This is a genomic window from Micromonospora sp. NPDC048871, assembly GCF_043198155.1.
GTDB lineage: Bacteria > Actinomycetota > Actinomycetes > Mycobacteriales > Micromonosporaceae > Micromonospora.
This window is the reverse complement of the sequence record NZ_JBICUM010000004.1, coordinates 170,488-345,916: the sequence shown is the minus strand read 5'-3', so window position 1 is coordinate 345,916 and position 175,429 is coordinate 170,488. Positions and strand designations below refer to the sequence as shown.

The window sequence follows — 175,429 nt, the reverse complement described above, 5'->3', positions numbered from 1 at the left end:
CACCCCCTGCTTTAACCCCACACTCAGCCCCGCACCCGCGGGGCCCCCCCCCCCCCCGGGCCCCCCCCCCCCCCCCCCCCCCCCCCCCCGGGGGGGGGGGCGGGGGGGGCACCCCCCCCCCCCCCCGACGCCCTTTCGGTGCTGCGGCGGCCAACCACCCGCTCGGATACCGTCAGCGCGCCGAACCGGCGTCGAACAGGCGAGGGGTGGCAGGCTGGCAGGCATGGACAGGGAGCAGGTGACCGGCTGGATCGCGGCCTACGAGCGGGCCTGGCGTACGCCGGGCACGGAGGCGCTCGCCACGATCTTCACCGAGCAGGCGAGCTACCGGCAGGGGCCGTACCGGAAACCGGTGGTGGGTCTGCCGGCGATAGCCCGGATGTGGGAAGCCGAGCGGGACGGCCCGGACGAGGTGTTCCAGATGACCAGCGAGGTCGTCGCGGTCGAGGGCGACACCGCGGTGGCGCGACTGGAGGTCCGGTACGGCGACCCGGTCGACCAGGAGTACCGCGATCTGTGGATCATGCGGTTCGCCGAGGACGGGCGGTGCGCGTCCTTCGAGGAGTGGCCCTTCTGGCCGCCGAAGCCGACCGCCGCCCAACCCACCGAAAGCTGACGCCGCAGCGCCTGCCCACGACCTGACCGGCCGCCCCCGTCACCCCGCCGTGCAGGACCGCGACCGGCGGCGGTGAAGCCCACCGGCTCGCCGATGCCGGGTTGCTGGTCGTCGACCGGCCGGTGCGGGTGGCGCCGAGCTTGTCGCCCGGCGCTCCGGAGCAGCTTCACCTGCGCCGCGAGCGTCCGTCCGGCACACCCGAGGCGGACGCCCGCGAACTGGTGGCCGGTCAGGATCGGGCGCTCGGGCGGTAGTCGAACCAGTCGAAGGCCGCGCTGCCCTCGGTGACGTAGAGGCCGAACACCCGACCGGTGAAACCGGCCGCGACCTCGGTGGACAGGTACCGTCCGTCGAGTTCGGCGAGCACTACCGGCCCGGTGTCGGTCAGCACCTCGAAGCTGACCGTGTCGCAGCCGGCCGGGCGTACCCCGAAGGGGGCGCCGGGGGCCGTCACCTGGTCGGCGGCGGTCACCGTCGGGGGGAGCAGGTCATCGGTACGGGTGGCGATGGTCAGGGTGACCGGGCCGGTCGGCACCGACAGCTCGCCGAAGACCTGCCGGAAGGGTCCCACCCGGCCGATCACCTGCACCAGTCCGTCGGCGACCTCGATGTCGTAGTGGTGGGCCTCGTCGATGCGCAGGGTCAGTCCGGCCCGTCCCGCACCGGGGTCCAGGTGCACGCCGGCCCGGCAGTCGTGGTGCTGCTGCCGACGGGCGACCAGGGTGGCCCCGGACCGGTCCAGGGTCGTACCGGTGGCGTGCAGGGTCAGCCAGCCGGGCCGCTCGGTCAGCGACCAGCTCTCCTTCGGCCGCTCCCGCAGCGAGATCCACTCCGGCGTGAGCGCCTCGGTGGCGTCGAAGTCGTCCCGATAACCGCCGGTAGCGGGCGGTGCGGCCAGGGCGGGTGGGCTACCGGCCGGGGCGGTCATGGTCTCCTCCACCGGGTCCACCACCGGCCAGCCGTCCACCCAGCGCACCGGCACCAGGAAGGTCTCCCGGCCGAGTACGTGGTACGGCGGCCACTGGCCCTTGGCCCGGATGCCCAGCAGCACCATCCACCAACTGCCGTCGGTGGCCTGCACCAGATCGGCGTGGCCGGTGGCCTGCACCAGCCGATCCGTGCTGCGGTGGGTCAGGAAGGGGTTGACCGGGCCGGGCTCGAAGGGGCCCCGGATGCTGCGCGAGCGGGCGATGGAGACGGCGTGCCCGGTGTGCGTACCGCCCTCGGAGACCAGCAGGTACCACCAGTCGCCGATCCGGTACAGGTGGGGGGCCTCCGGGTACTGCCCGCCGGTGCCCGACCACATCGGCACCGGACCCTCCAGCACCGCGCCGGTCTCCGGATCGATCCGGTACGACTCGACCCCGGACACCGTCAACCAGCAGTCCCCGTTGTCGTCCCAGGTCAGCGAGGGGTCGATGTGCGGCACGTCGAGGTGGACCGGCTCCGACCAGGGGCCGGCCGGGTCGGTGGCGGTGACCAGCAGGTGGCGGCCGGTGGTGACATTGGTGGTGACCATGTAGAAGCGGCCGTCGTGGTGCCGGATGGTCGGGGCGTAGATGCCGGCGGAGGCGTGTGTGTCCGGCGGCAGTTCCAGTTGGCTGGGCCGGTCCAGCACGTTGCCGATCTGCCGCCAGTTCACCAGGTCCCGGCTGTGGAAGATGGGTACGCCGGGGAAGTACTCGAAGCTGGAGCAGACCAGGTAGTAGTCCTCGCCCACCCGACACACGCTGGGATCGGGGTGGAAGCCGGGTACGACGGGGTTGCCGAAGGTGGCGGAATCGGTCATGTGCATCGATGCTAGGCGGCACCCTGCCCGACTCGTACCCCCGGTTCTCAGGGGTTGGGTGGGGTGACCGCGATGATCAGGTGGGCCGGCTCGTCGCTGGCGTTGCGGTAGAGGTGGGCCAGGCGGGAGTCGAAGGTGACCGCCTCCCCGGCGGCCAGGGCGTGCTTCTCCCCGCCGATCTCGGCGACCACCTCGCCGGTGATGACGATCGCGCACTCGGTGGAGGGGTGGGCCCAGGGCTCGGCCGAACTGGCGTCGCCCGGGGCCAGGTAGGCCTGCAGCACCTCCAGGTCCCCCCGTCCCGGGGTCAGCCGTTCGTAGGTGATCTGGCCGGGGGGAGCGGTCAGTCGGCTGCGGGTGCCGGCGCGGCTCAGGTGCACCGCGGGGGCCTCGGGTTCGGAGAACAGTTCGGCGATCGAGGTGTCGAAGACCTGGGCGAGTTTCCGCAGGGTGGCCAGGCTGGGGTCGGTAGCGCCGTTCTCGATCTGGCTGAGCAGCGCGGGGGACACCTCGGCGGCTGTGGCGAGCTGACGCAGCGTGAGGGAGTGCTGCTGTCGGAGGTCGCGGAGCCGGTCACCGAGCATCTAGAACCTCGATCCGATAACAGTGTGGCTGAAATTGTTTGACCAAGCTATACAGGCCTGTCTAGGGTGGTCAAACAACATCCGGGCAGTGTTTGGTGTAGGTATACACGCCTCGTTCGGGCAGGAACCGGACGAACGCGAGTCCAGCTACATCCAACCCTGAGACGACGTTCCTGAAAACCCGAGACACCGCGACCGGAGACACCGGCGTCACGTCCCAGGTCGTTGACAATTCGCGGCCCACGCCGGACCGCGCCGTACGAAGGTAGGAACAGCATGTCGGTGTTCCCCCGCCGGCTTCGCGTCGGAGCATCCGCTCTGGCGGCGCTGGCCATCATCTCCACCACCGCCTGCACGGCCGGCGGCGGTGGCGGAAACGCTACTGGTGGCGGCGCGGCCACCCTCACCGTCAACACCTCGTTCGTCCTCAAGACCCTCGACCCCGGTCGGGTGTACGAGGCCACCGGCCTGACCGCGGTGCACGCCCTCTACGACACTCTGCTCACCTTCGAGGGCTCGGACGTCAGCAAGCCGGTCCCGGCCCTGGCCGAGTCGTACGAGGTCTCTCCGGACGCCAAGACCTTCACCTTCAAGCTGCGCCAGGGGGTGAAGTTCTCCGACGGCAGCCCGCTCACCGCCGACGACGTGGTGTTCTCCCTCAACCGGCTGAAGAACCTCAAGGCCAGCCCGGCGGTCACCGTCAGCGAGCTGAGTGTCAGCAAGACCGACGACAGCACCGTCGTGGTCACCTCGGCGACTCCCAACCCCAACGTGCCGGTGGTGCTGTCGATGCCCTCCACCGCCGTGATCAACTCCGAGGTCGCCCAGCAGAACGGCGCCAAGGACGGCGAGGACGCCGCGCAGGGCGACACCGCCCAGCAGTACCTGGACACCACCTCCATCGGCAGCGGCCCCTACCTGCTCAAGTCGTACGAGCCGGAGTCCCAGGTGGTGCTGGAGGCCAACCCCGAGTACTGGGGTGACAAGCCGAAGTTCGACCGGGTCGTGCTGCGCAACATGGACGTGCAGACCCAGAAGCTGACCATGCAGCGGGCCGAGGCCAACGAGATCTCCCTGGACATCTCCGGCCGGCTGCTCGACGGCCTGCCGGACACCCTGCAGACCTCCGGGGTGCAGGACACCGTCTACTTCCTGTTCCTCAACGCCGACCCGGCCGTGTCCGCGGTGACCGCCGACCCGAAGTTCAACCAGGCCCTGCGGGCCGCCATCGACTACCAGGGCATCGCCGCCCTCTACGGCACCGGTGCCGCACCGGGCGCCGGGCTGGTCGCCCCCGCCTTCCCGGGCGCGCTGCCCGAGGGTGAGGCCTCGACCCGGGACCTGGCCAAGGCCAAGGCGCTGCTGGCCGAGGCGGGCCTGACCAACCCCAAGGTCAAGTTCAGCTACCCGGCCATCACCTACAAGGGGGTGGACCTCGGCACCGTGGCCACCAAGGTGCAGGGCGACGCCGCCGAGGCCGGCATCACCCTGGAGTTGAACCCGCAGCCGCTGACCACCTTCCTGGACGAGATGCGCGCCGGGAAGATGCCGATGGGCTTCACCCCGCAGAGCCTGAACTACCCGGTCGCCGACTCCCTGATCAACAACATGGCGCCCGGACAGCCCACCGCCCTGCGGTCCGGCTGGACGGTGGAGCGGGCCGACCCGGCGGTCGTGGCCGCCGGCAAGCAGGTCACCGAGACCCTCGACCTGGCCCAGCGGGCCACCGCGATGCAGGAATGGCAGCGACTGATGAACCAGTCCTCCCCGTACATCGTGCTGGCCAGCAACTCCTCCACGGTGGTGGCCACGGCCGACCTGACCGGTGCGGACTACACCGCGGCCGGCTGGCAGGTCGACGTCGCCGCGGTCGGCCGCAAGTAGCCGGCAGCACCGATGACGACAGTGCAGGACGGCGAGCCGGGCGCGGTCACCACGACCGCGGCCCGGCCCCGGCCGGGCCGCGCGTACCCCCTGCTGGTCTTCCTGGCCAAGCGGCTGGCGATCACCGCGGGCCTGCTGCTGGGGGTCACCGTGGTGACCTTCGGGCTGGTCAACGTGGTGCCCGGTGACCCGGTCACGGCGAACCTGTCCGACCAGGCCCTCAACGATCCGGCCACGGTGGCCGCCTTCCGCGAGAAGTGGGGCCTGGACCAGCCGCTCTGGGCGCAGTACCTCCAGTACCTGGGCAACCTGGTCACCGGTGACCTGGGCATCTCCCAGCAGACCGGGCGCTCCGTCCTGGACGACCTGGTGCGGTACGTGCCGGCGACCATGGAACTGGCCATCCCCACCATGGTGCTGGCGTTGCTGATCGGCACCGGCGTCGGCATGCTCGCCGCGGTCCGCAACGGCCGGTTCACCGACCAGTTGGTCCGGGTGGGCTCCCTGCTGGGCCTGTCCACCCCGCCGTTCTGGCTGTCGCTCGTCGTGCTCTACGTCTTCTTCTACAAACTGGGCCTGGCCCCCAGCGGGGGAAGGCTCTCCACCGCCTTCAGCCCACCGCCCACCGTCACCGGCATGTACACCGTCGACGCGGCCCTGGCCGGGCAGTGGGACGTGGCCTGGGACGCCGCCCAGCACCTGGTCCTGCCGGTGCTGGTGCTGACCTCCCTGACGGTGGCGCTGCTGGTGCGCTTCGTCCGCTCCGCCATGCTGGAGGTGCTCCAGCAGGACTACATCCGCGCCGCGTACGCCAAGGGTCTGCCGACCCGGGTGGTGCTGCGCCGGCACCTGCTGCGCGCCGGCCTGGTGCCGGTGGTCACCGTCTCCGGCCTGGCCTTCGCCTCCCTGCTGTCCGGCACCGTGCTGGTGGAGAGCATCTTCGGCTGGCCCGGCCTCGGCCAGTACGCCTACCGCAGCGCCACCGCCCTGGACCTGCCCTCGATCCTCGGCGTCAGCCTCTTCGTGGCACTGGTCTACACCCTGGTCAACCTGACCGTAGACCTGCTGTACGGCCTCATCGACCCGAGGATCCGGCTGTCATGACCACGATCGCACCGGACCCGGTGACCCCAGATGCGAAGGTGGACCGGGCCCTGAACCGACGCCGCTGGCTGGGCCGGCTGCGCGGGGGGTCGACCGGTCGGCCGATCTGGCGGCAACCCATCGCCCTGGTGGCCCTGATCATCCTCGGCGGATGGCTGCTGGTGGCGCTGTTCGCCCCGCTGATCGCCCCCTACGATCCGCTGGCCCAGAGCCCGCAGGCGTACGCCCCACCCTCGGCGACCCACTGGTTCGGCACCGACTCCCTGGGCCGGGACATCCTCAGCCGGGTGATCCACGGCGCCCGGCTGTCCATCCCCCTGGCCCTGGCCATCGTCTGCCTGGCCCTGCTGATCGGCGGCCTGCTCGGGCTGCTCGCCGGCTACCTGGGCCGGTTCGTCGACGAGGCGCTGATGCGCCTGACCGACCTGGTCTTCGCCTTCCCCCAGATCATCCTCGCGATGGCGGTGACGGCGGCGTTCGGCCCGAACACCCGCAACGCCGTCCTCGCCCTGGTCATCGTCTCCTGGCCGGTCTACGCTCGGGTCATCCGCAGCGCCGTGCTGAGCATGCGCGGCGACGACTACCTCAACGCCGCCCGGCTGCTCGGCGTCGGGCCGGTCAAGGCCCTGCGCCGCGACGTACTGCCCAACAGCATCGGTCCGGCGATCGTGCTGGCCACCCTGGAACTCGGCAACGCGGTGCTGCTGCTGGCGGCGCTCTCCTTCCTCGGTCTGGGGCCCCGACCACCGGCCGCCGAATGGGGCTCGATGGTCGCCCTCGGCTCCCAGGACCTGTCGATGTGGTGGGTCAGCGTCTTCCCCGGCCTGGCCATCCTCACCGTCGTGATGGCGTTCAACGTGCTCGGCGACGCACTGCGCGACCGGCTGGACCCCCGCTACGCGAAGGGACGCTGAGATGGCGCCGCTGCTCGACGTCGACTCCCTGGCCGTCACCCTGCCCGGTCCGCGCGGCCCACTGCCGATCCTGCACGACGTGTCGTTGACCGTCGAGGAGGGCGAACTGGTCGGCATCGCGGGGGAGAGCGGCTGCGGCAAGAGCCTCACCGCCCAGACCCTGCTGGGTCTGCTGCCGGCCGGTGCCAGGGTCAGCGGTTCCGCCCGGTTCGCCGGCACCGACCTGCTCGGCCTGGACCAGCGCGGCTGGCAGCGGGTCCGGGGGGCGGGCATCGCCATGGTCTTCCAGGACCCCACCGCGGCCCTGCACCCGATGCTCACCATCGGCCGGCAGCTCACCGAACACATGCGGGTGCACCTGCGGATGGACCGCCGGGCCGCGAACCGGCGGGCGGTGGAACTGCTCGACCAGGTCCGCATCCCCGACCCCGAACGGGCCCTGCGTTCCTACCCCCACCAGTTCTCCGGCGGAATGCGGCAACGGGCGGCCATCGCCATCGCCCTGGCCGCCCGCCCTCGGCTGCTGATCGCCGACGAACCCACCACCGCCCTGGACGTCACCGTGCAGGCCGGCATTCTCACCCTGCTGGACCGGCTGCGCGCCGAGACCGGCCTGGCCGTCGCCTTCATCACCCACGACCTGGGGGTGCTCAGCGCGTTGACCACTCGGGGTTACGTGTTCTACGCCGGGCGGGTGGTGGAGACCGGCCCGACCGGGTCCCTGCTCACCGCACCCACCCATCCGTACACTGCGGCGCTGCTCGGCGCCCGCCCGCACGGCACCCAGGCCGTCGGTACCCTGCGGCCCATCCCGGGCGGCCCACCGGCACCCGGCCAGGCCCCGCCGGGCTGCCCGTTCCAACCCCGCTGCGGGTACGCCGAACCCGCCTGCGGCAACGCTCCACCGCCCCTGGCCCCGGCCGGTGAGCACCGGTCGGTGGCCTGCGTGGTCCGCCCACACCTGGAGGTGGCAGCGAGATGAGCGACCTGCTGCGGATCAGTCAGGTGCAGGTGGAGTACCGCGCCCGGGGTGGCGGGCGGGTCCAGGCGGTCGCCGGGGTCGACCTTCAGGTGGCCCCCGGCCAGATCGTCGGCCTGGTCGGGGAGTCCGGCTGCGGCAAGTCCTCGCTGGCCCGGGTGGCCGTCGGGCTGACCCCGCCGAGCGCCGGGGAGGTCAGCTTCGCCGGCCGCCCGATCACCCCGCTGGGCTGGCGGCGCAGACCGGAGACCGAAATCGGTCTCCAGATGGTCTTCCAGAACCCGTACGCCTCCCTCAACCCCCGGCGCACCATCGGCGCCCAACTGCGCGACGGCATCCCGGCGACGGTCACCGGCGCGGCCCGCGAGGCGCGAGTGACCGAACTGCTCGACCGGGTGGGCATGCCCGCCGAGGCCGCCGACCGCTACCCGCACCAGTTCTCCGGCGGGCAACGGCAACGACTGGCCATCGCCCGGGCCCTGGCCCCGCAACCCCGCATGATCATCGCGGACGAGCCGGTGACCGCCCTGGACGCCTCCTCCCAGGCCCAGGTGGTCAACCTGCTGGTCGGGCTGGTCCGGGAACTCGACATGGGCATGCTCTTCATCTCCCACGACCTGGCCCTGGTCCACGAGATCGCCGACGTCACCGCGGTGATGTACCTGGGCCGGATCGTGGAGACCGCACCCACCCGGGACCTGTGGCGCGACCCCCGCCACCCCTACACCCGGGCCCTGATCGACGCGGTGCCCCAGATCGGCCCCACCCCCCGGCTGCCCGCCACCCTCGCCGGAGAGGTACCCGACCCGGCCAACGCACCCACCGGCTGCCGGTTCCGGCCCCGCTGCGCCCACGCCTTCGCCCCCTGCGGTGACCAGCCACCCCACCTCGACCTCGGCGGACGCAGCGCCGCCTGCTGGCTCAACGACCCCACCACGGCCCCGTCCGTGGCCGCCCACTGAGGACGCCGCCATGCATCACGCAACCGAACAGGTCCTGGTCAACCTCGCCCTCTACGACGGCATCGACGACCACCTCCAGTCCGACCGGGGCGTCTGGATCGGCGCCGACGGGATGATCCGCGCCGTCGGCCCGGTCGACGAGGTGCTCGCCGAGGCCGGCGACGTCCGGGTGGTCGACCTCGGCGGTGACGTGGTGATGCCCGGCCTGACCAACATGCACGTGCACCTCTCCCTGGGCCTGCCCGGTCACCTGGCCGACGAGGTGCACCGGTCCAACCTGGCCGAACTGGTGCTGCTGATGGCCGACTCGGCGCGGCGCACCCTGCACGCCGGGGTCACCACCGTCCGGCTGGTCGGCGAGGGCCGCTACGCCGACTTCGCGCTGCGTAAGGGCATCGAGGCCGGTGCGGTGGACGGTCCCCGGATCTTCACCGCCGGGCACGCACTCTGCTGCACCGGGGGCCACGGCTGGGAGGCCGACGCCCTGGAGGCCGACGGGGCCGACGGGTTCCGCAAACTGACCCGAGCCCAGATCCGGGCCGGCGCCGACCTGATCAAGGTGTGCATCTCCGGCGGCATCGCCGGCCAGTACGAGGCCATCGACACCCCGCAACTGCTCGACGACGAGATGGCCGCCGTCATCCAGGTCGCCCACGACTGGGGCCGCAAGGTCACCGCGCACGCCGGCCCGGCCGACACCGTACGCCGGGCGGTCCAACTGGGCCTGGACTGCGTCGAGCACGGCTACGAGCTGACCGACGAGGTCACCCGGCTGATGGCCGAACGCGACGTCTGGTACGTCCCGACCATCGTGGTCAGCCGCTGCGAACAGTTCTTCCGCGACTCCGGGGTGCCCGGCTGGCTGATGGAGCGGGCCCTGGGGGCCGGCCCTCGGCACTGGGAGAGCCTGCAACACGCCATCCGCAACGGGGTGCCGATCGCCCTGGGCAGCGACATGCCGCCGCACGCCGGCTACGACGAGACCACCGCCACCGTGCGGGAGTTGGAGTTCATGGTGGAGGCCGGGATGCCGGTCGCGGACGCCCTGAAGGCCGCCACCATCCGCCCCGCCCAGTGGCTCGACGCCGACGACCGGCTGGGCAGCCTCACCGCCGGCAAACACGCCGACCTGCTGGTGCTGCGCGACGACCCGACCCGGTCGGTGTCCGCCCTGCGTACCCTGCACACGGTCATGAAGGGCGGGGTCGTCTACCGCGACGACCACGGCCGTACCCGGACATCCCGATGACCGCCGTCGGTGCGGTCGCCGACGACTACCTGGCCGCGCTGGCCCACCTGGACCCGCAGGCCGCCGAGGCGGCCGGGGGCACCCCGGAGTCGCAGTTGGCCGACCTCTCCCCGGAGGCCTTCGAGGCCCGCGCGGCGCTGGCCCGGCGGACCGCCGCCGCGCTGACCACGGCGACCGCCCAGGACCCGGCGCAGCGGGCCCTGGCCGGTGCCCTGGCCGAGCGGCTGGACAGCGAGATCGCCCTGCACGAGGCCGGTTTCACCACCCGGCTGCTGGCCCCCCTGGCCACCCCGGTCCACCTGGCCCGGCAGGTCTTCGACAACCTGCCCCGGAACACCGCCGCCGACTGGGCCGACCTCGCCGCCCACCTGCACCGGCTCCCCACCACCCTGGACCAGTACGCCGCCACCCTGCGCCACTGCGCCCAGCGCGGCCACCTGGCCGCCCGACGGCAGGTGCGGGTGGTCGCCGAGCAGTGTGCCGACTGGACCGCCACGGACTTCTACGGTCGCCTGATCGCCGGCTACCCCGGCGGCCCGCTGGCCGACCGGCTAGGCGAAGGGGCCCGCCGGGCCACCGCCGCCACCGAGGGGTTCGCCGCCTTCTTGCGCACCGAACTGGCCCCGATGGCCTCCGATGTGGACGGTGTCGGCCGGGAGCTGTACGAGGTGACCTCCCGCGCCTTCCTCGGCGCCACGGTCGACCTCGACGAGCTGTACGCGTACGGCTGGGAGGAGCTGGCGCGCACCGAGGCCGAACTGCACATCGCGGCGGTCGACTGCGGCTACCCGGACCCGGTCACGGCCCGCACCGCCCTGGACGCCGACCCCGCCGGGCGGGTGCCGGTCGGACCGCTGCTGGAACAGTGGCTGCGCAAGCGCACCGCCCTGCTCACCGACCAGCTCGACGGCACCCACTTCGACATCCCGGCGGCCACCCGCCAGGTCGAGTGCCGGATCAGCCCGGCCGCCTCCGGGGTCATGTACTACACCCCGCCGGACGCCCACCTGACCCGCCCGGGTGCCATCTGGTGGTCCGTGCCCCCGGGCCAGTCCAGCGTGCCGGTGTGGCGGCATGTAGGGACCCTCTGCCACGAAGGGCTGCCCGGTCACCACCTGCAACACGCCATCACCCTGACCACCGCCGAGCTGCATCCCTGGCAGCGCCACCTGTGCCAGGTGCACGGGTACGCCGAGGGCTGGGCCCACTACGCCGAACGCCTCGCCGACGAACTGGGCCTCTTCGCCGGCCCCGGTGAACGCCTCGGCATGCTCGACGGGCAGATGTGGCGGGCCGCCCGGGTCGTCATCGACCTCGGTCTGCACCTCGACCTGCCGATTCCGGCCGGCAACGGATTCACCGACGCCGACCGGTGGACCCCGGCCGTGGCCGTGGACCTGCTGACCCGGGTAGCCGGGCTGGACCCGGCGACCGCCCGCTTCGAGGTCGACCGGTACCTGGGCTGGCCGGCCCAGGCCCTGGCCTTCAAGGTGGGGGCCCGGCTGTGGCAGCAGACCCGCCGGGACGCCGAACGTCGCGCCGGTGCCGCCTTCGACCGCAAACGGTTCCACCACACCGCCCTGGCGCTCGGGCCGATGGGCCTGGACCCCCTGCGCGCCCGCCTGGCCGAGACCCTGCCCCCGCGACCCGAGCCGGAAGTGACCCGATGAGCATCGACGAACTGACCAGCACCATCAGCGACATGTACCGGTCCCTGGGCGACCGGCCCGCCTTCGACGCCCACCTGCACCCCGACCTGACCATCTGGGAATCCGACGCCGACGACCTGCTGACCGGCCTGGCCGCCCTGGACGACCTGCGGAACCGGCGGGCCGCCGCCGCCACCGGCCCGGCTCCGGCCAGCGTGGCACCGGAGCAGATGCGCGCCGAGAGTTGGGGCGACACCGGCCTGGTCCGCTACCTGCTGCGGGCCCGGTTCGGCGACGACCGCCCGGACACCTGCTTCCGGGTCACCGACGTCCTGCGCCGCGACCACACCGGCTGGCGCATCGTGCACCACCACGCGGAGGCGATCCGATGAGCACCGAGGAACCGACCACCAAGGTGTACGACCTGCGGGTCGTGGTCGAACGGATCGAGGGCCGCTCGGTCTGCGGCATGAAGGTCGGTGACCACATCGACCTGACCGAATCCAGCCGGCTGAGCCTCCCCGAAGGCCAACACTTCTGCATGTACGCGCTGGCCGCCTGCCTGCCGCTGCTGCCCGCCAAGCAGCGGGCCCTGGCCGAGGGGGACTGGATGGCCCAGGACAGCCATGTGGCCTGCCCGGACCCCGAGGAGCGGCTCATCATGCGCATCGAACGCACCGACCTGCGGCAGATCCCCACCGAGGAGTTGACGTGACCGGCGACCACCTGGTCGGCATCGGCCTACAGTCGGACAAGTCCGCCGACGAGTACGCCGAACTCGCCGAGTTGACCGAACAGCACGGCTTCGACGTGCTGTCGGTCTTCGGTGACCTGATGTACCAGCCGCCGGTCTTCCCGCTGCTGGTGGCCGCCCGGCACACCCGCCGGGTCCGGCTCGGCGCGGCCTGCCTCAACCCGTTCACCCTGCACCCCGTGGAGATCGCCGGTCAGGTGGCCGCCCTGGACCTGGCCTCCCACGGCCGGGCCTACCTGGGCCTGGCCCGGGGCACCTGGCTCCAGGAGGTCGGGGTGACCCAGGCCCGGCCGCTGCGGCGCATCGCCGAGACGGTGCAGATCGTCCGGCGACTGCTGGCCGGCGACGACAGCGGTTTCCAGGGTCGGGAGTTCACCCTGGCCCCGGGCACCGCCCTGCGCTACACCCCGGCCCGCCCCGACGTGCCGGTGCTGGTCGGCACCTGGGGGCAGCAGACCGCCCGGTCCGCAGCCGGATACGCCGCCGAGGTCAAGGTCGGTGGTTCGGCGAACCCGGCCATGGCCAAGACGATGCGGGCCTGGCTGGACGAGGCGGCCGGTCACCGCACCGGGGTGGTGCTGGGTGCGGTGACCGTGGTCGACCTGGACGGGGAACTGGCCCGGCGGGTGGCCCGTACCGAGGTGGCCATGTATCTCGCGGTGGTCGCCGCCCTGGACCCCACCGTCGAGGTGGACCCGGAACTGCTGGCCCGGATCCAGGAGCATGTGGCCCGCCGGGAGGACGCCGAGGCCGGTGCCCTGATCGGTGACGACCTGCTCGACCTGTTCGCCTTCTCCGGCACCCCCGAACAGGTCGCCGCGCAGGCGGCAGCGGTGTTCGACGCCGGGGCGAGTCGGGTCGAGTTCGGCACCCCGCACGGACTCACCCCGCGTACCGGCATCGACCTGCTCGGCCGGCGGGTGCTGCCGCTGCTGCGCGGCTGACCCACCCCACCCCACCCCACCCCACCCCCACGCGCGATCTTGCAGTTCCGGTCGTCGATTCGCGGCTTTTGACCTGACTCTCAGCGACCCAAACTGCAAGATCGCGCGTGGGGGTGGGGTGGGGGGTGGGGTGCCTTGCTGTTGGGTGGGGTGGTTTTGGGATGCTTCGTGCATGGCATCTCCGTTACCGACGTCCATGGACGACATCCGGGACGAGCCGCTGCGGGCTCAGTTCGAGTTCTTCCTCGATCAGCACCGCGCCGCGCTGAGCGGCTGCCTGGATGGACTGACCGAGGAGCAGGCCCGCAGGTCGCTGGTGTCCTCTCGCACGACCCTGCTGGGCCTGGTCAAGCATGCGACCTTCGTGGAGAAGGTCTGGTTCGACGAGGCCGTCAACTGCCGGTCGCGGGACGGGATCGGCATCCCCGCCACACCGGACGAGTCCTTCATCCTGGACGACTCCGACACCATCGCCGACATCCAGCGAGAACACCGGGAGACCTGCATGCGGTCCCGCCGAGCGACGGCGCCGCTCGACCTGGACGACCTGGTGTACGGCAACCGGCGCGGCCCGCTGCCGTTGCGCTGGGTGTACCTGCATGTGCTGCGGGAGTTGGCCCAGCACTGCGGGCACGCCGACATCCTGCGCGAACAGATCCTGGCCGAGTGATCCGGCCGGGCACCAAGCGACGTCAGCGGCGCAGGGCGTAGAAACCGCGCCAGGGTGCGCCACCACCCCACAGTCGGTAGCCACCGATCAACGCCAGCAGGTAGGCGGCGGTGGCCGGACCGGCCAGCAGCCAACCGCCTCCGGCCAGGACGGTCAACGCCAGCAGAATCGCCAGGTGTCTGCCCGTCGGCTCGGCGAGGCCGAACAAGTGGAGCTCGACCGGGCTCAGCTGGTAGTTACGGCGCGGTCGGGTACGGGCGGTGCTCGCCGGCCAGAGCCGCCCCACCCCGGCGACGTCGACCAGGTACATGCGCCGCAACCCTGGGCAGCGGCGCAGCTCGACGCTCAGCGGCAGCTGCGCACCGCCGGCCGGGTCACCGGCCAGCCGGCGCACCAGCCGGCGATCCCAGACGATCCGCTGGTACCAGATCCGGTCGGCGTCGCGTAGTTCGAGCCAGAACGATGTCGGCTCGATGCCCCAGTGCCGTTGCGCCACCATGACCCAGGCCTCGGCCGGTCGACCACGACGCCGCGCGCCGAGCAGCCAGCGCCCGAGCCGCCACGTCCACGCCCAGGCCAACACGTACCCGGGCAGCAGCACCAGATGGACGAGCACCTCCCGCCCTCGCGGCTCGATCTCGAAGAATTCGGGATAGGCCGGCATCACCGCGTACGGCTGAGCCGGGTCGTACCGCACCGGCACCTGGCCGCCCTCCCGGTAGCTGTCCGGGTCCACCGGCTTCCACCGCACCCGCCATTCGGCTCCGGTGGCGTCGTGGTAGGCGACCTCGATCCGGTCCTCCGCGCCGAGCCGGGCCCCGGTGACCGTGCCCAGGGCCTGCCCGGTCAACGACGCCACCTCCTGGCGCTCCCACTCCATCAGGTGCCACACCGTGCCGGCGATGGTCAGCACCAGCAGCAGCCAGCCGATCAGCACCTTCCCGACGGTGAGGTTCGCCCGCTTCGGTCCGTCGACGATCGACACCGGTGGCGGCGCTGCGGCTGCCGGGGCCGACGGCGCGAGGACGTGTTCCCACTCGATGAGGAACGCGCGGGCCCGTGCGGAGATCGCCGCGAGTTCGGGATCGACCGGCGGCGTCGCCACCTCGCGCTCGATTCGCAGGGCGGAACGCAGGGAGTAGACGCCGATCCCGAGGAAGAGGACGGTGAACCCGGTTCCCCACATCCAGAACCGGCCGTCGGTGTGCAGAGTGTCCGCCGTAGGGCTGCTGACCCGTCCCGTCACCGTCACACCGTCTTCGAGGGGGTCGCCGTGGCGGGGCGTGAGCTTCACCGCGTCGATGCGGACGGCGCCGTCGGCGGAGACGAACGGCCCGGAACAGGTCCACCGGGGTCCGTCCTCGGTGTCGGCGTACACGCAGTCCTCGACGGTCACCGCACCGGCCACCCCGCCGTACGTCGCCCGGAACGAGTCGACCGCGAGGACGGCCATCCAGATCGCGACACCGAAGATGACCGTGACGTACGAGAGCATCAACCAGTGGTGCAGCTCGAACGCGGGCATCCGGCGCAACGGCCCTCCCCGATCGTCGTCTCGTCGCGTGGCAACAGGGTGATCCGACACTGTAGGCGAGCCCGGCGATCGACCCGAGCGCCGATAGTCTCGACGGATGACCGAATTGGCGACGGCGCAGGCCGCGAAGCTGCTCGGCCGGGCCCGACAGGTGGTGGTCTTCACCGGCGCGGGCATGTCCGCCGAGAGCGGGGTGCCGACCTTCCGCGACGCCCTCACCGGCCTGTGGCAGCGTTACGACCCCCAGGAGTTGGCCACCCCGGCGGCCTTCGAGACCGACCCGGCTCTCGTCTGGGGCTGGTACGAGTGGCGCCGCGCGGCCGTCGCGCGGGCCCGACCGCACCCGGGGCACCTGGCCGTGGCCGCGATCGAGACCCACGCCCCACACACCGTGCTGGTCACCCAGAACGTGGACGACCTGCACGAGCGGGCCGGCTCCACCGACCCGCTGCACCTGCACGGCAGCCTGTTCGCCCCCCGCTGCTCCGCCTGCGCCCACCCGGCACCGACCCCCGCCCCGCACGAGCCGACCAAGGGACGGCGGCTGCCCCCGCCGCGCTGCGACCGCTGCTCGGCGCCGGTCCGGCCGGGCGTGGTGTGGTTCGGTGAGGCGTTGCCGCAGTCGGCCCTGGAAGCCGCCGCCGAGGCCGCCGCCTCCTGCGAGGTACTGCTGACCGTCGGCACCTCCGGCCTGGTGTACCCGGCCGCGGAGATCCCGCACCTGGCCGCCCGGTCCGGCGCCACGGTGATCCAGGTCAATCCGGAGCCGACCCCGTTGGACCCGGTGTGTGAGATCAACCTGCGTGGCCCGGCCGCCCGGGTGCTTCCCGCCCTGGTCGAGGCCGCCTGGGGCGACGTCGGGTGACTACGGGCGTTCGACCCGGACCGGGTCACCGCGGACCAGCCGGTCGTGCAGCTGCCACCGCGCGGTGGTGGCGTCGCGTACCGCGCTCTCGTCCCGGTCCGCGAGCCGCTGCCGCAGCAACCGCAGCGCGATCCGGCGGTTGAGGCTGAACTGCCGCTCGGTGTCGACCACGACCACCAACCCGGTCGGGCGGTGCGTCGCCCGTACCGCCGTGCTGGCCTTGTTCCGGTGCTGACCACCGGGCCCGCCGGTGCGGCAGGCGACGACCTCCACCTCGGACTCCTCGAAGGAGGTGGCCTCCGTGTCCGCCGGGCAGGGCTGGGCGGTGACGTACCAGTTCTTCCGACCCACCCCGGCCCGGTACGGGCTGGGTGCCTGCCAGCACAACGTGCCGGTCCAGGAGGCGGTGAAGCCCTCGGCACCGGCGCCGTCGATCTCCACCAGCACCGAGCGGTAGGTGCCGGGCCGGTCACCGGCGACCGTGTCGACCCGGTGCACCCGTAGCCGCTGCCGTGCGGCCTCGGCTTCCAGGCGTCGCAGCAGCTGGGCCAGCGCCCAGGCGCACTCCTGCGGGCCGCGTCCGGCCGACAACAGCAGACGTACCCTCATCGCCGGCCCCGCCGCCGTCGCTCGTCGCGCCGCGACCCGGCCGCCAGGTCGGCCGTCTTGTACGTGACCAGGGGAATGGTGGTCGCGATCGGGGTGGCCAACCGGTGCGTGACCAGGTCCGCGATCACCTGCTCGATCCGTTTGTACGCCCCCGGCGCCTCCTCGAAGAGCAGTTGGCGGTCGCCACACACCACCAGGGACCCCACCGGGGTACGCCGAAGCTCCTCGACGGTGTGCTTGGCCCGCCCCCGGCGCAGGGCGTCGGCCCGGGACATCTTCCGTCCCGCACCGTGCGCCACCGAGTAGTTCGCCTCCGGACCGGCGTGCGCGGCCACCAGGTAGGACGGGGTGCCCCGGGTGCCGGCGATCAGCACGTCCCGGCCGTCACCCGGGGCCGCACCCTTGCGGTGCAGGTAGCCGCCGTCGCGTACCTCCACCAGGTTGTGGCACTGGTCCACGATCGGCTCGGTCGGCGCGGCGCCCAGGGCGTACGCGACCCGGGCGGCCAGTAGCCGACGGTTCAGCGCACCCCACCGTACGGCCTCGTCGTGTCGGGCCAGGTAGGCCTGTGGATCCGGGGCCGGGCCCGCGCCGTGCCCTTCGGTGTGCTCCCGTAGGATCCGCTCGCCCAACCCCCGGGAACCGGAGTGCACGACGAGCACCAGGTCACCGGCGGCCAGCCCGAGCCGACTGGCGTGGGTCGGGTCGAGCACCGTCCCGATCCGGGCCAGCTCGACGAAGTGGTTGCCCCGGCCCACCGTGCCCAGGCCCTCGAGGTGGCCGGCGGGTATCTCGCCGGTCAGCACCGTCCAGGCCGGATCGTCGGCGTCCAGGTCGGGATTCAGCGGCCGGTCCAGGTCCGGGAACCGGGCGGCCAGCTTCTCCGGTACGGGTCGCTTGAGCCGGATCGGGAACACCGCGATGCCGCAGCCGATGTCGGATCCGACGAGGAACGGATACAGCACCCGGGAGGCCATCGCGGCCCCGATCGGGGCGCCCTTGCCCGGATGCAGGTCGGGCATGGCGGCGACGTGGATCATGCCGTCGAGGGCGGCTACCTGACGACACTGGGTGTGGGCCTCGGACTCGATCCAACTGGTGGGTGAGGCGAAGACGCTGATCGTGGCGGGGTCGGAGGCGGGCAGCGTCGACTGCCGCAGGTGCAGCTCAGACAAGGATTTCTCTCCCGAGGAGAATGAGGAGGCACGGACGGTGGATGAGGGCACGAGGGGGCGCGGAGGGGTCTCGGCGCGGCGGGGTGCGATCCGTCAGTACGTCATGCGCCCACCCTGGCGCAGCCCGCCCGGCGGGACAACCGGTTTTAAGGTGCCGCCGCGCGGAGCGCGGAAAAGTCAGCCCCGGCCGCTACTCTCACGCCTCGTGACGTCGCAGTTGAACGAGATGCCCGCCGACCTGCTGGAACTGTTCCCGGACGATGCTCCGCGAACCCTCGCCGTGCCGCTGCCGCCCGGCCAGACCGTACGCGGCAGCGAGGGTGTCGACGATCGGCCGGTGTTGTGGATGAGCGAGGAGCCGGCACCGGCCGGGCTGTGGTCGCGCCTGCACGCCGTACATCAGGACTCCGGGTTGTGGCCGGTGCTGCTGGACGGGCTCGGCGGTGACATGTCCCGCCCCTGGACAGACGGTGAGCTCTGGCCCGCGGCCTCCACTCCCGACCAGCATGACGTCGAGGGGGTGCTCACCGACCGGTGGGCCGCGCTGACCGACGACGACTCGCCGCCCCCGGCCGATGAGGATTCCCTCACCGCCCCGTACGGCCGGACCTGGCCGGGCCTGGCCCCGGAGCTGCCGTCCCGGGTGGGGGTGCGACAGCACGCCGACCACTGGGCCGAGCAACTGTCGCAGGCCCAGCCGGAGATGCGTCTCGGCCTGGTCGCCGCGCCGCGCGGCAGCGACGTGTTGGCCACCCTCGGGTGGCACGGCGCGATCAACCACATCGGGGTCGCCGAACTGTGCGCGGTGCTGCGCAGCTGGGAGGACCGCTTCGGGGTACGGGTGATCGGGGTCGGCTTCGCCGAGCTGTACCTCAGCGTCGCCGCGCCGCCTAGCAACCTGGATGAGGCGCTGCCCATCGCCGCCGAACACTTCGCCTTCTGCCCGGACAACATCCTGCAAGGGCAGCGTCCGTACACTCTCGCCGCCTACGCGGAGCGTCTCGTCGACGCCCCGACCTGGGCCTTCTGGTGGGACTGAGCCCCCTGCTCAGACCTGCGGCTTCGGCGGCCGGCGGGCGGTCAGGGTGACCAGAGGCGCGACGTGGGCGGTGGTCCGGTCGCAGACTCCCACCTAGCTCCTCGTCACGCTATGGATAAAGCGGTATAGGGCGATGTGTTTACGCCATTCTCCGCACGGTCCTAATCTGCGGCTGCCGGTGGTGCCGGCGTTCCCTACCCGGCAGGAGAAGACGTTGCGAGTAACTACGGTGTTGCGTGCCTGCACGGCACTGGCTCTGACCCTCGTCGCCGTGGTCGCCGTGCCGACCACCGCTCCCGCGACCACCCCGGTGGCTTCCGCCCTGGCGGTGCCGGACATCTCGCTGACCAACACCAAGGCGCATATTCAGCAGTTCCAGACGATCGCTACCAACAACGGCGGCAACCGACGCGCCACCGGCGCCGGCTACACCGCCTCGGTGACCTACGTCTACAACAGACTGGCCGCCGCCGGGTTCACCGTTACCCGGCAGAACTGCACCTCCGGCTGCACCAGCGGCGCCGGTCCTAACGTGATCGCCGACTGGCCGGGCGGTGGGGACCCGAACAGCATCTACATGTTCGGCGCCCACCTGGACGGGGTGTCGGCCGGTCCCGGCATCAACGACAACGCCTCCGGGTCGGCGACCCTGCTGGAGATCGCCCTGACCCTCGCGGCGACCAATCCGAGCCTGACCAGCCGGGTCCGGTTCGCCTTCTGGACCGACGAGGAGCAGGGCCTCAACGGGTCCCGGTTCTACGCCAACTCCCTGTCCAGCACGGAACGGGCGAAGATCAAGGCCTACTTCAACTTCGACATGGTCGGCTCCGTCAACGGCGGCTACTTCATCAACCGGATCACCTCCGTGCCCGGCCAGACCCTGAAGGCGTACTACGACTCCATCGGGGTGCCGACCGAGGAGAACACCGAAGGCGCCGGCCGTTCCGACGACGCCCCCTTCAACGCGATCGGGGTGCAGACCTCCGGGGTGGCGGCGGGCGCCTCCCGGGTGAAGACCGCCGCGCAGGTGACCAAGTGGGGCGGCACCCAGAGCGCCTTCGACCCCTGCTACCACCGGTCCTGCGACACGTACCCGAGCAACATCTCCGACACTGTGCTCAACCGGGCCGGTGACGCCGCCGCGTACGCCCTCTGGACCCTGGCCGCCGGCACCCCGGCGACGACGGTCTGGTCGGATACCTTCGAGACCTCCACCGGCTGGACCACCAACCCGGCCGGCACCGACACCGCCACCAGCGGCAGCTGGGAGCGTGGCGTGCCGCAGGCCACCAACTCCAGCGGCGCCAAGCAACTCACCGCCCTCTCCGGCACGAACAGCCTGGTCACCGGCCGGCTGGCCGGCACCTCCGCCGGCGACCACGACATCGACGGCGGTACGACCAGCGTCCGCTCACCCGCCATCACCCTGCCCGCCACCGGCCCGCTGACCCTGAAGATGTCCTGGTACCTGGCCCACGGCAGCAACGCCACCAGCGCCGACTACTTCCGGGTCTCCGTGATCCACAACGCCGGCACCACCCCCCTCTTCACCCAGTCCGCCACCGCCACCAACCGCAACGCCACCTGGACCTCAAGCAGTTGGAGCCTGACCCCCTATCCCGGCCAAACCGTAAGAATCCTCATCGAAGCCGCCGACGCGGGCACCGCCAGCCTGGTAGAGGCCGCCGTAGACGACGTCACCATCACCCAGGGCTAACCCTCGCGTCGACATCCGCTAGCACCATCTCCGTTGATCATGAGGTTGGCGGCAGCGTGGATATCAACGACTGCCGTCAACCTCATGATCAACCATTGCGGGCGGGGGGTGGGGGTGGGAGAGGGTGGGAGAGGGTGGGAGAGGGTGGGAGAGGTGTTGGTGGGTCAGGCGCCAGGTGCCAGCGCGGCGGGTGAAGATTCGGGTGCCGCGGGACCAGGTTTCCGTGCTTTCGCCGTCGGGCGGGGTTACTCGTATGCGGTTGAGGCCCCAGGAGACGGCCAGGTCGCCGGCTATCAGGATGGTCTGGTTGGGGATCTCCCAGGTCACCTTGCCGTCGGCGGCGGCGTCCAGACCGGCCTGGCAGACCTCACGTACCGCTGGTGCGCCCACGTATTGCAAGGGGCCGTCGTGTTCGTACGACACGATGTCGGGGGCGATGGGCTCCATCAGGGCGTCGAGGTCCTGGGCGGCGGTCGCGGCGAACCACCGCTGGTGCAGTTCGCGTAGCTCCCGTTCGTCGGCGGCCGGGTCCCGCACGGCGGTGTCGAGCGGGAAGGAATGGTGCTCGTGGGTCACCACCCAGCGCCCGTCCTGACGGCGCAGACCCAGCGTGAGGCGTAGTCGCCGGTCAGGCGCCGCGGCGAGGTCCGCCGCCGTGCCGCAGCGCAGCAGGGCGTACGCGAACGCCACCTCGCCGCCGGCCGTGACCTCCAACGACTCGATCTCGAACGAGGCGCCCTGGGCCTGCCAGCGGAAGAACGGCGGCCAGCTCTGCCGGTAGGCGGCCAGCCCTCGTACCCCCTGCTGCGGCGGCGGCACGTCGAACATCACGATGTCCTCGGCGTGGTCGGCCAGCACGGCATCGAGGTCGCCGCGGTGCACCGCGGCGACCCAGCGTTCGATCAGGGTGCGGATCTGTTCCTCGTCAGTCGCCATGATCGGTCCTTCCGGGTCGTTCGGGGTCCGTCACCCCTACAACCCGGGCCGGGCGGCAAACTCATCGCACCCCGGCTGGCTCGCCGTCGAGTCGGGCCGGCAGCCCGTAGCGTGGGAAAGCGGCGTCGAGGAATGAGACCACCTCGGCGATCCGGGCGCCGCGCAGCGTGAGCAGGTCCAGACCCGCCGGCAGGTAGGCGCCCTGGGCTTCGTCCCAGCGGTACGTGCCGAACGCCAGCTGCCCGTTGGCCCGGCCCGGCAGGAAACGCCAGCGGTACGAACCCACCACCTCGACGAGGAAACCTCGGATCGCCGGCCGGCCCTCGTACCAGACCCGCAGTGGCGGCATCGAGTACCGCGCGTCGTCGGTCAACATCGCCACGATGGCCTCGACGTCACCGGCCTCCCAGGCCGCCGCGTACCGGAGGGCCAACTCCCGCTGTCCCGCGTCGCCGAGCGCCCCCAGGGTCCGTTGCTGGGTCTGCTCGGGCAGCAGACCGGTGAGGACCGCGCGGGCCCGCTGCAAGGCGCTGTTGACCGCCGCGACTGTGGTGCCCAGCAGGTCGGCGGCCTCCCTGGCCGAATAGCCGAGCACCTCGCGCAGCAGCAGCACCGCCCGCTGCCGGGCCGACAGATGCTGCAACGCGGCGACGAACGCCAGCTCCAGGCTCTCCCGGGCGATCATCCGGGTCTCCGGGCCGAGCTGCTCGGTCCACCCCATCAACCGCTGGGGGTACGGCTCCAACCACGCCAGCTCGGCCGTCGCCGCGACGTCCGGTCGAAGGTCGGTGGGCAACTCCCGGCGCCTCCGCCGCTCGATCAGGGTCAACGCCCGATTCGTGGCGATCCTGTAGAGCCAGGGCCGGATCGATCCATGGTCATCCTGGAACCGGGCGAGGTTCCGCCAGGCTCGATCCAGGGTGTCCTGGACGGCGTCCTCGGCGTCGTGCAGGGACCCGAGCATCCGGTAGCAGTGGGCGCGCAACTCCTCGCGCAGCGGCCCGACCAGCCGCCCGAACGCCTCCCCGTCGCCCGCCCGCGCCGCGTCGAGCAGTTCCCCGTACCCCTGCTTGCGCTCCATCATCGGCAGGCTACGCCGACCCTGACCCCGCCTGCCGCCGGCGACCGTGCGTGAGTCGGCATCACTCTCCGGTACGACACGGAGACCCCCGGTGGCCGGAACCCCCGACTCTCGAGGCTGCCGAGGTGCGGCGGCCGGTCAGCCAATACCCTTGACCACGAGCATGGCTTCTGGCACGTCACACGCTCGGGCTGGACCGGTCCGCGCTGGCTGCTCCACTCGAGAGGTACCTCTATGCCCGGTATATCGGAATCCGTCACGTACCTCATCGTGGACGGGGAGAACATCGACGCCACTCTCGGCAACAGTGTTCTGGAGCGCCGGCCGGCCCCTGCGGAGCGACCCCGGTGGGAGCGTCTGCGGGAGTTCGCGCGCGACACCTGGCGGCAGCCGGTGAAGGGCCTGTTCTTCCTCAACGCCTCCGGTGGCGTACTGCCGATGCCGTTCGTCCGGGCCCTGCTGAGCATGGATTACCGGCCCATCCCGCTAGCTGGTTCATCGGATCAAAAGGTGGTGGACATCGGCATCCAGCGGACTTTGCAGGCCATCGCCCGGCGCCCGGGCAATGTGATGCTGGCCAGCCACGACGGTGACTTCCTGCCGCAGCTCGGCGAGCTGCTGCTCGACGGCGATCGTCAGGTCGCGGTCGTCGGGTTCAAGGAATTCCTCAACGCCGGCTTCGCCGAGCTGCCGGGCCTACAGATATTCGACATCGAGGAGGACGCGGACTGCTTCACCAACGTGCTTCCTCGGGTCCGCATCATCGACCTCGAAAGCTTCGACCCGGAGCGCTTCCTGTAGGCGGCGCGAACTGGCCGGCGGAGCGGCCTTCACCACCGCGCCGCCGGGTACCGGCCGCCAGGGCTGTGGTCGCCGCGCTGCTGCGGCACGGCGGACCGATCAGCCGTGCTGGTCCAGCCAGCGACTCACCGCCGCGAGGTCGATCCGGGTCAGTCCCCGGTCCGGGTCGACACGATGCGGGAGTGCAGGTTGCGGGTGCTGGGCGGCGACCCATCGCCGGTCGGCGTCGCTGATCTCGTCGTCCAGCCAGACGAACGGGCGACCTGCCGCCCACCGCACCAAAGGCTTGGTCTTCCAGTGCACTCCACGTGGTGGTTCCTCGCCGTCGTCGGGCCAGTCGACGAAGGGTAGAGCGGGCAGACCGATCCGGGGCGCCACGACCTCGTTGGCCTCGGCCACCCAGGTGCTGGCCCAGACCAGCTCACCCGGCAGGGCCAGCAGCCGATCACCGTCGGCGGGATCGAGACGGTCCAACAGCGGATTCCCGTGCTGATCGGGCCCGTCGTCATGCCCACCAGCACAAACTGCGTACGGCCGGGACCGTAGCGGGATCAGCACCCCGTCGATGTCCACGAAGATCAACGATGGTCCGACGCTGCCAGCCACCGCCGAACCGTACCGCCCGAGTGGTGCACGCAGGAACGCGAGCACGGTTACCAGGCGGCCGATAAACGCCTACGGCATGACAGGGCATATAGCGCGCCATGATCCATGATGGCTGGCATGCGAACCGTCCCCACCGGCCCAACTCCCAGTCAGACTGTTCGCGGCCGGCTGCGCTCGCTGGCTGCCCTGGAACTCATAAACATCCCACTGCAAGCTTGGATATGGTTCGGCCTGGTCGGGCTCCCAGCCACGGCAACCAACCTGCTCGGCTTCGCCTTGTTCGCGCTCCTGCTGATCGAAGGCGCCGCCTACTGGGCAGCCAAACTGCATCGGCTCAACGCCCGCCACCCCCACCTCCCGGCGCTACCGGCCTTCCGCGCAGCCCGCACCGCCAACCCACTGCTCCTAGCCGCCGCCCTCCTGGCCACCGGCTACGCAGCCGTGACAACCCCAGGCCGCACCTCCTGGCCGGGACTGGCCTTCGCCCTGTTCGCCATCCTGGAACACATCAACTACTTCCACCTCCAACTGATGTACGACACCCCCACAGACCTCCGCCGTCTCCGCTCAACCGGCCCCCGCCCCTCCCATCTGGCCCGCGACCTCACCCGCCCAACCCCTCCCCGTTGATCATGAGGTTGGCGGCACTGTGGAGATCAACAACTGCCGCGAACCTCATGATCAACGGGGAGGAGGGGGGTCTGCTGGGAGCGGAATCGGTTGGTGTCCAGCGGCGATGTCAGTGATGGTTGCCTGGTGCCCGATCTGATTGACGTCGCGCTCGGTGATGTTCGCCTTTCGTTGTGGGTGTGGCCAACTGGTGGTGTGGGCCGTATCCCGGTGGTGCTGTTGCCCGCCACCGGCCGGACGGCCCAGGACTGGGACGTGATCGCGGCGGAACTGGCCGCCGAGCGGACGGTGTACGCCGTCGATCTGCGCGGTCACGGAGGCAGCGACTGGCCTGGTGAGTACCGGCTGGAACTGTTCGCCCGGGACGTCCTGGGCCTCCTCGAACGCCTCGATATCGGCCCGGTCGACCTGATCGGCCATTCCCTCGGCGGCCTCATCGCCTGCCGGGCGGCGGCGGCAGCCGGACCGCAGCACATCCGTCGCCTGGTGTTGGAGGACATCGGCTTTCCGCGCCCTCGTCCACCTGCGCCACCGGAGCGGCCGGCGGGGGAGTTGCCATTCGACTGGCGGGTGGTGGAGCAGGTCCGCCCCGAGATCGACGACCCGTCTTCAGACTGGCCCGACATCATCGCCCGGATCACCGTACCCACCCTGCTGCTCGGCGGCGGCCCGTCGAGCCCAGTGCCCCAGCGACACGTCGCCGAACTCGCCGACCGGTTGGCCGACGCCCGACTGGTCACCATCGACGCCGGGCACTTGGTGCACGAGACCGAGCCGGATGCCTACCTCGACACGGTGATCGCGTTTCTCGACGCGTAGCCGCAGCGATGGCGAGCGGATGGGCGGGATGGTGACGTCGACCCAGTCTCTGCCCGCCTCCAACCGTCGTGGCCACGACCCGCTGGCACTGGGCCCGGACGGCATCGGTCGTGGTTGACCTCAACCTTCCTTCAGCTCCTACCGTCAGCGCATGAGTGAACTCGACGAGGCTTACCAGCGGGTCCGGCTCTCCGGCCCGGAACGAAACGGGTGGCTCTCCAACCACGCACCCATGGCGGTCGAGGCCATGGCCCGCCACGGCCACGGCGAGGCGCTGCACCGCTGGTTGGACGGGTACGCCGACCGGCTGGAAGACCGGCCCCGGGGGATCGCGCCCATCGCCGCCGACCGGTCGGTGTACGCCGTCGACCTGCGCGGCCACGGAGACAGCGCGATCCGGATCCACGCTGGGGCGACCTCGTCGCCCGATCACCGCACCTACCTGCTGATCGGCGGTGGCCCGTCGAGCCCGGTATCCCAGCAGCACGTCGCCGAACTCCCTGACCGGTTGGCCGACGCTCGTCTCGTCACCATCACCGCCGGCCACCTGGTGCACGAGACCGCGCCGGCCGCTGCCTCGACGCGGTGCCGCATTCCTCGTTGCGTAGGCGCAGCGACGAAGGTTGCATGGACGTTTGGGGCTACGGCACCGGCGGGCGACAGCCCAACGCACCTGAGGGAACCTGCCGAGCGCTAGCCGAGCACGTCGTACACCAGCTCGCGCAGGCCGGCTTCGGCGTCGATTTCGGGGTGGTTGCGCAGGTGCTCGATGAGGTCGCTCCGCACGGCGGCGATCAGCGCGTGGGCCAGGAAGGCGGCGTTGTCGGTGCCGCGTGCCTGGCCGACGAGGTCGGTGAGTTGGGCGTGTAGTTGGGTGTAGCCGCTGTTCTGGTACGGGCTGCCAGAGCCCTCCCGCTCCAGGGCGAGGGTGAGGATGCGATGGCGTTGTTTGAACCGCCAGGTGCGGGTCAACAGTTCCAGGGCGGTCTGCGCCGGCGTCTCTTCGGCGACCGGCGCGGTGAGTTCACGGTCTATGTGCTCCTGGTAGAGCGCGAGAAGCAGACCGCGCCGGTCACCGAAGCCCCGGAAGATCGTGCCCTTGCCGACACCTGCGGCGGCGGCGACGGCGTCCATCGAGACCTCATCCGGGTGGGTGGCCTCGTGAAACAGGCGGGCAGCGGCAGCCAGCACCATGTCCCGGTTGCGCGCCTTGTCGACTCGCATGGCACTCCCTTGACAAAACGGACCGTCAGTCCGCTACAGTGAAGCGGACCAGTGGTCCGAATCTTAGCGGCCACCGATCCGAGGAGGAACCTGTGTCCGACACCCCCGTGGAGATCTTCCGCCGCGCCACCGACCGCCTGCTCGCTCACGACATGGCCGGGTTCACCGCGCTGTACGCGGACGACGCCGTCATGGAGTTCCCGTTCGCGCCACCAGGCTGGCCGCAACGCCTCGACGGGCGCAAAGCCGTCGAGGCATACCTGGACGGCTACACCGATCGGCTGGACGTCCAGCGCGTGCACGACGTCGTCGTGCACGAGACCACCGACCCGGACGTCATCGTCGCCGAGATGGCGATCAGCGGCCGGATCGTCGCCAACGGCGAGCCGTACACCGTCCGCTACGTCGCCGTGCTGACCATCGCCGGCGGACTCATCCGGCATTACCGCGACTACTGGAACCCCCTCATCCTCACCGAGACCATGATGGAGACGGAGGTATCGGCATGACGGTGTTGGTGACCGCAGCGACCGGGACCACCGGCAGCCGTCTCGCCCGGCGACTGGCCGGCGAGAACATCCCGGTACGCCGGGCCGGCCGCTCGCCGGGCGCGGACGTGCGATTCGACTGGGCCGATCCCACCACGTACCCACGGGCCGTCGACGGCGTGCGGGCGATCTACCTGGTGGCACCACCGGGCGCCGTCGACCCCGAGCCGGTCGTCGTGCCGTTCCTGGAGCAGGCCCGGCGGGCCGGCGTACGCCGAATTGCGCTGCTCAGCTCGTCGGCAGTGCCGATCGGCAGTCCTGGTCTCGGCATGTTCGGCGCGCGTCTCGCCGATTTTGTGCCGGAGCCGGTGGTGCTGCGGCCGACCTGGTTCGCCAGCAACTTCACCGGCGACCGCCCACACGCTCAGTCCGCCCGGCGCGACGGCGAGATCGTCAGCGCCACCGGCCGGGGGCGGATCCCCTTCATCGACCCCGGGGACATCGCCGCCGTCGCCGCGCGGGCACTCACCGACGCCGAGGTGCCCGGCGGCGACCTCGTCCTGACCGGTCCGGAGCCGCTGAGCTTCGACGAGGTCGCCGAGATCCTGAGCGACACCACCGGCCGGGCCGTGCGCCACCGCGAGGTCACCTCGAAGGAGCTCTCCGAGCGGCACCAACGGAACGGCGTGCCGGCCGCCTTCGCCGATGTCCTCGCCGCCATGGACGTGATGATCGCGGAGGGCGCCGAGGACCGGACGACCACCACCGTCGAGGACGTGACAGGTGTGCCGCCGCGATCACTACGGCAGTTCCTCCTGGCCGAACGCACGGCGACGGCTCTGCCCTCGACACCCTAGTCGCGGAGGGGGTAGGGGACGAAGGTGCTGCGGTTCTCGTCCACGTCCAGTTGGCGGCTGATGGGTGGGGCGGCTCGTTGGGGGCAGGTCATGCGTTCGCAGGTCTTGCAGCCGGGGCCGATGGGGGTGGCGGCCTCGGCGGCGTGCAGGTCCACCCCGGTGGAGTAGACCAGGCGGCCGGCGTGGCGGGTCTCGCAGCCCAGGCCGATGGCGTACACCTTGCCGGGTTGGCCGTAGCCGCCGTGGTGGCGGGTGATGGTGCGGGCGATCCACAGGTAGCGTTGCCCGTCCGGCATCGCGGCCACCTGGGTGACCACCCGGCCGGGCGCGCCGAACGCCTCGTAGACGTTCCATAGGGGACAGGTCCCGCCGGTACGGGAGAACGGGAAGCCGGTGGCGGACTGACGCTTGGACATGTTGCCGGCCCGGTCCACCCGGACGAAGGAGAAGGGCACCCCGCGCGCCCGGGGCCGCTGCAACGTGCTCAGCCGGTGGCAGACCGTTTCCCAGCCGATTGCGTAGTGCTGGGTGAGCAGTTCGATGTCGTACCGGCGCTGCTCGGCAGCGGTCAGGAACTGTTCGTACGGCAGGATCAGCGCCGCCGCGAAGTAGTTGGCCAACCCGACCCGGGTGAGAATCTGGGTCTGCGGGTCGTCGAAGTGCTCCGATTCGACGATCTCGTCGATGACGTCGGCGAATTCCAGCAGCGCGATCTGGGCGGCCATCCGCATCGCCTCCTGGCCGCCGCGCAGCGAGGTGGACAGGTGCAGGGTGCGGGTCTGCGGGCGGTAGCGGTGCAGTTCCCCGCCGAGGGTGCCGGCGTCCTCGCGCAGGATGCGTACCCCGTGCCGCTGGGCGAGTCGGTCGCGTAGCCGGCCCCGTATCTCGCCGCGCCGCAACCCCATCGCGGCGGCCAGCCGCTCGGCCTCCTCGTCCAGCTCCGGTACGTAGTTCTGCCGCCGGTAGAAGAACTCGGTGACCTGGTCGTGCGGGCTGCGCCCGAGCCGTTCCCGGTCGCCGACCAGCTCGGCGAGCTGCTCGTCGGCCTGCTGGTAGCGCCGGTGCAGGTCGATGACGGCGGCGGCGACCTCGGGCAGCCGGGTGGCCAGCTCGGTCAGGTCGGCGAGGCTGGCCCGGCTGGGTAGGGCCTCCCGCAGCCCGGTGACCAGGCGGGGGGTGTCGTGGGCGGCGAAGACGGTGGGGTCGACCCCGAACAGTTCGGTGATGCGCAGCAGCACCGGCACGGTCAGCGGTCGGGTGTCGTGCTCGATCTGGTTGAGGTAGCTGGGGGAGATGCCCAGGTGCCGGGCCAGCTCGGTCTGGCTGAGGGCCCGTTCCTCGCGCAGCCGGCGTAGCCGGGCCCCGGCGAAGGTCTTGCTGATCGTCCCCACCTCCCACCCCAGCAGGTTTTGTCGGGTCACATTAGCACCGCTGCCAATAGGGCAATTAACAATTTTGCAAAACGCCTCTCAGGATTTACAAGAATTGGCATTTTCCGTCCCTCGACCCGGCTGACGAGCCCATGTGAACGTGGGTTCCACACCGGCGGCCGGCAGCGGCGCTTGAGCGGCAACGGTGTGGCCACGAATTGTGAAGGGACGAGAGACGATGCCTACCCCGGTCGAGCAGTTGCAGCACGAATGGGACACCAACCCCCGCTGGCGGGGTGTGCGACGTAGCTACCGCGCCGAGGACGTGGTGCGGTTGCGGGGCGCGATCCAGGAGGAGCACACCCTGGCCCGGCACGGCGCCAACCGGCTGTGGCGCCTGCTGAACAGCGAGGACTACATCCACGCCCTCGGTGCCCTCACCGGCAACCAGGCCGTGCAGATGGTCCGGGCCGGGCTCAAGGCGATCTACCTGTCCGGCTGGCAGGTGGCCGCCGACGCCAACCTGGCCGGCCACACCTACCCTGACCAGAGCCTCTACCCGGCCAACTCGGTGCCGGCGGTGGTCCGCCGGATCAACAACGCGCTGCTGCGCGCCGCCCAGATCACCACCGCCGAGGGGGACACCTCCGGCATCGACTGGCTGGCCCCGATCGTCGCCGACGCCGAGGCCGGTTTCGGTGGGGTGCTCAACGCGTACGAGCTGATGAACGCCATGATCGCGGCCGGCGCGGCCGGGGTGCACTGGGAGGACCAGCTAGCCAGCGAGAAGAAGTGCGGCCACCTCGGCGGCAAGGTGCTCATCCCCACCGGGCAGCACATCCGCACCCTGGAGGCGGCCCGGCTGGCCGCCGACGTGGCCGGGGTGCCGAGCGTGGTCATCGCCCGCACCGACGCCCAGGCGGCCACCCTGCTCACCACGGACGTGGACGAGCGCGACCAGCCCTTCGTCACCGGCGAGCGGACCGCCGAGGGCTTCTACCGGGTGCGCAACGGCATCGAACCGTGCATCGCCCGGGGCCTGGCGTACGCCCCGCACGCCGACCTGCTGTGGATGGAGACCAGCACCCCGGACCTGGAGGTCGCCCGTCGCTTCGCCGAGGCGATCAAGGCGGAGTACCCGGACCAGCTGCTGGCCTACAACTGCTCGCCGTCGTTCAACTGGCGCAAGCACCTCGACGACGCCACCATCGCCAAGTTCCAGCGGGAACTGGGCCACATGGGCTACAAGTTCCAGTTCATCACCCTGGCCGGGTTCCACGCCCTGAACTACTCGATGTTCGACCTGGCCCGGGGCTACGCCACCGACGGCATGGCGGCCTACGTGTCGCTGCAGGAGCGGGAGTTCGCCGCCGAGCCCGCCGGCTACACCGCGGTCAAGCACCAGCGCGAGGTGGGTACCGGCTACTTCGACCTGATCAGCACCGTGCTCAACCCGGCCGCCGAGACCACCGCGCTGCGCGGCTCCACCGAAGAGGAGCAGTTCGCATGAGGTACGAGATCATCGGCCCGATGGCCGAACGCTTCGACGAGGTGCTCACCCCCGAGGCGCTGGAGTTCCTGGTCACCCTGGACAGCGAGTTCGCCGCCCGGCGGGTGGCCCTGCTGGACACCCGCCGGGCCCGGCGGGACCGGTTCGCCACCGGCCAGCTGCCCGACTTCCTGTCGGAGACCATCGGGGTGCGGGCCGACCCGACCTGGCGGGTGGCCCCACCGGCACCGGGGCTGAAAGACCGGCGGGTGGAGATCACCGGCCCCCCGGAGCGCAAGATGACCATCAACGCGCTGAACTCCGGCGCCAAGGTGTGGCTCGCCGACTTCGAGGACGCCACCGCCCCGACCTGGCACAACGTCATCTCCGGGCAGCTCAACCTGATGGACGCCCTGGACCGGCGGATCGACTTCACCGACCCGCGCGGCAAGCGGTACGCCCTCGGCGAGGAGTTGGCCACCATCGTGGTCCGGCCGCGCGGCTGGCACCTGGTGGAGAAGGGCATCGTGGTGGACGGCCGGCCGATCTCGGCCAGCCTGGTCGACTTCGGGCTCTACCTGTTCCACTGCGCCCGTCGGCAACTAGCCGCCGGTGCGGGACCGTACTTCTACCTGCCGAAGCTGGAGGACCACCGCGAGGCGCGGCTCTGGAACGACATCTTCGTCTTCGCCCAGCACTACCTGCGGCTGCCGCAGGGCACCATCCGGGCGACCACCCTGATCGAGACGATCACGGCGGCCTTCGAGATGGAGGAGATCCTCTACGAGCTGCGGGAACACTCGGCCGGATTGAACGCCGGCCGGTGGGACTACATCTTCAGCATCATCAAGAACTTCGGGCAGTGGCCGGACTTCGTCCTGCCGGACCGGGCCGCGGTCACCATGACGGTGCCGTTCATGCGGGCGTACACCGAATTGCTGGTGCGGACCTGTCACCGGCGCGGTGCCCACGCGATCGGCGGGATGGCCGCCTTCGTGCCGGCCCGTGACCCGGAGGTCAACGCCACCGCCCTGGCCAAGGTGCGGGCGGACAAGCAGCGGGAGGCCGGCGATGGGTTCGACGGCTCCTGGGTGGCCCACCCCGGCCTGGTGTCGACCTGCCGGGAGGTGTTCGACGCGGTGCTCGGCGAGCGCCCGAACCAGCTCGACCGGCAGCGGGACGAGGTGTCCGTGACCGCCGCCGACCTGCTCTCGGTGGACAAGACCCCGGGCCAGGTCACCGAGAGCGGCCTGCGGTCCAACATCGCGGTGGCACTGCACTACATCGACGCCTGGCTCGGGGGAGCAGGCGCGGTGGCGCTGTGGAACCTGATGGAGGACGCTGCTACCGCCGAGATCGCCCGCTGCCAGCTGTGGCAGTGGCTGCACCACGGTACGCCGCTGGCCGAGGGGGGCAGCGTCACCGAGGAACTGGTGCGGGCGATGTTGGCCGAGGAGGTGGCGACCCTGTCCGAGGGGCGGGGGGAGGCCGAGCGGGAACGCGCCGCGCAGGCGGCGCGCATCGTCGAGGAGACCGCGCTGGGCGAGGGACTGCCGGCCTTCTTCACCACCGGCGCGTACGCCCGGCACCTGGGACCACGCCGCCGGTCACTCGCGACGGCCGGCTGAGAACGACCGGGGTGGGGCTTAGCGCCCCGCCCCGATCAGCCGTCGATGCGGGTGATGTTGCGGATCTTGTTGGCGGCGTCCAGGGCGGCCACCTTGTACGCCTCGGCCAGGGTGGGGTAGTTGAACACCGCGTCGATCAGGTAGTCGACCGTGCCGCCGCAGCCCATCACGGTTTGTCCGATGTGTACGATTTCGGTGGCGCCGGTGCCGAAGACGTGCACACCCAGCAGGCGTCCGTCCTCCGGTGAGACGAGCAACTTCAACATTCCGTACGAGTCACCGACGATCTGCCCCCGGGCCAGCTCGCGGTAGCGGGCGATGCCGACCTCGAACGGGGTGGCGCTGTCGGTCAACTCCTGCTCGGTCCTACCGACGAAGCTGATCTCCGGGATGGTGTAGATCCCGATCGGCTGCAACTGGTGCATGGCCCGCACCGGCTCGCCGCAGGCGTGCTGGGCGGCCAGCCGACCCTGTTCCATCGAGGTCGAGGCCAGCGCCGGGAAGCCGATCACGTCACCGACGGCGTAGATGTTCTCCACGGCGGTGCGGTAGTTCGCGTCGACCTCGATGCGACCCCGCCGATCGGCGGTCAGGCCGGCGGCATCCAGGTCCAGCCCGTCGGTCTGCCCCTGACGCCCGGCGGAGTACATCACCGTGTCCGCGACGATCTTCTTGCCGCTCCTGAGGATGCACAGCGCGGCGGTCTGGTGCTTCTCCACCGCGGCGACCTCCTCGCCGAAGCGGAAGGTGACCGACAGGTCCCGCAGGTGGTACTTCAGGGACTCGACGATCTCCTCGTCGCAGAAGTCGAGCATCCGCTCGCGGCGTTCGACCACGGTCACCTTGGTCCCGAGGGCGGCGAACATGGAGGCGTACTCCATGCCGATCACCCCGGCGCCGACCACCACCATGCTGCGCGGTACGGCCTGGAGGTTGATGACGCCGTCGGAGTCCACGATGGTCCGGTCGTCGAAGTCGACACTGTCCGGGCGGGCCGGACGGGTGCCGGCGGCGATGATCGCCTTGTCGAAGGTCACCTTGGATTCCTGGCCGGATCCGCCGTCCACCCAGACCGAGTGGGGGTCGGCGAACCGCCCGGTGCCGGTGATCACCGCTATCCGGTTGCGAGCCAACTGGTTGCGGATCACGTCGGTCTGCCGGTTGATCACATGCTGGGTGCGGGCGGCCAGGTCGCTGACCGTGATGTCCTCCTTGACCCGGTAGCTGCTGCCGTACAGGTCCCGCTGGCTCAGGCCGGTCAGGTAGAGCACGGCCTCGCGCAGGGTCTTGGAGGGCACGGTGCCGGTGTTGATGCACACCCCGCCGATCATGTCGCGTCGTTCCACCAGGCCGACCCGTCGGCCGAGCTTGGCGGCGGCGATCGCGGCCTTCTGACCACTGGGTCCGGAACCCAGCACCAACACGTCGTAGTCGTACACGAGCGTAAGGGTCGCAAGATGCGTCCGCCCGCGCCAGGCCTGCCGACCGCCGGAGGCAAGGGTTTACCTACTCGGAACATCGTCGATGGTTGACATGCAAGTGAGCACTTGCCTATGGTGCCGTGGTGGGCGACGTGTACAAGGCGCTGGCAGATCCCACCCGGCGGGCCATCCTCGACGAGTTGCAGGAACGCAGCGGCCAGACCCTGTTCGAGTTGTGCGTCCGGTTGACGGGAAAGGGGTTCACCTCCACCCGCCAGGCCATCTCCCAGCACCTGGCCGTGTTGGCCGAGGCGGGGCTGGTGGTGCTGCGCCGTCAGGGCCGGTACACCTTCATCGACCTTGACACGTCCCCACTTCAGCAGATCTATCGGAGATGGCGGGTGGGACCATGCGAATCGGACACGTGAGTGTTCTCGTCGACGACCAGGCCAAGGCCCTGGCCTTCTACACCGGGGTGCTCGGCTTCACCAAGAAGACCGAGGTGCCGCTGGGCGAATACAGCTGGTTGACCGTGGTCTCCCCGGAGGACCCGGAGGGTGTGGAACTGCTCCTCGAACCGGATCAGCACCCGGCCGCCCTCGCCTACAAGAAGGCCCTCGTCGCCGACGGGATCCCGGTCACCATGTTCACCGTCGCGGACGTGTCGGCCGAGTACGAGCGGCTGACCGCGCAGGGAGTGACCTTCACCCAGCCCCCGCTGGACGCGGGGACCGTGACGACCGCCGTCTTCGACGACACCTGCGGCAACCTCATCCAGATCGTGGCGCCGCACGGGTAGGGCTGTCACCTACCGGGGCGCCCCGGCGGGCGGGACGGGGGCTTGCGCCGGTGGCGTACGCCCGCCCGCCGGGGCCGACCTGCGCCTCAGCAGTTGGCCCCGCTCCCCGGCACCGGGCGGCGCGATCACGTTGTCGGAGAACTCGGCGTCCGAGGGGGCCAGTTCGCCCAAGCGGTGTCAACGTCCCTCGCGCGTCGCCATGCCGGGGCGTCGGTAGAGGTGGTTTCCCCTGTCCAGGCATCCGGGCTGGCACTTTCGGCCATCTCCACGAAGAAGCTTGATCATGATAGGTTAGGCTTACCTAACCAGGAGGTGCTTATGGGGTTCGCCGCAGAGGTGCGTGAGCTGACCAGGGCGGACCATCGGGCCGCGCAGAGTGTGACGTACTTCGACGCGTTGTTGTCGGGACATCTGGACCGGGCCGGGTATGCTGCGCTGCTCGAACAGCTGCATGTGGTCTACCAGACCTTGGAAGAGGCCGCCGACACGATGCGCGACGATCCGGTGGCCGGCCCGTTCGTCGTCGACGAACTGCGTCGACTGCCGCGCATCGTCGATGATCTGTCCTTCCTGCACGGTCCGGACTGGACCGGTCGGGTCACCCCGAGTGACGCCACCGCGCAATACCGGGCACGCCTGCGCGAGGTGGCCTTCTCCTGGCCGGCCGGTTTCGTCGCCCACCACTACACCCGATACCTGGGTGACCTCTCCGGTGGTCAGGTGATGGCCCGCGCGCTGCGCCGCACCTTCGACTTCGACACCGACGGGACCCGGTTCTTCATCTTCCCCGGCCTGGACGCGCGTACCGTCAAGCAGCACTACCGCGAACTGCTCGACGCGGCGCCCTGGGACGCCGTCGAGCGGCAACGCTTCCTGGGCGAGGTGTCGTACGCCTACCGGCTGAACACCGCCATGCTCGACGACCTGGGGCGGGCGGTCACGCAGGGGAGCGCGGCGTGACCGCTACGAACCCCGTCACCCCCGAGGTGGTCGTGGCGGTGCTGCGACACATGAACACCGACCACGCCGACGACTGTCGGGTGATCTGCCAGGGGTTGGGCGGCCAGCCGACGGCCACTGCGGCCACCATGTCGGGCATGGACGCCGAAGCGATGGAGTTCCTGGCCGTCGTGGACGGCGTCGAGGTGCCGGTCCGCATTCCGTTCGCCGACCGGATCGTCGAGCGCCGGCAGATCCGCGCCGAGGCCGCCCGGATGTACCGCGAGGCGTGCGCCGCGCTGGGCCGTACCCCACGACCGGACGCCAGCTGAGCTGACCGCATTACCGTAGACCTGACGCCCCTGACCAGCCCGGCTGGTCAGGGGCGTACCGGCAGCACGAGCGGGACACCGGTGTGCGGGTGCGGCAGCACCTCGACCTCGTGCTGGTAGACCTCGCTGAGGCGATCGGCGGTGAACACTGTGCCCGGTGGCCCGTCGGCGACCAGCCGGCCACCGGCCAGCAACGCGATGCGGTCCGCGTACGCCGCCGCCAGGCCCAGGTCGTGCAGCACGATCACGACGCTGCCACCCTGCCGGGCCCGATCGCGGGCCAGCCTGAGCACCAACTCCTGGTGATGCAGGTCCAGTGCGGCGGTCGGCTCGTCCAGCAGCAGCATCGGGGTGCGCTGGGCGAGCACCCGGGCCAGTGCCGCGCGTGCCTGCTCGCCACCGGAGAGCGCGGAGAACACCCGGCCGGCGAACGCCTGCATCCCGGTCAGCCGCAACGCCTCGGCCACCGCGTCGTCGTCCTCGGCGGCGAGCCGCGTACCGGCCCACGGGGCACGTCCCATCGCGACGACCTCGGCCACGGTGAACGGGAACGACATGGTGGCACGCTGCGGCAGCATGGCGCGCAGTCGGGCCAGCTCGACCGGTGCCCAACGGGTCAGCGGCCGGCCGGCGAACTCGATGGTGCCGGTGGCGGGAGCCAGGTCGCCGCAGATCGCGGCGAGCAGGGTGCTCTTGCCGGCACCGTTGGGGCCGGCCAGCGCCAGCAGTTCGCCGGGGCGCACCGCGAGGGACACCTCGGACAGGATCGGTCGCGTGTCGCGCCGGATGCTCAGGCGCTCGACCCGCAGGCCGATCTGGTCCGGATCGACATCAGCCCACATCATCCCCAACCTCCCGCTCGGGCCCGAGTCCGGCGCAGCAGCCAGAAGAAGCACGGTCCGCCGACCACGGCGGTCAACACGCCCAGCGGCAGTTCCTGGTAGTCGACCAGGGTGCGGGCGGCCAGATCCCCGGCGACGACCACGATGGCCCCGCCCAGGGCGCTGGCCGGCAGCAGCAGCCGGTGTCCGGGGCCGGCGACCATCCGGACCAGGTGCGGCACCACCAGACCGACGAAGGAGATCACCCCGGTGAAGGCCACGGCCGCGGCACCGAGCAGGGCGGTCACCGCGACCATCGCCAGCCGCAGCCGTTCGACGTGGACGCCGAGGTGCCGGGCCGACCGGTCGCCGAGGGCGAGCAGGTCGAGGCGGCGGGCGGCGGCGACAGCGACCGCGATGCCGACCGCCGCGCACGGGGCGGTGACCGCCACCGCCGCCCAGTTCGCCTGCGCCAGGCTGCCGAGCTGCCAGAAGGCGATGGCCCGTACGGCGTCCGCGTCACCGAAGAACATCAGCAGGCCGATCAGCGCGCCGGCCACCGCGTTGACCGCGATGCCGGTCAGCACCAGGGTGACCACCTCGGTCCGCCCGCCGACGCGCGACATCGAGTAGACCACGGCGGTGGCGGCGAGACCGCCCAGGAACGCCCCGGCGGCCACGGTCCAGCCGCCGAAGGTGGCCGCTCCGGTGATGATGACCGTCGCCGCGCCGACCGCCGCGCCGGAGGAGACGCCGATGACGCCGGGCTCGGCCAGGGGGTTGCCGAAGACGCCCTGCATCAGCGCACCGGCACAGCCGAGCGCGGCCCCGACGATCACGGCGAGCACGACCCGGGGGAAGCGCACCACCCACAGTGCGCTCTCGCCGTGGGTGGCGCTCGGTGTCGGTCCGATGTCGAGGCCGATGCGGTGCAGGATCGAGCCGAGGACCTCCGCCGGGGGGACCCGGACCTGCCCGGTGCCGGCGGCGACGAGGCAGAGCAGCAGCAGGGCGACCGCGAGGCCCGCGACCAGGCTTACCCGTCTCACGCGCATGATCCGTACACCGCGTCGGCCAACGCCCGGATGGCCCGGCCGGTACGCGCGCCGAAGGTGAGCAGCAGCCCGTCGTCCATGTCCACGATGCGGCGGTGCTGACCGGCCGGGGTCTGGGCCACCCCGGGCAGGGTGAGCAACCCGTCGACACCCTTGACCGACTCCAGCCCTTCGGTCATCACCAGGATGACGTCGGGTGCCGCGTTGATCAGTCCTTCGCTGGTCAGCGGGCGGAAGTTGGACAACCCGATCTCGGTGCCGGCGTCGGTGGCGCCGATGGCGCGGATCATCTCGTCGGATCCGGCGCCCCTGCCACCGATCAGGTAGACCCCGGCGGTGCCGCGGACGTACAGGAACGCGATGCGCAGTGGTGCGACGTCGGGTGGTGCGACCCGGCGGGCCGCGGCGATGTCGCTCTCCACCCGGGTCACCAGCAGTTCCCCGGCCTCCGGTACGCCGAGCGCGGCGGCGATGGTCCGGATGTTGCGGCCGATGGCGGCCAGGCTCTGGTCGTCGTCGACGAGGACCACCGGGATGCCGGCGCGGCGCAGTTGGGCGAGCACCTCGGGCGGGCCGATGCTGTCGTCGGCGAGTACGACGGTGGGGTTGAGGCGCAGAATGGCCTCGGTGGACAGGTCGTGTCCGGCCGGGGTGACCACGGGCAGGTCGCTGGCGGCCGGGAAGGTGGTGGAGGTGTCCCGGCCGATGACCCGGTCACCGAGCCCGAGACTGAACACGATCTCGGCGATCGAACCGTAGAGGTTCACCGGCAGGATGCGGCTGGCGTCGGTGACCGTCACGCTGGAGCCGTCGGCCGAGGCGACCGTGGCCGGCAGGGTGCTGCCGGGATCGACGCCGATCGGCGCGATGTCCACGTCGGTGACCACGGCCGTGGTCGGTCCGCAGCCCGTCGTCGGGGCCGCCGTCGAGGCGGCGGGCGCACAGGCGGTGAGGCCGAGCAGCGCGGGCAGCGTCAGCAGCGTCAGGCACCTTCTCATCGCTGTTCCCGGCGTCGGCCCCGCATCCGCAGCGCCACCACGACGACCAGCAGCACGGCAAGTCCCGCCAGGACCGCGGTGAACCAGCCTCCCGCGCCGGAGGTGTCGCTGACCTGCGTGGTGAGCAGGGGCTGTTCGGCGCCGGGTGCCGGTGCGGCCTCGCCGCCGGCGGCGTCGGTGGCCCCGGCAGCGGCGGCCGAGCCGACGATGGCTGCGGGCGCCGAGCCGGTGGCGGCCGGTGTGGTCGAGGTGGAGGTGTTCGTCGGCGCGGCGGAGGTGTTCGTCGGCGCGGCGGGAGCGGGTGCGGCCGGGGCGGCAGCGGGTGCGCTCGGGCTGGCCGGGGTGACGAAGGTTACCGGCACCTTGACGTCCTGGGAGCGGTCCGAGGCGCGGGTGTGGTCGTTGCGGCTGGCCACCACGCAGCGGCCGGTGGTGCAGTCCACGTCGCCGATCTTTGAGGTGATCTTCACCTGCACGGTGAACGATCCGCCCGCGCCATACGCGACGGTCAGCCCTTCGGCGTACGAGGGTGGATTGGAAGAGATCCAGTGCGAGGCGCCGGTGGAGCCGGTGGTGTCGACGCCGCCGCCGCAGGGTGAGGGTGCCACGCCCGCGCCGTTGTCGACGCAGTACGCGACGTAGATCCCCTTGCTGGTGTCGTAGCCGGAACCGGTGACGGTGACGGTGGTGCCGACGAGCGAAATCCCACTCGTCTTGCTGACGGAGAGCCGTTGACCGTTTGGTCCCTCGCCGACCGTGTTCGCGTACGCGGGGCTGGCCGGAAGGGTGCCGAGGGCCAGCAGTATCGCGCTGACCAGGGCGGCGGCTAGGCGGGCAGGCATGACTAACCTCCGTTGGTATGGTTAGGCTAACCTAAGTCGATCTTGCCAATCGCGCAAGAGGGCGTTCGGGGGATTCTCCAAAAAGTTAGGTGAGCCTAACCTAACCCTGCCCTCCCCCTGCTGAGAGGAAGACACATGTCCGTACCCAGACCCGGCGGTGTTCGCCGACGGTCGTACCGGTGGGTGACGGCCGCGGTACTCGGTGCCGCCGCCGCACTGACCGTGGTGACCCCGGCCACGGCGGCACCCACCGCTGTCACCGGGGGAAGCCTCGACTGGGGCTTCAAGAGTTCATTCCGCGCGTACGTGTCGACCGGCAACGGCAACCCGCCGATCGCGGTCACCGACGGTGCGACCCGCAACGCCGACGGCACCTTCAAGTTCCCGGCCACCGGCGGCACGTACGACAGTGCCACCGGAGCGACGACGGTGAACTACGGCGGCACGGTGGTTTTCTCGTACCCTGCGCACTTCTTCACCATCACCCTGGCCAACCCGACCGTGGTCCTCGACGGCGCCGGCGGCTCCCTGCTCGCCGACGTCGACCTGCAGGCCAGCGGCGGCGGCTTCCAGCCGGTGCGCATCGAGCAGGCGGCCATCGCCACCCTCGCCACGACCAGCCCGACGGTCTCCGGCGGCACGGCCTCCTGGAGCAACCTCACCACCACGCTCACCGAGACCGGGGCCACCGCGTTCTCCGGCTTCTTCACCGCCGGCACCGTGCTCGACCCGGCGTCGTTCACCCTCAGCACCGGCGTCGGTGGCGCTCCCGCCGCCCCGTCGGTGACGGTGAACCCGTCCGCCGCTCTCGACCCTGAGGGCGCCACCGTCACCGTCACCGGTACCGGGTTCGACCCGGAGGCCAACGGTGGCGTCGGCTTCTACCTGGCCTTCGGGCCCAAGGGTGAGAACTACTGGACGAACTCGCGTCCCTACAAGCCGGTCAAGTGGGTGCACAAGAACGCCTCGTCGTCCGCCGCTCAGGTGCGGCTGCCCGCCGACGGCAGCTTCTCCACCACCCTGGACCTGGTGCCGACCTACATCGACGGCAACGGCAACAGCGTCGACTGCACCGCGATCCAGTGCTACGTGATGACCTTCGCGGCGCACGCCTCCAGCGACCGCAGCCAGGACACCTTCACCCCGATCACCTTCGGCGGTGGCCCGAGCGGCGCCGAGCAGGAGATCACCGCCGAGGTGCTCCAGTCCGGCCCGCTGACGCTGACCGCCTCGGGCAGCAGCGTTGCACTGTCCGCCGTGCACCCCGGCGCCTTCGCCGGCGGCGCACTCCACGCGGTGACGGTCAGCGACCTGCGCGGCACCAACGCCGGCTGGAACGTCGTCGGTCAGGTGGAGGAGTTCACCAGCGCGCTCGGTGGCGCCATCGCCGCCGACAACCTCGGCTGGACGCCGAGCGCGTCCGTGCTCGCCGACGGTCTGGTGGGCGCAACCGGGGTGGTCAACCCCGGTGCCCCGGCCAACCCGGGTAACGGCCTGGGCAGCGCCCGTACGCTGTGCGCCGCCGGGGCCGGGGCCAGCGCCGGCAGCTTCCAGTGCGGTGCCGACCTGCGCCTCGGGGTCCCGCCCGCCGCCGCGCCGGGTGACTACACCGCCACCCTCACCCTGACCCTGTCCTGACGCGTGGAAGGGCACCTTGTTGTGCGCAGACTGATGACGAGGTGCCCTTCTCCGCACCTGGTCGCCGCGACCGCGGTCCTCACCGTGCTAGCCACCGTCCTGGCCGGCGGCCCGGCCGCCGCGTCGGCACCCGCCCCGACCCCGAGCGCCACCGGCTTCACCTGGGCGGTCCAGCCCTCCGGCCCGTCCGGGCCCACCGGGCGCAGCTACTTCGTCCACGATGCCGAACCCGGCCAGCGCATCGACGACCGGGTCGCCATCACCAACCTGAGCAAACGCGCGATGACCTTCGCGGTGTACGGCGCCGACGCGTTCACCACCACCGACGGCGGGTTCGCCCTGCAACCGGCCAGTCGCCCCGCCACCGACGTGGGCGCCTGGACCACCTTCGCCGAGCGGACCTACCGGGTGCCCGCCGGGGAACAGGTGATCCTGCCGTTCCAGATCACCGTGCCGGCCAACGCCACACCCGGCGACCACGCCGGCGGCGTGGTCGCCTCGATCGCCCAGGTGCAGTCCGCCGGCGACGGGGGACAGGTCAACCTGGACCGGCGGGTCGCGGCCCGGATCTACCTGCGGGTGGCCGGCCCGGTCCGTCCCGGCCTCCAGGTCGAGGCGATGCGGATCGGCTACGACAACCCGCTCAACCCGTTCGGCACCGGCCCGGTCGTGGTCAGCTACCGGTTGCGCAACACCGGTAACACCCGACTGACCGGCACCACCCAGGTACGCCTGACCGCCCCGTTCGGTCTCCGGCTGGCCCGTACCGAACCCGTCGACGTGCCCGAACTGCTGCCCGGCGCGGCGATCACCATCACCAAACAGATCAACGGCGTGGCACCAGTCGGTCGGCTGACCGCCGCCGTGGCCGTCGACCCGGCCACCCCCGACCAGATCCTGCCCACGGTGCGCCGTACCGTCGGCACCTGGGCCGTACCGTGGGTCTGGGCCGCCGTCCTGCTCACCGGTCTCGGCTGGCTGCTGGTCATCCGGCTGCGCTCGGCGCGGCGTCGACCGCCGACGGTCGAGAAGTGAGGCTCCCGACCTCCGCTCTCGCCCTGATCGCCGCCCTCGCCCTGACCGGCGCCCCGGATCCCGGCCCTCACGTCGGCGTGGACCGGACCGAGGCGAAGCCGGGGGAGCAGGTGCTGGTCCGGCTCACCGGCTGGCCCGGCGGTACGGTCCGCATCGAGCTGTGTGGCACGGGCACGCCGGCACGCTGCGCGGTGGACAGTTCGGCACAGATCCACCTGCCGGCTGGCGGCACCGGTGGGACTCCGCTGACCGTCGTGGCGCCACCCGGCGGTTGTCCCTGCCAGGTGCGAGTGATCACTCTGGACAACTCGCTGTCGGCCACCGCGCCGCTGGTCGTCACCGGGGCACCCGCACCGGTCGATGACACCGTCCGGCAGGCGGCCACCCGGCCCCCGACCGTCCTCGCGGCGCATCTGGAACGCGCCGACGGGTGGACCGCCCACTTCGGCGCGCCCGCCCGCCGGACGCTCGTGCTGCGACTGCGCAACGAGCAGCCCGCACCGGTGAACGTGGCCTGGTCGTTCAGCGTCGGTCGAGGCCCGGACCCGACCGGCTTCGTCATCCCACCCGACCCGGACGAATTCGCCGCCGGGGAGGAACGTGAGATCCGGGTGCCGGTCACCCTGCCGGCCCTCGCCGTCGGCAATTACCAGATCCAGGGCGACATCGTCACGGCGGGAGCGGCGAGCCGGGTGACGGCGAGTACCGACCACCAGCCCTGGGGACTGGCCGGAATGCTCGGGTTCGTGCTGACCGCGCTGGCGGTGATCCGACCGCGTCGCCGTCGCAGGTTCAGGAGTCGTTCGGATCTATCACGGCGATGAAGGCCGGGGTGTCATCGACGGGGCAGAGGTCCCCGGCGGGTGTTGGGTCCATTCTTCGGCTGTCGCCATGAATGGGTACCGGCAGCTTGCCGCGTCTGCTCGACCGGCTCGGGGCGCACGACGGTGGCGTGGTCGTCCCGCCGCGCTACGACATCCGTGGCTGGCGGCCGGGGGACGGTGTGCTCAACGCCGACGCCCTCGCGACGTACACGCGCCGACTGGCGGAGCGGGTGAACGTGGTCCTCGACAGCGCAGGCTTCCTGATGCTGTTGGGCGGTGACTGCTCAATCCTTTACGTGGCCGCTACGGCATCGCCTACCTTGACGGGCCGATGTGCTCGACCCTGCGGTCATGCCGGCCGCCGACGTGCCCGACCCCGGCGGCTTGGACTATCCGCATCTGGTGGAGTTGCTCCGTCCGCTGCTCGCGAACCCAGCCTGTGTCGGCCTTGAGGTGACGATCTACGACCCGGACCTCGACCCGGACGGCCGCTACGCCGCCGCGCTCGTCGAAACCCTGGTCGACGCCCTGGGAAGCTGATCGATCAGAAGCAGTAGAGCGTGTTCAGCCAACCTGTCAGTCGAACCGGCGGACCTGATCGCGGCGGTGGCCCCAGACGGTGAGCCCGGCGAAGATCGTGAGCCATACCGCGAGCATCACCAGTGACAGCGGCCCGACGGACTCTCCGGTGAGCGCGACCAGCACCAGGTCGGTCGCGCCTCGGGTGGGTACGAAGGGTGCAGGCGACCCCGCTCAGCGCGGGCAGCACCGGGTCGGTCAGTGTGACCCGTTTGAGCCGGACCTGGCCGCGGATCTCGGCGACACTGTCGTCGGCGATGATCCGGCCGTGGTCCAACACCACGACCGGTCGGCCAGCGCCTCCACCTCCTCGATGTAGTGGCTGGTCAGCAGGACGGCTCCGCCGTCGGCGTGGAAGGAACGGACGCCCTCCCACAGGGCCCGCCGGGCGTCCACGTCGAGACCTGTGGTGGGCTCGTCCAGGAAGACCAGCCGAGGCCGCCCGACGAAGCCAGCGCGACCGCGACCCGCCGCTGCTGCCCGCCCGCTACCCGAAGGCGGCCGCGTACGCCGACAGTGTCGCCGCCGAGGGCCGGCTACCCGAGGCGGACGGACCACAACAGCCGGACTGAGCGCCGCGGCCGGCACCGACCGTTCTCACCGATGCGCTGAGGTCCATCCCTGCTGCTGCAACCGTTCGATGCCGTCCAGCAGCAGGTCCAGCGCGAACTCGAACTCAAACTGGTCGTCGCAGCCGGATCCCACCACCGAGGCGTCGTCGTGGGAGGCGGCCGTGGCGATCGCCGCGAGGTGCGGGAACCGGGCTGCGACCTCCGGCGGCAGGGCGGCCGGCTGCGGCACGGTGGTCGGGCCGGACCGGCCGGCGTCCCGGGCGGTGTCGAACAGCTCCTGACTGAAGCCGAGGACCCGGCTGCCCAGCGCGTGCATCACATGGTGGGCCAGGTCGGCGGAGAGGCCGCCGGAACGCAGGGTGGCGACCACCGAGTCGAGGTAGCCCAGGATCGCCGGGGTCGCCATGTTCCGGGACTCGATGGCCAGCGCCGCCCAGGGATGGCGTCGCAACGCCGCCCGCGCCGACAGGATTCCTCCCCGGACGGACTGCTTCCAGTCGGCGTCGGGCGTCGGCGGGTCGATCTCGCCGACCACCATGTCGATCATGGCGTCGAGCAGTTCGTCCTTGTTGGCCACGTGCTTGTAGAGCGCCATCGGCACCACGCCCAACTCCTGGGCGAGGTTGCGCATGCTCAGCGACTCGATCCCGGCCGTGTCGGCGAGCGCGACGGCGGTGCGCAGGACCCGGTCTCTGCTCAGCGGCGTCCGCCGGGGCGTTCCTGCCTGCTCAGCCATCGTGATCCTCGTCTTCCGGGGGCCGGGAGAACCATAACCGCCTTGACAGGTGTACGGCGTACACCTATCGTCAAATCGCACAGGTGTACGCCGTACACCTACCGATGGGGAGGTCATGATGAGAGCGATCGTCCAGGACCGGTACGGACCGCCGGAGACCCTGCACCTGGCCGAGGTCCAGGTGCCGGTGCCCGCCGCCGGCGAGGTGCTCGTGCGGATCGAGGCCGCCGCGCTCAACGCGTACGACTGGCACATCGTGCGGGGCGACCCGTGGATGTCCCGGTTGGCCTTCGGCCCCTCGAAGCCTCGGGCCCGCATCCGTGGCCGCGACTTCGCTGGCCGGGTGAGCGCCGTCGGTCCCGACGTCCACCAGGTACGCCCCGGCGACGCTGTCTTCGGCGACCTCGGCGACGCCAACGGCGCGTTCGCCGAGTACGTCTGCGTACCGGAGACCCTGGTCGCGCCCGCGCCGACGAACCTGACCCCGCAGCAGGCCGCCGCCCTGCCGCTGGCCGGGGTCACCGCCCTCATGGGGCTGTCCGACGTCGGAGGGGTCGAGCCGGGTCAGCGGGTCCTCATCAACGGCGCCTCGGGCGGGGTCGGCACCCTGGCCGTGCAGTTGGCCAAGGCCCTCGGCGTGACCGTCACGGCGGTGTGTTCCACCCGCAACGTCGACCTGGTCCGCACCCTGGGGGCCGACCACGTCATCGACTACACCCGCGACGATTTCACCCGCGCGGGTCGCCGCCACGACCTGGTGTTCGACCTGGTCGGCAACCGCTCGCTGGCCGCCCTGCGGCGCGCGGTGACCCCGACCGGGACCCTCCTGCTCTCCGGCGGAGGGGTCTACCGGGACGGCAGTCTGCTCGGGCCGGTCTGGCTGCTGGCCCGGGGGCGGCTGCTGGCGCCCTTCGTCCGGCAGCGCATCGCCGTCCTGACCACGACACCCAGCCGCGCGCACCTCGACACCCTCCGCGGGTACGCCGAAGCCGGGCAGTTGACCCCGGTCATCGACCGGAGCTACCCCCTGGCCGAGGTGCCCCAGGCCATCGGCTACCTCGAGGGCGAACACGCCCGAGCGAAGGTGGTCATCGCCGTTGCGCACGCTCCCGCCGCGGCGATGGAAAACCCGTAACCCATCGGTTACGCTTTACCGGTGGACGAGATAGCGGCCGCCATCGCCGATCCGGTGCGTCGGCGGATCATGGAACTGCTGCGGGAGGATCGGCTCACGGCCGGTCGGATCGCCGCGCACTTCGAGATCAGCCGGCCGGCGGTCAGTCGTCACCTGCGCGTACTGCGGGAGAGTGGTCTGGTGCGCGACACCGTGGTCGGCCGCGAGCGCCGCTACGAGCTGGACCCGACCCGGCTGGTCGATCTGCTCCAGTGGCTGACGCAGTTCACCCGGGCCGAGGCCTGGGAGCGCCGGTTCGACGCGCTGGAAACCGAGGTTCACCGTACCCGCCGCGAGCGCCGCACCGGCGGCTCGCCGACATCCCGTGAGGAGCGGACAGCTTGACTCCCATACCAACCGGACGCCTCGTCGACACCGAGAGCGGTCCCGCCCTGGTCGTCACCCGGGAATTTCGGGCCCCGATCTCCGACGTCTGGGCCAGCCTGACCGAACCTGATCGCACCGCCCGCTGGTACGGCCGCTGGTCCGGCCAGGCCGGACCCGGTCGAAGCATCCAGGTGCAGATGGGCTTCGAGGAGGGACAGCCGTGGTCCGAGATGCGGATCGACACCTGCGATCCACCCCACCGGCTCGCCCTCTCCAGCCAGGACGAATCCGGTCTCTGGCGGATGGAGGTGCTGCTCACCCCGCAGGGAGAGCGGACGGAACTGCGCTTCGTCCAGCACCTGGACACGGTCGAGGGGCTCGGTGAGATCGGGGCCGGCTGGGAGTACTACCTGGATCGCCTCCTGGCCGTCCACAACGACACCCCGATGCCCTCGTTCGAGGACTACTACCCGGCGATGAAGGCCTATTTCGATCAGTTCACCGGGTCGCCCGGCTGAGCCGCCGGGCCGGCAGGTGACCGGTCCGCCGGATGTGATCCATACGGCAGCGTCGAGTGCCTTCGGCCCGTTTTGTTCTCTCTGGCCCGGGTACCGCCCCTGGGGTCTGCTCGTTGTGTTCCAGGGAGGTACCCGCAGAGATGGAATCGCGTAACCCCGCCAAGGCGGTCAAGGATGTCGTGGAGTCAGCCGCCGAGAAGGTCACCGAGGCGCTGACCCCGCAGGCGCCCGGTGCCCCGGGCAGCGCCCCGCCGTCCCTGGCGGAGCCGACCACCCCGCACGACCCCCTGCCACCCAAGCCGGAGCAGGGCACCCCGCAGACCCGTACCCCCACCGGGGCGAAGACCGGTGTCCCCGCGAAGGCCAAGGGTCAGCAGGGTGCCTACCTCACCACCGCGCAGGGGGCGCGGCTGCGCGACACGGACCACTCGCTGAAGGCGGGGCCACGCGGACCGGTCCTGCTCCAGGATCACCACCTGCGGGAGAAGATCACCCACTTCGACCACGAGCGCATCCCGGAGCGGGTCGTGCACGCCCGGGGCGCCGGCGCGCACGGCATCTTCACCGCGTACGGCACTGCGGAGAACGTCACCCGGGCCGGCTTCCTGCGTAAGGGCCGCGAGACCGAGGTCTTCGTCCGCTTCTCCACCGTGCTCGGTTCGCGCGGTTCGGCCGACACGGTACGCGACACCCGTGGCTTCGCCACCAAGTTCTACACCGACGAGGGCACCTTCGACCTGGTCGCCAACAACATGCCGGTCTTCTTCATCCAGGACGCCATCAAGTTCCCGGACATCATCCACGCCGCCAAGCCGCACCCGGACCGGGAGATTCCGCAGGCGCAGAGCGCCCACGACACCTTCTGGGACTTCGTCTCCCTGCACACCGAGGCGCAGCACCACACCATGTGGAACATGTCCGACCGGGGCATTCCGCGCTCGTACCGGACGATGGAAGGCTTCGGCGTCCACACCTTCCGCCTGGTCAACGCGGCGGGGGAGACCGCGTTGGTGAAGTTCCACTGGAAGCCCAAGCTGGGCGTGCACTCCCTGGTCTGGGAGGAGGCGCAACTGCTCAACGGGATCGACCCGGACTTCCACCGCCGGGACCTCTACGACGCCATCGAGGCCGGCGCCTTCCCCGAGTGGGAACTCGGCATCCAGGTCTTCCCGGACACTCCGGAGGAGACCTTCGCCGGCATCGACCTGCTCGACCCGACCAAGATCGTGCCGGAGGAACTGGCCCCGGTGCAGCCGATCGGCAAGCTGGTGCTCAACCGCACCCCGACGAACTTCTTCGCCGAGACCGAGCAGGTGGCCTTCCACGTCGGCCACCTGCCGCCGGGCATCGACGTGACGAACGATCCGCTGTTGCAGGGCCGCCTCTTCTCGTACGTCGACACCCAGCTGACCCGGCTGGCCGGGCCGAACTTCTCCCAGATCCCGATCAACCGGCCGCACGCCGCCGTCAACGACATGCTGCGTGACGGCTTCCACCAGCACGCCATCCACGCCGGGGTGGCGCCGTACCGGCCGAACTCCCTCGACGGGGGCAACCCCTTCCCGGCCGGAGAGGACGACCACCCGTTCGTCGACGTACCGGTCCAGGTGGCCCAGGCCCCCAAGGTCCGGCAGAGCCCGGCCTCCTTCGACGATCACTTCAGCCAGGCCCGACTCTTCTGGTTGAGCATGTCCCCGGTCGAGCAGGAACACATCATCCGGGCCTACACCTTCGAGTTGGGCAAGTGCTACCACCAGGCGATCAAGGAACGTCAGCTGCAATGCCTGGCCAACATCGACCCGGTGCTCTGCGCCCAGGTCGCCACCGGCCTGGGACTGCCCGCACCGGAGCCGACCGTGCCGCTGGCCGAGGTCACCCCCAGCCCCGCGCTGTCCCAGGTGGGCCGGCAGTGGCCGGTCGACGGCCGGATGGTCGGCATCGTGGTGACCGACGACAGCGACCTGGACACCATTCATCAGGTACGTCGCGCCGTCTTCGCCGCGGACATGGTGCCCCTGCTGATCGCCGGGCACGGCGGCATGATCGGCGATCTGCCGGTGCAGCGCACCTTCGCCACCGGCCGCTCGGTGGAGTTCGACGCCCTGCTGCTAGCCGCCGCGCCGCCACCGGCCCCCGACGCCCTGCCCGCCCGGGACGCCAAGGCCGGCGCGGCCAACTCCGCCACGATCGACCCCCGGGTGCTGCTGCTGGTCGAGGAGGTCTGGCGGCACGCCAAGGCGATCGGCGCGTGGGGCACCGGCGTCACCGTCCTGGACCAGGCCGGTGTCACCGGCAGCCCGGGTGTGGTCACCGGTGACTCCGGCGACGACGTCTTCGACACCGTCCAACAACTGATGACCAACCACCGGGTCTGGGAGAGGTTCCCCGCCTCGGTGTCCTGACTCTGCCGCACATGAGCCCGTGAGGCCGCACCGCCGAATCCCGGTGGGGCGGCCTCACGGCGTGATCCGTTCACCTCACTGCTGCGCCACCAGGGTCTTGCGCATCTGCTGCGTGACCACCCGGTATCCCGAACTGCCGTACAGCCCGACGGCGCGGGCGTTGTCCCCGAAGACGTTGAGTTCGATGGCGCCGACCCCGTGCCGGCGAACCGCGTCCTCACCGGCGGCCAGCAGGGTCCGCCCGTGGCCCGCCCCACGGTGGGCCGCACCGATCTCGATGTCGTAGAGGAAGGCGCAGTCCGGGACCCCACGGGGATGGGTGAGGCCGATCCACAACACCCCGATCGAGGTCCCGTCGTGGAGTTCACCGGTGAGGAACAGCATCCCGGGGGTGCCGAAACCCTCCGGCAACAGGGTGGCGTTGTTCTGTCGGGCCAGTTCCTGGGCTTCCTCGGCGGGCCAGTTGCCGGCCGCCACCTGCGCGTCCGCGAAGGCCCGCACGATGCCGGCCCGCCACTGGTCGAACTCGGCCTCGGTCATCGATCGCACGGTCAGTTCAGACATGCGGGCGATGCTCGCACATCGCGTCAATCGGTCGGGGTACCGAACCAGCGGGGTAGCTGGGCCAGCAGCTCCTGCTGGTCGGTACCGGCCCAGGCGATGTGGCCGTCGGGCCGCAGCAGGATCGCGGGCACCTCCAACTCGGCGCTGGTGTCGACGACGTGGTCGACCCGGTCGGCCCATCCGGCGACCGAGAGCTCGCCGGTCTGGTCGAGCAGCAGTCCACGGCCGCTGCGGGTCAACTCGTAGAGGCGTCCCCGGCCCAGCGACACGTCCCGCATCCGTCGGCCCAGCAGGTCGTGCCCCGGGCCGAAGTCGTACCGCACCCGGATCGCGGTGATCTTCTCGGTCAGGTAGCGGTTGACCTCCTCGAAGTCCATCAGCTCCGACAGCAGTCGGCGCAGGGACTGCGGGCCCGGCTCGGTGGAGAGCAACTCCATCTGCGCGCGGGTGTTGTCCAGCACCTCGGCCGCTACCGGATGCCGTTCGGTGTGGTAGCTGTCCAGCAGCCCCTCCGGCGCCCACCCGTTCACCTCGGCGGCGAGTTTCCAGCCGAGGTTGAAGGCGTCCTGGATGCCGAGGTTGAGGCCCTGCCCGCCGGTCGGGGGGTGGATGTGCGCGGCGTCGCCGGCCAACAGCACCCGGCCCACCCGGTAACGCTCGGCCAGCCGGGTGGAGTCGCCGAAGCGCGACAGCCAGCGGGGCGAGTGCACCCCGAAGTCCGTGCCGGCGTACGCCCGCAGTTGCTGTTTGAACTCGTCAAGCGTCGGCGCGACGGTCCGGTCGACGGCCACTTTCTCGGCGGGCACGACGACCCGGTACACCCCGTTGCCGATGGGCCCGAGACCGAACCGCTTCTGGATTTTGCGGATCTCGGTGACCTTGGCGACGATCGTGTCCAGCGGGGCATCCGCCTCCATCTCACCCAGCAGGGTGTCGACCCGGCTCGGCTCGCCGGGGAAACCGACCCCGAGCAGGTTGCGTACGGTGCTGCGCCCGCCGTCACAGCCGACCAGGTAGCGGGCGCGCAACCGGGTGCCGTCGGCCAGTTCGGCGGTGACCCCGTGCTCGTCCTGGCTCAGCCCGACCACTTCGTAGCCGCGCCGCAGGTCCGCCCCGACGGCCACGGCATGCTCGGCGAGCAGCCGGTCGGTGCTGGTCTGCGGGATCCCCAGTATGTAGGCGTGCGCGCTGTCCAGTTCGGGCGCCGGTTTGTCGATGGCGGCGAACCCACCTACCGGGTACCGCTGGCCGTTGGCGAGGAAGGTGTCCAGCAGTCCGCGCTGGTCCAGCACCTCGATGCTGCGTACGTGCAGGCCGAGCGACCGGACGAAACTGGTCGGCTCCGCGTCCTTCTCCAGGACGACGACCTGTATCCCGTGCAGCCGCAATTCTGCGGCCAACATCAGGCCGGTCGGTCCGCCGCCTACAACGATCACGTCAAACATGCGCCGCCCGTTCACATGGAGTGGATGAGTCGGCCATCGCGCGCTGCCGCACGGTAGGGAGATCTCCCCTCCGTTTCCGCAGCTCGTGGCCTCGGTCGCAGATTCTGCGGCATCACCCGGGTCTTGCCGCAAGACCCCATGTGCGCTATAAGTTAAGAGTGGCAGGAAGCGACCGCTTCCTGCTTTTTGTATTTCTCCGGCGATGCGGGCCGTCGTTGCCGGACGCGCGCCCTGACGAGCTTCGGACGCGCGCCCTGTCGAGCTGAGAGCGTGCACGGATCGCGGTGACCGGCCGAGGACGCACCGGCGCCAGGATCAGTGCAGTGCGACGGCCACCGGCTCCGCCTCCACCACAGCGTGCTGGTCGGGCCGGGCCACGACGAGCAGGGCTACCAGCGCCGAGGCCAGACCGCCGGCGATCACCGCGGCCATCGCCACCGCCCCGTTGCCGAGCACCCCGACCAGCGGGGCGGCCACCGCACCTACCCCGAACTGCACCGCACCGAGCAGGGCGGAGGCGGTACCGGCCGCCTCGCCGTGCCGGCTGAGCGCCAACGCCGGCGCGTTCGGCAGGGCGAGGCCGGTCGCGGCCAGCACCAACCACAGCGCGGCCAGCAGCGCCGGCAGCCCGCCGAAACCGGTCAGGGCGAGCGCGACGAGCACCACAGCCGCGCCGGTACCCGCGAGCAGGGCGACCAGCAGGATCCGTTGCGGGGTGTAGCGGCGCAGCAGTCGTACGTTGCCCTGGGTGGCGGCGATCAACCCGATGGCACCGGCACCGAAGGCCAGCCCGAACTGCTGCTCGTCCAACCCGTACTGCTCCTGCATCACGAAGGAGGACCCGGCGACGTAGGCGAACAGGGCCGCCATGGCCAACCCGGCGACCATGATCAAGCCGACGAAGGCGCGGTCGCGCAGCAGGGATCCGTAGAGCCGCGCGATGTGCGCCGGCCCGCCGCGTTGCCGCCGCGCGGGCGGCAGGGTCTCCGGCAGGCCCAGCAGAGCGATGAGCATCAGCAGTACGCCGAAGACCGCCAGGGCCGCGAACACGCCACGCCACTGGGTCCAGCGCAGCAGTTCACTGCCGAGGGTGGGGGCGAGCACCGGTGCGGCCCCCATCACCAGCAGCAGGCGGGAGAGCATCCGGGCGAAGGCCGTACCGGTGAACAGGTCGCGGACCACGGCGGTGGCGATCACGGCGGCCGCCGCCGCGCCGAGGCCCTGCACGACCCGCAACCCTCCGAGGACGGTGACGTTCGGGGCCAGTGCGCAGCACACCGAGGCGACGATGTGCAGGGCGGTGCCGGCGATCAGGGGTTTCCGACGGCCGAAGGCGTCGGAGAGGGGACCGATCAGCAGTTGACCCAGGGCCAGACCGATCAGGGTGCCGGTGAGGGTCAACTGCACCGCCGCCGAACTGGTCCCGAAGTCGTCGACGATCGCGGGCAGCGCCGGCAGGTACATGTCGATGGTCAGCGGCCCCACCGCGATCAGCGACCCGAGTACGAGGATCAATCGCAGGCGCTGCCGGGGGCTCATCAGGTCGCCGGGCATCACCGGCGGCGGCGCGACGGCGGGGTCGACAGTCGTCATCGGGTCGTCTCCACCGGTCGGGCGGTCAGGGCAGGTAGCGGTGCGATCGTCACAACTGGCTGCAAACCTCAGATCGCCGACCTGATTCCCGGTCCAGCCATTGGTAAGGCAGGTCACAGCCTGTCCTCACCGATCCTCGCACCCCCAGCCTGCCCACTGGATCAGGACCCACCGAGGGGTACGGCGGCACCCGCACCGGGCGCCAGCCCCGCAACCTATCTGCCTAGGAAGCTCTACGGGTGGTGCAGCGGGCACCACCGGCTGCCGTTCGACGGGGAACCACCAGCGGCGGGGGGCATGAAGGGTCGGCACGGCGAGGTCAGGCCGGTCGGGTCGGCCAGGGTGGGGCAGGCCGGGGCAGGTCAGCGGTCGGCGCGGATCAGGTCGGCGGCGCGCCAGGCCAGGGCCATCACCGGGGCGTTGAGGTAGCCCGAGACGAGGATCGGCAGTACGGAGGCGTCCACGATCCGCAGACCCTCCACCCCGCGTATCCGCAACCGGGGGTCCACCACGAAGTCGTCGCCCGGCCCCATCGCACAGGTGCCCACGGCGTGGTACCCGCAGTAGCCCTGGGCCAGCCCAGCCTCGATGATCTCCTCGTCCTGCTGTACGGCCGTTCCGGGCAGGGTCTCGGCCACGATCCGCCCAGCGATCGGCGCGGTGCCGAACAGCTCCCGGACCCGCCGGAAGGCCCCGACGGCGACCCGCCGATCGTGGTCGGCGGTGAAGTAGTTCGCCACGATCGCCGGTGGGGTGCCGGGATCGGCCGAGGTGATGGCCAGGCTGCCTTCGCTCTCCGGTCGGGTCACCGTGACCTGGGCCATCAGCCCGGCCTCGGCTTCCAGTTCGAGGGCCCGCCCGGGTCGCCGGGGCGCCGCCGAGAAGGGGGCCAGCAGCAGTTGGGCGTCCGGATGTGTCACCTCCGGGGCGGAGCGGAAGTACGCCCCGACGTCGTACACCGGCAGGGCCAGCAGTCCTCGTCGGGTCGACAGGTACCGCAGCATCTCCCGGGCCTGCCCTAGCGGGCTGCGCAGGCGGGCGTTGTAGCCGGCCCGGCCGGTCAGCCGGAACTGGAGGGGGGTGGTGCGGTGCTCCCGCATCCCGATCCCTACCCGCGGGCTGTCCAGCAGCACCGGGACCCCGGCCCGGCGCAGGGTGTCGGCCGGGCCGATGCCGGAGACCTGCAACAGTTGCGGGGTGGCCAGCGCCCCGGCGGCGAGAATCACCTCGGCGGTGGCCCGGTGGTCGAGGTCCTGCCCGCCTCGGCGGGTGCGTACCCCGATGGCGCGTCCGTTCTCGACCAGCAGGCGTACCACGATGGTGTCGACCACGACGGTGAGGTTGGGGCGGTTGCGGACCGGATGCAGGAAGGCGTCCGCGGCGTTGCTGCGGCGGCCGTCGCGGATGGTCGCCATCAGGTAGCCGATGCGCTCGTCGTCGGTGGCGTTGAGGTCGTCCACCCGGCGCCAGCCCAGTTTCTCCCCGGCGGCGATGGCCTCCTCGCAGACCTCGTCGGTGCCGGTGGCGGTGGAAAGACGCAACGGTCCGCCGGTGCCGCGTACCTCGGAGGCGCCGAGCGGATTGTCCTCCAGGCGCTTGAAGATCGGCAGCATGGTGTCCCAGCCCCAGCCGGGGTTGCCGAGCCGTTCCAACTCGTCGTAGTCGATCCGGTCGCCCCGGCCGTACACCATGCCGTTGATGGAGCTGGACCCGCCGATCAGCCGGCCGCGCTGCCAGATCTCCTGCTGGCCGGCGCGGACCTGCGCCGGATAGTGCCAGGCGGTGCGCCGGTCGTCCATCAGCCGGCTGAATCCCTTGGGGATGCGAACCCAGGGGCTGCGGTCCCAGCCGCCGGCCTCGATGAGCAGGACCCGGGTGCCCGGGTCCTCGGTCAGTCGGTTGGCCAGTACACAACCGGCAGCGCCGGCACCGACCACGATGTAGTCGAACTCCGCCATGCTGCCCCCCGGTCGCGGCCTGTCGTAGCGCACCCACCGTAGTGCGTTGATCACCGATTGGGGAAGGTGCTTCATGTCGGAGAAATCCGACGCAGGGGTGAAACCCACCGCCCGACGTGGGCGTCATCAGGATGAATCGACCGAGGACCGGCCGCCGACGGGGCTGCTGGCGACAGCGGTCGGGACCACCGGGAGGCAACCGTGGTGCTGGGTAGGTGGCTCGCTGGGGCGAGTCTGGTGGCGCTGACCGGCGTCACCGCGATGATGTACGGGGCGACCTCGCCGGCCGGGGAGGCGACGGCGTCGGCGGTAAAGCCGGCGGCTGAGGCGGGGACGGCGGCTGAGGTGGTGGCGCAGCCGCCGGCCGCGAAGCCCAAGCCGAAGCCGACCGCGAGCCCCGATCCGGTGCTGTCCGGCGAGCGTCGGGTCACGATCGTGCGGGTGGGGGCCTTCGAGTCCGGCCTGTCCCTGCTCGACGGTGGTCGACTGGCCGAGGTGGACGGCGCCGAGGGACGGCAGGTGTTCGTGCCGACTCCGCTGGGCGCGGGGGAGTACCTGATCAAGGCGTACTACGGTGGCGGCACCGGCAAGCCGGTCTGCTGGCAGTCGCACAACCCGCAGAACACCCAGCCGCTGTATGTGCGGGGTGCCACCTGCCGGGCGGGCGACCCGGCGCAGCGGTTCGTCATCGCCCCCGCCGAGGGGGGAGGCCCCCGCGAGTATGTGATCAGCAACCGGTGGGCGTACCTGCGTGATTCGGCGCGCTCCGGGTTGATCCTGGAGGAGTTGGGTGACGCGGCGCCGTTGCGCAGCTTCCGGTTCAACGACACCGGACCGGCCCCGCGCAAATGACCCGCGCGGCGACCCGGCCACCCACCTCGGGTCGGGTCGCCAGCGGCGTGACCAGGCAGTTTGCTCATTCAACCCGGTCGGGTGGGAGACTTGTATCGATGCGTGACGCGGCGGAGTTCGATGCCTTCTACTCCGGGTCCGTGCAGCGGGTGCTGGGTCAGCTGTACGCGATGATCGGCGACCGGGCCGAGGCCGAGGATGCGGTGGCCGAGGCGTACGCCCGGGCCTGGGACCGGTGGTCCTCGGTGCGCGAGTGCGACAGCCCGGAGGCCTGGGTACGCCGGGTGGCCTACCGGGTGGCGGTCAGCGCCTGGCGCAAGACCGTGAACCGGTTGCGGGCCCACCGGCGGGACGCCACCGGGCAGCAGGTGGCGGCCACCTCGGTCGATCATGTCGCCGTGGTGACGGCCCTGCGGCGGATCCCCACCGAGCAGCGTCGGGTGGTGGTGCTGCACCATCTGGTCGGTCTCAGTGTCACCGAGATCGCTACGGAGGTGGGCAGCAACGAGAACACCGTCAAGACCCGGCTGGCCCGGGGCCGTCGGGCCCTGGCCGCCCACCTGACCGAGGAGAGCAGTTCCCAGATGGACGGAGGGCGGCAGCGGTGAGCTTCGACAACCAGCTCGACGACGCCCTGCGGGCGTTGGCGCACGACGGGGGGCAGGAGGGCCGGATCCGGGCCGCCACCGACATCCGGCGACGCGGTGACATCAGGCGTCGCCGCCGCCGTACCGCCTCGGTGGCGTTGGCCGCCACCGCCGTCGTCGCGCTCGGTGCGGGTGTCGCCCTGGCCCGCCTCGGCGAGCCCACGCAGCCGACCCCGATCGGTCCGGCCGACCCCTCCACCGTCACCGAACCCTCCGCCGACCCCAGCGTCCGGTCGTCCAGCCCGTCCTCCTCGCCCACGGCCTCACCCGGAACGCCCAGCAGCTCACCCGCGGCGCCGAGCAGTTCCCCTGCCGCGCCGAGCAGTTCCGCCGCGGTGCCGCCGAACACCGATCGGCTGCTGTCCGGCACCCGTCAGGTGGCCATCGTGCGCACCGAGGCCTTCGAGTCGGCGGTGTCCATGCTCGACGACGGCCGGCTGGCCGAGGTCGACGGCGTCGAGGGCCGGCGGCTGTTCGTGATCACGCCGCAGGGCCCCGAAAGCTACCAGATCCGCACCGCCGCCGACCCGGACACCGACCTGACCGACATCTGCTGGGAGGTCCGCTCCGAAGGCAGCCAGCCACTACGCGTCGAAGGCGTCCCCTGCGACCAGGACGAACCCCGACAGCGTTTCTCACTCGACCCCGCTGCCGGAGGCACGTACCTGATCAGCAGCAACTCCGCCTACCTCCAGAACTCCCCAACCCGAGGCCTGATCCTCGAAGAGGCCGGCGACGCCCCGGTCACCACCCGCTTCCGCCTGGTCGACAACGGCCCCGCCCCCAACTGACCCCTGTCCGGTCAGGGGTAGCGGGTGCGCTTGATCGTGGTGAGTACGTCGCGGGCGGCGGCGGCCACGGCACAGTCCGGGACGCGGCACAGCGGGCAGCGGCCGTCCGGGCCGGGCTGGTGGTCACGCAGGGTCCAGCGGGCGGTCAGGGTAAGCCGGTTGAGCATCTGGGCCAGGGTCAGGAAGGGGGCGGTCATCCTCGGGTCACCCCCAGGGTGGCGGCCAGCGCGAGAATCGCGGCCGGGGCGTCGGGGTGACGGAGGGTGTCGGCGAGCACCTGCCGGGCGGCGGGCCGGTGGCGTACCTCGGCGGGCGCGATCCGGTCGGCCTCCAGCAACACCCGACCGGCGCCGACCGGGTCGGCATCCTGAAGGTACGCGCGGGCGACCTCGATCAGGTGGGCGGCGCGATGCTCGGGCGGCAACCATCGCCAACCGTCACGCCCGATCGCCTCCTCGTGTCGGGCGATCGCCTCGTCGGTCGTACCCGACTCGACTGCGACCGTGACCCCGGCGAGGGCCACCGCCGTCGGTCCGAAGCCGGTGTGCTGGTGGTCGTGCCCGTCGCCGACCTCGGCGGCCAGGTCGGCGGCCTCGTCCAGGCGGGCGGCGGCGGCCGGTTCGTCGCCGTGCCGGGCCGCCGCGAGCGCCGCCTGCACGAGCAGCGTCCCGCACAACGACAGTCGCGCCGGGTCGGGGTCGCCCTGACCGATCCGGTACGCGGCGGCGAGGGTGGCCCGGCCCGCCTCCCGCGCCCGACCCCCGGCCCGCAACACCTGACCGAGTTGCACGGTGGCCGCCGCCACCAGCACCGGATCACCGGCCGCCACACTCATCGCCCGGTCGGCGGCCAGCCAGCCCAACTCGCTCTCACCCAGCTTGACCAGCAGCGAGGCGGTCACCCGGTACGCCTCCACCAGCGACACCCGACCCTCCTGCGGCTCGCGGGCGTACCCCCGCTGGGCGCCGGCCACCAGTCCGGGCAGCAACCCGAAAAGCGGCGGGTACCGGGCAAGCTGGTAGCTGGTCCAGGCGTGCGCCACCGAGCCAGCCAGCGCGGCCCCGTCCGGCGGGTTCCGGCGCGCCGTCGGCCGATCAAAAGCGATGTCGTACGCGCACAGCGCCGCCCGGATCGACTCCACGCCCTCGACCCGCGTGGTCACCTCGACGGGCCGACTGTCCTGACCGAGCAGCATCGCCTGGTCGATGCGCAGCGCGGCGGCGATGTCCCGCAACGTGGAGACCTTGTCCAGCGCCCGTACGCCGCGCTCGACCTTGTCCACCCAGCTCTTCGACTTGCCGAGCCGATCGGCGAACACCTGCTGCGACATCCTCCGCCGCACCCGCCAGTACGCCACCCGCCGCCCGACCGGCACCTCACTCTCCACGGCGCGATCCCGTTGGGGATCAGTCGAACGTGGCCTACCCATGCTCTGCCGTTCGAGCGCCGGCGAGTAGGGCGAACGTCAATCCACAGCCTGCCGCCGCATGACATCCAGGCACAGCGCTTCGGTCCGATGGCCCGCAGGGACCTGACCGCCTTTCCAAGAGGTTGACCATTCGGCACCTTCCTCCCGGTATCGGTTGGTGCCCACCGCAGGGCGTGCGGAGCACTCTCCGGGGTGGGTATGCGGGCCGGAACCAAGGAGTTTGCCGAAACCAGGGAACCGACCCGGCATGGAACCTACTCCTACCTGTTGGAGTAGGTCAAGCTGCATGTAGCTAGATCATGAAACTTGCTGGAACAGGTTCCTTCGTGATCAGATTGGCGTGCCGAAGCCAGGGAACCGACGGAGATCCATATGCCGACCGAGAAAGTTGACTACCGGCGCATAGCAAACGAGATCACGAGCCAGATCAAATCTGGTGAGCGTGCGCCGGGGGAGAAGCTACCGTCCACACGTCAGCTTGCCGAGCAGTACGGCGTGCACATCTCCACGATCCACCGTGTCATGTCGCTCCTCAAAGACAGGGAATTGGTCGAGGGGCATCCAGGTAAGGGCGTCTACGTGGCTGAGCCCGAACACAAGTCCGAGTGAGCAAGGGCCCCAACGGTGGGTGGCCGAGCGTCGGGAGTGACTGCCCCGCCGGCGAACGACCGGGTAGCCGCACTGATTAAGATCACGCTCGATCTCAGATCGAGTGGTGTCGGAGTGCTGAATAGCCACTCGATCTGAGATCGAGCGCGATCTTTGTGCCCGGCAGCCCGATCGCTCCCGGTGTGACAGGGGCCGCACGCCCACTCGCGAGCCATCGGTCGTGCTGGGCGCCTCTCACCGTAACGGCGTCGAACTCGACAACTCAGCAGGGTGGGTGCCGCCGGCCCAGGTCTTCGGCCAGTTGATGCGGATGCCGGTGGCGGCGAGGTCGCCGAGGTCGATCCCTGCGAACGGGTTGGCGACGTACCGCTTCGCCAGGGTCAGTGACATGGCCGATTCAAGCCCGGAGGCAGTGGACCTCACCGAGGCGGAACTCGTCCGAGAGGTGCTGGCAGCCGAGCGTCGACGCCTGTTCGAACGCGCTTCCCCCCGCACCGACACCCAGGACAGTACGCCGGCACCGTCCTGAACATGGCGCTTCCCGCGCGTGCTGGAAGCGCGTGACGGTGTAGACCTCCTGCTGACGATCATGCCCCTCTGGGTACGTTTCTTGTCGCTGGGACGACAAGAAACGTACCCAGAACGCTGATCCTGCTCAGCAGCAGCGGCGGCGTGAGCAGGATCAGCGTCAGCGTCTCGCCGGACCGGTCGTCTCGATCCGTTCTCGCTCTCAGCTCGACAGGGCCTGCACACCACCCGGCTCGGCGACCGCCGGAGGGCTGTTCCCGTAGGGCAAGCGAGTGGCGTTGTCGACGTCTGAGATGCTTCGGGGCGTGACGACCGGCCGACCCCGAGCACACCGGCGACGCCGTCGGCGTCTGCCGTGGCTGCTGCTGGTGGTCGGCCTGGTGGGGGTGCTCGGCGCGGTCGCGTACGTCGTGGTGCCGCAGGTGTTGCCGCCCGGACCGCGCCCCTTGTTCCAGATGCCGGTGGGCTGCGGGGAGACCTGGCAGGTGGGCACCTATCCCGGTCACGGCGACAACGACGTGGACTTCTTCCCCCTCTCCGGTGACCCCTGGGGGCAGCCGGTGCTCGCCTCGTACGAGGGCACGGTCACCGTGGCCGGGATCAACGGGTCCCTCGGTGGGCGTACCCCGGAGAATCCGGAGGGTCCCCGGGGTCGGGGCGGCGGCTACTGGGTGAAGATCGACCACGGCGGGCGGTGGGAGACCCAGTATCTGCATCTGCTGGAACCGCCGATGGTGCAGGTCGGGCAGCGGGTAGCCCAAGGGCAGCAGATCGGGCGGATCGGCAGCACCGGCAATTCCGGGGCCCCGCACCTGCATTATGAGCAGCGGGCGGGCTGGCAGAAGGTGGAGACCTGGTTCGACGGTCGACCGTCCGGAATCACCCATGACGATGCCGAGTACACCGTGCGTCTGACCAGCAACAACTGCGCCGCTGTCGGTAATTGACGTCGGTCGTGCCCTGCCGGATGACCGGTTTGCGGCTAGCGTGGGGTCAAGCAGTGGCCGCAGGATCCCTGGGGGAGGACCATGTCCAGCACCAGATTCAGGTTGGCCGGCGCGACGCTCGCCCTGCTGCTCACCGCCGCGGTGGGTTGTAGCGCGGGGGAGGGCGTCGATGTCGACGGCGGGAACGCAGCCGGCGCGGGGGGTGTCCTGAACGCCGCCATCGGTGGTGAACCGGACCAGCTCGACCCGCACAAGACCTCGGCCTACTACAGCTTCCAGGTGCTGGAGAACGTCTTCGACACCCTGGTCGAGCCGGACGCTAACCTGGAGATGCAGCCGTCGCTGGCCACCGAGTGGACCACCAGTGACGACCAGCTGACCTGGACCTTCACCCTCCGCGAGGGGGTCAAGTTCTCCGACGGTACGCCGTTGACCGCCGAGGACGTCGTCTACTCGTACAACCGGATCATCAACGAGAAGCTGAACACGGCGTACAAGTTCGGCACGGTCAAGTCGGTGACCGCCTCGAACCCGACCACGGTGGTCATCACCCTGACCGCCCCCACCCCGAACCTGCTGGCCAACCTGGGCGGCTTCAAGGGGGTGGCGATCGTGCAGAAGGCCAACGTGGAGTCCGGGGAGATCACCACCAAGCCGATCGGCAGCGGACCCTTCGCGCTCAGTGGCTACACCTCCGGCGACAACATCCAGTTGGTCCGCAACGACAACTACTGGGGTGAGCGTCCCAAGCTCGACGGGGTGCGGTTCACCTTCGTCAGCGACCCCACGGTGGCCCTGCAGAACCTGCGCGGCAACGAGGTGCACTGGACGGACAACCTGCCACCCCAGCAGGTGCCCGCCCTGCGTGACGGTGACGAGCCGAAGGTCGAGTCGGTGCCCTCGACGGACTACTGGTACCTGGCCCTCAACCAGGGGCGCAAGCCGTACGACGACGTGAACGTGCGCCGGGCGATCGCCTTCGCCCTGGACCGGGAGGCCATCACCAAGGCCGCCAAGTTCGGCTTGGCGACGGTCAACCAGACCGCCATTCCGCAGAACAGCGCCTTCTACTACGAGTACGCCCCGTACTCGCACGACCCGAACCAGGCCCGGCAACTGCTAGACCAGGCCGGGGTCAGTGACCTGACCATGGACCTGATGGTGACCAGCGAATACCCGGAGACGGTGACGGCCGCCCAGGTGATCGCCTCGCAGCTGGAAGGGATCGGGGTCAACGTCAAGATCCGTACCCTGGACTTCGCGCAGTGGCTGGACGAGCAGGGCAACGGCAACTTCGACTCGTTCATGCTCGGCTGGCTGGGCAACATCGACCCGGACGAGTTCTACTACGCCCAGCACCACAGCGGCGGGACCTTCAACTTCCACAAGTACCGCAACCCCGCCGTCGACCAGATGCTGGACCGGGCCCGCACGGAGACCGACCAGGGCGCCCGCAAGCAGCAGTACGAGCAGGTGGCCAAGCAGATCGTCGACGACGCCAGCTACATCTACCTCTACAACCCGGACGTGGCGCAGGGCTGGTCGAAACAGGTCACCGGCTATCAGGTACGCACCGACCGGGCGATCCGGTTCCGCGACGTGGCGCTGACCCGGTGATCGGGCAGGGGACCGCAGGTGGCCCGCTTCGTGCTCCGTCGACTGCTCCAGTCCTGCGTGGTGCTGCTCGGGGTCACCCTGGTGGTGTTCCTGCTGCTGCAACTGGTGCCGGGTGACCCCGTCCGGGTGGCGCTGGGCACCCGGTTCGACCCGCAGACCTACGAGGCGCTGCGGGCTCGGGCCGGGCTGGACCAGCCCCTGGTGGTGCAGTATTTCGACTACCTGCGGCGGGCCCTGACCGGCGACCTGGGGGTCAGCTTCCGCAGCGGCCAGCCGGTCACCTCCATCGTGCTTGCGCGGCTGCCGGCGACCCTGTCGCTGGCGCTGACCGCGGTGCTGTTCGCCCTGGTGATCGCCGTGCCGCTGGGCATCGTCTCCGCGATGCGCAGCGGGTCGTTCGTCGACCACGCGACCCGGGTGTTCAGCCAGTTCGGGGTCTCCGTGCCGGACTTCTGGATGGGCATCATGGGCATCCTCCTCTTCGCCGGGGTGCTCGGCTGGTTGCCGCCGTCGGGCTACGTGGCCCTGACCGAGGACCCGGCCCGGTGGGCCTCGCACGTGGCCCTGCCGGCGGCGACCGTGGGGCTGGTGACGGCCTCGATCCTGACCCGGTTCATCCGCTCCTCGATGCTGGAGGTGCTGTCGGAGGACTACGTCCGCACCGCGCAGGCCAAGGGGTTGCGTACCCGGGTGGTGGTGCTGCGGCACGTGCTGCGCAACGCCCTGATCCCGGTGGTCACCGTGGTGGCGGTGCAGTTGGCCAGCCTGCTCGGCGGGGTGATCGTGATCGAGGTGCTGTTCGCCTGGCCGGGCATCGGTCGGCTCACCTACGACGCGGTCCAGGCCCGGGACTATCCCGTACTCCAGGGGGCGGTGCTGCTGGTAGCGGCGCTGTTCCTGCTGGTCAACCTGCTGGTGGACATCCTCTACGCCCGCCTGGACCCGAGGATCACGGTCAAATGAGCGCCCCTAGCGTGCACCGGAGCCAGGGGCAGCTTGCGCGGGCCCTGTCGGCGTTGCGCCGCGACCCCCTGGCCCTGACCGGTACGGCGGTCCTGGTGGTGCTGATCGTGGTGGGGGTGGCCGGGCCCTGGCTGGCTCCGGCCGGCATCAACGAGGTGGATGTCGACCGGATGCTCCAGCCACCCAGCCGGGCGCATCCCTTCGGCACGGACGAACTCGGCCGCGACGTGCTCAGCCGGGTCATGGTCGCCGCCCGGGTGTCCCTTCAGGTCGGTGCGGTCAGCGTCGGCATCGCCCTGGTCGCCGGGGTCACCCTGGGCCTGTTCGCCGGCTACTACCGGGGCTGGCTGGACAACCTGCTGATGCGCTGCATGGACGTGCTGTTCGCCTTCCCGGTGCTGCTGCTGGCGGTGGCCATCGTGGCGGTGCTCGGGCCGGGCCTGCTCACCGCGATGATCGCTATCGGGGTGGTCTACACCCCGATCTTCGCCCGGGTCACCCGGGCCGGGGTGCTGGCCGTGCGGGAGCAGGTCTTCGTCCGGGCGGCGGTCTCCATCGGCACCTCCGACCTGCGGATCATGCGTCGGCATGTGTTGCCGAACATCGCCGCGCCGCTGATCGTGCAGACCTCGCTGTCGCTGGCCTTCGCGATCCTGTCCGAGGCGGCCCTGTCCTTCCTCGGCATGGGGGTGCAGCCACCGGCCCCCGCCTGGGGTCGGATGTTGTTCGACGGCCGGGGCTTCGTCACGGACGCCTGGTGGCTGGGGGTGTTTCCAGGTGCCGCCATCTTCTGCACCGTGCTGGCGTTCAACCTGGTCGGTGACGCCCTGCGTGATGTGCTCGACCCCCGGCAGCTCACCGTCAACGAGGCCCGCAGGAGCACCGGATGAGCGATGCCGTACTGGCCGTGTCGGAGCTGACCGTCACCATCGGCACCCGACGCGGCCCGGCCCGGGCGGTGGCCGGGGTCGACTGGTCGGTCGAGGCGGGGCAGACCCTGGCGTTGGTGGGGGAGTCCGGCAGCGGCAAGAGCATGAGTGTGCTCGCCGCCACCGGCCTGGCCCCGCGCGCCGCGAAGGTGACCGGAGAGGTACGACTGCTCGGCACGGACTTCACCGCGCTGTCGGCGGATCGGCGGCGACGGATGCGGGGGCGGCATGTCGGGTTCGTCTTCCAGGATCCGATGACCTCGCTCAATCCGGTGCTGACCGTGGGCAGGCAGGTCACCGAGGCCGCCGAGGAGCATCTGGGGCTGACCCGACGGGCCGCCCGCACCCGCGCCGTGGAGCTGCTCGACCTGGTCGGCATCCCCTCGGCCGCCCAGCGGGTGGACGCCTACCCGCACCAGTTCTCCGGCGGGATGCGCCAGCGGGTGGGGATCGCCATGGCCCTGGCCTGCGAACCCGATCTGCTGATCGCCGACGAACCCACCACCGCCCTGGACGTCACCACCCAGGCCCAGATCGTCGAGCTGGTCGCCGACCTGCAACAGCGGCTGGGCACTGCGGTCGTCTGGATCACCCACGACCTGGGGGTGGTCGCCGGCATAGCGGACACCGTGGCGGTGATGTACGCCGGGCGGATCGTCGAACAGGGGCCGGTGGACGCGGTGTTCGGGACTCCGGGACATCCGTACACCTCGGCTCTGCTCGCCGCCCGACCCGACCCGGACGCCGGTGGTGGTGACCTGGTCACCATCGCGGGGGCCCCGCCCAGCCCGCTGGCCCTGCCGGCCGGCTGCGCCTTCTGGCCCCGGTGCCCGGTGCGCGGCGACGCCCGCTGTGAGCGGGAGTTGCCGCCGCTGGTGTCGATCTCCTCGGCTCACCGGGTCCGCACCTTCTACCCGCAGCGATCCGAGGGGGAGGGCTGATGAAGCGCCCTGAGGTGCAGGTGCCGACGCAGCGTGGACCGGCCGAGGTGGTCGCCGAACTGGAGGACCTGCGGGTGTGGTTTCCGACCTCGGCCGGGGTGGTCCGGGCGGTGGACGGGGTGTCCTTGCAGGTACGCCGGGGTGAGACGGTGGGACTGGTGGGGGAGTCCGGCAGCGGGAAGTCGACCACCGGGTTGGCGCTGCTGCGGCTGGTCGATCCCAGCACCGGCAGTGTCCGGGTGGCTGGGGAGGATGTGACCGGCTGGTCGCGGCGGCAGTTGCGAGCCCTGCGTCGTCGGGTGGCGATGGTGTTCCAGGATCCGCAGGCCTCGCTGGATCCTCGTCGCACCGTCGGGTCCAGCATCGCCGAGCCGCTGATCGTGCACCGGCTGGTGCAGGGTTCCGCCGCCCGGCGCAACCGGGTCGAGGAACTGTTGGACATGGTGGGGCTGGGTGGTGACCTGGCCGACCGGCATCCGCACGAGCTCTCCGGCGGGCAGCGGCAGCGGGTCGGCATCGCCCGCGCGTTGGCCGGCGAGCCCGATCTGATCGTCCTGGACGAACCGATCGCCTCCCTGGACCTCAGCGTGCAGGCCCAGGTCATGAACCTGCTGCGGCGCCTGCAACGGGAGTTGGGGCTGACCTACCTGTTCATCGCCCACGACCTGGCCGCCGTCGAGCACATGAGCGATCGGATGGCGGTGATGTATCTGGGTCGGATCGTGGAGAGCGGTACCCCGGCCCAGATCTGGCGGGAGCCGGCCCATCCGTACACCGCGGCCCTGCTGTCGGCGATTCCGGTGGCCGATCCGCAGGTCGAGCGGCAGCGTCGGCGGGTCATCCTCAGCGGGGACATCCCCAGCCCGGTGAACCCGCCGGGTGGCTGCCGGTTCCGGACCCGCTGCCCCCAGGCCCGACCGGACTGCGCGGAGACGGATCCGCCGTTCGTCGAGGTCGCCGCCGGGCACCGGGCGGCCTGCCTGTACGCGGGGGAGGCCGTACGGGAGATGCAGGTGTCCTGACCCGCCCCGACGGCTACCCGCTCTTGACGAGCGGGACACCCTTGTCCAGTATTCCTACATGTCTGATGGAGTATATGGGATAACGGGGGTTCCGGCGTGTACGTGTCGGCACGATCGGACTACGCCGTGCGGGCCATGCTGGCGATGGCGCATCGGCATCCGGAATTGGTGACCGCGGCCGTGCTGGCGGCCGGCCAGGACATCCCGTACTCCTTCCTCCAGGGCATCCTGCTGGATCTGCGGCGGGCCGGCCTGCTGCACAGCGCGCGTGGCTCCGACGGGGGTTACGCCCTGACCCGGTCGCCGGCGGAGATCACCGTGGGTGATGTGTTGCGGGCCACCGGCGGGCCGTTGACCACTGTGCGGGGTGCGCCGGCCGAGGTGGCGACGTATCACGGGGTGGCGGCCGGGTTGGGTCAGGTGTGGCTGTCGGTGCACCGGGCCATCGAGGGGGTGGTCGACCGGGCCACCCTCGCCGACCTGCTGGCCCCGGTCGAGGGTGCGGCGGGCGACCGGCGCGGTGTCGGGTGACCGACTCGCAGGCGTGCCGGACCTGGCCGGCTAAGGCTTGAAAACCTGTCGAGTTAGTGGGATATTCGGTGCGCGGTCGGGGCGGTGGCCCGTGACTGCGACCCCATGGTGTTTCTCGCTGGCAGCTAGAAGCGGGCAAATTCCCTATTTAATCGGTCGGATTTATATAGTGCGGCATGCACTGGAGGAGGACACGACTGCGATGAGGCACCGGATCAGAACGGCCCTCGCCCTCGCCATGGTCACCGGCCTGGCCCTGTCGGGCTGCGGCGGCGGCACCTCGGCGAGTGACTCCAGCACCTTGAACATCGTCGGTTTCGCGGTACCCGAGGCGGCCAACAAGGCCATCGCGGCCCAGTGGAACAAGACCGAGGCCGGCAAGGGGGTCCGCTTCAAGTCCTCCTACGGCGCCTCCGGCGACCAGAGCCGGGCGGTGGTCTCCGGCCTGAAGGCCGACTATGTGCACTTCTCGGTCAGCAGTGACGTGACCCGACTGGTCGACGCCGGTCTGGTCGAGGAGAGCTGGGACGACGGCCCGAACAAGGGCATCGTCTCCTCCTCGGTCGTCGTCCTGGCCGTACGCAAGGGCAACCCCAAGAACATCCAGGGCTGGGACGACCTGATCAAGCCCGGCATCGGCATCGTCACCCCCAACCCGGCCTCCTCCGGCGCCGCCCGCTGGAACGCCCTCGCCGCCTGGGGGCACATCGCCGCCAACGGCGGCACGGACGCCCAGGCCGAGGAATTCCTGACCAAGCTGTTCGCCAACGTGGTGTCACTGCCGGGCAGCGGACGAGACGCCACCACCACCTTCCTCGGCGGTACCGGTGACGTGCTGCTGGCCTACGAGAACGAGACGATCCTGGCCCGGCAGAACGGTGAGGACCTCGACTGGATCCTGCCCGCCACCACCATCCTGATCGAGAACCCGGGCGCCATCCTCAAGGACGCCGATCCGAAGGCCAAGGAATGGCTGGACTTCGTGCTCGGCCCGCAGGGGCAGCGGCAGTTCGCCCTGACCGGCTTCCGCCCGATCATCGACGGCGTCGACACCAACGGCATCGAGGGGGCCCTCGACCCCGCCAACCCGTTCCCGGCACCGCAGAAGCTGCTCACCGTCGACGCGGACTTCGAGAGCTGGTCGGCACTGTCCAAGAAGTTCTTCGACGAGAACGAGGGCATCATCACCAAGGTCATCGCGGCCTCCGGGAAGGCGAAGTGACCTCGGCGACTCTCGCTCCGGACCGACCGGCGGCCCCCCGCCGGTCGGTCCGGAGCGGCCTGCCGCTGACCCGGGTGTCCGGGCTGGGCCTCGGCGTGGCGATGGTGTGGTTCAGCCTGCTGGTGCTGATCCCACTGGCCGCCGTCGCGGTGACCGCCGCCGAGGGCGGCTGGGCCGGCTTCTGGCGCGCGGTGACCAACGAGCAGACCGCCGCCACCATCCGGCTGACCGTGGGCACCGCCCTGCTGGTCACCCTGGTCAACATCGTGATGGGCACCCTGATCGCCTGGGTGCTGGTCCGCGACAGGTTCTTCGGCAAGCGGGCGCTGGAGATCCTCATCGACGTGCCGTTCGCGTTGCCGACCATCGTCGCCGGCCTGGTGCTGCTGTCGCTGTACGGGCCGACCAGCCCGCTCGGGGTCAACATCGCCAACACCCGGATCGCGGTCTTCCTGGCCTTCCTCTTCGTCACCCTGCCCTTCATCGTGCGGACCGTGCAGCCGGTGCTGGCCGAACTCGACCCGGAGGTGGAGGAGGCCGCCGCCTCGCTGGGAGCCAGCCGGTACGCCACCTTCCGGCGCATCGTGCTGCCCAGCCTCACCCCGGCCATCGCGGCGGGCGCGGCCCTGTCGTTCGCCCGCGCGGTCGGCGAGTACGGCTCACTGGTCCTGCTCACCGGCAACCTGCCGATGCGTACCGAGGTGGCCTCCGTACGCATCCTCAGCAGCATCGAGAACGACAACATCGACAGCGCGGCGGCGGTCGCGGTGGTGCTGCTGGCCATCTCGTTGGCCGTCATCGTCGTGCTCGACGTCATTCAGCGGAGGGTGGTGCGCCGTGGCTGAACACTCGATCACCCGTACCCCGGTCGGTCGCCGTCCCGGCCGGTACGTGCTGCGCGCGGTGGTCACCGCGTACCTGTTCCTCCTGGTGGCCTGGCCGTTGTACCTGGTCGGCCGCAACGCCCTCGCCGACGGCTTCACCAGCCTGGGCGACATCCTCACCGATCCCGACGTCACCCACGCGCTGCGGCTGACCGTGGTCATCGCAGTGACCTCAGTCGTGATCAACACGGTGTTCGGGGTGGGTATCTCCCTGCTGCTGGTCCGCTACGACTTCCCCGGCAAGCGGACGCTGAACGCCCTGCTCGACATGCCGTTGTCGGTCTCGCCCATCGTCGTCGGGCTGGCCCTGGTGCTGGTCTATGGCGGTCGGGAGGGCTGGTTCGGCCCGACCCTCGAAGCGGCCGGCTTCCAGATCATCTTCGCCACCCCGGGCATGGTGCTGGCCACCGTGTTCGTGGCCCTGCCGCTGGTCATCCGGGAGGTCGTACCGGTCCTTCAGGAGATCGGCGACGAGCAGGAGCAGGCCGCCCGCAGCCTGGGCGCCAACGCCGTGCAGACCTTCCGCCGGATCACCCTGCCGGCGATCAAGTGGGGGGTGATCTACGGGGTGGTGCTCAGCCTGGCCCGTTCCCTCGGCGAGTTCGGCGCGGTCAAGGTCGTCTCCGGCAACGTGCTCGGCGAGACCCGTACGGCCACCCTGGTCGTCGAGGAGAAGTACCTGAACTTCGACAAGGGCGGCTCGTACGCCACCGCGTTCCTGCTGGCCCTCGTCGCTGTCGCCTGCATCATCGTCGTGTCCGTCCTCAGGCCGAAGGAAGACCGTTGAGCATCGAGATCGTCAACGTCGGCAAGCGTTTCGGCGACTTCGTCGCCCTGGACGACGTGTCGGTGAGCATCCCCTCCGGCCGCCTCACCGCCCTGCTCGGCCCCTCCGGCGGCGGCAAGTCCACCCTGCTGCGCATCATCGCCGGTCTGGAACGCGCCGACACCGGCAAGGTGGAGATCGAGGGGGTGGACGCCACCGGGCTGCCGCCGCAGAAGCGAAATGTCGGGTTCGTGTTCCAGCACTACGCCGCCTTCAAGCACCTGACCGTACGCCGCAATGTGGCCTTCGGTCTGGAGATCCGCAAGCGGCCCAAGGAGGAGATCCGGCGGCGGGTCGACGAACTGCTGGCCCTGGTCCACCTGGAGCAGTTCGCCGAGCGGCTGCCCGCGCAGCTCTCCGGCGGGCAGCGGCAGCGGATGGCGTTGGCCCGGGCGCTGGCCGTCGAACCCACCGTGCTGCTGCTCGACGAGCCCTTCGGTGCCCTGGACGCCAAGGTACGCAAGGAGTTGCGGGACTGGTTGCGCCGGCTGCACGACGAGGTGCACGTCACCACGGTCTTCGTCACCCACGACCAGGAGGAGGCCCTGGAGGTGGCCGACGAGATCGTGGTGATCAACGAGGGGCGGGTGGAGCAGATCGGCTCACCGGACGACCTGTACGACCGGCCGGCCAACGAGTTCGTCATGCGCTTCCTCGGCCCGGTCACCCAGCTCGGCGAGGAGTTGGTCCGCCCGCACGACCTGCAACTGTCCACCGACGGCGGCACCGGGGTGAGCGCCCGGGTCACCCGGATCACCCGGATCGGCTTCGAGATCCGGGTAGACCTCACCACGACCGGGGGCCAGCCGGTCACGGCCACCCTGACCCGCAACGAGTTCCTGGCCCTGGGCATCGCGGTCGATTCCGAGGTGCGGGTCCAACTGGCCCCGGGCAGCCCCAGCACCCGGGTGGGCGCCCCGGCGCAGGGCCCCGCCGCCGAGACCAGCCTCGCCGCCACCGGCTCCTGAACCCGGCCCGGTACGGGGATCGGGTGAATCGCCACCCGGTCCCCGTACGGTCATCTGCGCGGCGGGGCCACCGAGCGACGCCGTCGCAGCGGCATCGGCACCCGGACCTGCTTCGGGGCCTGGCCGTCGAGCAGCAGTTCCACCGCCCGTCGCCCCATCTGCTCGTGCGGCAGGGCGGCCGTGGACAGCCCGGGCCGCAGCCAGGAGGCGGTGGGATCGTCGTCGAAGGAGATCACCGAGATCTCCTCCGGGATGCGCAGTCCCGCCTCACCCAGGGCCTGGTACGCCCCGAAGGCCAGCCGGTCGTTCATGCAGATGATCGCGGTCGGCCGGTCGGGTCGGCCCAGCAGGGCGCGGGTCGCGGTGTAGCCGTGTTCGGGCAGCCAGTCGGGGCAGAACCCCTCCACCTGCAAGCCGACCCCGGCGGCGGCCAGGGTGGCCCGGATGCCGCGCAGGCGGGCCTCGGCGGCCAGCGAGATCTCCGGATCGCGTTCCTTGCGCCGGTTGCGGCCGATCAACGCGATCCGGTCCCGGTGGCCGTACCCGATCAGGGTCTCGGCGACGGTGACCCCGGCCCCCTCGTCGTCCGGCAGCACCCCGGGCAGCTCCGCCGCCGCGCTCGTCGCGTTGAGCAGCACCACCGGGCCGCTGAGGACGGCCGGCGGCACGGACAGCCGGCGGGTGGCCATGGCCGCGTAGATGACCCCGTCGACCTGGCGATCCAGGATGGTCTCGATGGCGTACCGCTCGAAGGCCGCGTCACCCTGGGTCTCGGCGATGAGCAGGACATGGTCGCGTTCCCGGGCCGCGTCCAGGGCGCCACGGATCAGGTCACCGGCGAAGCGGGTGGTGGCCACGATGTCGGAGACGAAGGCGATCGTGGCCGTCTTGCGGGTCCGCAGGCTACGTGCCGCCACATTGGGGCGGTAACCGAGTTCCTCGGCCGCCGCGAAGACCCGCTGGTGCGCCTGGGCGGACAGCCGAGTGCCCTCCCGCCCGTTGAGCACCATCGAGGCGGCGGTCTTGGACAAGCCCGCCCGCTTCGCGACATCGGCCAGGGTTGCTCGGTCGTGGCCCATCAGTCCTCCGATCGCGGCGGGTCGGTCCGGCACCGCCGTCGTCCATCATGATGCGTCGCGGCACCGGACCTCTGGTGCCCCGGACCCGGTTTCAGGGACAGTGGGCACGGACCCGGATCGACCGTGGTGCTGATCATCCATCGACAGTTCAGCAAGACTCACTGAAGGGACAGCGGCTTGACCGACACCCAGATCCACGGCCATGTCGACGACGGCTTCGGTCCGGTCGCCGACGTGTTCCGTGACAACTTCGCCCACCGCCGGGAGGTGGGCGCCGCGGTCGCGGTCTACCTGCGCGGTCGCAAGGTCGTCGACCTGTACGGGGGAACGGCAGACCCCCGCTCCGGTCGCCCGTGGACCGCCCAGACCCCGACCGTGGTCTTCTCCTGCACCAAGGGGATCATGGCGATCTGCGCCTACCTGCTGGTCCAGCAGGGCCGGCTGGACCTGGCGGCGCCGGTCACCCGCTACTGGCCGGAGTTCGGCCAGAACGGCAAGGCGGAGATCCCGGTGAGGTGGCTGCTGACCCACCAGTCCGGCCTGCCGGCGCTGGACAAACCCTTCACCCGCGAGGAGGTCCTCGCCTGGGAGCCGGTGATCCAGGCCATCGAGGCCCAGGCCCCCCTGTGGAAGCCGGGCACCGCGCACAGCTATCACCCGATCACCTTCGGCTGGCTGATCGGCGAGGTGATCCGCCGGATCACCGGCGAGCTGCCGGGCACCTGGTTCGCCCGGTACCTCGCCGAGCCGCTGGGTCTGCGTACCTGGATCGGGTTGCCGGCCGCCGAACGGGACACGGTGGCCTGGATGCTGGCACCGCCCGGTGACTTCGCCGCGCCCGACCCGGTCTCCGACCGGGCCGTGACCATGGGCGGGGCCTTCCCCTTCCCCGCCGACCCCGAGGGCTGGGTCAGCTTCAACGACCCGGCCATCCAGGCGGCCCAGATCCCCGGGGCGGGGGCGGTCAGCACGGCCGAGAGCCTGGCCCGCCTCTACGCCGCCTGCGTCGGGGAGCTTGACGGGCCCCGGCTGCTCACCACCGCCTCCATCGACGACGCGATCACCGTCCGTGCCGCCGGTCAGCAGGTGTACGGCTATCCCGACGCCGGACACCGCTGGGGCACCGGGTTCCTCCTGCACTCGCCGCCCCGGCCGATGCTCGGCGAGCGCAGCTTCGGCCACGACGGCGCCGGCGGGCACCTGGCCTTCGGCGACGACACCCACCAGGTCGGCTTCGCCTATGTGGTCAACCAGATGGGCGATGGTGAGGACGAGCGGGCCAACCTGCTCAGCGCCGCAGTGCGCGACTGCCTGGGCGGGTAGGCGGTCGCCGCCGACCTCGGGGCCGGGCGTGGCCCCGAGGTCGGGCGGGTCGCCCTCGTTGGAGCCAGTCAGTCCAGGCAGAACTCGTTGCCCTCCGGGTCGGCCATCACGATGAAACCGGCCTCGAAGGGCGGCTCGGGTTCGACCCGGCGTAGCCGGGTGGCGCCCAGAGCCAGCAGCCGATCACATTCGGCCTCCAGCGCGGTCATCCGTTCCTCGCCCTGCAGGTCGGGGGCGACCCGCACGTCGAGGTGGACCCGGTTCTTGACGACCTTGTCCTCGGGCACCTGCTGGAAGAACAGCCGGGGTCCCGACCCCTCGGTGTCCTCGATGGCCGATCGGGTGTTGCGTTGCTCCGGTGGCACCCCCAGTTCGGCGAGGAAGTCGTCCCAGGCGGCCAGCGGGTCGGCGCCTTCGGGTAGGTCTACCCCGGGCGGACCGGGATGCACGTAGCCCAGCACCTCTCGCCAGAACGACGACAGTCCTTTCGGGTCACGGGCGTCGAAGGTGACTTGGATATTCCGACTCATGCCCCTCACCCTGCCAGGTGGGAGAGGCTCAGGCTGTCCCGTTTTGGGTGGCTGTTCTGCGGGAGTCGGGCCGATCGGCCCGGAACCGCGAGGGCTGGTGATCAGAGACCATCGATGTTAGCGTTCCCACGAAGTCTCCCGGTGGGGAAACGGCCGCCCGTCGGTGACCGATTGTGACCGCCAACATCCCCTGTGGTCGGTGGCCCGTCTGGTGCGGCTCGGCCGGGCAGTCATCAGATCTATCTGGGCTCTCCGTGCTTGTCGCTAACTGGCTTATCCTCGCATCCCGCCTGGAATCGGGCGTTGACGTTACCTGTCGGAAACGCATAACGTCTGATGTCTAGGTCGTGATCCTCGCTGCTCTCCACGTCGCCGGCGGCGCGACCGGCGTCGATGACTCCCCGATCCGGAGGAAACGGCAATGAACCGCAGGGCTCTGCTGAGAGTGGGGCTGACCGTACTGCTGGCCGCCTCGGCCACCGCGGTCGCCGGATGCGGCGACGGCGCGGGCGGCGGATCCGGCTCGGGCGGCGACAAGCTGCTGGTCGGAGTGGACTACCCGCGCTCCGACACCGACTTCTGGAACTCCTACATCGGATACGTGCCCCGGTTCGCCCAGGAGCTGGGTGTGGAGCTGAAGACCACCAACTCGCAGAACGACATCGCCAACCTGATCTCCAACACCCAGACCTTCATCAGCCAGGGGGTCAAGGGGGTGGTGATGGCCCCGCAGGACACCGCCGCGATCGCGCCCACCCTGACCCAACTCGAGGACAAGAAGATCCCGGTGGTCACCATCGACACCCGGCCGGACACCGGCAAGGTCTTCATGGTGGTCCGGGCCGACAACCGGGCGTACGGCACGAAGGCCTGCCAGTTCCTCGGCACCAAGCTCGGCGGCCGGGGCAAGGTCGTCATGCTCCAGGGCGGCCTGGACTCGATCAACGGTCGGGACCGCACGGAGGCCTTCAACGAGTGCATGCGGCGGGACTTCCCCGGCATCACCGTCTTCGGGGAGGCCACCGACTGGAAGGCGGAGGTGGCGGCCTCGAAGTTGCAGACCCGGTTCGCCTCCGACCCGGACATCAAGGGCATCTACCTGCAGTCCTCCTTCGCCCTCTCCGGCACCCTCCAGATCCTCAAGCAGCGCGGCCTCCAGGTGCCGCCGGAGGACCCCCGGCACGTCTTCGTGGTCTCCAACGACGGCATCCCGCAGGAGTTGAAGAACATCGGCGAAGGGCTGATCGACGCCACCGTCAGCCAGCCGGCCGACCTGTACGCCCGGTACGGGCTGGAGTACGTCAAGGCGGCCATCGAGGGCAGGACCTTCCAGCCCGGCCCCACCGAACACGGCAGCACCATCATCCAGGTGCGTGATGGCCTGCTGGAGGACCAGCTTCCCGCGCCCCTGGTGACCCTGGACGGCGCGCCGATCGCGGGCGAGCCCACCACCCGGTTCGACGACCCCGCCCTGTGGGGCAACAACGCATGAGCGCCGACCGGCAGGCCCCGACCGGCGGGCCGGTCGAGGGCGACCGGCCCGTCGTCGAGGCGGTGGACATCACCAGACGCTTCGGCTCCACCCTGGCCCTGTCCGAGGCCGGCATCGTGGTCCGGCGGGGGGAGACCCACGCCCTGGTCGGGCGCAACGGCGCCGGCAAGTCCACCCTGGTCGGCATCCTCACCGGCCTGCTGGCCGCCGACGCCGGTCAGGTGAGCTTCGACGGGGTACCGGCGCCACCCCTGGCCGACCGGGACCGGTGGCGACGGCAGGTGGCCTGCGTCTACCAGAAGTCGACAATCATTCCGACCCTGACGGTGGCGGAGAACCTGTTCCTCAACCGACACCCGGGCCGACCGATCCGCTGGGGCACCCTGCGCCGACAGGCCCGGGAACTGCTCGCGCAGTGGTCGGTGGAGGTGGATGTCCGCCAACCCGCCTCGACCCTGACGGTCGAGCAGCGGCAGTTCGTGGAGATCGCCCGAGCACTGTCCTTCGGGGCCCGGTTCATCATCCTCGACGAGCCGACCGCCCAACTCGACGGCGCGGGCATCGAGCGGTTGTTCACCCGGCTGCGCGACCTGCGGGCCCAGGGGGTGACCTTCCTGTTCATCAGTCACCATCTCCAGGAGATCTACGAGATCTGCGACCAGGTGACCGTCTTCCGCGACGCCCGGCACATCCTGACCGCCCCGGTGGCACAGCTGAGCCGCCCGGCGCTGGTCGCGGCCATGACCGGGGAAGAGATGAGCATGCCCGAGGCCGCCCACCGCCCGCCTGCCGCCGAACAGCCGGTGGTGTTGTCCGTACGGGACCTGGTCACCACCTCCGGCGCCGAGATCTCCCTGGCGGCTAAGGCCGGTGAGGTCCTCGGCATCGCCGGTGGCGGGGGCAGTGGCAAGGTCGAGGTGGCCGAGGCGATCGTCGGGCTGGCCCGCCCGGCGGCCGGGACGGTCACCCTGGAGGGCCGGCGGCTGCGCCCCGGCAGCGTGCCGGACGCCCTGGCCGCCGGGATCGGTCTGGTGCCGCAGGACCGGCACCGGGAGGGCCTGGTGCCCCTGCTCTCCATCGGGGAGAACGTCACCATGACCGTGCCGCAGCGGCTGGGCCGGTGGGGCCTGATCTGGCCGGCCCGCCGGGACACCCTGGCCCGGCAGAGCATCGCCGACCTGGCCATCAAGGCCACCGGCCCCCAGGTCCCGGTCGCCGAACTGTCCGGCGGCAACCAGCAGAAGGTGGTGCTGGGTCGGGCGCTGGCCAGCGACCCCAAGCTGCTGGTGCTCATCACCCCGACCGCCGGGGTGGACGTACGCGCCAAGCAGACCCTGCTCGACGTCGTGGAGCAGGTGAGACAGCGCGGTACGGCCGTGCTGGTCGTCTCCGACGAGGTGGACGACCTGCGGATCTGTGACCGGGTGCTGGTGATGGTCCAGGGGCGGGTGGTCCGGGAGATGGCTCCCGGCTGGAGCGACAACGATCTGGTAGCCGCCATGGAAGGGGTGGATCTCCACCATGCCTGAGAGGCTGTCCACCGCCGCGTCCCCGGCCACCACCCCACCGGCCACCGCGCCGCCCCCGCGCAGCCTGGCCCTCGCCCGGCTGCGGGATCTGGCCCTGGTGCCGGCGATCATCGCGGTGGCCGTCGTCGGGTTCATCGTCAACCCGGTCTTCCTCAGCTCCGACAACATCATCAACGTGCTGCAGAGCATGTCGGAGATCGCCATCGTGGTGCTGGCCCAGACCATCGTGCTGATCACCGGGAAGATGGACCTGTCCCTGGAGTCCACCTTCGGGCTGGCCCCCGGCATCGCCGCCTGGCTGATCATCGACCCGGCCCTGACCCGGGGACTGGGCCTGGACTTCCTGCCCTCGGCCTGGGCGGTCCCGGTGGTGCTGGCGGTCGGTGCCCTGGTCGGCGCCTTCAACGGGCTGCTGATCGTCCGGTTCGGGCTCAACGGGTTCATCGTCACCCTGGGCATGCTCATCGTGCTGCGCGGACTGCTGACCGGCATCTCCGGCGGTCAGACCTTCTTCGCCCTGCCGGAGTCGATGACCTATCTGGGCTCGACCAGTTGGCTGGGGGTCCCCGCCTCGATCTGGCTGTCGCTGCTGCTGTTCGGCCTCGGCATCGGGGTGCTGGGCTACACCCGGGCCGGTCGGGCCCTCTACGCCATCGGCGGCAATGTCGACGCCGCCCGAGCCGCCGGCATCCGGACCGACCGGGTGCTGTGGATCGCCCTGATAGTCGCCAGCATGCTCGCCGCCCTGGCCGGGCTGCTGATGAGTGGACGGCTGGCCGCCGTACCGGCCGCGCAGGGCAGCGGGGCGATCTTCCAGGTGTTCGCCGCCGCAGTCATCGGTGGGGTCAGCCTCAACGGCGGCAAGGGCACGGTCTTCGGCGCCTTCACCGGGGTCCTGCTCCTTTTCATGATCATCAACGTGTTGACCCTGGCCGGGGTGCCCGCGCAGTGGACCAACTTCCTCAACGGCACGGTCATCCTGGTGGCCCTGGTGGTCTCCCGGATCACCGCCGGCAAGGCCCAGACATGACCCGGCGCACCCCCGGCAGGTCAGCCCTCCGATCCCGACAGGAGTCGCGGTGACAGAACTCATCTCCTCCGTCGAGGCCATCGACGTGCGGTTCCCCACCTCCCGCCACCGGGACGGCTCGGACGCGATGAACCCCTTCCCGGACTACTCCGCGGCGTACGTACTGCTGCGTACCACCGCCGGGGCGCAGGGGCACGGCCTGGTCTTCACGGTGGGCCGGGGCACCGAGATCCAGGTGGCCGCGGTGCAGTCGCTGGCCGCGATGGTGGTCGGTCAACCGGTCGACGAACTCGTCGCCGATCCCGGCACCCTGGCCCGCCGACTCGTCGGGGACAGCCAGATCCGCTGGCTGGGCCCGGAGAAGGGGGTAGTGCACATGGCCGCCGGGGGCCTGATCAACGCGGTGTGGGATCTGGCCGCCCGCCGGGCCGGCAAGCCGCTGTGGAAGCTGCTGGCCGACCTCACCCCGGAACAGTTGGTGGCCCAGGTGGACTTCCGCTACCTGCGGGAGGCCCTGGACGAGCAGGAGGCCCTGGCGCTGCTGCGGGCCGCCGCCGAGGGTCGGGCCGAGCGGGAGGCGATCCTGCGGGCCGAGGGCTACCCGGCCTACACCACCACCCCGGGCTGGTTGGGCTACGACGACGAGAAGCTGGCCCGGCTGTGCCGGGAGGCCGTCGAGGCGGGGTACGGGCTGATCAAGCTGAAGGTCGGCGGCAACCTGGCCGAGGACGTACGCCGGATGGGTATCGCCCGGCGGGCGGTCGGGCCGCGGGTCCGCATCGCGGTCGACGCCAACCAGGTCTGGGGGGTGCCCGAGGCGATCGGGTGGATGCGGGAACTGGCCGCATTCGACCCCTACTGGATCGAGGAGCCGACCTCCCCGGACGACGTGCTGGGCCACGCCGCCGTCCGCGCGGCCCTGGCGCCGGTCAAGGTGGCCACCGGCGAGCACATGCACAACGCGGTGATGTTCAAGCAGTTGCTCCAGGCCCAGGCGGTCGACGTGGTGCAGATCGACGCCTGCCGGGTGGCCGGGGTCAACGAGAACCTGGCGATCCTGCTGCTGGCCGCCAAGTTCGGGGTGCCGGTCTGCCCGCACGCCGGGGGAGTGGGGCTGTGCGAACTGGTGCAGCACCTGGCCATGTTCGACTTCGTCGCGCTCAGCGGCAGCACCCAGGACCGGGCCATCGAGTACGTCGACCACCTGCACGAACACTTCGTCGATCCGGTACGGATCCGTGGCGGACGCTACCTGGCCCCCACCGCCCCTGGGATGAGCGCCCAACTCGTACCCGCCGCGCTGGCCGACTACCGCTATCCCGACGGCCCGGAATGGGCCGCACCGACCATGGCGGGAGCACCCGCATGATCATCGACTCGCACCATCACCTGTGGCGCCCGGAGCGCGGCTACACCTGGCTCAACGAGCCGGGGCTGGAGGTCCTCCGCCGGCCCTTCACCCCGCAGGACCTGACCGCCGAGCTGACCGCCACCGGGGTGCAGGGCACCGTGCTGGTCGAGGGCGGCCGGTGCCATCCCGACGAGGCGGCCGAGTTCCTCGGCTACGCCGCCGACACCGCCCCGATCCTGGGGGTGGTGGCCTGGCTGGATGTGGGCTCCGGTGAGGTCGGCGAGACCATCGCCGGGTACCGGCGGCTGCGCGGCGGGGAGTTGCTGGTCGGGCTCCGCTCGCAGGTGCAGGGAGAGACCGACCCCGACTATCTGGACCGACCGGAGGTACGCCGAGGACTGGCCGAGATCGCCGCCGCCGGGCTGGTGTTCGATCTGGTGATCCGGGCCGATCAGCTGCCGTCGGCCGTCCGGGCAGCGCGGGCCCTGCCGGAACTCCGCTTCGTCCTGGACCATCTGGGCAAGCCCCGCATCGACGAGGGGGCGGCCGGGCTGCGCCGATGGCGTACCCCCTTCGCCGACCTGGCCGCCCACCCGAACGTGACCGCGAAGCTGTCCGGTCTGGTGACCGAGGCGGCACCGGACTGGTCCCCGGCGGACCTGCGGCCCTTCGTCGAGGTGGCGGTCACACAGTTCGGCCCGCAACGTCTGATGTTTGGCTCGGACTGGCCGGTGTGCCTGCTCAGAGCGGACTACCCCGGGGTGCTGCGGGCGTTGCAGGCGGCCCTGCCCCCGCTGGCCGACCGGCAGCGCTACGAGATCTTCGCCGGTACCGCCCTGCGCACCTACGACCTGGCCGGCCGGCGGGACCCCGTCCCGGCCGGCCCCGCGTGACCGGGGCGTTGGGACCGGGTCGGCTTGGCCGCCAGCACGGTACGCAGCCAGGCCTCGGAGGTGTTCACATGGATCAACGCACTGGCCTGGGCGAGCAGTTGGTCCCGCGAGCGCAGGGCCTGATAGATGGCCTGGTGCTCGTCGATGGTCTTGTGGGCCGCGTTGCCCTCGATCAGCCCTCGCCACACCCGGGCCCGCAGGGTCCGGCTGGAGAGCCCGTCCAGCAGGGAGGTCAGGGTCTCGTTACCGGTGGTCGCGATGACGGTGTGGTGGAAGGCGGTGTCGAACTGGATCAGCTTCTCGGCGTCGTCCGCCGCCGCCCGCATGTCCTGCAGGATCTGGGCCAGCTCGTCGAGTCGGGTGTCGGTCATCCGCAACGCCGCCAGGCCGGTGGCCACCGGCTCCAGCATCCGCCGGACCTCCATCACCTCCAGCAGGGTGTCGTCGCGCAGCAGTTCCACCGCCAGGCCCAGCCCCTCCAGCAGCAGCCGGGGGGCGAGGCTGGTGACGTAGGTGCCGTCGCCCCGTCGGACGTCGAGCACCCGGGCCGATTCCAGCACCTTGACCGCCTCGCGGACCCCGCTGCGGGACAACCCCATCTGGGCGGCCAGTTGTGGCTCCGGTGGCAGCCGCGCCCCCGGTGGCAACTCACCGCTCTGGATCATGCTGCGGATCTTCACGATCGCGTCGTCGGTCAGTGCCATCCACGCCCCCTTCGCCACCGGCCCGCCGGGCACCCCCGACGCGGATCCGCCGCCGGCGATCGGCCCCACCACTATAGAGACGTCGGACGTTTGCCGTGGTCGTGGTCCACGCCGGCCGGACGGTGTCCCCTCAGCATCCCCCACCAGCGGCACCGGACCGAGGAGGCGGCGTGAACCGCAGCGCGTACTACATCGGTGAGCAGACCTTCGTCGTCGAGGAGACCGAACTGGTGCCCCCCGAGGCGGGACAGGTCCGGATCGAGGTCGCCTACACCGGCATCTGCGGCACCGACCTGCACATCGCCCACGGGGCGATGGACCAGCGGGTCCGGGTACCGGCGGTGATCGGGCACGAGATGTCGGGCCGGATCGCCGAGGTGGGCGCGGGGGTCGAGGGTCACCGGGTGGGTGATCCGGTGACGGTGATGCCGCTGGACTGGTGTGGCCGCTGCCCGGCCTGCCGGGCCGGGCACACCCACATCTGTCACCGGCTGACCTTCGTCGGCATCGACTCCCCGGGGGCCATGCAGCGGTCCTGGACGGTGCCGGCCCGGCTCCTGGTGCCGCTGCCGGAAGGGTTGCCGCTGACCCACGCCGCCCTGGTGGAGCCGACCGCGGTGGCCGTGCACGACGTACGACGCTCCCGGCTGGTCGCCGGAGAACACGCAGTGGTCATCGGCGCCGGCCCGGTCGGGCTGCTGATCGGCACGGTGGCCCGGGCCACCGGGGCCGAGGTGACCGTGCTGGAACTCGACCCGCGACGCCGCGAACTCGCCGCCGAGATCGGCCTGACCACGGTCGACCCCGACACGGTCGATGTGGTCGGGTACCTGCACGAGATCACCGGGGGAGCCGGGGCCGAGGTGGTGTACGAGGTGTCCGGCTCGGCCGCCGGGGTCCGCACCGCCACGGAACTGCTGGCCGTACGCGGGCGGCTGGTCGTGGTGGCGATCCACCCCACCCCCCGGGAGGTGGACCTGCACCGGATCTTCTGGCGGGAGCTGGAGCTGATCGGGGTACGGGTCTACGAGCACGCCGACTACGTGGAGGCGGTCCGGCTGGTGCACGGTGCCCAGGTGCCCGCCGATCGGCTGATCTCCCGGATCGTGCCGCTGACCGAGGTGGCGCAGGCCTTCGAGGCGCTGGCCGCCGGGGGTGACGTCAAGGTGCTCATCGACTGTGGAGGAGACAGGTGACCATGTTCGACCTCACCGGCCGGTTGGCCGTGGTGACCGGCTGCCGTCGCGGCATCGGTTTGGCCATGGCGGAGGCCCTGGCCGCCGCCGGTGCCGACGTGATCGGGGTGAGCGCCGGGCTGGAGGAGACCGGCAGCGAGGTCGCCCGGCGGGTGCAGGCGTACGGCCGGGTCTTCCTGCCGTATCGGGCGGACCTGTCCGATCGGGACGCCGTGCGGGCGCTGGCGCAGTGGCTCGGGCAGCGGGACCGGCCGGTGGACATCCTGGTCAACAACGCCGGCACGATCCGCCGGGCACCCGCTGCCGAGCATGCCGACACCGACTGGGACCACGTGCTGGAGGTCGACCTCAACGCCCCGTTCGTGCTGGCCCGGGAGGTCGGTCGGGGCATGATCGCGCGCGGCACCGGCAAGATCATCTTCACCGCCTCGATGCTGAGCTTCCAAGGGGGTGTCACCGTCCCCGGCTACGCCGCGGCGAAATCCGGGATCGCCGGTCTGACCCGGGCCCTGGCCAACGAGTGGGCCCGGCACGGGGTCAATGTCAACGCCATCGCCCCGGGCTACATCAGTACGGACAACACCCAGGCGCTGCGCGAGCAGCCGGAGCGCAACCGGGCGATCCTGGAGCGGATTCCGGCCGGCCGCTGGGGCCGTCCGGAGGACCTGGCCGGCATCACGGTCTTCCTGGCCTCCGACGCGGCGGCCTACCTGCACGGCGTGGTGATCCCGGTCGATGGCGGCTGGCTTGCCCGCTGACCAGCGCCGATGTCATTGGCCCTTGCCTTGTTATCGATAACATTTTATCTTTCGGCATCAGGAGTGTGACACCTTCGTCGCCTGCGACGGCCCATCGTCGAAGTCGGAGGCAGTTGTCGGGACTTCGCTGGTAGGAGGGGGTTTCATGCGGCTGTCAGGCCGGGTGGGGTACGCGGGAGGCAGGTCGAACGGTACGGTCGCCGCGTTCATCGAGCTCGATCGGCTACGGCAGCGGTCGGTCGCCGCATCCGGTGACCAGTCCTGCGTGGCCGCCTTCGAGTCGACCTACCGGGCTCTGCCCGCCAGCCGGCGACGACTGTTCCGGTACCTGGGCCTGCATCCCGGGCCGGACTTCGACGTGTGCGCGGCAGCGGCGTTGGGCAATCTGACCCCGGTGTACGCCCGACGCACCCTGGCCGACCTGTGCGAGCGTCGACTGGTCGTCGAGTGTGGCACCCGCTACCGGATCCCGGATCTGATCGCTGAGCACGCCCGGCGGCTTGCTTACGAGGAACCCGCCGTGCTCCGTGCCGCCGCCCTGGCCCGCCTGGCCAGTGCGGATCGGAGCCTGGCCCCTCGCCGTGGCCGTCCGGGCGACCGACACTGAACGGCCGTCCTCCCGAATACATCTGATGTAAGCGGCCGCTGACATCCGATCCCCTGATCGCCGAGGGTGGGTCTGATCCTGCCCTGTGAGCTGTTCAACCAGCATCTTCTGCCGGGTCAGGTCAACTGAATGCCGTTGCATTGACCATTGCCTATCTCTGGTGGCGGGAGTAACATTTCGGAAACACATCAGATGTCTGCCTGTCTCGCAGGCTATCGGCTACCTGACGCGTCGCGGCCGGGATTGGCGTCCACCGGCTGATCCAGCAGGTGCCCATTCACGTTTCCGCGCTTCGGGTGGCCGGGGTCGGTCACCCCTTTGGAGGATCGATGTCAGATCTGACCCGACGGCAGGCTCTCACAATCGGCGCGGCGGGTGCCGGCGGAGCCCTGTTGCCGCTGCCCTGGACCGCCACCGCCCGGGCCGGCTCGGTGGCGCCCCCGCAGGTGTTGGCGGCCGGCGACCTGGCCCTCTGGTACGACCGGGGGGCCGGCACCGACTGGCTGCGGGCCCTACCGATCGGCAACGGCCGACTGGGGGCCATGGTGTTCGGCAACAGCGACACCGAACGCCTGCAACTCAACGAGGACACCGTCTGGGCGGGCGGCCCCCACGACTCCAGCAACCCCCGGGGCGCCGGCTCGCTGGCGGAGATCCGCAGACTGGTCTTCGCCAACCAGTGGTCCCAGGCCCAGAACCTGATCAACCAGACCATGCTCGGCAACCCGGTAGGACAGCTGGCCTATCAGACCGTCGGCAACCTCCGACTGGCCTTCCCCGGTGCCACCGGCACCTCCCAGTACCACCGGCAGTTGGACCTGACCACCGCGACCACCTCGGTCACCTATCTGATGAGCGGGGTGCGCTACCAGCGGGAGGTCTTCGCCAGCGCGCCGGACCAGATCATCGCGATGCGGCTGACCGCCGACCGGTCCGCCTCGATCACCTTCACGGCCACCTTCGACAGCCCGCAGCGGACCACCGTGTCCAGCCCGGACGGGGCGACGATCGGTCTGGACGGGATCTCCGGCAACCAGGAGGGGGTCAACGGGGCGGTCCGGTTCCTGGCCCTGGCCCACGCCACCGTCAACGGCGGCACGGTCAGCAGCTCCGGCGGGACCCTGCGGGTCACCGGGGCCACCAGCGTGACCCTGCTGATCTCGATCGGCTCCAGCTATGTCAACTTCCGCAACGTCGGCGGCGACTACCAGGGCATCGCGCGACGGCACCTCACCGCGGCCCGGGCCAGCAGCTACGACCAGTTGCGCGCCCGGCATGTCGCCGACTACCAGGTGCTGTTCGGCCGGGTGAGTCTCGACCTGGGGCGGACCTCGGCGGCCGACCAGCCGACGGACGTACGCATCGCCCAGCACAACACCGTCAACGACCCGCAGTTCTCGGCCCTGCTGTTCCAGTACGGCCGGTACCTGCTGATCTCCTCCTCGCGGCCGGGCACCCAACCGGCGAACCTCCAGGGCATCTGGAACGACTCGCTGACCCCGGCCTGGGACTCGAAGTACACCATCAACGCGAACCTGCCGATGAACTACTGGCCGGCGGACACCACCAACCTGTCCGAGTGCTACCAGCCGGTGTTCGCGATGATCCAGGACCTGACGGTCAGCGGGGCCCGCACCGCCCAGGTGCAGTACGGCGCCGGTGGCTGGGTCACCCACCACAACACCGACGCCTGGCGGGGCGCCTCCGTGGTCGACGGCGCCTTCTGGGGGATGTGGCAGACCGGCGGGGCGTGGCTGGCCACCATGATCTGGGACCACTACCTGTTCACCGGGGACCTGGACTTCCTGCGCGCCAACTACCCCGCGATGAAGGGCGCCGCCCAGTTCTTCCTCGACACCCTGGTCACCGAACCCACCCTCGGCTACCTGGTCACCAACCCCTCCAACTCACCCGAGATCGGCCACCATGCCGACGCCAGCGTCTGCGCCGGTCCGACCATGGACAACCAGATCCTGCGGGACCTCTTCGACGGCTGCGCCCGGGCCAGCGAACTCCTCAACACCGACGCCACCTTCCGGGCCCAGGTCCGGGCCACCCGCGACCGGCTGGCCCCGACCCGGGTCGGCTCGCGCGGCAACATCATGGAGTGGCTCTACGACTGGGTGGAGACCGAACGCAACCACCGGCACGTCTCCCACCTGTACGGCCTGGCCCCCAGCAATCAGATCACCCGGCGGGGCACCCCCCAACTGTTCGAGGCCGCCCGACGCACCCTGGAGATCCGTGGCGACGACGGCACCGGCTGGTCCCTGGCCTGGAAGATCAATTTCTGGGCCCGCCTGGAAGAGGGCAACCGGGCGCACGACCTCATCCGCTACCTGGCCACCCCGGCCCGGCTGGCACCGAACATGTTCGACCTGCACCCACCGTTCCAGATCGACGGCAACTTCGGCGCCACCGCCGGCATCGCCGAGATGCTGCTGCACAGTCACGCCGGTGAGCTGCACCTGCTGCCCGCCCTACCGACCGCCTGGCCCACCGGATCCGTCAGCGGCCTGCGCGGGCGGGGCGGCCACACCGTAGGCCTGACCTGGAGCAACGGCCAGGCCACCGAGATCCTCGTCCGGCCGGACCGGCCCGGCACCGTACGCCTGCGGGCCCGGATGTTCACCGGCACCTTCACCCTGGTCGACACCGCCGACGGCACCTCGCCCCGGACCACCCGGATCGAGCCCGACCTGATCGAGGTAGCCGTGCAGGGCGGGCGCACCTACCGGGCCACCGGCTCGGTGGGTACGCCCACCGCACCGACCCTGGAGCAGAGCTTCACCAACGCCGGCACCAGCAACGACAGCAACACCGGGGTGGCCAACTTCGACGGCAACGGCGCCAGCCTCTCCGCCCAGGCCCTGGCCCAGGCCGGGGTAACCCCGGGCAGCACGGTGAGCCGCAACGGGGTGAACTTCCGCTGGCCCGCCGTGGCCCCCGGCGGCGCGGACAACGCGATCGCCTCCGGCCAGTCGATAGGCGTCACCGGCACGGGGCGTACCCTCGGGATCCTCGCCACCGGCACCTACGGTGCGGTGTCCGGCACGGCCACTGTGGTCTACGCCGACGGGACCCGGCAGAGCTTCACCCTGAGCACCCCGGACTGGTACGGCGGACCGCACGCCGGTGGCTCCGCCGCCATCGTGATGGCATACCAGAACCGCCCCGGCAACCAGCGGCACAACGTCTCCGCCTGCATCTACTACCTCGGGGTGGGGTTGCAGAACAAGCCGGTGAGCCGGGTGGAACTGCCCAACATCAGCGCCCGGCCGGCGGCCAACGTACCGACCATGCACATCTTCGCCATCGCGATAGGGGGCTGAGAAACCCGCGCGACTGCGGACCGGCGTGCCGGCCACGGGGGGTGCCGTGGCCGGCACGCCCTGGTTCCGGGGGATCTCAGCCCTCGCCACCGGCCGCCACCTGCGGTTCCCCAGCCGATCGGGGGAGTGGCGGGAACGTTACGAGACCGTGACCGCTGGATCTCAGAACAGGTGTTGACCTGGTCGATGTGAGCGCTAACACTTGGCCTCCAAGTGCGACCCATGCCGCCGGGGCGACGGCGCGAGTTCAGATTGGGGAAGCCAGTGAGCAGAAGAATCCTGGCCGCTCTCGGTAGCGCCGTGCTGGCGCTGAGCCTGGCGGCGTGCAGTGGTGAGGGCGCCGGCAGCGGTAACGACAGCGACAAGCCCGGTGATCTGACCATCGGCGTCTCGATGCCCACCCAGACCTCCGAGCGATGGATCGCCGACGGCAACTTCGTCAAGGAGAAGCTGGAGGCCAAGGGCTACAAGGTGGACCTTCAGTACGCAGGCGACGACATCCCCACCCAGTCCCAGCAGGTCGACCAGATGATCACCCGTGGGGCCGACGTGCTGATCATCGCGGCGATCGCCGGCACCGCGCTCAGCGGGCAGTTGCAGGCGGCGGCCGACGCCAAGATCCCGGTGATCTCCTACGACCGGCTCATCCGGGACAGCCCCAATGTCGACTTCTACGTCAGCTTCGACAACTACAAGGTAGGGGTGGCCCAGGCCACCGCCTTGCTGGTCGGGCTGGGCCTGCAGACCAAGGACGGCGCCAAGGGTGAGGCGACCGGGCCGTTCAACATCGAACTGTTCGCCGGCTCCCTGGACGACAACAACACCCAGTACTTCTTCGGCGGGGCGATGGACACCCTCAAGCCGTTCATCGACGCCGGCACCCTGAAGGTGAAGTCCGGGCAGAACAAGATCGATCAGGTGGCGATCCTGCGCTGGCAGCAGGAGGGCGCGCAGAAGCGGATGGAGGATCTGCTGACCTCCAGCTACAACGACGGCACCAAGGTGCACGGGGTGCTCTCGCCGTACGACGGTCTCTCCCGGGGCATCATCACCGCCCTGCAGAACGCCGGCTACCGCGACGACATGCCGGTGGTGACCGGGCAGGACGCCGAGATCGCCTCCGTCAAACTGATCAACGACGGGGTGCAGGACTCCACCATCTTCAAGGACACCCGACTGCTGGCCGAGCAGGCCGCGATCGCCGCGGAGTCCTTCCTGCAGGACAAGACCCCGCAGGCCAACGACACCGAGACCTACGACAATGGGGTCAAGGTGGTGCCGTCGTACCTGCTGCCGATCGAGACCGTGTTCGCCGACGACATCAAGCCGGTCCTGATCGACTCCGGCTACTTCACCGCCGAGGAGGTCGCCGCCGGCCAGGCCAAGGGCTGACGGCGTCATCCCCGGGCTCGGCGGCGAGCACTCGCCGCCGAGCCCGGATCGCTTACCACCGCACACTTCGCCCGCACCCTGATCGAGACCGCAGGAGGGTGAGCATGGACGACCACATCCTCGAGATGCGTCGCATCACCAAGACCTTCCCGGGGGTGGCGGCGCTTCAGGACGTCACCCTCGCCGTACGCCGTGGCGAGATCCACGCCATCTGCGGTGAGAACGGCGCCGGCAAGTCCACCCTGATGAAGGTGCTGTCCGGGGTGTACCCCACGGGCGGCTACTCCGGGGAGATCCTGCTCGACGGCAAGCCGGTGGACTTCCGGGGCATCCGCGACAGCGAGGCCCACGGCATCGTCATCATCCACCAGGAACTGGCCCTGGTGCCGTACCTGTCCATCGCCGAGAACATCTTCCTCGGCAACGAACGCCGGGGCCGCAGCGGCCTGATCGACTGGAACCGCACCAACGCCGAGGCGGCCGAACTGCTCGCCTCGGTCGGCCTGCACGAGAACCCGGTCACCCCGGTGGTGCAGCTCGGGGTCGGCAAGCAGCAACTGGTCGAGATCGCCAAGGCGCTGTCCAAGAAGGTCAAACTGCTGATCCTGGACGAGCCGACGGCCGCCCTCAACGACATCGACTCGGCACACCTGCTGGACCTGATGCGCCGGCTGCGTGACCAGGGCATCACCTGCATCATGATCTCGCACAAGCTGAACGAGATCACCGCCATCGCCGACTCCACCACGGTGCTGCGCGACGGCCGGACGGTGCGGCGGCTGGAGATGGGCTCGGGCCAGGTCACCCAGGAGCAGATCATCCGGGACATGGTCGGCCGGGACCTGGACAGCTTCTATCCCGACCGGGTCTCCTCCCCGGGCGCGGAGGTGCTGCGCATCGAGGACTGGACCGTCCGGCACCCCACCCAGGACCGGCTGGTGGTCGACCGGGCCAGCCTGAACGTACGGGCCGGGGAGGTGGTCGGCATCGCCGGGTTGATGGGGGCGGGCCGCACCGAGTTGGCGATGAGCGTCTTCGGGCGCTCCTACGGGCGGGACATCTCCGGTCGGCTGTACCTGCACGGCAAGGAAATCAGAGCGCGTTCGGTGGCCGAGGCGATCGGCAACGGCATCGCGTACGCCACCGAGGACCGCAAGCGCTTCGGGCTCAACCTCATCGACGATGTACGGCACAACGTCTCCTCGGCGGGCCTGCGCAAGCTGTCCCGGGCCGGCTGGGTGCACGACAACGAGGAGACCCGGGTGGCCGAGGACAGCCGCCGGGACATGAACATCAAGGCCCCCAGTGTGCTGTCCGTGGTGGGCAAGCTCTCCGGCGGAAACCAGCAGAAGGTCGTCCTGTCCAAGTGGCTGTTCACCGATCCGGACGTGCTGATCCTGGACGAGCCGACCCGGGGCATCGACGTCGGGGCGAAGTTCGAGATCTACACGATCATCAACCGGCTGGTCGCCGAGGGTAAGGCGGTCGTCATGATCTCCTCCGAGCTGCCGGAACTGCTGGGCATGTGCGACCGCATCTACACCCTGTCGGCGGGTCGGATCACCGGCGTGCTGCCGGCGGCCGAGGCGACCCAGGAGAAGCTGATGGAACTCATGGCGAGGGACAAGGAATCCGTCTGATGACCAGCACCAAGCCCTCCTCGGTCCACAAGGGTGGGTCGGCCGAGGCTACTCCCGCCGCCGTCCTGCACGTCGGCAGCAGCGACCCGCGCGCCCTGATCATGAACAATCTGCGGCAGAGTGGCATCTTCGCGGCGCTGGTCGTCATCGTCGCCCTCTTCGCCGTTCTCACCGAGGGTGTCTCGCTGAGTCCGGGCAACATCACGAACATCGTCCTGCAGTACTCGTACATCCTCGTGCTCGCCATCGGCATGGTCATCGTGATCATCGGCGGGCACATCGACCTGTCGGTCGGCTCGGTGGTGGCGCTGACCGGCGCGGTCAGCGCCGTGGTCATCATCCGGCAGGGGCAGCCCTGGTGGGTCGGGGTGCTGGCGGCGGTGGCCGTCGGGCTGGCGGTCGGCGCCTGGCACGGCTTCTGGGTCGCGTACGTCGGCATCCCGGCCTTCATCGTGACCCTGGCCGGCATGCTGCTGTTCCGGGGTCTGACCCTGCGGGTGCTGGAGAACGTCTCCCTGTCGCCCTTCCCGGCCGAGTACAACCAGATCGCGGCCGGCTTCCTCAACGGACTCATCGGCGGCGACGGCTACGACGCCTTCACCCTGCTCATCGGCGGCATAGCGGTGGCCGGTTACGTGGTGAGCGGCTTCCGGACCCGGGTGGCGCGGATCCGCTACCAGCAGCCGGTGGAGTCCTTCGCCCTGTTCGTCGCGCGGATGGTCCTGGTCGGTGCCGTGGTCATGTGGTTCGCCTGGCAGTTGGCCAACGCCCGGGGCCTGCCCATCGTACTGATCATCCTGGCCGTGCTGGTGCTGGTCTACGGGCTGCTCACCCGCCGTACCGTCTTCGGTCGGCAGGTCTACGCGATCGGCGGCAACCTGCCGGCGGCGATGCTGTCCGGGGTGAAGGTCCGTACCGTCAACTTCTGGATCTTCGTCAACATGGGCTTCCTGTCCGCGGTGGCCGGGGTCATCTTCTCCTCGCGTTCCAACAGCGCGCAGCCGGCCGCGGGCAACATGTTCGAGCTGGACGCGATCGCGGCGGCCTTCATCGGCGGAGCGGCCGTCACCGGTGGGGTGGGTACCGTGGTGGGTGCCATGGTGGGTGGCCTGATCATGGCCGTGATGAGCAACGGTATGCAGTTGATGGGGGTCGAGCATTCGACGCAGTCGGTGGTCAAGGGGCTGGTGCTGCTGGTCGCGGTGGCCTTCGACGTCTACAACAAGCGCCGGGCCGGCGCGAGTCGTTGACCCCCGCCGCACACCTTGACGTCACGGCGGGTGGTGACCACACTGCCTCCCGTCGGACAGGCCGCATCGACGCTGATGCCGGAGGATCGGGTGGTCCCGGAGGAGATCCGTCGGCGTAACGCCGGCACACTGCTGCGCCACGTCCATCGTCGCGGCGCGATCTCCCGTGCCGAGCTGGCCACCCGGATGGGGCTCAACCGCAGCACCATCCGGGCGCTGACCACCGAGCTGGCCCGACTGGGCCTGGTAGAGGAGGAGTCACCCGCGGAGACCGGCCGGGGATCATCGTCGGCGGTCGGTTGCTGGGCGGGGACGGCGGCTACGGCTGCGAAGTCGGGCACATGGTCGTCAACCCGTACGACGGACGGGCCTGTGGTTGTGGCTCGTCCGGCTGCCTGGAGGCCGAGGTCGGCGAGCGGGCCCTGCTCGACGCCGCCGGGCGGCCCGCCGAGCTGTTCGGCCGTGCGGCGATCCGGGCGGTGACCGACGACGCCGACCGGGGAGATCCGGGCGCCCGTGAGGCGCTGCGCCGGATCGGTGACTGGCTGGGCATCGGGGTGGCCAACCTGATCAACCTGTTCAACCCCGGGATGGTGGTGTTCGGCGGGATGCTGTGCGACCTGTATCCCGGGGCGGCCGAACAGGTCCGGGCCCGCATCGCCCGCAACGTCCTGCCGGTGGCCCGCGAACACGTCAAGCTGCGTACCGCCGCCCTGGGCGACGACGCCACCCTCATCGGCGCCGCCGAACTGGCCTTCACCCCCCTCCTCACCCCCCCTCCCCGCCGATCTTGCACTTTCCGTCCCGACGAAAGGTGTGAATACCGGCATATCGGCGACCGGAAGTGCATGATCGACGGGGAGAGGGGGGTGGGGGTTAGGGGGCTGCTAGGTGCGGGTCCAGCGTTGGTTGGGGGCGGTGTGGCAGGTCCAGACGATGACGGGGGTGCCGTTGGCGGTGCCGTTGTTGTTGACGTCCAGGCAGAGGTTGGGGGAGCGGACGTTGCTGATGGTGCCGTTGCCGTTGAACGTCCACTGTTGGTGCGTGCCGCCGTTGCAGTCCCAGATCTGCACCGGGGTACCGGGGGTGGCGGTCGGGGAGATGTCCAGGCACTTGCCGAGCACCTGGAGGGCCTGACCGTTCTGGGTGAAGCTCTGGTTGCTGGCGGTGTGACAGTCCCAGATCAACGTCGCGGTGCCGTTGGCGGTGCCGCTGTTGTTGACGTCCAGGCAGCGGCCGGCCGACTCACTGCGTAGCCGGAAGGTGGGCGGCGGGGGCGGGGGAGTGGTCGTGGTGCCGCCGCTGACCCGGTAGACCACCGTGCCGTGCGCCGGCACGCTGGCCGAGATCGTCCCGGTGCTGGTCGAGGTGGTGTTGGTCCAGGCGTCCCGCAGGGTGAACGAGGTGCCGGACTTGCCGACGGCCGCCGCCGTGGTGGACACCGTGGTGGTGGAGTTGCCCTGGTTGAACAGGGCCACGGCCACGTCCCCGTTGGCCAGCCGCTTGGCCAGCACCCGGCGGGTGCCGTCGTGGGAGACCTGCACGGCCTGCAGCGCCAGGGGGTCCTGGTTGATGGCCACCAGGTTCTGGTTGCGCAGGATGTCCAGGGTCGCGGCGTTGGCGTTGCGGATGTCGTTGCCCGCGATCAGCGGTGCCGCCATGATCGCCCAGAGGGCGAAGTGGCTGCGCATCTCCGTGTCCGTCATGCCGCCGTTGCCGACCACGAGCATGTCCGGGTCGTTGAAGGAGCCCGGCGAGGCGTACGAGGCGATCGGCACGTTGACGTTGACGATGTTCTGGATGCCCATCGGGTAGCCGTTGGTCTGACCGGTGTTCCAGGCGTTGGTGATGTCCTCCGTGGTCCGCCACATGTTGGCGATGTCCCCCCAGTTGCGCAGGGGGCCGGTCTTCTCGTGGATGCTGTTCGGGTTGATGCTGTAGACGATGGGCCTACCGGTGGCCGCCAGGGCGTCACGCATCAGCGAGAACCCGGCTATCTGGTCGTTGATGGTGCCCCAGGGTGAGCACCAGTCGTACTTGAGGAAGTCCACCCCCCAGGCGGCGAACTGCCGGGCGTCCTGGTATTCGTGGCCGAGACTGCCGGTGGAGCCCGGCCAGGCGCCGAAGTACTGCGCGCAGGTCTTCTCCCGGGGCACCTGGTAGAGGCCGAAGAGCAGGCCACGGGAGTGCAGGTAGTCGCCGAGGGCCTTCATGCCGCTGGGGAAACGGCCGGCATGAGCCTGGAGGTTGCCCTGGGCGTCGCGGTTGGGATCGAACCAGCAGTCGTCCACGACGACGTACTTGTAGCCGAGATCGCGCATCCCGGTGTTGACGATCGCGTCGGCCATCTGCCGGATCAGGGTCTCGTTGATGTTGCAACCGAAGGTGTTCCAGGTGTTCCACCCCATCGGTGGGGTACGGGCCACCCCGTTGTTGAGCGCCTGCGCGGGTTTCGGTGTGTGGAGCCCGTCGACGACGACCGTGGTGAGTGTCAGCACCAGCACACTCAGAACGGCCAACCATCGTGGTCGTGCGCGCATTCGATCCTCCTCGGGACAGGGACGGATGGGTGTCGGTCATGGATCACCGACCGCGGGTCGTCGGGCGGCCCAGACGGTTCGTCGGGTGGGCGCGGGCAGGCATGGCCTGCTCACGGTCAGATGGGTCGGAGTGCCGCCACCCGTGGCGGGGACGCCGGCGCCCAGAGATCGAGTCAGCCGGGTGTCGTGCGGCGACGCCGGCGGTGACGGTGGTGGTTCTCCCGGACAGGGCCCTCCGATGTCTGGGATGTTATCGCTGACATCCAGTTATGTAAATCACCGTCAATGTCTGCGAAACGCCGGATCGCTGCTTGATCAAAAGAGGCTGGACGGCGGAGAAATCGGTGAATTCCCATGTGGGAGCGATTCGGATATGCCGTTCTGCGGCTTTCCGAAGCGGCGCGGCAGGGTCGTCGGTTTGATCCACTCAGCCACACCTGCGATCGAAGGATGTTAACGCTCATATGAGGGCGTGAAGATCCGTCGCGGCGCCTCGATGCGGGTGCCGGGCGGGCCGGCGAAGGGTCCGCGGGGGAGGTTCGTCGTCCGGGTGGCACCGAGGGACGCGCCGCCGGGGATCGGGGCGGCGGGGTGATCCGTCCCCTGAGGGTGGTCGGAGACGTCGCGGCAGGCGTCGACCGGTGTGGATGAAATGGGCGACGGCTGGCAGGGTCGTACCTCTGGCGCGGGACCCGGCGGATGTCGCAAGGTGGGTGGTGCAGGTGTCGGTTCGGCCGGTGTCAGGTGGTCACGACGGGCCCCGTACTCCGTTACGGAGCTGTTGCCGGACGGTGTCTTGACGACGCCTGATGTGAGCGTTAACACTGAGGTCCGTCATCGGCCGGAGGTGAGCATGAGCGGTGTGGACGAAGTCGGCGACCGGTATGTCGTCGGCGTCGACTACGGGACCCTGTCGGGGCGGGCCCTGGTGGTCCGCGTACGCGACGGAGCCGAGCTGGGGACGGCGGTGCACGAGTACCGCAACGCCGTCATCGAGTCCACACTGCCCGATGGTGGTCCACCCCTGCCCCCCGACTGGGCCCTGCAGGACCCGCAGGACTACCGCGACGTGCTGCGCCACGCCGTACCGGCGGCCGTCGCCGCCGCAGGGGTCGATCCAGGCCAGGTGGTCGGCATCGGCATCGACTTCACCGCCTGTACGGTCCTGCCGACCCTCGCCGACGGCACCCCGCTGTGCGAGCTGCCGGACCTTCGGCACCGTCCACATGCCTGGGTGAAGCTCTGGAAACACCACGCGGCCCAGCCGCACGCCGACCGGATCAACGCCCTGGCCCACGAACGCGGCGAGCCCTGGATCGGCCGCTACGGCGGCAAGATCTCCGCCGAGTGGCAGTTCGCCAAGGGATTGCAGCTGCTGGAGGAGGACCCGGAGGTCTACCGGCGGGCCGAGCGCTTCATCGAGGCCGCCGACTGGATCGTCTGGCAGTTGTGCGGCGTCGAGACCCGCAACGTCTGCACGGCCGGCTACAAGGGCATCATGCAGGACGGGCGGTACCCCTCGACGGACTACCTGACCGCCCTGAACCCCGACTTCGGTGACTTCGTGACCAAGCTGGACGGTCCGCTGATGCCGCTGGCCGGCAAGGCCGGTGAGCTCACCGCCCAGGCCGCCGCCTGGACCGGCCTGCCGCAGGGCATCGCGGTGGCCGTCGGCAATGTCGACGCGCACGTCACCGCCGCCGCCGCGCAGGCCCTGGCGCCGGGCCGGCTGGTGGCGATCATGGGCACCTCCACCTGCCACGTGGTCAACGGCGCCCACCCGGCCGAGGTGGCCGGGATGTGCGGGGTGGTCGACGGCGGCATCAGCGCCGGGGCCTGGGGCTACGAGGCCGGCCAGAGCGGGGTCGGGGACATCTTCGGCTGGTTCGTCAAGCACGCCGCCCCGGCCGGGGTCGCCTCCCACGAGCGACTCACCGAACTGGCCGCCGCCCAGCCGGTCGGCGCCCACGGCCTGGTAGCCCTGGACTGGTGGAACGGCAACCGATCCCTGCTGGTCAACCACGATCTCAGCGGGATGATCGTCGGCCTGACCCTGGCCACCCGCCCGGAGGACGTCTACCGGGCGCTGCTGGAGGCGACCGCGTACGGCACCCGCATGATCATCGAGGCCTTCGTCGAGGCCGGGGTGCCCGTCGACGATCTGGTGATCGCCGGTGGGCTCACCTCGAACGAGTTGCTGATGCAGATCTACGCCGATGTCACCAACCGGCCGCTGGGCATCATCGGCTCCGCCCAGGGGCCGGCCCTCGGCTCGGCCATCCACGCCGCGGTGGCCGCCGGGGCGTACCCCTCGATCCACGAGGCCTCGCAGGCGATGGGCCGGATCAGCGCGGCGGTCTACCGCCCCGACCCCGACCGGGTACGCGCCTACGACGCCCTCTACGCCGAGTACCGCACCCTGCACGACCACTTCGGTCGCGGCGCCAACGACGTGATGCTGCGGCTGCGGGCGATCCGGAACGCGGCCGCCGGGTCGGCCGGGTCGACGAACGAGACCGCGCTGGAGGTTGTCGCATGATCGAGCGTGAGTTGCGGGAGACGGTGGCTCGGCTGCACGGTGAGCTGACCCGCTACGGGCTGGTGGCCTGGACGGCCGGCAACGTCTCCGCCCGGGTACCCGGGCGGGACCTGATGATCATCAAGCCGAGCGGGGTGGACTACGACGACCTGTCCGCAGACAACATGGTGCTCTGCGACCTGGACGGGATGCCGGTCGAGGGTGACCTGTCCCCGTCGAGTGACACGGCCGCGCACGCCTACGTCTACCGGGCCATGCCGGAGGTCGGCGGGGTGGTGCACACCCACAGCACGTACGCGACCGCCTGGGCGGCCCGGGGCGAGGCGATCCCCTGCTGGCTGACCGCCCAGGCGGACGAGTTCGGCGGGGAGATCCCGGTGGGCCCCTTCGCCCTGATCGGCGGGGACGACATCGGCAAGGGGATCGTCAGCACCCTGACCGGGCACCGCTCGCCCGCGGTGCTGATGCGCAACCACGGGGTCTTCACCATCGGGCGGACCGCCCGGGCCGCGGTCAAGGCCGCGGTGATGTGCGAGGACGTGGCGCGAACCGCCCACCTGGCCCGCGCCCTGGGGCAACCGGTGCCGATGGCCCAGGCCGACGTGGACGCCCTCTACGACCGCTACCAGAACGTCTACGGCCAGCGTCCCGCACCGGTGGCGAACACCTGACCCGGGTCGCGGCCCGCCCGGGTCGCGACCGACTACGCGCACCCGCGCACAGACACCACACCACAAGTACGCCACTCCGCCTGCCTCGGCCGGCGGCGTGGAACCCGCACCCCACCCGAGGAGATCCGATGAGAAACATGCGAATGTCCCTCGCGCCTCGGCGCGCAGTCGCGGCGCTGGCCGCCGTGCTTCTGGCCGGCGGCATGGCAGCCTGCGGCAACAGCGACACCGGGACCGACGGAGGAGGAAGCGGCGACGACAAGATCGTCATGGGCTTCTCCCAGGTCGGCGCGGAGAGCGGCTGGCGGACGGCCAACACCAACTCCATCAAGGAGGCGGCTGCCGAGGCGGGCATCGACCTGAAGTTCGACGATGCCCAGCAGAAGCAGGAGAACCAGATCAAGGCCATCCGCAACTACATCCAGCAGAAGGTCGACGTGATCGCCTTCTCGCCGGTCGTGGAGTCGGGCTGGGACACCGTGCTCAAGGAGGCCAAGGACGCCGGCATCCCGGTCATCCTGACCGACCGCGCAGTGGACTCGGCCGACAAGTCGCTGTACAAGACCTTCCTCGGTTCGGACTTCGTCAAGGAAGGCCGGTTGTCGGGGGAGTGGCTGGTCGAGAACTCCAAGGACGCGACCGGTGACGTGAACATCGTCGAGCTGCAGGGCACCACCGGCTCGGCCCCGGCCAACGACCGCAAGAAGGGCTTCGCCGAGGCGATCGCCGCCGACCCCAAGCTCAAGGTCATCGCCTCCCAGTCGGGTGACTTCACCCGCGCCGGCGGCAAGCAGGTCATGGAGCAGTTCCTCAAGGCCCACCCGAAGATCGACGTGCTCTTCGCGCACAACGACGACATGGGTCTGGGTGCCCTAGAGGCGATCACCGCAGCCGGCAAGGAGCCCGGCAAGGACATCACCATCATCACCATCGACGCGGTGAAGGACGGCATGCAGGCCCTCGCCGACGGCAAGTTCAACTTCATCGCGGAGTGCAGCCCGCTGCTCGGCCCACAGCTGATGGACCTGGCCAAGAAGATCCACGCGGGTGAAGAGGTGCCGCCGCGGATCGAGACCGAGGAGACCACCTTCACCCAGGAGCAGGCCAAGGAGGCCCTGCCCAACCGCAAGTACTGATCGACGCCCGGGGTCGCCACGCTGACTGGTGGCGGCCCCGCCGCGTCACCCGCTTCCCCGACGGACCGGCGGCACGACACCTCCGGTGCCACGTCCGCCCGGCCGACCCCTGAAGGGGCGGTCGGGCGGACGTCACGGGAAGGCCGTAGCCCCCGAAACGACCCAAACCCAGAAGAAGGCCTGATGGGATGACGGATAGCCGTCCGGTCCTGACGATGACCGGGATCAGTAAGTCCTTTCCCGGAGTGCGTGCACTCCACAATGTCGACTTCCGGCTCTTTCCCGGTGAGGTGCACGCCCTGATGGGCGAGAACGGCGCCGGCAAGTCGACCCTGATCAAGGTGTTGACCGGGGTCTACGGCATCGACGAGGGCACCATCACCCTGGGCGACGAGCAGGTGGCCTTCTCCGGCCCGATGCAGGCCTCCGCCGCCGGGGTGAGCACGGTCTACCAGGAGGTCAACCTCTGCCCGAACCTCTCCGTGGCGGAGAACATCTTCATCGGGCGGGAGCCCCGTCGCCTCGGCGCCGTCCGCTGGGGCGAGGTGCGCCGCCGGGCCCGGCAACTGCTGGCCCGCCTGGATCTGGACATCGACGTCACCGCCCCGGTGGCCAGCTACTCCCTGGCGGTGCAGCAGATGGTCGCCATCGCCCGGGCCATCGACGTACAGGCCCGGGTGCTGATCCTCGACGAGCCGACCTCCAGCCTGGACGCCGACGAGGTGGCGCAACTGTTCCGCATCATGCGTCAGTTGCGCGACGAGGGGATCGCGATCCTGTTCGTCACCCACTTCCTCGACCAGGTGTACGGCATCGCCGACCGGATCACCGTGCTGCGCAACGGCACCCTGGTGGGTGAGTACCCGATCGGGGAGCTGCCGCAGCTGGCCCTGGTCGAGAAGATGATCGGCAAGGAACTCGACGTCCTGGAACGGCTCGAGGAGCAGCCCCGACGGGAGTTGGCGGCCGTGGAGGGCGGCACCCCCTTCGTAGCGGTCTCCCAGCTGGGCCGTAAGGGCGCGGTGGCCCCCTTCAGCCTGACCATCCATCCCGGTGAGGTGGTCGGCCTGGCCGGTCTGCTCGGCTCCGGTCGGACCGAGGCGGCGCGGCTGTTCTTCGGCGCGGACCGGGCCGACCGCGGCGAGGTGACGGTCAACGGCAAGCCGACCAGCCTGCGCAACCCGGTCCAGGCCATCGACAAGGGCATCGGCTTCTGCTCGGAGAACCGCCGCGCGGAGGGGATCATCCCGGACCTGACCGTTCGGGAGAACATGATCCTGGCGATGCAGGCCGCCCGGGGCTGGCTGCGCCCGATTCCGCGGCGCCGCCAGGACGAACTGGTCGAGCAGTACATCAAGGCGCTCAGCATCCGCCCCGCCAACCCCGACCTGCCGGTACGCAACCTGTCCGGCGGCAACCAGCAGAAGGTCCTGCTGGCCCGCTGGCTGATCACCGAGCCTCGCCTGCTCATCCTGGACGAGCCGACCCGTGGCATCGACATCGGCGCCAAGGCTGAGATCCAGAAGCTCGTCGTGCAGCTCTCCGACGGTGGCATGGCCGTGCTGTTCATCTCCGCCGAACTGGAGGAGGTGCTGCGGCTGAGCCACAAGGTCGTGGTGATGCGGGACCGGGAGATGGTCGCCCAGCTCGACAACGACGACACCCTGGACGCCGAGCGGGTCATGCAGACCATCGCCAGCGGATCGATCAAGCAGGAGGCGAAGCCGTGAACGAGCGTCTCAGGTCGATGGCGACACACCGGCTGTTCTGGCCGGTGATGGTCCTCGTGGTGATGCTGGCCGCGAACACCGTCTACCGTCCCGGCTTCCTGGCCGTCGAGGTCAACAACGGGCACCTCTACGGCACTCCGATCGACATCCTCCGGTTGAGCGCCCCGCTGATCCTGGTCGGGCTGGGCATGACCCTGGTCATCTCCACCGGCGGCATCGACCTGTCGGTCGGTTCGATCTGCGCCATCAGCGGCGCCATCGCCTGCCTGCACATCAGTCAGGCGCCGGATCAGAACAGCATGGTCACCGTGTTCACCGCGCTGGCCATGGCCCTGGGTGCCGCACTCGTGCTCGGCGCCTGGAACGGGGTACTGGTCTCCGTGATCGGCATCCAGCCGATCATCGCCACCCTCATCCTCATGGTGGCGGGCCGGGGTCTGGCCCAGTTGGTCACCGAGGGGCAGATCATCACCATCAACTCGGGGCCGTACCGGGCGATCGGGTTGGGCCACTTCCTGACCCTGCCCTTGGCGATCTTCATCGCGTTGGGTGCGGCCCTGCTCATCGCGGCGCTGACCCGGCGTACCGCCCTGGGCATGATCATCGAGTCGGTGGGCGGTAACCGGGAGGCCAGCCGACTGGCCGGCATCCGGTCGGCCCGGATGGTCTTCCTGGTCTACGTGGTCAGCGCGGCGTGCGCGGCCGTCGCCGGCTTCATGATGACCGCGAACGTCTCCAGCGCCGACGGCAACAACGCCGGTCTCTGGGTGGAGCTCGACGCGATCCTCGCGGTCGTCATCGGCGGCACCTCCCTGGCCGGCGGCCGGTTCTACCTCAGCGGCACCATCCTCGGTGCGCTGATCATCCAGACCCTCACCACCACGGTGTACGCCATGAACATCTCCCCGCAGACGGCCCTGCTGTTCAAGGCGGTGGTCGTGATCGCGGTCTGCCTGATCCAGGCACCGGCCTTCCGCGCCAAGTTCAGTCGACGCAAGCGGGGTACCCCGCCCCCGCCGGCCCCGACCCCGCAGCGTCAGAAGGAAGAGGTGACGGCGTGACCACGACCTCGCTGACCACCGGCCCGAGTTGGGCCCGGCTGCCCCGGCGTCACGTGCCGGTGCTGGTCACCCTCGCCCTGCTGCTGGTCATGTACGGCATCGGGGTGTCCCAGTACCGGGCCTTCTCGAACATCCAGGTCATCTTCAACGTCTTCATCGATAACGGTTTCCTGCTCGTGGTCGCCGTCGGGATGACCTTCGTGATCCTCACCGGCGGCATCGACCTGTCGGTCGGCTCGGTGGTCGCGATGACCGCGATGGTCTCGGCCTGGTTGCTCCAGTCCGGCCTGCCGGCGTTGCTGGTGCTGGTCATCGCCCTGCTCATCGGGCCGACTCTCGGGTTCCTGATGGGTTGTGCGATCCACTTCTTCGACATCCAGCCCTTCATCGTGACATTGGCCGGGATGTTCTTCGCCCGGGGCATGTGCACCTTCATCAGCGACTCCTCGATCCGGATCACGGACGGGTTCTGGACCACGATGGCGCAGCACCGGATCGGAGATCCCCGAGGCAACTTCGTCTCGGTCAGCGTCCTGATCGCCTTCGCGGTCGTCCTGATCGCCGCGTACGTGCTGGCCTACACCCGGTTGGGGCGCAACGTGTACGCCATCGGCGGCAACCCCCAGTCGGCCCTGTTGATGGGGCTGCCGGTGGGGCGTACCCGGATCCTGGTCTACACCATCAGCGGGCTCTGCTCGGCGATCGGCGGGATCCTGCTGTCCTTCTACACCCTGTCCGGGGCGCCACTGATCGCGGTCGGCATGGAACTCGACGTGATCGCGGCCGTGGTGATCGGCGGTACCGTCCTGACCGGAGGAGCGGGCTACGTCTTCGGCACGGTGCTCGGGGTGCTGGTGCTCGGCGTGATCCAGACCCTGATCACCTTCGACGGCAGCCTCAACTCCTGGTGGACCAAGATCGTGATCGGAGGTCTGCTCTTCGCGTTCATCCTGTTCCAGCGCCTCATCGGCATCCGCTACAAGTGACCGCCCCTCTCGCGGAAGGCAACCCCCATGGCAGCACAACCTGAACCCGAGGTCTGGTTCCTCACCGGAAGCCAGGCGATGTACGGCGAGGACACCCTCCGCCAAGTGGCCGAGCAGTCCCGTCAGATCGCCGCCCTGCTCGACGACTCGCCGCACATCCCCGCCCGGGTGGTCTGGAAGCCGGTCCTGACCACCAGCGCCGACATCCTGAAGGTCTGCCAGGATGCCGGCGTGCAGGGGGCGGTCGGGGTCATCGCCTGGATGCACACCTTCTCCCCGGCGAAAATGTGGATCACCGGCCTGGACGCGCTGCGTACCCCGCTGCTGCACCTGCACACGCAGGCCAACGTCCAGCTGCCATGGCAAGAGATCGACATGGACTTCATGAACCTCAACCAGGCCGCCCACGGCGACCGGGAGTTCGGGTTCATCCAGACCCGGCTCGGGGTGGCCCGCAAGACGGTCGCCGGGCACGTCACCGACCCCCGGGTGGTCTCCCGGGTCGGCGCCTGGACCCGGGCGGCGATCGGCTGGTCGGCGATGCGTTCGCTGCGCCTGGCCCGCTTCGGCGACAACATGCGCGACGTGGCGGTGACCGAGGGGGACAAGGTGGAGGCCGAGCTGCGCTTCGGCGTCTCGGTCAACACCTACGGGGTCAACGACCTGGTAGCCGTGGTCGACCAGGTCGCCGAGGCCCAGATCGACGACCTGGTCAAGGAGTACGACGACACCTTCCGGGTGGCCGCCGAGTTGCGCCCCGGCGGCGACCGGCACGACTCGCTGCGCTACGCCGCCCGGATCGAACTGGGGTTGCGTACCTTCCTGGAGGCCGGCGGCTTCCGCGCCTTCACCACGAACTTCGAGGACCTCGGGGGTCTGCGGCAACTGCCCGGCATAGCGGTGCAGCGGCTGATGGCCGACGGGTACGGCTTCGGTGGCGAGGGTGACTGGAAGACCTCCGTGCTGGTGCGCACCGTCAAGGCGATGGCGGTCGGCGCGCAGGGTGGCACCTCCTTCATGGAGGACTACACCTACGACCTCACCCCGGGTCAGGAGATGATCCTCGGGGCGCACATGCTGGAGGTGTGCCCGACGATCGCCGCCGGGGTGCCCAACGTCGAGATCCACCCGCTGAGCATCGGTGGCCGGGAGGACCCGGTCCGCCTGGTCTTCGACGCCGAACCCGGCCCGGCCGTGGTGCTCGGTCTGGCCGACATGGGGGAGCGGTTCCGGCTGGTCGCCAACGAGGTCGACGTGGTGCCACCCCCGCAGCCCCTGCCCCGGCTGCCGGTGGCCCGGGCCGTCTGGCGGCCCCGCCCGCACCTGGCCGGCTCGGCCGAGGCCTGGATCACCGCGGGGGCTCCGCACCACACCGTGCTGTCCCAGGGGGTCGGGGTGGAGGAACTGCACGACCTCGCCGAGATGGCCCGTACCGAACTGGTCGTCATCGACGCGGACACCGACCCGCGTCGCTTCGCCGACGAACTGCGCTGGAACCAGGCGTACTACCGCCTGGCCCGCGGCTTCTGAGCGGGGTGTGACGGGTCCTGCCGCTCGCGGCGGGACCCGTCACCACCGTGGCCGCACGCCCTCGTCCGGGGTCTTCCTCGCGCCACCCGCCCGCCATCGCCGCGGCGCGCGTTACGTCTTGACTAACGTGGTGTTATCGCTCACAGTCGATAGTGACGACGGACGATATCTGCGGCTGTCCGGGCCGCTGCGCGTCTCTCCTCAGTAGCCGATCTCATGTCACCCCCTGGGCACCGGGTGACATGTTAACGATCACATGGGCTGCTGGAGATCACCATGACGCTCGCCGCAGTGCAGGCCGTCCCGGTCGTACGGCTTGTCATTCCCGAAGGAGGATCATGGTTGCCATTGGCGAGGTCTCAGGACCCGCGCCGCGTCGGCGTGGGTGGTGGTCGCGGATGTGGGCGGCGGTGGCGGCGGCGGTGATGGTCGGCGGCACCCTGGTGGCGGTGGCGGCGACACCGGCCTCGGCGGCGACGGTGGACACCAACGCCTGGTACGTGTTGGTCAACCGCAACAGCGGCAAGGCCCTGGACGTCTACAACCTGGCCACCAACGACGGAGCGCGGATCACCCAGTGGTCGCGTAACGACGGAAACCAGCAGCAGTGGCAGTTCGTCGACTCCGGTGGCGGCTACTACCGGCTCAAGTCGCGGCACTCCGGCAAGGTGCTCGACGTCTACAACTTCTCCACCGCCAACGGCGCCTCGATCGTGCAGTGGTCCGACCACAACGGGACCAACCAGCAGTTCCGGCTGGCCGACTCGGCCGGTGGCTACGTACGGCTGATCAACCGGAACTCGAACCGGGTGATGGAGGTGCAGAACGCCTCGACCGCCGACGGCGGCAACATCGTCCAGTACGACGACTGGAACGGCGCCAACCAGCAGTGGCAACTGGTCCGCATGGGCGACGGGCCCACCCCCGGGCCGACGACCCCGCCGCCCACCGGTGGCAACTTCACCAACCCGGTGGTCTGGCAGGACTTCGCCGACGTCGAGGTGATCCGGGTGGGCGACGTCTACTACATGACCGCCTCGACGATGCACTACTCGCCCGGGGCCCCGATCCTGCGCTCCTGGGATCTGGTGAACTGGGAGTTCGCCGGGCACTCCGTGCCCCGGCTGGACTTCGGCACCAAGTACGACCTGCCCCCCGGGCAACAGGCGTACGTGGAGGGCATCTGGGCCTCGACCCTGAGCTACCGGCCGAGCAACCAGACCTACTACTGGGCCGGGTGCATCAACTTCGCCCAGACCCACATCTACACCGCCAAGGCCGTCGACGGCGCCTGGACCCGGCACGCCACCCTGCCCTGCTACTACGACGCCGGCATGCTCATCGACGACAACGACACGATGTACGTCGCGTACGGCAACGGCACCATCAGTGTCGCGCAGCTCTCCGCCGACGGGCGCAGCCAGGTACGCGCCCAGCAGGTCTACCAGACCCCCTCGAGCATCGGCACCCTGGAAGGCGCCCGGTTCTACAAGCGCAACGGGGCCTACTACATCTGGTTGACCCGCCCCGCCAACGGCCAGTACGTGCTGAAGTCCACCAACGGGCCCTTCGGCCCGTACGAGCAGCGGCAGGTGCTGCTCAACATGCAGGGCCCGATCGCCGGTGGTGGCGTACCCCACCAGGGTGGCCTGGTGCAGACCCCGAACGGCGCCTGGTACTACATGGCCTTCACCGACGCCTACCCGGGCGGGCGGGTGCCGACCCTGGCCCCGATCAACTGGACCGCCGACGGCTGGCCCCAGGTGCAGACCGTCAACGGCGCCTGGGGGGTGAACTACCCCAACCCGTTGCCGCTGCGCCCGGTCAAGCCCCTGACCGGGGTGGACACCTTCGCCGGCACCACCCTGGGCCCGCAGTGGGAGTGGAACCACAACCCGGACAACAGCCGGTGGTCGGTGAACGACGGACTGCGTCTGCAGACCGCCTCGGTCACCAACGACCTCTACCAGGCCCGGAACACGGTCACCCACCGCATCCAGGGGCCGACCTCCACGGCGACCGTCGAGCTGGACTACTCCACCATGCGCGACGGCGACCGCACCGGACTGGCCATGCTGCGCGACGTCTCGGCCTGGATCGGGGTCCGCCGCGACAACGGGCAGACCCGGGTGGTCATGACCAACGGACTGACCATGAACAGCAACTGGGACACCACCAGCACCGGCAGCGAGATCGCCAGTGCGGCGGTCTCCGGCGGGCGGATCTGGTTGCGGGCCAACGCCGACATCCGGCCGGGATCGGGTCGGCAGGCCCGCTTCTCGTACAGCACCGACGGGGTCAACTTCGTCTCGTTGGGCAACGCCCTGACCCTCAACAACAACTGGACCTTCTTCATGGGGTACCGGTTCGCCATCTTCAACCACGCCACCCAGGCCCTGGGAGGTGCGGTGACGGTGCGACGCTTCGAGCTGGCCACCCCCTGACCTCGCTCAACACACCGCTCTCGGACTGGGTACGGCGTTCTCCTCCGGCAACGCCGCCCACCGGGCACCGGTGACGCGCGGGTGGCGCCCACGCCAGGGCGCCACCCGCGCGCTGCGTGATGCGGCCCGCATCCTTCGCGGGGAGGCCGCCATTGATCAGGGCAATCGAAAACCCCGTTCACTGATCGGAGATGAGATATCCGGGTTGGGCGACTGACCTGTCGGCGATAGATGTCCCTGCTGTCGTAGACTGTGCGTGATCTAGCGAAAACCACCCCGGCTGGCACGGGCCGGCGTGGGCGCCGCGAGAGGGATCGTGAATCAAAGCCGCTCCGGTCAGCGTCGACGGGTCGCGGCGACCCACGGGCATGCGGGAGTGTGAGATGGCCGTACGCGATCCTGCGATGACGGACGTGGCTCGCCTCGCTGGCGTCTCCCACCAGACGGTTTCGCGAGTGCTCAACGGCCACCCCAACGTGCGGGAACAGACCCGGCTGCGGGTCCAGGCGGCAATAGCCGAGCTGGGCTACCGGCCGAATCGGGCGGCGCGTGCGCTGGTCACCGGTCGCTCTCAGGTGATCGGTGTCGTCGCGCAGAACACCACCCTCTACGGGCCGGCATCACTGCTGGCCGCCTTGGAACAGACCGCCGCGGAGGCCGGCTTCGCGGTCAGTGTGGGCAGCGTCAGCGACCTGGACCACCGGTCCATCTCCGCGGTCGTCGAACGGCACCTGGCCCACCGGGTCGCCGGCATCGTGGTGATCGCTCCGGTGGAGTCGGCCGGCGAGGCACTGGAACGGCTGCCCCACGATGTGCCGCTGGTGACGGTCGACGGTGATCCGCGTCGGCCGATGCCGCTGGTGACGGTGGACCAGGCCGCCGGAGCCCGAGCCGCTACCCAGCATCTGCTCGACGCCGGTCACCGTACGGTCTGGCACGTCTCCGGGCCGTCGGACTGGTTCGACAGCGCGGGCCGGATCGAGGGCTGGCGGGCGGCCCTGCTGTCGGCGGGGGTCGAGATCCCGCCGCTGGTGCCGGCGGACTGGTCGGCGGCGGCCGGTTACCGGTGCGGGCAGATGCTCGCCCGGATGCCGGACGTGACCGCCGTCTTCACCGCCAACGACCACCTGGCCCTGGGGGTGCTGCGGGCCCTGCACGAGCACGGCCGCCGGGTGCCGGACGACATCAGCGTGGTCGGCTTCGACGACGTGCCGGAGGCGGCGTACTTCATCCCACCGCTGACCACCGTCCGACCGGACTTCGTAGCGGTCGCGCGGGCCAGCCTGGAGATGCTGCTGGCGCAGATCGAGTCCGACAGCGGCGGCGCCCTCCGGGAGACCATCGCACCCTCCCTGGTCTCCCGCCAGTCCGTAGCCCCCCCACCCCACCGCTGACCCCGCGCCCCCTCCCTCCACCAGGGCGGGGGTGGGGGAGGGGGTGCGGGGAGAGGGGTCAGATGAAGCGCCAGCGGTGGTCGGAGGCGCCGTTGTCGTCCCAGATGACGATCTGGGTGCCTTGGCTTGATGAGGCGTTGAGTACGCCGAGTACCCGGCCGCCGTTGGCGGACTGGATTCGGAAGTAGCCGTTCGCGCCGTACCGCAGCCGCCAGCGGTGGGCGGTCGAGCCGTTGTCGGCCCACTGCACCACCCGGGCACCGGCGGCGCTGCTGCCGTTCTCCACCCCCAGCACCTTCCCGCTGTGCGAGTTGCGGAACCGCAGGTAGCCGCCGCTGTCCACGATCGCGGTCCAGAGGTGGTCGGCGGTGCCGGTGTCACCCCATTGGATCACGAGGCCGCCGTCGGTGGTGGACATGTTCTGGACCCCGAGCACCAGGCCGGTGGCCAGGTTCTGGATCCGGCGGGCCCCGTTGGGGATGAACCGCCACTGGTTGTCGAGGGTGCCGTTGTCCGGATCCTGCACCACCCGGGCCCCCTGGGCGGTGGAGCCGCTCAGGACGGCCAGCAGTTTGCCGCTGTTGCCGTTGCGGATCTTGTGGGAGCCGTCGCCGGCGTCCACGATCGTCCACCGGTGGTCGGCCGTGCCGGTGTCCGACCATTGCAGGACCTGCGCGTTGTCGGCGGTGGACATGTTCTGTACGCCGAGCACCTTGCCGCTGTTGGCGTTGCGGAACCGGACCGCGCTGCCGTCGACGATCAGCTGCCAGTCGTGGTCGGCGGTGCCGTTGTCGGCCCACTGCAGCGCCGGGGCCCCGTCGGCGGTGGACATGTTCTCGATGCCGAGCACCAGGCCGCTGGCGGCGTTGGCCAGCCGGAAGGTGGCCCCGGCCGGGCCGGTGGAGCCACCGGTGCTCCAGTAGACGGTGTAGTTGTGCCCGTGCGCGTCGTAGAACGGGATCAGGTTGACCTGCGCGTTGTTGGCGGTGGCGGTGAAGGTCAGCGCCGAGCCGCTGGTGCGGGTGACCGAGGCGGTGGCCAGGGCGGGCAGGGCCGACAGGGCGGTGTTGCCGTAGTTGCCGGAGAGCACCGCCGGGCCGTACCGCAGCGCCACGACGTTCGGGTTGTCGTTGGCCGGCTCCGCGACCACCCGCATCGGCAGCCGTACGGTCACCGTGTCGCCGGAGGTCCAGGACCGGGTCAGGGAGGCGTACGTGCCGGGGGTGGTGGCGATGTTCTGCACGGTGCCGTTGACGCTGACGGTGGCGTCCTGGGTCCAGGCCGGGATGCGGATGCGCATCGTCCACGAGCCGCCGACCGTGCCGGTGACCGTCAGGGTGCTGGTGTCGCCGGCCGGGAAGTTGGTCGACTGGGTGACCGTGATGCCGCGCTGGGACCAGTTCAGCACCGAGGGCATGAACAGGTTCACCGTCAGGGTGCTGCCGTTGTGGAAGTAGATCGAGTCCATCAGGGTGGTGTTGCTCTCCAGGCCGGTGCCCTGACAGCACCAGAAGGAGTTGTAGTCCGTACTCCAGGTGCCGCCACCCCAGGCCGGTCCCACCCCGCGCCGTCCGCCCGGCTGCAGGGGGGTGAAGTAGGTGATGTGGCCGTGGTTGTCGGCCGGGTTCTGCGCGCCGATCAGGTGGTTGAGCAGGGCGCGCTCGTAGAAGTCGAAGTACGCCACCCGGTTCGGGTCGAGCAGCCACAGCTCCCGGGTGAGCTTGAGCATGTTGTACGTGTTGCAGTGCTCGCAGGTGTCGTTGCGCAGGTACCCGGAGATGGCGTTCGGGGCCCGGAAGTGTTCGGCCTGGCTGTTGCCGCCGATGGCGTACGTGCGGGTGTTGACGGTCAGGTTCCAGGCGTTGTTGGCGATGTCGCGGTAGCGGGTGGTGCCGGTGGCCTTGAACTCGCGGGCCGCCCCGATCCACTTGGGGATCTGGGTGTTGGCGTGCAGCCCGTTGAGCTGGTCGGAGTTGGCGGCCAGGGGGTTGAACACGGCGGCGTGGTCGAAGCGCTGGGCCACGGTCAGCCAGCGAGCGTCGCCGGTCTGCTGGTACAGGTCGGTCAGCACGGCGTTCATGCCGCCGAACTCGGTGCCGAGCATGGCCTGCATCTGGGCCGAGCTGAGCCGCCCGGTACGCCAGTCGACCCACCCGGCCAACGCCAGCAGCACGTCGCGGGCCTGGTTGTTGCCGATGTGCCGCCACACGTCGAGCAGGCCGACGAGGGTCTTGTGGATGGTGTAGTACGGCACGTTGCCGTTGCTGAGGGTGCGGGCCTCCACGGCGGTGAAGTCGGATTCGGGGTAGCCGCAGAGGTAGCCGGGGTTGAAGCCGGCGGCCGGATTGTTGGCCTGACACCTCGCCAGCTCAGCCACCAGGTAGTTGGCCTTGTCCCGGCAGGTGGTGTCGCCGAGCACAGCCCACATGTGTGACCAGGCGGTCAGGAAATGTCCCTGGGAGTGGGTGCGGAACGGGAAACTGGGTGCCTCCCAGCCGCCGAGGGCCGCCGCTCCGGCGGTGGACAGCCGGTGGTTGGCGCGGAAGTTGTAGAGCAGCCGGTTCACGTCGACGAAGCGCAGGTAGTTCAGGGTGCGGTTCTGGTTGTCCAGCCAGCGGCTGGCGGTCAGTCGCACCTGGCCCATCTCGAAGGGGTACGCGCCCACCCCGAGGTCGGGGCGGACCGGCGGGAGGGCCGCGCTGGCGGTGCCGCCGCCCAGGGGGGGGCCGACCGCGGTGGCCAGGGCGGCCGCGCCGGCGGCCTGGAGCACATGTCGACGGTTGAGGGACGGGTAGGGCATCACGGCCTCCGCAGTTGCGGGTGAGGGGGTGGCGGTACGTGCACGACCCGGGCCGGGAATTCGGTGCTACCCGGGCCGGTGGACCGTTACGAGGTGATTTGGTAGGTGGCGTGGCGGTGATCGGTGGTGGGGCACGGCGGAGCGTCGGAGACGGCGGAACCGCAGGCGATCCACGAGCGTCCGGCCGGGTGGTGTGCGTCCGCGGCGGCGGGGTGCCCTCGCCCGTCTCCACGGATGGAGTTCCGAAGCATTATGCATCGGCATCGATGTTATCGCTAACATATGGGTTCCGGTGACGGGTGCGCAAGCCTCGGGTTTCCGGCCGGACACGGGGACGAGATCCTCCCGCAACACGCCTGGTGTTCACGTCGGTCGGCGGGGGAGGTGCGGCGGGCATCGTACGGCGACCTGCTCAGGCGACCAGAGTTGTTCGTCGCTTTAGTGATGTGAGTACCGGTTTGGGGGCTTTTGTGGGCATAGTGCCCTCGGTGGTGAGATCCGTTCAATACGCTCCTGGATCCAGGGGAAGCCACGGAGATGCGTGAGGGACAGATGAAGGACGCCGACACCATCGTCCTGCCCCGAATCGATGTGCCGGAGGCCGCCGAGGACCCCTGGGGGGAGGGTCACGGCGAGGCGCCGGGCGAGCCGGTGAACGGTACCCGCCGAATGAGGCTGGCCGCCTGGCTGGTGCCGGCACTGCTGATGGGCGCGCTCGTCGCCGTACGGGCGGACGCGCCCGGGCCGCGGGTGGCGGAACTCGCGACCTGGGCCGGGTCGACATCGTCCTGGCGGGACACCTGGTCGATGCTCGGCTCAGGCGACGCCGTGCCCTACCACCTGCTGCTGCGGGCCTGGGCGGAGTACTTCGGCACCTCGGAGTCGGCGCTGCGGGGACTCTCCGTCCTCGTCATGGCCATAGCGGCGGCGCTCGTCGGAGCGCTGGCCGCCCGGATGTTCGCACCGGGCACCGGTGTCCTGGCCGGCGTCATCTTCGCCCTGCTGCCGACGTCCGCGCGGTACGCACAGGAGGCCCAGCCGTACGCACTCACCCTGCTCGCCGCAGTCCTCGCCACCTGGCTGCTCCAGGCCGCCGTGGATCGGCCGAGGCTCTGGCGCTTCGTGCTCTACGCCGCCGTGGCGGGTCTGCTGGGCCTGTGTCAGGTGACCGCACTCCTGCTCCTCGTCGGACACGGCTGGACCGTGCTCGCCTTCCGGCGCGAAGTGGCGCTGCGCTGGCTGGCCGCTGCGGTGCTGAGCGCGCTGCCCGGGGTCGGCCTGCTCTCGCACGCCACGCGGCAGGGGGTATCGCTCGCGCAGACGTCGAGCCCGAGCCTGACCGAGTTGGCCGCGACGCCGGGAGAACTGTTCGGCGTCACCGCGCTGGGTGCGGTGCTGCTGGTGCTGGTGCTGTTCAGCCTTCCGCTGCGCTACCCCGCCGCCGTGTTCACCGCCTGGGTGGCCGTGCCGCCGCTGGCCCTGCTGCTCGTTGCGCAGGCGACACCGACCTGGCGGCCGGAGTTCATTCTGTTCACGCTTCCGGCCTGGGCGACGCTCGGCGCGGCCGCGCTCGCACGATGCGCGTCCGCTTGTCGGCGGGTGTGCTTCTGGCGATGGCCGGGCGACGGTCCGCGACGCGTCGACGGGACTCATGTCGGCCCTGCTGGTGGATGAACAAACAGATATGTAGCCCTTTGGGGGCGAGCCAAGCTATCTGAGAAGTTTGCCGGTATCTGTCCCTACGATCAGCATGGCCGGGTTCGTGAAGGCCAGGGAACTGCGACCCTTGGGGGCAACGTGGGCGTCGGGACCGATACACGCCTGTCTCGGGACGTGGCGGAGAGGCCGCCCGGAAACGGGCCCGTGGAGAGCGCCGCGGTCCGGCCGTCACCCGCCCGACGCCCCGACCGTCGGCAACTCAACATCAGTGCTCGCATCGCGTACGCGAGTTGCGGGGCGAGCGCCGGAACTCTCGTAGCGCCTCGACATCCGCAGGCGGCGGTCGAGTTCCGATCCGTCCTGTCGCCCGCGGCGCGGCTCGTACTGACCCTGCTGGTCCTCGTCAACAGCGCGGCCGGACTACTGCTCGTCGGCTGGCTGCTGCTTCCCCAGCACGTACCCGGCTCCGGCGCAGCCGGGTTCGGCGACTGGCAGACCGCCGTGGCCCGGCTCGGCTTCTGCGTGATCGTCGGCGTCGAACTGATCCGCCTCGCGCAGAACATGGTCGTCTGGGTGTTCGCGTACCACGCCAAGGACCCGATTCCGGTCGATCCTCCGGTCGGCCTGCGGGTGGCGCTGCTCACCACGATCGTGCCGAGCAAGGAGCCGATCGACGTCGCCGAGCGGACCCTGCGGCGCATGCGGCAGATCGTCTACTGCGGGCAGGTCGACGTCTGGATCCTCGACGAGGGCGACGATCCGGCGGTGAAGGAGATGGCCGCGCGGCTCGGCGTACGCCACTTCAGCCGCAAGGGACGACCGGAGTACAACCAACCCGACGGAGAGTTCCGCGCCAGGACGAAGTCCGGCAACCACAACGCCTGGCGGGCCGAGCACGAGCACCACTACGACGTGGTCGCCAACGTCGACCCGGACCACGTGCCGCTGACGAACTTCCTGGAGCGCACGCTCGGCTACTTCCGCGACCCGGACGTCGCCTTCGTGGTGACGCCACAGGTGTACGGCAACATGCACCAGAACCTGGTCGCTCACGGTGCGTCCGTCCAGCAGTACCTCTACAACGGACTGATCGCCCGCGGTGGCAACGGACTGGACGCCCCACTGCTCACCGGCACCGGCCACCTGTACCGGCCGTCCGCCTGGCGCAGCATCGGCGGCTACCAGGATTCGATCATCGAGGACCACCTGACCAGCATCCGGATCCACGCTGCGGTGAACCCGCAGACCGGCAACCAGTGGAAGGGCGTCTACACCCCCGACGTGGTGGCCATCGGGGAGGGCCCGACATCGTGGGCGGACTACTTCAACCAGCAGAAGCGATGGGCGGCGGGCATCTGCGAGATTCTGGTCCGCCCCGAGCTGCGGGCGCCGCGCGAACTGCGGTCCCGACGGCGCTGGCACTACCGGCTGCTCCAGTTCTACTACCCGAGCGTCGCGGTCAGTCTGTTGCTGGGCAATTTTGCCACCGCCGCGTACCTGCTCACCGGGGTGAGCGCGGCCCGGCTCGACATCGCCGTGTGGTCGGTGCTGTGGGGCGCCACCATCTGCACCTGGTTCGTGCTCTGGCTCTGGTTGCGTCGATTCAACATCGCGCCGCACGAGCGGGAGGAGATCGGCCTGGTCGGCATGGCGTTGGCGCTGTTCGCCGGCCCGATCTACGTGGCGGCTGCCGTCGGTGCGCTGCTGCGCCGCAAGCTCGGATTCGTGGTGACCGCCAAGGGCGGGCTACGCACCACCGAATCGCTCGGCACCTTCCGGCTGCACCTGTGCTGGGCGGCCTTCGCCGCCGGCCTGCTCGCCGTGAGCTTCATGCTGGAACACGGCCGCACACCGCTGCGGGTATGGCCGGTCCTGACCCTCCTGACCGGCCTCGCCCCACCGCTGATCGCGTGCGGGTCGGCTCTCCTGGCCTGGCGTGCGCGCCGCGCCGGTCCGACCGGGCGTCATGCCGTCCGCAGCCGGCGGGTCCGGGCGACGGCACCGGTGGTCGCTTCCCGGGAGGTGCCATGGCACGGCTGACTCTGCCGCGGGTCGCCATGTCGCTGGTCGGCGCGCTGCTGCTGGCGTACGCCTTCGCGATCGCACCGGGCACCGGGTCCGGGAGGCGGGAACCCGCCCCGTCGGACCAGGCGGCGGTACGCGAACCGAGCCCTTCGCCATCCCCGCCGGAGGTCTTCCCGCCGACGAAGAAGGTGTTCATTGGCATCGCGACCAAGGAGGGACCGCACGACTTCACGCCCGTGGACACCTTCACCGCGACGGCGAAGCACCATCCACAGGTCATGCTCTTCGGTTCCGGCTGGGCGACCGACACCTTCGACCGGACGCTGTTCGACGCGGTCCGCGACCGGGGCATGCTGCCGATGCTGGCCTGGGAACCATGGGACTACCGGTTGGACGAGGAGGCCCGCAAGAAGGGGGCCGCCCGCGGCACGATCGACCGGCTCCGCTCCCGTCAGCCCGACTACCGGTTGTCCCGCATCACGCGCGGCGACTTCGACGACTACCTGCGCACCTGGGCTGAGGGAATCAAGGCACTCGACTACCCGGTGGCCATCCGGTTCGCCCACGAGATGAACGGCAACTGGTACCCCTGGTGCGAGAGCGCCAACGGCAATCGGCCGGGCGACTACGTCAAGGCCTGGCGCCACCTGCACGATCTGTTCAAGGCCGCCGGAACGACCAACGTGATCTGGGTGTGGAGCCCGAACGCCAGATGGGACGGCTCGACGCCGAAGCTTTCCGAGCTCTACCCCGGGGACGACTACGTCGACTGGATCGGCATCTCGGGCTACTCCGGCATGGGCGCCTTCTCGAAGTACCGGTCCTTCGACGCGATCTTCAAGGAGACCATCGGGGAGATTCGAGCCTTCAGCGCCAAACCGCTGGTCATCACCGAGACCGCGGCCTCCGACATCGCCGGCCGCAAGGCGGAATGGATCACCGAGACCTTCCGGCTGCTACCCGGGTACGAGGACATCATCGGGCTCATCTGGTTCGAGGTGAACAAGGAACAGGACTGGCGGATCGTCAGCTCCCCGGCCGTCTCGACGGCCTTCGCCCAGGCCGTATCCGATCCGCGCTACCGCTTCACCTGGTCGCCCGAGATGCTCCCGCGCACCGAGTCGGCCGACTGACGCTTGCCCGCCGGGGCCGCTCCCGTGCCGGCTTGACCCTCGACCGGGTCGAGGCCGGACAGTGCCGGACGCGAGATGCCGACCGGCGCCACCCCGGCGCCGGTCGGCGCGATGCGGTGATCGGGAGGAACTGTGGCGGCGACGTCTACCGGTAGGGCGCCAACGAGCGGCAGTGCGAGGGCGGTGCCGGGCGCGTACTGGGCATGGCTGGGCGGGACGACGCTGTCCCTGGTCGGCGTTCAAGCCATGGCGTTCGCGATGGCCTGGGTGGCGGCCGGAGAAGGTGGCGGCTTCGCCGCGCTGGTGCTCACCGCCGTCAACCTGCCCCGGGCCCTGCTCCTACTGGTCGGCGGTGCGGTGGCCGACCGGCTGGGCGCCTGGACCGTCATGGTGGTCTCGGACGCGGCGATGGTCGTCGTCACCGTGGCGTTGGCCGCCGCCGTGTGGTCGGCGGCGAATCCGTGGCTGCCACTGCTGCTGGCCGCCCTGGCCATCGGGGTCGTGGACGCCTTCTACCTGCCCAGCACGGGCTCGATGCCCCGGCGGTTGGTGGCACCGGCCGGGTTGGCGCGGGCGATGTCGGCCCGACACCTTGCCGGTCAACTAGCCATGTTCGTCGGGCCGGCGGCGGGCAGCCTGCTGCTGGCCGCCCTCGGGCTCGCCGCAGTGGCGCTGGCCAACGCCGCCGGCTTCGCCCTGATGCTGCTGGTCCTGATGGTGCTTCGGGCGGCCCTGACGGTGCGGCCGGGCGAGTCGCCGGGCCAGCCGGCTGGGCAACTGCCGGGCCGGCCGGTGGCGCAGCCACTGTGGCGGGCCGCCGTGGACGGACTGCTGCTCGCCGCCGCGCATGCCGTACTGCGGCCCGCACTGCTGCTGGTCGGGGTGGCCGCCGGTTTCCTGCTGCCGGTGTCCGGCCTGCTCGTACCGTTGCTCGGGCGGGAGCGGATGTGGTCGTCGTCGGCCACCGGTGCGGTCGTCGCGGCGTTGGCGCTGGGCACCGCGACCGTCGCGATCCTCGTGCTGGTGCGTGGCGCCCTGCCCGACCCCGGTCGGGTCAGCGGTGCCGCGCTGCTGGTGGCCGCCGGTGGCGTGGTCACTCTGGCGGCGGCCGGTTCGTTGCCGACCTCGGTCGCCGCCGGGATGGTGATCGGTGTCGGATCGGGTGGCTTCGCCACCCATGTCGGCCCGTTGATCCTGGCCGTCGCCCCGGACACACACGTGTCCCGGGTGCAGTCGGTGCTGGTGCTCGTGCAGAGCCTGCCGCTGCTGCTCACCCTCAACGTGCTCGGTTCGCTCGCCGAGGTCGTGCCGGTGGCGGCGCTGCTGTACGGCTGCGCCGGTGTGCTGGCCGTGGCGGCGGTGACGGCACTGACCTCGCCATCCCTGCGCCGCGCCGACCGGCGGTGACCGGCGTTGGGCTCTCGGCTGCCCGGTGGGGTGCTCCGGGTGTCGAGTGCGGACCAGCCCTACCGATGGGCAGAATAGTTGACTAAAGTCAGACAACATGGAGCGTGAACTGGTGGATGTGGTGCGGGGCTTCAACCGCACGGTGACCCAGCGCGTCGGAGCGCTGGACGACAAGTTCCTGGCCCGCGACCGGCCCCTGGCCCAGTCGCGGCTGCTCTGGGAGATCGGCCCGGCCGGGGCCGAGGTGGCGGCGCTGCGTAACCGGCTCGATCTCGACGCGGGCTACCTCAGCCGGCTGCTGCGCACCCTGGAGGGCGCGGGACTGGTGACGGTGACACCGGCCGAGGGCGACGGACGGGTACGCGTGGCCCGGCTCACCGAAGCCGGCCGGGCCGAGTGGGCGCTTCTCGATCGCCGATCCGACGAATTGGCCTGGTCGATGCTCGCCCCGCTGACCGTCGGCCAGCGTGACCGGCTCACCACCGCGATGAACGAGGTGCAACGGCTGCTGATGGCCTCCATGGTCACCGTCGAGGTCTGCCCGCCGACCGATCCGCGCGCTCGTGCCTGCCTGCGGGCGTACGCGGGGGAGCTGGCCGAACGCTTCCCGGCCGGGTTCACCCTGGACACCGACGACGACCACCAGTTCCTCCCGCCCGCCGGGGTGTTCCTGGTAGCCACCCTCGCCTCGGAGACGGTGGGCTGCGGCTCGGTACGCTTCGACCCCGACGGGACCGCCGAGATCAAACGCCTCTGGGTCTCCGGGTCGGTACGCGGGCTCGGCGTCGGCCGACGACTGCTCACCGAGCTGGAGAAGCACGCCGCCGCGGCCGGTGCGGACTGCGTACGCCTGGACAGCAACCGTGCCCTGACCGAGGCCATCCGGCTCTACCGCAGCGCCGGATACGAGGAGATCCCGCGGTACAACACCAGCCCGTACCCTGATCACTGGTTCGCCAAGCAGCTCCACCGCGCACCGGAGGCGTCCCCGTGACCACACACGAGGTGGCCAACCAGGTCCCCCCGCTGGTCGACTACGACACCGCGGACGATCCGGCACTGCTGGAGGGCCTCGTCCGGGAAGGTGCCGACTGGGCCGTCGGTGAGGTCCACGACCTCGGTAGGCTCGCCGGCAGTCAACCCGCTCTCGAGCACGGCCGGTTGGCCAACGAGTACCCGCCGGTGCTGCGCACCCACGACCGCTACGGGCACCGCATCGACCAGGTGGAGTTCCACCCCTCCTGGCACGCGCTGATGCGTACCGCCGTCGAACATGGCCTGCACGCCGCCCCCTGGGCCGACGAGCGGGCCGGGGCGCATGTCGCCCGCGCGGCCAAGTTCTACACCTGGCGTCCGGACGCCGGGCACGGCTGCCCGATCTCGATGACCTACGCGGCGGTGCCCGCGCTGCGCCACGCCCCGGACCTGGCCGCCGACTACGAGCCGCTGCTGACCACCCGGACGTACGACTTCGGGCTGCGCCCGCCGCGCGCCAAGCGGGGGTTGCTGGCCGGCATGTCGATGACCGAGAAACAGGGCGGCTCCGACGTACGGGCCAACACCACGGCCGCCCACCCGCAGCCCGACGGCAGCTACCGGCTGGTCGGGCACAAGTGGTTCACCTCCGCGCCGATGTGCGACCTGTTCCTCACCCTCGCCCAGGCACCCGGCGGGCTGACCTGCTTCCTGGTGCCCCGGGTGCTGCCGGACGGCACCCGCAACCCGATGCGACTGATGCGCCTGAAGGACAAGCTGGGCAATCGCTCCAACGCCTCCGCCGAGGTCGAGTACGAGCACGCGGTGGCCTGGCGGGTAGGTGACGAGGGTCGGGGCGTACGCACCATCATCGACATGGTCAACCTGACCCGGCTGGACTGTGTGATCGGCGCGGCCGCCGGGATGCGCCAGGGGGTGATCACCGCCGTGCACCACGCCGCGCACCGGCGGGCCTTCGGCCGGGCCCTGCTCGACCAGCCGCTGATGCGCAACGTCCTGGCCGACCTGGCGATCGAGTCCGAGGCCGCCACCCTGCTGATGATGCGGCTGGCCGGGGCCACCGACCGGGCCGCCCGGGGCGATCAGAGCGAGGCGGCCTTCAAGCGGATCGCCCTGGCGATCGGCAAGTACTGGGTCTGCAAGCGCTGGCCGGGACACGCCGCCGAGGCCCTGGAATGCCTGGGCGGCAACGGGTACGTCGAGGAGTCCGGCATGCCCCGGCTGTTCCGCGAGTCGCCGCTGAACTCCATCTGGGAGGGCTCCGGCAACGTGGCCGCGCTGGACGTGTTGCGCGCGCTGGCCGGTGCACCCGAGGTGCTGGCGGCGTTGCGCGCCGAACTGGAGGCCGCCGCCGGGGCCGACGCCCGCCTGGACGCGGCGGTACGCCAGGTCGAGGCCGCCCTAGCCGACCCGGCCGACCGGGAGGTACGTGCCCGGCGGCTGGTCGAGCAGTTGGCCCTGGTGTTGCAGGGTGCCTTGCTGGTGCGCCACGGCCACCCGGCGGTAGCCGACGCCTTCTGCGCCTCCCGACTGGCCGCAGACCGGGGCCACGCCTACGGCACCCTGCCGCCCGGCGTCGACTTCCCCACCATCCTCGCCCGCGCCACCCCGACGTTGAGCTGACCCCGCCCGCTGCCCCTGCCCTGTTCACTGCGGGCAACCCGGCACCCAGACCACAACGCCACCGGCCCTGTCGAGCTGACCCGCCTGCGCTATCAGGCTGCGGGGCTGGCTTTGGGTACATCTGTTGTCGCCAGGGCAGCAACAAATGCACCCAAAGCCGAGGTGACTGTCCCGACCGGTCGGGACTCGGTCAGCGAATCGCCGGTGCGGGCCAGATGGGGAAACGGCCGGCTCTCATACCCCGCTCCCGTGCGGGAGGCTCGCCTTCGCCGGATGTCCCGGTGCAGGTGGATCCCCGGCGCGGTGTTCGGGATGGCCTCGGCCCGAAGGTGGGTGGGCAAGAGGCGTTGAGTGATCGCCGTACGCTGTGCCATTCTGATCCGTCGATGTGTTTGTCGGGCGCGAGTGGCCGTCATCCGATGGGCAGCCGGGGCCGTTCTGGCCTGCGGCGGGTGACGGCAGGTGAGTTGGTCGTTCTCGTATCGCCGCTGGTCGTGGGCTTCGGCCGGGCGGCTCCCGCTTGTGATCGAAAAAGGACATCCATGAGAATTCCGAACAGGCACGGTGTTCGACCCTCCGCCCGATCGAGGCGGCTGCCCCGGCGCGGAGGCGCGCTGCTCGTCGCGGGCCTGCTGCTGACCACCGGCGCACTGACCGGGGCCACCGCCCCGAGCGCTGACGCGGCGGTCGCGCCGGTGACGGTGACGGTGAATACGCGGGCCGGGCTGGCCACCGTGCCCGACACCGCGCTCGGCGTCAACCACGCCATCTGGGACCAGTATCTGGCCACCGAGGAGACCTCGGATCTGCTGCGCGACGCCGGGGTGCAGATGCTGCGCTACCCGGGTGGCTCGTACGCCGACATCTACCACTGGCGCGACCACACCGCGCCCGGCGGCTACGTGGCCCCCGGCACCGATTTCGACACCTTCATGGGGGCGGCGCGTCGGGTCGGGGCCGAGCCGATGATCATCGCCAACTACGGCACCGGCACTCCGCAGGAGGCGGCCGACTGGGTGCGGTATGCCAACGTGACCAAGGGCTACGGCGCGCGGTACTGGACGGTCGGCAACGAGAACTACGGCAATGGTCACTACGGGTCCGGCTGGGAGGCCGACCACCATCCCGACAAGAGTGCCAACTACTACGCGAACCTGGTGGTCGACTACGCCGAGGCGATGAAGGCCGTGGACCCGACCATCAAGGTCGGCGCGGTGCTCACCATGCCGGCCAACTGGCCGGACGGCCTGACCGCCGGCAACGACCCGGGCCCGTGGAACCAGACCGTGCTGTCCATCGCCGGGCCCTCGATCGACTTCGTGGACGTGCACTGGTACCCGGGTGGCAGCCCCGCCGAGTCGCTGCCCCGGACCAGCCACATCAACGACGCGGTGTACCTGCTGCGCCAGCAGATCACCCGGTACGCCGGCCCGAACCCCGGCCGCATCGGGATCAGCCTCACCGAGGTCAATGTCACCTCCGAGGGCATGACCAGCCAACCGGCCGCCCTGTTCCTGGCCGACGCCTACAGCGGTCTGCTCGCCAACGGGGTGTTCACGGTGCACTGGTGGAACGTGCACAACGGCATCGGCCGGGTGAGCACGGTGGCGGGGCAGATTGACTACGGCGACTTCGGCCTGCTCTCCAGCGGCACCTGCACCCCGGACGGCTCGGTCTGCGAACCCCCGGTCAACACCCCCTTCGCGGCCTACCACGGGTTGACCATGATGAGCCGGTTCGCCCGCAGCGGTGACCAGTTCATCCGGGCCGAGACCGACCAGCCGCTGGTCAGCGCGCACGCGGTGCGGCGGGCCAACGGGGAGGTGGCCGTCCTGCTGATCAACAAGGACCCGGACAACGCCCACCCGGTCACCATCGACTACGCCGGGTTCGTCCCGGCCGGCGGGGCGCCGACGGTGCACACCCACACCAACGGGGCCACCGAGGTCACCACCGCCCGCAGCGGCAAGGCGACCAGCCGTACCCTGCCGCCGTACTCGCTGACCACCCTGGTGGTGCGGCCGGCTTCCGCGGTCACCGGGGCCCCCGGCGCCCCCGGCCAGCCCACCGCTACCGGCCTCACCGACCGGGAGGTGACGATCACCTGGCCGGCCGCCACCGCCGGGGCCGCCCCGATCGCCAAGTACGAGGTGCACCGGCAGAACGGGGCGGTCAGTGAGCAACTCGGCGAGACCTCCGGGACCAGCCTGACCGTCGGCAACCTGGTCCCGGGCCGCAGGTACACCGTCAACGTGCTGACCCGCGACACCGCCGGACGGGTCTCCTGGTCCTCGCCGCCGCTGACCTTCACCACCGGCAGCCCGGCTACCAGCGGCTGCACCGTCCGTTTCGCCAGCACCACGGACTGGGGCAACGGCTACGTGGCCAACGTCGACATCGTCAACGACAGCGAGCACACCATCGACGGGTGGACCCTGACCTGGACCTGGCCCACCTCCTGGCAGCGGGTCGGCAGCGGATGGAGCGCCACCTGGGAACAGGTCGGCGACACCGTGCGGGTGACCAACAACGACGACAACCGTCGGCTTTCCGCCGGGGCCTCGACCACTGTCGGCTTCGTCGGCGAGTACAGCGGACCGAACGTCGTACCGACGGCCTTCCGGCTCAACGGCACCCTCTGCACCATCGGCTGACCCCGAGCGGTCCGCCGGCGGATCCCGCCGGCGGACCGCGCCGGTCGCCCTGACGAGCCCGACCTGGTCGCGCCGGCCGGGCCCCGCGCGAACCGAGGAGCGACAGATGACCCACTGGGCGTACGACGACATTCCCGACCAGCGGGGGCGCACGGTGATCGTCACCGGGGCCAACAGCGGGCTCGGCCTGGAGACGGCGCGAGCGTTGGCCGGCAAGGGTGCGCGGGTGGTGCTCGCCTGCCGGGATCGCGGCAAGGGTGAGGCCGCGGCCGAGACGATCCGCGCCCGGCACCCGCACGGCGAGGTGCACTGCCGTCGCCTCGATCTGGCCGATCTGGACTCGGTGGCCGCCTTCGCCACCGCCTACCGGGCCGAGCACGACCGGCTGGACCTGCTGGTCAACAACGCCGGGGTGATGTATCCGCCGTTGCGGCGTACCCGGCAGGGCTTCGAACTTCAGTTCGGCACCAACTACCTGGGTCATTTCGCGCTCACCGGCCGGCTGCTGCCCCTGCTGCTCGCCACCGGGCAGGCCCGGATCGTCAACGTGGCCAGCAACGCGCACCGCACCGGGCGGATCGACCTGGACGACCTGAACTGGCAGCGGCGGCGCTACGCCCGGTTCGCCGCCTACGGGCAGAGCAAGCTGGCGATGCTGCTGTTCACCCTGGAGCTGCACCGACGGCTGACCGGGGTCGGATCGTCGTTGCGGGTCACCGCCGCCCATCCTGGGTGGACCTACACCGGGCCGAGTCAGGGGCGGGACCGGCTCGTCACGATCGTCAACGGCATCGGCCGGTACCTGGCGATGCCGTTGGCCGAGGGGGCCCTGCCGATCCTGCGCGCCGCCACCGACCCGGAGGCCGAGGGCGGCAGCTACTGGGGCCCGGCGCACCGGGCGGAGAACGTCGGCCCGCCGGTGCGCGCGACCCGCAGCGCCCGGGCCCTCGACGTCGGGGTGGCACAACAGCTGTGGGCGCGAAGCGAATGCCTGACCGGCATCCCGATCGACCTGCCGCCGGTCGACGCGACGACACCCTGAGCGGTACGCCCTGTGCCAGATGGTCGGGGAGGAGCGCCGGTGCCCCGGCCGATGACGGCCGGGGCACCGATCTGGTCGAGGGGTCAGCTACAGGCTGCCCCGTTCAGGGTGAAGCGGTCCGGCGGGGTGCTGGTGCCGGTGTGGGTGGCCTGGAAACCGAAGGTGATGCTCTGGTTGGCCCCGATGGTGGCGTTGTAACCGACATTGCGGGCGGTCACCTGGTTGCCGGTCTGGGTGATCGTGGCGTTCCAGGCGTTTGTCACCTGCTGGCCGCTGGCCGAGGTCCACTGCACCGTCCAGCCGTTGATCGCGACCGGGCTGGTGTTGGTGACGGTGAGGTTGGCGACCAGGCCGTTGTTCCAGGTGTCGGCCGTCCACTGCACCCGGCAGGAGGTGGCACCCGGCGGCGGGGTCGTCGGCGGCGGAGTGGTGGGCGGCGGCGTGGTCGGCGGGGGAGTGGTGGGCGGCGGAGTCGTCGGCGGGGGAGTCGTCGGCGGCGGGGTGGTGGGCGGCGGGGTGCTGCTGGTCAGGCCGAAGAAGTCGATCGCGGCCCGGGCCATGCCGGTCGAGGGCAGGCTGTGCCCGGCACCCTGGATGGCGTACGCCTCCACCCGCACCGTGCCGGTGGAGTCGGCGAACTGACGCCGGTTCCAGTTCGCCTGCGGGGTGTCCGTGCGGGTCGGGTTCTGGCTCAGCCCGGCCACGTTGGTCCACTGCTCCACCGACTCCTGAAGGAGCTGGAAGGGGATCAGGTTGTCGTTGGTGCCGTGCCACAGCTGCACCCGAGGGCGAGGCCCGGTGTAGCCGGAGTACGCCTGCCGGACCGCGTCACCCCACTGCTGCGGGGTCCGGTCCATCCGGCCGTTGACGCACTGGCTGTTGGTGGGCGGGAAGTCCGCGGCGTTGGCGAAGCAGTTGAACGGCACCCCCATGAACGCCGCGCCGGCCTTGTAGACGTCCGGGTAGAGCGCCATCAGGGCCTGGGTCATCATGCCGCCCGACGAGCTGCCGGTGGCGTACACCCGCTGCGGGTCGCCGCCGTACTGGCGCTGGGCGTAGCTGACCATCGACATGATCGACACGGGGTCACTGCCACCGTTGCGCACCTTCGAGGCGGCGGACCACACGTCGAAGCAGTTGCCGAAGCCGGCCTGCTGGGTGGCGGTGGGGTAGATGACCACGAAGCCGTACTGGTCGGCGAGGCGGCCGAACTCACTGCCGGAGTAGAACCCGGGGCCGTTGCCGCCGCAGCCGTGCATGGCGACCACGACGGCGGGATTGGCGGGCCGGACGTCCGGCACATAGATGTGCATCCGCATGTTGCCCGGGTTGGTGCCGAAGTTGGTCACCTCGACCAGGGACGCGGCGGAGGCCGGTGACGGGGCGAAGAGCACGCCCGTCACGGCGAGAAGGGACGCGGCAGCCAGGGATCCCAGCGCCGCTACGGTTCGTTTCACGTCCACCTCCATGGACTACGACAGCGCGCCGGACCGGGCCACGGCAAGCGTGGACCGAGGACGAGGACCGGCGTCGCGATGCGCGAGGTGCTGCCCTACGGAGCCTGGTGTCCGTCCACCTCGCCGTACCAACGGTGCAATTCGTGCCAATCCGCTGCTTCGCGTGTAGCCAAAGTATGGGCGCGCACCATGGGTCGGAGCAAGATGCTTGTGAATATCGATAATTCCGGTCATCCATGATCCCTCTTTTCCACGGTCCTCTCCGGCCGGTCGGTCGCCGCGCACCGGCGACCTCGCGCGGGGGCCGAGCGAGGGCGCGGGGTCTGCGATGATTCGGCGGTGACGGGGGTGGAAGAACCAGTAGCGACCACGCAACCGGCCGGCTCAGAGTCGACCGGTGCGGAGTCGAGCGGTCTGGGCGGCCGGTACTGGCGGCTGTGGTGGGCATCGGCGGTGTCCAACCTGGCCGACGGGGTCGTCAAGGTGGCTCTGCCGTTGGTCGCCGTCGGGTACACGACCTCACCGGTGCTGGTCGCCGGGGTGGCTGCCGCGTTCAGCCTGCCGTGGCTGCTGTTCGCCCTCCCGGCCGGCGCGCTCGTCGACCGGCTCGACCGGCGGCGGGTGATGGTGGCCGCCAACAGCCTGCGGGCGGCCCTGCTCGGGGCGCTGGCCCTGGCCGTGGCCCTCGACGCCGGCTCGATCTGGCTGCTCTACCTGGTGGCCTTCGGCGCGGGCGTCGCCGAGACCCTGTACGACACCTCCGCCCAGTCGATCCTGCCGCAACTCGTCCCGCGAGCGGCGCTGTCCCGCGCCAACGGACGGCTGTACGCCGTCGAACTGGCCGCCAACCAGTTCGTCGGCCCGCCGCTGGCCGGCTTCCTGGTCGCCGGCGCAGTGGCGTACGCGATGCTCGGGCCGGCCGGGCTCTGGGCCGCCGCGGTGGTCGCCCTGCTGCTGGTCGGCGGCCGGTTCCGGGTCGCGCGACAGGGCACGAGCACACTGCGCGCCGACATCGCCGAAGGCGTACGGTTCCTCTGGCGACACCGACTGCTGCGGACCCTGGCACTGATGGTCGGGGTCAGCAACCTCACCACCACGGCCACCTTCGCGGTGCTGGTGCTGTACGCGGTCGGGCCGAACTCGGCCATCGGGCTCAGCGAGCCGGGCTACGGCCTCCTGCTGACCACCCTGGCGGGGGGCATCGTGCTCGGGTCACTCGTCGCCGCGAGGATCGAGCGGCTGCTCGGCCGGGCCCGCGCGCTCGGCGTAGCGATGGTCGCGATCGCGGTCGTCGTGGGCGCTCCGGCGCTGAGCACCAACCCGTTCGTCCTCGGCGGAATCTTCTTCGTCGGCGGGATCCTGCTCACCGCCTGGAGCGTCATCACGGTCTCGCTGCGCCAGCGGATCACCCCGGACCGCCTGCTCGGGCGGGTCAACAGCGGATACCGGCTGCTGGCCTGGGGGAGCATGCCGGTGGGAGCGTTGGTCGGGGGCGGGCTGGCCGAGCTGTTCGGCCTGCGGGCGGTCTTCGTCATCATGGGCGTACTGGCCCTGGCCCTGCTGGTCGGCATGCGCTGGGTCACCGACGCCGCCATCGAAGCCGCCGAACGCGCCACCACCTGACCACCGGGCGGAGCATTCTCGACCTCAGACCCGCCGGGTCGTGACGCACCCTCGCAACGGACGCGGCTTCGCCGTTCGTTTGCGGCTGGGCCTTGCCGTTTACTCATCGATGCGGATAGAACCAGGCGGATAGATCCGATGTCTGGCCGAAGGGTGTGCCGTGAAGCTACTTCGAGTGGGAGCCCTCGGGCGGGAACGGCCCGCCGCGCTGGACCCGGCCGGTCGGCTGGTCGACCTGTCCGGCCTGGTGTCCGACATCGACGGGGCCTTCCTCGACGGCGACGGCATCGAGGAGGTACGTGCGGCGGTGCAGGGCGGCAGCCTTCCGCAGGTTGATCCCACGGTCCGCATCGGGGCCCCGGTCGCCCGACCCGGCAAGGTCGTCTGCGTCGGGTTGAACTACTTCGATCATGCCGCCGAGATCGGTGCGAGACCACCGGCCGAGCCGGTCCTGTTCCTGAAGGCGTCGTACACCGTGGTCGGCCCGAACGACCAGGTGCTGGTACCCCGGGGCAGCCGCAAGACCGACTGGGAGGTCGAACTCGCCGTCGTGATCGGCCGCACCGCCCGCTACCTGACGAGCCCGGCCGAGGCCCTGGCCTGCGTCGCGGGGTACACGATCGCCAACGACCTCTCCGAACGCGAGTTCCAGCTGGAACGCGGCGGCCAGTGGGACAAGGGCAAGTCCTGCGAGACCTTCAACCCTCTCGGACCCTGGCTGGTCACTCCGGACGAGGTGCCCGACCCGCAGCAGCTGGGCCTGAGGTGCAGTGTCAACGGCATCCTGCGCCAGGACGGCAACACCAAGAACATGATCTTCGGGGTGGCCGAGATCATCCACTATGTCAGCCAGTTCATGGTGTTGGAACCGGGCGATGTGATCAACACCGGCACCCCGGCGGGGGTCGCCCTGGGGATGCCCGACCCCAAGCCGTACCTGCGCGGCGGTGAGGTGATCGAGATGGAGATCGACGGGCTCGGTCGGCAACGCCAGCCGGTCGGCACCGCGTGAGCGGGGAGTTCACCGGGCTGGCCGCCGTGGTGACCGGCGGAGGATCGGGCATCGGCCTGGCGACCGCCGAGCTGCTGGCCGCGCGGGGTGCCGCCGTGGCCTGCCTGGTCCGGGTCACCCGGGCAGCTTTGCCGTACCTGCGGGTCTCCTCGGCCGCCGCGATCGTCAACATCTGCTCGATCGCGGCGACCGCCGGCCTGCCCGGCCGGGCCCTCTACAGCGCCACCAAGGGCGCGGTGCAGGCCCTGACCCTGGCCATGGCCGCCGACCACCTAGCCGAGGGCATCCGGGTCAACTGCGTCAACCCCGGCACGGTAGACACCCCCTGGGTACGCCGACTGGTCGACGCCGCCGCCGATCCCGCCGCCGAGTACGCGGCCCTGCGCGTCCGCCAACCCCTCGGGCGGCTGGTCACCCCGGTCGAGGTGGCGGCGGCGGTGGCCTACCTGGCCGGTCCCTCGGCCGCCGCCACCACCGGGACGGTGCTCGCGGTCGACGGCGGAATGCACGGCCTGCGGCTGCGCCCGGCGGGATCCACCGACAACCACCCCCACCGGTGAATCGAGACCTCATGAGGCGGCTGGGCAGTACGCAGGTAACGGTCAGTCAGCTCGGCTTCGGGTCCTCCGGGATCGGCAACCTGTACCGGGCCGTGGACGAGGAGACCGCCCTCCGCACCGTGGAGGCGGCCTGGCAGGTGGGCGTCCGCTACTTCGACACCGCCCCGCACTACGGCCTCGGCCTGGCCGAACGTCGGCTGGGAGCCGCCCTGGCCGACCGGCCCCGTGCCGGGTACACGGTGTCCACGAAGGTCGGTCGGTTGCTGGTGCCCTCGCCACAGACCGCCCACCTGCGCGATGAGGAGGGCGGCTTCGACGTCCCGGCCGACCATGTCCGGCAGTGGGACTTCAGCGCCGAGGGGGTGCGCCGGTCTCTGGAGTCCAGTCTGGACCGGCTGGGCCTGGACCATATCGATGTGGTGCTGCTGCACGACCCGGATGAGCACTGGCGGCAGGCGGTCGAGCAGGCGTACCCGGCGTTGCACGAGCTGCGGGCCCAGGGGGTGGTGGGTGCCATCGGCGTCGGAATGAACCAGTGGCGGATGCTGCACCGGTTCGTCCGGGAGACCGACATCGACACCGTCATGCTGGCCGGGCGGTACACCCTGCTGGACCAGTCCGCGCAGGACCATCTGCTGCCGGCCTGCGAGGAACGGGGGGTGTCCGTGCTCGCCGCCGGGGTCTTCAACAGCGGGGTGCTGGCCACCGAACAACCCGGCCGGATGTACGACTACCGTCCGGTGCCGCCGCCGATCCACAACCGGGCGGTACGCATCGCCGCGACCTGCCGACGGCACGGGGTGAGCCTGCCGCAGGCGGCGATGGCCTTCGTGGCCCGGCATCCGGCGGTGGCCACTCTGGTCGTCGGGGCCACGAGTGCCGAGCAGGTGAGACGCAACGCCGACCTGCTCACCAGGCCGGTGCCGGACGCCCTCTGGGTAGACCTGGTGGCCGAGGGTCTGCTCTCCTCCTGAGCCGGTCAGCGCGGCTCGACGAGCAGTTCCCGGCCCTCGATGCAAACACGCACCGGGGCCCGGCGCCGGGTGCGATCGGCGGTGATCGTGAAGTCGGTGACCCGACCGGCCCGCCACACACAGTCGACCCGGTAGCCGCCCCGGGCCCGCAGCCCCGCGAAGCTGCCGTCGGCCCAGTGCGGCGGCAGGGCGGGCAGCAGGTGGATGACGCCCTCGTGGCTCTGCAGCAGCATCTCCGCGATCGCCGCGGTGATGCCCAGGTTGCCGTCGACCTGCATCGGGGGGTGGGTGCAGAGCAGGTTGTCCAGGGTGTTGTGCCGCAGCAGACCCCGGAGCATGGACCAGGCCGGCTGCGCCTGGCCCAGCCGGGCGAAGATCGCCGCCCGCCAGGGCCAGGTCCAGGACCGGCGGCTGTCGCCGGTGACGGTGTCGTCGCTGACCGGGCCGCCGTCGCTTCGGCCGCAGCGGGCCCGCAGGGACACCAGGGCCGCGGCGGCGAGTTCCGGGGTACCGGCGGGGGTGATCTGGCGGCCCGGGTACACCCCGAACAGGTGGGAGGTGTGGCGGTGCCGGTCGTGCGGGTCGTCGCGGTCCGCCCGCCACTCCTGAAGCTGACCCCACCGCCCGATCTGGTGCGGTGCCAGCCGGGCCTGCCGGTCGGCGACCGTGGCCTGGAACTCGGCGTCGACCTCCAGGGCGGCGGCGCAGTCCAGGTAGTTCTGGAACAGGTCCCAGATGATCTGGTGGTCGTACGGCACCCCGTCCTCACGGGGGCCGTGCTCCGGCGACCATCCTTGCGGGGCGAGGAGGTGGCCGGTGCCGTCGTCGACCAGCCGGTCGGTCCAGAAGCCGCAGATCTCCTTGATCAGCGGATAGGCGGTGTCCCGCAGGTATCCGAGGTCCTGGTTGAAGGCCCAGTGCTCGTAGAGGTGCTGGGCGTACCAGGCGCTGGCCACGGTGTTCCACTCCCATGAGTTGCCACCGAAGATGCTCTGGCTGGTGCGGGCCGTCCAGCCCCGGGTCCGGGCGCCGAAGGCGTTGCGGGTGGCCACCCGGCTGGGTACGGCCACCTGCCGGATGAACTCCACGAGCGCCCGGTGGCTGTCGCCCAGGTCGGTGGTCTCGGCACACCAGTAGTTCATCTGGACATTGATGTTGGTGTGGTAGTCCGCCGCCCAGGCCGGCTGATTGCTGTCGTTCCACAGCCCTTGCAGATTGGCGGGCAGCCCGCCGGGTCGGGAGGAGCTGTGCAGCAGGTACCGGCCGAACACGAACATGGTCTGCTCCAGTTCGGGGTCGGCGTCGCCCGCCCGGTAGCGGGCCAGCCGCTGGTCCGTCGGCAGGGCGGTGACCTCGTCGGGGCTGGCCCCCCAGTGCACCCGTACCCGGTCGGCTGTCGACCGGGCCTGCGCCACATGGGCCGCGCGGAGCACGGCATGAGGTTGCCCGGCGGCCCGGTCCAGGGTGGCGCGTACCACCGGCTCCGGATCTGCCCCCCGCCACCGCGCGGCGGCGTCCAGCCGGTAGTCCGTACGGGCGTCCAGCAGCAGGGTCAACCGGGTGGCCGAGCGTACCCGCAGGTGGTGGCCCTCGGCGGTGACCTGCCCGTCGGTGGCCGCCACCCGGACGGCGGCGGCGTACCGCAGCCCGTTGCCCAGCACACCGCGAAAGGCGATGGTCCCGGCGTGGGCGGTCGTGGGTGCCTCCTGGGCGCTGGTCAGCGTGATGTCGCAGTCCAGGGCCCCGGGCCGCTCGGCGGTGTAGTGCAGGACCAGCAGGTCGGCGCCGCGACTGGCGAAGGCCTCCCGCCGCACCCTCTGACCGGGTGCGCCGAAGCGGGTGGTGTGCAGGCCGGATTCCAGGTCCAGATCCCGGCGGTAGCCGATGTCCGGCTGGGGGTGGAAGCGCAGGTGCAGGTCGCCGAAGGCCAGGTAGCAGCCGAACCCGGTCATGCTCGGGTCGAAGACCTCGTCGGGCTGCCCGGCCAGGGCGTTGTCGTAGTCCGCTACCCCGCCCCACAGGCTCTGCTCGTTGAACTGGATCCGCTCGTGGTCGGGCCGGCCGAAGATCATGGCACCGAGGCGACCGTTGCCGATCGGCAGGGCCTGGGACTGCCAGTCCACGGCGGGCCGCCGATACCAGAGCAGGTGCCGACCGGTCGGGGTGGCGGCACAGGAGTCGGTGCCTATCGCCGGAAGGTACCGCCGCCGGTGCCCGGCCGACAAGACCCGCCGGCGTCAACCGGGTTGACCGACCCGGCCCGGTGCCACTACGGTCGTACTCATGATCATCGCATTCATGCGCCTGCGTTCCGCCTGAGGCGACGCCTGACGCCGGTCGTGCCTCGACCGGCGCCTTCCTCGGCCCGACGACGCCCTCGCCCCGGCGAGTGGCCCGGGCCCGGTCCGCGTCGCCTCCCTCGGATGACACCGTCTCTCCGACTCGACAGGACCTTTTTCCAATGCGTAAGCCAGCTCATATCGCCATGGTCGGCGCCACCGCGCCCAGCCACATCTACCCCTCCTTGGCGCTGATCCGCGAACTGGTCGACCGGGGTCACCGGGTGACCTACGCGGTCGGCGAACCCCTGACCGACCTGGTCGCCTCTACCGGGGCCGAGCCGATCGCCCACCCGACGATCCTGCCCCAAGGCGACACCCCGTGGCCGGAGGACCCGGCCACGGCCATGCGGGTGTTCCTCGACGAGGGCATGGCGGTGCTGCCCCGACTGACCGCCCGCTACGACACGGACCGGCCGGACCTGGTGCTCTACGACATCGGCGGGCTGCCCGGCCCACTGCTGGGCCACCGGTACGGGGTGCCGGCGGTGCAACTGTCACCGACGATGGTCGCCTGGACCGGCTACCAGCAGGACATGGCGGACTTCTTCACCGCGCTGACCTCCTCGGACTCCGGGCGGGACTACTACGCCACCTTCGACGCCTGGCTGGCCGAGCACGGCATCCCCGCGGATTCGCGTACCTTCGTCACGTTCCCCGAGCGGGTGCTGTCGCTCATTCCCCGGGTGATGCAACCGAACGCCGACCGGGTCCCGGACACGGTCCGGTTCGTCGGCCCGTGTCTGGACCCGGCCCGGCTAGCCGAGCCGGGGTGGACCCCACCGGCCGACGGGCGGCCGGTCCTGCTGGTCTCCTTCGGTACGGCGTACAACGACCAGTTGCCGGTCTACCGGGCCTGCCTGGAGGGGTTCGCCGACTCGCCGTGGCAGGTGGTGATCGCCCTGGGGGACAAGGTGGACCCGGCGGACCTGGGGCCACTGCCCGGCAATGTCGAGGTGCATCGCCGGGTGCCGCAGCTGGTGGTGCTGGCCCACGCCTCGGCCTTCGTCACCCACGCCGGCATGGGGGGCTGCACGGAGGCCCTCTGGTTCGGGGTGCCCACGGTCGCGGTCCCGCAGGCGGTCGACCAGTTCGCCAACGCGCAACAGCTGGTCGACGCCGGCCTGGGTCGGCTGCTGCCCGCCGAGGAGGTCACCCCCGAGACCCTGCGGGCGGCGGTCGACGCGGTAGCCGCCGATGCCTCCGTGCGGGACCGCCTGGCCCAGGTCTGCGCCGAGGTACGGGCCAACGGTGGTGTCACCGGAGCGGCCGACGCGGTGCAGGACCACCTCACCAACCACTGACCCCGACCGGTCCGCTCCGGAGAAGCCCTCTGGAGCGGGCCGGCGGTCGACCCGGCGGAATGTCGGAGTACGGTGGGCCCCGGCGCGCGATCTTCGGCGGGCCGGGGTGCCGAAAACCGCCCCTGAGCAGGTACGGGGCGAACGGGGTGAGGCCGATGGCCGAGGTGGTGCTGCGGCCGATGACGGCCGCCGACGCCGACCGGGTGCTGGCGATCTACCAGGCGGGGCTGGACGGTGGACAGGCCAGCTTCGAGACCCTTGCCCCCAGTTGGGCCGCCTTCGACGCCGGGCGGCTGCCGGCCCACCGCCTGGTGGCGGTCGACTCCGGCGGCACCCTGCTCGGCTGGATCGCGGTGTCACCCACCTCTACCCGGCAGGTGTACGCCGGGGTGGTGGAACACTCCGTCTACGTGGACCCGGCGGCACAGGGGCGGGGAGTGGCCCGGCTGCTGCTCGACGGGCTGATCGCCTCGACCGAGGCGGCCGGCATCTGGACGATCCAATCCGCGGTCTTCCCGGAGAACACCGCCAGCCTGGCCCTGCACCGTCGGGCCGGCTTCCGGGTCGTCGGGGTCCGTGAGCGGGTGGCCCGCCACCACGGCCGCTGGCGCGACGTGGTGCTGCTGGAACGGCGCAGCCCGGTCGTCGGCTGACCGGCCGTCACACCTCCGCCAGCCCGACGTAGTTCTCGGCCAGGCTGGTGGCGTACGCGGGGGAGGTGGTCAGGTAGCGCAGGTTGGCCTCCTGGAGTTTCGCCTCGTACGGGTCGTCGGCGTTGAGGCGGTGCAGCATCGAGGTCATCCACCAGGAGAACTGCTGGGCCCGCCAGACCCGGCGCAGGGCGGTACGCGAGTAGTCGTCCAGCAGGTCGGTGCGACCCTCGGCGTACCAGGCGGCGAAGGCGTCCCCGAGCAGCGCCACGTCGGCCAGGGCCAGGTTCATCCCCTTGGCGCCGGTGGGGGGCACGATGTGCACGGCGTCCCCGGCGAGGTACAGCCGTTGCCACTGCATCGGCTCGACCACGAAGCTGCGCAGCGGGGTGATCGCCTTTTCCAGGATCGGCCCCTCGTTGAGGGTCCAGCCCGGCACGGTCTCCAGCCGGGTCCGCAGCTCGGCCCAGATCCGCTCGTCCGGCCAGTCGGCGATGTCCTCGTCCGCCGGGACCTGGAGGTACAGCCGGGAGATCTGCGGTGACCGCATGCTGTAGAGGGCGAAGCCCCGTTCGTGGTGGGCGTAGATGAGTTCCTCGACCGCGGGTGCGGCGGCGGCGAGGACGCCCAGCCAGGCGAAGGGGTAGGTGCGCTCGTAGGTGTGCAGCACCCCCTCCGGCACGGCCGCCCGGCTGACCCCGCGGAAGCCGTCGCAGCCGACCACGAACTCGCAGTGCAGTTCCTCCTCGCGCCCCTCGTGCCGGTAGTGCACCACCGGCGCGGGCGAATCCAGGCCGGACAGGCCGGTCGCCTCGGCGGAGAACAGGATCGTGCCCCCGGCGGCCAGCCGGGCGGCGATCAGGTCCTTGACCACCTCCTGCTGCCCGTACACGGTGATCGCCCGGCCGGTCAGGTCGGTCATCGCCACCCGGTGGGACTCCCCGGCGAAACGCAGTTCGATGCCCTCGTGCCGCAGACCCTCCCGGTCCAGCCGGGCCCCCAGGTCGGTGGCGCGCAGCAGGTCGACCGAGCCCTGTTCGAGCACCCCGGCGCGGACCCGGTGTTCCACGTACTCCCGGCTGCGGCTCTCCAGCACCACCGAGGAGATGCCGCGCCGGTGCAGCAGGTGCGACAGCATGAGACCGGCCGGTCCCGCTCCGACGATGCCGACCTGGGTACGCATCCGTGCCTCCTTGATCGTCGGCGACCTCGTCGCCGTCTCCCACCGCCCTCAGCCTGCCCGCTGCCGACCCGGGCCGCCGCTGTCGGTTTCCGCCCAGTGGAAGGCTGATCTTCGCCGTTGCGGCTCCGACCGCCGGTGCGCGAGCCCGCGGCCCTACGCCGGTCAGGCGGTGGTGCGCTGTGTCGCGGGCGGCTCGTCGGCCAACCGGGCCGCCACCTGGTCGGCCGCCGTCCGCAGCGCCGGGACCAGCCGCTGCGGCCCCCCACCGAGGCTGTGCCCGACCACCCCGATGGCGGCCAGGGCCGTGCCGTCGGGCCCCCGCACCGCGACCGCGACCGAGCAGGAACCCAGGGTCATCTCCTCATGGGTCCGCGCCCAGCCGCGTTCGCGGACACCTGCCAGCTCCCGAGCCAGCCGACCCGGCTCGGTGATGGTGTACGGGGTACAGCGGCGCAACGGCCCCCGCAGGTGGGCGGCGATCACCTCCGGCGGGGCGTACGCCAGCAGGGCCTTGCCGACCCCGGTGGCGTGCAGCGGCAGGCGGCCCCCGGCCCGGGAGACGGTCGGCACCGCCCGATGGCCGGTGACCTTCTCCACGTACAGGGCCTCGTCGCCGTCCCGGACCGCCAGGTGCACGTTCTCCTGCACGGTGGTGTACAGCTCCTGCAGGTAGGGCAGGGCCACCTCGCGGAGTTGGCCGTGCAGCGGGGAGAGCAGCCCGATCTCCCACAGCCGTACCCCGATGCGGTAGCTGCCGTCGGCGGCGCGCGACAGGGCCCGGCCGCTGACCAGTTCGGCGACCAGCCGGTGGGTGGTGGCCAGCGGTAGGCCGCTACGCCGGGCGATGTCGCTGAGGGTCAACGCCGGATGGGTGGCGTCGAAGGCGCCGAGCACGGCCAGCACCCGTGAGGTCACCGAGGCGCCGGGGGAGCGGCTGCCGCCCGCCATAGCTGCCTCCCGGAGCTGTTCGGAAGCCGAACGGTTGTTCTCTTGCAGAACATGGCACGTGCCCTCGGCTTAGTCAACGTTACGCCGGCGGGCATCCGCGCACCGTTGTCCGGCGCGTTGACGGACCTCGGCCCGGGCCACTACGTTCGAGATGTGTACGCGAGTCCGCATGCCGAACACTCGGCGGCGGGCCTGGACCTCAACGAGGGCGGAAGCTGATGGCGAAGCTCGTCTCGCTGGCCGAGGGGGTGGCGGACCTGATCCGCGACGGGGACATGGTGGCCCTGGAGGGATTCACCCACCTCATCCCCTTCGCCGCCGGCCACGAGATCATCCGGCAGCGGCGACGCGACCTGACCCTGGTCCGGATGACCCCGGACGTCATCTACGACCAGTTGATCGGGGCCGGCTGCGCCCGTCGGCTGGTCTTCTCCTGGGGCGGTAACCCCGGGGTCGGTTCCCTGCACCGGTTCCGCGACGCCGTGCAGAACTCCTGGCCGGTGCCGCTGGAGTTGGAGGAACACAGCCACGCCGGGATGGCCAACCGGTACGTCGCCGGTGCCAGCGGCCTGCCCTTCGCGGTGCTGCGCGGCTACACCGGCACCGACCTGCCCCGACACACGGCCAACATCCGCCCGATCGAATGCCCCTTCACCGGGGAGACCCTGACCGCGGTGGCCGCCCTGCGACCGGATGTGACAGTGGTGCACGCCCAACGCGCCGACCGGGCCGGCAACGTGCAGATGTGGGGCATCACCGGGGTGCAGAAGGAGGCCGTCCTGGCCGCCCGGCGGTCGCTGGTCACCGTCGAGGAGATCGTCGACGACCTGGAGCCGGTACCCGGGCAGGTGATCCTGCCCGGCTGGGCGGTCACCGCGGTGGCACACGTGCCCGGCGGAGCCCACCCCTCGTACACCCAGGGTTATTCGGTCCGGGACAACGACTTCTACCTGGCCTGGGACGCGATCAGCCGGGAGCGGGCCGGCTTCCAGGAGTGGATCGCCCGGCACGTGCTCGATGCGGAGGTACCGGCGTGAGCCCCGACTACACCGCCGACGAGATGATGACCGTGGCCGCCGCCCGCCAGTTGCGCGACGGCACCGCCTGCTTCGTCGGCATCGGCCTGCCCAGCACGGCGGCCAACCTGGCCCGGGTCACCCACGCCCCGAACCTCGTGCTCATCTACGAGTCGGGCTGCCTGGGCGCCAAGCCCGACCGGCTGCCGCTGTCCATCGGCGACGGGGTGCTCGCCGACACCGCCGACGCGGTGGTCTCCGTGCCGGAGGTCTTCAACTACTGGTTGCAACCCGGCCGCATCGACGTGGGTTTCCTCGGCGCCGCCCAACTCGACCGGTACGGCAACATCAACACCACCGTCATCGGCGGCGACTACACCGACCCGAAGGTACGCCTGCCCGGTGCCGGTGGCGCTCCGGAGATCGCCGCCTCCTGCGGCGAGGTGGTGGTCATCGTCCGGCAGAGCCTGCGTACCTTCATCGACCGGGTCGACTTCGTCACCTCGGTCGGCTACGGCACCGGTCCGAGCGACCGGGAACGGCTGGGCCTGCGCGGCGGCGGCCCGAAGACCGTCATCACCGACCTGGGTGTGCTGACCGCCGACCCGGTGACCTGCGAACTCACCCTCACCCGGTTGCATCCCGGTGTCACGGTCGACCAGGTCCGGGCGGCGACCGGCTGGCCGTTGGCCGTCGCCGAGGAGGTGACCGTCGGCGAGCCGCCCACCGCGGCGGAACTCACCGTGCTGCGCGCCCTGGAAGCGACCAAGAAGGCCCCGCACTGATGCGCCGGCCCCCGGAAGGGACACCCATGAACGAGACCACCCCGGCGCTGCTGCTGCCCGACTACCGGCGCGACGACGTCGAGGCCCACCCCCCGCTGCTCAGCCCCGGCTACAAGTCCACCGTCAGCCGGGCCCCAAGCCAGCCGTTGATCTACCTGCCGCAGCGGCTCACCGAGATCACCGGCCCGCTGCTCGGCGAGGGTCGCCTCGGCGAACTCGACCACGACCTGACCCGGCAGCACGACGGCGAGCCCCAGGGGCAGCGGATCATCGTGCACGGCCGAGTCCTCGACGGCGACGGCCGGGCCGTACCGCACACCCTGGTGGAGATCTGGCAGGCCAACGCCGCCGGCCGCTACCGGCACGCCGTCGACAACTGGCCGGCCCCCCTGGACCCCCACTTCACCGGGGTCGGGCGGGCCCTCACCGACGACCAGGGACGGTACGAGTTCGTCACCGTGCAGCCCGGGGCGTACCCCTGGCGCAACCACGACAACGCCTGGCGGCCGGCACACATCCACTTCTCGCTGTTCGGCCGGGCCTTCACCCAGCGCCTGGTGACCCAGATGTACTTCCCGGGCGACCCGCTGTTCTCCCAGGACCCCATCTTCAACTCGGTGCGTGACCCGCAGGCCCGGGAGCGGATGGTGGCCCACTACGACCACACCGCCACCCGACCGGAGTGGGCCCTGGCCTACCGGTTCGACATCGTGCTGCGGGGCCGGGAGGCCACCCCCTTCGAGGACGAGGACGACGATGAGTGACCGCCGGGGAGTAACCCCCGCCCAGACCGTCGGGCCGTACCTGCACATCGGCCTGAGCTGGCCCGACGGCCCATACGTGGTGCCCGAGGGCACCCCGGGTGCCTGCTGGATCCGGGGCCGGATCGTCGACGGCACCGGCGCCCCGGTGGTCGACGCGATGGTGGAGAGTTGGCAGGCCGACCCGGACGGGCACTTCGACCACCCCGACGACCCGCGCGGTCCCCGAGCGTCCACCCTGCCCGGCTTCCGGGGCTTCGGCCGGGCCGACACCGACGCCGAGGGCTGCTACGCCCTGCACACCGTACGGCCCGGACCCCTGCCCACCCCCGAGGGCGAGATCGAGGCCCCGCACCTGAACCTGTCGGTGTTCGGCCGAGGGCTGCTGCACCGCCTGGTCACCCGGATCTACTTCCCGGACGAGTCGGCCAACGCCACCGACCCGGTGCTGCGTACGGTCGAGGCCGCCCGCCGCGACACCCTCGTGGCCCGGCCGGCCCCGGACGGCTACCGGTTCGACATCCGCTTGCAGGGAGAGCATGAGACCGTCTTCTTCGCCGTCTGAGGCCCTGCTGCGCGGGCTGTCCGGCGCGGTCGAGGTCGACGCCGAACTCGACGACCGGCACCTGTTGCAGGCCCTGCTGGACGCCGAGGCCGCCCTGGCCCGAGCCGGTGCCGAGGCCGGTCTGCTGCCCGTACCGGTCGCCGAGGAGATCGCTGGGCACTGCCAGGCCGACCGGTACGACCCGGCGGCCCTCGGCGCGGCCGCCGAGGCCGCCGGCAACCCGGTGGTCCCCCTGGTCCGCCGGCTGACCGAGGCCGTGTCGCCTTCGGCCCGCCCCTGGGTGCACCACGGCGCGACCAGCCAGGACATCCTCGACAGCGCCCTGGCCCTGGTGGTGACCCGGGCCGCCGTACCCCTGCTGGGTCAGGTCGACACCGCCGCAGGCGCCGCCGCCGACCTGGCCCGGGCCCACCGCGACACCCTCATGGTGGCCCGCACCCTCGGCCAGCAGGCCGCCCCGACCACCTTCGGACTCAAGGCCGCCGGCTGGCTGCTCGGCCTGCACCAGGCCCGGGACCGGGTGGCCCAGGCGTGCGCCGCCCTGCCGGCGCAACTCGGCGGTGCGGTGGGCACCCTGGCCGGGTACGGGTCGACCGGCCTGGCGGTGGCGGACCGGTTCGCCGCCCACCTGGGCCTGGCGGCCAGCCCGCTGCCCTGGCACACCCGCCGACAGCCCGTGCTGGACCTGGCCGCCGCCCTCGGCGGGCTACTGGCGGCCACCGGCAAGATCGCCCTGGATGTCGGCCTGCTGGCCCAGACCGAGATCGGTGAGGTGACCGAGGGCGGGGCGGGACGCGGCGGCTCCTCGGCCATGCCGCACAAACGCAACCCGGTCGACTCCGTGCTGGTAGCCGCCGCCGCCCGGCGGGGTCCCGGACTCGTGGGCACCCTGTTCGCCGCCGCCGGGCAGGAACACGAACGGGCCACCGGCGGCTGGCATGCCGAATGGGAACCCCTGCTGGACCTGGTGCACCTGGCCGGTGGGGCGGCCGCCCGTACCGCCCGGATGCTGACCGACCTGCGGGTGGACCCGCAGCGGATGCGGGCCAACCTGGACGCCACCGGTGGCCTGCTGCTGGCCGAGGCCGTCGCCACCCGCCTGGCCCCGGCCCTGGGCCGGGCCACCGCACACCAGGTGGTCGCCCGGGCCACCACCGGCACCGGCTTCCGGGAGGCACTGCTGGCCGACCCGGAGGTGACCGCCCACCTGTCCGAGGCCGACCTGGACGCCGCGCTGAACCCGGCCGGGTGGCTCGGCTGCGCCGCCGAACTCGTGGACCGTGCCCTGGCGATCCATGAAGGGGGGAGCGGATGAGGTTGCACGCCACCATCGACGGGCCGCCCGAGGCGCCGGTGCTGCTGCTGGGCAGTTCCCTGGGCACCACCGGTGCCATGTGGCAACCCCAGGTGGCCGCGCTGGCGGCCCGGTTCCGGGTGGTCCGCTACGACCACCTGGGTCACGGCCGTTCCCCGGTGCCCCCCGGGCCGTACACCATCGACCTGCTCGGCCGGGCGGTGCTGGAGCTGCTCGACGACCTGGGGGTCGTCTCCGCGCACTATGCCGGGCTCTCCCTCGGCGGCATGGTCGGGATGTGGTTGGCCGCGCACGCCCCCGACCGGATCGACCGGCTGGCCCTGCTCTGCACCTCGGCCTTCCTGCCCCCGGCGCAGGGGTGGCGGTCCCGGGCGGAGACCGTCCGGGCCGGCGGGTTCGGCGACATCGTCGACCCGGTGGTGTCCCGCTGGTTCACCCCGGGCTTCGCCGCCGCCCGACCCGACACGGTCGCCGACCACCGGGCCATGCTGACCGCCACCCCGGCGGCCGGCTACGCCGCCTGCTGCGAGGCCATCGCCGCGATGGACCTGCGGGCCGACCTGGCGGGGGTACGCGCACCCACCCTGGTGATCGGCGCCGCCGAGGACCCGGCCACCCCACCCGAGCACGCCGCGGACCTCGCCGCCCGGATCCCGTCCGCCCGGCTGGTCGTCCTGGACGATGCCGCCCACCTGGCCAATGTCGAACAGCCCGCCGTCGTGGCCCGGCTGCTCGGCACCCACTTCACGCCGGAGGGCGGGAGGAACCCGTGAACGACCAGCAGCGACACGAGGCCGGCATGGCCGTACGGCGGCAGGTGCTCGGTGACGCGCACGTCGACCGGGCGATCGCCAACACCGACGAGTTCACGGCCGACTTCCAGGACCTGATCACCCGCTACGCCTGGGGTGAGATCTGGACCCGGCCGGGTCTGGATCGGCGTACCCGAAGCTGCATCACCCTGGCCGTGCTCGCCACCCTGCATCATGACGAGGAACTGGCGATGCACGTCCGGGCGGCGTTGCGTAACGGACTGACCCCCCAGGAGGTCGGCGAGGTGCTGCTCCAGGTGGGCGTCTACGCTGGCGTGCCGGCCGCGAACCGGGCGTTCAAGGTGGCTCAGGAAACCCTGCGGCAGGAGGCCCAGTGACCGACGCGGCGCGATCGGGGGAGTTCGTCCAGTCCCTGGAACGGGGCCTGGCCGTGATCCGCGCCTTCGACGCCGAACACCCGCAACTCACCCTCAGCGAGGTGGCCCGGGCCACCGGACTGACCCGGGCCGCCGCCCGCCGGTTCCTGCTCACCCTGGTCGAGTTGGGTTACATGCACACCGACGGGCGGCTGTTCGCCCTGCGCCCGCGCATCCTCGACCTCGGCTACGCCTACCTGTCCAGTCTGAGCCTGCCGGAGGTGGCCCAGCCCCACATGGAGGCCCTGGTCGCCGAGGTACACGAGTCCTGCTCGGTCTCCGTCCTGGACGGCGACGAGGTGGTCTACGTCGCCCGGGTACCGACGAAACGGATCATGACGGTCGGGATCAGTGTCGGCACCCGGTTCCCGGCGTACGCCACCTCGATGGGGCGGGTGCTGCTGGCCGCCCAGCCGACCGAGTGGCTGGACCACTACCTGGCCACCGCGCAGCTGCGCCAGTTGACCCGGCGCACCATCACCGACCCGGCGAAGCTGCGTACCGCCCTGAACCGGATCGCCGGCCAGGGGTACGCCATCGTCGACCAGGAACTGGAGGAGGGGCTGCGGTCCCTGGCCGCCCCGATCCATCGCGAGGACGGCGCGGTGATCGCCGCGGTGAACGTCTCCGCCCACGCCAGCCGCGGCACCTTCGACGCCATCCGCCGGGAACTGCTGGCACCCCTGCTGGCCACCGCCCGGCGGATCGAGGAGGACCTGGCCGCCGGCTCCCGCCGGTAGCCGGCGAATCGACCCGGTGAGCCCCCGGCGCGTACCACCATGTGGTGGGCGACGAACGGGGGCGACATGCACGAGGTGCTGCTGGCCATCATCCTCGGGGCCACCGTGCTGGTCGGTACCACCATCGGTGGCCGGTACCGGGTAGCCCCACCGGTCCTGCTGATCAGCTTCGGTGCCCTGCTGGCCCTGCTGCCGCCCTTCGCGCGGGTGACGCTCGCGCCGGAGGTGGTGCTGCTGATGTTCCTGCCGGCCATCCTGTACCGGGAGAGCCTGACCACCAGCCTGCGGGAGGTGCGGGCGAACATCGTGGTGATCGCCGCCCTGGCGGTCGGGCTGGTCGGGGTCACCATGGTGGCGGTGTCCCTGGTCGTGCAGCGGTTCGGGGTAGACCCGGCGGTGGCCTGGGTGCTCGGGGCGGTGCTGGCCCCGACCGACGCGGCGGCCGTGGCCGGGCTGGCCAAGCGGATGCCCCGGCGGCTGCTCACCACCCTGCACACCGAGAGCCTGATCAACGACGGTACGGCCCTGGTGCTGTTCGCGGTCGCCCTCGGTCTGCTCGGCGGCGGGACCGCACCGAACGCCCTGGAACTGGTCGAACGCATCGGCCTGTCCTTCCTCGGCGGCATCGCGGCCGGGGCCCTGGTCGGGGTCGTGGTGATCGCGATCCGGAAACGGCTCGACGATCCGCTGCGGGAGGGGGCGCTGAGCGTCCTGACCCCCTTCACGGCCTTCTTCCTCGCCGAGGCCATCCACGAGAGCGGGGTGCTGGCGGTGGTGGTGTCCGGGCTGCTGCTGGCCTACGCCAGCCCCCGGGTGATCCGGGCCCGGTCCCGGGTGCTGGCCCTGTCCTTCTGGGACCTGACCACCTTCCTCATCAACGGCGGGCTGTTCGTGCTGGTGGGGCTCCAGATCCCCCGGGTGGTACGCGAGGTCACCAGCCTGGCGCTGACCCGGGCGATCGTCATCGCGGCCGTGGTGGCCGTGGTGCTGGTGGTGGTCCGCATGCTCTGGCTGCACCTGACCGCCGGGGTGACGCGCCTGGTGGACCGGCGTCGGGTCGGCCGGGAACGGCGGGTCAACTGGCGGATCCGTACGGTGGCCGGCTGGGCCGGGTTCCGGGGTGCGGTCTCCCTGGCGGCGGCGTTGGCGGTTCCACTGAACATCGACGGCCGACCGGTCCCGGACCGAGACCTGATCATCTTCTGCGTCGCCGTGGTCATCCTGTTGACCATGCTGGTCCAGGGCACCACCCTGCCGCTGCTGATGAGCTGGGCCAAGCTGACCCCGGATTCGGACCACGCCGACGAGAAACGGCAGGCACAGAGCCACGCCATCCGGCAGACCCTGCACGCCCTGCCGGACATCGCCGACCGGGTCGGGGCCGACCCGGACACCGTGCGACGGATCCGCGACGAGTACGAGAACCACCTGGACCTGCTCGATGCCGACCAGCAGGACGACACGGCGGCGGCCCGGGAGACCGAGCGCCAGTTGCGCCTGGCGGTGCTCGATCACAAGCGACGCGAGATCACTCGACTGCGGGACCGCCGGCAGATCGACGACGCCGTACAGCGGGAGCTGGAGGCGCGGCTGGATGTCGAGGAGATCCGGCTGCTCGGACCCCGGAACCTGGAGTGATGCGCCCGGTCAGCCGGCGGGGGTGGTCGCCCCCGGCAGGGCCAACGCGACCGTGAGGTCCAGCAGGCTACGCGGGTCGGTCAGCCGTTCGCCGAAAAGCTGACGCAGCTGCCCCATCCGGTAGCGCACCGTCTGGGGATGCACGAACAGGTCGGCGGCGATGTCGTCGCGTCGCCCCTGGTGCAGCAACCAGGAGCGCAACGTCTCGGTGAGCCGTTCCGCGGTGGCCGCGGGCAGTTCCGCCAGCGGTTGCAGGACCCGGGCCCGCAGGTCCGCCAGGGCCTCGGCGTCGGCGCTGAGCAGCAACTCGGCCAGGTGCCGCTCGGTGTCCAGGGGGTCCCCCTCGGTGGGTGGGGCGATACCCAGATCGAGCACCCGTACCACCCGGCGGTAGGAGGAATTGGCCTGCGCCCACGGGCGGGCCGGGCCGAGCACCGCACGGCGGCCGTGCAGCATCCGGGCGAGTTGACGGCGCCGGTCACCGTGCATGTTCGGCACCAGCAGCACGACGGTCTCCTCACCGGCCTCACCGGCGGGCAACTCCTCGCTGCTCTCCAGGGTGTGCTCGCCCAGCAGCGCCAGGGCGCCGCGCAGCTTCGCCTGCGGCAGCAGCACCACCGTGAGGGTCTCCGGGACGGGCCAGTTCGCCCGCTCGGCGCTGCGCAGCAGCACCTCCTGCGGCTCCCCGGCGAGCAACTGCTGGGCCAGTCGTTCCAGGTTGCGGCGCTGGGCCCGGCCGGCGCTGGCCAACTCGTCGGCGTGCCCGGCCACGCTGGCTGCGGAGAGTTCGTCGATGTAGGCGAACATCAGCTCGGCGAACTCCGCTACCGTGGCCGCCGGCAGCCCCAGCGAGACCGTGGCCGCGGCCATCTCCCGCCAGGAGACCCGGGCCCCGATCCGGTAGGCGGCCAGCAGGGCGTCCACGCTGCGACCGGAGCGGGCCTCCCCGCTGCCCAGCGCGTACGCCGCCTCCAGGGCCGGCACCAGGGGAGTGCTGGCCGCACCGGCGTGCGGACGTTCCAGCAGTTGCAGGAAGGTGCCCAGCGCGATCTGCACGGCGTTCTCGATCTTGTCCCGCATCTGGCCGGTCAGGGTGCCGGAATAGCTCGGCACCTCGGCCGTGATCGCGCTTACCGTCTGCGCGGCTACCAACGGTAACCGGTCGACCAGTTCACGGGCGACCCGCCGCTCAAGTGCCAGGCGGGCGACCCGATCAGTGGTTCCGGAGTTCTCCGCCACGTTGTTCTCCCCGCACAAAAGGGATGGAGTGCTTTACCTTCGCTGGCCAAGATTTTATGCCAGCGGGCCGCGACGATCGTTGTATGGCCGCCACCGCTCCACCACCGGGCACGAAGGGATCCTTCCGGCGCCGCCTGATGCGGCTCGCCGAGACGGTTACCACCCCGGTACTGCCCGCAGACTACCTGGACATGGTCGCCCCGCTGCGGGCCGGCGCCGACCTGCGCGGACGCATCGTCGAGGTCCGTCCGGAGACCCCGGACGCGGCGACCGTGGTGATCCAGCCCGGCCGTAGCTGGCGCGGCCACCAGCCGGGCCAGTACATCCGCCTCGGGGTCGACGTCGACGGGGTACGCCAGTGGCGGGCCTACTCGGTGACCTCCCCGCCCGGCGGACGGACCGATCCCATCTCGGTGACGGTCAAGGCCATCCCCGACGGGGTGGTCAGCAACTTCCTGGTGCGACGGGTCCGTCCCGGCACCATCGTGCAGCTCGACCAGGCGACCGGTGACTTCGTCCTGCCTCAGTCGGCGCCGTCGCGGGTGTTGTTCCTGACCGCCGGCAGCGGCATCACCCCGGTCGCCGGGATGCTGCGCAGCGGTGCCCTCACCGGCAGCGACGTGGTGCTGATCCACTCCGCGCCGACCTCGGCCGACGTGGTGTTCGGCGCGGAACTGCGGGAGCTGGCCGCCAACGGCGCCATCCGGCTGGTGGAGCGGCACACCTCCGTCGACGGCCTGCTGGAGGTGGCCGAACTCGACACCCTGGTGCCGGACCACTGCGAACGCGAGACCTGGGCCTGCGGCCCGATCGGTCTGCTGGACGCGGTCGAGCAGCACTGGGCCGCGCGGGGCGCCACCGACCGGCTGCACACCGAACGCTTCCGACCGACCATCATCACCGCCGGTGACGGCGGCACGGTCACCTTCACCCGCTCGTCGGTCACCATCGAGGCCGACGGCGCCACGCCTCTGCTCGACGCCGGAGAAAACGCCGGCGTTCTGATGCCCTCAGGCTGCCGGATGGGTATCTGTTACGGCTGTGTGCTGCCGATGCGCCAAGGCGCGGTCCGTGACCTGCGTAACGGGCAGCTCACCACCGCCCTGCCGGGCGACGGCGTACGCGTGCAGACCTGCGTGTCGGCCGCGGCCGGCGCCTGTGAACTCGAAATTTGATCGGAGAACGTCGACGTGACCGTCATCCAGAAGAAAGCCGTCAACCCGATCGCGCACCTCAGCGCCGAGGACATCGAGACCCTCGGCAAGGAACTCGACGCCATCCGGGAACGGGTGATCGCCGACCGGGGTGAGCGGGACGCCGCCTACATCCGCAAGGTCATCTCGACCCAGCGCAAGCTGGAGGTCGGCAGCCGGGTCGTACTGCTGTTCTCCCTGTTCCCGCCGGCGTGGATCGTCGGCACCGCCGGGCTGTCCCTGGCGAAGATCCTGGAGAACATGGAGATCGGGCACAACATCCTGCACGGCCAGTGGGACTGGATGCGCGACCCGAAGATCCACTCGACGACCTGGGAGTGGGACCACGTCAGCCCCGCCGAGCAGTGGAAGCAGTCGCACAACGAGCTGCACCACCGCTACACCAACGTCGTCGGCAAGGACAACGACCTCGGCTACGGCATCATGCGGGTCGACGAGGACCAGCCCTGGCACCCGGCCCACCTGGGTCAGCCGTTCTACAACTTCGTCAACGCCTGCTTCTTCGAGTACGGCATCGCCGCGTACGACCTGGATCTGGGCACGAAGCTCAAGGACGGCAGCTACAAGAACAACCCGGAGTTCCGGGCCAACCTGAAGGCCACCGGCCGCAAGCTGCGTCGCCAGGTGCTCAAGGACTACGTGCTCTTCCCGGTGCTGTCCGGTCCCTCGTTCTTCCACACCATGGCGGCCAACTTCACCGCGAACCTGGTCCGCAACCTGTGGAGCCACGCGGTGATCATGTGCGGGCACTTCCCGGAGGGGGTGGAGACCTTCGAGAAGAACTCGATCGAGGGCGAGACCCGCGGCGAGTGGTACCTGCGGCAGATGCTCGGCTCGGCCAACATCAGCGGCAGCCGGCTGATGCACATCATGACCGGCAACCTGTCGTACCAGATCGAGCACCACCTCTTCCCGGACCTGCCGAGCAACCGCTACCAGGAGATCGCCCCGGAGGTGCGGGCCCTGTTCGACCGGTACGGGCTGAAGTACGTCACCGGCTCGCTGCCCCGCCAGGTCTTCTCCGCCTGGAAGAAGATCTTCCGGCTCTCCCTGCCGAACCGTCGTCGGCGCGACGTCATCGAGGAGAACCCGACCCCGGCCCTCGTTCCGGCCGGCACCTGATCCCGATGCGGCCTGCGGTGGCGCGGCGCTTCGACGGGCTGGACCCGGCTGAGCGCGCGGCCACCGCAGCGCCGTCTGATCAGTGCCGACTCGGGTAGTTCTGCGCCGACTGGCGACCCCGCACGAAGGCCAGGACGATCACCACGGCCAGCGCGATCAACCCGATGATCACCAGCCAGCGGACGGCCTCCAGGACCAGGCCGAGCAGCAGGATGATTCCCCCGACCACCCCGACGACCCACAGCAGCGCGCGCATTCCTCCACCTCCCGAACCCGCCGCCGGGTGGATCCGGACGGCCTACCGGGTCAGCTACCCGGCAAAGGCCCAGCTCATGCCGAACGACGGCGGTGGGCAGGGGAGGGCTGTCGCAACTGAGGGTCAGCGAGACATCGACGCAACGCATATCCTGTCCGCCGATCCGCTCGCCGGAAGGGAAGCGATGCCGTCGCGGCAGGACCAGCTGCACTCGTACCAGTTCACCCTTCAACGGGTGGTCGCCGCGCTGGTGATGCGGGAGACCAACCCCGCCCAGTCACCGTTTCGCCGGCTGGCCGGGGCGGGGCTGGCCAGTGTCCTGGTGGCCGTCATCGGGCTGGGCGGCTTCGCCCTCTACGGCCTGTTCACCGGTGGGGGCACCACCTGGCGCGACACCGCGGCCGTCATCGTGGAGAAGGAGTCCGGGGCCCGGTTCGTCTACCGGGAGGACCGGCTGCACCCGGTGCCCAACTACACCTCCGCCCTGCTGGTCATCGGGGCCGAACAGCCGAAGACCGTGCTCGTGTCGCGGCGGGCCATCGACGGGGTACCCCGGGGGCTGCCCCTGGGCATCGCGGACGCCCCGGACTCCCTGCCGGCGGCCGACCGGCTCTCCACCGCGCCTTGGACGGTCTGCTCGACCGGCCCGCAGACCGGGCGGCGTGATCCCCGGTCGGTGCTGCTGATCGGCACCGGCGACCCCGGCGGGCGGGCGTTGGGCGACGAGGCGCTGATCCTGCGGGACCCGGACGGCCGGCTGCACCTGGTACGCCAGCAGCGCCGACACCTGATCCGCGACCCCGACCGGGTGCTGGCCGCCCTGGCCACGACCCGGGCCCGGGCTCTCCCGGTGGCTGCGGCCGTGCTCAACACCGTGCCCGCCGGGCTGGACCTGGCCCCCCTGACCCTGCCCGGCCTGGGGGCGCCCTCCGACCGGGTGGCCGACTCCCGGATCGGGGACGTCCTGCTGGTCAGCAACTCCGGCGGCGGACGCCAGTACGCCGTGGTGCTGCGGGACGGACTAGCCGGGGTCACCGAGCTGCAGGCCGCCCTGCAACTGACCCGGACCGGCCAGCGGGCCCCGGAGCAGATCAGCCTGGGGCGGTTCGCCGCCCTGCCTAAGCTGCCCGACCTCGCGCCCACCGGCCCCGAGGCGCCCCCGAGCACGCCGCCCCGACTGGCCGCCCCCGCCGCCCCGGTGCTCTGCGCCATCGTCGGTGCCGAGACGACCGAGGTAGACCTGCGCCTGGACGCCACCCTGCCGGACCTGACCGCCGCCACCCCCACCGTCGCGGCGACAGCCGGTCGGACGGTGGCCGATCATGTGCTGGTCGAGCCGGGGCGCGGGGCCCTGGTAGAGGCCGTGGCGACCCCGGGGGCGTCCGGCGGTGCCCTCTGCGTGATCACCGACCTGGGGCGGCGCTACGTGCTCGCCGACCCCGAGGTCTCCGCCATGCTCGGCTACGGGCAGACCCGTCCCGTCCGGCTACCGGCGGGCCTGGTCAGCCTGGTCCCGGCCGGAGCGAGCCTGGACCCCCAGGCCGCCCGCCGGGCCGTAACCTCCTAGGCTGCCTCGGCGTCGGCCCGTGGCGCGGCCACCTCCCAGGCTGCCTCGGCGTCGGCCCGTGGCCCGGCCAGCTGCTCGGCGCACGTCAGCGCTCGGGCGGTGGCCTCGGCGGTGGCGGGCAGCAGTGGTGGGCGCGGTGCCGGTGACGGGATGCGTCCCTGGGCGTGCAACACGGCCTTGATGACGGCCGGGTTGGGTTCGGCGAACAGCGCCGCCGAGAGGGTGGCGAGCCGGTGCCCGAGCGGCCGGGCGCGGGGAAGATCCCCCTCGCGCCAGGCCGTGACCAGGGCGGCGTGGTCGGCGGTGGCCAGGTGCGCGGAGGCGACGATGCCGCCGGGTGCGCCGAGGGCCAGCAGCGGCGAGAGGTACGCGTCCTCGCCGCCGAGCACCGCGAAGTCCGGTGGCGGGTCGGCCAGCAGGGCGATGGTGTCCGCGTCGATGCCGCCGACGGCGTGCTTGACCCCCACCACCTGCGGCAGCTCGGCTAGGCGACGCAGCGCCCCGACGGAGAGAGTCTGCCCGGTGCGGTACGGCACGTGGTAGGCGACCAACGGCACTGGGGAAACCTCCGCCAGCCGGGCGAAGTGTGCCAGCACCGCCTCCTCCCCGGGTCGCAGGAACGGCGGCACCAGACAGAGCGCCGCGGTGACGCCGGGCCGCCCGGCCAGGGCGCGCAGATCCTCGGCGGTGTGCGCGCCGACCATGAACCCGGCGCGGTGCCGCCGACAGGTCGCCCCGACGAGGTCGAGCACCGTCCGTTGCTCGGCGGCGTTGAGCGCGTGCGGTTCGCCGGTGGTGCCGAGGGCCACCAGACCCTCGGCCCCCTCGGCCAGCACCTGGTCGGCCAGGCGGGTCAGTGCCTCCTGGTCGACCTCGCCGCGCGTGTCGAAGGGCGTGATCAGCGGTACGTACAGTCCGGTCGGTGTCATGTCACCAGCCTGCGACCGCACAGGATGAAGCACCAGTTCCGATTACTCCACCAATCCGTAAGCTGAGCTGATGCTTGACGTCCGTCGCCTGCGTCTGCTGCGCGACCTGGCCCGGCTCGGCACCATCGCCGCCGTCGCCGAGGCGCACACCTACTCACCCTCCGCGGTCTCCCAGCAGTTGGCCGCGCTGCAACGGGAGACCGGCGTCGTGCTCCTGGAACGAGCCGGTCGAGGGGTACGCCTCACCGCCACCGCCACCGCACTGGTCCGGCACACCGAGGTGATCCTCGCCGGGCTGGAGGCCGCCGAGGCCACCCTGGCCGCCGCTCGCGGTGGACTGCTGGGCACGGTACGCATCGGGGCGTACCCCAGCGCGGTGCGTCCCCTGCTGCTGCCCGCCCTGGTCGAGCTGGCCCGCGAGCACCCCGGGCTGGATCTGCTGGTCACCGAGTTGGACCCGGTGGCGGTGCCGGCCGCGCTGCGCGAGCGGCGCCTGGACGTAGCCCTCGTGCACGACTACGACATAGTGCCGGTGGCCCCCGATCCGGCCCTGGACTCGACCCCACTGCTGGACGAGACCGTGTTCCTGGCCCTACCCGCCGCCGATCCGGTGCCCGCCGATCCGATGCGCGCGGTACGCGACGCCGACTGGATCATCGGCAGTCCGGGAACCCTCTGTCACGCGGTCACCCTGCACGCCTGTGAACTGGCCGGATTCCGCCCCACCGTCCGCCATCACGCCGACGACTTCACCGCCGTGCTGGCCCTGGTCGCCGCCGGTCAGGGCGTCGGCCTGGTGCCCCAGTTGGCAGTCGAGGGACCACCCGCCGGCACCCGCCTGGTCCCCCTGACCATCCGCCGCCGCACCCGGATCGCGTATCGACAGGGCTCCGCCGACCATCCCGCGGTGCTCGCCAGCGTCGCCGCCCTGCGCAGCGCCGCCACCGATCTACCCGAAGCACCGCCACCCAGCTGAAGATCCCACCCCCAGCGCTGGCCCCACCCATGCCGCACCCAGCGTTGATCAACACGCGCAGACTGAAGGAGGGAGGGCGTCAGCGTGGGCCGGGCCAGTGGTAGGTGAGGTCGGGTTCGTTCTCCTCGTTGCGGCTGCCGTCGTTGCTGTCGACCGGGCGGAAACCGTGCCGCTCGTAGAACGCCCGCGCCTCGGTGTTGCGGGTGAAGACGCGGAGGCTGAGACCGCCCGGGCTGGCCTGCTGTGCCTGGGCCAGCAGGGCGGTGCCGATGCCCTGCCGGCGGGCCTCCGGCCGCAGGTACAGGTGTTCCAGCAGGTCGCCGTCGAGGGCGGCGAAGCCGAGGATCTGGCCGGTCGTCGTGGACTCGGCCACCCAGGTGGTGCTGCCCGGCAGCATCACCTGGGCGATCCACGCCCTGGTCTGCGCGTCGTCGTACAGTCGCGGAAGGTAGGGCATGGCGGCCGCCCGGGAAGCCAGGAACACCTCGGCCACGGCATCGGCGTCGCTGTCGCGGGCAGGACGGATCACGATGGGGTCCGTCGCGCCCGCTGGGAGGACGCTCACGAGGCGGGGCGGGCGCCCCGGATGGCATACCGGTGCATCGTCACACCCTCCTCGAAGGAGGCCTGTTCCAGCAGGTCCAGTTGCAGGGGCTCGTCGTGGCTGTCGAACAACGGGCGGCCGCTGCCGAGCACGACCGGATGGGTGAACAGCAGCAACTCGTCGAGCAGCCCGGCCCGCAGCAGTTGGGTGGCCAGGGTGGCCCCGCCGACCCCGATGAGACCCTCGGTCTCGGCCCGCAGCTTCGCCAACTGGGCGATCGCGTCGTCCCCGCCGATGATCCGGGTGTTGTGCTCGGCGTGCTGGCGGGTACGCGACACCAGCACCTTGGGCGTCGAGGTCCAGATCTCGCCGTACTCGCGCAGGAAGTCCGGCAGCGAGTCGTCGTGGCGGGCAGCCGGCCAGAAGGCCTCCATCGTCTCGTAGATGGTGCGCCCCTCCACCGCCAGCGACATCGCCCGGGCCCGCTCGTTGAAGACCCGGTGCAGCGACTCGGTGATGCGCATCCAGTCGCCGCCGCCCGCCTCACCCGGGGCGTACTCGATCCGCAGGTCGAGGGAGACGTTCATCCAGTACACGAACCGACCCGGCATCCTGGTCCTTCCGGCGACGACGATGACATGCTGCTGCCCGCCGACGACCGTAGTGGAATCGACCGGCCGGTGGTTGCCCGAAACGCGATCAGCGCAGCACGAGCAGATCGAGGGCGTCGATCACCGGTCCACTCTCCACCTGGGCGGCCCGGTGCAGTCGCCGCAACCCGGCGGCGTACGCCTGGTCGTCGATCAGTTGCAGCAGGGTGTGCGCCTCCCGCCGCAGGCCGGCGGCGGCCTCCCGCAGGGAGGCGGCGGTGAGTGCGGGTACCTGCTCGACGGCCACGGTGGCGAAGCCCGCCTCGGCGAAGGCGGCCTCGACCTGCGCGATGCTCGGATAGGTGTCGAGCACCCCGACAGCTTCCGGGAAGTAGCGGAACAGGGTGATCCCCTCGGGTCGGCCGGCGAACACCGACCGGATCAGCACCGGGGCGCCGGGCCGCAGCACCCGGCGGATCTCCTGTGCGGCTGCGGTCAGGTCGGGAACATGGTGGATGACGGTGGAGAGCCACCCGGCGTCGATGCTGCCGTCGGGCAGCGGGATCTGCTCCGCGTCGCCGGCCAGGACGGGGGTGAACACACTGCGGGCCCGCATCGCCGCCGAAGGCTCGACCGCTACCACCTCGACCTCGGGCCACCAGGTGTGGAAGGCCCGGGCCCAGCTTCCGGTGCCGGAGCCCAGGTCCAGCACCCGCATCCCCGGGTGGGGGTCCAGGTGCCGGACGATGGCGGCCCGCCAGGCGGCCAGACCGTCGTCGGTGAGGTGCCGGTTGACCTCGAAGGCCGCCGCGTCGGCCGCGTTGTATGCAATCCGCGCCATACCGACCAGTCAAGTACCGCAACCCACTCACCAGCAAGCAGTACATGGCACAGGTCACCGGAAACGACCGACGAGGTCAGGTCTGCTGGAGTCCCTGCTCGTACCAGGCGATCTTCTCCGCGACCCGGGCCTGCCAGAGCCGGAGCTGGTCGATCTGGGTCTCGACCGCGGCGGCATGTTCGCGCAGCAGGGCCACCCGGTCGGCGACGCTGTCGGGGTCGCGGCACAGTTCGCCGTAGCGGCGCAGCCGCTCGATGGGCATCCCCGCGTCCCGCAGGCAGCGCAGGAAATCCAGGGTGGACAGGTCACTGTCGCGGTAGATCCGGTGTCCACCGGGGGTACGCGCCACCGGTGCCAGGATGCCCTCCCGCTCGTAATACCGCAGGGTGTCGATGGAGAAGCCGCTGCGTCGGGCGGCCTCGGCGGGGGTGTACGTCGTCACCCGTGCGACCGTACCGCTTGACCTGGAGCGCACTCCAGGTTGAATCGTGGTCCCATGACTTCGGCTCACCTCGATGAGACTCCACGCCCGCCCGTCTCCGCTCTCGTGCTCGGCGCGATGAACTTCGGCACCCTGGTGGACGAGAAGACCTCCTTCGCCCTGCTGGACCGGTTCGTGGAAGGCGGCGGCGAATGGATCGACACCGCCGACTGCTACACCTTCTGGCTGAGCCCGGACGGGCGGGGCGGGGACAGCGAGCGGGTCCTCGGCCGCTGGCTCGCCGCCCGACCCGGGGTGCGGGAGCGGGTACGCATCGCCACCAAGGTCGGCGCGGAACCCCTGTGGCAGGGCTCCTGGCCGCAGCACCGGGCGGGGCTGAGCCGCCGGGCGATCAGCGAGGCCTTCGCCGGCAGCCTGGACCGGCTGGGGGTCGAGCAGGTCGACCTGCTCTGGCTGCACCAGGAGGACCGGGCCACCCCGATCGAGGAGACAGTGGACGCGATCGCCGAGCAGGTCGTCGCCGGCACCGTACGCCGGGTGGGGGCCTCCAACCACCCGGCCTGGCGCATCGAACGGGCCCGGGCGTACGCGGCCACCCGGAACACCCTGCCGATCGACGCCCTCCAACTGAACGCCACCTACCTGCGGGTACGCCCCGGCACCCGACCCGACGGGGTGGTCCACCCGCACGGGGTGCTCAGCGACGAGCAACTCGACTTCGCCCGCGCCCACCGGATGGAGGTCTGGGCCTACACCCCGCTGCTCACCGGGGCGTACGACAATCCGGCCAAGCCGATCCCGCAGGTCTACGACCACCCGGGCAACACCCGTCGACTGGCGGCGCTGGAGGAGGTGGCCCGGGACACCGGCGCCACCCGCAGCCAGGTGGTGCTGGCCTGGCTGGTCAGCCAGGGCATCCGACCCATCCTCGGCGGCAGCAAACTGCACCAGCTGGACACCGCCCTGGAGGGGGTCGCCCTCACCCTCGAGGAGGCGCACCTGGCCCGGCTGAACTCGGCGGACTGACCGCCCACCCCAGCCGACCCGGCCCTGACCCACGGCACCGGGCCGTGCCTCGGGCCAGGGCCGGGTCGGCTGCCCCCGTGGGAACCGGTCCCGCCGCCACGCCGACCTCCGCCGACCGGACCGGTCCGCGAGGCCGCCGACCGGACCGGTCAGGGAGTTCAGGCCGGCAGGGGCCGGTCGCGGTTGGAGGCGCTGCTCGACGGTGCCGGTGAACGGGTCATCGACCTGCACGGCCAACCGCCCACCGAGCTCGCGCACCGGCTCGACCAGCCCTGGCGGACCCGCCTGATCTCCGGCCTCTACCAGGCGGAGCGCGACGAGGAGCACTACTACGAACTGCCGTCGCTGACCGAGAGCTTCGACGCGATCGCCTACCTTCCGACGATCACCCCGATCCACCCGCTGTCGACGGGCCGCACGTCCCGCGGCGAGGCCGTACCCGGTCAGAAGCGCGGCGGGGCCGCGGTCGGTCAGGAGGGCGGCGCGGCCCGCGACTCGTGACGTGGTCAGGCTGGGCGGCGTAGCACGCTGACGGCGAAGTCCGCGCCCTCGTGCCACGGGCGCAGGTCCCAGGTGGCGAAGCGGTGCTCTGCGTGCAGCCCGGCGGCGGCCACATGGTCGTCGAAGTCGCGCAGCGAATAGCCCCGGTCGGTGCCGAAGCCGACCGCGATCACCCCGTCCGGGCGCAGGTGGGCGGCCACCCGGCGCAGCACCGCCACCTCGGTGCCGGCGGCCACGAAGGTCATCACGTTGCCGGCCAGCACGGCCCCGTCGAACGGCTCGGACTGGCCGGTCGCCGCCAGATCCAGCTCCGCCAGGTCGGCCACCAGCCAGCGCGGCCCGGGATGGTCGGCGCGGGCGGCCTCGACCAGCACCGGGTCGGCGTCCACCCCGACGACCGTGTGGCCTCGGGCGGCCAGTTCGGCGCCGACCCGGCCGGTGCCGCAACCGGCATCGAGGATCCGCGAACGGGGCGGCACCAGCGCGTCGACCAGTCGGGCCTCACCGGCCAGGTCGGCCCCCTCGGCGGCCAGGTTCCGGAACCGGTCGACGTACCACTGGGAGTGCTCCGGCCCGGTGTCGGTGGCCCAGCGGGTCGGTCGGCCCGTGGCGGTGCTGTGCTCGCTCATCGGACCACCGTATCCAGGGCTGGTCAGGGCAGTCGGGCCACCGTCACGAACTCGTTGTAGGTGAACACCCGCCCGGCGGCCCGGGGGAACGGGAAGGAGTACTGCCGCTGCACGGTCAGGCCCAGGGCCCGGCAGTCCTCGGCGGCCTCGGCGAAACCGACGAACCGGACGTGCGAGGAGTCGCTGTCGTACCCCCGTTCCTGCGGGGTGATGAAGACCGCCCGGCCGCCGGAGCGGACGAAGGGCAGGTAGGAGGCGACCACCTCGCGGGCCTGCTCGGCCGGCATGTGCTCCAGCAGGTGCGCGGCCAGCAGGGAGTCGAAGGTGCCCGGCCGGGCGTGCTCGGAGGCGAAGAACTCCTCCGTGGTGTACGCCTGGAGACCGAGCGCGCGGCTGTGCGCCACCGAGGTCGGGTTGTGGTCCACCCCGACCGCGCCCTCGCCCAGGTTGATCAGGTTGCGGCCGAGTCCCGAGCCGACATCCAGGGTCCGGCCCAGTCGCAGCCGCCGCAGGTTCCACCGGTAGGGGGCCTGCACGTCCAGGACCTGCTTCCAGCGAGCACCGCTGAGCTGCTGCAACCTCTCGGTGTAGGCCACACCCTCGGTGCCGGTGGGTCCCTGCCGCGACTGCTTCATCCGGGGCTCCTCTGCCTCGTGGTGCCACTCGACCCGCGGCGCCCCGGGCCCGAGGATCGACGCGGTCCATCGAAAATCTTCGACCGGTATGCGTCGGTTCATAGATTATCCCGTCGGGGCCGCTCACCCGCAGGGCGGCGGCGGTGTCGCCGGAACCTACCGCCCTCGATGCGTGCCGCGGTTGCCGGGCTCTATTCTGAAGCCCAGCGCTACCGGGAAGTGACACATGGTCAAACACGTCGGATCGCCGGTCGAGCCGGTGCCGACCCCGGCTGTCGACCGCCCACCACGGGATCACCCCGGGCTGGTCGCCCTGGCCCGGGCCACCCTGGAGGCCAACTGGGCGCAGGCACACACCGTGCCCTCCCGGACCCTCTACCCGCACCAGTGGAGCTGGGACTCGGCCTTCATCGCGATCGGCTGGGCCCATCTCCGCCCGGAGCGCACCTGGTCGGAGCTGACCAGCCTGTTCGAGGCGCAGTGGCGCGACGGGCGGGTGCCGCACATCGTCTTCAACCCCGCGGTCTCCGACGAGGCGTACTTCCCGGGGCCTCGGTTCTGGGGTTCGACGCTGATCGAGGGGGCGCCGGCCCGGGCCACCTCCGGGCTGGTCCAGCCGCCGGTGCACGCGCTGGCCGCCTGGCACGCCTACCGCCGGGCACCCTCCGAGCGGGGCCGTGCCGCCCTGGGCCGGCTCTATCCGCGCCTGGTGGCCCAGCAGCACTACCTGAGCAGCCGTCGGGACCTCGGTGGTGCCGGGTTGGCCAGCATCGTGCACCCCTGGGAGTCCGGCCTGGACAACAGCCCGGCCTGGGACGAGCCGCTGGCCGCCGTGCCGACCGAGGAGGCGGTGCCGGGTGCGTACCGTCGGCGCGACATCGTGCACGCCGCGGCCGCGCACCGCCCCACGGACCTGGACTACGCCCGCTACGTCGCGCTCGTCACCGCCTATCGGGCGGGGGGTTACCGGGACGAGGACCTAGCCGATCGGCATCCCTTCCTGGTGGAGTGTCCGCTGTTCAACGCGGCCATGGGGGCGGCCGAGTCGGCCCTGGCGCAGATCGCCCGGGAGATCGGGGCGGATCCCGGCCCGCACCACCGGCGGGCCGCCCGGATCACCACCGCCCTGGTGGACCGGCTGTACGACCCGAGAACCGGCACCTTCCACCCCCGCGATCTGCGTACCGGCCGACTGACCCCGGCCCGGACGGTGCTCGGGCTGACGCCGGTGATCCTGCCCGACCTGCCGGCGGAGCAGGTCGAGGCGATTCTCGCCGAGGCCGGCTCATCCCGCTTCGGGCTGGCTGCCCGGATGGCCCGGCCGCTGCCCAGCCACGACCGCACCGCGGCCGACTTCGAGCCGCTGCGCTACTGGCGGGGCCCCAGCTGGATGAACATCACCTGGCTGGTCCGGTACGGGCTGCTGACCCACGGTCACCCCCGGTTGGCCGACGGCCTGGCCACCTCGATGATCGAGGCGGTGGCTACCGCGGGGTGCCACGAGTACTTCCACCCGGAGACCGGGGCTGGTCTGGGCTCCCCGGCCTTCAGTTGGACCGCCGCCCTCCTACTGGACCTGCTCGCCGAGACGAAGGGACGAGCCCTCGGTTGACGGCTGGTGCACAGCCGGGACCCCGGCTGACATCGGCCGGCGGGCGCGGGACGGATTCGGCGGGTAGGTTGCTGGCCAGGGCCCGGCGGACGCGCTTGCAGCGCCGTCGGTGTGGCGGCGGGACGGCCGCGGCCCCGGGTACGCCAACGGAGGGGCGATGGGTCGGGACAGCTTCGACGAGCGCCTCGACCGCCTCACCGGGGTCCTGGCCAGGATGAGCCGCGACGCCGGTACGGCGATCCGGCAGGCCAGCGTCGCCCTGCTGGACGTCGACCGGTACGCCGCCGAGACGGTGATCGCCGGTGACCTCGTCCTGGACCGCTGCCGCGCGCAGGCCGAGCAGATGATCCCCGAGGTGCTGGTACGGCACCAGCCGGTCGCCTCCGACCTGCGGCTGGTGCTGTCCGCGCTGCGGATCGCCGCCGCCCTGGAACGGATGGGTGACCTGGCCGCGCACATCGCGAAGGTGGTCCTGATGCGCCACCCGGTGGGGGTGGTGCCGCAGCCGGCGGTGCCGGTGCTGGCCCAGATGGCGGAGGCGGCGGCCCGGATGGCCGACAAGACGACCGTGCTGCTGGCCACCCGCGACCGGCTGGACGCCATGCAGTTCGGGCTCGACGACGACGAGGTGGACGCCGCGCAGGAACGCCTGCTGTCGATGCTGGTCTCCGATTGGCCCTACGGGGTGGAGTCCGCGATCGACCTGGCGCTGGTCGGCCGCTACTACGAGCGGTACGCCGACCAGGCGGTGAACATCGCCCGCCAGGTCGTCGACCTGGACGCCGGAACCCTGCGGCGCTGAAACCGGCGGTTGCCGCAGGGTCCCTCCGGCGCTGATCAGGCCGGCCTTATCCGGACATCCGGCGCCCAGGTGCCGGAACGTCACATCTCGTCGCCGGTGGGCCACCACCGGGGACACCGAGTTCACTCTTCGTTCACCTGGTTCCAGGGGTCCGGCTACCTGGGCCTGGCACCTTGACTCTCGTACGGCCCGGACGGGCTGATGCACCCCGATAGAGAGGCTTACCTGGTGAACCGCAACGTGCTTTCGCGGCGCGTCCTCGCTGGCGTCGCGCTTGCCGCGCTCGCGCTTACCGGCTGCGCAAGCAACGACAACAGCACGGAGCCCAGCGGCGGCGACGGCGCTTACGCGAACCTGTCCGGCGAGTTGAAGGCGTCCGGGGCGAGCTTCCCCGACGCCTACTACCAGGAGGTCGTCGAGGCCTTCAAGGATGAGGCCGGCAAGGTGACGGTCACCTACAACGCGACCGGCTCGGGCACCGGCAAGAAGCAGTTCGGTGAGGGTCTGGTCGACTTCGCCGGTACGGACAGCCTGGTCAAGGAGACCGACGGCGTGGCGCCGGGCTCCTTCCTCTACATCCCGACGGTGGCGGCGCCGATCACGGTCTCCTACCACCTGCAGGGCGTGGACAAGCTCCAGCTCAGCCCGGAGACCCTCGCCAAGATCTTCCAGACCGACATCAAGACCTGGGACGATGCCGCGATCAAGGCGGACAACCCGGGTGTGGAACTGCCCAACACCCCGATCGTCGTCGCGCACCGCTCGGACGGCTCGGGTACCACCAGCAACTTCACCAAGTACCTCGAGGCCGCCGCGGCGGGCACCTGGAAGCTCGGCAGCGGTGACACCGTGAACTGGCCGGCCAACACCCAGGGCGGCGAGAAGAACACCGGTGTCGCGCAGATCGTGCAGCAGACCAACGGTGCCGTGGGTTACGTGGACCTCAGCGACGCCAAGGCCACCGGCCTGAAGTTCGCCGCCATCAAGAACAAGGACGGCCAGTTCGTCGAGCCGACCCTGGAGGGCACCACCGCCGGTCTGGAGGGCGCCGAGATCGCCGAGGACCTGAGCTACAACCCGCTCAACGCCGCCGGTGCCACCGCGTACCCGATCACCGCGCCGACCTTCATCATCGTGCAGACCTCCTACGGTGACGCCGCCAAGGCGGACCTGGTCAAGGGCTTCCTCACCTACCTGCTCAACGACGGCCAGGACCTGGCCAAGGAGATCGACTTCGCGCCGCTGCCGGCCTCCCTCAAGGAGAAGGCACTGGCCCAGGTCGACAAGATCCAGAGCTGATCGAGACCAAGATCGCAGAGGGCGTCCAGTTGGGGACGGGATCACCGGATCCCGTCCCCAGCGGGGTACCCGAGCTGGAGTGAAGATGACCTTGACGAACAAGACCCCCGTCTCCCGGTCGACGCTGGCCCACCGCGGCGGCAGCGCCCTCGGCGACCGCCTCTTCTCCTGGTGGACCCTCGGCACCGGTCTGCTGGTGCTGGCGATCCTCGGGCTGATCCTGATCACCACCGTCCGCGAGGCCTGGCCGGCCTTCGACGCGATGGGCCTGCGCTTCCTCACCGAGCGGACCTGGGACCCGAACCCGGCAGCCGGCGACGCCATCTTCGGCGCGCTGTCCTTCGCGTACGGCACGGCCGTCTCGTCGCTGATCGCCCTGCTGTTCGCCGTGCCGGTCTCGGTCGGCATCGCGCTGTTTCTCACCGAGCTGGCGCCGCGCCGACTGCGCGGACCGGCGGTCACCGTGATCGACCTGCTGGCCGCCGTACCCTCGGTGGTGTTCGGCCTGTGGGGCATCCTGGTCGTCGCCCCCGCCATGGTTCCGGTCTACCAGTGGGCCCACGAGGTCTTCGGCGGCGTCCCGGTGCTGGGCAGCATCTTCGGCCCGGTCAGCAGCGGTCGCAACTTCATGACGGCCGGTCTCATCCTGGCGATCATGGTCACGCCGATCATCACCTCGATCACCCGCGAGGTGTTCAGCACGGTGCCCCGCGCGGACAAGGACGCCGCCCTGGCCCTCGGCGCCACCCGCTGGGAGATGATCCGGGGCGCGGTGTTCCCCCACAGCTTCGGCGGTCTCGTCGGCGCGGTGATGCTCGGTTTGGGCCGGGCGATGGGGGAGACGATCGCGGTGGCCTTGGTCATCGGCGGGGCCACGAACATCTCCGCCAACCTGTTCGCCCCCGGCAACTCGATGGCCGCCGTCATCGTGCAGCAGTTCGGTGAATCCACCGGCACCTTCACCGCCGCCCTGATCGGCCTCGGGGTGGTGCTGTTCGCGATGACGGTACTGATCAACGTGCTGGCCCGGACGGTCGTCCGTCGGGCCGAGGCCCGGATGAAGGGAAGCGTCGCGTGAGCGTCACCGCACCCCCGGCCACCCGCCCGGCAACCAGCGGACCCGACCTGACCCGGGCCGCCCTGTCGGGTCGCCGCCGCTTCACCAACCACCTCGCCACAGCCCTCATCTGGGGCGCCGTGCTGCTCGCCGTCATCCCCCTTGCCCTGGTGACCTACACGGTCGTCAGCAAGGGAGCGGGGGTGATGAACCTGTCCTTCCTGACCGAGGACATCCCGAACTCGTACCGCCGGGTGGGCGGCGGGATGGCGCCGGCCATCGTCGGCACCCTGCTCATCACGGGGGCCGCCGCGCTGATGGCGATCCCGCTGGGGGTCTTCGGGGCGATCTACCTCAACGAGTACGGCAAGCAGCGGCCACTGGCCCGGGTGATCCGGCTGATGGCCGACGTGATGACCGGTGTCCCGTCCATCGTGATGGGGCTTTTCGTCTATCTCAGCTGGGTGCTGCTCGTCGGCCAGCAGACCGGGTTCGCCGGGGCGCTGGCCCTGGCCTGCCTGATGCTGCCGGTGGTCATCCGCAGCAGCGAGGAGATGCTCCGGCTGGTCCCCGACGAGTTGCGGCAGGCCAGCATGGCCCTGGGTGCACGCAAGTGGAAGACCACCCTGACGGTGGTGCTGCCGGCGGCGATCTCCGGCATCACCAGCGGGTCCCTGCTGGCGGTGGCCCGCGCCGCCGGCGAGACCGCGCCGATCATCATCGTCACCGGCATCGTCTTCACCCCCAACTGGAACCTCTTCGACGGCTCCAACACCGCCCTGCCGGCGCAGATCTTCCGCAACGCCAGCACCTCCTTCCCGGCCGCCCAGGACCGGGCCTGGGGCGCGGCCCTGACCCTCATCGTGATCGTGCTCAGCTTCACGATCATCGCTCGTTTCATCTCCAGCCGGTTCGCCATCAAGGAGCGCTGACATGGCCAGCTACGACACCACCCTGACCACCCGTCCGTCCGTAGCGATGCACGCCGCGGGCAACAGCGGCGCCGAGTCCACCGAGGCGCCGGTGATGCAGCTGCGCGACGTCAGCGTCTACTACGGCAGCTACGAGGCGGTTCGCGGCACCACCATGCCGATCCAGCAGAACCAGGTCACCGCGATGATCGGGCCCTCGGGCTGTGGCAAGTCGACAGTGCTGCGGGCCCTGAACCGGATGAACGACCCCATCCCGGGTGCCCGGGTCAGTGGCGAGGTCTCCTTCCACGGCCAGGACCTGTACGCCCGCGACGTCGACCCGATCCAGGTCCGCCGCCGCATCGGCATGGTGTTCCAGAAGCCCAACCCCTTCCCGAAGTCCATCTTCGACAATGTCGCCTACGGGCTGCGGATCAACGGCATCAAGGGCCGCCTGGACGACCATGTCGAGGAGGCCCTGACCAAGGCGGCCCTCTTCGACGAGGTGAAGGACAAGCTGCGCAAGAGCGCCCTGGCCCTGTCCGGCGGTCAGCAGCAGCGGCTGTGCATCGCCCGGACCATCGCGGTCAAGCCCGAGGTGATCCTGATGGACGAGCCCTGCTCGGCGCTCGACCCGATCGCCACGGCGAAGATCGAGGACCTGATGACCGAGCTGACCAGCGACTACACCATCGTGATCGTCACCCACAACATGCAACAGGCGGCCCGGGTCAGCCACTACACCGCCTTCTTCACCGCCGAGGTGGACGACCAGCAGGTGCGGCACGGCCGGCTGGTGGAGTACAGCCAGACCGGCAAGTTGTTCACCAACCCCGCGGACAAGCGTACGGAGGACTACATCACCGGTCGCTTCGGCTGAGTGACGGCGTCGCGTTGGCCGCCCATCGGGTACGCGGACACCATCACCCGTACGCCGCCGAGGCCCTGCTGGACGTCGGCGCCCTGCAACCGGACGCCGCCGTGGTCCTGGTGGCCGTGCCGGTGGCGTACCTGCCGCAGGTCACCCGCCTGCTGACCGACCTGGAAGCCCGGCGGCGACACGGATCGGTGTCGCGACGCCGCCCCCCTGCCGGGCCCGAGGCCCCGGCCGAGGGGTGGACGGTCGAGGACCTGCGGCGGTTCAGCCTGGGCCGCAGCGCCACCCACCGTACGGTCGCGGCCATGCTCGACGCCCTGGCTGCCGAGCCGGGACGACAGTTCACCGTCGAGGAGTTGAGCCGACGCACCGGGCTGCCCCGGCAGAAGATCGTCGGGGCGATGGCGGGACTGACCCGGGTGTTGAAGATCCACCATGACTACCCGAGGCGGGGCCTTCCCTTCGACCGGGTACCCGGGCGGCCGGAGGCCCCCCGCGAGCGGTGCTACCGGGTGGACCCGGATCGGGCCGCCGACTGGCACGCGGCCCGCCGCTCGCGCCCCGACCGAGGAGGGGCCGTCGTTTAGTCGGACCGGGCGGGGGTAACCAGCGCCGCTCGTGACGAGGGGAGGGTGCGGTGCGGTTTCCCCTGTTCGTCGACGCGGTGTCGCGTCGGTCCGGGCTGTCGACGGACCTGTCCGCCGCGGTGGCCCGTGCGGTGCTGGGCACCCTGGCGGAGCGGATGACCGGCGAGCCGACGACCGATCCCACCGGGTACCTGCCGCAGGAGTTGAGCGGGCCCTCCGGTGAACTGCTCACCGACGGGCCGGGGGACTTCCTGCGCCGGGTAGGGGCCCGGGCCGGAGTGGACGAGCAGACGGCGGGCCTCGGGGCGGCGGCGGTCTTCGCGACCCTGCGCGAGGCCGTCACCGTCGACGAGTTCCGGGCCCTGGTGGCCGGGCTGCCCACGGCCCCGGACGGCACCGTGGATCCGGTCGCCGGGCCGGACCAGACCTGGCCCTGAGCGGCCGGCGGCCAGCAGTCCGGTCGGGTACGCCTCCCTGCCGCCGGGAGGGTGGGCCCCGGCCGGTAGGCTGCCCGCCGTGGCAGGTCTGTTGAGGAGTATGGCGGCTCGTGTCGGCGCGGTGATCCCGTCCCCCCGGCGTTCCGGGCCGACCCCGGCGAAGGTCGCGCGGCCCCGTCAGGTGACCGCGCTGCAACGCCGTCAACTGTCCTACGCCCCGGAACCCGACGGCCAGGCCGACCCGGGGGAGATCGTCTGGACCTGGGTGTCCTACGAGGACGATCCCCGTCAGGGTAAGGACCGGCCGGTGCTGGTGGTGGGCCGCCACAGCAGGACCCTGTTCGGGCTGATGCTCTCCAGCCGGGATCGCGACGGCGAGCGGCACTGGCTGGCCCTCGGGCCGGGGGAGTGGGACCGGGAGAACCGACCCAGCTGGGTGCGGCTGGACCGGGTGCTGACCATGCGGGAGGACGGCATCCGACGCGAGGGCGCGGTGCTGGATCGGGCCCGTTTCGACCGGGTGGGTGCCGCCCTGCGCAACGGCTACGGCTGGCACTGACCCCCTGCGCGCCACCTGGGCGCGACGGGGTCAGCACTCGGCCAGGTGCGGTGTTTCGCGTAACGCCCGGCGGGAGCGGGCCGCCCCCAAACTCTTGGCTTCGTACATCGCCGCGTCGGCACGGTCCAAAGCCTCGATGAGCTGGGTCCCGTGCACCGGTGCCAGCCCGACCGAGGCGGTCACCCGGACGGTGGTGGGGCCGAGACAGATCGGTGCGGCGAGCATGTCGTACAGGCGCCCGGTGGCGTGGTCGATCCAGCGGTGGTCGACCGTCGGGCTGGCCAGCAGACCGGCGAACTCGTCACCCCCGAGCCGGGCCACCAGATTGTCTCCGGCGAAGGTGGCCAACCGCTCGGCGACACTGATCAGGACCTTGTCTCCGGCCGCGTGGCCGTACCGGTCGTTGATCTGCTTGAAGTCGTCCAGGTCGAGGATCACGGCCACCAGGGGTCGGCCGGCGGAGTCGGTGAGCAGCGCAGTCGCCAGCCGGTAGAAGGCACGCCGGTTGGGTAGACCGGTCAACGGATCGTGGCTGGCGGCGTGCCGCTCGGCGGCGAGTTCAGCCTGAAGGCGGCCGATCTCGGCCTCGGCACGTACGGCTCGGCGACCCATCTGCCACGAGGAGAGCAGGGCACCCACCGCACAGATGCCGGAGGCGACCGTCAGCGGATCCGGCACAAGATCCTCCCCTCGCCGTCACACGCGCCCACCCCTGGCCGACGAGCGTCGCCAAACATGTCCGTTTCCCCTGGTGGAAACCAGGTTTGCGTAACAGATTGTGAGCGGATGGGCACCACACACATGCGCTATCATGCTCGCTGTCCATTGCAGATGCAATAGCAGATGCACGTGCAAATGAACGAGAAACCACATCCTCGTGCCGCTACCGCTCCTCCCACGGCGTCGGCGCCTACCGGAGAGAACAGACACCCCCATGCAACAGCCGCCCAACGGTGTCCCCGCCAACGAGTTGCCTCCCCTCGCCTGGCTGAAGAGCCGTCGCAGTAATCCCAGTGGGAACTGCGTCGAGCTGGCCCAGTTGCCTGGGGGAGCGGGTATCGCGATGCGCAACTCCCGACACCCCGAGGGGCCGGCGCTGATCTACACGGTCGACGAGATCGCGGCCTTCGTGCGCGGGGCCCGCGATGGAGACTTCGATCATCTGATCGGCTGACCCGGGATCCCACCGACGGGATTTGTTGTGCACGGGGATGGATGTTCACCTCACTGAAGGTTCATGGCATGCTTACACGTCGGTCGGGCCGGTCCACCGGCACGATCGACGACGGCATGCGGAGGGCGGCAGGTGACCATGGTTTCCGCCGAGGAGGGCGCGGCGGTAGGCCCGACCGTGTTGCGGATGCTGCTGGGCGCACAGCTGCGGCGGCTGCGGGAGTCGTGCGGGGTCAGCCGGGAGAGCGCCGGCTGGGAGATCCGCTCATCCGAGTCGAAGATCAGTCGGATGGAGCTGGGCCGGGTCGGCTTCAAGGAGCGCGACGTCGCCGACCTGCTGACCCTCTACGGGGTCACCGACGAGAAGGAACGCGCCGCCCTGCTCAAACTGGCCCGGGACGCCAACAACCCAGGGTGGTGGCACCGGTACGGTGACGTGCTGCCCTCGTGGTTCCAGTCGTATCTCGGCCTGGAGGCGGCGGCGGCGCTCATCCGCAGCTACGAGGTCCAGTTCGTCCCGGGGCTGTTGCAGACCCGGGAGTACGCCCGCGCCGTGGTGCGACTCGGCCACGGCCAGGCCGATCCGGCGGAGATCGAGCGCCGGGTGGACCTGCGGATGCACCGTCAGGAGTTGCTGCGTCGACCGCGTCCGCCCCGGCTGTGGGCGGTGGTCGACGAGGCCGCGCTGCGCCGGCCGATCGGCGGGCCGAAGGTGATGCGGGGTCAGTTGCAGGCGATGCTGGAGGCGACCCGTACCCCTAACGTCCGGTTGCAGGTCGTGCCCTTCGCCGCCGGTGGACATGCCGCCGCCGGGGGCGCCTTCACCATTCTGCGTTTCGGCGACCAGGACCTGCCCGACATCGTCTACATCGAACAGTTGACCAGCGCGCTCTACCTGGACAAGCGGGAAGACCTGGACTTCTACGCGGTGGCCATGGAGCGCCTCTGTGTGGAGGCCGAGCCGCCGGAGCGTACCCCGGAGATCCTGGAAGGGATCATCGCGGAGTTCGCGGACGACTGATCGGTCGCTGCCCCACCGTCACTTTCCGTCATTCGATTGACATCCGTCGGTTGGTGCGGCTAGTCTCTGGATCGATCCAGTCTGAATCGATCCAGAAGGGAGGGGCCGGTGAAACCCACCCTGCGCGCGGTGGCCGAGGCGGTCGGTGTCTCCCGCAGCACCGTGTCGAATGCCTACAGCCGCCCGGACCAGCTCTCCAGGGAACTGCGGCAACGCATCCTCGACACGGCCCGGGAGATGGGCTACGCCGGCCCGGACCCGACCGCCCGGTCACTGCGCCGCGGCTACGTCGGCGCCATCGGGGTGCTGTTCACCTCCCGGCTGTCCTACGCCTTCACCGATCCCTTCGCCACGCAGTTCCTCACCGGCGTGGCGCAGGCGGCCGAGCGGCACGACAGCAGCCTGCTGCTGGTGCCGCTGCCCGCCGACGCGGCCGGTGCCCGCAAGGCCGTGGAGAACGCCGCCGTCGACGGGTTCTGCGTCTACTGCGGCGGCGACGAGGAGGGGGAGATCGTCGACACGATCCGTGACCGTGGACTGCCCTTCGTCACGACCTCGGCCCGCCCCCGGGCGGAGGACCGGTGGGTGGGCATCGACGAGCGGGCCGCCGCCCGGTCGGTGGCCGAACATCTGACCGGGCTCGGCCATCGGCGGATCGCCCTGCTGGCCGACAGCGTGCTGCCGGACGCCGCGCCCGGGCGGGTCCGGGTCCGCGAGGTGGCCGAGGTGCCGCACCCCACCACCCGGGAACGCCTGGCCGGTTTCGCCGACGCCCTGGCGGCCGTCGGGGTCGACTGGCCGCACCTGACGATCCTCTCGGCGGCCGACAACAGCCGCCCCGCCGGTGCCGCCGCCGTGCGCGCGCCGGATGCCCTGCCCGAGCCGATCACCGCCGTGCTGGCCTGCGCCGACGTGCTCGCCCTAGGCGCCCTCGACACCCTGCGCGATGCCGGCCGACACCTCTCGGTCACCGGCTTCGACGACATCGCCGAGGCCGCGCCCGCCGGCCTGACCACCGTGCGCCAACCCGGCGTGGAGAAGGGGCGTCGCGCGGCGGAACTCCTGCTAGACCCGCCCGTGGACCCCGACGCACACCAGATCCTGCTGCCCACCACGCTCGTCGTCCGGACCAGCACCGGACCCGCCCCGAGGAGTTGACCATGGAACAGCCCACCGGCTTCGTCTTCGCCATCGACGCGGTCACCCGACACGTCAATTCCGCTCGGCCGGACGCGCCGATCATTCCCGATCCGCCGCGTACCCCGCGCCTGAACGGTGTCCGCCACCTCGCCGCCGTGACCCTGCGGCGACTGGCCGACCAGATCCAGCCCGCCCCGCGGACCGCCACCCCGTACTGCACCCGGTAGCGACCGACACCGCAGACACCTACGGCCCGGCCCGCGCACCACCCGCACCGCCGGGTGGTGCGCGCACCGACCGACCAGGCAGACTGGGCGCTGATGTCCTCCTTCACCCCCCACCTGCGCCTGCACGACCGGTACGTGGTGCGTGAGCGCATCGGCCTCGGCGGCATGTCCGAGGTGTGGCGTGCCGAGGACGAAGTCCTCGGCCGCCCGGTGGCGGTTAAGGTGCTGGCCGCCGGCTTCGCCGCCGACCCCGATCTGCGGGCCGCCATCCGCCGCGAGGCCCGCGCCGCGGCCCGGCTGGCCCACCCCCACGTCACCCAGGTGTACGACTACGGTGAGGCCGCCCTGGACGGGCGGGTCGTGCCGTACCTGGTGATGGAACTGGTCGAGGGGCGCAACCTGGCCGACCGGCTGGCCGAGGGGCCGCTGGCCTGGCCGGCGGCCCTGCGGATGGCCGCCCAGGTCGCCGCCGCCCTGGCCGCCGCCCACCGGATCGGGGTGGTGCACCGCGACATCAAACCCGCGAACGTCATGCTCACCGACACCGGCGCCAAGGTGCTGGACTTCGGCATCGCCGCCCTGGCCGGGCCGCCGTCCGCCGCCGGGACCGTCGGTGAACCCATGATGGGCACCCCCGCGTACACCGCCCCCGAGCGGCTGCGGGCCGCCGCACCGGATCCGGCCAGCGACGTGTACGCCCTGGGGGTCCTGCTCTACCGCGCCCTCACCGGTGCGGTGCCGCTGCCGGTGAGCAGCTGGGAGGACGCCCTGGTGGTGCACGCCAACCGGCGTCCGGTGCCGCCGCTGCGGGTGGCCGGGCTGCCGGCCGACTCCGCCGCCCTGGTGCTGGCCTGCCTGGACCCGGAACCCGGGCGGCGACCCACGGCCGGGCAACTCGCCGCCCGATGGCACACCGCCGCCGCGAGCGCAGCCGGCCCCACCACGGCCGTGCTGCCGATCATCCCCGGCCACGACGAGCCGACCACCGCCCCGGCGGGAGCAGCGGGTCATCCACCGACCCTGGTCGACCGTCCCGACCCGGAACAGCACAACCACGCGGGGCGCTACCCCCAGCAGGCGACCGAGCCCTGGTCCGCCCGCCCGACCCCTGGGCCACTGTCCCCCGTGGACCGGTCCGGCGGCCCCACACCGGCAATCCCCGGCCCACGCCGCCGCCCTCCGGTCGGGGTGGTGGCCGCCGCCCTGGTCGTCCTGGTGGGGCTGGGTGTGTTGCTGGTCCCCGACGGGGCCGACGATCCGGCCCCCGCGGCTGCGCCGGCCAGTGCCCCGGCCACCGCCCCCACCTCGGCCGCGCCCGCGACGAAGCGCCCCAGCCCGTCGCAGGCACCCCCCGACCCGGTCAGCCTGCGGGAGTTCGCCACCGAGTTCATCGCCCTGCTCACCGAGGCGCAGCTCACCGACGGTCTCGACCGCAAGGTGGCCGACCGGCTCCGCAAGGACCTGGCCAAGCTCGCCGCCGGCAAGGCCGAGGATCGGCAGAAGCGGATCGAGGACCTGCGGGAGCGCCTGGAGAAGGAATCCGACCGGGGCCGGATCCCGGGCGACTTCGCCGACCGCATGGACGACCTGCTCGACCGGGTCGAGGACACCCTGCCCCGCGACGACTGACCCAGGTCAGGTCAGGATCGCCAGGGCGTACTCACCGGGGTCGCCGCCGGCCCGGGCCAGCACCGTACCGTCCGGGGCCCACACCGCCGACCGGCCCGCCGTCTCCCGGTAACCGCCGCCGGTCGGTCCGGCGAAGCTGGCCACCGCCACATGCACCCCGTGGGTGGTGGCCGTGCGCAGGGCCCGCTCGTCGGGTACGGCCACATCGGCCGCCGACTCCAGCACGGCGGCCAGGTAGACGTCCACCCCCAGGGCACAGGTACGGGCGGCGTGTTCGGCCACCCCGGTGTCCTTGCAGATCGCCAGCCCCAGCCGCCAGCCGTCCACGGTCAGCACCACCGGCTCCGCACCGGGCAGGAACCGGCGGGGCTCGTACCCACCGAGCCACATCTTGCGGTACGCCACCCGGGCCCCGGTGCCGTCCACCGCGACCAGGGCGATGTGGTCCCCGGCCACCGGTGCGCCGACCAGGGCCAGTGACCCGGCCGCCGCGCAGGCCTCCACCAGGGGAGCCAGCCGGGGATCAGCCGGATCGACCGGGGCAGCGTCCAGCTCATATCCGGTCAGGGACAGCTCCGGAAAAACCACCACCCGGGCCGCCGCCGCCTCGACCAGGGCCGCGTGAGCGGCCACGTTGGCCCCGATGTCGTACGCCCGACACCGGGGTTGGGCCACCGCGAGCCGCAGGCGGTCACGGCCGAGTTGATTCTCCACTGTCGCCCACCCTAGGTTCTCCCCTCATGCCGAGTCGATACCCACACAGCGCCATCCCGCGATGGTTCGTAGGGTGGTACAGGTGATTCACATTCCGCGTGCCGCGTCCCCTGTCGGCGTCGTCAGTCAGTCCGCGCCGCCCGAGGACGGGCTGGTCGGCTTCGTCACCGACCTGGTGGAGCGCCTGGGCGGACCGGGCGCCGGCCTGGCCGTGGCGCTGGAGAACCTGTTCCCACCCATTCCCAGCGAGGTGATCCTGCCGCTGGCCGGGTTCGTCGCGGCCCAGGGCCGGATGAGCGTGGTCGGCGCGATCTTCTGGACCACCCTCGGCTCCGTGCTGGGGGCGCTGGCCCTCTACTGGATCGGCGCCAAGCTGGGCCGGGAGCGGGTCCGCGCGATCGCCGCCAAGCTGCCCCTGGTGAAGCTCAGCGACATCGACCGCACCGAGGAGTGGTTCCTCCGACACGGGGTCAAGGCGGTCTTCTTCGGCCGGATGATCCCGATCTTCCGGAGCATGATCTCCATCCCGGCCGGTGTGGAGCGGATGCCGCTGCTCACCTTCGTGGTCTACACCACCCTGGGCAGCCTGATCTGGAACACCACCTTCGTGCTGGCCGGATACCTGCTCGGGGACAACTGGCACCTGGTCGAGTCGTACGCCGGCATCCTCCAGAACCTGGTCATCGTCGCCTGCGTACTCGGGTTGGGGTGGTTCGTGGTGACCCGGCTGCGCCGCTCCCGCCGGTCCGGTGGCCTGCGGTCCAACGACAGCGGGGCCGGGCTGACCGACGCGGAACCGGCCAGCGTCCCCGACCCGCAGGGACGCGGCACCATCTACCGCAGCGCCTGGGCCCAGGACCACCGACTGGACCGGGAACCACCCCGCTGACCGGCCCTCGGCCCTTGGCAGCTGTGGCAGTGGAGCTGTCCGACACGCCGGGTGCTCAACAGCCCCACTGCCACAGCCCCGGCCCGGCGGGCCTCCGTGGGAGCTGCCGGTGCGGCAGACTGGGGCGATGGAGGGTGGACCGGGCTGGGCGGACGAGGTCGGGGTGGTCGAGTTGCCCGGCGGGGTGCGGGTACGCGGGCGACGGATCGCCGATCCCGCCTCCCCGGCCGACTTCAGTCTGCTGCTGGCCCCCGGGCCGGCCCCGGCCTGGGCGCACCGGCGGGTGCGCTGGCCGGACTTCTGGGTGCCGACGGACCGGGCCGACGCCCTGGCGGCGTTGCGGGAGGCGCTGCGGCGCGGATACGCCGGCCAGCGGGTGGAGGTGGCCTGCCGGGGCGGCACCGGGCGTACCGGCACTGCCCTGGCGGCGTTGGCGATCCTCGACGGGCTGCCCGCCGAACAGGCGGTCACCTGGGTCCGGGCCGCCTATCGCCCCAAAGCGGTGGAGACCCCGTGGCAGCGCCGCTGGCTGCGCCGACTACCCGAGCACCTGAGCCACCCCACATGAGGTGATCCCGGTGTGCGCGGTCGCCGGTCGACCGGTAGGACCAAGGCCAACGGCCCGGGGTGAAGTGAGCGCGGTCCGGGGGTGAGGTGCCGAGCCTGAGGTGGAGTGAGCGCGGTCCGAGGTGGAGTGAACCTGGGGTGGAACGGGTGCGGCCCGGGGTGACGGCGTCACCCCGGGCCGTTCGGGTTTGTCGGGATCAGCGAACCACGCAGGGGCGGGCCAGGTTGACCAGGTCACCCGGCCGGTTGCCGTTGACCCGGCCGATCGCGGTGGCGATCCGGTTGATGGCGGCCACCCGCCGGTCCTCCAGCGGGCCGACCACGGCGTTGCGCACGAAGTTCGGGCCACCCTCCGGCCGGACCGCCAACTGCGCCAGCCGGGCGTCGGCCTCGGCGATCTGCTTGTCCAGGTTGGCCAGCTCGCGTTGGACCTCGGCGACGGCCTGAGCGGGTACGGCAGGCAGCCGGTCGCCGACGCTCGGGCAGCTCACCTTCTGGGCGACCCCGACTCCACCGTTGCCGGCATTACCGTTGCCCGCGTTGCCGTTGCCCGCGTTGCCGTTGAGGGCGCTGGGGGTGCCCGGGGGGTTCAGGCCGCAGGTGGCCAGGCTGGCCAGGTCGGGGCGCTGTCCACCCACCCGGTTGATGTTGATGCCGATGCGGTCGAGGGCGGCCACCCGCTTGCTGGCCAGGGGGCCGAGGATGGCGTTGGAGATGAAGTTGGCGCCGCCCTGAGGGTTGGCGGCCTGCTGGGTGAGACGGGCGTTGGCCTCCTCGATCTGCTTGTCGAGGTTGGCCAGTTCCTGTTCGACTCCGGCGGCCGCAGCGGCGGGCACGGAACCGAGCTTGTCCCGTACCGTCGGGCAGTTCGCCGTCTGCGCGGCGGTCCTGGCGCTGTCATCGGCCGAGGCCAGCGTCAGACCGGCTCCGAGCAGGGTCACCGCGAGCAGGCCGACCCCGCCGACCTTCAAGGCCGCGTGCTTGTGGTGCCGTAGCGTACGCCTGACCATGCGTCTCTCCTCATGATTGACCGGCCGGAGGGGTCGACGAAGGTCGCCCGCCGGCTGATGCGACGTGTGGGGCCCGGGGGCGGTACGACGACGGCGGTCGGCCCGCCTGCGTGTCGTGCTCCGGGTGGGACCGGACGTGTGTCGGGAGCGCTCCCGCCGCAGGTCCGGGGTGACTGTGGTTCGCCGGTGAATACGGCAGGGGGGATCTATCAGTTCAACGGTCTCGCGGGGTGACTGCGCGCCGATGCCGCACCGCCCCGGGTGCTGGGCGCCGGCTGGCCGTTAGTCTGCGTGTTCATGAAGCTCAGGGCGCTGGTGACCGTCTTCGTCGTCCTCGCGACCCTCGTCGCTCCGGTGACTCCAGGTGCTGCGGCGGCCACTGAGAGTGCCGTTCCTGCCGTGCCGCCCTGCCCGAAGGCGAAGGCACCCAAGGTGGTGCGGTCGCCGCGACCGACGCCACCACCCACGGTGGCGCAGCATCGGGTGGTCGGCGGCGAGGCCCTGGCGACCCCGGGGCTGGTCGTGCCGCCGCAGGCGCCGCCGCCACCGAAGGTGACCGCCACCTCCTGGCTGGTGGCCGATCTGGACACCGGGCAGGTGCTGGGTGGTTGTGGGCCGCACGAGTACGCCACCCCGGCGAGTGTGCAGAAGCTGCTGCTGGCCGCGACCATGCTGCCCCGACTGGACCCGACCCAGGTGGCCACGGTGACCCGCGAGGACCTGGACATCGCCCCGGGCAGTTCCGCGGTCGGGTTGCTGCCCGGTGGCCGGTACCGGGTGGAGACCCTCTGGCTGGGGCTGCTGCTGCAGTCCGGCAACGAGGCGGCCAACGCCCTGGCCCGCCTCGGCGGCGGGCCGGAGGGGGTGGCCGGTGGGGTGCGGGCCATGAACGAGTACGCCCGCCATCTGGGTGCCCTGCAGACCCACGCGGTCACCGCCTCCGGACTGGACGGTCCGGGACAGTTCACCAGCGCGTACGACCTGGCGCTGATCGCCCGGGCCTGCTTCGCCGATCCCACCTTCAACAGGTACGTGCGCACCGAGCGGGCCCGGATCCCGGCGCAGAAGGCCCTGGGCGCCAAGGGTTTCCAGATCCAGAACAACAACCAGTTGATCTACCGCTATCCGGGTGCCCTGGGCGGCAAGACCGGCTTCACGGACTACGCCCGGCACACCTATGTCGGTGCCGCCGAGCGCGACGGACGTCGGCTGGTGGTCACCCTGCTCGGTGCCGAGCCCCAGCCGCTGCGGGGCTGGGAACAGGGTGCGGCCCTGCTCGACTGGGGATTCGGCCTGCCGCCCGAGGCGACGGTGGGTCGCCTGGTCGACCCGGGGGAGTGGGAGGCCGAACCGACCCCGACCCCCACCCCACCCAGCCAGGACCTGCCGCCGGCGCAGGTGACCACCTCGGCAGGGCTGGACGACACCCCCGGCGGGGGCCGGTACGTGCCGTTGGCCGTGGGAGCGGTTCTGATCGTGCTAGCCGTGGTTCTCGTATGGCGGATGCGAGGCAGCGCCCGCCGTCGGTGACCCACGCCGGGTCGAGGGCCGGCGGGAGGTCCGTGCTGGTCGATTCGCCGGACTGGCCGGAATTCACCCGATAGTGTCAAGGGCTGTGAGAGTCTCCGGCCTGGCCGTGGCGGTGACCGCGGCGCTCATGACATCACCACTGGTGCCTACCACGGGTGCCACCGCGGCGGCACCCGTGCCGTGCCCACGACCGGCGCCACCCGCGCCCGGCCCGACACCCTCGGCGACACCGGCACCGGATCCGGTGGCCCGAGCGGTCGGGGGCGCCCGGTTGGCGACCGCCGGACTCGTCGCCCCGCCGCAGGTGTCGGCGCCACCGAAGGTGGCCGCCACCTCCTGGGTGGTGGCCGATCTGGACACCGGGCAGGTGTTGGGTGGTTGTGGGCCGCACGAGTACGCCACTCCGGCGAGTGTGCAGAAGTTGCTGCTGGCCGCGACCATGCTGCCCCGACTGGATCCGGCCGAGGTCGTCACCATCACCGCGGGCGACCTGGACATCGAGCCGGGCAGTTCGGCGGTGGGACTGGTGGCGGGTGGCCGGTACCGCGTGGACACCCTCTGGCTGGGGCTGCTGCTGCGTTCCGGCAACGAAGTGGCCAACGCCCTGGCCCGCCTGGGTGGGGGCGCGGACGGGATGGCCGGCGGCCTGCGGGAGATGAACGAGCAGGCCCGGCGGCTCGGGGCGTACCAGACCCATGCCGCGACACCCTCCGGACTGGACGGTCCGGGGCAGTTCACCAGCGCGTACGACCTGGCGTTGATCGCCCGGGCCTGCTTCGCCGACGAGCACTTCCGCCGGTACGTGGCCACCCGGGAGGCGGACATCCCGGCCCAGCCGGGACACCGCGCCAAGGGCTTCACCATCGACAACGACAACCAACTGCTCTACCGCTACCCGGGCGCGCTGGGCGGCAAGACCGGCTACACCGACCTGGCCCGGCACACCTATGTCGGTGCCGCCGAACGCAACGGACGCCGTCTGGTGGTCACCCTGCTCGGCGCGGACGTGATCGACAAGCGGGCCTGGGAGCAGGGGGCCGAGCTGCTCGACTGGGGTTTCGCCCTGCCCCGTGACGCCTCGGTCGGGGTGCTGGTGCCCCCCGGCGCCACCACGGCCTCCGCGGCACCGAGCACGGTGCCGCCCCAGGCGCTGCCCGGTGGTGCCTCCGGTGGCGAGACCGCCGGTGGGCATCCGCTGGCCGACCGGCTCCGCTCCGGCTCGTACCTGCTCCTGGCCGTGGGGTTGACCGTCCTGGTCGCTGGCTTGATCGTGCGGCGGCGGCTGCGTGCCGACCGGCGTGCCCCGACCTCCCGCGGCTGACCGGCGGATGGCCGAGCACCGCCCCGCCGCCCGGCACCGACCCGGGCGGCGGCCGGGTCGGACGGCAGCGGTGCTGCTGGTCGGGCTGACGGTGGGCCTGGTAGCGGCGGCCGGGTGCGGCCGTCGGACGCCCGCACCCCAACCCTCCCCGACCCCCACCCCCTCCGCGACAAGCACGACCGGTCCGGACTTCGTCCTGCTCTCCGAGGCCGACCCCCGGATCCTGACGGACATCAGGTACGCCGGGCCGCACAACTTCATCGGTCGGCCGGTCACCGGATATGCCGAGCCGGTGTGCCTGCTCACCGCCCCGGCCGCCGAGGCGCTGCGCCGGGTGCAGGACGCCGCCCTGGCCACCGGCCACACCCTCAAGGTGTACGACTGCTACCGCCCGCAGTCCGCGGCCGAGGAGTTCCTGACCTGGGCCGGTCGCCCGGACGATCAGCGGATGAAGGCCGAGTTCTATCCCCGGGTGGCCAAGTCGGACCTGTTCGACCAGGGCTATCTGGGTGCGCCGACCGCGCACAGCCGGGGCAGCACGGTGGACCTGACCCTGGTCGGCCTGCCCCCGCCCGCGCAGGCCCCCTACGTCGCCGGCCAACCACTGGTGGCCTGCGCGGCCCCCGTGCCGGAACGCTTCGGGGACAACAGTGTCGACATGGGCACCGGGTTCGACTGCTTCGACCCGCTGGCGCACATCGACGCCACCGGGGTCAGCGCCACCGCCCGGGAGAACCGGCGGCTGCTGCGGCGGTTGATGACCGAGGGCGGGTTCGT

166 protein-coding genes and 1 pseudogene (1 of these 167 cut by a window edge) are annotated in these 175,429 nt (G+C 71.0%); 122 read left to right on the top strand and 45 right to left on the bottom strand.

What is annotated here, in order from left to right:
• Positions 1 to 223 precede the first annotated feature (223 nt).
• A complete protein-coding gene (locus ACGFIK_RS13065) occupies positions 224 to 616 on the top strand; it encodes a nuclear transport factor 2 family protein (RefSeq protein WP_327026240.1) in 393 nt (130 codons plus the stop codon).
• A gap of 229 nt (positions 617 to 845) precedes the next feature.
• Here the strand turns inward: ACGFIK_RS13065 and ACGFIK_RS13060 are convergent, their stop codons facing one another.
• Entirely contained in the window at positions 846 to 2,405 is a 1,560-nt protein-coding gene (locus ACGFIK_RS13060) for a glycoside hydrolase family 43 protein (protein WP_393339331.1), read from the bottom strand.
• Between the two features lie 47 nt (positions 2,406 to 2,452).
• Positions 2,453 to 2,989, bottom strand: coding sequence for a cupin domain-containing protein (locus ACGFIK_RS13055; protein ID WP_327026238.1), 537 nt, complete (start codon positions 2,987 to 2,989; stop codon positions 2,453 to 2,455).
• A gap of 276 nt (positions 2,990 to 3,265) precedes the next feature.
• Between ACGFIK_RS13055 and ACGFIK_RS13050 the strand changes: the two genes are divergently transcribed.
• From ACGFIK_RS13050 to ACGFIK_RS13000, 11 genes are all read left to right on the top strand, one after another.
• Positions 3,266 to 4,873: an ABC transporter substrate-binding protein gene (locus tag ACGFIK_RS13050; RefSeq protein WP_327026237.1), complete on the top strand. Its 1,608-nt coding sequence runs from the start codon at positions 3,266 to 3,268 to the stop codon at positions 4,871 to 4,873.
• Between the two features lie 12 nt (positions 4,874 to 4,885).
• Complete coding sequence (locus ACGFIK_RS13045) at positions 4,886 to 5,977, top strand: ABC transporter permease (protein ID WP_327026236.1); 1,092 nt, start codon at positions 4,886 to 4,888, stop codon at positions 5,975 to 5,977.
• Positions 5,974 to 6,891, top strand: a complete 918-nt coding sequence (locus ACGFIK_RS13040; protein WP_327026235.1) for an ABC transporter permease — start codon at positions 5,974 to 5,976, stop codon at positions 6,889 to 6,891. Before ACGFIK_RS13045 ends, ACGFIK_RS13040 begins: the two co-directional genes overlap by 4 nt.
• 1 nt (position 6,892) lies before the next feature.
• Positions 6,893 to 7,873, top strand: coding sequence for an ABC transporter ATP-binding protein (locus ACGFIK_RS13035; RefSeq protein WP_327026234.1), 981 nt, complete (start codon positions 6,893 to 6,895; stop codon positions 7,871 to 7,873).
• Complete coding sequence (locus ACGFIK_RS13030) at positions 7,870 to 8,832, top strand: ABC transporter ATP-binding protein (RefSeq protein WP_327026233.1); 963 nt, start codon at positions 7,870 to 7,872, stop codon at positions 8,830 to 8,832. Before ACGFIK_RS13035 ends, ACGFIK_RS13030 begins: the two co-directional genes overlap by 4 nt.
• Before the next feature lie 10 nt (positions 8,833 to 8,842).
• On the top strand, positions 8,843 to 10,081 hold the full coding sequence (locus tag ACGFIK_RS13025; protein WP_357527690.1) for an amidohydrolase family protein: 1,239 nt from the start codon (positions 8,843 to 8,845) through the stop codon (positions 10,079 to 10,081).
• The gene (locus ACGFIK_RS13020) at positions 10,078 to 11,751 is read left to right on the top strand and encodes a DUF885 domain-containing protein (RefSeq protein WP_327026231.1); all 1,674 of its coding nucleotides are present in this window, start codon (positions 10,078 to 10,080) and stop codon (positions 11,749 to 11,751) included. Before ACGFIK_RS13025 ends, ACGFIK_RS13020 begins: the two co-directional genes overlap by 4 nt.
• The gene (locus tag ACGFIK_RS13015) at positions 11,748 to 12,122 is read left to right on the top strand and encodes a nuclear transport factor 2 family protein (protein ID WP_327026230.1); all 375 of its coding nucleotides are present in this window, start codon (positions 11,748 to 11,750) and stop codon (positions 12,120 to 12,122) included. Before ACGFIK_RS13020 ends, ACGFIK_RS13015 begins: the two co-directional genes overlap by 4 nt.
• Positions 12,119 to 12,445, top strand: a complete 327-nt coding sequence (locus tag ACGFIK_RS13010) for a TIGR04076 family protein (RefSeq protein WP_327026229.1) — start codon at positions 12,119 to 12,121, stop codon at positions 12,443 to 12,445. The genes ACGFIK_RS13015 and ACGFIK_RS13010 overlap by 4 nt, the downstream gene beginning before the upstream one ends.
• On the top strand, positions 12,442 to 13,428 hold the full coding sequence (locus ACGFIK_RS13005) for an LLM class flavin-dependent oxidoreductase (RefSeq protein WP_327026228.1): 987 nt from the start codon (positions 12,442 to 12,444) through the stop codon (positions 13,426 to 13,428). The genes ACGFIK_RS13010 and ACGFIK_RS13005 overlap by 4 nt, the downstream gene beginning before the upstream one ends.
• Before the next feature lie 172 nt (positions 13,429 to 13,600).
• Positions 13,601 to 14,098 (top strand): DinB family protein, encoded by a 498-nt coding sequence (locus tag ACGFIK_RS13000; RefSeq protein WP_327026227.1) that lies wholly within the window; start codon positions 13,601 to 13,603, stop codon positions 14,096 to 14,098.
• Between the two features lie 22 nt (positions 14,099 to 14,120).
• On the opposite strand, the gene ACGFIK_RS12995 is transcribed toward ACGFIK_RS13000, so the two are convergent.
• A complete protein-coding gene (locus ACGFIK_RS12995; RefSeq protein WP_393339322.1) occupies positions 14,121 to 15,623 on the bottom strand; it encodes a hypothetical protein in 1,503 nt (500 codons plus the stop codon).
• Between the two features lie 106 nt (positions 15,624 to 15,729).
• Here ACGFIK_RS12995 and ACGFIK_RS12990 point away from each other — a divergent pair, with 106 nt between their 5' ends.
• Positions 15,730 to 16,497: an NAD-dependent deacetylase gene (locus ACGFIK_RS12990; RefSeq protein ID WP_393339321.1), complete on the top strand. Its 768-nt coding sequence runs from the start codon at positions 15,730 to 15,732 to the stop codon at positions 16,495 to 16,497.
• On the opposite strand, the gene prfH is transcribed toward ACGFIK_RS12990, so the two are convergent.
• Positions 16,498 to 17,106, bottom strand: a complete 609-nt coding sequence (gene prfH, locus ACGFIK_RS12985) for a peptide chain release factor H (RefSeq protein WP_393339318.1) — start codon at positions 17,104 to 17,106, stop codon at positions 16,498 to 16,500.
• Entirely contained in the window at positions 17,103 to 18,281 is a 1,179-nt protein-coding gene (locus tag ACGFIK_RS12980; protein WP_393339316.1) for an RNA ligase RtcB family protein, read from the bottom strand. The genes prfH and ACGFIK_RS12980 overlap by 4 nt, the downstream gene beginning before the upstream one ends.
• A 205-nt stretch (positions 18,282 to 18,486) precedes the next feature.
• Here ACGFIK_RS12980 and ACGFIK_RS12975 point away from each other — a divergent pair, with 205 nt between their 5' ends.
• Both ACGFIK_RS12975 and ACGFIK_RS12970 read left to right on the top strand, forming a co-directional pair.
• Entirely contained in the window at positions 18,487 to 19,320 is an 834-nt protein-coding gene (locus tag ACGFIK_RS12975) for a DUF4253 domain-containing protein (protein WP_327026222.1), read from the top strand.
• Positions 19,321 to 19,549: 229 nt separating this feature from the next.
• Positions 19,550 to 21,037, top strand: coding sequence for a M20/M25/M40 family metallo-hydrolase (locus ACGFIK_RS12970; protein WP_393339486.1), 1,488 nt, complete (start codon positions 19,550 to 19,552; stop codon positions 21,035 to 21,037).
• Positions 21,038 to 21,100: 63 nt separating this feature from the next.
• Here the strand turns inward: ACGFIK_RS12970 and ACGFIK_RS12965 are convergent, their stop codons facing one another.
• Both ACGFIK_RS12965 and ACGFIK_RS12960 read right to left on the bottom strand, forming a co-directional pair.
• The gene (locus tag ACGFIK_RS12965; RefSeq protein ID WP_327026220.1) at positions 21,101 to 21,973 is read right to left on the bottom strand and encodes an SgcJ/EcaC family oxidoreductase; all 873 of its coding nucleotides are present in this window, start codon (positions 21,971 to 21,973) and stop codon (positions 21,101 to 21,103) included.
• 61 nt (positions 21,974 to 22,034) lie between these two features.
• Entirely contained in the window at positions 22,035 to 23,054 is a 1,020-nt protein-coding gene (locus tag ACGFIK_RS12960; protein ID WP_327026219.1) for a sigma-70 family RNA polymerase sigma factor, read from the bottom strand.
• A 234-nt stretch (positions 23,055 to 23,288) separates the two neighbouring features.
• On the opposite strand from ACGFIK_RS12960, the gene ACGFIK_RS12955 reads away from it, so the two are divergent.
• Positions 23,289 to 23,855, top strand: a complete 567-nt coding sequence (locus tag ACGFIK_RS12955; RefSeq protein ID WP_327026218.1) for a nuclease — start codon at positions 23,289 to 23,291, stop codon at positions 23,853 to 23,855.
• A gap of 99 nt (positions 23,856 to 23,954) precedes the next feature.
• Here ACGFIK_RS12955 and ACGFIK_RS12950 read toward each other — a convergent pair whose 3' ends face one another.
• Positions 23,955 to 24,461, bottom strand: coding sequence for an HAD domain-containing protein (locus ACGFIK_RS12950; RefSeq protein WP_393339311.1), 507 nt, complete (start codon positions 24,459 to 24,461; stop codon positions 23,955 to 23,957).
• Between the two features lie 117 nt (positions 24,462 to 24,578).
• On the opposite strand from ACGFIK_RS12950, the gene ACGFIK_RS12945 reads away from it, so the two are divergent.
• From ACGFIK_RS12945 to ACGFIK_RS12935, 3 genes are all read left to right on the top strand, one after another.
• Positions 24,579 to 25,091, top strand: a complete 513-nt coding sequence (locus ACGFIK_RS12945; RefSeq protein ID WP_327026217.1) for a hypothetical protein — start codon at positions 24,579 to 24,581, stop codon at positions 25,089 to 25,091.
• Positions 25,092 to 25,286: 195 nt separating this feature from the next.
• Entirely contained in the window at positions 25,287 to 25,910 is a 624-nt protein-coding gene (locus ACGFIK_RS12940; RefSeq protein WP_327026216.1) for an alpha/beta hydrolase, read from the top strand.
• Positions 25,911 to 26,061: 151 nt separating this feature from the next.
• Positions 26,062 to 26,607, top strand: a complete 546-nt coding sequence (locus ACGFIK_RS12935; RefSeq protein ID WP_393339307.1) for a hypothetical protein — start codon at positions 26,062 to 26,064, stop codon at positions 26,605 to 26,607.
• Here ACGFIK_RS12935 and ACGFIK_RS12930 read toward each other — a convergent pair.
• Positions 26,604 to 27,134 (bottom strand): TetR family transcriptional regulator, encoded by a 531-nt coding sequence (locus tag ACGFIK_RS12930; protein ID WP_357527728.1) that lies wholly within the window; start codon positions 27,132 to 27,134, stop codon positions 26,604 to 26,606. The genes ACGFIK_RS12935 and ACGFIK_RS12930 overlap by 4 nt on opposite strands.
• A gap of 92 nt (positions 27,135 to 27,226) precedes the next feature.
• Between ACGFIK_RS12930 and ACGFIK_RS12925 the strand changes: the two genes are divergently transcribed.
• Both ACGFIK_RS12925 and ACGFIK_RS12920 read left to right on the top strand, forming a co-directional pair.
• Positions 27,227 to 27,643 (top strand): nuclear transport factor 2 family protein, encoded by a 417-nt coding sequence (locus ACGFIK_RS12925; RefSeq protein WP_357527729.1) that lies wholly within the window; start codon positions 27,227 to 27,229, stop codon positions 27,641 to 27,643.
• Positions 27,640 to 28,479: an ergot alkaloid biosynthesis protein gene (locus ACGFIK_RS12920; RefSeq protein ID WP_393339304.1), complete on the top strand. Its 840-nt coding sequence runs from the start codon at positions 27,640 to 27,642 to the stop codon at positions 28,477 to 28,479. The genes ACGFIK_RS12925 and ACGFIK_RS12920 overlap by 4 nt, the downstream gene beginning before the upstream one ends.
• Here ACGFIK_RS12920 and ACGFIK_RS12915 read toward each other — a convergent pair.
• Positions 28,476 to 29,900 carry a short-chain fatty acyl-CoA regulator family protein gene (locus ACGFIK_RS12915; RefSeq protein WP_393339300.1) on the bottom strand — a complete coding sequence of 475 codons (1,425 nt, stop codon included), beginning with the start codon at positions 29,898 to 29,900 and terminating at the stop codon, positions 28,476 to 28,478. The two genes, ACGFIK_RS12920 and ACGFIK_RS12915, sit on opposite strands and share 4 nt — an antisense overlap.
• A 187-nt stretch (positions 29,901 to 30,087) precedes the next feature.
• Here ACGFIK_RS12915 and aceA point away from each other — a divergent pair, with 187 nt between their 5' ends.
• Positions 30,088 to 31,359: an isocitrate lyase gene (gene aceA, locus ACGFIK_RS12910; protein ID WP_393339298.1), complete on the top strand. Its 1,272-nt coding sequence runs from the start codon at positions 30,088 to 30,090 to the stop codon at positions 31,357 to 31,359.
• On the top strand, positions 31,356 to 32,966 hold the full coding sequence (gene aceB / locus ACGFIK_RS12905; protein WP_393339295.1) for a malate synthase A: 1,611 nt from the start codon (positions 31,356 to 31,358) through the stop codon (positions 32,964 to 32,966). The genes aceA and aceB overlap by 4 nt, the downstream gene beginning before the upstream one ends.
• 35 nt (positions 32,967 to 33,001) lie before the next feature.
• On the opposite strand, the gene sthA is transcribed toward aceB, so the two are convergent.
• Positions 33,002 to 34,405 (bottom strand): Si-specific NAD(P)(+) transhydrogenase, encoded by a 1,404-nt coding sequence (gene sthA, locus ACGFIK_RS12900; RefSeq protein ID WP_327026209.1) that lies wholly within the window; start codon positions 34,403 to 34,405, stop codon positions 33,002 to 33,004.
• A gap of 134 nt (positions 34,406 to 34,539) precedes the next feature.
• Between sthA and ACGFIK_RS12895 the strand changes: the two genes are divergently transcribed.
• The 4 genes from ACGFIK_RS12895 (at position 34,540) to ACGFIK_RS12880 (ending at position 36,457) form a co-directional block, all read left to right on the top strand.
• Complete coding sequence (locus tag ACGFIK_RS12895) at positions 34,540 to 34,815, top strand: metalloregulator ArsR/SmtB family transcription factor (protein ID WP_393339483.1); 276 nt, start codon at positions 34,540 to 34,542, stop codon at positions 34,813 to 34,815.
• Positions 34,797 to 35,186, top strand: a complete 390-nt coding sequence (locus ACGFIK_RS12890; protein ID WP_327026207.1) for a VOC family protein — start codon at positions 34,797 to 34,799, stop codon at positions 35,184 to 35,186. The genes ACGFIK_RS12895 and ACGFIK_RS12890 overlap by 19 nt, the downstream gene beginning before the upstream one ends.
• Positions 35,187 to 35,504: 318 nt before the next feature.
• The gene (locus tag ACGFIK_RS12885; protein WP_327026206.1) at positions 35,505 to 36,146 is read left to right on the top strand and encodes a biliverdin-producing heme oxygenase; all 642 of its coding nucleotides are present in this window, start codon (positions 35,505 to 35,507) and stop codon (positions 36,144 to 36,146) included.
• Positions 36,143 to 36,457: a DUF2470 domain-containing protein gene (locus tag ACGFIK_RS12880; RefSeq protein ID WP_327026205.1), complete on the top strand. Its 315-nt coding sequence runs from the start codon at positions 36,143 to 36,145 to the stop codon at positions 36,455 to 36,457. Before ACGFIK_RS12885 ends, ACGFIK_RS12880 begins: the two co-directional genes overlap by 4 nt.
• A 47-nt stretch (positions 36,458 to 36,504) precedes the next feature.
• Here the strand turns inward: ACGFIK_RS12880 and ACGFIK_RS12875 are convergent, their stop codons facing one another.
• From ACGFIK_RS12875 to ACGFIK_RS12860, 4 genes are read right to left on the bottom strand one after another with little or no spacing between them, the layout of a single operon-like run.
• A complete protein-coding gene (locus ACGFIK_RS12875; RefSeq protein ID WP_327026204.1) occupies positions 36,505 to 37,302 on the bottom strand; it encodes a heme ABC transporter ATP-binding protein in 798 nt (265 codons plus the stop codon).
• Positions 37,299 to 38,333 carry an iron ABC transporter permease gene (locus tag ACGFIK_RS12870; protein WP_327026203.1) on the bottom strand — a complete coding sequence of 345 codons (1,035 nt, stop codon included), beginning with the start codon at positions 38,331 to 38,333 and terminating at the stop codon, positions 37,299 to 37,301. The genes ACGFIK_RS12875 and ACGFIK_RS12870 overlap by 4 nt, the downstream gene beginning before the upstream one ends.
• Entirely contained in the window at positions 38,324 to 39,331 is a 1,008-nt protein-coding gene (locus tag ACGFIK_RS12865) for an ABC transporter substrate-binding protein (protein WP_327026202.1), read from the bottom strand. The genes ACGFIK_RS12870 and ACGFIK_RS12865 overlap by 10 nt, the downstream gene beginning before the upstream one ends.
• Positions 39,328 to 40,173 (bottom strand): hypothetical protein, encoded by an 846-nt coding sequence (locus tag ACGFIK_RS12860; RefSeq protein WP_327026201.1) that lies wholly within the window; start codon positions 40,171 to 40,173, stop codon positions 39,328 to 39,330. The genes ACGFIK_RS12865 and ACGFIK_RS12860 overlap by 4 nt, the downstream gene beginning before the upstream one ends.
• A 135-nt stretch (positions 40,174 to 40,308) precedes the next feature.
• Between ACGFIK_RS12860 and ACGFIK_RS12855 the strand changes: the two genes are divergently transcribed.
• The 4 genes from ACGFIK_RS12855 to ACGFIK_RS12840 all read left to right on the top strand — a co-directional run bounded on the left by ACGFIK_RS12855 (position 40,309) and on the right by ACGFIK_RS12840 (position 44,210).
• Positions 40,309 to 41,811, top strand: a complete 1,503-nt coding sequence (locus ACGFIK_RS12855) for an HtaA domain-containing protein (RefSeq protein WP_327026199.1) — start codon at positions 40,309 to 40,311, stop codon at positions 41,809 to 41,811.
• A gap of 33 nt (positions 41,812 to 41,844) precedes the next feature.
• Positions 41,845 to 42,846: a WxL protein peptidoglycan domain-containing protein gene (locus ACGFIK_RS12850; protein ID WP_327026198.1), complete on the top strand. Its 1,002-nt coding sequence runs from the start codon at positions 41,845 to 41,847 to the stop codon at positions 42,844 to 42,846.
• The gene (locus tag ACGFIK_RS12845) at positions 42,843 to 43,670 is read left to right on the top strand and encodes a hypothetical protein (protein ID WP_327026197.1); all 828 of its coding nucleotides are present in this window, start codon (positions 42,843 to 42,845) and stop codon (positions 43,668 to 43,670) included. Before ACGFIK_RS12850 ends, ACGFIK_RS12845 begins: the two co-directional genes overlap by 4 nt.
• Positions 43,671 to 44,021: 351 nt before the next feature.
• Positions 44,022 to 44,210, top strand: a complete 189-nt coding sequence (locus tag ACGFIK_RS12840) for a hypothetical protein (protein ID WP_327026196.1) — start codon at positions 44,022 to 44,024, stop codon at positions 44,208 to 44,210.
• Between the two features lie 36 nt (positions 44,211 to 44,246).
• Here the strand turns inward: ACGFIK_RS12840 and ACGFIK_RS12835 are convergent, their stop codons facing one another.
• Both ACGFIK_RS12835 and ACGFIK_RS12830 read right to left on the bottom strand, forming a co-directional pair.
• Positions 44,247 to 44,375: a hypothetical protein gene (locus ACGFIK_RS12835; protein ID WP_327026195.1), complete on the bottom strand. Its 129-nt coding sequence runs from the start codon at positions 44,373 to 44,375 to the stop codon at positions 44,247 to 44,249.
• 471 nt (positions 44,376 to 44,846) lie between these two features.
• The gene (locus ACGFIK_RS12830) at positions 44,847 to 45,557 is read right to left on the bottom strand and encodes a TetR/AcrR family transcriptional regulator C-terminal domain-containing protein (protein WP_327026193.1); all 711 of its coding nucleotides are present in this window, start codon (positions 45,555 to 45,557) and stop codon (positions 44,847 to 44,849) included.
• A 118-nt stretch (positions 45,558 to 45,675) separates the two neighbouring features.
• Here ACGFIK_RS12830 and ACGFIK_RS12825 point away from each other — a divergent pair, with 118 nt between their 5' ends.
• The 4 genes from ACGFIK_RS12825 (at position 45,676) to ACGFIK_RS12810 (ending at position 49,978) form a co-directional block, all read left to right on the top strand.
• Positions 45,676 to 46,692, top strand: a complete 1,017-nt coding sequence (locus ACGFIK_RS12825) for an NAD(P)-dependent alcohol dehydrogenase (RefSeq protein WP_327026192.1) — start codon at positions 45,676 to 45,678, stop codon at positions 46,690 to 46,692.
• Positions 46,693 to 46,713: 21 nt separating this feature from the next.
• Complete coding sequence (locus ACGFIK_RS12820; RefSeq protein ID WP_327026191.1) at positions 46,714 to 47,076, top strand: metalloregulator ArsR/SmtB family transcription factor; 363 nt, start codon at positions 46,714 to 46,716, stop codon at positions 47,074 to 47,076.
• Positions 47,073 to 47,576 (top strand): SRPBCC family protein, encoded by a 504-nt coding sequence (locus tag ACGFIK_RS12815; protein ID WP_327026190.1) that lies wholly within the window; start codon positions 47,073 to 47,075, stop codon positions 47,574 to 47,576. The genes ACGFIK_RS12820 and ACGFIK_RS12815 overlap by 4 nt, the downstream gene beginning before the upstream one ends.
• Before the next feature lie 140 nt (positions 47,577 to 47,716).
• Complete coding sequence (locus tag ACGFIK_RS12810; protein ID WP_327026189.1) at positions 47,717 to 49,978, top strand: catalase; 2,262 nt, start codon at positions 47,717 to 47,719, stop codon at positions 49,976 to 49,978.
• A gap of 75 nt (positions 49,979 to 50,053) precedes the next feature.
• Here ACGFIK_RS12810 and ACGFIK_RS12805 read toward each other — a convergent pair whose 3' ends face one another.
• The 4 genes from ACGFIK_RS12805 to ACGFIK_RS12790 form a co-directional block, all read right to left on the bottom strand.
• A complete protein-coding gene (locus ACGFIK_RS12805; RefSeq protein WP_327026188.1) occupies positions 50,054 to 50,542 on the bottom strand; it encodes a GNAT family N-acetyltransferase in 489 nt (162 codons plus the stop codon).
• 23 nt (positions 50,543 to 50,565) lie between these two features.
• Entirely contained in the window at positions 50,566 to 51,987 is a 1,422-nt protein-coding gene (gene rox, locus ACGFIK_RS12800) for a rifampin monooxygenase (protein WP_327026187.1), read from the bottom strand.
• A 315-nt stretch (positions 51,988 to 52,302) separates the two neighbouring features.
• Positions 52,303 to 53,580 carry a multidrug effflux MFS transporter gene (locus ACGFIK_RS12795; protein ID WP_327026186.1) on the bottom strand — a complete coding sequence of 426 codons (1,278 nt, stop codon included), beginning with the start codon at positions 53,578 to 53,580 and terminating at the stop codon, positions 52,303 to 52,305.
• 362 nt (positions 53,581 to 53,942) lie between these two features.
• On the bottom strand, positions 53,943 to 55,538 hold the full coding sequence (locus ACGFIK_RS12790; RefSeq protein WP_327026185.1) for a GMC family oxidoreductase N-terminal domain-containing protein: 1,596 nt from the start codon (positions 55,536 to 55,538) through the stop codon (positions 53,943 to 53,945).
• Between the two features lie 201 nt (positions 55,539 to 55,739).
• Between ACGFIK_RS12790 and ACGFIK_RS12785 the strand changes: the two genes are divergently transcribed.
• From ACGFIK_RS12785 to ACGFIK_RS12775, 3 genes are all read left to right on the top strand, one after another.
• The gene (locus ACGFIK_RS12785; RefSeq protein WP_393339283.1) at positions 55,740 to 56,390 is read left to right on the top strand and encodes a hypothetical protein; all 651 of its coding nucleotides are present in this window, start codon (positions 55,740 to 55,742) and stop codon (positions 56,388 to 56,390) included.
• A gap of 98 nt (positions 56,391 to 56,488) precedes the next feature.
• A complete protein-coding gene (locus ACGFIK_RS12780; RefSeq protein WP_327026183.1) occupies positions 56,489 to 56,998 on the top strand; it encodes a sigma-70 family RNA polymerase sigma factor in 510 nt (169 codons plus the stop codon).
• A complete protein-coding gene (locus tag ACGFIK_RS12775) occupies positions 56,995 to 57,828 on the top strand; it encodes a hypothetical protein (protein WP_327026182.1) in 834 nt (277 codons plus the stop codon). Before ACGFIK_RS12780 ends, ACGFIK_RS12775 begins: the two co-directional genes overlap by 4 nt.
• A gap of 11 nt (positions 57,829 to 57,839) precedes the next feature.
• Here the strand turns inward: ACGFIK_RS12775 and ACGFIK_RS12770 are convergent, their stop codons facing one another.
• Together ACGFIK_RS12770 and ACGFIK_RS12765 are read right to left on the bottom strand one after the other, a co-directional pair.
• Positions 57,840 to 58,025 (bottom strand): hypothetical protein, encoded by a 186-nt coding sequence (locus tag ACGFIK_RS12770; protein ID WP_327026181.1) that lies wholly within the window; start codon positions 58,023 to 58,025, stop codon positions 57,840 to 57,842.
• The gene (locus ACGFIK_RS12765) at positions 58,022 to 59,215 is read right to left on the bottom strand and encodes a helix-turn-helix domain-containing protein (RefSeq protein WP_327026180.1); all 1,194 of its coding nucleotides are present in this window, start codon (positions 59,213 to 59,215) and stop codon (positions 58,022 to 58,024) included. Before ACGFIK_RS12765 ends, ACGFIK_RS12770 begins: the two co-directional genes overlap by 4 nt.
• Positions 59,216 to 59,629: 414 nt before the next feature.
• Here ACGFIK_RS12765 and ACGFIK_RS12760 point away from each other — a divergent pair, with 414 nt between their 5' ends.
• Positions 59,630 to 59,866, top strand: coding sequence for a winged helix-turn-helix domain-containing protein (locus tag ACGFIK_RS12760; RefSeq protein ID WP_102659391.1), 237 nt, complete (start codon positions 59,630 to 59,632; stop codon positions 59,864 to 59,866).
• 234 nt (positions 59,867 to 60,100) lie between these two features.
• Here the strand turns inward: ACGFIK_RS12760 and ACGFIK_RS12755 are convergent, their stop codons facing one another.
• Positions 60,101 to 60,256, bottom strand: a complete 156-nt coding sequence (locus ACGFIK_RS12755) for a hypothetical protein (protein ID WP_393339279.1) — start codon at positions 60,254 to 60,256, stop codon at positions 60,101 to 60,103.
• On the opposite strand from ACGFIK_RS12755, the gene ACGFIK_RS12750 reads away from it, so the two are divergent.
• The 12 genes from ACGFIK_RS12750 (at position 60,255) to ACGFIK_RS12695 (ending at position 71,244) form a co-directional block, all read left to right on the top strand.
• On the top strand, positions 60,255 to 60,395 hold the full coding sequence (locus tag ACGFIK_RS12750) for a hypothetical protein (protein ID WP_393339276.1): 141 nt from the start codon (positions 60,255 to 60,257) through the stop codon (positions 60,393 to 60,395). The two genes, ACGFIK_RS12755 and ACGFIK_RS12750, sit on opposite strands and share 2 nt — an antisense overlap.
• A gap of 304 nt (positions 60,396 to 60,699) precedes the next feature.
• The gene (locus ACGFIK_RS12745; protein WP_393339273.1) at positions 60,700 to 61,341 is read left to right on the top strand and encodes a M23 family metallopeptidase; all 642 of its coding nucleotides are present in this window, start codon (positions 60,700 to 60,702) and stop codon (positions 61,339 to 61,341) included.
• 81 nt (positions 61,342 to 61,422) lie between these two features.
• Entirely contained in the window at positions 61,423 to 62,958 is a 1,536-nt protein-coding gene (locus tag ACGFIK_RS12740; RefSeq protein ID WP_393339271.1) for an ABC transporter substrate-binding protein, read from the top strand.
• 18 nt (positions 62,959 to 62,976) lie between these two features.
• The gene (locus tag ACGFIK_RS12735) at positions 62,977 to 63,921 is read left to right on the top strand and encodes an ABC transporter permease (protein ID WP_327026173.1); all 945 of its coding nucleotides are present in this window, start codon (positions 62,977 to 62,979) and stop codon (positions 63,919 to 63,921) included.
• Entirely contained in the window at positions 63,918 to 64,811 is an 894-nt protein-coding gene (locus ACGFIK_RS12730; protein WP_327026172.1) for an ABC transporter permease, read from the top strand. The genes ACGFIK_RS12735 and ACGFIK_RS12730 overlap by 4 nt, the downstream gene beginning before the upstream one ends.
• Positions 64,808 to 65,791 carry an ABC transporter ATP-binding protein gene (locus tag ACGFIK_RS12725; protein WP_327026171.1) on the top strand — a complete coding sequence of 328 codons (984 nt, stop codon included), beginning with the start codon at positions 64,808 to 64,810 and terminating at the stop codon, positions 65,789 to 65,791. The genes ACGFIK_RS12730 and ACGFIK_RS12725 overlap by 4 nt, the downstream gene beginning before the upstream one ends.
• Entirely contained in the window at positions 65,791 to 66,813 is a 1,023-nt protein-coding gene (locus tag ACGFIK_RS12720) for an ABC transporter ATP-binding protein (protein ID WP_393339266.1), read from the top strand. The genes ACGFIK_RS12725 and ACGFIK_RS12720 overlap by 1 nt, the downstream gene beginning before the upstream one ends.
• A 96-nt stretch (positions 66,814 to 66,909) precedes the next feature.
• A complete protein-coding gene (locus ACGFIK_RS12715) occupies positions 66,910 to 67,344 on the top strand; it encodes an Rrf2 family transcriptional regulator (RefSeq protein ID WP_327026169.1) in 435 nt (144 codons plus the stop codon).
• Between the two features lie 202 nt (positions 67,345 to 67,546).
• Positions 67,547 to 68,566, top strand: coding sequence for a sulfate ABC transporter substrate-binding protein (locus tag ACGFIK_RS12710; protein WP_327026168.1), 1,020 nt, complete (start codon positions 67,547 to 67,549; stop codon positions 68,564 to 68,566).
• Positions 68,563 to 69,411, top strand: a complete 849-nt coding sequence (cysT, locus tag ACGFIK_RS12705) for a sulfate ABC transporter permease subunit CysT (RefSeq protein ID WP_327026167.1) — start codon at positions 68,563 to 68,565, stop codon at positions 69,409 to 69,411. Before ACGFIK_RS12710 ends, cysT begins: the two co-directional genes overlap by 4 nt.
• Positions 69,404 to 70,237: a sulfate ABC transporter permease subunit gene (locus ACGFIK_RS12700; protein WP_327026166.1), complete on the top strand. Its 834-nt coding sequence runs from the start codon at positions 69,404 to 69,406 to the stop codon at positions 70,235 to 70,237. Before cysT ends, ACGFIK_RS12700 begins: the two co-directional genes overlap by 8 nt.
• Positions 70,234 to 71,244, top strand: coding sequence for a TOBE-like domain-containing protein (locus ACGFIK_RS12695; RefSeq protein ID WP_327026165.1), 1,011 nt, complete (start codon positions 70,234 to 70,236; stop codon positions 71,242 to 71,244). The genes ACGFIK_RS12700 and ACGFIK_RS12695 overlap by 4 nt, the downstream gene beginning before the upstream one ends.
• A gap of 50 nt (positions 71,245 to 71,294) precedes the next feature.
• On the opposite strand, the gene ACGFIK_RS12690 is transcribed toward ACGFIK_RS12695, so the two are convergent.
• Positions 71,295 to 72,323 carry a LacI family DNA-binding transcriptional regulator gene (locus ACGFIK_RS12690; protein ID WP_393339262.1) on the bottom strand — a complete coding sequence of 343 codons (1,029 nt, stop codon included), beginning with the start codon at positions 72,321 to 72,323 and terminating at the stop codon, positions 71,295 to 71,297.
• 177 nt (positions 72,324 to 72,500) lie between these two features.
• On the opposite strand from ACGFIK_RS12690, the gene ACGFIK_RS12685 reads away from it, so the two are divergent.
• Complete coding sequence (locus ACGFIK_RS12685) at positions 72,501 to 73,646, top strand: serine hydrolase domain-containing protein (RefSeq protein WP_393339260.1); 1,146 nt, start codon at positions 72,501 to 72,503, stop codon at positions 73,644 to 73,646.
• A 68-nt stretch (positions 73,647 to 73,714) separates the two neighbouring features.
• On the opposite strand, the gene ACGFIK_RS12680 is transcribed toward ACGFIK_RS12685, so the two are convergent.
• Positions 73,715 to 74,176 (bottom strand): VOC family protein, encoded by a 462-nt coding sequence (locus tag ACGFIK_RS12680; protein WP_393339257.1) that lies wholly within the window; start codon positions 74,174 to 74,176, stop codon positions 73,715 to 73,717.
• Between the two features lie 421 nt (positions 74,177 to 74,597).
• On the opposite strand from ACGFIK_RS12680, the gene ACGFIK_RS12675 reads away from it, so the two are divergent.
• Genes ACGFIK_RS12675 through ACGFIK_RS12655 form a run of 5 tightly spaced genes read left to right on the top strand, consistent with a single transcriptional unit; the run spans position 74,598 to position 80,471 of the window.
• Entirely contained in the window at positions 74,598 to 75,668 is a 1,071-nt protein-coding gene (locus tag ACGFIK_RS12675; RefSeq protein ID WP_393339255.1) for a sugar ABC transporter substrate-binding protein, read from the top strand.
• Positions 75,665 to 77,197 carry a sugar ABC transporter ATP-binding protein gene (locus tag ACGFIK_RS12670; RefSeq protein ID WP_327026159.1) on the top strand — a complete coding sequence of 511 codons (1,533 nt, stop codon included), beginning with the start codon at positions 75,665 to 75,667 and terminating at the stop codon, positions 77,195 to 77,197. The genes ACGFIK_RS12675 and ACGFIK_RS12670 overlap by 4 nt, the downstream gene beginning before the upstream one ends.
• On the top strand, positions 77,190 to 78,227 hold the full coding sequence (locus ACGFIK_RS12665; protein ID WP_327026158.1) for an ABC transporter permease: 1,038 nt from the start codon (positions 77,190 to 77,192) through the stop codon (positions 78,225 to 78,227). The genes ACGFIK_RS12670 and ACGFIK_RS12665 overlap by 8 nt, the downstream gene beginning before the upstream one ends.
• 49 nt (positions 78,228 to 78,276) lie before the next feature.
• Positions 78,277 to 79,596 carry an enolase C-terminal domain-like protein gene (locus ACGFIK_RS12660; protein ID WP_393339251.1) on the top strand — a complete coding sequence of 440 codons (1,320 nt, stop codon included), beginning with the start codon at positions 78,277 to 78,279 and terminating at the stop codon, positions 79,594 to 79,596.
• On the top strand, positions 79,593 to 80,471 hold the full coding sequence (locus tag ACGFIK_RS12655; protein WP_393339248.1) for an amidohydrolase family protein: 879 nt from the start codon (positions 79,593 to 79,595) through the stop codon (positions 80,469 to 80,471). The genes ACGFIK_RS12660 and ACGFIK_RS12655 overlap by 4 nt, the downstream gene beginning before the upstream one ends.
• Here ACGFIK_RS12655 and ACGFIK_RS12650 read toward each other — a convergent pair.
• Positions 80,423 to 81,175 carry a FadR/GntR family transcriptional regulator gene (locus ACGFIK_RS12650; RefSeq protein ID WP_327026155.1) on the bottom strand — a complete coding sequence of 251 codons (753 nt, stop codon included), beginning with the start codon at positions 81,173 to 81,175 and terminating at the stop codon, positions 80,423 to 80,425. The two genes, ACGFIK_RS12655 and ACGFIK_RS12650, sit on opposite strands and share 49 nt — an antisense overlap.
• A 170-nt stretch (positions 81,176 to 81,345) precedes the next feature.
• On the opposite strand from ACGFIK_RS12650, the gene ACGFIK_RS12645 reads away from it, so the two are divergent.
• The 8 genes and pseudogenes from ACGFIK_RS12645 to ACGFIK_RS12610 all read left to right on the top strand — a co-directional run.
• Positions 81,346 to 82,371, top strand: a complete 1,026-nt coding sequence (locus ACGFIK_RS12645) for an alcohol dehydrogenase catalytic domain-containing protein (RefSeq protein WP_327026154.1) — start codon at positions 81,346 to 81,348, stop codon at positions 82,369 to 82,371.
• 2 nt (positions 82,372 to 82,373) lie between these two features.
• Entirely contained in the window at positions 82,374 to 83,129 is a 756-nt protein-coding gene (locus ACGFIK_RS12640; RefSeq protein ID WP_393339480.1) for an SDR family oxidoreductase, read from the top strand.
• Between the two features lie 145 nt (positions 83,130 to 83,274).
• The gene (locus tag ACGFIK_RS12635) at positions 83,275 to 83,736 is read left to right on the top strand and encodes a hypothetical protein (protein WP_393339244.1); all 462 of its coding nucleotides are present in this window, start codon (positions 83,275 to 83,277) and stop codon (positions 83,734 to 83,736) included.
• Positions 83,737 to 84,065: 329 nt separating this feature from the next.
• Positions 84,066 to 87,068 (top strand): glycoside hydrolase family 95 protein, encoded by a 3,003-nt coding sequence (locus ACGFIK_RS12630; protein WP_327026152.1) that lies wholly within the window; start codon positions 84,066 to 84,068, stop codon positions 87,066 to 87,068.
• Positions 87,069 to 87,332: 264 nt separating this feature from the next.
• Complete coding sequence (gene chvE, locus ACGFIK_RS12625; protein WP_327026151.1) at positions 87,333 to 88,460, top strand: multiple monosaccharide ABC transporter substrate-binding protein; 1,128 nt, start codon at positions 87,333 to 87,335, stop codon at positions 88,458 to 88,460.
• A gap of 104 nt (positions 88,461 to 88,564) precedes the next feature.
• Positions 88,565 to 90,100, top strand: a complete 1,536-nt coding sequence (mmsA, locus tag ACGFIK_RS12620) for a multiple monosaccharide ABC transporter ATP-binding protein (RefSeq protein ID WP_327026150.1) — start codon at positions 88,565 to 88,567, stop codon at positions 90,098 to 90,100.
• Complete coding sequence (gene mmsB, locus ACGFIK_RS12615; RefSeq protein ID WP_327026149.1) at positions 90,100 to 91,350, top strand: multiple monosaccharide ABC transporter permease; 1,251 nt, start codon at positions 90,100 to 90,102, stop codon at positions 91,348 to 91,350. Before mmsA ends, mmsB begins: the two co-directional genes overlap by 1 nt.
• Positions 91,351 to 91,425: 75 nt before the next feature.
• Positions 91,426 to 92,129: pseudogene (locus tag ACGFIK_RS12610) on the top strand (ROK family protein); the annotation flags it as partial.
• Positions 92,130 to 92,237: 108 nt separating this feature from the next.
• Here ACGFIK_RS12610 and ACGFIK_RS12605 read toward each other — a convergent pair.
• Entirely contained in the window at positions 92,238 to 93,890 is a 1,653-nt protein-coding gene (locus ACGFIK_RS12605; protein WP_393339239.1) for a glycoside hydrolase family 27 protein, read from the bottom strand.
• 853 nt (positions 93,891 to 94,743) lie between these two features.
• On the opposite strand from ACGFIK_RS12605, the gene araB reads away from it, so the two are divergent.
• The 9 genes from araB to ACGFIK_RS12560 all read left to right on the top strand — a co-directional run bounded on the left by araB (position 94,744) and on the right by ACGFIK_RS12560 (position 107,381).
• A complete protein-coding gene (gene araB, locus ACGFIK_RS12600) occupies positions 94,744 to 96,429 on the top strand; it encodes a ribulokinase (RefSeq protein ID WP_327026148.1) in 1,686 nt (561 codons plus the stop codon).
• Positions 96,426 to 97,100 (top strand): L-ribulose-5-phosphate 4-epimerase, encoded by a 675-nt coding sequence (locus ACGFIK_RS12595; protein WP_327026147.1) that lies wholly within the window; start codon positions 96,426 to 96,428, stop codon positions 97,098 to 97,100. The genes araB and ACGFIK_RS12595 overlap by 4 nt, the downstream gene beginning before the upstream one ends.
• A 128-nt stretch (positions 97,101 to 97,228) precedes the next feature.
• Positions 97,229 to 98,236 (top strand): ABC transporter substrate-binding protein, encoded by a 1,008-nt coding sequence (locus tag ACGFIK_RS12590; RefSeq protein ID WP_327026146.1) that lies wholly within the window; start codon positions 97,229 to 97,231, stop codon positions 98,234 to 98,236.
• Positions 98,237 to 98,424: 188 nt separating this feature from the next.
• Positions 98,425 to 99,966 (top strand): sugar ABC transporter ATP-binding protein, encoded by a 1,542-nt coding sequence (locus ACGFIK_RS12585; protein WP_327026145.1) that lies wholly within the window; start codon positions 98,425 to 98,427, stop codon positions 99,964 to 99,966.
• Between the two features lie 17 nt (positions 99,967 to 99,983).
• Entirely contained in the window at positions 99,984 to 101,027 is a 1,044-nt protein-coding gene (locus ACGFIK_RS12580; protein WP_393339477.1) for an ABC transporter permease, read from the top strand.
• Entirely contained in the window at positions 101,024 to 102,013 is a 990-nt protein-coding gene (yjfF, locus tag ACGFIK_RS12575; protein WP_327026143.1) for a galactofuranose ABC transporter, permease protein YjfF, read from the top strand. The genes ACGFIK_RS12580 and yjfF overlap by 4 nt, the downstream gene beginning before the upstream one ends.
• Positions 102,014 to 102,040: 27 nt before the next feature.
• Complete coding sequence (gene araA / locus ACGFIK_RS12570) at positions 102,041 to 103,543, top strand: L-arabinose isomerase (RefSeq protein ID WP_327026142.1); 1,503 nt, start codon at positions 102,041 to 102,043, stop codon at positions 103,541 to 103,543.
• A gap of 338 nt (positions 103,544 to 103,881) precedes the next feature.
• Complete coding sequence (locus ACGFIK_RS12565) at positions 103,882 to 105,987, top strand: RICIN domain-containing protein (protein ID WP_327026141.1); 2,106 nt, start codon at positions 103,882 to 103,884, stop codon at positions 105,985 to 105,987.
• 404 nt (positions 105,988 to 106,391) lie between these two features.
• Complete coding sequence (locus ACGFIK_RS12560; protein WP_327026140.1) at positions 106,392 to 107,381, top strand: LacI family DNA-binding transcriptional regulator; 990 nt, start codon at positions 106,392 to 106,394, stop codon at positions 107,379 to 107,381.
• 58 nt (positions 107,382 to 107,439) lie between these two features.
• On the opposite strand, the gene ACGFIK_RS12555 is transcribed toward ACGFIK_RS12560, so the two are convergent.
• Positions 107,440 to 110,181 carry a beta-L-arabinofuranosidase domain-containing protein gene (locus ACGFIK_RS12555; RefSeq protein WP_393339232.1) on the bottom strand — a complete coding sequence of 914 codons (2,742 nt, stop codon included), beginning with the start codon at positions 110,179 to 110,181 and terminating at the stop codon, positions 107,440 to 107,442.
• Positions 110,182 to 110,718: 537 nt separating this feature from the next.
• On the opposite strand from ACGFIK_RS12555, the gene ACGFIK_RS12550 reads away from it, so the two are divergent.
• The 8 genes from ACGFIK_RS12550 (at position 110,719) to ACGFIK_RS12515 (ending at position 122,720) form a co-directional block, all read left to right on the top strand.
• A complete protein-coding gene (locus ACGFIK_RS12550; RefSeq protein WP_327026138.1) occupies positions 110,719 to 111,855 on the top strand; it encodes a glycosyltransferase family 39 protein in 1,137 nt (378 codons plus the stop codon).
• Between the two features lie 189 nt (positions 111,856 to 112,044).
• On the top strand, positions 112,045 to 113,880 hold the full coding sequence (locus ACGFIK_RS12545) for a glycosyltransferase family 2 protein (RefSeq protein WP_327026137.1): 1,836 nt from the start codon (positions 112,045 to 112,047) through the stop codon (positions 113,878 to 113,880).
• Positions 113,868 to 114,998: a glycosyl hydrolase gene (locus ACGFIK_RS12540; RefSeq protein WP_327026136.1), complete on the top strand. Its 1,131-nt coding sequence runs from the start codon at positions 113,868 to 113,870 to the stop codon at positions 114,996 to 114,998. The genes ACGFIK_RS12545 and ACGFIK_RS12540 overlap by 13 nt, the downstream gene beginning before the upstream one ends.
• A 132-nt stretch (positions 114,999 to 115,130) precedes the next feature.
• On the top strand, positions 115,131 to 116,405 hold the full coding sequence (locus ACGFIK_RS12535; RefSeq protein WP_327026135.1) for an MFS transporter: 1,275 nt from the start codon (positions 115,131 to 115,133) through the stop codon (positions 116,403 to 116,405).
• A gap of 97 nt (positions 116,406 to 116,502) precedes the next feature.
• Positions 116,503 to 117,399: a bifunctional helix-turn-helix transcriptional regulator/GNAT family N-acetyltransferase gene (locus ACGFIK_RS12530; protein WP_327026134.1), complete on the top strand. Its 897-nt coding sequence runs from the start codon at positions 116,503 to 116,505 to the stop codon at positions 117,397 to 117,399.
• Entirely contained in the window at positions 117,396 to 119,024 is a 1,629-nt protein-coding gene (locus ACGFIK_RS12525; protein ID WP_327026133.1) for an isovaleryl-CoA dehydrogenase, read from the top strand. The genes ACGFIK_RS12530 and ACGFIK_RS12525 overlap by 4 nt, the downstream gene beginning before the upstream one ends.
• Positions 119,025 to 119,566: 542 nt before the next feature.
• Positions 119,567 to 121,678: a cellulose binding domain-containing protein gene (locus tag ACGFIK_RS12520; RefSeq protein ID WP_393339226.1), complete on the top strand. Its 2,112-nt coding sequence runs from the start codon at positions 119,567 to 119,569 to the stop codon at positions 121,676 to 121,678.
• A 106-nt stretch (positions 121,679 to 121,784) separates the two neighbouring features.
• Positions 121,785 to 122,720 (top strand): oxidoreductase, encoded by a 936-nt coding sequence (locus ACGFIK_RS12515; RefSeq protein ID WP_327026131.1) that lies wholly within the window; start codon positions 121,785 to 121,787, stop codon positions 122,718 to 122,720.
• A gap of 83 nt (positions 122,721 to 122,803) precedes the next feature.
• Here ACGFIK_RS12515 and ACGFIK_RS12510 read toward each other — a convergent pair whose 3' ends face one another.
• Positions 122,804 to 124,189, bottom strand: coding sequence for a PHB depolymerase family esterase (locus tag ACGFIK_RS12510; RefSeq protein WP_327026130.1), 1,386 nt, complete (start codon positions 124,187 to 124,189; stop codon positions 122,804 to 122,806).
• Positions 124,190 to 124,516: 327 nt separating this feature from the next.
• On the opposite strand from ACGFIK_RS12510, the gene ACGFIK_RS12505 reads away from it, so the two are divergent.
• The 4 genes from ACGFIK_RS12505 (at position 124,517) to ACGFIK_RS12490 (ending at position 128,346) form a co-directional block, all read left to right on the top strand.
• The gene (locus ACGFIK_RS12505) at positions 124,517 to 125,800 is read left to right on the top strand and encodes an MFS transporter (RefSeq protein WP_393339222.1); all 1,284 of its coding nucleotides are present in this window, start codon (positions 124,517 to 124,519) and stop codon (positions 125,798 to 125,800) included.
• Between the two features lie 160 nt (positions 125,801 to 125,960).
• Positions 125,961 to 126,812, top strand: a complete 852-nt coding sequence (locus ACGFIK_RS12500) for a fumarylacetoacetate hydrolase family protein (RefSeq protein WP_327026128.1) — start codon at positions 125,961 to 125,963, stop codon at positions 126,810 to 126,812.
• Entirely contained in the window at positions 126,809 to 127,372 is a 564-nt protein-coding gene (locus ACGFIK_RS12495; RefSeq protein WP_327026127.1) for an SDR family oxidoreductase, read from the top strand. The genes ACGFIK_RS12500 and ACGFIK_RS12495 overlap by 4 nt, the downstream gene beginning before the upstream one ends.
• An 11-nt stretch (positions 127,373 to 127,383) precedes the next feature.
• Positions 127,384 to 128,346, top strand: coding sequence for an aldo/keto reductase (locus ACGFIK_RS12490; RefSeq protein ID WP_327026126.1), 963 nt, complete (start codon positions 127,384 to 127,386; stop codon positions 128,344 to 128,346).
• A gap of 5 nt (positions 128,347 to 128,351) precedes the next feature.
• On the opposite strand, the gene ACGFIK_RS12485 is transcribed toward ACGFIK_RS12490, so the two are convergent.
• On the bottom strand, positions 128,352 to 130,571 hold the full coding sequence (locus tag ACGFIK_RS12485; RefSeq protein ID WP_393339217.1) for a glycoside hydrolase N-terminal domain-containing protein: 2,220 nt from the start codon (positions 130,569 to 130,571) through the stop codon (positions 128,352 to 128,354).
• Positions 130,572 to 130,807: 236 nt separating this feature from the next.
• On the opposite strand from ACGFIK_RS12485, the gene ACGFIK_RS12480 reads away from it, so the two are divergent.
• Positions 130,808 to 131,989 (top strand): macrolide family glycosyltransferase, encoded by a 1,182-nt coding sequence (locus ACGFIK_RS12480; RefSeq protein ID WP_327026124.1) that lies wholly within the window; start codon positions 130,808 to 130,810, stop codon positions 131,987 to 131,989.
• 155 nt (positions 131,990 to 132,144) lie between these two features.
• Positions 132,145 to 132,642 carry an N-acetyltransferase family protein gene (locus tag ACGFIK_RS12475; RefSeq protein WP_327026123.1) on the top strand — a complete coding sequence of 166 codons (498 nt, stop codon included), beginning with the start codon at positions 132,145 to 132,147 and terminating at the stop codon, positions 132,640 to 132,642.
• Between the two features lie 7 nt (positions 132,643 to 132,649).
• On the opposite strand, the gene ACGFIK_RS12470 is transcribed toward ACGFIK_RS12475, so the two are convergent.
• Both ACGFIK_RS12470 and ACGFIK_RS12465 read right to left on the bottom strand, forming a co-directional pair.
• Positions 132,650 to 133,822 carry a 4-hydroxybenzoate 3-monooxygenase gene (locus ACGFIK_RS12470; protein WP_393339214.1) on the bottom strand — a complete coding sequence of 391 codons (1,173 nt, stop codon included), beginning with the start codon at positions 133,820 to 133,822 and terminating at the stop codon, positions 132,650 to 132,652.
• A gap of 162 nt (positions 133,823 to 133,984) precedes the next feature.
• Positions 133,985 to 134,770, bottom strand: coding sequence for an IclR family transcriptional regulator (locus ACGFIK_RS12465; protein WP_393339211.1), 786 nt, complete (start codon positions 134,768 to 134,770; stop codon positions 133,985 to 133,987).
• A gap of 218 nt (positions 134,771 to 134,988) precedes the next feature.
• Between ACGFIK_RS12465 and ACGFIK_RS12460 the strand changes: the two genes are divergently transcribed.
• From ACGFIK_RS12460 to ACGFIK_RS12420, 9 genes are all read left to right on the top strand, one after another.
• Positions 134,989 to 135,807, top strand: coding sequence for a CoA transferase subunit A (locus ACGFIK_RS12460; RefSeq protein WP_393339207.1), 819 nt, complete (start codon positions 134,989 to 134,991; stop codon positions 135,805 to 135,807).
• A 23-nt stretch (positions 135,808 to 135,830) separates the two neighbouring features.
• Positions 135,831 to 136,571: a CoA-transferase subunit beta gene (locus ACGFIK_RS12455; protein WP_393339474.1), complete on the top strand. Its 741-nt coding sequence runs from the start codon at positions 135,831 to 135,833 to the stop codon at positions 136,569 to 136,571.
• A gap of 26 nt (positions 136,572 to 136,597) precedes the next feature.
• Positions 136,598 to 137,335 (top strand): protocatechuate 3,4-dioxygenase subunit beta, encoded by a 738-nt coding sequence (gene pcaH / locus ACGFIK_RS12450; RefSeq protein WP_393339205.1) that lies wholly within the window; start codon positions 136,598 to 136,600, stop codon positions 137,333 to 137,335.
• Positions 137,328 to 137,897 carry a protocatechuate 3,4-dioxygenase subunit alpha gene (gene pcaG, locus ACGFIK_RS12445; protein ID WP_393339203.1) on the top strand — a complete coding sequence of 190 codons (570 nt, stop codon included), beginning with the start codon at positions 137,328 to 137,330 and terminating at the stop codon, positions 137,895 to 137,897. The genes pcaH and pcaG overlap by 8 nt, the downstream gene beginning before the upstream one ends.
• Positions 137,872 to 139,212: a 3-carboxy-cis,cis-muconate cycloisomerase gene (gene pcaB, locus ACGFIK_RS12440; RefSeq protein WP_393339201.1), complete on the top strand. Its 1,341-nt coding sequence runs from the start codon at positions 137,872 to 137,874 to the stop codon at positions 139,210 to 139,212. The genes pcaG and pcaB overlap by 26 nt, the downstream gene beginning before the upstream one ends.
• Positions 139,209 to 139,985, top strand: coding sequence for a 3-oxoadipate enol-lactonase (pcaD, locus tag ACGFIK_RS12435; protein WP_393339198.1), 777 nt, complete (start codon positions 139,209 to 139,211; stop codon positions 139,983 to 139,985). Before pcaB ends, pcaD begins: the two co-directional genes overlap by 4 nt.
• A complete protein-coding gene (pcaC, locus tag ACGFIK_RS12430; protein WP_327026114.1) occupies positions 139,982 to 140,362 on the top strand; it encodes a 4-carboxymuconolactone decarboxylase in 381 nt (126 codons plus the stop codon). The genes pcaD and pcaC overlap by 4 nt, the downstream gene beginning before the upstream one ends.
• Complete coding sequence (locus ACGFIK_RS12425; RefSeq protein WP_327026113.1) at positions 140,359 to 141,141, top strand: IclR family transcriptional regulator; 783 nt, start codon at positions 140,359 to 140,361, stop codon at positions 141,139 to 141,141. The genes pcaC and ACGFIK_RS12425 overlap by 4 nt, the downstream gene beginning before the upstream one ends.
• A 66-nt stretch (positions 141,142 to 141,207) precedes the next feature.
• A complete protein-coding gene (locus tag ACGFIK_RS12420; RefSeq protein ID WP_327026112.1) occupies positions 141,208 to 142,779 on the top strand; it encodes a Na+/H+ antiporter in 1,572 nt (523 codons plus the stop codon).
• 9 nt (positions 142,780 to 142,788) lie between these two features.
• Here the strand turns inward: ACGFIK_RS12420 and ACGFIK_RS12415 are convergent, their stop codons facing one another.
• A complete protein-coding gene (locus tag ACGFIK_RS12415; RefSeq protein ID WP_327026111.1) occupies positions 142,789 to 144,018 on the bottom strand; it encodes a helix-turn-helix domain-containing protein in 1,230 nt (409 codons plus the stop codon).
• A gap of 83 nt (positions 144,019 to 144,101) precedes the next feature.
• On the opposite strand from ACGFIK_RS12415, the gene ACGFIK_RS12410 reads away from it, so the two are divergent.
• Together ACGFIK_RS12410 and ACGFIK_RS12405 are read left to right on the top strand one after the other, a co-directional pair.
• Positions 144,102 to 145,193 (top strand): ferredoxin reductase, encoded by a 1,092-nt coding sequence (locus ACGFIK_RS12410; RefSeq protein ID WP_327026110.1) that lies wholly within the window; start codon positions 144,102 to 144,104, stop codon positions 145,191 to 145,193.
• A gap of 15 nt (positions 145,194 to 145,208) precedes the next feature.
• Entirely contained in the window at positions 145,209 to 146,354 is a 1,146-nt protein-coding gene (locus ACGFIK_RS12405; RefSeq protein ID WP_327026109.1) for an acyl-CoA desaturase, read from the top strand.
• Positions 146,355 to 146,433: 79 nt separating this feature from the next.
• Here the strand turns inward: ACGFIK_RS12405 and ACGFIK_RS12400 are convergent, their stop codons facing one another.
• Entirely contained in the window at positions 146,434 to 146,610 is a 177-nt protein-coding gene (locus ACGFIK_RS12400) for a hypothetical protein (protein WP_327026108.1), read from the bottom strand.
• A 184-nt stretch (positions 146,611 to 146,794) separates the two neighbouring features.
• Between ACGFIK_RS12400 and eccB the strand changes: the two genes are divergently transcribed.
• Entirely contained in the window at positions 146,795 to 148,177 is a 1,383-nt protein-coding gene (gene eccB / locus ACGFIK_RS12395) for a type VII secretion protein EccB (RefSeq protein WP_393339192.1), read from the top strand.
• Here eccB and ACGFIK_RS12390 read toward each other — a convergent pair.
• A complete protein-coding gene (locus ACGFIK_RS12390) occupies positions 148,174 to 149,106 on the bottom strand; it encodes a dihydrodipicolinate synthase family protein (RefSeq protein ID WP_393339189.1) in 933 nt (310 codons plus the stop codon). The two genes, eccB and ACGFIK_RS12390, sit on opposite strands and share 4 nt — an antisense overlap.
• A gap of 70 nt (positions 149,107 to 149,176) precedes the next feature.
• Between ACGFIK_RS12390 and ACGFIK_RS12385 the strand changes: the two genes are divergently transcribed.
• Positions 149,177 to 150,082 carry a LysR family transcriptional regulator gene (locus ACGFIK_RS12385; protein ID WP_327026105.1) on the top strand — a complete coding sequence of 302 codons (906 nt, stop codon included), beginning with the start codon at positions 149,177 to 149,179 and terminating at the stop codon, positions 150,080 to 150,082.
• Between the two features lie 79 nt (positions 150,083 to 150,161).
• On the opposite strand, the gene ACGFIK_RS12380 is transcribed toward ACGFIK_RS12385, so the two are convergent.
• The 4 genes from ACGFIK_RS12380 to ACGFIK_RS12365 form a co-directional block, all read right to left on the bottom strand.
• Entirely contained in the window at positions 150,162 to 150,611 is a 450-nt protein-coding gene (locus ACGFIK_RS12380; protein WP_327026104.1) for a GNAT family N-acetyltransferase, read from the bottom strand.
• Positions 150,612 to 150,643: 32 nt separating this feature from the next.
• On the bottom strand, positions 150,644 to 151,237 hold the full coding sequence (locus tag ACGFIK_RS12375) for a dihydrofolate reductase family protein (protein WP_393339185.1): 594 nt from the start codon (positions 151,235 to 151,237) through the stop codon (positions 150,644 to 150,646).
• An 88-nt stretch (positions 151,238 to 151,325) separates the two neighbouring features.
• Complete coding sequence (locus ACGFIK_RS12370) at positions 151,326 to 152,057, bottom strand: class I SAM-dependent methyltransferase (RefSeq protein ID WP_327026102.1); 732 nt, start codon at positions 152,055 to 152,057, stop codon at positions 151,326 to 151,328.
• Between the two features lie 76 nt (positions 152,058 to 152,133).
• On the bottom strand, positions 152,134 to 152,499 hold the full coding sequence (locus tag ACGFIK_RS12365; protein ID WP_327026101.1) for a MerR family transcriptional regulator: 366 nt from the start codon (positions 152,497 to 152,499) through the stop codon (positions 152,134 to 152,136).
• A gap of 54 nt (positions 152,500 to 152,553) precedes the next feature.
• Here ACGFIK_RS12365 and ACGFIK_RS12360 point away from each other — a divergent pair, with 54 nt between their 5' ends.
• Together ACGFIK_RS12360 and ACGFIK_RS12355 are read left to right on the top strand one after the other, a co-directional pair.
• Positions 152,554 to 153,525: an aldo/keto reductase gene (locus ACGFIK_RS12360; RefSeq protein WP_327026100.1), complete on the top strand. Its 972-nt coding sequence runs from the start codon at positions 152,554 to 152,556 to the stop codon at positions 153,523 to 153,525.
• A 183-nt stretch (positions 153,526 to 153,708) separates the two neighbouring features.
• Positions 153,709 to 154,026 carry a hypothetical protein gene (locus ACGFIK_RS12355; protein ID WP_327026099.1) on the top strand — a complete coding sequence of 106 codons (318 nt, stop codon included), beginning with the start codon at positions 153,709 to 153,711 and terminating at the stop codon, positions 154,024 to 154,026.
• A 5-nt stretch (positions 154,027 to 154,031) separates the two neighbouring features.
• On the opposite strand, the gene ACGFIK_RS12350 is transcribed toward ACGFIK_RS12355, so the two are convergent.
• Both ACGFIK_RS12350 and ACGFIK_RS12345 read right to left on the bottom strand, forming a co-directional pair.
• Positions 154,032 to 154,655 carry a class I SAM-dependent methyltransferase gene (locus tag ACGFIK_RS12350; RefSeq protein ID WP_327026098.1) on the bottom strand — a complete coding sequence of 208 codons (624 nt, stop codon included), beginning with the start codon at positions 154,653 to 154,655 and terminating at the stop codon, positions 154,032 to 154,034.
• A 23-nt stretch (positions 154,656 to 154,678) separates the two neighbouring features.
• Positions 154,679 to 155,290: a class I SAM-dependent methyltransferase gene (locus ACGFIK_RS12345; protein ID WP_327026097.1), complete on the bottom strand. Its 612-nt coding sequence runs from the start codon at positions 155,288 to 155,290 to the stop codon at positions 154,679 to 154,681.
• Between the two features lie 226 nt (positions 155,291 to 155,516).
• On the opposite strand from ACGFIK_RS12345, the gene ACGFIK_RS12340 reads away from it, so the two are divergent.
• The 9 genes from ACGFIK_RS12340 (at position 155,517) to ACGFIK_RS12300 (ending at position 163,431) form a co-directional block, all read left to right on the top strand.
• On the top strand, positions 155,517 to 156,902 hold the full coding sequence (locus tag ACGFIK_RS12340; protein ID WP_393339178.1) for a hypothetical protein: 1,386 nt from the start codon (positions 155,517 to 155,519) through the stop codon (positions 156,900 to 156,902).
• 157 nt (positions 156,903 to 157,059) lie between these two features.
• The gene (gene phoU, locus ACGFIK_RS12335; RefSeq protein ID WP_327026095.1) at positions 157,060 to 157,704 is read left to right on the top strand and encodes a phosphate signaling complex protein PhoU; all 645 of its coding nucleotides are present in this window, start codon (positions 157,060 to 157,062) and stop codon (positions 157,702 to 157,704) included.
• Between the two features lie 228 nt (positions 157,705 to 157,932).
• The gene (pstS, locus tag ACGFIK_RS12330) at positions 157,933 to 159,003 is read left to right on the top strand and encodes a phosphate ABC transporter substrate-binding protein PstS (RefSeq protein ID WP_327026094.1); all 1,071 of its coding nucleotides are present in this window, start codon (positions 157,933 to 157,935) and stop codon (positions 159,001 to 159,003) included.
• An 85-nt stretch (positions 159,004 to 159,088) separates the two neighbouring features.
• Positions 159,089 to 160,081, top strand: a complete 993-nt coding sequence (gene pstC / locus ACGFIK_RS12325; protein WP_327026093.1) for a phosphate ABC transporter permease subunit PstC — start codon at positions 159,089 to 159,091, stop codon at positions 160,079 to 160,081.
• Positions 160,078 to 160,992 carry a phosphate ABC transporter permease PstA gene (gene pstA / locus ACGFIK_RS12320; RefSeq protein WP_327026092.1) on the top strand — a complete coding sequence of 305 codons (915 nt, stop codon included), beginning with the start codon at positions 160,078 to 160,080 and terminating at the stop codon, positions 160,990 to 160,992. The genes pstC and pstA overlap by 4 nt, the downstream gene beginning before the upstream one ends.
• A gap of 1 nt (position 160,993) precedes the next feature.
• On the top strand, positions 160,994 to 161,851 hold the full coding sequence (pstB, locus tag ACGFIK_RS12315) for a phosphate ABC transporter ATP-binding protein PstB (RefSeq protein WP_393339175.1): 858 nt from the start codon (positions 160,994 to 160,996) through the stop codon (positions 161,849 to 161,851).
• 14 nt (positions 161,852 to 161,865) lie between these two features.
• Positions 161,866 to 162,435 carry a hypothetical protein gene (locus ACGFIK_RS12310; protein ID WP_393339172.1) on the top strand — a complete coding sequence of 190 codons (570 nt, stop codon included), beginning with the start codon at positions 161,866 to 161,868 and terminating at the stop codon, positions 162,433 to 162,435.
• Between the two features lie 50 nt (positions 162,436 to 162,485).
• Positions 162,486 to 162,872 (top strand): DUF2267 domain-containing protein, encoded by a 387-nt coding sequence (locus tag ACGFIK_RS12305; protein ID WP_327026090.1) that lies wholly within the window; start codon positions 162,486 to 162,488, stop codon positions 162,870 to 162,872.
• Between the two features lie 79 nt (positions 162,873 to 162,951).
• A complete protein-coding gene (locus ACGFIK_RS12300) occupies positions 162,952 to 163,431 on the top strand; it encodes a type II toxin-antitoxin system PemK/MazF family toxin (RefSeq protein ID WP_327026089.1) in 480 nt (159 codons plus the stop codon).
• A 30-nt stretch (positions 163,432 to 163,461) separates the two neighbouring features.
• Here the strand turns inward: ACGFIK_RS12300 and ACGFIK_RS12295 are convergent, their stop codons facing one another.
• A complete protein-coding gene (locus ACGFIK_RS12295) occupies positions 163,462 to 164,109 on the bottom strand; it encodes a GGDEF domain-containing protein (protein ID WP_327026082.1) in 648 nt (215 codons plus the stop codon).
• A gap of 256 nt (positions 164,110 to 164,365) precedes the next feature.
• Here ACGFIK_RS12295 and ACGFIK_RS12290 point away from each other — a divergent pair, with 256 nt between their 5' ends.
• From ACGFIK_RS12290 to ACGFIK_RS12270, 5 genes are all read left to right on the top strand, one after another.
• Positions 164,366 to 164,605 (top strand): DUF397 domain-containing protein, encoded by a 240-nt coding sequence (locus ACGFIK_RS12290; RefSeq protein ID WP_327026081.1) that lies wholly within the window; start codon positions 164,366 to 164,368, stop codon positions 164,603 to 164,605.
• A 186-nt stretch (positions 164,606 to 164,791) separates the two neighbouring features.
• Positions 164,792 to 165,625, top strand: a complete 834-nt coding sequence (locus ACGFIK_RS12285) for a helix-turn-helix domain-containing protein (protein WP_393339471.1) — start codon at positions 164,792 to 164,794, stop codon at positions 165,623 to 165,625.
• A 108-nt stretch (positions 165,626 to 165,733) separates the two neighbouring features.
• The gene (locus ACGFIK_RS12280) at positions 165,734 to 166,783 is read left to right on the top strand and encodes a LacI family DNA-binding transcriptional regulator (RefSeq protein ID WP_393339166.1); all 1,050 of its coding nucleotides are present in this window, start codon (positions 165,734 to 165,736) and stop codon (positions 166,781 to 166,783) included.
• A 2-nt stretch (positions 166,784 to 166,785) separates the two neighbouring features.
• Positions 166,786 to 166,992 (top strand): hypothetical protein, encoded by a 207-nt coding sequence (locus ACGFIK_RS12275; RefSeq protein WP_393339162.1) that lies wholly within the window; start codon positions 166,786 to 166,788, stop codon positions 166,990 to 166,992.
• A 57-nt stretch (positions 166,993 to 167,049) separates the two neighbouring features.
• Positions 167,050 to 168,621 carry a protein kinase gene (locus ACGFIK_RS12270; RefSeq protein ID WP_393339159.1) on the top strand — a complete coding sequence of 524 codons (1,572 nt, stop codon included), beginning with the start codon at positions 167,050 to 167,052 and terminating at the stop codon, positions 168,619 to 168,621.
• Between the two features lie 6 nt (positions 168,622 to 168,627).
• Here ACGFIK_RS12270 and ACGFIK_RS12265 read toward each other — a convergent pair whose 3' ends face one another.
• Positions 168,628 to 169,335, bottom strand: a complete 708-nt coding sequence (locus ACGFIK_RS12265) for a carbon-nitrogen hydrolase family protein (RefSeq protein ID WP_393339156.1) — start codon at positions 169,333 to 169,335, stop codon at positions 168,628 to 168,630.
• 82 nt (positions 169,336 to 169,417) lie between these two features.
• Between ACGFIK_RS12265 and ACGFIK_RS12260 the strand changes: the two genes are divergently transcribed.
• Both ACGFIK_RS12260 and ACGFIK_RS12255 read left to right on the top strand, forming a co-directional pair.
• On the top strand, positions 169,418 to 170,224 hold the full coding sequence (locus ACGFIK_RS12260) for a DedA family protein (protein WP_327026075.1): 807 nt from the start codon (positions 169,418 to 169,420) through the stop codon (positions 170,222 to 170,224).
• A 127-nt stretch (positions 170,225 to 170,351) separates the two neighbouring features.
• Positions 170,352 to 170,792 (top strand): protein-tyrosine phosphatase family protein, encoded by a 441-nt coding sequence (locus ACGFIK_RS12255; RefSeq protein ID WP_327026074.1) that lies wholly within the window; start codon positions 170,352 to 170,354, stop codon positions 170,790 to 170,792.
• Between the two features lie 196 nt (positions 170,793 to 170,988).
• Here the strand turns inward: ACGFIK_RS12255 and ACGFIK_RS12250 are convergent, their stop codons facing one another.
• On the bottom strand, positions 170,989 to 171,801 hold the full coding sequence (locus ACGFIK_RS12250) for a hypothetical protein (protein WP_327026073.1): 813 nt from the start codon (positions 171,799 to 171,801) through the stop codon (positions 170,989 to 170,991).
• Between the two features lie 297 nt (positions 171,802 to 172,098).
• Between ACGFIK_RS12250 and ACGFIK_RS12245 the strand changes: the two genes are divergently transcribed.
• The 3 genes from ACGFIK_RS12245 to ACGFIK_RS12235 all read left to right on the top strand — a co-directional run.
• Complete coding sequence (locus tag ACGFIK_RS12245) at positions 172,099 to 173,331, top strand: serine hydrolase (RefSeq protein WP_327026072.1); 1,233 nt, start codon at positions 172,099 to 172,101, stop codon at positions 173,329 to 173,331.
• A gap of 127 nt (positions 173,332 to 173,458) precedes the next feature.
• Positions 173,459 to 174,652 carry a D-alanyl-D-alanine carboxypeptidase gene (locus ACGFIK_RS12240; protein WP_357528312.1) on the top strand — a complete coding sequence of 398 codons (1,194 nt, stop codon included), beginning with the start codon at positions 173,459 to 173,461 and terminating at the stop codon, positions 174,650 to 174,652.
• A gap of 7 nt (positions 174,653 to 174,659) precedes the next feature.
• Positions 174,660 to 175,429: the 5' portion of a M15 family metallopeptidase gene (locus ACGFIK_RS12235; RefSeq protein ID WP_393339153.1), read on the top strand. Its footprint extends 97 nt past the window's final position; the window shows 770 of its 867 coding nt (coding positions 1-770); its start codon is at positions 174,660 to 174,662; its stop codon lies off the right edge, out of view.

What these genes read in the sequence shown, in the direction of transcription:
- ACGFIK_RS12780 (WP_327026183.1), top strand. Translation starts at nt 56,489, where the DNA reads ATGCGTGACGCGGCGGAGTTCGATGCCTTCTACTCCGGGTCCGTGCAG.
- ACGFIK_RS12530 (WP_327026134.1), top strand. Translation starts at nt 116,503, where the DNA reads ATGGAGCGTGAACTGGTGGATGTGGTGCGGGGCTTCAACCGCACGGTG.
- rox (WP_327026187.1), bottom strand. Translation starts at nt 51,987, where the DNA reads ATGTTTGACGTGATCGTTGTAGGCGGCGGACCGACCGGCCTGATGTTG.
- ACGFIK_RS12755 (WP_393339279.1), bottom strand. Translation starts at nt 60,256, where the DNA reads ATGTCACTGACCCTGGCGAAGCGGTACGTCGCCAACCCGTTCGCAGGG.
- ACGFIK_RS12830 (WP_327026193.1), bottom strand. Translation starts at nt 45,557, where the DNA reads ATGGCTGAGCAGGCAGGAACGCCCCGGCGGACGCCGCTGAGCAGAGAC.
- ACGFIK_RS12935 (WP_393339307.1), top strand. Translation starts at nt 26,062, where the DNA reads ATGAGTGAACTCGACGAGGCTTACCAGCGGGTCCGGCTCTCCGGCCCG.
- ACGFIK_RS13045 (WP_327026236.1), top strand. Translation starts at nt 4,886, where the DNA reads ATGACGACAGTGCAGGACGGCGAGCCGGGCGCGGTCACCACGACCGCG.
- ACGFIK_RS12865 (WP_327026202.1), bottom strand. Translation starts at nt 39,331, where the DNA reads ATGAGAAGGTGCCTGACGCTGCTGACGCTGCCCGCGCTGCTCGGCCTC.
- ACGFIK_RS12840 (WP_327026196.1), top strand. Translation starts at nt 44,022, where the DNA reads ATGCCGGCCGCCGACGTGCCCGACCCCGGCGGCTTGGACTATCCGCAT.
- phoU (WP_327026095.1), top strand. Translation starts at nt 157,060, where the DNA reads ATGGGTCGGGACAGCTTCGACGAGCGCCTCGACCGCCTCACCGGGGTC.
- ACGFIK_RS12550 (WP_327026138.1), top strand. Translation starts at nt 110,719, where the DNA reads ATGCGTGAGGGACAGATGAAGGACGCCGACACCATCGTCCTGCCCCGA.
- ACGFIK_RS12650 (WP_327026155.1), bottom strand. Translation starts at nt 81,175, where the DNA reads ATGGCACTGACCGACGACGCGATCGTGAAGATCCGCAGCATGATCCAG.
- ACGFIK_RS12860 (WP_327026201.1), bottom strand. Translation starts at nt 40,173, where the DNA reads ATGCCTGCCCGCCTAGCCGCCGCCCTGGTCAGCGCGATACTGCTGGCC.
- ACGFIK_RS13030 (WP_327026233.1), top strand. Translation starts at nt 7,870, where the DNA reads ATGAGCGACCTGCTGCGGATCAGTCAGGTGCAGGTGGAGTACCGCGCC.
- ACGFIK_RS12945 (WP_327026217.1), top strand. Translation starts at nt 24,579, where the DNA reads ATGCGAACCGTCCCCACCGGCCCAACTCCCAGTCAGACTGTTCGCGGC.
- ACGFIK_RS12250 (WP_327026073.1), bottom strand. Translation starts at nt 171,801, where the DNA reads ATGGTCAGGCGTACGCTACGGCACCACAAGCACGCGGCCTTGAAGGTC.
- ACGFIK_RS13035 (WP_327026234.1), top strand. Translation starts at nt 6,893, where the DNA reads ATGGCGCCGCTGCTCGACGTCGACTCCCTGGCCGTCACCCTGCCCGGT.
- pstC (WP_327026093.1), top strand. Translation starts at nt 159,089, where the DNA reads ATGACCTTGACGAACAAGACCCCCGTCTCCCGGTCGACGCTGGCCCAC.
- ACGFIK_RS12930 (WP_357527728.1), bottom strand. Translation starts at nt 27,134, where the DNA reads ATGCGAGTCGACAAGGCGCGCAACCGGGACATGGTGCTGGCTGCCGCT.
- pcaH (WP_393339205.1), top strand. Translation starts at nt 136,598, where the DNA reads ATGAACGAGACCACCCCGGCGCTGCTGCTGCCCGACTACCGGCGCGAC.
- ACGFIK_RS12590 (WP_327026146.1), top strand. Translation starts at nt 97,229, where the DNA reads ATGAGAAACATGCGAATGTCCCTCGCGCCTCGGCGCGCAGTCGCGGCG.
- ACGFIK_RS12725 (WP_327026171.1), top strand. Translation starts at nt 64,808, where the DNA reads ATGAGCGATGCCGTACTGGCCGTGTCGGAGCTGACCGTCACCATCGGC.
- ACGFIK_RS12630 (WP_327026152.1), top strand. Translation starts at nt 84,066, where the DNA reads ATGTCAGATCTGACCCGACGGCAGGCTCTCACAATCGGCGCGGCGGGT.
- ACGFIK_RS13020 (WP_327026231.1), top strand. Translation starts at nt 10,078, where the DNA reads ATGACCGCCGTCGGTGCGGTCGCCGACGACTACCTGGCCGCGCTGGCC.
- ACGFIK_RS12595 (WP_327026147.1), top strand. Translation starts at nt 96,426, where the DNA reads ATGATCGAGCGTGAGTTGCGGGAGACGGTGGCTCGGCTGCACGGTGAG.
- ACGFIK_RS12920 (WP_393339304.1), top strand. Translation starts at nt 27,640, where the DNA reads ATGACGGTGTTGGTGACCGCAGCGACCGGGACCACCGGCAGCCGTCTC.
- ACGFIK_RS12875 (WP_327026204.1), bottom strand. Translation starts at nt 37,302, where the DNA reads ATGATGTGGGCTGATGTCGATCCGGACCAGATCGGCCTGCGGGTCGAG.
- ACGFIK_RS13040 (WP_327026235.1), top strand. Translation starts at nt 5,974, where the DNA reads ATGACCACGATCGCACCGGACCCGGTGACCCCAGATGCGAAGGTGGAC.
- ACGFIK_RS13000 (WP_327026227.1), top strand. Translation starts at nt 13,601, where the DNA reads ATGGCATCTCCGTTACCGACGTCCATGGACGACATCCGGGACGAGCCG.
- ACGFIK_RS12770 (WP_327026181.1), bottom strand. Translation starts at nt 58,025, where the DNA reads ATGACCGCCCCCTTCCTGACCCTGGCCCAGATGCTCAACCGGCTTACC.
- ACGFIK_RS12245 (WP_327026072.1), top strand. Translation starts at nt 172,099, where the DNA reads ATGAAGCTCAGGGCGCTGGTGACCGTCTTCGTCGTCCTCGCGACCCTC.
- ACGFIK_RS12400 (WP_327026108.1), bottom strand. Translation starts at nt 146,610, where the DNA reads ATGCGCGCGCTGCTGTGGGTCGTCGGGGTGGTCGGGGGAATCATCCTG.
- ACGFIK_RS12360 (WP_327026100.1), top strand. Translation starts at nt 152,554, where the DNA reads ATGACTTCGGCTCACCTCGATGAGACTCCACGCCCGCCCGTCTCCGCT.
- ACGFIK_RS12825 (WP_327026192.1), top strand. Translation starts at nt 45,676, where the DNA reads ATGAGAGCGATCGTCCAGGACCGGTACGGACCGCCGGAGACCCTGCAC.
- ACGFIK_RS13025 (WP_357527690.1), top strand. Translation starts at nt 8,843, where the DNA reads ATGCATCACGCAACCGAACAGGTCCTGGTCAACCTCGCCCTCTACGAC.
- ACGFIK_RS13015 (WP_327026230.1), top strand. Translation starts at nt 11,748, where the DNA reads ATGAGCATCGACGAACTGACCAGCACCATCAGCGACATGTACCGGTCC.
- ACGFIK_RS12255 (WP_327026074.1), top strand. Translation starts at nt 170,352, where the DNA reads ATGGAGGGTGGACCGGGCTGGGCGGACGAGGTCGGGGTGGTCGAGTTG.
- ACGFIK_RS12720 (WP_393339266.1), top strand. Translation starts at nt 65,791, where the DNA reads ATGAAGCGCCCTGAGGTGCAGGTGCCGACGCAGCGTGGACCGGCCGAG.
- ACGFIK_RS12420 (WP_327026112.1), top strand. Translation starts at nt 141,208, where the DNA reads ATGCACGAGGTGCTGCTGGCCATCATCCTCGGGGCCACCGTGCTGGTC.
- ACGFIK_RS13055 (WP_327026238.1), bottom strand. Translation starts at nt 2,989, where the DNA reads ATGCTCGGTGACCGGCTCCGCGACCTCCGACAGCAGCACTCCCTCACG.
- ACGFIK_RS12510 (WP_327026130.1), bottom strand. Translation starts at nt 124,189, where the DNA reads ATGGAGGTGGACGTGAAACGAACCGTAGCGGCGCTGGGATCCCTGGCT.
- ACGFIK_RS12350 (WP_327026098.1), bottom strand. Translation starts at nt 154,655, where the DNA reads ATGAGCGAGCACAGCACCGCCACGGGCCGACCGACCCGCTGGGCCACC.
- ACGFIK_RS12640 (WP_393339480.1), top strand. Translation starts at nt 82,374, where the DNA reads ATGTTCGACCTCACCGGCCGGTTGGCCGTGGTGACCGGCTGCCGTCGC.
- pcaG (WP_393339203.1), top strand. Translation starts at nt 137,328, where the DNA reads ATGAGTGACCGCCGGGGAGTAACCCCCGCCCAGACCGTCGGGCCGTAC.
- aceA (WP_393339298.1), top strand. Translation starts at nt 30,088, where the DNA reads ATGCCTACCCCGGTCGAGCAGTTGCAGCACGAATGGGACACCAACCCC.
- ACGFIK_RS12990 (WP_393339321.1), top strand. Translation starts at nt 15,730, where the DNA reads ATGACCGAATTGGCGACGGCGCAGGCCGCGAAGCTGCTCGGCCGGGCC.
- ACGFIK_RS12995 (WP_393339322.1), bottom strand. Translation starts at nt 15,623, where the DNA reads ATGCCCGCGTTCGAGCTGCACCACTGGTTGATGCTCTCGTACGTCACG.
- ACGFIK_RS13065 (WP_327026240.1), top strand. Translation starts at nt 224, where the DNA reads ATGGACAGGGAGCAGGTGACCGGCTGGATCGCGGCCTACGAGCGGGCC.
- ACGFIK_RS12490 (WP_327026126.1), top strand. Translation starts at nt 127,384, where the DNA reads ATGAGGCGGCTGGGCAGTACGCAGGTAACGGTCAGTCAGCTCGGCTTC.
- pcaD (WP_393339198.1), top strand. Translation starts at nt 139,209, where the DNA reads ATGAGGTTGCACGCCACCATCGACGGGCCGCCCGAGGCGCCGGTGCTG.
- ACGFIK_RS12885 (WP_327026206.1), top strand. Translation starts at nt 35,505, where the DNA reads ATGGGGTTCGCCGCAGAGGTGCGTGAGCTGACCAGGGCGGACCATCGG.
- ACGFIK_RS12390 (WP_393339189.1), bottom strand. Translation starts at nt 149,106, where the DNA reads ATGACACCGACCGGACTGTACGTACCGCTGATCACGCCCTTCGACACG.
- ACGFIK_RS12760 (WP_102659391.1), top strand. Translation starts at nt 59,630, where the DNA reads ATGCCGACCGAGAAAGTTGACTACCGGCGCATAGCAAACGAGATCACG.
- ACGFIK_RS12855 (WP_327026199.1), top strand. Translation starts at nt 40,309, where the DNA reads ATGTCCGTACCCAGACCCGGCGGTGTTCGCCGACGGTCGTACCGGTGG.
- ACGFIK_RS12680 (WP_393339257.1), bottom strand. Translation starts at nt 74,176, where the DNA reads ATGAGTCGGAATATCCAAGTCACCTTCGACGCCCGTGACCCGAAAGGA.
- ACGFIK_RS12515 (WP_327026131.1), top strand. Translation starts at nt 121,785, where the DNA reads ATGACCCACTGGGCGTACGACGACATTCCCGACCAGCGGGGGCGCACG.
- ACGFIK_RS12965 (WP_327026220.1), bottom strand. Translation starts at nt 21,973, where the DNA reads ATGGCGACTGACGAGGAACAGATCCGCACCCTGATCGAACGCTGGGTC.
- ACGFIK_RS12750 (WP_393339276.1), top strand. Translation starts at nt 60,255, where the DNA reads ATGGCCGATTCAAGCCCGGAGGCAGTGGACCTCACCGAGGCGGAACTC.
- ACGFIK_RS12740 (WP_393339271.1), top strand. Translation starts at nt 61,423, where the DNA reads ATGTCCAGCACCAGATTCAGGTTGGCCGGCGCGACGCTCGCCCTGCTG.
- ACGFIK_RS12580 (WP_393339477.1), top strand. Translation starts at nt 99,984, where the DNA reads ATGGCGACACACCGGCTGTTCTGGCCGGTGATGGTCCTCGTGGTGATG.
- mmsA (WP_327026150.1), top strand. Translation starts at nt 88,565, where the DNA reads ATGGACGACCACATCCTCGAGATGCGTCGCATCACCAAGACCTTCCCG.
- ACGFIK_RS12565 (WP_327026141.1), top strand. Translation starts at nt 103,882, where the DNA reads ATGGTTGCCATTGGCGAGGTCTCAGGACCCGCGCCGCGTCGGCGTGGG.
- ACGFIK_RS12285 (WP_393339471.1), top strand. Translation starts at nt 164,792, where the DNA reads ATGCTGCTGGGCGCACAGCTGCGGCGGCTGCGGGAGTCGTGCGGGGTC.
- ACGFIK_RS12410 (WP_327026110.1), top strand. Translation starts at nt 144,102, where the DNA reads ATGGCCGCCACCGCTCCACCACCGGGCACGAAGGGATCCTTCCGGCGC.
- ACGFIK_RS12455 (WP_393339474.1), top strand. Translation starts at nt 135,831, where the DNA reads ATGATGACCGTGGCCGCCGCCCGCCAGTTGCGCGACGGCACCGCCTGC.
- ACGFIK_RS12665 (WP_327026158.1), top strand. Translation starts at nt 77,190, where the DNA reads ATGCCTGAGAGGCTGTCCACCGCCGCGTCCCCGGCCACCACCCCACCG.
- araA (WP_327026142.1), top strand. Translation starts at nt 102,041, where the DNA reads ATGGCAGCACAACCTGAACCCGAGGTCTGGTTCCTCACCGGAAGCCAG.
- ACGFIK_RS12370 (WP_327026102.1), bottom strand. Translation starts at nt 152,057, where the DNA reads ATGGCGCGGATTGCATACAACGCGGCCGACGCGGCGGCCTTCGAGGTC.
- ACGFIK_RS12480 (WP_327026124.1), top strand. Translation starts at nt 130,808, where the DNA reads ATGCGTAAGCCAGCTCATATCGCCATGGTCGGCGCCACCGCGCCCAGC.
- prfH (WP_393339318.1), bottom strand. Translation starts at nt 17,106, where the DNA reads ATGAGGGTACGTCTGCTGTTGTCGGCCGGACGCGGCCCGCAGGAGTGC.
- ACGFIK_RS12540 (WP_327026136.1), top strand. Translation starts at nt 113,868, where the DNA reads ATGGCACGGCTGACTCTGCCGCGGGTCGCCATGTCGCTGGTCGGCGCG.
- ACGFIK_RS12850 (WP_327026198.1), top strand. Translation starts at nt 41,845, where the DNA reads ATGACGAGGTGCCCTTCTCCGCACCTGGTCGCCGCGACCGCGGTCCTC.
- ACGFIK_RS12475 (WP_327026123.1), top strand. Translation starts at nt 132,145, where the DNA reads ATGGCCGAGGTGGTGCTGCGGCCGATGACGGCCGCCGACGCCGACCGG.
- ACGFIK_RS12585 (WP_327026145.1), top strand. Translation starts at nt 98,425, where the DNA reads ATGACGGATAGCCGTCCGGTCCTGACGATGACCGGGATCAGTAAGTCC.
- ACGFIK_RS12890 (WP_327026207.1), top strand. Translation starts at nt 34,797, where the DNA reads ATGCGAATCGGACACGTGAGTGTTCTCGTCGACGACCAGGCCAAGGCC.
- eccB (WP_393339192.1), top strand. Translation starts at nt 146,795, where the DNA reads ATGCCGTCGCGGCAGGACCAGCTGCACTCGTACCAGTTCACCCTTCAA.
- ACGFIK_RS12670 (WP_327026159.1), top strand. Translation starts at nt 75,665, where the DNA reads ATGAGCGCCGACCGGCAGGCCCCGACCGGCGGGCCGGTCGAGGGCGAC.
- ACGFIK_RS12675 (WP_393339255.1), top strand. Translation starts at nt 74,598, where the DNA reads ATGAACCGCAGGGCTCTGCTGAGAGTGGGGCTGACCGTACTGCTGGCC.
- pcaB (WP_393339201.1), top strand. Translation starts at nt 137,872, where the DNA reads ATGAGACCGTCTTCTTCGCCGTCTGAGGCCCTGCTGCGCGGGCTGTCC.
- pstB (WP_393339175.1), top strand. Translation starts at nt 160,994, where the DNA reads ATGGCCAGCTACGACACCACCCTGACCACCCGTCCGTCCGTAGCGATG.
- ACGFIK_RS13060 (WP_393339331.1), bottom strand. Translation starts at nt 2,405, where the DNA reads ATGACCGATTCCGCCACCTTCGGCAACCCCGTCGTACCCGGCTTCCAC.
- ACGFIK_RS12240 (WP_357528312.1), top strand. Translation starts at nt 173,459, where the DNA reads ATGACATCACCACTGGTGCCTACCACGGGTGCCACCGCGGCGGCACCC.
- ACGFIK_RS12560 (WP_327026140.1), top strand. Translation starts at nt 106,392, where the DNA reads ATGACGGACGTGGCTCGCCTCGCTGGCGTCTCCCACCAGACGGTTTCG.
- ACGFIK_RS12555 (WP_393339232.1), bottom strand. Translation starts at nt 110,181, where the DNA reads ATGCCCTACCCGTCCCTCAACCGTCGACATGTGCTCCAGGCCGCCGGC.
- ACGFIK_RS12470 (WP_393339214.1), bottom strand. Translation starts at nt 133,822, where the DNA reads ATGCGTACCCAGGTCGGCATCGTCGGAGCGGGACCGGCCGGTCTCATG.
- ACGFIK_RS12635 (WP_393339244.1), top strand. Translation starts at nt 83,275, where the DNA reads ATGCGGCTGTCAGGCCGGGTGGGGTACGCGGGAGGCAGGTCGAACGGT.
- ACGFIK_RS12710 (WP_327026168.1), top strand. Translation starts at nt 67,547, where the DNA reads ATGAGGCACCGGATCAGAACGGCCCTCGCCCTCGCCATGGTCACCGGC.
- ACGFIK_RS12805 (WP_327026188.1), bottom strand. Translation starts at nt 50,542, where the DNA reads ATGTCTGAACTGACCGTGCGATCGATGACCGAGGCCGAGTTCGACCAG.
- ACGFIK_RS12605 (WP_393339239.1), bottom strand. Translation starts at nt 93,890, where the DNA reads ATGCGCGCACGACCACGATGGTTGGCCGTTCTGAGTGTGCTGGTGCTG.
- ACGFIK_RS12275 (WP_393339162.1), top strand. Translation starts at nt 166,786, where the DNA reads ATGGAACAGCCCACCGGCTTCGTCTTCGCCATCGACGCGGTCACCCGA.
- ACGFIK_RS12460 (WP_393339207.1), top strand. Translation starts at nt 134,989, where the DNA reads ATGGCGAAGCTCGTCTCGCTGGCCGAGGGGGTGGCGGACCTGATCCGC.
- mmsB (WP_327026149.1), top strand. Translation starts at nt 90,100, where the DNA reads ATGACCAGCACCAAGCCCTCCTCGGTCCACAAGGGTGGGTCGGCCGAG.
- ACGFIK_RS12345 (WP_327026097.1), bottom strand. Translation starts at nt 155,290, where the DNA reads ATGAAGCAGTCGCGGCAGGGACCCACCGGCACCGAGGGTGTGGCCTAC.
- ACGFIK_RS12290 (WP_327026081.1), top strand. Translation starts at nt 164,366, where the DNA reads ATGCAACAGCCGCCCAACGGTGTCCCCGCCAACGAGTTGCCTCCCCTC.
- ACGFIK_RS12790 (WP_327026185.1), bottom strand. Translation starts at nt 55,538, where the DNA reads ATGGCGGAGTTCGACTACATCGTGGTCGGTGCCGGCGCTGCCGGTTGT.
- ACGFIK_RS12870 (WP_327026203.1), bottom strand. Translation starts at nt 38,333, where the DNA reads ATGCGCGTGAGACGGGTAAGCCTGGTCGCGGGCCTCGCGGTCGCCCTG.
- ACGFIK_RS12655 (WP_393339248.1), top strand. Translation starts at nt 79,593, where the DNA reads ATGATCATCGACTCGCACCATCACCTGTGGCGCCCGGAGCGCGGCTAC.
- ACGFIK_RS12960 (WP_327026219.1), bottom strand. Translation starts at nt 23,054, where the DNA reads ATGGAGCGCAAGCAGGGGTACGGGGAACTGCTCGACGCGGCGCGGGCG.
- aceB (WP_393339295.1), top strand. Translation starts at nt 31,356, where the DNA reads ATGAGGTACGAGATCATCGGCCCGATGGCCGAACGCTTCGACGAGGTG.
- ACGFIK_RS12810 (WP_327026189.1), top strand. Translation starts at nt 47,717, where the DNA reads ATGGAATCGCGTAACCCCGCCAAGGCGGTCAAGGATGTCGTGGAGTCA.
- ACGFIK_RS12795 (WP_327026186.1), bottom strand. Translation starts at nt 53,580, where the DNA reads ATGACGACTGTCGACCCCGCCGTCGCGCCGCCGCCGGTGATGCCCGGC.
- ACGFIK_RS12690 (WP_393339262.1), bottom strand. Translation starts at nt 72,323, where the DNA reads ATGGGCCACGACCGAGCAACCCTGGCCGATGTCGCGAAGCGGGCGGGC.
- ACGFIK_RS13010 (WP_327026229.1), top strand. Translation starts at nt 12,119, where the DNA reads ATGAGCACCGAGGAACCGACCACCAAGGTGTACGACCTGCGGGTCGTG.
- ACGFIK_RS13050 (WP_327026237.1), top strand. Translation starts at nt 3,266, where the DNA reads ATGTCGGTGTTCCCCCGCCGGCTTCGCGTCGGAGCATCCGCTCTGGCG.
- araB (WP_327026148.1), top strand. Translation starts at nt 94,744, where the DNA reads ATGAGCGGTGTGGACGAAGTCGGCGACCGGTATGTCGTCGGCGTCGAC.
- ACGFIK_RS12955 (WP_327026218.1), top strand. Translation starts at nt 23,289, where the DNA reads ATGCCCGGTATATCGGAATCCGTCACGTACCTCATCGTGGACGGGGAG.
- ACGFIK_RS12375 (WP_393339185.1), bottom strand. Translation starts at nt 151,237, where the DNA reads ATGCCGGGTCGGTTCGTGTACTGGATGAACGTCTCCCTCGACCTGCGG.
- ACGFIK_RS12340 (WP_393339178.1), top strand. Translation starts at nt 155,517, where the DNA reads ATGGTCAAACACGTCGGATCGCCGGTCGAGCCGGTGCCGACCCCGGCT.
- ACGFIK_RS12385 (WP_327026105.1), top strand. Translation starts at nt 149,177, where the DNA reads ATGCTTGACGTCCGTCGCCTGCGTCTGCTGCGCGACCTGGCCCGGCTC.
- ACGFIK_RS12730 (WP_327026172.1), top strand. Translation starts at nt 63,918, where the DNA reads ATGAGCGCCCCTAGCGTGCACCGGAGCCAGGGGCAGCTTGCGCGGGCC.
- ACGFIK_RS12520 (WP_393339226.1), top strand. Translation starts at nt 119,567, where the DNA reads ATGAGAATTCCGAACAGGCACGGTGTTCGACCCTCCGCCCGATCGAGG.
- ACGFIK_RS12465 (WP_393339211.1), bottom strand. Translation starts at nt 134,770, where the DNA reads ATGGCGGGCGGCAGCCGCTCCCCCGGCGCCTCGGTGACCTCACGGGTG.